Source organism: Salipiger sp. CCB-MM3 (assembly GCF_001687105.1).
Classification (GTDB): domain Bacteria; phylum Pseudomonadota; class Alphaproteobacteria; order Rhodobacterales; family Rhodobacteraceae; genus Salipiger.
Genome location: NZ_CP014595.1, coordinates 1,635,001 through 1,853,068 on the forward strand (window position 1 = coordinate 1,635,001; position 218,068 = coordinate 1,853,068).

The following is a 218,068-nucleotide window of genomic DNA, read 5'->3' on the forward strand; positions in this document are numbered from 1 at the left end:
GTTGAAAAAGGTCGGGATGAGTTGTGCCTAGGGGTGAAAGGCCAATCAAACTCGGAGATAGCTGGTTCTCCGCGAAATCTATTTAGGTAGAGCGTCATCCGAATACCCCTGGGGGTAGAGCACTGGATGGGTAATGGGGCCCCACAGGCTTACTGATCCTAACCAAACTCCGAATACCAGGGAGTACTAGATGGCAGACACACTGCGGGTGCTAACGCCCGTAGTGGAGAGGGAAACAACCCTGACCTCCGGCTAAGGCCCCCAATTCATGGCTAAGTGGGAAAGCAGGTGGGACGACCAAAACAACCAGGAGGTTGGCTTAGAAGCAGCCATCCTTTAAAGATAGCGTAACAGCTCACTGGTCTAATTAAGTTGTCCTGCGGCGAAGATGTAACGGGGCTCAAGCCATGAGCCGAAGCCGAGGATGCGCATAGCGCATGGTAGCGGAGCGTAGTGTGACATAGGACTACTCCTCTTCTGCATCCTTCGGGATGTAATGGAGGAGCAAGTCCTTTCTGTGAAGCCGGGCTGTAAGGCATCCGGTGGAGAGATCACTAGCGAGAATGATGACATGAGTAGCGACAAAGAGTGTGAGAGACACTCTCGCCGAAAGTCCAAGGGTTCCTGCTTAAAGCTAATCTGAGCAGGGTAAGCCGGCCCCTAAGGCGAGGCCGAAAGGCGTAGTCGATGGGAACCAGGTCAATATTCCTGGGCCATGTGGTGGTGACGGATTGCGAAGGTTGTTCCTCCTTATCGGATTGGAGGGGCCGCTTAGCAGTTCCTGGAAATAGCCCCACTTTGAGACCGTACCCTAAACCGACACAGGTGGACTGGTAGAGAATACCAAGGCGCTTGAGAGAACGATGTTGAAGGAACTCGGCAAAATACCTCCGTAAGTTCGCGAGAAGGAGGCCCAGTTTCAACGCAAGTTTTGGCTGGGGGCACAAACCAGGGGGTGGCGACTGTTTACTAAAAACACAGGGCTCTGCGAAGTCGCAAGACGACGTATAGGGTCTGACGCCTGCCCGGTGCCTGAAGGTTAAAAGGAGGGGTGAGAGCTCTGAATTGAAGCCCAGGTAAACGGCGGCCGTAACTATAACGGTCCTAAGGTAGCGAAATTCCTTGTCGGGTAAGTTCCGACCTGCACGAATGGCGTAACGACTTCCCCGCTGTCTCCAACATCGACTCAGCGAAATTGAATTGCCTGTCAAGATGCAGGCTTCCCGCGGTTAGACGGAAAGACCCCGTGCACCTTTACTACAGCTTCACACTGGCATCAGGCCATGCATGTGCAGGATAGGTGGTAGGCTTCGAAGCGGACACGCCAGTGTCCGTGGAGCCTCCCTTGAGATACCACCCTTGCATTGCTTGATGTCTAACCGCGATCCCTTATCGGGTTCCGGGACCCTGTGTGGCGGGTAGTTTGACTGGGGCGGTCGCCTCCTAAAGCGTAACGGAGGCGCGCGAAGGTTGGCTCAGAGCGGTCGGAAATCGCTCGTTGAGTGCAATGGCAGAAGCCAGCCTGACTGCAAGACTGACAAGTCGAGCAGAGTCGAAAGACGGCCATAGTGATCCGGTGGTCCCAAGTGGGAGGGCCATCGCTCAACGGATAAAAGGTACGCCGGGGATAACAGGCTGATACTGCCCAAGAGTCCATATCGACGGCAGTGTTTGGCACCTCGATGTCGGCTCATCTCATCCTGGGGCTGGAGCAGGTCCCAAGGGTATGGCTGTTCGCCATTTAAAGAGGTACGTGAGCTGGGTTTAGAACGTCGTGAGACAGTTCGGTCCCTATCTGCCGTGGGTGTAGGATACTTGAGAGGAGTTGCCCCTAGTACGAGAGGACCGGGGTGAACGATCCACTGGTGGACCAGTTGTCGTGCCAACGGCAGTGCTGGGTAGCTATGATCGGACAGGATAACCGCTGAAGGCATCTAAGCGGGAAGCCCCCCTCAAAACAAGGTATCCCTGAGGGCCGTGGAAGACCACCACGTCGATAGGCCGGAGGTGTAAGTGCAGCAATGCATTCAGCTGACCGGTACTAATGGCCCGATAGGCTTGATCCGATCCAGGAACAGCAAGGCTGTTCCAAGATCAGACGAAGCATACAACCCCTACAAAATACTTGACTTGGTATCTGTCGCTCCCAGCTTCCCGGGGGTGTCGGCCCGCAACCTGCTTCGCAGGTCGCTTCCGCCGACCCGTCGCGCTGCGCGCGACGTTGTGGGTTTTTCTTGGTTTGGTGGTCATAGCGCAAGCAAAACACCCGGCTCCATTCCGAACCCGGCCGTTAAGTGCTGCCGCGCCAATGGTACTGCGTCTCAAGACGTGGGAGAGTAGGTCACCGCCAAACCTAGTAAAACCCTCAATAAATCAACGTATCTCTCAAAACGATACAAATCGACTCTGTCGCGGGATGGAGCAGCCCGGTAGCTCGTCAGGCTCATAACCTGAAGGTCGTAGGTTCAAATCCTACTCCCGCAACCAGTCGAACCGCAAATATACAAACACATTCAAGCAGCCAGTCAGGCTGCTTTTCGCGTTTCTGGCGCCTTCTCATGTTCAGAGAACGCAAGGGTGTGGCGACCTGCCTTGAGGCAGGAGTACGTGCCTTCGTGGTCTTTCTAGAGAGCCTTCCGGAGCTCTCACGTTTGGCGCTGATAGGGCGCATAGCGCGTGGGCAAAGGAGCGGCCTCTAAGGGCCGATCGCCCCCAAAACCAGGGGAATGCATGTCTGCGTTACGCAGCCGCAGACCCAAGCCAAACGCACCGAATCACCCTCGTTTTCTTGCCAAATTCGGCCGTGTTCGGACCGGGCTCCGGCGTCCCATGCCTATTTTCCAGGCGGTGCTTTTTGAGGGCAATTTCCGCAGTTATGGAATTGCAGCGACCCGGTGAAATCGGCAATTAGATGCCCTTTGAGCCCTGATTTGCGCAGCTTTTCTCCGCGGATTTTCGCAACGTAACGTCATCACTCTTTGGTGCATTGCGGGCGAGTTCGGCACGGTTATTTTGCCGCAATTCGCATGCCCCGAGGCCTCGGGGCGTTCGGGTCCCGGGTGCCAATCGCGCCAGCGGGACCGCAGGTTTCATCGTCACAGGGAGAGGACATTGACCCGCATTTCGCGACTGACTTTGACGGCACTTCTTTCGAGCACCATGCTCGCAGGCGCCATGACCCCCGCCACCGCAGCGACCCACCCGGAAACGGGCGAGGAACTGGCGGCGGACCAGACCTTCACCTATCGTCTGCTCGACGACGTGAGCTCGCTCGACCCGCAGATTGTCGAGGATGTCGACGGCGCCGATGTGGTGCGCGACCTGTTCGAAGGCCTGATGAACCAGGATGAGGAAGGCAACCTCGTGCCCGGCGTCGCCACCGGCTATGACGTCAGCGACGACAAGCTGACCTACACGTTCCACCTGCGCGACGACGCCAAGTGGTCCAACGGCGATCCGGTGACTGCCGGTGATTTCGCTTATGCGTGGCGCCGTGCCGTCGATCCGGCGACCGCTTCGCCCTACCAGTGGTACATGGAACTGATGTCGATCGCGAACGCCAAGGCGATCGTTGCGGGCGACATGGACCCGTCGGATCTGGGCGTGAAGGCCATCGACGAGCACACCTTCGAAGTGACGTTGAGCCAGCCGCTGCCCTATTTCGCGCAGATGACCACCCATGGCACCACCTTTCCGGCACCGCAAAAGGTGATCGAGGAGTTCGGCGGCGAGTGGACCAAGCCCGAGAACATCGTCTCGAACGGCGCCTATGTGCTGACCGAGTACCGTCCGGGCGAGCGTATCGTGCGTGAGCGCAACGCGCAGTATTGGGACAACGAGAACACCATCCTCGACAAGACCGTCGCGCTGGTGATCAACGACGAGAACGTGGCGCTGACCCGTTACCTCGCCGGCGAGCTTGACCGCACCGACGTGCCCGCAGGCCAGTTCCCGCGCCTTAAGAAAGAGCACCCCGAGGAGGCGATCAGCTTCCCGCGTTTGTGCAACTACTACTACACCTTCAACCTCTCCGACTCGGGCCCTGAGGCGTTCAAGGATCCGAAGGTGCGTGAGGCGCTCTCGCTGGCGGTGGACCGCGACATCATCGCCAACAACATCAAGGCCGGTGGCGAGCCGCCCGCCTATAGCTTCACACCCGAAGCGGTTGCCGGTTTCACCCCGCCGAAGAGCGAGATGGCCGAGATGACCCAGAAGGAGCGTGACGAGAAGGCCAAGGAACTGCTCGCCGAGGCAGGCTATGGCCCCGAGAACCCGCTCAGCTTCGACGTCATCTACAACACCTCCGAGGCGCACGAGAAGATCGCCGTGGTGATGACCCAGATGTGGAAGCAGAAGCTGGGCGTTCAGGCGAATCTCGCCAACATGGAGTGGAAGGTCTTCCTCGACACCCGTGGCCAGCAGAACTTTGATCTGGCGCGCGGCGCATGGTGCGGTGACTACAACGAAGCCTCGACCTTCCTCGACCTGATCCAGAGCGACTCGGGCTACAACGACGGCAAATATGCCAACGAAGAGTATGACGCGCTGCTGGCCGACGCGAAAACCGCCGAGGACACCACGCCGCTCTACACCAAAGCCGAAGAGATCATCGCCACCGACGTGCCGGTGATCCCGATCTACCACTATGCTGGCGTCTACATGATGGACAGCGACGTCGGGAACTGGCCGACCGAGAACGTGGAACAGAACTGGTATTCGAAGAATCTCTACAAGATCGCCGAATAACCACCTGTAACCTGCCGCCCCTGCGCCCTCGTGCTGCGGGGGCGGCACCCTATCCGGATCCTCCAGAATGCTGAGCTATGTCATTCGCCGCCTGCTGGTCGCGATACCGACGATCCTTTTTCTGGTCGTCGCGTCCTTCCTGATGATGCATGTCGCCCCGGGCGGGCCTTTCACCTCTGAGCGGCCGCTGCCGCCCGAGGTGCTGGCAAACATCAACGCGCAATACGGTCTCGACCAGCCGCTGTGGAAACAGCTCTGGGACTATTTCTACAACATCGTCGTGCATTTCGACTTCGGCCCCTCCTTCGTGCAGAAGGACCGCAGCGTGAACGACGTGATCGCGCAGGGCTTCCCGATCTCGCTGACCTACGGCGCGCTGGCCTTCCTGGCCGCCTCGCTGGTGGGCATCAGCCTTGGGATCGCCGCTGCGATCCGCCACAACACCTGGATCGACTATCTGGCCGTGAGCCTCGGGATCGCCGCACAGGCGCTGCCGAACTTCATCATGGGCCCGATCCTCATCCTGACCTTCACGCTCTGGCTCGGCCTGCTGCCGGGCGGCGGCTGGAACGGCGGGCAGTGGCAGTATCTGATCATGCCGGTGATCGCGCTCTCCACCTCCTACATGGGCTCGATCGCGCGGATCACGCGCTCGTCGATGCTCGAAGTGCTGAACTCGAACTTCATCCGCACCGCCCGCGCCAAGGGCCTGTCGAACAAGGCCATCGTCTGGCGTCACGCGTTGAAGCCGACGCTGCTGCCGGTGATCTCCTACCTCGGCCCGGTGTTCGTCTACGTGCTGACCGGCTCGGTCTTCGTCGATCTCTACTTCTCGACGGGCGGCCTTGGCCAATCCTACGTCAGCTCGGCGCTGACCCGCGACTATGCGGTGCTGCTGGGGGTGACCATCCTCTACGGCGCGCTGACCGTCGTGGTGAACCTTCTGACCGACCTCGCCTATGCGTGGTTCGATCCCAAGATCCGTTACTGAGGAGGCTGACCCCGTGTTCGGAAAATCCGAAAAGGCGGCGGAACTGGCCGCCGATATCACCGATTTCAACGCCGTCCGTGGCCGCTCGCTGTTCCGCGACGCCATGGGCCGCTTCGTGCGCAACAAGGCCGCCATGGCCAGCGTGATCGTTCTGGCGCTGATTGTCGCCTTCGTCATCATCGGGCCGTTCTTCGCGGTCTGGGACAACGAAGAGATCGACTGGGCGCGCATGGGCGACATCCTTGCCCAAGGTGCCCCTTCGATCGAGACCGGCCACTTCTTCGGCCTCGACGAGCTGGGACGCGATCTCTACTCGCGCACCATTCAGGCGACGCAGACCTCGCTGCTGGTGGGTCTCATCGGCGCTGCCATGGCGCTGCTCGTGGGCACCGCGTGGGGCGTGATCGCGGGCTTCTACGGCGGCCGGCTCGACAGCGTGATGATGCGCATCGTCGACGTGCTGCTGGCGATCCCGCTGACGCTGATCCTGATCCTCATCCTCGTGGTGGCGGGCCGAAACTTCATCACGCTGTTCATCGCGCTCGGCGCGGTCTCGTGGCTGACCATGGCGCGGATCGTGCGCGGCCAGACGCTGACCCTGAAGACCCGCGAGTTCATCGAGGCTGCGCGCGCTGGCGGTGTTAGCGAAAGCGCGATCATCTTCCGCCACATCCTGCCCAACCTCATTGGCGTGGTCATCGTCTACGCCTCGCTGCTGGTGCCCGAGATGATCCTTGCGGAAAGCTTCATCTCGTTCCTCGGCCTTGGCATCTCCGAGCCGATGACCTCGCTCGGTCGCCTGATCGCCGAAGGTGCAGGCACCATGGGCTATGGCACGCTGTGGCAGCTTCTGTTCCCGCTGTTCTTTTATGTCACCATCATCATCACGATGTTCTTCATCGGAGATGGTCTGCGTGACGCTCTGGACCCGAAGGATCGCTGACATGACCATTCTTTCCGTGAAAGACCTCAAGGTCGGTTTCGAAACGCAGGACGGCCGCGTTCATGCGGTGAAGGGCGTGTCCTTCGACATCCGTGCGGGCGAATGCCTTGGCATCGTCGGCGAGTCGGGCTCAGGCAAATCGCAGAGCTTCATGGCCGCCATGGGCCTGCTGCCGCCCAATGGCACGGCGAGCGGCTCGGTGACGCTGCAGGGTTCTGAGATCCTCAACCTGCCGGTTTCCAAGCTCAACAAGGTGCGCGGCGACAAAGTCGGGATGATCTTTCAGGATCCGCTCACCGCGCTGACCCCGCATCTCAAGGTGGGCGAGCAGATGGCCGAGGTGCTGAAAGTGCACCGTGGCATGTCGGGCCGCGAGGCGGAAAAGCACTGCCTCGACTGGCTCGAGCGCGTGCGCATCCCCGAAGCCAAGCGCCGTCTCAAGCAATACCCGCACGAGCTGTCGGGTGGCATGCGCCAGCGCGTGATGATCGCGCAGGCCATGCTCTGCGAGCCCAAGTTGCTGATCGCCGACGAGCCCACCACCGCGCTCGACGTTACCGTGCAGGCCGAGGTGCTCGACCTGATGGACCAACTCAAGCGCGAGCTTGGCACCGCCATCGCCCTCATCACCCACGACATGGGCGTGGTGGCGCGGATGTGCGACCGCATCAAGGTCATGCGCCTTGGTGAGTTCGTCGAGGAAGGCGAGGTGAGCGAGATCTTCTCGCAGCCGCGCCACGACTACACCCGCCGTCTGCTCGACTCGATGCCGCGCATCGACAAGGGCGATGCCGGTGGCCGCGTCGAGGGCAAGGAGATCCTGCGCGTCGACGACATGAAGGTGTATTTCCCGATCAAACTCGACGGCGGGATCTTCGGCAAGACCGTGCCGCTGAAGGCGGTCAACGGCGTCAGCTTCGGCCTTCGTGCCGGTGAGACGCTGGGCATCGTGGGCGAGTCGGGCTGCGGCAAGTCCACGCTGGCGCGCGCCGTGCTGCGGCTGGTCGAGCCCACCGATGGCAATGTCAGCTGGCTGGGCAAGCCGCTGAACACGATGGACAAGCAGGCGCTGAAGAAGGAACGCAAGGACCTTCAGATCGTCTTTCAGGACCCGCTCGCCAGCCTCGATCCGCGGATGACCATCGCCGACTCGATTGCCGAGCCGCTGAAGACGTACCGCCCCGAGCTGACCAAGAGCGAACGGCGGGACGAGGTGCTGCGGATGATGACCCGCGTGGGTCTGGAGCCGGAGAAATACAACCGCTACCCGCACGAGCTTTCGGGCGGCCAGAACCAGCGCGTGGGCATCGCACGCGCGATGATCAACCGGCCCAAGCTGATCATCTGCGACGAGGCGGTCTCGGCGCTCGACGTGTCGATTCAGGCGCAGATCGTGAAGCTGCTGAAGGAGCTGCAGGCCGAATTCGGCATGTCGATGCTGTTCATCTCGCACGATCTGTCGGTGGTACGTGAGATCTCGAACCGGATCATGGTGCTCTACCTTGGCCGCGTGGTCGAGATGGGCGACGCCGAGACGATCTGCTCGAACCCGGCGCATCCCTACACGCAGTCGCTGATCTCGGCGGTGCCGATCCCCGATCCGGTGGCCGAACGCGCGCGCACCCGCATCCGCCTGCCCGGCGAGCTGCCCTCGCCGCTCGACGCCAAGGCGGCGCTGCGCTTCCTGCCCTCGCGGCTGGCGGCGGGCGATGTGGACTACGTGCCGCAGCTCGACCAGATCGCGCCGGGTCACTACGTGGCCGAACACGACGATCTCGAGCGGATCATGGACGCGGGCGCGGCCTGAAAGAGCCGTTATCGGAACTGACTGGGGCGGGCCTGCGGGCCCGCCCTTTTTTGTTCCGCAAATGAAAGCGATACGACAGCCGGGCGAGCGCCTGCCCGTGGGGTGGCGCAGTGACCGAAGATTTCGGCGCTTTATGCCAGCCAAATCCGGGTGAAATCCGTTCGGTGCTCGGCGATGACAAAGCGCCAGCCCGCCTGGACGGGCAGGCGCTCGCCCGGCGGCTTCGCCTTGATTCCGGGCGGGTGAACGCTCTGCTAAAACCTTGCATGGATTTATTAGACGAATCAGTCTATTAAATATACATGACCCAAGCCGACTCGCCTCTCCCTCGCTCCGACAAACCCCGCCGCGGGCGTCCGCGCACCGCTCCGGATGCCTCCGAGGCACGGCGAAAGCTAATTCGCACCGGCCTCGAGCATCTGACCGAGAAGGGCTATTCCGCGGTCGGGGTGGATGAGATCCTCAAGGCGGCGGGCGTGCCCAAGGGCAGTTTTTACCACCACTTCAAGGGCAAGGCAGAGTTCGGCCTCGCGCTCATCCACGCCTATAACGTCTATTTCCTCGAGTTGCTCGACCGCGCCTTCCGCAACGAGGCGCGCCCGCCGCTGGATCGCCTTCGCGATTTCACCAATGAGGCCGAGGCGGGCATGGCGCGGCACGGGTTTCGGCGCGGCTGTCTGGTCGGCAACCTCGGGCAGGAGATGGGCGCGCTGCCGGATGCGTTCCGCGCGGCGCTGATCGAGGTGCTCGAGGGCTGGCAGGCGCGCACCGCCGAGGTGCTGCGGCAGGCGCAGGAGGACGGCGCGCTCGCTGCAGGGCAGGACCCAGAGGCGCTCGCCGCCTTCTTCTGGATCGGCTGGGAGGGCGCGGTGCTGCGCGCGAAACTCGAGCTGAGCGCCGAGCCGCTGCGCAGCTTTGCCACCACCTATTTCCACCTGCTCGAACGCTGAGAGGAGCGACAGATGTTCAAGGCAATCCTGATCGAGAAACCCGAGGAAACGCAGAGCGTCTCCATCACCGAGCTGTCCGAAGACCAACTGCCCGAGGGCGACGTTCTGGTCGACGTGGCCTATTCGACGCTCAACTACAAGGACGCGCTCGCGCTCACCGGCGCGGCCCCCGTGGTGCGGCGCTTTCCGATGGTGCCGGGGATCGATTTCTCGGGCGTCGTTGCCGAAAGCAACCATCCCGATTTCAAGCCCGGCGACCGTGTCGTGCTGAACGGCTGGGGCGTGGGGGAGACTCGTTGGGGCGGCCTTGCCGGGTGCGCACGGGTCAAGGGTGACTGGCTGGTGCCGCTGCCCGAGGGGATCAGCAGCAAGCAGGCCATGGCGATCGGCACGGCGGGCTACACGGCGATGCTCTGCGTTCTGGCGCTGGAGCGGCACGGGGTGACACCCGAGGCTGGCGAGATCGTGGTCAGCGGCGCCGCTGGCGGGGTTGGCAGCGTGGCGGTGGCGCTGCTGGCCGCGCGCGGCTTTGACGTGGCCGCCGTCACCGGGCGCGAGGCCGAGGCGGCGTATCTGCGCGATCTGGGCGCAAGCAGCGTGCTCGACCGCTCGGAACTGACCGGCAAGCCGCGGCCCTTGAACAAGGAACGCTGGGCCGCAGGCATCGACGTGGCGGGCAGCACGGTGCTGGCCAATATGCTGTCGATGATGAAGTACCGAGGTGTGGTGGCGGCCTGCGGGCTGGCTGCGGGCATGGACCTTCCCGCCAGCGTCGCGCCGTTCATCCTGCGCGGCGTCACGCTTGCGGGCGTCGACAGCGTAATGTGCCCCAAGCCCGACCGGCTGGCGGCGTGGCAGCGTCTCGCCAGTGATCTCGACATGGCCAAGCTCGAGAAGATCACTGTCGAAGTGCCCTTCGAGGAGGTGCCGCAGATCGCGCCGAAATTCCTCGACGGTGCGGTGCGCGGCCGTATCGTGGTGCCGGTCACGCCGGAGCTTGGCTAAGCCACCCACCTAAGCCACGCGCGACCTCCGGAAACGCAAAAGGCGCCCCGAGGGGCGCCTTTGCATATTTGGTCGGAGTGAGAGGATTCGAACCTCCGGCCCCTGCCTCCCGAAGACAGTGCTCTACCAGGCTGAGCTACACTCCGACCGTGGAGCGCGGAGTACCCTAGCCTCCGGCCTTTGGCAAGGGCCGATTCACACCCTTTTCGCGTCTTTTCATCGCGCGCAGCAGCGGACCGATGCGCAGCGAGGTCCCGAACTCGATGCGGTTGCGGGTGCGCAGCACCGGGCGATTCTCCGACGCGCTCGACCGGCCCTCGCGCAGCACGATATAGACGCCGCTTCCGATGATCAGCACCGCCCCCATCAGGGTGAAGCTATCGGGATATTCGGCAAAGAAGATCGCGCCGTAGAGCGTGGCCCACAGCAGCTGCGAATATTGCATTGGCGCGACGATCACCGCCTCGCCGGTGCGATAAGAGGCGATCAGCAGCGCCGAGCCGGTGAAGGCGAGAATCGCCATCAGTCCGAACCCGCCCACATGTTCGATCGGCATCGGGCGGTAGACGAAGGGCAGGGCGCAGCCCATCACCACGAAGTTCGTCATCATCGGATAGAGCAGCAGCACCACCGAGCGTTCCTCATGGCCGATCTTGCGCACGATGATCGCCGAAAGACTGCCGAAGATCGCCGCGGTCAGCGCCGCGAGATGGCCCAGCGTTAGTTCCGTGCTGCCCGGGCGCAGCACCACGATGACGCCGGCGAGGCCGACCAGAACCGCCATCCAGCGGCGCAAACGCACCTGCTCGCCGAGGATGGGAATCGCCAGCACGGTGATCAGCAGCGGTTGCGCAAAAATGATCGCGTAGGTCTGCGCCAGCGGCAGCACCGAGAAGGCGTAGAAGGCACAGACCCCGGTGATCACCGTCGAGATGGTGCGCAGGGCGGTCCACCATGGGTGCAGCGGGCGCAGGTTGCCCGCCGTGGTGTCGCGGATCAGCATGAGACTGACCAGCGGAAAGCTCAGCAGCACCGAGAAAAACACGATCTGGAAGGGGCTGTAGGCGGCGCCCAGAACCTTCACGATGACGTCGTGTGTCGAGTAGATTCCGAAGGTGAGGAGCGCCAGCAGCGCGCCTTTCGCGTTCGATCCCATGGGTGCCGTTCCGTTGCTTCTGCCTTGCGCTCAAGGCTTAGCTTTGAGGCAGGGGAATTCAACGTGTCATGCGGCAGAACGTGAAAACGGGGCGACCTGTGGCCGCCCCGCCCAATCATTGACCATCCCTCGGGATCAGAGGCTCTCGTCGAGCGCCTCGAGGATCGCGGTGCCCATCTCGGAGGTCGAGACCGGCTGCTTGCCTTCTTCACCCAGCAGGTCCGCGGTGCGGTAGCCCTTGGCCAGAACCGCTTCGATCGCCTGCTCGAGGCGGGTCGCCTCGTCGCCCTTGTCGAAGCTGTAGCGCAGCGCCATGGCGAAGCTGAGGATACAGGCGATCGGGTTGGCCTTGCCCTGACCTGCGATATCGGGCGCAGAGCCGTGCACCGGCTCGTAGAGCGCTTTGGGGCGGCCATTGGCCATCGGGGCGCCCAGCGAGGCCGAGGGCAGCATGCCGAGCGAGCCGGTCAGCATCGCGGCGGCATCCGACAGCAGGTCGCCAAAGAGGTTGTCGGTGACGATCACGTCGAACTGCTTGGGCCAGCGGCAAAGCTGCATGGCGCCCGCGTCGGCGTACATGTGCGACAGTTCGACCTCGGGGTAGTCCTTGCCCACCTCGGTGACGACTTCGCGCCACAGGATGCCCGACTCCATCACGTTGGCCTTTTCCATCGAGCACAGCTTCTTGCCGCGGCGCATGGCCAGCTCGAACGCGCTGCGGGCAACCCGGTCGATCTCCGACTCGGTGTAGCGCTGGGTGTTGATGCCCACGCGCTCGTTGCCTTCTTCGATGATGCCGCGCGGCTCGCCGAAGTAGATGCCCGAGGTCAGCTCGCGCACGATGACGATGTCGAGGCCCGCCACCACGTCTTTCTTCAGCGACGAGAAGTCGGCCAGCGCGTCAAAGCACTGCGCCGGGCGCAGGTTGGCGTAAAGGTCCATCTCCTTGCGCAGACGCAGCAGCCCGCGCTCGGGCTTCACCGAGAAGTCCAGAACGTCGTATTTCGGGCCGCCCACGGCGCCGAGCAGAACGGCGTCCACCTCTTGGGCCTTGGCCATGGTCTCGTCGGTCAGCGGCGTGCCATGCGCGTCATAGGCACTGCCGCCCACGAGGTCTTCGCTGACATCGAATTTCAGGTCGCGCTTGTCGCCGAACCAGCCGATGACGCGGCGAACCTCTGCCATGACCTCGGGGCCGATGCCGTCGCCCGGCAGGATGAGAAGCGAAGGGGTGCTCATGGAAAGTCTCTCCTCGGAATGTTGCGCAATCGCCTAGCCGAGGGGCGAGGAATGGTCAAGAAAACAGGGGTGCGGGCAACTTCATTAACCGTCCTTCTGGGTGCTTAGCGTGACGGTGACCAGACGGTGCCGCTGGCCCTCGATGGCGGGAAAAACCCGGGCGGCGCCGACGGTGAGGCCCGCGGAGGGCAGCACATAGCTTATGCGCAGCGGTCCGGTGCTGTCCCATTCGGCGGTGGCCTGCTGCGGCAGCGGGTCCTGCAGGCGGGCATCGTCCAGCAGCGCCCGCATCTCGCCGCGCAGCCCCTCGCCGCCTTCGGGGTCGAGATTTGCGTTTCCGATCAGGACGAAAGCCCCCTCCGGCGCTGGCCCGAGCGCGCCGTCTAGGTAGTGCCGCCAGAGCGCAAGCTCGTCGGCATTGCGCCGCCCGTTGCGATCCTCCGGCCCGTCGAACACCGGCGGCGTCGCGGAATAGCACAGCAGCTGCAGCGGCAGGCCGGGGGCGTCGAGCCGCAGCACCCAATGCGCCGTGGACGACAGCCGCTGCACCTCGGGCGCGGGATCGGCGGGTTGCATCCGCGTGCCCGGCAGATCGCGCCAGAGCAGCGCCGAGAAATCCCACTCCAATCGCAGCGGGTGCCGGGCCAGCACCGCCATGCCATGCTGGCCCGAGAAAACGCCATAGCCCTGAGCGTCGCGGGGCCCGCCAAGCCGCCCGTCACCGTTCAGATCGGCGCCGCTCTCCATGCCGGAATTGGGTCGCAGGGCAAAGCGGTGGGGGTAGTCCGCGCCGCGCACAGCCAACTGTTCGCCAAGCGCATCCAGCGCCGCCTGCCCAAGATCGAAGTCCATATCGGTGAGCAGCAGCACGTCAGGCCGCGCCTCGGCGATCTGGTCAAGTATGGCTGGCAGCGGCGCGCGCGCCTCAAGGATATCGCGCAGCAGCAGGCCCGGTCCTTTGCGGCTGAGATGCGCGTGCCACGTGGCCAGGGTAAGCTCGAACGCCCCTGCCGGCACGGGCAGGGCCAGAACGGTGCAAAGAAGCACCGCCCGGATCAGGCGGGTCAGATGGTCTGCACCTCGGCTTCCGCTTCGGCGTAGGCGCGTTTGCGCTTCTGCTCGATCAGCGCGGCGATGCGCATCAGCGCGACGCCCCGCATCACGAGGCTTGCCGGAAGGAAAGCCCATGCGCTCATCGTCCAGATCAGGGTCTGCGGTTCGGTCAGCGACACGAGGTTGATGGTCTGTGCCGCGAGTTTCATGATTGCCGGGATCAGGAATGGCAGAAGAAACCCTAAAGCGACGTTAACGTTGCCATCGCGATTGAGCCGGTAGAGCACATCCTTGCCGATGGTCGGATCGAAAAGCGGCAGGTTGACCCAGAAGTTGAAGGCCCCGTTGCGCACCGGCCAGCTCAGCAGCCGCACCACCAGAACGAAGGCCAGCATGCTCAGCAGCGAGATCACATAGGCCAGCCCGGCATGGGTGCGGATCCGCTCGACGTCCTGCGCGCTCATGTCGTCGGTGGCCAGCAGCACCATCAGCCGCACCGGCGAGAAGGGAAAATCGAGCCAGCCGCCGACCTTGCCGCCGAAAGCGGTGAGCATCTGCGAGACCGCGGTGGGATAGCTCTCGCCGCGGCAGATCAGCGTCAGCACCAAAACCGTCGAAAAAAGCGCGAGGAATCTCAGGCGGTTGAATGGCGGGGCGTCGCGGAACTCGAGGATCGAAGGATAGTCGCCAACATATTCGACAAAGGTCAGCAGCGCCGCGACCAAGGCCAGCAGCGCGGTGATCTGCGCCGCGTCCGCCGCGTAGCCGGGCAAGAGCACGGCCGGCATTGCGATCAGCAAGGCCACGGCGACGGCACGGATGCCGGCTTTGACGAAACGAGTGATCACGGCTTCTGCCCTTTCGGTCGTGGGACCCCCGACGCTTTGCTGCGCCTGTGTCGCCCTCTGACCCCGCCGCGCCGGCGGATTGCCTCAATATTGCCCAAATTTTGCCTTCTTCTTGAACGCGCGGCAAGCATGCCCTGAGGGGACGGCGGAAATCTGGCGGTTTCATGGTGGAAAAGGTGCGAATTTGCATCAATTCCCGGTTTCCTTGGCGGGCTGGCGGCATCAGAGCACATGGTTGCCCCGTTTCCGTACCCGTCAAAGCGTCATGTCCCCGCGGGGATAAACAACTTAAACCATGAACAAAAACCCGCAGACTCGCCGAAAACTTGTACGAAGAGCCTGCGCGCTTTTACCGATTATTCGCCGGATTTCCAATGAATTTGACCTGACGCAACGCGAGCCGCAGGATTTGCGGGTCTGACTTCGTGCAGACGTGAGGGGCAACGCGCCGGGAGGGGAGCATGCATCAGGCAGTGACGATGGACGAAGCGGTGGATCTGATTCCCGACGGTGCGCGGGTCATGCTCTCGGGCTTCATGGGGGTCGGCACGCCTGACGGGTTGGTGCGGGCGCTGGCGCAGGCGGGCAAGAAGGACCTGACGGTGATCGTCAATGATGCCGCCCGTCCGCATCTGGGCGTCGGTCCGCTGGTGGCGGCGCGCTGCCTGCGCAAATTCATCGGCAGTCATATCGGCCTCAACCCTGATGTGCAGGAGCAGATGCGGTCGGGCGAGCTTGAGGTGGAATTGGTGCCGCAGGGCACTCTGGTCGAACGCATCCGCGCTGCCGGGGTCGGGCTTGGCGGAGTGCTTACGCCCACCGGGCTGGGGACAAAGGTGGCCGAGGGCAAGCAGGTGATCGAGGTCGAGGGCAAACCCTATCTGCTGGAGCCGCCGTTGCATGCCGATTTTGCCCTGATCGCGGCGCGCAGCTGCGATTACGTGGGCAATCTGACCTATATGCTCACCGCGACGAACTTCAATCCGATCATGGCGCTGGCGGGCGATGTGGTGATCGCCGAGCCCGAAGAGATCGTGCCGGTGGGGGTGATCCCGCCCGATGCGGTGAAAACGCCCGGCGCGCTCGTCGACCATGTGATCGGGAAGCATTGAACATGGAGATCGCCAGCATGGACCCCAAAGAGATCATCGCCCGCCGCGTCGCCGCCGAGATCAAGCCGCACACCTTGGTGAACCTCGGCATCGGTATTCCGACGCTGGTCTCGGACCATCTGGACGAGAGCCTGGGCGTGTTCTTTCAGGCCGAGAACGGCGTTGTCGGCATGGGCCACCGCCCGCCCGAGGGGATGACCGACCGCCATCTCACCGACGCTGGCGGCAGCTTCGTCTCGGCGGTGCCGGGGGCCTCGACCATCGACAGTGCCTTTTCCTTCGGGCTGATCCGCGGCGGGCATCTTGACCTGACGGTGTTGGGCGGGCTGCAGGTGGACGCGCGCGGCTATTTGGCGAACTGGATGATCCCCGGCCACTACGTGCCGGGCATGGGCGGGGCGATGGATCTGGTCACTGGGGCGAAGCGGGTGATCGTGGCGATGATCCACAGCGCCAAAGGCGGCGCGCCGAAGATCGTGCCGGAATGCGCGCTGCCGCTGACCGCCGAGCGGCGGGTGGATCTCATAGTCACCGAAATGGCGGTGATCCGTCCCGAGGACGACGGGCTGCACCTTCTGGAAACCGGCCCCGGGGTGACCGTTGCCGAGGTCCGCGCGGCGACTGCGGCAAGTTTGATCGTGAGCGGGGATGTGCCGGAGATGGACCTCTCGCGCTCGTGCTGAGGCGGGTGGGGGCGCTGCCCACCTGCCGCACGACCTGCGGCAATCGAGGATGAAGGGGGCTCCGCCCCCGCCGCGCTGCGCGCGTCTCCCCCGGGATATTTGAGCCAAGAGGAAGTGGGGCGCGGTCCGTCCTTCCTCTTGGCCCAAATATCCCCGCCGGAGGCAGGCCGGACGCCGGGCAGGCGGGGCGTTTCAGAAATGGGCGCGCGCAGCAAAAAGGGCTGTCCCCGCGGGGACAGCCCTTCGATGTTCATGCCTGAATGCAGCTCAGACCCACCTCAGACCCAGGGGCGGGACTGGGCGGCGGCGGTTTCGAACGTGTCGATGGCGCCGGCTTTTTCCATGGTCAGGCCAATGTCGTCGAGGCCCTCGAGAAGGCAGTGCTTGCGGAAGGGGTCGACCTCGAAGGCGAACTCCTCGCCGTCGGAGGTGGTGACGATCTGGTTCTCCAGATCAACCGTCATCCGCGCGTTGGAGCCTTTTTCTGCGTCCTTCATCAGCACATCGACCGCCTCTTGCGGCATGACGATGGGCAGCATGCCGTTCTTGAAGCAGTTGTTGTAGAAGATGTCGGCGAAGGAGGTGGAGATCACCACCTTGATGCCGAAGTCGGCGAGCGCCCAAGGGGCGTGTTCGCGCGACGAGCCGCAGCCGAAGTTGTCGCCCGCGACGATGACCGAAGCCTCGCGGTAGGCGGGCTGGTTCAGCACGAACTCGGGGTTCTCGGAGCCATCGTCGAGATAGCGCATCTCGTCAAAGGCATGCACGCCGAGTCCCGAGCGTTTGATCGTCTTCAGGAACTGCTTGGGGATGATCATATCGGTGTCGATATTGACCAGCGGCATGGGCGCCGCGATCCCGGTCAGTTTCTCGAATTTTTCCATCTGTCCCTCCTTGGGGATGGGGCAAATCCTTGGGGCACAATCCATGCACAAGCGATGCACACTGCATGCATATGCGGCTGCGCCCGTCCGGAGTGCCGGAACTGGGGGAGGGGCCCCGCGCGGGGCCCCGGGATCGCTTACGCCGGAGCAGGCGCGTCCATAAGCTCGCGCACGTCGGTCAGATGACCGGTGACCGCCGCCGCCGCCGCCATCGCCGGCGACATGAGGTGGGTGCGTCCGCCCTTGCCCTGACGGCCTTCGAAGTTGCGGTTCGAGGTGGCGGCGCAGCGCTCGCCCGGTGCCAGCTGGTCGGGGTTCATCGCAAGGCACATGGAGCAGCCCGCGAGCCGCCATTCGAAGCCCGCGTCGATGAAGATCTGCGCAAGGCCTTCTTCCTCGGCCTGAGCGCGAACGAGGCCCGAGCCCGGTACGACCATGGCGCGCATGCCGTCCTTGATCTTCTTGCCCTTGAGGATCTCGGCTGCGGCGCGCAGGTCTTCGATCCGGCCATTGGTGCAGGATCCGATGAACACCGTGTCGATCTTGATGTCGGTCAGCTTCTGGCCGGCCTCGAGACCCATGTAGGTGAGCGCGCGCTTGGCCGCTTCGACCTTGCCGCCGGCAAAGCTGTCGGGGGCGGGCACCACATCGGTGATCGGCAGCACGTCCTCGGGCGAGGTGCCCCAGGTGACGACGGGGGCGATGTCTTCGCCCTTGATGGTGACGACCTTGTCCCAATGCGCGTCGTCATCGGAGTAGAGCGTCTTCCACCAGTCGAGCGCGGCCTCGAACTGCGCGCCCTTCGGCGCATGCGGGCGGCCCTTGACGTATTCGAAGGTGGTCTCGTCGGGGGCGATCAGGCCAGCGCGGGCGCCGCCCTCGATGGCCATGTTGCAGACGGTCATCCGGCCTTCCATCGACAGCGAGCGGATCGCTTCGCCGCAATACTCGATGACATAGCCGGTGCCGCCGCCGGTGCCGGTGTGACCGATGACCGAGAGCGTGATGTCCTTGGCGGTGACGCCCGGGCGCAGCTGGCCGGTGATCTCGACCTTCATGTTCTTCGACTTGGACTGGATCAGCGTCTGGGTGGCGAGCACGTGCTCGACCTCGGAGGTGCCGATGCCATGCGCCAGCGCGCCGAAGGCGCCGTGGGTGGCGGTGTGCGAATCGCCGCAGACCACGGTCATGCCCGGAAGCGTCCAGCCCTGTTCGGGGCCGACGATGTGCACGATGCCCTGGCGGACGTCGCTGACCGGGTAGTAGTTCACGCCGAAGTCGCGGGCGTTCTTGTCGAGCGCCTCGACCTGGATGCGGCTCTCTTCGTTCTCGATGCCGTTTTCACGGTCGAGGGTCGTCGGCACGTTGTGGTCGGGCACGGCGATGGTGCGCTGCGGCGCGCGGACCTTGCGGCCGGTCATGCGCAGACCTTCGAAAGCCTGCGGCGAGGTCACCTCGTGCACGAGGTGGCGGTCGATGTAGAGAAGGCAGGTGCCGTCTTCGTCCTGCTGGACGACGTGGGCATCCCAGATCTTGTCGTAGAGCGTCTTGCCGGACATGGGGGTCCTCTCGGGATATATGTCTTGGGAATTTGGCTTGGGCTTGGCGCAGGTCGAAGGCCCCCGCGCCGGGGCGGGCTAAAGACAGCCTTATAGGCGCGCCAGAACCGTGAAGTTCGCGCCGTGGAACCGTTCGCGCAGACGCACGCGGTCGCCGAGGTCAAGAAGCCGAGTCATGCGGCGGGGATACTCCTTTGCCGCGTGCCGATCAACCCATCGCAGACATTCGGCAGACGCCGGCGCGGAAGGATCGGAACTTTTGGCGGGCTCGGGCGTAGTTTTCTTACCGTCGTGGAGGAGCCAAGATGACCTTGATGAATGCCATGCACCTTGTCCTGATCGCCACGCTGCTTTGGGCGCTGGTGCTGAGCCTGCCGAATGCCGAAGCGCAGGAGATCAGCGTGACGCTTCCCAAGCACTGAGTGCCCCCGCTTGCGCTCAAAGCCTTGAGCGAAAACGATTGTGGTGCCACGCTGCCCGCGTGAGGAGCCACGCCAGACGATGAACCCACATGAGGAACCGACGCCCTTTGAGGCGCTGCAGCAGACCGGGCTGACCCTATGGGGGCAGGTCGACACCTTCCTTGCGATCGTGCTGCGGCCTTGGATGTTCTACCAGCTTGGCATCGCCCTTGGCCTTTTCGCGCTGGCGCATCTGCTGCGAGCGTGGCTGGGACCGAAGCTGCACAATTGGATGCGGGCCCGCGAGGGCTGGCCGAAGTGGCAGATGCGCATTCTCATCGTGCTGCACCGGCGGTTGCGGATGATCATCTTTGTGATCCTGATCTGGCATGTGATCGGGATCATGCATCAGGTCACATGGCCGTCGCGCACATATCTTCTTGAAATTATTGCGCAGCTGTCGAGCGCTTGGCTGGTGATCGCGCTGATCACGCGGCTCATCGGCAACCCGGCGCTGCGCTCGCTGGTGCGCTATGGGGCGTGGGGCTACGTCACCATCTGGATCCTCGGGCTGACCGATGAGGCGCAGGCGCTTCTCGAAAGCGCGGCGGTGAGTTTCGGCGACTCGAAACTGTCGCTCTGGCTGATCCTTCAGGCGGTGGTGATCCTCATCGCGCTGGTGGCGGTGGCGCGATTCCTGACCACGGCGGGGGCGGCGAGCATCCGGCGCAACGAGGGGATCAGCCCCTCGATGCAGGTTCTGGCGGTGAAATTCCTGCAGGTGGCGCTCTATGGCGCGGCCTTTTTCATGGCGCTGAAACTGGCCGGGGTGGACCTGACCGGCCTCGCGGTGCTGTCGGGCGCCATCGGCGTGGGCCTTGGCTTTGGCCTGCAGAAGGTGGTGTCGAACCTCGTGTCGGGGGTGATCATCCTGCTCGACAAGTCGATCAAGCCGGGCGACGTGATCTCCATCGGCGAGACCTTCGGATGGATCAACGCGCTGGGCGCGCGCTATGTTTCGATCACCACGCGCGACGGCAAGGAATACCTCATCCCCAACGAGGACATGATCACCGGGCAGGTGGTCAACTGGTCGCATTCCAACGAGCTGGTGCGGGTCGACATCCATTTCGGCACCGCCTACGGCGACGATCCGCATCTGGTGCGCAAAGTGGCGATCGAGGCGGCGCTGGGCGTGAAGCGGGTGCTGAGCCACAAGCCGCCGGTCTGCCATATCACCGGATTTGGAGACTCGTCGGTGGATTACATCCTGCGGTTCTGGATCATCGATCCGTCGCAGGGGCTGACCAACATCCGGGGCAATGTCTTCCTCGCGCTTTGGGACGCCTTCAAGGAGCACGGCATCTCGATCCCCTTCCCGCAGCGCGAGGTGCGGATGCTGGGCGGGGCGCAGGAAGACGAGAGGGACGCGTTGGAAGGCCCGGCGGAAGCTCCGGTGACGGAACGTCCGGGCTGACAGCGGTGCTGCGCTGCGGCATGGTCCGCGCGACTGTCAGTTGAGAGGAGAGCCGTCATGTCCGCAGCCAATCCCGAAGAGATCGTCATCCTGAGCGGCGCGCGCACCGCCATCGGCACCTTTGGCGGATCGCTGAAATCCGTCCCGCCGATCGAGTTGGGCACGGTGGCGGCCAAGGCGGCGCTGGAGCGCGCCGGCGTCGAAGGCGGGCAGATCGGGCAGGTGGTCTTTGGCCATGTGCTGAACACCGAGCCGCGCGACATGTATCTGTCGCGCGTCGCGGCCATGCAGGCGGGCATTCCCGACACCACCCCGGCGATGAACGTGAACCGGCTCTGCGGCTCCGGCGCGCAGGCGGTGGTCTCGGGCGTGCAGGCGCTGATGCTGGGCGATGCGAATTTCGCGCTGGTGGGCGGCGCCGAGAGCATGAGCCGCGCGCCCTATATCATCCCCGACCAGCGTTGGGGCCAGAAGATGGGCGATATCCGCACCCTCGACATGATGTTGGGCGCGCTGAACTGCCCCTTCGGCACCGGCCACATGGGCATCACCGCCGAGAATGTCGCGAAAGAGAACGACATCTCGCGCGCGGCGCAGGACGCTTTCGCGCTGGAGAGCCAGCAGCGCGCCGCCAAGGCCATCGAGGCGGGGATCTTTGCCGAGCAGATCGTGCCGGTGGAGATCGCCTCGCGCCGTGAGACCGTGGTCTTCGACACCGACGAGCACCCCAAGGCGACGACGCTGGAGAAACTGGCAGGGCTGCGTCCGGCCTTCGACCGCGACGGCTCGGTGACGGCGGGCAACGCTTCGGGTCTCAACGACGGGGCGGCGGCGCTGGTGCTGGCACGCGGCGAGGCCGCGGCGGCGGCGGGGCTGACGCCGCGCGCCCGTTTGCTGGGCTACGCCCACGCCGGGGTGCGCCCCGAGGTCATGGGCATCGGCCCGGTCCCGGCGGTGGAGAACCTGCTGGTCCGCACCGGCCTGTCGCTGGCGGAGTTCGACGTGATCGAAAGCAACGAGGCCTTTGCCGCGCAGGCGCTGGCGGTGAACAAGGGGCTGGGGCTCGACCCGGCGAAGGTGAACCCCAATGGCGGGGCCATCGCGCTTGGCCATCCCATCGGCGCCACCGGCGCGATCCTGATGGTGAAAGCGCTCTACGAGCTGGAGCGTACCGGGGGCCGTAAGGCGCTGATCACCATGTGCATCGGCGGCGGTCAGGGCATCGCGCTCGCCATCGAGCGGGTGTAACTGGCGGCGCTGCGTGGGAATGTGCGAGGGGCGCTGCCCCTCGCGCCGGAGGCGCGGCAAAGGAAAATGCGAGGGGCGCTGCCCCTCGCGCTCCCCGGCGTATTTTTAAAGAGAAGAAGGGCGGACCGCTGGCCTTAGTGGGGCGGGTGGTGCGTCAGACCTCGACCTGTTGCCACAGGCCCGGATAGCGGGTGGGGAAGCCGCAGGGGTCGACGCTGATCTGTGTCTCATAGCCGGTCTGCGCGGCTTGATAGCTGACCAGACCGCCGCGCTCGCGCGTGTAGCTTTGGTCGAGCGGGTCGAGCCGGGGGCCCGGCAGCCGCATCCATGCGGCGCGCACCGGCAGGCGCCCGACCTCGGGCAGGCGGCGCAGCGGCATCAGGTTGGTCGCCGGGGTGAAGGAGAAGTCGATGTCGCTGCAGCCGGAAAGCTCGGGCAGCGGCGCGCCGTTGAGCGCCCAATGCCCGCCCTCGCAGGTGATGCGGCAGCGCATCTCTTCGCCGCTGAGGGTGCCGGTGACATCGGCGCTGCGGGTCAGCCAGTCGGGGCCGCAGCGCACCACGTAATCCAGCGCCGCCCAGCCCGAGCCGTCGCGGAACCGCGCGTGACCGACCAGCATGTAGCCATCCTCGTGCCGCGCGAGACGGCATTTGTCCTCGCCGTCGCGGTCCAGCGCGCGCCAGTGCATCGTGCCCAGAGTTTCGGTCATCGGCGCGCACCGCCGTTATGTCGGACCCTATGGTCGCGAACCCAGTCGTTGCGGACCCGGTCTTTGCGGACCCTGTGGGCGCGTGTCGGGAAAACCTGCTGCATGCGCGTCTCCTCCCCGTCGGATGCGGCCCTGCCGCATCCCTTGCGGCAAGGCTGTACCATGGTGCCCCTGCCCCTTCGTAAAGGCAAGCGGGCGTTTTGCATCGGTTTTCTTAAGAAGATGTTCACCGTGGCGCGCGCAGTGTGGCCCTGTCGCAGAGGGCATTGGGCATGGAGATCGCGGCACGGCTGGCCGAGGAACGGCGCGCGCGACTGGCGGCGGAGCGTTTGCTTGAGCTCAAGCAGGCGGAGCTTTTTGCCGCCAATCGCAAGCTCAACCTGCACGCGCGGCAGCTGAGCCACGAAATCACCGAGACCCGCGCCGAGGTTGCCACGGTGCGCGACGAGAACCAGCGGGTGAAGACTCAGCTTGGCGCCGCGCATCAGAAGATCGAACTGGTCGAGGGGCAGCTTTGGACCGCGCTGGCCTGCATGCGCGACGGGTTCGCCACCTTCAACGCCGAGCGGCGGATGGAGCTGGCCAACCCGGCGTGGCTGGCGCTGTTCGATGGGCTCGACACCATCGGGCCGGGGGCGGGCTATGCGCATGTGCTCGACATGATGGTCGAGGAGGGGATCGTCGATCTGCAGGGCGAGCATGGCGACGACTGGCGCGCCCGCATGGCCGCCCGCTGGGAGGCCGATCCGATCCCGACCGAGACCATCCGCATCTACACCGGGCAGTTCCTGCAACTGCAGGACCGGCATCTGCCCGACGGCGGCGTGGTGACGCTGAGCTTTGACATCACCGATCTGATGCGCATGTGGTCGGCGCTGGAAGAGCTGCCCGACGGCTTCGTCATCTTCGATGCCGAGGACCGGCTGCTGATGTGCAACGAGACCTACCGCGAGATCTACCACGCCAGCGCCGAGGCGATCCGCCCCGGTGTCAGCTTTGAGGACATCCTGCGCCACGGGCTGGCGCGCGGCCAGTACCGCGAGGCGATGGGCCGCGAGGAGCACTGGCTCGAAGAGCGGTTGAGCGCGCATCGCGGCGCCGAGCGCGAGCTTGAGCAGCAGCTGGGGGACGGGCGCTGGCTGCGGGTCTACGAGCGGCCGCTGACCGATGGCGGACGGGTCGGGCTGCGCATCGACATCACCGAGGCCAAGCGCATCCAGCAGGAGCTGGAAGAGGCGCGGCAGCGGGCCGAGACCGCGAGCCACGCCAAATCCACCTTCCTTGCCAATATGAGCCATGAGATCCGCACGCCGATGAATGGCGTGGTGGGCATGGCGGCGCTGCTGATGGACAGCGCGCTGAGCGAGGAGCAGCGGCTCTATGCCGAGACGATCCGCAGTTCCGGCGAGGCGCTGCTGCTGATCATCAACGACATTCTCGATTATTCGAAGATCGAGGCGGACCGCATGGCGCTGTGTGCCGAGGCGTTCGATCTGGAGCGGGCGATCCATGAGGTAGCGCTGCTGCTGCAGCCGGCGGCGCGCGAGAAGGGCGTGGCGCTGCTGGTGGATTATGACCCGAGCCTGCCCGCCGGGCTGGTGGGGGACGCGGGGCGGATCCGGCAGATCCTCACCAACCTTGTTGGCAACGCGGTGAAATTCACCGCCGAGGGCCATGTGTTGATCCGTGTGAGCGGCAGCGCAGAGGCAGGGCGCGCGGCGCTGAGCCTGACGGTGGAGGACACCGGCATCGGCATCGCGCGCGACAAGCTCGACCACATCTTTGGCGAGTTCAATCAGGTGGAGGACGCGCGCAACCGCAGTTTCGAGGGCACCGGGCTGGGGCTGGCGATCACCCGGCGGCTGGTGGAGATGATGGGCGGTGAGCTTTGGGTGGACAGCGAGTTGGGCGAGGGGGCCTGTTTCGGGCTGCGGCTGGATCTGCCTTTGGCCGAGGCGCCGCAGGGCGATCCGCTGGCGCTTCCCACGGGGCTGCGCCGCGCGCTGGTGGTCGCCGCCATGCCCGAGAGTCGGGCGATCCTGCTGCGGCAGCTGGGCGCGCTGGGGCTGGAGGCGGTCTGGTGCGCCTCGGGCGATGCGGCGCTGGATCATGCGCGGGCGGGCGAGGTGGATCTGGTGATCGCCGAACAGGCGCTGCCGGGGCTCGAGGGCGCAGAGTTGGCACAGGCGCTGGCAGGGGGCGGCCCGCCGGTGCTGCTGCTGTCGCCGCAGCCCGCCTCGGTGCCGCAGGGCTCGGGCGCGTTTGCGGTGGTTCAGATGCCCGTGTCGCGCCGGAGCCTCTGCGCGGCGCTGGCGGGCTGGGACGGGCATGAGAGGCGCCTGTCTCCGCCGCCGCCCGCGCCGCGCGCCGCGCCTGCCAGTGGGACGGGCGCGCTCGATCTGCTGCTCGCCGAGGACAACCGCACCAACCAGCTGGTGTTTCGCAAGATGGCCGAGGCGCTGGATTTGCCGTTGCAGCTGCGCTTTGCCTGCGACGGCGCCGAGGCGGTGGGCGAGTTCGAGGCGCGGCGTCCCGATCTCATCTTTATGGACATCTCGATGCCCGGCATGGACGGCAAAGAGGCGACGCGGCGCATCCGCGAGATCGAGGGCGACGGGCCGCGCGTGCCGATCATCGCGGTCACCGCCCATGCGATGACCGGCGACCGCGAGGCGCTGATCGCGGCGGGGCTCGACGATTATCTGACCAAACCGTTGCGCAAGCCGGACCTGGCGCGGCTGATCGAGAAATGGTCGGGCCCCGCTGCGGCTCAGGTTTCGGGGTGAGCCCGGACGAAGGCGGGCTGATCCTCGGTCGAGCGCGCCGCGTCATAGGCGTAGCCGCCAAGATCGAAGTCGCGCAGCCCCTCGGGATCGGTGATCCGGCGGGTGATCATGAAGCGCGCCATCGCGCCGCGGGCGCGCTTGGCGTAGAAGCTGATGACCTTGGGCTCGCCGCCTTTATCCTCGAGGAATTGCGGTGTGATCACCCGCAGGTTCAGCGCCTTGCGGTCGACCGCGCCGAAATATTCCTGACTGGCGCAGTTCACCAGCACATCGGTGCCGAGCGCCTCGCCCTGCGCGTTGAGCGCCTTCGACAGCCGGTCGCCCCAGAAATCATAGAGCGATTTGCCGCGCTCGGTCTTCAGGCGCGAGCCCATTTCCAGCCGGTAGGGCTGGATCGCATCGAGCGGGCGCAGCACGCCGTAGAGGCCTGAGAGGATCCGCAGGTGATCCTGCGCATAGTCCATTTCCTCGGGTTCGAGCGAGGCGGCGTCGAGCCCTTGATAGGTGTCCCCGGCAAAGGCCAGCGCGGCGGGACGGGTGGCCTCGATCTCGGGCTCTTCGGCATAATCGCGGAACCGGTCACGGTTGAGCTCGGCCAGCTTGTCCGACAGATGCATGAGCTTTTTCAGCTCGGGCACCCCCAGCTTGCGCGCGGTTTTCACCAGCTGCATCGCCTCATCAGGGAAATCCATCGCCGTCATCTGCGTGTCGCGCGGCGTCCAGTCCAGTTTCTTCGCAGGCGAAATCACCACGAGCATGCGCGGTTACTCCTTGAACATATCCATCAGTTTGGAATCGTTCTAATCAGCTTCGGCGAGAAGGTCCATAAAGGCCGGACCAAAGCGGTCAAAACGTCGCTCCCCGAGGATCCGTTCGAGATCTTCCGGCGCGGGATCGCGCAGCCCGGCGATCTTGGCGAGCAGCGAGGCAGAGCAGGACAGCGGCTTTTCGGTGCCATCCTCGCCGCGGATCAGATCGGCCTGCGCGCTCATCAGCCGATCGTAGAGCTCGCCCGAGCCGCGCGCGGCGGCGCGCATCCGCTGCGGGTGGGTCTCTTCGGGGGCGCCGCCGGTGATCACCGAGAGGAATTCGGCGCCATAGCGTTCCAGTTTCTTGGCGCCGACGCCGCTGATTGCACCCATCTGGTCGAGGCTCTCGGGGCGGCGCTCGGCCATCTCGATCAGCGTGCGGTCGGGGAAGATCATATAGGCGGGCAGAGACGCCGCCTCGGCCAGCGCGCGGCGCTTGGCCTTGAGCGCGGACATCAGCGGCGCGTCCTCTTCGCTGACCAGCGTCTTGACCTGCGGGCGGCGCTGCGCGGCCTTGTCGATCACGTCGCGGCGCAGCTCGATGCTTTCCTCGCCGCGCAGGATCGGGCGGGCGGCTTCGGTCATCACCAGCGCGCCGTGCCGCTCGGGGTCGGGGCGGACCAGATCGCGGCCCATCATCTGCCGGAACACCGCCTGCCATTGACCCTTCTTCAGGTCGCGCCCGACGCCGAAGGTGGGCAAACCGTCGTGGCCGCGCTGGCGCACCTTGTCGGTTTCATTGCCGAGAAGGATGTCGATCAGATGCCCGGCACCAAAGTTTTCACCGGTGCGCAGCGCGGCAGAGAGCGCCTTGCGCACCGCCTCGGTGCCGTCGAAGACCTCGGGCGGGCTGTCGCAAAGATCGCAGTTGCCGCAGGGCTCGGACGCTTCGCCGAAGTAGCGCAGCAGGGTCTGGCGGCGGCATCCCAGCGCCTCGGCCAGCCCCAGCAGCGCGTTGAGACGTCCGTGATCGGCGACCCGGCGCTCTGGCGGGGCCATGCCTTCGTCGATCTGGGCGCGGCGCAGGCGGATGTCGTCGGCGCCATAGAGGGTGAGCGTCTCGGCCGGGGCGCCGTCGCGCCCGGCGCGGCCGATCTCCTGATAATAGGCCTCGATGCTTTTCGGCAGGTCGGCGTGGGCGACCCAGCGGATGTCGGGCTTGTCGACGCCCATGCCGAAGGCGACCGTGGCGCAGACGATCAGCCCGTCCTCGGTGGCGAACCGCTCCTCGACGGCGCGGCGGGCCTCGGCCTCCATGCCGCCGTGATAGAAGCAGGTCGGGTGCCCCTCGTCCGCGAGCGCGCGGGCGAGCCCCTCGGTCTTGGCGCGGGTGCCGCAGTAGACGATGCCCGAGCGGCCACGCCGTGCGGCGGCAAAGCGCAGGATCTGCTGGCGCGGGCTGTCCTTGGGGGCGAAGGCGAGGTGGATGTTGGGGCGGTCGAAGCCGCGCAGGAAGGTCTTGGGCTGCTCGCCATCGAACAGGCGGGTGACGATCTCGGCCTGAGTTTCCTGATCGGCGGTGGCGGTGAAGGCGGCGATCGGCACGTTCAGCGCGCGCCGAAGCTCGCCGATGCGCAGGTAATCGGGGCGGAAATCATGGCCCCATTGGCTGACGCAATGCGCCTCGTCCACGGCGATGAGCCCGACGCCCGCCTGCGCCAGCATGCGCTGCGCGCCGCCCGAGGCTAGCCGTTCGGGCGCAAGGTACAAAAGCCGCAGCGAGCCGTCTTCGAGCCCCTGCCAGACCGCGTCGGTCTCTTCTTGCGTATTGCCGGAGGTCAGCGCGCCGGCGTTCACCCCGGCCTCGCGCAGCCCGCGCACCTGATCGCGCATCAGCGCGATGAGCGGCGAGATCACCACGGTCAGCCCGCCGCGCAGCAGCGCGGGCAGCTGGTAGCACAGCGACTTGCCGCCGCCGGTGGGCATGATCGCCAGCACGTTCTGCCCCTCGGCCACCGCCGCGACGATCTCTCCCTGACCGGGACGAAAGGCGTCATAGCCGAAAATGTCCTTCAGCAGCGCCTCGGCGGGCGCGATGTCGCGTGGCATGGGCTGGGGCCTGATTTTTTGATGACTGCTCTAGCTGGCAGACTCTCACACTAAGATTCGGTGAACAAGGCCTCGCGCCCCGTCCGACGCGGTGTTCCGGGCGGTGGGCGCCGGATATGCGTATTTATCAAAGAGAAGAAGCAGGGGGCGCTTCGTCTAGACGAAAATATCCCGGGGGAGGCGCGCAGCGCCGGGGGCAGAGCCCCCTATGGCCCCCCATGACCACCCCATGCCCCCCATGACCGGCGCTCAGTCCGGATCGACCTTGCCGCGCATCGCCTTGACCTCGCCGCGCTCTTTCTTGGCCTTGATCCGGCGGTTTTTCGAGCCGAGCGTGGGTTTGGTCGGGATGCGGCGGCGCGGCTTTTCCAGCGCCTTGCGGATCAGCTCGGCGAGGCGCTCGCGGGCGATCTCGCGGTTGCGGGCCTGACTGCGGGTCTCTTCGACCTGCAGGATCAGCGCGCCTTCCTTGGTCCAGCGGCGACCGGCGATGCGTTTGAGCCGCGCCTTCACCGGGCCGGGCAGATTGGGCGAGCGGTCGGCTTCGAAGCGCAGTTCGACGGCGGTCGAGACCTTGTTCACATTCTGCCCGCCGGGCCCGGAGGACCGGATGAACTGTTCGGTGATCTCCCAGTCCTCGATGGCGATGTTGTCGTTGATGCGCAGCATGGCCGGGACATTAGCGTGCGCGGCGCGGCTTGCAAGCGGGGCGGTCTCGTACAGCGGGGCGCGGCAAAAGCAGACGGCCCGCGCCGGAGGGGCACGGGCCGTGACTGAAAGAGACGGGTCTCTCAAAGTTTTCCCTCAAAAGCCAGAGCTCTCGAAAGCCAGAACTCTTAAAGGGAAATGGGTCACCCTGCCTGTGGGGTGACCCATTCGAGACGTCAAGGAGGCGGGGCCGGTTAGGTCGCGCCAATTCGGGTTCCTTCACGCCAGGGGTTGCCCTAGCGCACTGCCCTCCGAACTGTTCCGACACCTTTCTCCAATGTTTCTCTAGACACTGGATCACCTCCTTTCAGCTGTTTGAAAAACGCAAGTTCAGCGTGCCACGGAATGTGGACTCCGCAAAGCATTTTTAACAGCTCACGCGAGGGAACGCGCTGCAACTGCCTTCGAAACGATCATTCGGAACGGCACCAGCGCCAGGAGGGCGAGCGAGAGCTTTACCAGCCAGTCCGCCAGCCCCAGCGAGACCCAGAGCGGCACGATCGGCCCCATGCCCAGAAGCGGCAGCGTTTCATTGGCCCAGGACACGTCATTGCCCGGCTCGAGGAAGGTGAAGGCGCCGGAAAAGGCCACCGAGAAGAAGATCGCCGTGTCGAGCGAGCTGCCCACCAGCGTCGAGGCCAGCGGCGCGCGCCACCATGCGCCGCCGCGCAGCTTGTCGAAGATCGCCACATCCATCAGCTGTGCGGCGAGGAAGGCGGCACCGGAGGCGATGGCCACGCGCAGCGTCACGGCGGGATAGCTGTAGCCGTCGCCCTGCAGGATCACCTGCGTGCCGATCAGCGAGCAGATGACGCCGGTGACGAAGCCCGCCAGCACGACCTTGCGCGCGGCCTGCGCGCCGTAGAGCCGGTTCATCAGGTCGGTGACCAGAAAGGCGATGGGATAGGTGAAGGCCCCCCACGTCAGCCATTGGCCAAAGAGGAACTGCACGAGGATGTTCGAGGCCAGCACGGTGGCGGCCATGGCAAGAATGCCGGGAAGATAGGAGCGTGTCATGATGGTGACCCGTTTTACAAGGTGGCGGGGAACTCGGCCCACCTGACGGGCGGACGGACGGGGGCTTACTGGTTCATCGCCTGCGGATCAAGCGATTCCGGCACGTCCACTTCGACGAACTCGGTCTTCTGGAAGAACTTGAAGTTGTCGTCCGAGATCATCGTCAGCCGGATCCGCCCCGGTGCCGAGCGCCAGACGGCGAGGCCTTCGAGATTGTCGAACTCGAAGGCACCGCTTTCGAACAGCACTTCCTCGTGGCGGACCTTGTCGCCGGTGATGTCGAAGCGGCGCACCCGGCTGCGGAAGGCGTAGCCGGTGAACTCGCGTTCGAGCAGGTAGAACTTGCCATCGGGTCCGATGTCGGCGCCCACCGCAAGGAAGGTGCCGCTGCGGGGCAGCGAAAAGGGCTGGCTCCAGTTTTTGCCGTCGAAGCGCCAGACCGGGAAGGGTTTGGTCAACTGGCCCGAGCGTTCGGGCAGGGTGAGCAGGCGGCCCTCGGCGTCGATCGCCAGCGCCTCGAGCCCGGAATTGTTCTGCAGGTCGGGGTAGAAATCGCCCTGCGGCAGAACCGTTGCGGGCAGATCGAACCGCTCGGAGGCGTGGATGCGCGGCGGCCCTTCGAAAGAGACATAGATGCGCCCGCCGGGGCCGATGGCCAGCCCCTCGGCATCGTCGATCTCGGGGTTCATGCGCGTGCCGGTCTCATCCAGCAGCTTTTCCACCGGTGTGGCCTCGAGCCCGGTGATCACGCCGTTTTCGCGCTGGAACTGCCCCATGACGATGCTGCCACGGTCACTGATCGCGGTGAAGCTCTGGCCGTCCTCGCTGACCTCGAGCCCCGAGAAGCCGCCGAACCGGTCGTGGCTGTTTTTCCAGACATAGGTGCCGACCAGATGACCCGCGCCCGCCTGTGCTGCGCCACCCTGTTCTAGCGTCCCGGCGCAGGCCGGGAGCGCGCAGAGCGCGGCGAGACAGGCAGGGAGAAGGCCCCGGCGCAGTCCGGCTTTCAGGGACTGTGCCGGGGCCAAAAACAGGCCGGAATGGGCGGCGCTCAGCGCGCGGCGATGACGGAGGCGCATTGGGCCGGGAGGTCTCCCATCACGAGGTCACGCTTGGGCTTTGGGGTCACCTTGGGCGCGTTGGGGTCGGGCTTCGGCGGGTTGATGATATTGTTCACCCAAGCCTGCGCATCGGCGCAGCCATCGCCCGGCGGCGGCGGGGTCTGATCGACGCAGGAGGCATCGCCGCGCGGGCAGGAGAGCCGGACGTGGAAATGGTAATGGTGGCCGTACCACGGGCGGATCTTGCGCAGCCAAGCGCGGTCGCCGGTCTCGTCGTTGCACATCTGCACTTTGGCGCCGGGGAAGACGAAGATGCGGGCCACGCGCGGGTCTTGCGCGGCGGCCTTCAGCAGCGCGTGGTGCTGCGGCGTCCAGCTGCTGTTCACATAGGCCCCGGCGGCGCGGCGCATGGAGATCGACGAGATGTTCTCGCGCTGCTGGCGGGTCAGGTTGAGATTGTCCGCCGGGAGCATCCAGATATCGGCGTCGAGCCCCATCTGGTGGCTGGCGTGGCCCGAGGTCATCGGGCCGCCGCGCGGCTGGCTCATGTCGCCGACGTAAATGCCGTTCCAGCCGGGCAGCCGCGCGGCCTTGCGCGACAGGTCCTCGACGAAATCGATCAGCTGCGGATGGCCCCAGTTACGGTTGCGCGACAGGCGCATGGCCTGCCATGTGGCACCGGTTTCCGGCAGTTGCTGTGCGCCCGCGACGCAGCCTTTGGAATAAGATCCAAAGGCGGCGGGCTGCAGCTGGGCGGACACCTGCTGGGCGCCGAACATCTGCTTGGCGCTTTTCGAGGATATCACCCCGGTGACCTTTGGAAGCTGGTCCGTGCTGGTGACTTTGGGCGCGGGTTTGTCCTCGCCGCAGGCGGCAACCGCCAAGGCGAGTGTGAGGCAAATCAGGGTGCGGATCATTCTGCTCGATCTCCGTCTGGTTTCACCCAGAGTAGCAGACCGAGGCCGATTACGAAAAGGAAGATGAGCGGCGTGACGCCGATCCGTTGCGATCCGCTCAGCGCGGTGGCAGCGCCGATCAGCAGCGGCGCCAGAAACGACGTCGCCTTGCCCGAGAGCGCATAAAGACCAAAGGCTTCGGTCATCCGCGCGGGGTCGGCCTGCCGCACCATCATGCTGCGCGAGGCCGATTGCAGCACCCCGCCGCAGGCGCCGATGAGGGCCCCGAAGAGGTAAAAGGCCATGTCGGGCAGCTTTGATCCGGCGGCGACCGGCAGGCCGAAGACGGAGCTTCGGTCGACCAGCACGATGGCGATCGCGACCAGCGTCAGCAGCAGGATCATCGCCGCGATCACCGGCTTGGGGCCAAAGCGCGTGTCGGCATGGCCGCCGAGCCACGCAAAGAGCGCGCCGGATATGATCGCGATGATGCCGAAAACCCCGGTGTCGACCACCGACCAGCCGAGCACCCCCGCGGCATAGATGCCGCCAAAGGCATACATCCCGTTGAGCGCGTCGCGGTAGAACATCGACGAGGCGAGATAGGCAAAGAGCGAGGGCCGTTTGGGCAGGTGCCGCAGCGTGTCTTTCAGCTGCGTGAGGCCGCGCCGGACCGCACCCTTTGGCGAGGCGACGGCTTTCGGCTCTTTCACCCAAAGAAAGAACGGGATCATAAAGACCGCATACCAAAGCGCGGTCAGCGGGCCGACGGCGCGGGTGCCCTCGCGCTGCGCCGCGTCGAGGCCAAGCGCCGGATCGAGCCCGAGGAAGGTTTTGCCGGTGGCCGCGCTCTCGGCGAAGAACGCCAGCATCAGCGCCAGAGAGATCAGCCCGCCGAGGTAGCCAAAGGCCCAGCCGTTGCCCGAGATGCGACCGATCTGCTCTTTCGGTCCGAGGTCCGGCAGCATGGCGTTGGTGAAGATCGTGGCGAACTCCATCCCCACCAGCCCCAGCGCAAAGAAAAGGAGCGTGAGGATGAGGTTGAAATCGCCCGGCGCGGCGAACCAGAGCATGCCCGCGCCGATCACGTAGAGCGCCGAGAAGACCCAAATCCAGCGCAGCCGGTGCCCGCCGCTGTCGGCCATGGCGCCCAGCACCGGAGCCAGCAGGGCGATGACGAGCCCCGCCGCGCCGATGCCAAAGCCCCAGGCCGCCTGCGCGGCGCTGCCGTCGCCCATCAGCTCTTTGACATAGGGCGCAAAGATGAAGGTGATCAGCAGCGTGTTGTAAGGCTGGCTGGCCCAGTCGAAAAAGAACCAGCCCCAGATCCGCCTGCGCCGCGCGCCCGCTGTCGTCATGCCCGTCTCACCCCCTCGTCGCTGGCCCCCGTCGCTGGCCCCCGTCGCTGGCCCCCGTCGCTGGCCCCCGTCGCTGGCCCTGGTCGCTGGCCTTGGTCGCTGGCCTTGGTCGCTGGCGCTGCCAGTTCTGCCATAGACCTGTGCCGCGATAGAACAGGGCGGTGCGGGGCAAGGCAAGGCCCGGCGGAACTCTGGCCGAAGAACTGGCCATCGATCTGGGCAGAGCTCAGGCGGCGTTTTCCTCGGCCTGCGCCAGCGGCGCGGGCGCCGGCTCCTGCATCGGCGGCCAAGGGCGCGCGTCCTCGGCTTCGACCCATTTTGCCACCCAGTCCGGCAATTCCGGCGAGACGCTGGGCTGCCCGAGCAGATCCATCACCCGCGCGGGCGCGATCATCCCAGCGGCCGAGGTGACCGCGGTGCGAAACACCGCGTGGCTGGCGCAGTCGCCGTCGCTCTTCCACATGCTCTGCTCGAGATACATGAAGCGGTGATCCCAGCCGATCACCCGGCTGCGCATCTCGATCCGGTCGAAAAGCTTCACCCGCTTGCGGTAGCGCACCATCGTCCCGGCGACGGCAAAGCCCCAGCCTTCGCGTTTCATCAGCGCCAGCAGCCCGCTGCGCCGCGCCATCGGCATGCGGCCCAGATCGTAAAGCGTCAGCACCCGGCCATTGTTGAGCTCGGCGAACATGTCGAGATCCCACGGCCAGCAGATGTGCCGGGTGACGCTGACCTCTCCGGTGGGCAGCGGCGCGGCGTTGCGCACGAGGAACATTTCTTTGGCGAGGCGGAAGAACGGGTACATTGGGCGCTCCTTTCGGGGCGCAAATGGGCGACAGGGTGACGCGAGCGTCAACCACGACCTCGCGGCACTCTTGAGGTTTGGCGCGACACTGCCTAGGTCTTGGGGCGCTGACACAAACAAAGGGCGCACCCGCATGCAATCGCTGTTCCAGATCCTGATGCTGATCCTCGACGTGATCTGGTTCATCATCATCGCCCATGTGATCATGAGCTGGCTGATCAATTTTCAGGTTCTCAACCTGCGTCAGCCGCTGGTCGCGCAGATCTGGGACGGTCTGAACCGCATCCTAGAGCCGGTCTATTCCACCATCCGCCGGGTGCTGCCGCCGATGGGCGGGCTCGATCTGGCACCGCTGGTGGCGCTGATCGGCATCTATGCCATCCGCATCATCCTCACCAACAACGCCGGGTTCTTCTACGGCCTCTGAGCCGGGAAGACATTTGGGTGAGATGGGGGGCGCGCTGTCCCCCTCGGCACTTAGCGCCTCACCCCCAGATTTTTTCTAAAAAATGCGTATTTTCAAAGAGAAGAAGGGACCGGCCGCGCGCCCCCTGCTTCTTCTCTTTACAAATACGCCCGCCGGAGGCGGATCCGCGATCGCGGCCGGGCGTCGCGCCGGGTTAGGGCGGCGGGGCTGCCTTTTGCGGGCGCTTTGACAGCGACCGTCAGAACCGGTCGAGCAGTCTTTCGAGATATTCGAGTTCTTCCTGCGGACGTTCACCCTCACCCGAGCGGCGGCGGATCTCGTCGAGCAACTCGCGGGCGCGGCGGTAGACATCCTCGCCCTGCAGCATGGTCTCATCGGTGCCGAACTGGCCGTTGCTGCCGGAGTTGCGGCCCAGCGGGTCGCGCTGCTGGCCGGGCTCGCCGCCCTGCGCCATGCCCTGCTGGCCCTGTCCCTGCTGCTGTTGCTGCGCCAGCGCCTCGCCGAGGTTGCGCATGCCCTCGCGCAGCGCTTCCATGGCCTGCGACTGCTGGTCCAGCGCCTCGGCAAAATCATCCTGCCGCAGCGCTTCCTCGGCACCGTCCATGGCGTCATCGGCGCGGCGCAGCGCGTCGCGCGCGGCCTCTCCGGCCTCGGTGCCGGCGCCGGGCAGATTGCCGCGCTGGCGGTTCAGCTCGTCGCGCAGCGCCTGCTGGCGGTCGGCAAGGTTTTCCTCGAGCGTGCCGCCGTCGCCCTGCTGCGAGTTGCCCTGACCCTGACCTTCGCCCTGACCCTGGCTCTGCTGTTGGCCAGGGCCCTGCTGCTGACCCTGCTGACCTTGGCCGGGCTGGCCTTGCTGCTGACCATGCTGTTGCCCCTGCTGCTGGCCCGGTTGCCCCTGCTGGCCGGGGTTGAACTGATCCTGCAACTGGCGGAACGCCTCGTCCGACAGGCCCTGCTGGTTGCGCAGCGTCTCGCCGAGACCTTCCATCGCCTGCTCGCCGGGGCTCTGGCCCTGACCGGGCTGGCCTTGGGTGACCTGCATGTTCTCCATCATCTGCTGCAGCTGCCGCAGCGCTTCTTGCGCCTCGGCCATGCGGCCCTGTTCCATCAGTTCCTGAATGCGGTCCATCATCCGCTGCAGATCGTTCTGGCTCATCTCGATCATGTTCTGATCCTGAGCCATCTGCTGCTGGTTCTGGTCGGGGTTCTGCTGCGCTTGCCGCGACAGCTGCCGCAGGTAATCGTCGGTGGCCTCGCGCAGCTCCTGCATCAGCTCGGCGATCTCCTGATCAGAGGCACCGTTCTTCATCGCCTCGGTGAGCCGGTCCTGCGCGCGTTGCAGCCGTTCCAGCGCATCCGACAGATCGCCCTCTTCGAGCAACATCGCCAGATCCCAGAGCGCGCCGGCGATTTCGTCCTGCTGCTCGGCGGTCATGCCGTCTGCGGTGAACCCTTCGAGCCGCCGCTGGATCGTGCGCAGGCGCAGGTAGGGCACCGCCGAGCGGAAGATGTCGTCGGGCTGATAGCTGACGGCGCGCAGGATCTGCACCACGTCGCGGGCGTTCGCGCGCGACCACAGCAGGGCGCGGCGCTGTTCGATCAGCGCGGCGGCCAGCGGGTCAAAGAAGCGGCGGCCGGGCAGGGTGATCACCGAGCCGGTGTCGGCACCGGTCTGGCCCGCCTCGTCGGCAACCTCGAAGGAGATGCGCACCGGCAGGTTGGCCCAAGGATGCTCGGAGAAATTCTCGATCAGCGTTTCGGTGAACTCGGTGCGGCTGCCAGCGATGGGCATGGGCAGCGGCAATTCGATCGCGGCGCGTTCCTCGGGGTCGCGGGCAAGCCCGTAGCGGCGGTCGACCTCGCTCAGCGCTAGCTCGATCCGGGCGGTGCCGGAGACCACGCCGTAATCGTCGGAGGCCTGAAAGGGGATTTGCGCGTCGCCCTCGTAGGAGGATTCGATCTCGCCCTGCTGGGCGACGGCGGGCCGCGCGTCGGGGATCACGTTGAGATCCCAGCCGCGCCCGCCGGGGCCGTCGATCACCAGCCGACCCGATTGCGCGACGGTGAATTCCTGCGCCGTGTCCGCCGGAACCTCGGCGCCCGTTGCAGAATCGGTGGCAGGATCGGCGGCCGGATCGGGGGTGCGGCCCGAGACGGTCTCGGCAACGCCGAGCGCGCCGATCTCGCCGTAGAGCCGCAGGGTGATGCGCGCGCCCTCGGGCACGTCGAGCGATGCGGCTGTGATGTCATTGAGGTAGACCGAGGGCAGCCGGGTGTAGGCGGGCGGCTCCATCCAGCCTTCCCACGTGGGGCCGGAGGCCAGCGCCGCGCCCGAAGGGCCCATGCCGGTGACCGAGCGCATCTGCAGCACCGAGCCGAAGATCAGCGCCACCAAGAGCGCCAGCAGCGCCACATAGCGCAGGGCGAACGGGTCGGATTTCGACACCCGCAAGTCGGGCTGAACGGCGCGGGCCTCGTCAAGGCGGGCGCGCATCCGGGCCTGATGCGCCTGCCACAGCGCCTGCGAGCCGGGATCATTGCCGCCGATGGCGGGGGTGTCGAGCGTCGCCTGAATGGGATTGCCGCGCAGCGTGCCGTCGAGGCGCAGCAGCGCCTCCTCGCGGCGGGGCCAGCGCATGCGCCGTATCCCGCGCCAGATCGCCCAGCCCCCGGCGCAGAGCGCCAGAGCGCCAGCGGCCCAAACCCATTCCACGGCAACGAGGTCTTGCAGGCCGAGCATCAGCGCCGCGATCACGACGAAGATCACCGACCAGAGCGGCCAGAACGCCCGCACGAGCCGTTCCGCCGCCATGCCCCAGAGGGTCAGGCGGAGCGGCCATCTTACCGGCTTGAGGATGTCGGCGGGCGCGCGGTCCCTTGAGGGCATGCTCGTCTCCCGGTCCTTGCTGCGGGTCTTTCCTGCGGTGCTGGACCGCAGGGGACCCGTCAGGGACGGGGTCTTACAGCCACTCCGGAAGCGTATCGCGGTTTATGATTTCCTCAAAGCTCGGTCTCTGGCGAATGACAGCGAATTGATCTCCATTCACCAGAACTTCGGGGACAAGTGCCCGCGTATTATACTCCGAAGACATGACCGCGCCGTAAGCGCCGGCCGAGCGGAAGGCCACCAGCTCGCCCGGATTGACCTGCGGCATGGTGCGGGCCTTGGCGAATGTGTCGCCGCTTTCGCAGACCGGGCCGACGATGTCGTAGGTGCTTTGCTCTCCGCCGGGGGCGGGCTCGATCACCGGGACGATGTCGTGATGCGCGTCATACATGGCGGGGCGGATGAGATCGTTCATCGCCGCGTCGAGGATCAGGAAATCGCGGCCCTCGCCCTGCTTGAGGTAGATCACCTGCGACACAAGGATACCGGCGTTGCCCGCGATCAGGCGGCCCGGCTCGATCTCGATCTCGCAGCCCAGATCACCCAGTTCCTCGCGGATCATCTGGCCGTAATCGGTGGGCAGCGGCGGCGCTTCGTTGCTGCGGGTGTAGGGGATACCCAGCCCGCCGCCGAGGTCGAGCCGTTCAATGCTGTGACCGTCCTCGCGCAGCGCGTGGGTGAGATCGGCGACCTTGCGATAGGCAAGGCGGAAGGGTTCGAGATCGGTCAGCTGCGAGCCGATGTGCACGTCGATGCCGACCACCTTCAGCCCCGGCAGCGCGGCGGCGCGGGCATAGACCTCGCGGGCGCGGGCGATGGGAATGCCGAATTTATTCTCGGATTTGCCGGTGGCGATCTTGGCGTGGGTCTTGGCGTCGACGTCCGGGTTGACGCGGATGGTGACCGGGGCGGTGACGCCAAGCGCGCTGGCGACCTCCGAGATCACTTCCATCTCGGGCTCGCTCTCGATGTTGAACTGGCGGATGCCGCCTTCGAGCGCGGTACGGATCTCGGAGCGGGTCTTGCCGACGCCGGAAAAGACGATGCGCTCGCCGGGCACACCGGCGGCTTTGGCGCGGGCGTATTCGCCGCCCGAGACCACATCCATGCCCGCGCCCGCCTTGGCCAGCGTCTTGAGGATCGCCTGATTGGAGGCGGCCTTCATCGCGTAGCAGACAAGATGCGGACCCCAGCTCAGCGCTTCGTCGAACAGCAGGAAGTGCCGCAGCAGCGTGGCGGTGGAGTAGACATAGACCGGGCTGCCAACCTGCGAGATGATCTCGGGCAGGGGCACGTCCTCGGCGTGGAGAATGCCGTTGCGATAGAGGAAATGGTCCATGTCGGTCCCCGGATAACTGCTGCCGCCTAAGGGCTTCAGCGCGGGGATAAAGGATAACCCGTGGGAAGGGAACAGGGCGATGCATCGCCCGGAAACGGCGCCAAACCTTTGGGCGGGCGTCTCAGATCGGCCTTGATCGGAACCACAGGTAGAGCGGCAGGCCGCAGCTGACGCCGATGAGGAAGGTGGCGGGAATCGCCAGCAGCGCGCTCCAGTTGCGGCGCACCGCGACCTCGGTCAGGATCCAGAGCGTCAGGGTGACAGCGGTGATGACCAGATCCCAGCTCAGGCCGGTGACCGCGCCATTGGCCTGCCACGCGGCGATCATGCCGGGCAGCGACCAGCCGTTGCCAGCCAGCCAGCCAAGCATATGCACCATCGGATGCACCGCGCCCCAAAGCGCCAGTGCCAGCCAAAGGTGGCGCAGCCTCATTTGCTGGAAATGCCCATCTTCACGGTGCCATGGATGCTGACGCCGGGCTCGGGCGTGCTGTCCTTGGGCTCGGGCCGGGTCGGGGCGCCATCGGCGCCGCAGGCGGCGAGCAGAAGGGCAAGGCCAAGGGCCTGTGCGCTGCGGATGATCATCGGTAGTCCTCGCATTCCTTGCGATCTTTGCGCGCCCGGACGGGCCGGGGGCAGTCTCGCTCAGGAACCAGTTTCGCTCAGGACGAGGGGCGCGGCAAGTCGGCTGCCGCGCCGGGGACCTGTGTTCAGGTAACTGGCCTCAGGTGCCGACGCCGACCCGGACCGGGCCGCGTCCGGCGGAGACACCCACATGGGGTTTCACGCCGCCGGGGCCGATCGAAACGCCGGTGTTGACCCTTGGGCCGCGCGTGTTGGGATCCTCGCAGGCGGCGAGAAACATGGTCACGGCGATCAGGGTCAGTCCGGCGAGTCTTGTCATCCGAGGATTTCCTTCCATCGGGCCACCTGCTCGCGCACGCGGGCCGGGGCGGTTCCACCATAGCTCATTCGGCTTGCAACCGAATTATGCACGCCCAGCACATCGAAGATACCCTCGGAGATTGCGTCGTTGACCGATTTCATCTCCTCAAGCGAAAGATCGCTCAGATCGCAGCCTTTTTTCTCGGCCATGGCCACAAGCGCGCCGGTGATATGGTGGGCGTCACGGAACGGCAGGCCGGTTTCGCGCACCAGCCAGTCGGCAAGATCGGTGGCGGTGGAGAAGCCCGAGGCGGCGGCGGCCTCGAGGTTTTCGACATTGCCGGTCATGTCTTTGACCATGCCTTCCATCGCGGCGAGCGCCAGCATCAGGTTGTCGGCGGCGTCGAACACCTGTTCCTTGTCTTCCTGCATGTCCTTCGAATAGGCCAGCGGCAGACCCTTCATCACCATCAGAAGCGCGACATTGGCGCCGAAGATGCGGCCGATCTTGGCGCGGATCAGTTCGGCGGCGTCGGGGTTCTTTTTCTGCGGCATGATCGACGAGCCGGTCGAGAAGCGGTCCGACAGGGTCACGAAGCGGAACTGGGCCGAGGACCAGATCACCAGCTCTTCGGCAAAGCGCGACAGATGCATGGCGCAGATCGAGGCGGCGGCGAGGAACTCCAGCGCGAAATCGCGGTCCGACACGGCGTCGAGCGAGTTGGCCATGGGCCGGTCGAAGCCAAGCGCCTCGGCGGTCATCTGGCGGTCGATCGGGAAGCCGGTGCCCGCAAGCGCGGCCGCACCGAGCGGCGATTCGTTCATCCGCTTGCGCGCGTCCCGCATGCGCGACAGATCCCGGGCGAACATCTCGACATAGGCCATCATATGGTGACCCCAAGTGACCGGCTGCGCGGTCTGCAGGTGCGTGAAGCCCGGCATCACCCAATCGGCGCCAGCCTCGGCCTGACCCAGCAGCGCCTTCATCAGCGCCAGAATGCCGCCCTCTGCGGCGTCGCATTGGTCGCGCACCCAGAGGCGGAAGTCGGTCGCCACCTGATCGTTGCGCGAGCGCGCGGTGTGCAGGCGGCCAGCCGGTTCGCCGATGATTTCCTTCAGACGCGCCTCGACGTTCATGTGGATGTCTTCCAGCGCGGTGGAAAACGCGAAGTCACCGCCTTCGATCTCTGACAAGACCGTGAGCAGACCTTCCCGGATCGCTTCGGCGTCGCTAGTCTCGACGATGCCTGTGGCGGCGAGCATGGCCGCATGGGCCCTCGAGCCGGCAATATCCTGCGCCGCCAGCCGCTTGTCGAAGCCGATCGAGGCGTTGATCGCCTCCATGATCGCATCGGGTCCTGCGGCGAAACGGCCGCCCCACATCTGGTTCGAGGTCTTGTCCGACATGTGCTGCCTTTCCGGAGGGAAGATGAAAAAACTGGCCTTGGCGATCCTCTATACCGCCGGTGTTGCGCTTGCAAATCCGGCGCTCGCCGATGTGCAGAGCGCCAGCGCGCTGCGCGAGGGCGAGATGAAGAAGCTGGTGTTCCATCCGGCGCCGAAACCGGCGGGTACCGAGAGGTTCATCGACTTCGAAGGCAACCCCAAGGCGCTGTCCGACCTCGAAGGCAAATGGGCGCTGGTGAACTTCTGGGCAACATGGTGCGCGCCCTGCCGCGAAGAGATGCCCGCGCTTTCGGCGCTGCAAAAGGACATGGGCGGCGACAGCTTTGAGGTGGTGACCATCGCCACGGGGCGCAATCCGCCGCCGGCGATGCAGAGCTTCTTTGACGAGATCGGCGTCGACAATCTGCCGCTGAACCGCGACCCGAAGTCGAAACTGGCGCGGCAGATGGCGGTGCTTGGGCTGCCTGTCTCGGTGATCCTCAACCCCGAGGGCGAGGAGGTGGCGCGGCTGACCGGCGATGTGGACTGGGCGTCCGAGAACGCGCGGGCGGTGCTCGCGGCGCTGATCGGCGGCGAGAGCTGACATTCAAACCGGCGGACCTAATAGACTGCCGGGACTAAAACTGTCGGGACGAAAAAAGCAGGGCGAGACAAGCCCGCCCTGCTGCACTGGTTACCCTATTACCGTCACTGGTTACCGGGGCACTTGTTACTAATTCAATCCAAGTTAAAATTTCATTAGAAAATCATTTGGAAATTGGAGCTGGGTTATTTGGCTCCGTAAGGTCGAAGAGCAATTACCGAAGCGCCAGAGAGACGCGGTGCACGCGCGAGCTGTCGCCGTTCAGCGCGTTCTGCTGCCAGCTCTCGCGCGGCGCGCCGATATCGTCGAGATCGGTGCCGCCCGTGGCGATCAGCCCATCGTTGCCCCATTCGGCCCAAGCAAGCCCGGTCGAAGTGCGGCGCGTTTCGCGAATACGCATCTCGCGGCGGCCGTCGGCATGCACGATCTCATATTCGCATTCGCCCAGCGTGCGGGCGCAGCTGTCAGGCTCGAACCGCGTGACCGCGCCGTTGGCCGCAACGCTGAGCAGCACCTCGCCGCGCCGGTCGGTGTAATAGCGCCCGGCATAGGGGGCATCGCCACTATCGCCGTCGAAGATGTCAAAGCGGAACAGGCCCTGAACTTCGCCGCGCGCCAGATGGCTGACCACCCGGCCTTCCTGATCTTCCATCACCAGCAGCGAGCCCGGCGCGAAGCGCGCGGTTTCCATCTCGACGTCGGCGTGCAAAGGCGACGCGCAGATCGCCGCCAGCAGTGCTGTGAAAAATACGCGCATGGCAGTGCGCTCCTTTTCGATGGGCCCCCACCCGATAATTAAATCTCGGCGAATTGCGGCGGAAAATCAAATATCAGACAAAAATCCGCCGCAAATTTAGAAATTTCGCGGACAGTTATGGTTTAAGCGCTTGGACTGTTTCTGGAATATGCGCCTATCTGGTGCGAATCGTGGAAGGACGCCGTGAGCGCCTGCCTTTTTTAAGCCAATATTGACGTTCTCAGCGGCAATATGTGCCGGCGCGGTAGCGGGCCGTGTCGAAATGAAAGTGATCTTTGTGGAAACGATCCGACTCCGGGCCCAGAACCGTACCGAAAGGACCGCAGGCGTCGCTGTGCAGGCTGCGCAGGATGCGCCCGCGGCTGCCGCCACCCCAGTCGCGCAGCACAGAGATCTCGCTTCCGTCGCGCAGTTGAATGGCGGAAATGTCGATGGCGCGGCCCTTGCCGTGTTCGCTGATCTTGGCGCCGGGCTGGTTGTTGCGCGCGCGGCAGGCGTAGCTCGCGGCCACGCGCAATCCTTTCACGCCGCCGCCGGTGCTGCCGACAGTGGGCTTCACCGCGGTGTCGACCCACGTCTTCAGCGCGCGGGCGGTGGTGCAGTCGATCGTCGCGCGGGTGCTCAGAGACAGGCCGGAAACGCTGCGCAGCTTTATCGCATCGGTGATGCCGCAGCCACTGATGCGGCCGGGCACCGTGCCGACCGGCGTGCCTTGAAGTTCAGGATCGCCGCAGACCGCGCCGCGCTGCCTTTGCTTGCGCAGCGCCAGCGCCTTTTCGATCACCGCCTGACTGCGCCGCAGCGGACGCAGCGAATTGCCGATGGCCTGCGGGGAGCGCGCGGCGAAGGCGAGGGCTGGCAGGGCAGGGGGGAGCTGGGTGCCCAGAGTGGCGCCCGAATTGGTGCCCGAACTTGGTACCTTCCGCTGCACCGTGCCATTCCCGGCAACCACGGGGGGCGCCACAGGCTCTGGCGCTTGCCGGACCGTCCGCTCCACCGGACGAAGCGAGGTTTCGGGCGCGGCACCAAGCGGCGATGCCAGAAGCATCAGTGCCGCCAGTGCCATCGCCCGAGGGATCATTTTTCCACCTTCACCCGTCCGAAATCCGGTGCATCCGTGTCCTGACCGGCCTGCAGAATGCCCCGACGAATTTCCCGCGTCCGGGTGAAGTAGTCAAAGAGCAAATCGCCATCGCCGGTACGGATGGCACGTTGCAGCGCAAAAAGCTCTTCGGTGAAGCGTCCGAGGATCTCCAGCGTGGCCTGTTTGTTGGTCATGAAGACGTCGCGCCACATGGTGGGATCCGAGGCCGCGATACGGGTGAAATCGCGGAAACCGGCGGCGGAGAACTTGATCACCTCCTGATCCGACACGCGGCGCAGGTCGTCGGCCACGCCCACCATCGTATAGGCGATGAGGTGCGGCACATGGCTGACCACGGCGCAGACCAGATCGTGATGCTCGACATCCATACGCTCGGTCTTGGCGCCGAGCGCCTGCCAGAAGGCCTCGAGCCGGGCGGTGGCATCCTCAGAGGCGCCATCCGGCACGATCAGGCACCAGCGGTTGTCGTAAAGCGAGGCGAAGCCGGCGTCGGGGCCGGAGTGCTCGGTGCCCGCCATCGGGTGGGTGGGGACAAAATCCACGCCCTCGGGCAGATGCGGGCGCACCGCCTCGATGACCTCTTTCTTCACCGAGCCAACGTCGGTGACAGTGCAGCCGGGCTTCAGATGCGGCGCGATGGTCTCGGCGATCGGGCCCATGGCGCCGACCGGCACGGCGAGGATCACCAGATCGGCATCCTTCACCGCCGCCGTCAGATCATCGACGATCTCATGGCAGAGCCCGAGCCGCCGCGCGGTCTCGCGCGTTTCGGCCGAGCGCGCGTAGCCGGTGACATGGGCGTCCATGCCAGCGCGCTTCATCGCCCAGAAGATCGACGAGGCGATAAGGCCAAGACCGATCAGGGCAACGCGCTGGTAGCTCTGCGTCTCGCTCATCGCGCGCCTGCCTTGAACTGCCCCACCAGATGCGCCACCCGGCGGCACGAAGCCTCGTCGCCAACAGTGATGCGCAGTGCGTTGGGCAGCTTGTAGCCGGTGGTGCGGCGCACGATCACGCCCTGCGACTGCAGGTAAGTGTCACAGGCCTCGGCCTCGTCCTGCGAGCCGAAGCGGGCGAGGATGAAGTTCGCGGTGGAGGCGTCCGAAGACACACCATGCTCGGCCAGCGCCTCGCCCAGCCATGCGCGCATGCGGGCGTTCTCGGTGCGGCACTTCTCGACATAGGCGGTGTCGCGGATCGCGGCTTCGGCAGCGGCCAGCGTCAGCGCGGTCACGTTGAACGGGCCGCGCACGCGGTTGAGCACGTCGATGATCTCTTGCGGGCCGTAACCCCAGCCGATGCGCATGCCGCCCAGACCGTAGAGCTTCGAGAAGGTGCGGGTCATGAAGACATTGGGTCGGTCGGTGGCCAGCTTGGCGCCGCCGTCATAGCCCTCGACATATTCCGCATAGGCGCTGTCGATCACCAGAATGGCGGTCTCGGGGATGCCGTTCGCCAGCCGCTCCAGTTCCGCCAGACCGATCATCGTGCCGGTGGGGTTGGCGGGGTTGGCGACGAAGACCAGCTTGGTGCGCTCGGTGCAGGCGGCGAGGATATTGTCGACGCTGACCACACGGTCCTGCTCGGCGACCTCGATGGGGGTGGCGCCGGCGGCCATGGCCGAGATCTTGTGCATGGCAAAGCCGTGCTCGGTGTGGATCACCTCGGTGCCCGGACCGGCATAGGCTTGGCACAGAAAGGCGATGATCTCGTCCGAGCCATTGCCGCAGATCACGCGCTGGGGATCAAGGCCCCAGACCTCGCCGATGGCCTCGCGCAGTTCGATGTGATCCGACGAGGGGTAGCGGTGCATCTCATGCACAACGCGGCGCACCGCCTCCTGAGTCGCATGCGACGGGCCGAAGGGGTTCTCGTTCGAGCTGAGCTTGATCACGTTCGACACGCCCGCAAGATGGGACTTGCCGCCCACATAGAGCTCGATGTCCATGATGCCGGGTTGCGGTTCGATGCCAGCCATTGCGGTCTTTCCTCAGCTAAGATGCCGTGTCGTCATAGCGCGGTGCCTTGGCACATGCCAGAGTCGGTGGGCGGCGGTGCGCAGGTCAGACGACCACATCCATCCGCTGCTGCTCGCCAACCTCGAAAACGCGCTTATAGCGGGCGATCTCGTCTTTGGGGCCCATCGCCTTGTTGGGGTTGTCCGAAAGCTTCACCGTGGGGCGGCCATTGGCGCTCACCGCTTTGCAAACAAGGCTGAAGGGCGCCAGCCGGTCGTCGGGGGTGAGGCCGCGGAAGTCATTGGTCAGCAACGTGCCCCAGCCGAAGGAGAAGCGCACCCGGCCCGAGAACTGGTGATAAAGCTCGAGGATCTTCTCCTCGTCGAGCCCGTCCGAGAAGATCACCAGCTTGTCGCGCGGGTCCTCGCCGCGCTCCTGCCACCAGCGGATGGCGATCTCGGCACCGGTCGCGGGATCGCCGCTGTCGATGCGGATGCCGGTCCAGCCCGCGAGCCAGTCCGGCGCGTTGCGCAGGAAACCCTCGGTGCCATAGGTGTCGGGCAGGATCATCCGCAGGTTGCCCTCGTGCTCGCGGTGCCAGTCGGCCAGCACGTCATAGGGCGCGCGCGCCAGCGCCGCGTCGTCCTCGGCCAGCGCGGCATAGACCATCGGCAGCTCGTGGGCGTTGGTGCCGATCGCCTCTAGGTCGCGGTTCTTGGCGATCAGACAGTTCGAAGTGCCGGTGAACCCGTCGCCCAGACCCTCGACCATCGCCTGAACGCACCAATCCTGCCACAAAAAGCTGTGGCGGCGGCGGGTGCCGAAATCGGCGATCTTCAGGCCGGGCTGGCCGCGCAGACGCTCGATCTTCTCCCACAGCTTGGTGGCGGCGCGGGCGTAAAGCACCTGAAGCTCGAACTTGCCCATGTGGTTGAGTACCGCGCGCCCGCGCAGTTCCATCAGCACGGCGAGGGCGGGGATCTCCCACAGCATGACCTCGGGCCAGCTGCCCTCGAAGGTCAGCTCATACTGATCGCCGACACGTTCGAGGAAATAGGGCGGCAGGCGCAGGTTCTCGAACCACTCCATGAAGTCGGGCCGGAACATCTGGCGCTTGCCATAAAAGGTATTGCCGCGCAGCCAAGTGCTCTCGCCACGGGTCAGGCTGAGCGAGCGGATGTGGTCCAGCTGCTCGCGCAGCTCGCCTTCGTCAATCAGCTTGGCCAGCGGCACGTCGCTGGAGCGGTTGATCAGGCTGAAGGTCACCTGCGTGTCGGGCCGGTTGTGGAACACCGACTGGCACATGAGCAGCTTGTAGAAATCGGTGTCGATCAGCGACCGGACGATCGGGTCGATCTTCCAGCGGTGGTTCCAGACTCGGGTCGCGATTTCCACGGCGCACACTCCTCACGGGCAATCGGTCCCCCTGTTACGCGATTGTGACACGAAGGGCCAAGGGCTTTCTGCCATTCATGCAACGGCTTGCGCGGGGTTCGAGGGCGCTGAGGCGCAGCACGGGCGCCGATCAGCCCAAACTGGCGAGACGAACGCCAGCGCCGATCATGGCGGCGCGCGCCGCGTCCAGCGAGCCGTCGAAGTCGATCGCGCGGCACAGATCCATGCGCACCGAGACGTCGAAGCCCAGCCGTGCCGCGTCCAGCGCCGAGTAATTCACGCAAAAATCCGTCGCCAGACCCACCATGGTGAGCGCCTCGATGCCGCGGCTGCGCAGATAGCCCTCGAGCCCCGTGGGGGTGCGGCGGTCGTTTTCGAAGAAGGCCGAGTAGCTGTCGATCGCCGGATTATAGCCCTTGCGGATGATCAGATCGGCCCGGTCGGTGTCGAGCGCGGGGTGAAAGGCCGCGCCCGCGCTGCCGATCACGCAGTGGTCCGGCCAGAGCACCTGCGGGCCATAGGGCATCTCGGTCAGCTCCATCGGCGCCTTGCCGGGGTGGCTCGACGCGAAAGAGGAATGGCCCGCGGGATGCCAGTCCTGCGTCAGCACCACCGCCTCGGCCTCGGCCATCAGCGCGTTGATCGGCTGCACGATCTCGTTGCCGCCGGGCACCGCCAGCGCGCCGCCGGGGCAGAAATCGTTCTGGACGTCGATGACGATGAGCGCGTGCATGGGCGGATCTCCGGGGCAGTCTGCGTGGCTTTCCACAGGCTTAAGGGGGACGGCGCCCGCCCGTCAATGCTGCGGCAATGCTGCCGCTTGCCCGACTCGAGCCAAGGGCGTAAATCCGCGCGCATGTTCACCGTCTGCGCCCTCTACCATTTCACCCGTTTCGACGATCCCGCCGCCCTGCGTGGGCCGCTGCTGGACCTGTGCCTTGCACAGGCTGTCACCGGCACGCTGCTGCTCGCTGGCGAGGGGATCAATGGCACCATCGCCGGCCCGCGCGCCGGGATCGATGCGGTGCTTGCCCATATCCGCGCGCTGCCCGGCTGCGCCGATCTGGAATGGAAAGTCTCGGAGGCGTCGGAACGGCCCTTCGCGCGCATGAAAGTGCGCCTGAAGAAAGAGATCGTCACCATGGGCCAGCCCGGCGTCGATCCGCGCGCCAAGGTTGGTCACTATGTGGCGCCCGCCGAATGGAACGAGCTGATCCGTTCGCCCGATGTGGCGGTGATCGACACGCGCAACGACTACGAGATCGCCATCGGCACTTTCGAGGGCGCGGTGGACCCGCAGACCACCTCGTTCCGCGAGTTCCCCGAATGGTGGGAGCAGAACAAAGAGCGCTTTCACAACAAGCGCATTGCCATGTTCTGCACCGGCGGCATCCGCTGTGAGAAGTCCACCAACTACCTGCTGAGCCAAGGGGTGGAGGACGTTTATCACCTCAAGGGCGGTATCCTGAAATACCTCGAAGAGGTGCCCGAGACCGACAGTACGTGGCAGGGCAGCTGCTTTGTCTTCGATGGCCGGGTGTCGGTCGAGCACGGGCTGCGCGAGGGGCCGCATGAGCTCTGCCATGCCTGCCGCCGCCCGATCCTGTCCGAGGATCGCGACCGTCCCGACTTTGAGGAAGGTGTGTCCTGTCACCAGTGCATCGGCGAGACCTCCGACGAGGACAAGGCGCGCTTCCGCGAGCGGCAGAAGCAGATCGCATTGGCCAAAGCCCGCGGCGAGCGCCACCTGCACGCGGATACTCCGGGCGAGGGGCTCTGAGCAGCGCGCGCGCCTTCGATTGTCGGCGCGCGTTTTCCGGTCAGTCTTGGGACGCGCTTGCGCTGGGCGTGTGGACGGTCTGATGCCGCACGGTTGCTTCTCCATCAGAAGTAACTTCGCACCAAGGCGGCAGAGAGCAGCGACCAGCCGTCGGCGATGACGAAGAACGCCAGCTTGAAGGGCAGCGACACGATGGCCGGCGGCACCATCATCATCCCCATGGACATGAGCACCGCCGCGACCACAAGGTCGATGATCAGGAACGGCAGGAATACCAGAAATCCCACCTGAAAGGCCCGCGCGATCTCGGAAAGCATGAAGCTGGGCACCAGCAGCGAGAGCGGTGCCTCTGGCGCGAGCCCCTCGCCCTGCGTGTCGGGGCGCAGATCCGCCATCGCCTCGAAGGTCGCAGGATCGCAGCGCGCGGCCATGAAGCCGCGAAAGGGGATGAGCGCGCGCCTTGTGGCCTCGGTCAGCTCGATCCGCTCGTCGAGAAGCGGCTGCACTCCGCCCTGCCACGCGGCGGTGAAGGTCGGCTCCATCACGAAATAGGTCAAAAAGAGCGCGAGGCTGACGATCAGCATGTTGGGCGGCGATTGCTGTAGTCCGAGCGCTTGCCTCAGGATCGCCAGAACGGTGACGATGAACGGAAAGCAGGTCACCATGATGGCGATGCCGGGCGCGAGACTGAGCAGGGTGATCAGCGCAATGAGCTGCAGGCTGACGGCGGAGACCGAGCCACCACCGCCGAAGTCCACCGATATCTGCTGCGCAAGCGCGGCATCGGGCGCGAGGCTGAGCATCGACACAAGGCCCGCCAGATGCCACGGGCTGCGGCGCATGAACCGGGAGAGGGCGGCGCTGGGCACGGATCAGCCCGGGCTCTGCAGGTCCATGACCTCGATCAGCCGTACGGCAAGCTGGGCATTTTCCCCCTCGCCGGTGACCTCGAGCGCACCGGTCCCGATGAGCCGGTCGCCGACATAGAGCTCGACCGGATCCTCAAGCCGGCGGTCGAGCGTAAGCACCGATCCCTCTCCGAGCTTGAGCAGATCGCGCACCAGCGGCCGTGCCCGCCCGACCGAGACGGCGATCTCGATCGGCACGGAGGTGAACGGCGCGTTTTGGCTCGCCGAGGGCCTCTCTGCCGCGGGCTGTCCGTCTGCCGGCTGTTCAGCGATGTCATCCATGGGCTGCCTCCCTGCGGGTGTCATGAGCAAAGCCTTCGACCGCTTGCGTCACCTCCTGCAGCATCCCGCTGAGATCGATCTGCTGCTCGGTCTCGCCAAAGCGTAGGTCGGCCTGCCCCTCAGCGAGCGCGGCATCTTCCTGCAGGCGCAGCGGAAACCCAAAGTCCTGCTCAAGCAGCGGGGCCACCTGTTCGGTGGCACCGGGGGCGACCGTGATCACCACCTCGCGCTTGGCGATCTGCTGCGCCATTGCGCTAAGTTGCGCGTGGAGGTGCAGGCCCAGCGTGTCGCGCAGCATGGCCGGAAGCAGCGCCCGCAGCATCTCTTCGAGCAGCGGCGTGACGCTTTCCAGCAATTGGCGGTAAGCCTCCGTGTACGTGAAGGACAGGTCTTGCAGGTTTTGCGCAAAATCGCTGGCAATTCGCCCCTGATCCTCTGACTGCGCCTTGATCGCGTCGTCCCAGCCGGCGCGGTAGCCCGTGTCGAACGACTCGAGTTTGGCGGATTCCATCTGCACTTCGTCTGGGGCGGCGGGTGTGCCCTGCTGCGGCGGGGATGCTGCGAAATCGTCCAGATAAAAGCGCAGATCGGTCATTTTGCCTCTTCTTTCTCATCGAGCCAGCTGCGCAGGATCTCGACGGTCTCACTCTTGCGCTCCTCGATCAGGTTGCGCAGGCGGTCGACCGGGTCCTCCTCGGCGGGGCTGTCGAAATCGACCATACCCATGCCGCTGAAATCGCCGCCGCCGCCGAGCGCGGGGAATCCGGCAAAATCGTCGTCGTCTTCGATTTCGCCGGAAAGAGCCTCTGGCTCGCTGCCGGACATCTCCCCGCCAGGCAGCGAGAGCGGGGCCTGGGGTGTTCCGGGCGTACCGGCAAGGATGGGGCGCACGACAAACAATCCGAGGATCAGCGCCACGGCGGCGAGGATTCCCATTTGGATAAGGCTCATCGGGTCCAGCGGAAGGGTGAACCAGCCGGGCTCGATGGGGCCGGTGCCCAGCCCCTCGGGCCGTTCGAAAGGCAGTGAGCGCAGGGTGATCTCATCGCCGCGCGCCTCGTCGTAGCCTACGGCGGAGGACACAAGATCGCGCAGGGCGGCCAATTCGGTTTCGGGCAGCGGCACAAAACTCGTGCTGCCGTCCGCCGCGGTTTCGAAACGTCCATTGACCAGCACCGCCACGGTGAGCCGGCGTATCTCTCCGGGCACGCGGGTGACCTCGCGCATGGTCTCGGACACTTCGTAGTTCACACGTTCACGCGAATCGCTGCTCTGGCTCGAGGAGCTTTGGCCCCCCCCGGCTTCTCCGTCAGGCAGGTTCGAGGCGACGGTGACATCGGGGCTGCCGCTGTTTTGATTGGTGCTGGTCTCTTCTTCCGTGTCGGTCGAGATCACCACGCGGCCCTCGGGATCGAAGCGCCGTTCGCGGATCGATTCGCTCTCGGTCACCGTATCGACGCTGACCTCGACCACGGCGTTGCCAACGCCGACCCGGGCCTCGACGAGGCGCTGCACGCGATCACGCAGCTGCAGCGCGCGATCTTCGGCGCTGGGACCGGCACCGGGATCATCCTCGGCCCCGATGAGCCCACCCGCGCCGTCGATCACCGCCACATCCTCGGGCACAAGGCCGGGCACGGCGGAGGCAACGAGATAGCGCAGCGCCCGCGCCTGCGCCGGGGTGATCGCGGCGCCGCTGGCGGTGACCGAGATCGAGGCCGTCGGCGTGACGTCGCGCTGGAACGGATTGGCGCTGGAATTGGCGATATGCACGCGCGCGGTGGCAATATAGGGGCTGGCAACGATGGTGCGCGCCAGCTCGCCCTCCTTGGCGCGCCAGTAGGCGGCGTCGAACATCTGTGATGTGGTGCCGAACCCCGACAGCGTGTCGAGCAGTTCGTAGCCCTGAGTGCTGTTGGCGGGCAGCCCCTCGCTCGCGAGGGTCATGCGCAGCGCGTCGCGTTGCGTGTCGGGCACGAAAATGGCGCCGCCGCGCACTTCGAACGGCACGCCGCGCGCCTCCAGCGCCTCGACGACCTCGCCCGCAGCGCCATTCTCGAGCCCAGCGTAAAGCAGCGACATGGACGGGGACCCGGCGAGTCGCGCCATGCCCAGAATTGCCAGCATCATCGCCAGCGCGGCCCCGATCGCCAGCACCCTTCGGCGCGGCGTCAGCGCGTTCCAGACTGTGGCGAACTGCTCCAATATGGCCTCCGTCGTTTGGTTTTTTCCCGAGTCCGGGCCCCAGAGAGACATCCTGCGCAGGGCGCCCCGGTGAGCCCTGTTTGGACGATCAGGCTTAAGAATCGGTTAGCCTCTCTGCGCCTATAAACGGGCAAGCCAGACGTGAGGTGCGCCATGACCGACGCCACCGCCGACGCGGCCGGCGAAGAGGAAGCGCCGCGAAAGAAAGGCTCGAAACTGCCGCTTCTGATCGGCCTGCTGCTCGCCCTGCTGGGCGGTGGCGGAGGGTTCTATGCGGCGTTTTCGGGGATGCTGCCCTTTGGCGGCGCTGCGGGCGGCGATGCTCATGCCGCTGCCGGGCATGATGCCGCGGCGGAGGGCGATGCCGGGCATGGAGACGGGGATGCTGGGAGCCACGGCGGTGGCGCCGCGGCTGTGGATTTCATCGAATTGCCGCAGCTCATTGCGTCGCTGGGGCCGGTGTCGGCGCTACATCACCTGCGATTCTCTGCGCAGCTTGAGGTCGCCCCGGAAAGGCGTGCGCAGGTCGAGCAGTTGATGCCGCGCATCTTGGACGTGCTGAACACCTATCTGCGCGCGCTGGAGCCCGGCGATATCGAGGCGCAGGGCGCGCTGATCCGACTTCGTGCGCAGATGCTGCGGCGTATCCAGATGGTCGCCGGGGAGGACCGCGTGCGCGACCTTCTCGTCACCGAATTCGTGCTGAACTGAAGGGGGACGACATGGACTTGATCGCCGATATTCTGCTTGTTGCCGGGGCACTTGGCGCGGGGTTTTACTGCTTTGTCCTGTCGCGGCGGCTGACCCGGTTCACGGATCTCGAGAACGGCGTCGGCGGTGCCGTGGCGGTGCTTTCGGCGCAGGTCGATGATCTGACGCGCTCGCTCGACGCCGCGCAGAAGGCTGCGGGCACCTCGGGCGCGGAATTGAGCGATCTGACCGAGCGCGGTGAGCAGGTGGCGCAGCGGCTGGAATTGCTGATCGCCTCGATGCACGACTTGCCGGAGGGGGACGTGGCCGCAAGTCGCGGTGCGTCGGCGGAGCCGGAAGCGGAGCCGGTGTTCCTGCGGCATTCGCGCAGCGGCGCGCGGTGATGAAGGCGCTGCTGCGGAAACTGCGAAGAGGCAAGCGCGCCGGGAGTGGCCGGGCGGGGCATCGGCGTGCCGGACGCGGTGTGCTGGCGGTGATCGGCGCGCTGCTTATCGCGTCGGCGCTCGTGAGGCTGGGCGTCGGGGCGGCTTTGGCCCTCAACAATGTGGCCGAGGCTGGGGAGCATGAACAGGCCCTCGACATGGCGCAGGCTGACCCCAGCGCGGGGGCTCGTGCCGATGCGCCCGGTGTTTGTGTCGGGGAGGAAGATTTGGCGCCTGCGCTCGAGGCGCTGCGCGCGCGCGAAGCGGAGGTGACGCAGCGCGAAGAGGACCTGCGAAGCCGGATGCAGGCGCTGCGCGTCGCCGAGGAGACGATCGAAGAGAAGCTTGCGGCCATGCAGGAGACAGAGCAACGCCTGCGCGCCACGCTCGCCATGGCCGAAACCGCGGCGGAACAGGACATTGCGCAGCTGACGCAGGTCTATGCCAACATGAAACCGCGAGAGGCCGCGGCGCTCTTTGCACAGATGGAGCCGGATTTTGCGGCGGGCTTTCTTGGACGAATGCGCCCCGACGCGGCGGCGGCGATCCTATCGGGCATGGACCCGCAGGCCGCTTACACAATTAGCGTGATGCTGGCCGGGCGAAACGCCAACGCGCCAAAGAATTAGGCGCGGTCGTCACATCGGGCGTGCCGCGGGGCGGCACGCCTTTGGGTTCCCTTGGGCGCTGGGGAGTTTGGGAACTGGCGCAACTCGCGGGCCTACAGGCCGCGGGATCCGTACCCAAAAGCCCGCGACCGCGCTACCCAGTCAGCCTTTGGCAGCGGGCACTTGGTTGGCAAAGGCCTCGATCTGCGCGGCGGGGAGCGCGCCGGACTGCCGCGCCGCCTCGCGCCCCTTGCCGAAGGCGATCAGCGTCGGAATGCCGCGAATGCCGAATTTCGCCGAGGCGCGCTGGTGCTGCTCGGTGTTCAGCTTCACCAGCCGCGAGCGGCCTTTCAGCGCGGCGGCGGCCTTGGAGTATTCCGGCGCCATCATCCGGCAGGGGCCACACCACGGCGCCCAAAAATCCACGACCAGCGGCACTTCGTCGGTGCGGATCGCCTTTTCGAGCGTCGCATCGTCGATTTCATGGGCCTTCCCATCCATCAGCGCCGCGCCGCAGGTGCCGCATTTCGGGCCGGAGCCAAGTCGGTCTTGCGGGACGCGGTTGGTCTGGCCACAATCGAGGCAGACAAGCTTGACCATTTCGTGATCTCCATACATTCGTTTCATCTGATATGTGTTCTCTGCGCAATCGTGACAATCCCCTTGAGTCAAACCCATTGAATTCGCGCGTCGCGAGACCACAATTCCCATGCTCGAAGAACAACCCAAGAGAGGTGCCCATGATCACCCGCCGTACTTTCGTCACCACGGCCACCGCGGGCGCGGCACTAGCCACCGCAGCGCCGGGAGCCGCTTTCGCCCTCGAACAGAAATTCGAGCCGCAATCCGTCGGCATCCGGCAGGACCTCGAACCGGGGCAAATCCTGATCATGCCGCGGGCGCATTTCCTGTATTTCGTGACCGCGCCGGGCCAAGCGCTGCGCTATGGCGTGGGCGTCGGCAAAGCCGGGCTCGAGTTCACCGGAAACGCGGTGATTCAGGTCAAGAAGGAATGGCCCACGTGGCGCCCGACCGATGAGATGATCGAACGCGAGCCGCAGACCTATTCGCGCTTCAAGGACAATGACTATGTTCAGCCCGGCGGCCCGCAGAACCCGCTTGGGGCGCGTGCGCTCTATCTGTTCCAGAACGGTCGCGATACGTTCTTCCGCATCCACGGCACCACCGCACCGGAGTCGATCGGGCGCTCGGTCTCCAACGGCTGTATCCGCATGCTGAACGAGCATGTCATTGACCTCTACCAGCGCGTGCCGATCGGCACGAAGGTCACCGTTCTCTGAGCGCTGTCCGAGCCTAGCGGGCGCCAGCGATCCTCGTGATTGCCGGTGCGCCGCGCGTCGAAGGGCGGTCCCGATGGGGCCGCCCTCGTACATTTTGCCAAATGCCGCGGGGATGCCGATAGGAATAAACACCTGAAAATTGCCGCATTTGGACATGAAGTCCGCCACATTCGAGCCCGAATCCGCTGGCAAAAATTCGCTCATACCACCGAGACCCGACCCATTTGGCCGCTTGTAACGAAGGGTAAGAGTATGGCGATTGTAGCGATCATGGCTGGCAGCATCTTCGGATTTCTCTGCGGCCTTTTCTCTTGGATTTTCCTCGATACCTCGCTGCTGAACGCGATCGGCCTTTATTTTTCGGTCAGCCTCGTGGCCGGTGTGCTTCCGATCATCTTCGCGATGCTCTGCGGCAATGCGCTGCGCCCGGCATCGGTCGAGACCGTCCGCTCCTGAAATTGACGTCTGCCGAGCGCAGGCAAGTCTTTGCTCAGACAGGCGGGCCGCCAGCGTGCGGCGGGTCCGGCTAAGGCAAGAGTTTGACCGTTGGCGCTCACAGCAAAAGCGCATTTGGTCGCATGAAGGGCTCAGTCGTCGCCAGCCTGCGCGATAAGCTCTTCGACCTTCGGGCCCAATGCCTCGACCACTTTGCTGACCCCTTCGGCATTGGGGTGAATGCCATCCCCCTGCATCATCGCCGTCACATCCGCGGGCATCTGACCGTCCTCGCGCAGCCCGGCGAAGAAATCCTCGAGCAGCAACGTTCCGTATTCCTCGGCCAGCGCGGGATAGATCGCGTCGAACTCGGCCTTGTAGTCGGCTCCGTAGTTGCCCGGCGCGCTCATCCCCACCAGCAGCACCGGCAGGTCCCGCGATTGCGCCTCCTGCAGAATCCCCGCGAGGTTTTTGCGCGCCTCCGCAGGGTCGAGCCCGCGCAGCATGTCGTTGCCGCCCAGCGTGACGATCATCGCGTCGATCTCCGGCGTCAGCGACCACGCCACCCGCGACAGCCCGCCCGCGGTGGTGTCACCGGAGACGCCGCCGTTGACGATGGTGACCTCATGGCCCTGCGCGCTCAGCCACGCCTGCAGTTGCGGCACCAGCCCGTCGGGCGCGGGCAGACCGTAACCCTGCGTGAGACTGTCGCCGAGCGCGAGCACTTCGGTCGCGAGGGCCGGAATTGGATTTGTCAGAAAAGTGAGGCAGACCGCAGCCTTGCTGAGCAGGGCAAAACCCCCATATGTCCTTGAACGTGCCATTTTCCGCAAAGGCCTTTCCATGACCGATCCTATGATTGCCCTCAATGATGTCACTCTCAGTCTCAGGGGCAATGCCGGTCCGGTCGAAATCCTTCACGGAATCTCGATGGATGTCCGGCGCGGCGAGACGCTCGGGCTGATCGGCCCGTCGGGTTCGGGGAAAAGCTCGCTTCTGATGGTGATGGGCGGTCTGGAAAGCGCGACTTCGGGCCGCGTCGACGTGCTGGGACAGGATCTGACCGGCATGGACGAGGACCGCATGGCCCGCTTCCGCCGCGATCACATGGGCGTGGTGTTTCAGTCGTTCAATCTCATTCCGACGATGACCGCGCTCGAAAATGTCGCGACGCCGCTGGAGCTTGCGGGGCACAAGGATGCCTTTGCCCGCGCCGAGGCCGAGCTGGAGCGCGTCAACCTCGGGCACCGCGCTGGTCACTACCCTTCACAGATGTCGGGCGGCGAACAGCAGCGCGTGGCGCTGGCTCGCGCATCGGCGCCGCGTCCGCAGATCCTGTTGGCCGACGAGCCGACGGGCAATCTCGACGGCTCCACCGGGCAGGCGATCATGGACCTGCTCTTTGGCCTGCGCGACGAACATGGTGCGACGCTGGTGCTGGTGACCCACTCCAACCGGCTGGCCGAGCGCTGCGACCGCGTGGTGCGGCTGACCGATGGGCGGGTCGACACCGCCCACGCGCGCGGCGCGGAAAGGGCGGCTGAATGAGTCTGGCCACCGCCGCCCGCTTTGCCCGCCGCGAGCTGCGCGGCGGCGTGCATGGATTTCGCATTTTCATCGCCTGCCTCGCGCTCGGCGTCGCCGCCATCGCGGGCGTCGGCTCGGTGCGCACGGCGATCGAGGCCGGGCTTTCGGATCAGGGCGCGGTGCTGCTTGGCGGCGATGCGCAGGCTGAGTTCACCTACCGTTTCGCCACCGAGGACGAGTTGGACTGGCTCGGCAGCATCTCCACCAAGATCTCCGAGATCACCGATTTCCGGTCGATGACCACCGTGACCCGCGACGGCGAGACCGAGCGCGGCCTGACGCAGGTGAAATCGGTCGATGACGCCTATCCGCTTCTGGGGCAAATGGAATTGGACCCGCCGATGCCGTTGCCGCAGGCGCTGGAGGGTGCGGAGGGGCTGCCCGGCGCGGTGATGGCCCCGGTGCTGGCTGACCGTCTGGGGCTGCAGCCGGGCGACAGCTTCCGGCTCGGCACGCAGGAGTTCACCCTGTCGGCGGTGATCACCCGCGAGCCGGATGACGCGGGCGACGGCTTTGGCCTTGGCCCGCGCACGCTGGTGCGGACCTCCGATCTGCAGGGCAGCGGATTGCTGGCGCCGGGCTCGCTTTACGAATCCGAATATCGCCTTCTGCTGCCACCGGGCAGCGATCTGGATGCGCTGAAGGCCGAAGCCGAGGCCCGTTACCGCGACACCGGCATTCGCTGGCGCGATGCGCGCAATGGGGCGCCGGGGATTGCCCGCTTTGTCGAGCGGCTGGGGCGGTTCCTCGTGCTGGTGGGGCTTTCGGGGCTTGCCGTGGGGGGCATTGGCGTGTCGGCGGCGGTGCGGGCCTATCTGGCGCGCAAGACCTCGGTCATCGCCACGCTGCGCACGCTGGGCGCGACGCGCGGCACGATCTTTCTGACCTACTTTCTGCAGATCGGCGCGCTGTCTGTGGTCGGCATCGCGCTTGGGCTGATCCTCGGCGCGGGTGTGCCGCTGCTCTTTGCGCCGATCATCGCCAGCGCGCTGCCGGTGCCGGTGGTCTTCACCCTTTACCCCGGCCCGCTGGCCGAGGCGGCGCTTTACGGTGTACTCACCGCGCTGCTTTTTACCCTCTGGCCGCTCGCCCGTACCGAAGAAGTGCGCGCCGCCACGCTGTTCCGCGACGCGCTCGACAGCGCCAATGGTCTGCCCGCGCCGCGCTATGTGGTCGCGACGCTGGCGCTGCTGGCGGCGCTCGTGGGGTCGGCGACGCTTTTCTCGGGCGATCCGCAGGTCACGCTCTGGACCGCCGCCGGGTTGCTCGCCGCGCTGGTCATTCTCGCGCTTGCCGCCACCGCGATCCGCTGGCTGGCGCATCGCGCTGCGCCGCTGGCGCGCGGCCGCCCGGCGCTGCGGTGGGCGCTTTCGGCCATCGGCGGCCCGCGCGAGACCGCGGCCTCGGTGGTGCTGTCGCTGGGGCTCGGCCTGTCGGTGCTGGCCGCCATCGGCCAGATCGACGGCAACCTGCGGGCCTCGATCTCGCGCGATCTGCCGGAAGTGGCGCCGTCGTATTTCTTCGTCGACATCCAGCCGGATCAGATCGAGGGCTTCCGCGCCCGGCTCGCCGATGATCCGGCGGTCAGCCGGGTCGACACCGCGCCGATGCTGCGCGGCGTGGTCACACGGATCAACGGGCAGGATGCGCAGGCGGTGGCGGGCGATCATTGGGTGGTGCGCGGCGACCGCGGCATCACCTACGCCGCCGCGCCGGACGAGCGCACCACGATTACCGAAGGCGCATGGTGGCCCGAGGATTACAGCGGCCCGCCGCAGGTCAGCTTTGCCGCCGAGGAGGCCGAGGAACTGGGTCTGAGCCTTGGCGACGAGATCACCGTCAACATCCTTGGCCGCGACATCACCGCCGAGATCACCAGCTTCCGCGAGGTGGATTTCTCCACCGCCGGGATCGGCTTTGTCATGACGCTGAACCCCGCCGCGCTGGCCGGGGCGCCGCATACGTGGATTTCCACGGTCTATGCCGAGCCGCAGGCCGAGGCGCAGATCCTGCGCGATCTGGCCGATGCCTATCCAAATATCACCGCGATCCGGGTGCGCGACGCCATCGATCGCGTGTCGGAACTGCTCGAAGGCGTCGCCGGTGCGATCCGCTGGGGCGCGGGCGCGACGCTGCTGACCGGGTTTCTGGTGCTGATCGGCGCGGCTTCGGCGGGCGAGGCGGCGCGCAGCTACGAGGCGGCCGTGCTCAAGACCCTCGGTGCCTCGCGCGGGCGCATCCTGCGCAGCTTCGCGCTGCGCTCGGCGCTGCTGGGCGCGGCGGCGGGCGTGGTGGCACTGGCCGCGGGCCTCCTTGGTGGCTGGGCGGTGAGCCACTTCCTGATGGAAACGCGGTTCGACGTGATGTGGGGCTCGGCGCTCGGGATCATCCTTGGCGGCGCGCTGGCGACGCTGCTGGCGGGCCTCGCCTTCGCATGGCGCCCGTTGTCGGCACGACCGGCAAGGGTGCTGCGTGCCCGCGAATAGGGGCATTTCGCTGGTGTGCAAACAGCTGGCTTGAACCTCGGGGCAGGGGCTGGCACTTCAATAGCGACCTATGGCTGCAAAGGACGGACCTCCCTCCCATGACCGATTCCCTGCCTATGCCGATCTCGGCCCCGATCTCGCAGGCACAGCGCACCAGCATTCTCAACCTGCTGCGCCGCGCGGCGAAAACCGAGATCCTGCCGCGCTTCCGGTCGCTCGATCCCAGCGAGGTCTCGGAAAAGACCGGGCGTCAGGATCTGGTGACCGCCGCCGACAAAGGCGCTGAGGCGATGATCGCGCGCGGCCTTCAGCGCATGTATCCGCACGCGCTGATCGTCGGAGAAGAGGCGGTGGCGGAACATCCCGAGATCCGCGACAAGATCGGCGACGCGGAACTGGCCTTCACCATCGACCCGGTGGACGGCACGTGGAACTACGCGCATGGCCTCTCGACCTTCGGCATCATCCTGTCGGCCACGCGCTTTGGCGTGCCGGTCTTCGGGATGATCTACGATCCGATCATGGACGACGTGATGGTGGCCGAGATCGGCGGCGAGGCGAAGATGCTTCTGCCCAAGCGCCGCCTCACCCGCCATGTGTCGGTCTCGGCGGGCGGCAAGCTCGACGAGTTGCAGGGCTTCATCCCCTTCTACCTGATGCCCGAGGACAAGCGCGCGCAGGTCGGCGCGGCGCTGCCGCTGTTCGAGCGCAGCCACACGCTGCGCTGCTCGGCGCATGAGTTCCGGCTCTTCGCGCAAGGCTCGGTGGATTTCCTCTTCTCGGCGCGGCTGACGCCCTGGGACCATGCGGCGGGGGCGCTGATCTCGCGCTGCGCCGGGGGCCATGTGGCGATGCTCGATGGCTCGGAATACAACGCCGCCACCCGCGAGGGCGTGCTGCTCTGCGCGTCGAACAAGGAAACATGGGAACGCATCCGCGATGCCTTTTCCTTCCTGCTCGAGACATCTGCCGAGGGCTGACCCCGCACCATGAGACGCGAAAAGGGCGGGACTTTAGGTCCCGCCCTTTTGCTTTGGACGTGCTTTGGACGCCTGGGGCGTGCCTCCGGCGGGGATATTTTTGCCAAGAGGAAGGGGCTGATCTTCCTCTTGGTCCAAATATCCCGGGGAGCGCGAGGGGCAGCGCCCCTCGCCCTTACTCCGCCGCCTCGGCGTAATCGCTCATCGGCGGGCAGGTGCAGGTCAGGTTGCGGTCGCCCCAGACGTTGTCGACGCGGTTGACCGGCGGCCAGTATTTGTCGACCCGGAAGGCACCCGGCGGGAAGCAGCCCTGTTCGCGGCTGTAGGGCCGGTCCCAGTCGCGCACGAGGTCTTCCATCGTGTGCGGCGCGTGCTTGAGCGGGTTGTTCTCGGCGTCGGCCTTGCCCTCTTCGATGGCGCGGATCTCTTCGCGGATTGCCAGCATGGCATCGCAGAAGCGGTCGAGCTCGGCCTTGGTCTCCGATTCCGTCGGCTCGATCATCAGCGTGCCCGCGACCGGGAAGCTCATGGTCGGCGCGTGGAAGCCGCAGTCGATCAGCCGCTTGGCCACATCGTCCACGGTGACTCCGGCGCTGTCGCCGAAGGGGCGGATGTCGATGATGCACTCATGCGCCACGCGGCCCTCGTGGCCGGTGTAGAGCACCTCATAGGATCCGGCGAGGCGGGTTGCGATGTAGTTGGCATTGAGGATCGCCACGCGGGTTGCCTGCGTCAGACCAGCGCCGCCCATCATCTGGATGTAGCCCCAGGAGATCGGCAGCAGCGAGGGCGAGCCGAAGGGCGCGGCGGAGACCGGGCCCGCGATGCCCTCTTCCAGCGGATGCGCCGGAAGATGCGGCACGAGGTGCTCCTTCACGCCGATCGGCCCCATGCCGGGGCCGCCGCCGCCATGCGGAATGCAGAAGGTCTTGTGCAGGTTGAGGTGGCTGACGTCGCCGCCCAGATCGCCGGGGCGCGAGAGGCCCACCATGGCGTTCATATTTGCGCCGTCGATATAGACCTGCCCGCCGTGCTCATGGGTGATCGCGCAGACGTCGCGCACCGTCTCCTCGAACACGCCGTGGGTCGAGGGGTAGGTGATCATGCAGGCCGCCAGCGTCTCGCTGTACTGCTCGGCCTTGGCGCGGAAGTCCACGAGGTCGATCGAGCCCTTCTCGTCGCATTTCACCGGCACGACCTTCCAGCCGACCATCTGCGCCGAGGCGGGGTTGGTGCCATGGGCGTTGACCGGGATCAGGCAGACGTTGCGCTGGCCCTCGCCGCGCTCGCGCTGCCAGGAGGCGATGGTCAGCAGGCCCGCGTATTCGCCCTGCGCGCCGGAGTTCGGCTGCATCGTAAAGGCGTCATAGCCGGTGATCTTGCACAGTTTGTCCGACAGATCGTCGACCATCTGCTTATACCCAAGCGCCTGATCCTCGGGCACATAGGGGTGCAGCGAGCCGAACTCGGGCCAGCTGACTGGCATCATCTCGGCGGCGGCGTTGAGCTTCATCGTGCAAGACCCGAGCGGGATCATCGCCCGGTCCAGCGCCAGATCGCGGTCGGCGAGACGGCGCATGTAGCGCATCATCTCGGTCTCGGCACGATTCATGTGAAACACTTCGTGGGTGAGGTAGCTGCTGCTGCGCAGCGAAGCCTCGGGCAGGCGGTAGTGCGGGGCGAAATCCTCGTCCTTGCGCAGCAGGCCGAAGGCGCGCCAGACTGCCTCGATGGTGGCCGGGCGGGTGGTCTCGTCAAGCGTGATGCCGACGCGGGTCTCGCCCACTTTGCGCAGGTTGATGCCTTCCTTCACGGCGGCGCGCAGCACGCCCTGCTGCAGCAGGCCGACGTCCACGGTGATCGTGTCAAAGAAAGTCTCGGGCTCGACCTTGAAGCCGGCCTCTTCCAGCCCGCGCGCGAGGCGGGCGGTCTTGCGGTGGATGCGCTGCGCGATGGCTTTCAGCCCCTCGGGGCCGTGGAACACCGCGTAGAAGCCTGCCATCACCGCCAGCAGCGCCTGCGCGGTGCAGACGTTCGAGGTGGCCTTCTCGCGGCGGATGTGCTGCTCGCGGGTCTGCAGGGCGAGGCGGTAGGCGCGATTGCCGTGGCTGTCGATCGACACGCCGACGATGCGGCCGGGCATCGAGCGTTTGTAGGCGTCCTTGGTGGCCATATAGGCGGCGTGCGGGCCGCCGTAGCCGAGCGGCACGCCGAAGCGCTGGGTCGAGCCCACGGCGATATCGGCGCCCATCGCGCCCGGCTCTTTCAGCAGGCAGAGCGCCATCGGGTCGGCGGCGACGATGCCGATCGCCTTGGCGGCGTGCAGCGCCTCCATCTCGGCGGTGAGGTCGCGCACATGGCCATGGGTGCCCGGATACTGGAAGATCGCGCCAAAGACCTGTTCGGCATCCAGTGCATCGGGGTTGCCGATGATGATCTCGATGTTCAGCGGCGCGGCGCGGGTCTGCATCACGGCGATGTTCTGCGGGTGGCAGTTCTCGTCGATGAAGAAGGCCTTGGCCTTCGACTTCGCCACTCGCTGCGCCATGGTCATCGCCTCGGCGCAGGCGGTGGCCTCGTCCAGCAGCGAGGCGTTGGCGATCTCGAGGCCGGTCAGATCCGACACCATGGTCTGATAGTTCAGCAGCGCCTCGAGACGGCCCTGCGAGATCTCGGGCTGATAGGGCGTGTAGGCGGTGTACCACGCGGGGTTCTCGAAGATGTTGCGCTGGATCGCGGGCGGCGTCACCGTGCCGTGGTAGCCCTGACCGATCAGCGAGGTCAGAACCTTGTTCTTCGATGCGACCTCGCGCATGTGCCAGAGCATCTCGCGCTCGGACATGGGCTTGCCAAGCTCAAGCTCGTCCGCCTGCCGGATGCCGGCGGGCACGGTCTGCTTGATCAGCGCGTCGAGGTCCTTGACCCCCAGCACCTCGAACATATCCGCCATCTCCTTGGGCGAGGGCCCGATGTGGCGGCGGTTGGCAAAGTCATACGGCAGGTAGTCTGTGGGCGTGAAGGCCATGTCGATCCGTCCAGAAACAGCAAGGTTCAGCAGGGAAGAGGGGGCAAGGCGCGGCCCTGCCCCTTTCATTGTTCTTCAAATACGCATCCGCGCGGCGGTGCCGCAGGCGCGGCGCCGGGCAGGAGATCAGCCGATGAAGTTCTTGTAGGCGGCTTCATCCATGAAGTCGTCGAGCGCAGAGAGGTCCTCGATCTTCATCTTGAAGAACCAGGCTTCGCCCTCGGGATCGTCATTGACCTTCGACGGCTCATCGGCGAGCGGCGCGTTCACCTCGACGATCTCGCCATCGAGCGGGGCGAGGATGTCGGAGGCGGCCTTGACCGACTCGATCACCACCACTTCGTCATCCTTGCTCACCGTGGTGCCTTCATCGGGCAGTTCCACGAACACCACGTCGCCCAGCTGTTCGGCTGCATGCGCGGTGATGCCGACGACGACAACATCGCCCTCGACGCGGAGCCATTCGTGCTCTTCGGTAAATTTCATCGTGCTGTCCCTGTCTGTCTCAGCGTTTGTAGGTCTGGGTCACGAAGGGCATCTCGGCCACTTCGACGGCGAGGCGCTTGCCGCGCACCTCGCCGAATAGCTTGGTGCCGGGGGCGGCGTGGTCAATCCCCACGTAGCCCATGGCGACCGGCGCGCCGACGCTGGGGCCAAAACCACCCGAGGTGACGTGGCCGATCGGGGCGCCGCCGGTCTCATCTGCATAAATCTCCACCCCTTCGCGCATCGGCGCGCGGCCCTCGGGGCGCAGGCCCACACGTGCACGGGGCGCGCCGTTTTCCAGTTCGGAGAGGATTTTATCGGCACCGGGGAAGCCGCCAGCGCGATCGCCGCCGGTGCGGCGGATCTTCTGGATCGCCCAGGGCAGAGCCGCCTCGGCAGGGGTGGTGGTGCTGTCGATGTCATGGCCATAGAGGCACAGCCCGGCTTCGAGGCGCAGCGAGTCGCGCGCGCCAAGGCCGATGGGCTCCACATCCTCATGCGCCAGCAGCGCGCGGGCAAGCTCCTCGGCCTTCTCCTCGGGCACGGAGATCTCGTAGCCATCCTCGCCGGTGTAGCCCGAGCGCGAAATCCAGCACTCGGCGCCGCAAAGCTCGACAGTCGCCACATCCATGAAGCGCATCTCGCGCACCGCCGGGTTCAGCGCGGCCAGCGCCTCTTCGGCAGCCGGGCCCTGCAGCGCCAGCAGCGCGCGGTCGCCGAGCAGCTTGGCGGTGATGCCCTTGGGCTCGAGTCCGGCGCGCATCCGCGCCATATCCTCGGTCTTGCAGGCGGCGTTGACCACGACGAAGAGGTGATCGCCGCGATTGGCGATCATCAGATCGTCTTCGATCCCGCCGTCTTCATTGGTGAAGAAGCCATAGCGCTGGCGGCCTTCCTTCAGCCCGGCGATATTCACCGGCACCAGCGTCTCGAGGCCAAGAGCGATGCTCTCCACATCGGTGCCCGACAGGATCACCTGACCCATATGGCTGACGTCAAACAGCCCGGCCTTGTCGCGCGTGTGGAGATGTTCCTTGAGAACGCCGAGCTTGTATTGCACCGGCATCTCGTAACCGGCGAAGGGCACCATCTTGGCGCCCAGTTCGACGTGCAAATCATGTAGTGGCGTGCGTTTCAGCTCGTCCATGCGCTCCCGATCCCTTCGGCCCGGACAGGCGCAAGGCCCCGGGCATTTCCCGCACGGATCTTCTCCGCGCTCGAAATGCCCCCTCTGTCCTTTCGCCTGAGATCGTTATCCCTTCGGCGGGCGCCGCGGCGCCTCTCTCCAGAGTCTTTCTGCCGTGAAGGTCCTTTGGCCTGAGAGTTTCCGGGGGCGGTTGCTCCTTCGGCACCGGCAAGGCCGGTTCTCCCATCACGGTGGCGGGAGATTACGACAGTTACGCAGTGGCCGCAAGCGCGCCTGCGGTGCGCGGCACCGAACAGGCCTTGCCCGGCACCAGAATGTCGATCAGCGGAGCATTGTCGCACACCAGCGCATCCAGCGTGATCGGATCGAGCGTGGCATAGAAGGCGTTTGCGGCCTCGGTGAGCGCGATGCGCAGGCGGCAGGCCTCGGTCAGCGGGCAGGTGTTGTCGGCATCGGCAAAGCATTCGGCCAGCGGCACCGGCGATTCGAGTGTTCGGAACACGTCGCCGATCTGGATCTCCGATGCAGGCCGGGCCAGTTCCAGCCCGCCGTTGCGGCCGCGATGGGTGCTGAGATACCCCAGTTGTGCCAGTTGGTTGATCACCTGCGCGAGGTGATTTTCCGAGGCATTGCAGCACTTTGCAATCTCGGATTTGGTCACAAGGCGGCCAGAATTTGCCGCGCAGTGCATCAGGACACGGATTGCAATATTCGTTCTCTTGGTCACACGCACGGGAAAAGCCCTCGCTTTGAATGATTGCCGGGTTAAATACAGGGCCGGGGAAAAGCGCGGATTGACTCACATCAATTTGAAGAAAGAAAAGACGAGAAATGAGCACATCATTCTTTTTCGGCTACGGCTCGCTGGTCAACCGCAGGACCCACGCTTTCGATCCCGCGCATAAGGCCGTTGCCAAAGGATGGCGCCGGGTTTGGGCGCGGGTGCCGGGCCGTCCGGTATCATTGCTGACCGTCTCGCGCGATGCGGGATCCGAGATCGAAGGGCTGATCGCGCCGGTCACCGGCGAGGGCTGGGCCGTCCTCGACCAGCGCGAAGCCGATTATGACCGCACCGATGCCCGCGCCGACGTGCGGCATGAGGCTCCCACCGTCGAAGAGCTTGCGATCTACGTGGTGCCCGAGGCGGACCGCCTGCCGCCCGACACCGAGCACCCGGTGCTGCTGAGCTATCTCGACGTGGTGCTGCAGGGCTATCTCGGTGAGTTCGGAAAAGAGGGCGCCGAGCGCTTTCTGGCCAGCACCGGCGATTGGCGGGTGCCTTTCCTGAACGACCGTGACGCACCGCTTTACCCGCGGGCGCAGAGCCTCAGCGACGCCGAGCGCGGCTTTGTCGATGCTGCGCTGCTGTATGTCGGGGCGCAGGTGTTCAGCCGATGACCCCGCGCTGGCTGCTGCTGCTTTACCGGCTGTCGAAGCGGCTGGGGGTGCGGGTGCTCTTCGGGGCGCTTTTGGCGCTGGTCGCGGTGGCGCTGGCGCCAGTGTTGCAGCCGCTGATCCCCGAGGACTGGCAGGATCGTTTCGGTGCCGATGCCGTGACGCCGATCCTGCAGATCCTCGCCACCACCATGCTGACGGTGACCACGTTTTCGCTGTCGGTCATGGTGCAGGCCTTCCAGTCGGCGGCCAGTCAGGCGACGCCGCGCGCCTACCGGTTGCACCTCGAGGACAGCACGGCGCAGACCGCGCTTGCGGCCTTCACCGGAACCTTCCTCTTTTCGCTGACCTCGCTGGTGCTGTTCAACGCGGGCTTCTACTCCGAGGCCTCGGCGGTGGTGATCTTCTTTCTGACCATCGGCAGCATCGTCACGGTGATCGTCGCCATGCTGCGCTGGATTGGCCATCTGAGCGTGATGGGCAGCATGGATCACACGCTGCAGCGGGTCGAAAACAGCGCCCTACCGCCGCTTGAACGCGCGATGAGCCGCCCTTCGCTGGGCGCGGCCCGTCCCGATCACGCGCTGCCGTCGGACGCCCGCGAAGTGCCTGCGACCAAGGCGGGCTACGTGCAGTACATCAACCTCGAGGCGCTGGAGGAAAAGCTCTCCGAGCGTGAGGCGATCTTTCGCGTCACCGCGCATCCGGGTGCGCATCTCGTGCCGGGGATGCCGCTGGGCCAAATCTCCGGCGGGCATGTCGAGGCCGAGGAGATTTGCGAGTGTTTCACCCTCGGCGAAGAGCGCACCATGGAGCAGGACGCCCGCTATGGCGTCATGGTGATGAACGAGATCGCGCTTCGCGCGCTGTCGCCTGCGGTCAACGATCCGGGCACGGCGATCGACGTGGTGCAGCGGCTCGAGCGGATGCTGTTCGGGCTGGGACGACCGGAGGAGGGACCGCCGGAGTTTCCGCATGTGCAGATGGCGCCGCTCAACCCGGCGCATCTGGTGGAAGACGGCTTCTACCCGCTGATCCGCGACGGCGCGGCCCGGCCCGAGGTGATCGGCTGCGTGCTGACCGCGATGAATGTGCTGCGCCGCGCCGACTGGCCCGCGCTGGCCGCCGCCGCCGAGGATACCCGCGCCTACGCTTTCGCCCACGCCGAGGCCGCCTTCACCATAGACGCCGACAAGGCGTGGCTGGCGGGGAAGCGGGAGGACGCTTAGCCCGGAATCAAGCGCGAAGCGCGCCGGGCCAGCGCCTGCCCGTCCCGGCGGGCTGGCGCTTTGGCGACCACTCGCGACGCTCGGAATTTGCCCGGACTTGGCTGGGATAAACTGCAGACCTCAGATGTCAGGGCGCCATCCCACGGGCAGACGCTCCCCCTCTGCGACTGGTGAGGCTAGGCGTAGAAAGAGAAAAGGCGGACCCGAGGGCCCGCCTTTTTGTATTTCGATGGAGCGGCGCTTACTTCGCCAGATCTTTCGCTGGGATCTTCTCCAGCAGCGGCAGCACGTCGGCCATCTCCGGCCCGCGCTCGAGACCGGTGAGCGCCTTGCGCAGCGGCATGAAGAGCCCCTTGCCCTTGCGGCCCGTCGCCTCTTTCACTGTCTTGGTCCATTCGCCCCACGTGTCGCGTGTGTAGGGACCCTCGGGCAGCAGCGCCATCGCTTCGGCGATGAAGTCACGGTCCTCATCGGCGATCAGCGGCTCGGCACCGTCGCGGAACAGCGCCCACCAACCGGGGATATCCTTGCGGGTGGTGATGTTGTCGCGGGCCACCGACCAGAACAGCTCTTGCTTCTCGGCGGGCACGCCGATCGCGGTCAGCTCTTCGGCCACATCCTGCAGCGGCAGCTGGTGCAGCTTGCGCGCGGTCAGCGGGTAGAGGTCATGCTCGTCGAACTTCGTCGGGGCCGAGCCGAACTGGCTCAGCTCGAAGCCTTCGGCGATCTCGTCCAGCGAGGTGCGCAGTTCCACCGGCTGGCTCGATCCCAGACGGGCCATCAGCGACAGCAGCGCCTCGGGCTCGACGCCCGCTTCGCGCAGATCGCGGATCGACAGCACGCCAAGACGCTTCGACAGCGACTCGCCCTGCGGACCAGTGAGCAGCGAGTGGTGCGCGAAACCGGGGGCGGTGCCGCCGAGCGCCTCGATGATCTGGATCTGCGTCGCGGTGTTGGTGACGTGGTCCGAGCCGCGCACGATATTGGTGACGCCCATGTCCATGTCGTCGACCACCGACGCCAGCGTGTAGAGGATCTGCCCGTCGCCGCGGATCAGCACCGGGTCCGATACCGAGGCGGCGTCGATCGAGATGTCGCCGAGGATGCCGTCATTCCAGTCGATCCGTTCCTGGATCAGCTTGAAGCGCCACACGCCGTTGCCACGCTCTGCGCGCAGCGCGTCCTTCTCGGACTCGGACAAGTCCAGCGCGGCGCGGTCGTAGACCGGCGGCTTGCCCATGTTGAGCAGCTTCTTGCGCTTGAGGTCCAGCTCGGTCGGGGTTTCGAAGGCCTCGTAGAAGCGGCCCATCTCGCGCAACTCGTCCGCGGCGGCGTGGTAGCGGTCCAGCCGCGCGCTCTGTCGCTCCGTCTTGTCCCAGTGCAGACCGAGCCATTCGAGATCGCGCTTGATGCCGTCGACGTACTCTTCCTTGCTGCGCTCGGCATCGGTGTCATCGATGCGCAGAATGAAGGTGCCGCCGGCTTTGCGCGCGATCAGGTAGTTGAACAGCGCGGTGCGGAGGTTGCCCACATGGATGTGACCGGTGGGCGACGGTGCGAAACGGGTGGTGGTCATGCTAGCCTCCTGCATACGCGGGTGGCAATTTCACAAGCGCAGCCGTTTGTCCAGTTCACCGGCCCTTGGCGGAGCGGGTATCCCGTGTATTCTCCGCCCTATGAGAGATATTCTGACCGTCACGCTCAATCCTGCGCTCGATCTTTCGACGACTGCCGACCGTGTCGAGGCAGGTCCGAAGCTGCGCTGTGATGCGCCCGCGATCGACCCCGGCGGCGGCGGCATCAACGTCGCGCGGCTCGCGGCCGAACTGGGCGGCCCGGCGCGGGCCTTCGTTGCCCTCTCCGGCCCGACGGGAATGCGGCTGGAGGCGGCGCTGGCCGAGCTGGGCCTGCCGATGGTGCGTATGAAAGCCCCGGGTGAGACGCGGGAAAGCTTTGCCGTGCATGACCGTCAGACCGGGGCGCAATACCGCTTTGTCATGCCCGGCCCGGTCTGGAGCGCGGGCGATGTGATGGACGCGCTCGATGCCATCTCGAGCACCGTGCCGCAGGGCGGGATCGTCGTGCTCAGCGGCAGCCAGCCGCCGGGGGTGCCCGATGATTTCCCCACCGAGCTGTGCCGGGCGCTGAAGGGCCGCGGCGCCTATGTCATCGTCGACACCTCGGGGCCCGTGCTCGAAGCGCTGGCGCGGGGCACTGATCCGGCACCGGCGGTGCTGCGGATGGACAGTCTGGAAGCCGAAGAACTGGCTGGGCGGCCGCTGATGACCCGCGCCGATTCCGCGGGGTTTGCCGCGGAACTGGTGGCGCGCGGCGCGGCTGAGCGGGTGATCCTTGCGCGCGGGGCCGATGGCTCGGTGATGGCCGGGCCCGATGGGCTCTGGCAGGTCAGCGCGGCCAAGGTTTCGGTGCTCTCGGCGGTGGGGGCGGGCGACAGTTTCGTCGGCGCCTATGCTTTCGGCATTTCCTCTGGCCTGAGCGCGCCCGAGGCGCTGGCGCTCGGGGCGGCGGCGGCCAGCGCCACGGTCACCACGCCGGGCACGAGCCTGTCGACCCGCGCGATGATCCACGACCTGCTGGATCAATGCGGCGCCAGCGCGCTCTGAGCCCGACAGAAGCCCTGTGAACTAAGAAAACCCCCGGCCAGAGAGAGATGACCGGGGGTGCCGGAGAGGCGCGGTCTTTCAGGCGACCGCGGCTTGGTCCTGCCCGTGCAGCTGTAGCCGCACCATGGTCTGGTTGAGCAGGATATAGGCGATCTCGCCAAAGGTGACGGGACCGGTGAAACTGCCGGTGCGCTTGTCCTGAAGCTCACCGAAGAGGAAATTGAGGATGCAATTGCACGAAAGCTCCTGCGCGCCGTCGCCCTGCGCCTGACGGGCGAAGACGGTGGTATAGTCGCCGGGGCTTGCAGCAAGCCGGTAGCTGACCCCTTCGATCACCGGTGCGTAGAAGGCCACGCCTTCGGGTCCGACCGACTGGAACGAGACATTGACGAGGGCGCCCGCGTAATTGGCCACCAGCGGCAGCCGGGTATCGATGCCTTGCGCCTCGACCCATTTGGCGAAATCCACCTCTGCGCCGTTGATCCGCGCGGTTTCGGCGGCAAAGCCGGTGGCGGGGAAGGTGATCTCGGGGCCGTTGTCGTCTTGGGTGAAGAGATTGAGAATCTCGACATTCGCGCTTCGGCTGGCAGAGAGTTTCACGTGGAGCACCAGCGCGCCCTCTTGGTGCACGCGGCCGGTGGTGCCATCAATCACCTTCGGCGTGGCGCTCGCAAGCTCATCAAGATGCACCCCGGTGATCCAGCCCATCACTGGCTGATCGAAGAGGCCGGGGTATTCCGCGCCGTGGATGGCGTAGGCCTCATGCGCCTTGCTGAAGGCGGGGATCAGGATCACCGACAGCCCGTTGTCGAAACGGCCCATGGTCAGGCTCGGCAGGTCCTCACCCTCATAAAGCACGGCGCGGGCGTCTTCTGCGGCCTCGAGCTCGGTGACAAAGACATTCTCGCGGTCCACATGGCCGCCGGTCTCGGTCATGAAATAGACCGTGGTGCCGCCGATCCAGCGCCCGCGGGGCAGCTTGGTCAGCACCTCCTCGTCGCCCGCGATCACCAGCGTCGCGCCTGCGTCGATCCTTGCGGCGGCCTGCTCGGGGGTCATCATCTGGTTCTTCATCGCGCGTCCTTTCAGAAGAGGGCGATATCCTTCGTCGCGAAGGCGTTCTTTTCGAAATAACCCCGCAATTCGGCGATCTTGCCGGACATCTGCGCCGGGCTGGCCTTCACCTCGCGGCGCAGCCGGGTGACGAGGATCTTGGTCGCCAGCACCGCGCCCGACAGCTCGGCTTCGGAACTGAGCACGCGGCGCCAGCAGGGGTTGGATGCGTCGGGGATCATCTTTGGCTCCATCTTCGTTGCGAAAACGGGGCTACGGCGATTCCTCTTAACGGTTTGCAAAACGCGGTTGTGATGAGCTGTGGCGGGCCCGGATGTGGCCTCTTGCGCCGCGCGCGCTACCCTTTCGCGCGGGAGAAACCGCCATTCGCATACCCTTGGGCGAAGGCCAAAGCAGGAGAGGATGACGAACATGGAAAAGAACAAGATGACACGCCGGAGTGCACTGACCGCCGCCGCGGCGCTGCCGCTCGCCGCCGGGCTGACCGGAGCCGGTGCCCGCCCCGCCGCCGCACAGTCCGCGCAAGGGCCGCAGGTGCCGCGCACCTACCGGGTGCCGCTGGGCGATTTCGAGGTGACCGCAATGATGGCGGGCACGCGCACCGTGCCCGAGCCGAAGGGCACCTTCGGCCTCAACGCCAGTGACGAGGAATTCGCCGAGGTCTCGAAAGCCGCGCATATTCCCACCGACAAGGCGCAGTTCTTCTTCACCCCGACGCTGGTCAACACCGGCAGCGCGGTGATCCTGTTCGACACCGGGCTCGATCCTGCGGGCATCACCGCTGCGGTCGAAGCGGCGGGCTACGCGCCCGAGGACGTGACCCATGTGGTGATCACCCACATGCATGGCGACCATATCGGCGGGCTTTCGGACGGCGGCACGCCGACCTTCGGCAATGCCGCGCTGCTGACCGGGCAGGAGGAGTGGAACCATTGGACCGAAGCGGCCAACGACACCTTTGAAAGTAAGGTGCGTCCGCTGGAGGATCAGTTCAGCTTCCTCGGCAACGGCGAGGAAGTGGCGCCGGGCATCACCTCGGTTCTCGCGCCGGGGCACACACCGGGGCACATGTGTTTCATGCTCGAAAGCGGCGGCCAGAAGCTGATGCTGACCGCCGATCTTGCGAACCACTACGTCTGGTCGGTGGGCAAGCCCGATTGGGAAGTGCGCTTTGACATGGACAAGGAACTGGCCGCCAGTTCGCGGCGCAAGATCTTCGGCACGCTGGCCGAGGATAAGACGCCCTTCATCGGCTACCACATGCCGTTCCCGGCGGTGGGCTATGTCGAGGCCGAGGGCGACGGCTTTCGGTACGTGCCGCACAGCTACCAGCTACTGATGACCTGAGGCCGCTGGCCCTAGGGTGGGGATGGGTCAGCGGAAGGCTGGCCCATGCGCCCAGATGGTCAGCGAATGGCGCTCGCCGCCGGTCACCGGCGTGACCCGGTGCAGCATATAGGACGGAAAGAGCGTGGCGGTGCCGCGCTCTTTCTTTGCCGCAACCACATGGTTCGAGGGCATCAGTTCCAGCGCGCCGCCCTCATAGGCGCCCTCGTCGGAAAGCTGCACCACCATGGTCAGCTTGCGGCGCGCGGCCAGACGGCCCTCGCCGATGTCCGAATGCCAGTCGAAATGCCCTTCACGCTCGGCGCCGTAGCGCGCGACCTGCGCGCTTTCGTCGAAGGCATCCAGCGCGAAGTCATAGGCGGATCGGTTGGCGTCACGCACCAGTTCGATGATCCGATCCATGACCCAGCCGGTGTCTTCCACATCGTCGAGCCACACCAGATCGGCGCGGCGCATGTTGTGCGCGCGCTGCTGACCCACAAGGCGCGCGTCCGAGGCCTCGGCATTGCGCGAGATCTCGATGAGGCGGCTGCAGTCGACTTCGGAAAAAGCCTGCGGAATGCTGTGGACGGTGATCATGCGCGCGCTCCTGAATGCGGAAGCGCGCCATTAGGGCGGATAGGGAAGTGGATCTGCGCCAATTGCGACGCGGAGGGCGGAAAGCGACCTGTCTTTGCGTCACTGCCCCGTTCTATGGTCCGCTGTTTTGCGCGCGCCTCCCAGATCAAACCGTTTGGGTCTTTTCCCGCCGCCGGCGCGGGGCCATATCCCCTGCATGACAACACCCGATACTGCGCCCGATCTTGCCGCTTTCGAGACCATGGCCCGCGCCGCGGTTAATGCCCTGCCCGAGCCTTTCCGCGCCGCCGCTGCCGAGGTGGTGCTGCAGGTCGAGGACTGGCCGCCGGAGGACATTCTGCAAGAGATGCAGATCGACGACCGGCTCGATCTTACCGGGCTCTACGAAGGTGTGCCGATGACCGAAAAGTCGAGCAGCTGGCCCTCGCCCTATCCCGACACCGTCTGGCTGTTCCGCGAGCCGATCCTGCAGGAATGGCGCGACCGGGGCGATGTCGAGCTGGATGCGCTGATCGCCCATGTGACAATGCATGAGTTCGCCCACCATTTCGGCTGGTCCGACGACGATATCGCCAGCATCGACCGTTGGTGGGAGTAGCGGCGGGCCAAATGGCCCCGCGCCTTGCCTCAGCCGTTGTCGCGCCAGCGGTTGGCGATGGGATAGCGCCGGTCGAGCCAGAAAGCCTTTTGCGACAGGCGCGCGCCCGGAGCGGCTTGGAAGCGTTTGTATTCCGAGATGTAGAGCAGATGCTCGACCTTCTTGGCATCGGCGCGGTCATAGCCCGCCGCGACGCAATCGGCGATCGAGCCATCGCGGTCCACGAGAATCTCCAGAATACCGTCCAGCACCGGGTAGTCGGGCAGGCTGTCGCTGTCCTTCTGGTCTTCGCGCAGCTCGGCCGAGGGCGGCTTGGTGATGATCCGCTCGGGGATCACCTCGCCGTCGGGGCCGTTCATCCACGGGCGCTGGTTCTCGTTGCGCCAGCGGCAGATGGCGAAGACGCGGGTCTTGTAGAGATCCTTGATCGGATTGTAGCCACCCGCCATGTCGCCGTAGATCGTGGCGTAGCCCACCGCGACCTCGGACTTGTTGCCGGTGGTCAACAGCATCTCACCGAACTTGTTGCTCAGCGCCATCAGCAGCAGCCCGCGCAGGCGCGACTGGATGTTCTCTTCGGTGAGATCGGCATCGCGCCCGGCAAAGAGCGGCGCCAGCGTTTTGGTGATCGCGTCGCGCCCTTCGGCGATCGGCACGAAATCATAGTGGCAGCCAAGGTTGGTGGCGCAGGCCTTGGCATCCTCCAGCGAATGCTCGGAGGTATATTCCGACGGCAGCATCACGCAGCGCACGTTCTCGGCTCCGAGCGCATCGGTGGCGATGGTCGCCACCAGCGCCGAGTCGATGCCGCCCGACATGCCCAGCAGCACCTTGCCGAAGCCGGTCTTGCGGCAATAGTCGCGCAAGCTGAGCACCATGGCGTGGTAATCCTGCTCCATGTCGTCCGGGTGCTGCACGAAGCGCCCGTCCTCGGCGCGCCATCCCTCGGGGGTGCGCACCAAATCGACATGGGCGATCTCTTCCTCGAAGACCGGCAGTTGCAGCGCCGCCTGTCCGCCGGGGTTCAACACAAAGGAGCCGCCGTCGAAGATCTGGTCGTCCTGACCGCCCACCATATTGAGGTAGATCAGCGGCAGGCCGGTCTCGACCACGCGGGCGACCATCTTGTTGAGCCGGGTCTCGTGCTTGTTGCGGCGGTAGGGCGAACCGTTGGGCACCAGCAGGAACTCGGCCCCTGTCTCGGCGTGGGTCTCGGCCACGTCCTCATACCATGCGTCCTCGCAGATCGGCGAGCCGATGCGGACGTTGCCCACCGCGTAGGGCCCGCCGATGGCGCCGCTGTCGAAAACACGCACCTCGTCGAAGACGCCATAGTTCGGCAGGTGGTGCTTGAACACATGAGTGACGATCCGCCCGCCGCGGCAGATGAGATAGGCGTTGTAAAGCTCGGTGCCCTCGATCCACGGGCAGCCGATCGCCAGCGCGGGCCCGTCGGCGCAGTCTTCGGCCAGCTTTTGCGCCACCTCCATGCAATCGAGCGTGAAGGCGTGTTTCTTCGGCAGATCCTGCGCGTTGTAGCCAGCGATGAACATCTCGGGCAGGGCAACAAGCTGGGCCCCGGCGTCGCGGCCCTTCTTCCAGGCGTCCTTTGCCTTGGCGGCATTGCCTGCAAGATCGCCCACGGTCGGGTTCAGCTGCGCGATGGTCAGGCGGAAACGGTCGGCCATGAGCCCCATCCTTTCGGTCACATCCGCGTGCCCACATAGCAGAACCACGCCCGAGGGGAAGAAGCTGAGGGCAAAAGAGATTGTCAGCCAAGGGGGTGTTGTTTAGTTTCGCGGCGGCAGAGGGGCCGATTTTCGGCGGAAAACAACAGGCATCCGGCAAAGGTCCGGCAGGGATTTCGCATGAAGCTTTCAGGCAGAACCATCCTCACGGCGGCGGCCATCGGCGCGCTGACATATCCCGCGCTCGCGCAGGTCGAGGATGGCGAGGTGCAGACCAAGCAATATGACGACGGCGGGGTCTATGAGGGCACCTTCCAGGGCGGTCTGCAGCACGGCACGGGCACTTACCGCATGCCCAATGGCTATGAGTACACCGGCGCTTGGGTCGAGGGCGAGATCCGCGGCGAGGGTGTCGCGCGCTTCCCCAATGGCTCGGTCTATGAGGGGCAATTCGCCAAGGGCAAGCCCGAGGGCATTGGCCGCATCGTCTTTGCCGATGGCGGCACCTACGAGGGGTCTTGGCTCGACGGCAAGATCACCGGCAAGGGCGTCATGCAATATGCCAACGGCATGCGCTACGAAGGCTCTTTCCGCAATGCGCTGCACCATGGGCGCGGCGTGATGACCGGCCCCAACGGCTATCGCTACGAGGGCGATTGGGTGAACGGCGTCAAACAGGGCAATGCCGAGATCGCCTATCCCGACGGCTCGGTCTACGAGGGCCGCGTGGCCAATGGGTTGCGCGACGGTCAGGGCAAGCTGACCATGCCCGACGGGCTGATCTACGAGGGCACATGGCGTGAGGGCCAGATCGACGGCGTCGGCAAGCTCACCCAGCCCAATGGCGACATCTACGAGGGAGAGCTCGTGGACGGCCGCCGCGAAGGGCAGGGCAAGGTGACCTACGCCAATGGCGACATCTACGAAGGCCAGTTCGACAACGACCAGCGGCAGGGCACCGGTACTTTCATCGGCGAGGACGGCTACCGCTACGAGGGCGACTGGGTTTCGGGCCAGATCGAGGGGCAGGGCAAGGTCACCTATCCCGACGGTTCGATCTACGAGGGCGCCTTCCTCGGCGATCTCGCCAATGGCCGGGGCAAGATCACCTATCCCGACGGCTCGACCTATGAGGGCGACTGGGTCGACGGGGTGATCGAAGGCGCGGGCGTCGCGCGCTACGCCAACGGGCTGGTCTACGAGGGCAGCTTCAAGAACGCCCGCAACGACGGGACGGGCGTGATGACCTACCCCGACGGTTACCGCTACGAGGGTGACTGGCAGGACGGTCAGCGCCATGGCGAAGGCACGGCCACCTATCCCGACGGCACGGTTTACACCGGTGCCTTCCGCGACGGCCAGCGCCACGGGCAGGGCAAGATCACCATGCCCGACGGCTTCAGTTACGAGGGCGCGTGGGTCGATGGCGAGATCGAGGGCGAGGGCGTCGCGACCTATGCCAATGGCGATGTCTACGAGGGTCATTTCGCGGGCGGCAAACGGCAGGGCGAGGGCACCATGCGCTATGCCACCGGCGAGCAGAGCACCGGCGAATGGGTCAATGGCGTGCTGACCACCGACACCCCGGTGCAGGACAGCGAGACGCCAGCGGATGCAGCACCGGACGAAGGTGCCGCCGACGAGTCGCCGGAGGCGGCAGCCGAAGAGCCCGCCGCCGAGGCCACCGAAGAGTCCACTGCCAAGCCCGCGACCGACTGAGACGGAACATCCCGGCGTTCCCGCGTGTTTTCCCTACGTTAAGCAAGGGAGACGACACGATGAGCAGCTTTCAGGTCGGAGAGATCGTGAAGTGGAACTGGGGCGCGGGCAGCGCCACCGGCAAGATTGCCGAGCGCTTCGAGCGCAAGGTGACCCGGCAGATCTCGGGCGAGAAGATCACCCGCAACGGCTCGCCGGATGCCCCGGCCTTCCTGATCGAGCAGGACGACGGCGGCCGCGTTCTGAAGCTGGAAAGCGAGCTGGAAAAGACCTGACCCCGCGGCTGCGCAGGCACTGGACCAGCGCGCCCCCGTCCATCTTCTTCTCTTTCCAAATACGCACATCCCGCCCTTACCGCCCCGCGCGGCGCTGGGCTCCCATGCCCGGCGGTCAGACCGTCTCGCCAGCCGACAGCCGTTTCAGAAACGCTTCGGCCTCGGCCAGAACCGTCTCGCGCTTCGCTTCGTCCATCCGGTCCCATGTGCGGTACATATTGCCCATGCGGGGGTTGTTTTCGAACCTCTCGCGGTGCCGGGTCAGAAAGTGCCAATAGAGCAGGTTGAACGGGCAGGCGCCCTCGCCGGTCTTTTGTTTCACCTTGTAGGCGCAGTGCCCGCAATAGTCCGACATGCGGTCGATATAGGCGCCTGACGAGACATAGGGCTTCGAGGCGATCACCCCGCCATCGGCGAACTGGCTCATGCCCACGGTATTGGGCGCTTCGACCCATTCGAAGGCATCGACGTAGACCGACAGATACCACTCATGCACCTCCGCCGGGTCGATCCCGGCAATCAGCGCGAAATTCCCGGTCACCATCAGCCGCTGAATGTGATGGGCGTAGGCCTCGTCGCGCGTCTGTTCGACGGCTTTCGACAGGCAGCGCATTTTGGTCTCGGCACCCCAATAGAGCGGCGGCAGCGCGCGCTGCTGGTTGAGGCGGTTGCGGCGCGGATAATCAGGCCCCTCGTGGAAATAGATGCCGCGCACGTATTCGCGCCAGCCGATGATCTGACGGATGAATCCCTCGACCGAATTGAGCGGCGCGTCGCCGGCGCGATAGGCCTCCGCCGCCGCTTCGCAGACTTCCAGCGCAGAGAGCAGCCCGATGTTGATGTAAGGCGAGACCAGCGCGTGGTTGAGGTATTTATGCCCGTCCAGCATGGCGTCCTGATAGGCGCCGAACTCGGGCAGCGCGTGGCGGATGAAATGCGCCAGCGCGCGCTTGGCCTGCCCGCGGTCGGTGGCGAAATGAAAGGGGCGCAGCGTGCCGAAGTTCTTGGGAAACCGCGCCTCGACCAGATCAAGCACCTCTTCAACGGTCTCATCTGGGGTGAAGCTCATCGGACCGCCGTGGTCGATGCCGTCGGGCGGGGGCTTGCGGTTCTCGCTGTCGTAATTCCAGTCGCCGCCCTCGGGTTTGTCGCCGTCCATCAGCAGCCCGGTCTTGCGGCGCATCTCGCGATAGAAATACTCCATCCGCAGCGCCTTGCGCCCCTTGGCCCAATCCTCGAACTCGGCGTGGGAGGCGAGAAAGCGGTCGTCTTCCAGCAAGGTGATGTCCAGCGGCGTGTCACGCAGGGCCTCGATCAGCCGCCATTCGCCCGGCTTCGTCGCCAGAACCTCGGTGGAGCCGGTCTCTTCGGCGCGGCGCAGCAACTCGCCGGGGATCGAGCCTGCGTTCTCGGTGTCGTCAAGCTGGGTGTAGCGGACCTCCCAACCCTCTTTGCGCAGATGGGCGGCGAATTTGCGCATGGCGGCGAAGATCAGCGCGATCTTCTTGGGGTGGTGGGCGGTGTAGTCGGTCTCGGCGGCGACCTCGGCCATGACCACGACGTCGGTCGCCGTATCGGCGCGGCGCAGCGCGATCAGATCCTCCGAAAGCTGGTCGCCCAGCACCAGCACCAGACGGCTCACCACACGACCTCCTTGCCTGCCCAGTCGAAAAAGCGCCCGGTCTCTTCGGGGCCGAGCCCGTCCAGCACCGACAGCAGGTTCTGCGCAGCCTCTTCGGGGGGCACGGCGGGGTGGCGGCCAAGGTATTCGGCGGTAAAGGGCGTGGCGACGGTGCCCGGATGCAGCGCGACGCAGGCCAATTGCTTGTGCGTGCGCGCCAGTTCCACCGAAGCGGTGCGGATCATCTGGTTCAGCGCCGCCTTGGAGGCGCGATAGGAATACCAGCCGCCCAGCCGGTTGTCGCCGATCGAGCCCACGCGGGCCGAGAGTGCGGCAAAGACCGCGCGGCGGTCCCTTGGCAGCAGGCGCATGGCGTGTTTCAGCACCAGCGCCGGGCCGAGCGCATTGATCGCCATCTGCTGCATCACCTGCGCCGGGTCGAGCGATTTCAGGGTCTTCTCCGGGGCCGCTCCCTCGGGGCACAGCGCGCCGGTGGCGACGAGGATCAGATCGAAGCTGCCCTCCAGCGCGCCGAGGTGCCGCTCGACCGAGGCCTCGTCGGTGACGTCGAGCCTGTGCTCGCGGCGCGACAGCCGCGTGACCTCGGTGCCACGGGTCTCCAGAGCCGCGGCAAGGGCGCTGCCGATGCCGCCGCTCGATCCTATGACGATTGCGCGTTCCTGAGTTCCGGTCATGTCCGCCGAAATAGCGGCGGCGCGGCCATCGGCAAGCGGGTCAGCCCAGTTCCAGCGTGCCCACCGCGTTCTGGCCGCGTCCGGCAAGCGGCGCCGGACCGCGATACATGCGGGCGGTGTGGAACACCGGCTGCATCCCCATGGCAAGGCAATGCGCCGCCAGCGCGGCGGATTCGGCGGGCAGGTCGATCATCACCTGATCTTCGCCGGTATGCGCTGCAGCGGCCTCGAGCAGCGCCTGCGCCACCGGCAGGTCGGGCGCGCAGAGCGGCCCGATCTTCCAGCCCACGTGGCAGCCCCGCAAGGTGAGAAAGCCGTTCGGTTTCCCGGCCTCGCGATGCACCAGCGTGAAACGGGTCTGCGCCGGTTCCAGCCAGGCGGCGGTGAACCGGGGCTTGGCGTAGCCGCAGGCCTTGGCCTCCATGGCGATCAGCGCGGCATGCTCGTCGGCGGCGGCGGATTGCACACCCTTACCCGGACCGTGGCTCAGCCGCCCGGCAAAGCGTTTCGTCTGCCCGGCCAGCACGAAGCCGGACTTGCGGTAGTTCTCTTGCTGCGCGGGCACGCCGTCGAGCCCGATGGTGCGGGTGCCGGCGTGTTTCATCGCATGCAGCCAGAGCGCATGGGCGATGCCCTGCCCGCGATAGGCCGGGGCGCAGAGATAGAGCCCGAGGAAGGCAAGGCGGTCGGTATGGTTCACCACCGAGATCGCCGCGGCCATATTGCCGCCAAGCTCGGCACAGAAAAAGCCCTCGGGGTCCGCGGCGTAGAACGGATCGAGATCCTCGAGGCCCGGGTTCCAGCCCTCCTTGGCCGCCCAGTCGAGCGCGTGGCCCAGATCGGCCTTGGTCATCGTGCGCAGCATCATGGCCGTAGCGCCTCGCGCAGGCTTTGCGGTGTGGCCGGAGCCTCGCGCAGGTCGAGTGAGGACAGCAGGTCCAATAGGTGCCCTTTCATCAGCTCCTCCGCCGTGGCGCCATCGCCCTCCTCCAGAGCGGTGAGCAGCGCCTCATGTGCATGAGTTTCGCACATTGCCTTGGGTCTGCGCCAGTAAAGTGCGATCACCAGCGACGAACGGGCAATCAGCTGGGTGATGAAATCCGCGATGGTCGACTGATCGGCGATGCGCGCGATCTCGATATGAAACTCACCCGAGAGCCGTACTGCAGTGCCATATTCACCGCGATCGAGCGCCGCGTGTTCCTCGGCATTGTGACGTCGCAGCCGTGCCGCATCCTCGGGGGTCATGCGCTCGGCGGCAGAGCGGGCGGTGCGCGGTTCGAGCAGGGCGCGGGCCTCAAACACCTCGCGCGCCTCGCGAATCGATGGTGCCGCGACAAAGGCGCCGCGGTTGGGCTCGATGGTGACAAGCTGATCATGCGCCAGCATCTGCAGCGCCGAGCGCACGATCGTGCGGCCCACGCCGAAGATCTCGCCGACCTCATCCTCGTTCAGCTTCAGTCCCGGTGCCAGCCGGTGCTCGTGCACGGCAAGGGTCAGCGCATCGGCCACGGCCCGCGCCTTCGATCCTTTGGAGCCCTTCCCGCGCCCCGCTGGCGCGGCCTCTTTCGCTGTCATCGCGGCCTCTCCCCTTTGGATCACCAATCTTTCCGAGCCGTGCCGAAGGCACAAGCAACGAGGGGATTGCATGTAGAACTTCGTGAGATCGTACACAATCTGAAATCAAAAAGTGCACACGAAGGGGGATTTTTGGTGAAAATTTCAGCGTCACGAAGAATTTGCCCTGCCGCAACGTTGCCCGCGCTTCGTTTTTTACGAGCGCCGTGGACAGGATCGGTCAGCACTCAAGCTGCGGACACACGCGGATCTACGGGGGACATATGCGCCAAGGACTCGATCTCGAACTCGTCGGCCTGACCAAGCGCTACGGCGATACCGTCGCGGTCGACGCGATCAACCATCACTTCGGGTCCGGCGTCTATGCCTGCCTTCTGGGGCCTTCGGGCTGCGGCAAATCCTCGACCCTGCGGATGATCGCCGGGCATGAGACGGTCAGCGACGGCGCGATCGTGCTGGGCGGCAGCGACATCTCGCATCTTCCCCCGGCCAAGCGCGGCACGGCGATGATGTTCCAGAGCTACGCGCTGTTCCCGCATCTTTCGGTGGCGGACAATGTCGCCTTCAGCCTCAAGATGAAGGGCACCGACGCCGCCACCCGCCGCAAGAAGGCGATGGAGATGCTCGCGCTGGTCGACATGACACAGTTCGCCGAGCGCCTGCCGTCGCAGCTTTCGGGGGGGCAGCAGCAGCGCGTGGCGCTGGCCCGCGCGCTGATCACCGAGCCGCAGATCCTGCTGCTCGACGAGCCGCTTTCGGCGCTCGATCCGTTCCTGCGCATCCGCATGCGCGCCGAGCTCAAGCGCCTGCAGCGCGAGCTTGGCATCACCTTCGTGCATGTCACCCACGGGCAGGACGAGGCGCTGGCGCTGGCCGATGAGATCGTAGTGATGAACAACGCGGTGATCGAGCAAGCGGGCCCGGCCCGCGAGGTGTTCAACAGCCCCAAGACCGAGTTTGTCGCGCGGTTCATGGGCGGGCACAATGTGCTGGCGCTGCCGCAGGGCCATTTCGCCATCCGCAACGACCTGACGCGCATCGCGCCGCAGCAGGGCGCCAAGCTGGATGGCCGCGTCACCTCGGTAGAGTTTCAGGGGGCGCATGTGGCGGTCACCGTGCTTGCCGCGGGCGATCAGGACGTCACCGCCTGGGTGCCCGAAGAGCAATTCTTCTCTGATCCGAAATCCCCCGGCGACGGGGTGGGCCTGGTCTGGGACGACCAGGCGCTGCATCCGCTTTCGGCCTGAAGGGGCCGGGGTGAACAAGGGCCGAAAAGGTCCGGTCAAGACAAGTCCAACACAGGGAGTTAGGACATGACGACGAAGAAACTCAGCCGCCGCGGCCTTCTGAAAGGCGCTGCCGCTGCCGGTGCGGCAACCGCCTTCCCGGCGCCGATGATCTGGGCCCAGAACATCAAGGACGTCACCCTGCGCCAGTTCGGCACCGGCGTGTCGAACCTCAACGAGGTGGCGCAGAAGGTGAAGGAAGACCTCGGCTTCACGCTCGAGATGACCGCGCTCGACTCCGACGCCGTCACCCAGCGCGCCGCCACCCAGCCGGGCAGCTTCGACATCGCCGACATCGAATACTGGATCTGTAAGAAGGTCTGGCCGACCGGCAACCTGCAGGCGATGGATGTCAGCAAGATCAAGAACTACGACAAGATCGTCGGCATCTTCAAAGACGGCAAGCTGACGCCCGAGTCGACCATCGCGCAGGGCACCGCGCCGCACACCGTGGGCTTCACCGACGGTCCCGATGGCACCACCTTCGCCGACCAGCAGACCAACTGGATGACCCTCATCCCGACGATCTACAACGCCGACACGCTGGGCATCCGCCCCGACCTGATCGGCCGTCCGATCGACACCTGGGCCGAGCTGCTGAACCCCGAGTTCAAGGGCAAGGCGTCGATCCTCGACATCTCGTCGATCGGCATCATGGACGCGGCCATGGTCTGCGAAGCGATGGGCGAGATCGCCTATGGCGACAAGGGCAACATGACCCGCGAAGAGATCGACAAGACCATGGCGATCTTCACCGAAGCCAAGCGCGCCGGTCAGTTCCGCGCCTTCTGGAAGACCTTCGACGAGAGCGTCAACCTGATGGCCTCGGGCGAGGTGGTGATCCAGTCCATGTGGTCGCCCGCCATCACCGCGGTGAAATCGCGCGGCATCGACTGCGTCTACCAGCCGCTGAAGGAAGGCTACCGTTCGTGGGGCGGCGGCATCGGCCTGTCGAAGAACCTCTCGGGCCTCGAGCTGGATGCGGCCTATGAGTACATCAACTGGTACCTCGACGGCTGGGTCGGCGGCTTCCTGATGCGTCAGGGCTATTACTCGGCGGTTCCGGAAACCTCCAAGAACTTCATGTCCGAAAACGAGTGGGGCTATTGGTTCGAGGGCAAGGAAGCCACCGACACCATCACCAACCCGTTCGGCGACGCCATGGCGCAGGCCGGTGAAGTCCGCGACGGCGGCTCGTTCGAAGAGCGCATGGGCTCGGTGGCCTGCTGGAACGCCGTCATGGACGAGAACCAGTACATGGTCCGCAAGTGGAACGAGTTCATCGCAGCCTGATCCTCTCGGGTCTGACCTTATCACCTTGGTCCTGACCGAGATCGCCGCGCCCCGGATGTGCCCGGGGCGCGGCACCCTGATGCGGTGCGCCGCACCACACAAAGACCGGAGGCCGCATGCGCGCTGGCGAAAACAACCGACATCTGACCGGCTGGCTGCTGGCCTCGCCCCTGACCCTCGTGCTGATCTTCTTCCTCGTGCTGCCCATCGCGATGATCGTCGTGGTGAGCTTCTGGAAAGCGACGGAGTTTTCGATCATCCCGGCGTTCAGCTGGGAAAACTACGATTTCCTTTTTGGCTCGCCGGTGACCTACCGGGTGTTCGGCAACACGATCAAATACGCGCTGATTGTCTGGGCCTGCACCTTGTTGATCGGCTTCACGGTGGCCTATTTCCTCGCCTTTCATGTGCGCACGCAGACGTGGCAGATCGCGCTCTTTTTGCTCTGCACCATCCCGTTCTGGACCTCGAACATCATTCGGATGATCTCGTGGATCCCCTTTCTGGGACGCAACGGGCTGGCCAACTCGGCGCTGATCTCGGCGGGCATCACCGACGAGCCGCTGGAATGGCTGCTCTATTCGGACTTCTCGGTGATCCTCGCCTTTGTGCACCTCTATACGTTGTTCATGGTGGTGCCGATCTTCAACACCATGATGCGCATCGACAAATCGCTGATCGAAGCGGCCTATGACGGCGGCGCCTCGGGCTTCCAGACGCTAACCAACGTGATCATCCCGCTGTGCAAGCCGGGCATCATGATCGGCACGATCTTCGTTGTCACATTGGTGATGGGCGACTTCGTTACGGTGCGCTTCATGTCAGGCTCGCAATCGGCCAACGTCGGCCGCCTCATCCAGAACGACATCGCGCTGCTGCAATATCCCTCGGCCTCGGCCACGGCGGTGGTGCTGCTGATCACCGTGCTGATGGTCATCGGCATCCTTCTGCGCTTCGTCGACATCCGCAAGGAGCTCTGATCCATGGAATCCCGTCCCCGCTCCTTCTACGTGCTCGGCGCCTTCTTCGTGCTGTTCCTGCTGTTCCTCTACGGGCCGACCTTCACCATCGCGATCCTGAGCTTTCAGGGGCCGCAAGGCGGCCTCACCTTCCCGATGCGCGGCGTCTCGCTGCACTGGTTCTTCGATCTCTTCGAGCAGCAAGCGGTGGGCGACATCTGGGGCAGTTTCCGCCGCAGCTTCGCGCTTGGCCTGCTGGTGATGGTCACGACGGTGGTGGTCTCGGTGGCTGGCGGGCTGGCGTTCCGCAAGCGTTTTGCGGGCAACGCGGTGCTGTTCTATCTGGTGATCACCTCGCTGGTGATCCCGTCGATCCTCGTGTCGCTGGGCGTCGGGTTGATCTTCAGCCAGCTTGGCCTGCCGATCCACTGGGCCAGCTCGGGCTTCGGCTCGCAGCTGACATGGACGTTGCCCTTCGGCCTGCTGATCATGTTCGCCGTGTTCAACCGCTTCGACAAATCCTTCGAAGAGGCGGCCCGCGATCAGGGCGCGACCAACTGGCAGACCCTGCAGCATGTGGTGCTTCCGATCATCGCCCCCTCGCTGATCGGCGTCGCGCTGTTTGGCTTTACCCTCAGCTATGATGAGTTCGCGCGGACGCTGCTGACCGCGGGCAGCTACAACACGCTGCCGCTCGAGATTTACGGCATGACCACCAATGTCACCACGCCGGTGATCTTTGCCTTGGGCACGCTGACCACCGCCTTTTCGCTGGTGATCATCGGGGTGTTCCTGCTGACCGTCTGGTCGATGAACAAGCGCCGCGCCAAGCAGGGGTCCGACGCCGGCAAGGGAATGGTCTGATGGCCTATGTGATCATCAACCCCAACAGCACCGCCGCGATGACCGAAGGCATGCTGGAGGTCGCCCGCGCCGCCGTGCCGGGGGTGACGCTGGAGGGTTGGACCAATGCAGGCGGCCCGCCCGCCATTCAGGGGCATGAGGACGGTCTGAAAGCCGCGCCGTCGCTGCTGGAGCTGGTCGACAAGGCCAATGCCGAGGGGTTCGAGGGCATCATCATCGCCTGTTTCGACGACACCGCGCTGGAGGACGCGCAGGCGCGCTCGAAGGTGCCGGTGATCGGGATCGGTCAGGCGGCCTACCATATCGCCGCGCTGCGCGGCTGGAGCTTTTCCGTGGTCACCACGCTGCCGATCTCGGTGCCGATCATCGAAGGCAACATAATCGGCTACGGGTTCGAGCATCTCATGGGCAAGGTCCGCGCCTCCGACGTCCCGGTGCTGGCGCTCGAAGAAGATCCGGACAGGGCCACCGAGGCGGTGGCGGTGGAGACCGCCCGCGCGATGGCCGGGGATGGCGTGGATTGCGTGATCCTCGGCTGCGCGGGCATGGCCAAGCTGACGGCGCATCTGCGGGGTCGCTTCGACAAGCCGATCCTCGACGGGGTGGAATGCGCGGCGCGGCTGATCACGGCGCTCTGACAGCCCCAGAAATGTCGACGTTCCGGAAGTGGGCTCATTCGCCCGGCTACCGTCGCAAGGCAGGGCTCAAGCGAGGGCTGTCGCCGTCGCTTCCAGTGCCACCCCGGGTTTCGCCATCTTCGGCCAGCTCGCGATGATCGCCGCGCAGCCCTTCACCTTGTGCTGCACGAGCAGCGCCGGAAGGTCCACGAGTCGCCCGGTGATCATCCGCTCGCCGGGTTTGGACACTTCGACCGCGATGGTCAGCGGCGCATCCTCGGGCATCCCGGTCTCGAGCAGCGAGGTGGTGATCCGCGCCGACTGGCCGACCGCCATGTAAAGCGCCAGCGTGACGCCGGGCTTGGCGTGACGCGCGCAGTCGGGCATGGGGTCGCCCTCGCGCGCATGGCCGGTGGCCAGCACCAGCGCGTCGGTCTCGCCGCGCGTCGTCAGCGGCATGCCCGCATGGGCGGCGGCGGCCATGGCGGCGGTGACGCCGGGCACGATCTCGACCTCGATGCCATGCATCCTCGCCGCTTCCAGTTCTTCAGCGGCGCGCCCGAAGATGCCCGGATCGCCGGATTTCAGCCGCACCACCTTTTGCCCGCGCAGGGCGGCGGCGACGATCACCGCGTTGATCTGCTCCTGCGGCCATGAATGCGCGCCGACCTCCTTGCCGACAAAGACCAGTTCCGTCCTCGGTCCGGCCATGGCGAGCACCTCGGGATCGACCAGCCGGTCATAAAAGATCACATCCGCAGTGCGCAGCCGCGCGGCGGCGCGCAGGGTCAGCAGGTCCGCCGCACCCGGCCCGGCACCGACCAGCGCGATGGAACCCTTGGCCGGCATCTCGTGCGGCGCGGCGATGGGAAAGCTCGGAAGAACGCTCATCTCGGGATCCTCATTCTGCGGCTTCAGGAGAGACTTCGGGCGCGGGGGATTTGGCGCGGGCCAGAAGCGCGGCTAATTCGGGGCGGCAGGATCCGCAGTTGGTGCCGGCCTGCAGCGCCGCGCCGATGGCGTCGACGTTCATCAGGCCCTGCGTTTCGATGGCGCTGAGGATGGTGTTCACCCCGACGTTGAAACAGGCGCAGACCACCGGGCCCGGATCGGGCTGATCCGCGGGCGCGCGGCCGGTGAGCACATGCGGCGCCTCTTCTCCAGGCAGCGACGCCACATGGCTGCGCATCACCACCACCGGCTCGGGCGAGACGAAGAGCGCGGCCAGCAGCCGGCCCTCGGAATGGAAGGCGATGCGGACGCTGCCGCGGCGCGGATCGTGAACCACCTGCGCCTCGGCACTGGGCAGATCGAACATGCGGCGCGCCTCGGCTTCCCAATCGGCGGGGGCGGTGCTGCCCGCCATTTCCACCTGCCAGCCGCTGTGGGTGCGCGCGAGCGCCCAGTAATCGCTATCGGGCGCCATCTCGGTGCAGGAGACGGCAAAGCCGTACCAGCCCGCCTCGAAGGGGGCGAGCGCGACCACAGCGCCCTTGCTCTCGGGCTGGCCCGAGACAGGGTCGGTGACGGGGGGCACCAGCGCATCCACCCGTGCTGCGGGCGCGGTCTCGCCGGTCCAATGCATGGGGGCGAAAACTTCGCCCTTCTGCACCTTGTCGGTGACCAAGGCCCGCAGCACTGCGGTTCCGTGAGTGGAGGTGACACGAACGAGGCTTGCGGGCGAAATGGCCAGATCTGCCGCGTCCGAGGGGTGGATTTCGAGGAAGGGCTCGGCCAGATGCGCAGACAGGCGCGGCGAGCGGCCGGTGCGGGTCATCGTGTGCCACTGGTCGCGAATGCGCCCGGTGTTGAAGCGGAAGGGGAAGCGCGGCGCGGTCTTATTGGCGAAGTCCTTCCACTTCACCGGCACCATGCGGGCGCGGCCACTTTCGGTGTAGAAAGCGCCGCTTCCGAAGAACCGCCCGCCCTTGCGCGCCCCGGCGAAAGGCCAGCGGAATGGCGCCAGCGCGTGATACTCGCCATCGGTGAGACCGGCGTGGCCGGAGATGTCAAAATCCTTGCCAAAGCCGCCCGCGATCCCCGAAAGCGCGGCGTATTCGCGAAAGATCTCGGCGGGGGAGGCGTAGTCGAACCCCTGCGGCCAGCCCATGCGCTTTCCCACTTCCGAGAGGATTTCCCAGTCAGGCTTGGCCTCACCGGGCGCGGGCAGGGCCGCGCGCTGGCGCGAGATGGTGCGGTCGGAATTGGTGACGGTGCCTTCCTTCTCGCCCCATGCGGCGGCGGGCAGCAGCACATGCGCAAGCCGCGCAGTGTCAGTGGCGGCGGTGATGTCGCTGACCACCACGAAGGGGCAGTCCTTGATGGCATCGCGCACGCGGTCGGCGTCGGGCATGGTCACGGCGGGGTTGGTGTGGATCACCCAGAGCGCCTTGATCTTGCCCTCGCTCACGGCCTGGAAGAGGTCCACCGCCTTCAGACCGGGCTTGTCGGGGATCGTTGGAGAGGACCAGAACTCGCGCACTGCCGAGCGGTGGGAAACATTCTCAATATCGAGATGGCAGGCCAGCATATTGGCCAGACCGCCCACCTCGCGCCCGCCCATGGCGTTGGGCTGCCCGGTGACCGAAAGCGGCCCCATGCCCGGCTTGCCGATACGGCCGGTGGCCAGGTGGCAGTTGAGGATCGAATTGACCTTGTCGGTGCCCGAGGAGGATTGGTTCACGCCCTGGCTGAAGACGGTGACGACTTTTTCGGTCCGCACAAACAGATCGTAGAACTCGCGCAGCGTCGCGGCGTCGAGGCCGGTGCGCGCGGGATCATCGTCCGAGGCGCTCTCGAGCGTGGCATCGAAGCCCTCGACATGCGCCATGAAGGCCTCATCCGCCGCCCCTTGCACGGCGATCTCGGTCAGCAGCCCGTTGAACAGCGCCACATCGGTGCCGGCCTTCAGCGGCAGGTGCAGATCGGCGATGTCGCAGGTGGCAGTGCGGCGCGGATCGACAACCACGACCTTCAGGGTCGGGCGGGCCTTCTTGGCGGCAACGACGCGCTGATACAGAACCGGGTGGCACCATGCGAGGTTGCTGCCCACCAGAACCACCAGATCGGCCTCTTCGAGATCCTCATAGGTGCCGGGCACGGTGTCGGTGCCGAAGGCGCGCTTGTGCCCCGCCACGGTCGAGGCCATGCAGAGCCGCGAGTTGGTGTCGATATTGGCCGAGCCGATGTAGCCTTTCATCAGCTTATTGGCGACATAGTAATCCTCGGTCAGCAGCTGCCCCGAGACGTAGAAGGCCACGCTGTCCGGCCCGTGCTCGGCAATGGTTTCGCGAAAACGCAGGGCAACGAGATCGAGCGCGGCGTCCCAACCCGTCTCGATCCCGTTGACACGAGGCGAGAGCAATCTCCCCTCGAGGCCCAGCGTCTCGCCCAGCTGCGAGCCCTTGGAGCAGAGGCGCCCCTTGTTTGCAGGGTGCGCGGGGTCGCCGCGCACATCGAGCCCGCCCGCCCCGTCAGGGCGCAGCAACACGCCGCAGCCAACGCCGCAATAGGCGCAGGTCGAGCGAAGCTCAGGCAGGCCCGTTCCGTCCATCACGCGGCACTCCTCTTTCCGACGGCGACGCCATCGAGCAGGATGCGCTCGCCTTCGAGGCGCACCGGATAGGTGGCGATGCGGCCCTCGTCGGCGCCCTGCGCCTCGCCGGTGTTCAGATCGAACACCCAGTTGTGCAGCGGGCAGGTGACCTTCTGGCCGTGCACGATGCCCTCGGACAGCGGCCCGGCCTTATGCGGGCAGCTGTTGGAGGCAGCAAAGACCTCGGCCTCGGCGGTGCGGAAGATCGCCACGCAGCCCACGGGAGTTTTCACCAGCCGCGCCCCGCGCAGGGGAACGTCGTCGATATGTCCGATGTCGATCCAGCTCATTCCGCAGCCTCCAGTGTGAGATCGGCGAGCGGGTGGAAGCGGCGTGCCACCTCCGGCTTGGCCCGCTCGGCCCATGGGTCCTTTTGGTAAACCGACTGGGAGAGGTCGAAGCGCTCGACCAGCGCCTGCCGCTCGGCGGCGTCAGCGAGGGTCTCTTTCACCCAGTCGAGCCCGACCTTGGCGACCCATTTGTAGGGCCGGTCGAGGTATTTGGCGTGCTCGCGGTAGAGCTGCACGAAGGCGACGGTCCATTCGATCGCCTCTTCCTCGGTGGGCACGTCGACCAGACGCTCGGTCTCTTTCACGTCCATGCCCGCGGCCCCGGCAACGCCGATCTGGAAGCCGCTGTCGACACACACGATGCCCACATCCTTGCAGGTGGCCTCGGCGCAGTTGCGCGGGCAGCCCGAGACGCCGAGCTTGACCTTATGCGGCGTCCACGATCCCCAGAGCCGCCGCTCGAGCGCGATGCCGAGCCCGGTGCTGTCCTGCGTGCCGAAGCGGCACCACTCGCTGCCCACGCAGGTTTTCACCGTGCGCAGACCTTTGGTGTAGGCGTGTCCCGAGACCATGCCGGCCTCGTTCAGATCATGCCAGATGGCGGGCAGGTCTTCCTTTTTCACGCCCAGAAGGTCGATGCGCTGGCCGCCTGTGACTTTCACGGTGGCGCCGTATTTCTCGGCCGCCTGCGCGATCGCCATCAGTTCCTGCGGCGTGGTCATGCCGCCCCACATGCGGGGCATCACCGAATAGGTGCCGTCCTTCTGGATGTTGGCGTGGTTGCGCTCGTTGACGAAGCGGCTTTGCGGGTCGTCCACATAGTCGAGCGGCCAGTCGGCGAGCAGGTAGAAGTTCACCGCCGGGCGGCAGACATGGCAGCCGTTGCGGGTGGTCCAGCCCAGTTCCTGCCAGACCGCTTCCTGGCTTTTCAGCTCCTGCGATTTGATCAGGCGGCGCACATCCTCATGGCTGAGGTCGGTACAGCCGCAGACCGATTGCGCGGCGGGGATGACGAAGTCATCGCCCAGCGTCACGGCAAGGATCTGCTCGACCAGCCCGGTGCAGGTGCCGCAGGAGGCGCTGGCCTTGGTCTTGGCCCGCACCGCGCCGAGGTCTCCGGCACCGGCGGTGATTGCGTCTTCGATCTGTCCCTTGCAGACGCCGTTACAGCCGCAGATCTCCGCGTCACGCGGTAAGGCTGCAACGGCCGCCATAGGGTCCGCAGCGGCCCCCCCTTGGTAGGCCGGTCCGAAGATCAGGGTCTCGCGCATCTCCTCGACGCACTCACCGTCCTTGATGAGGCCGTGGAACCACGCGCCGTCGGCGGTGTCGCCATACATGACGGCGCCGATCAGGCGGTTCCCTTCGAGGATCAGGCGCTTGTAGACACCGCGCGCCGGGTCTCGGAAGACGATGTCCTCGCGGCCCTCGCCCTCGGCAAAATCGCCCGCCGAGAAGAGATCGCAGCCGGTGACCTTGAGCTTGGTGGCGACCTCCTTCTGCACGAAGCGGGCCTCCTCGCCGAGCAGGGTCTTGGCCAGCACCTTGGCCTGATCGTAGAGCGGCGCGACGAGGCCGAAGATCGCTCCGGCGTGCTCGACGCATTCGCCAAGCGCCAGAACATCGGGGTTCGAGGTGACCATGTGATCGTCGACGACGATCCCGCGGTTCACCTCGAGACCCGCTTCCTTGCCGAGCGCGGTGCTGGGCCGGATGCCCACCGCCATGACCAGCAGATCGCAGGGCAGTTCGGTGCCGTCGTCGAGTTGCAGGGCGCGGACATGGCCGTTGTCATCGGCGAGGATCTGTTTGGAGTTGGCTTTGCAGTGGATGCGAATGCCCTTGTCGACCAGCGACTTGCGCAGCAGATAGCCCGCTGCCTCGTCAAGCTGACGCTCCATCAGGTGGCCCATGATGTGCACCACGTCGACCTCGGTGCCGCGTGCAGCCATGCCGGCGGCGGCTTCCAGCCCCAGAAGACCGCCGCCGATGACCACCGCGCGCTTGCCTGCGCCGAGGGCCATCATCGCCTCCGTGTCCTCGAGATCGCGGTAGGGGATCACCCCTTCCAGATCGTGACCCGGAAGCGGGATGATGAACGGGTTCGAGCCGGTGGCGATGACCAGCTTGTCGTAGGGCAGGGCCCCCTTTTCGCCGGTCACGACCTTCTTCTCGGTGTCGATCGCCACGACCTTCTCGCCGAAGCGGCAGGTCACGCGGCGCTCTTCGTACCAAGCGGCGTCATGGGTGACGATCTCTTCGTAGGTCTTCTCGCCCGACAGCACCGGCGACAGCATCAGGCGGTTGTAGTTGCCGCGCGGCTCGGCGTTGAAGAGGGTGATGTCATAGGCTTCGGGGCTGGCGTCGATCAGATGCTCGAGCATGCGGCCAGAGGCCATGCCGGCACCGATCACGATGAGTTTCTTCGCCATCTCGGTCACTCCGCTGCAAGCGCCGCGGGGGCGGCTTTGGGTTTGGGCTTGGCGCCGTGCTCGTATTCTTCGAGGAAATCGAGCACCTCTTGGCGGTAGGCGTAATAATCGGGATGCTCGAGCAGCGCCTTGCGGGTGCGCGGGCGGGGCAGGTTCACATCGGTGATCTTGCCGATGGTGGCCTGCGGGCCGTTGGTCATCATCACCACGCGGTCGGCCAGAAGGATCGCCTCGTCGACGTCATGGGTGACGCAGATCGCGGTGACCTTGGTGCGGGACCAGACCTCCATCAGCACCTCCTGAAGCTCCCAGCGGGTGAGGCTGTCGAGCATGCCGAAGGGCTCATCGAGCAGCAGCAGCTTGGGCGAGAGGGCGAAGGCGCGGGCGATGCCGACGCGCTGCTTCATGCCGTTGGACATATCGGCGGCGCCGCGGTCCATGGCATCGGCAAGGCCGACCCGCTCGAGGTAATATTCCACCACGTCCTGACGCTCGGCCTGCGACGCCTTGGGGTAGACCTTGTCGACCCCGATGGCGCAGTTCTCGCGGGCGGTGAGCCACGGGAAGAGGTTCGGCGACTGGAACACCACGGCGCGCTCGGGATCGGCGCCTTCCACATGGCGGCCATCAAGCTTGATCGCGCCCTTGGAGATGCCGTTCAGCCCTGCCGCCATGGTCAGCACCGTGGACTTGCCGCAGCCCGAGTGGCCGATCAGCGAGATGAACTCGCCGCGGTTGATCTTGAGGTTGAAGTCCTCGACCACCGTGAGCGGACCCTTCGGCGTGGGGTAGATTTTGTGGAGCTGCGAGAAGTCGAGGAAGCGCTCTTCGATCAGCCCTTCCTGCGCCTGCTGCACGGCGGCGGGCACGGCGTGGATCGGGGTGACATTGGGCAGGATGCGCGAGCCTTCGACCTTGCCCTTGATGCCGACGTCCATGAGGTAGCCGGTGACCTCGGCGCGCAGCTTCTTGAACCCCTCGTGGTGGTTCATCTCGCTGCGTTCGCGCGGGCGGGGAATGTCGACGCGGAACTCTGCGCCGAGCGTGCCATCGGGGTTCAGCGCTATGATCCGGTCGGCGAGGGTGATCGCCTCGTCGACGTCATTGGTGATCAGCACGCAGGTTTTTTTGTCCTGCTCCCAGATCGCCTCGATCTCGTCGGCGAGGTTGGCGCGGGTCAGCGCGTCGAGCGCCGACAGCGGCTCGTCGAGCAGCAGCACCTCGGGCGACATGGCGAGCGCACGGGCGACGTTGACCCGCTGGCGCATGCCTCCCGACAGTTCCGCCGGGCGGCGGTGGATGGCGTGGCTCAGGCCGACCATCTTGATGTAGTGGCGGGTCTTGCGGGTCTTCTCGTTCTTGGTCATCTCGGGGAAGACCGCGTCGAGCGCGAGGCGCACGTTGCCCTCGACCGTCAGCCACGGCATCAGCGAGTAGTTCTGGAAGATCACGCCGCGCTCGGGGCCGGGGCCCTCGATGTCGAACCCTTTGAAGGTGACGCGGCCCTTTGTGGGCTTTTCGAGCCCGGCCATCAGGTTGATCAGCGTGGTCTTGCCGGTGCCGGAGAAGCCGAGGATCACGAGGAACTCGCCTTCTTCCACCGAGAGGTTGATGTCCTTCAGCACATGGGTCGCTTGCGTGCCCTCGCCGAAGCTTTTCGAGACGTTCTGGAACTCTAGGATGCTCATCGCACTTCCTTTCGCGCTTTGGCTTCGCTTGCTTGAGCGCCGCTCAGCGGTTGTTCGAGAAGGTGAAGAGGGACTGCAGGGCATACATCACGCGGTCCAGCAGGAAGCCGATGATGCCGATGGTGAAGACCGCGACCATGATCTTGGCCAGCGAGGAGGACGAGCCGTTCTGGAACTCATCCCACACGAACTTGCCGAGGCCGGGGTTCTGGGCGAGCATCTCGGCGGCGATCAGCACCATCCAGCCCACACCGAGCGACAGGCGCAGACCGGTGAAGATCAGCGGCAGGGCCGAGGGCAGCACCAGCTTGGTGATCTTGGTGTAGGTGTTCATCTTGAGCACCTTCGAGACGTTCACCAGATCCTTGTCGATCGAGGCCACGCCAAGCGCGGTGTTGATCAGCGTCGGCCAGAGCGAGCAGAGCGTCACGGTGATCGCCGAGATCAGGAAGGATTTCGAGAACATGCCGTCGTTGGTGGCATAGGCGGCCGAGACCACCATGGTGACGATCGGCAGCCATGCCAGCGGCGAGACCGGCTTGAAGATCTGCACCAGCGGGTTGATCGCGGCGTTGGCGGTGGGCGAAAGGCCCGCGCAGATGCCCAGCGGAATGGCCACGGCGGAGGCGATCAGGAAGCCGAAGAACACGGTTTTGATCGAGGTCCAGATCTGCTGGTAGTAGCTCGGCGCGCCGGTATAGGCGACGTCCTTGACCTGATCCGCCTTGCCCGCGGCGATCAGCTTTTCGTTGCGCTTGTCGACCATGGCTTCGAATTTGGCTTGCTTGGCCGCCTTGGCCTGCGCATCGGCGTGCAGGTTGACCGCCTCGCTCCAGACCTGCGCCGGGCCGGGCACCGCGCCGAGCGAGGTTTGCACCTGCGGCGCCAGCGTGCCCCAGAGCACGAGGAATGCGGCGATGGCGACCAGCGGAACGCCCAGCAAACGCCAGACGTCCTTCATCTGGGCCTTGGGGTTGTCGCCAGCGGCGGCCTTGAGCAGCGGCGTGATCCAGGCAAGGCCGAGGACCTTGAACCATGCATCGGCCTTGTTGATGCGGGTGAACAGACGCGCCCGGCGAGCCTCGCGTTCGGCGTCTCGGGCGAAATCGGGATCGACGGTGGTCATGATGTCCGGTCCTTGATCTGGATGGCGCGGGCGGGAGGGGCGCGCATCGGGAGGAGGAAGAGGTGAGGGTCTGGGTATCTGCTAGGAAAGTGGCCGGGCGTCAGAGGGAGCGCCGCCCGGCCTCAGGTGAGGCTGAAGAGGTCAGCCCTGAACTTCGTTGCCGATGACCTTCTGGTCGCCTTTCAGGCCGATCGGCAGGCTGTCGAGATAGGCGTTCGGAGCTTTGCCGTCGTAGGCGATGCCGTCGATGATGTCCTCGGCCGGGGTCGGTGCCTTGTAGCCGTCGCTGTCCCACGGGAAGTCGGCTTCATTGGCAAGGCCTTCGTCGACCAGCGCGCGGGCGGCTTCGAGGTAGATCTCGGGCTTGTAGACCGACTTGGCGACCTCATCGTACCAGCTGTCGGACTTGGCTTCGGCGATCTGGCCCCAGCGGCGCATCTGGGTCAGATACCAGACGGCGTCCGAGTAGAACGGGTAGGTGGCGTTGTGGCGGAAGAAGACGTTGAAGTCAGGAACGTCGCGCACGTCACCTTTTTCATACTCGAAGGTGCCGGTCATCGAGTTGGCGATCACCTCGGCGTCGGCGCCCACGTATTCCGGCTGCGACAGCATCTCGACCGCTTCCATGCGGTTGGCGTTGTCGTTCTCGTCGAGCCACATGGCGGCACGGATCAGCGCCTTGACCACGGCCTTGGTGGTGTTCGGGTTTTCCTCGGCAAACTCGGCGGTGATGCCAAAGACCTTCTCGGGGTTGTTTTTCCACAGCTCGTAGTCGGTGACCACGGGCACGCCGATGCCTTTGAACACGGCCTGCTGGTTCCACGGCTCACCCACGCAATAGCCCGAGATGGTGCCGGCCTCGAGGGTGGCGGGCATCTGCGGCGGCGGGGTGACCGAGAGCATGACGTCGGCGCTGATCTGGCCCGAGATGTTCTCGGGGCTGTAGTAGCCCGGGTTCAGGCCGCCCGCGGCGAGCCAGTAGCGCAGCTCGTAGTTGTGGGTCGAAACGGGGAAGACCATGCCCATGTTGAAGGGCTTGCCCTCGGAGTTGAACTTCTCGACGACCGGTACCAGAGCCTCGGCGCTGATCGGGTGCTGCGGCAGACCGTCGGCGTTTTCCGGGATGTTCGGCTTCATCATCTCCCAGACTTCGTTCGACACGGTGATGCCGTTGCCGTTCAGGTCCATCGAGAAGGGGGTGATGATATGCGCTTCGGTGCCGTAGCCGATGGTGGCGGCGAGCGGCTGACCTGCCAGCATGTGGGCGCCGTCGAGCTGGCCGCCGATCACACCGTCGAGCAGAACCTTCCAGTTGGCCTGCGCTTCGAGCGTCACGAAGAGGCCCTCGTCAAGGAAATAGCCCTGCTCATAGGCCACCGCGAGCGGCGCCATGTCGGTGAGCTTGATGAAGCCGAAGGTCAGCTCGTCTTTTTCGAGTTCTTGCGCCAGCGCCGGCGAGATAAGCGCGGTCGAGGTGGCGAGAGCGATAAGAAGCTTTTTCATTCGTCGTTCCGTCCCTTGTTGGTGGTCCGGTGCGAGGAGGCGCCCGGACCAAATACAGAAAAGCCGCTGACACACCGTGACGGTCGTCACAGAGGTCGAGCGGCTTTGCTCATGGATCCCAGGCATTGGGAGAAATCTTCAGGTCGGGCGCCATTGCCTGACCACGAAAGATTGTTTGCCCCAGCCACCGCGTCCGATCAAAGAAAATTCGCAAGGCGGGGCGCAATTTCGCCCGATACGCGCCGCGGCCTCGCCGGCTTGCGCAAAAATTTGGCGTCAGCTGTCGCGTGGCTCAAAAATCCGGCCATCGAAAAACTGATCGGGCCCGAGGAACAGCCGCCCTGCCTCCGAGGCGACGGGAATCGCTGAGCCCAAGGATCCCTCCAGTTTCGACGATGCGCCGGGCAGATCGGCGCTGGTGCCTTCGAGCGCGGCGCGGTGCAGATCAGAGCGGAAGGTGGCGCGCGCGGCCTGTCCTGCGGCCTCGGGATCAAGCCCGGTGCGCGCGGCAAGCTGCCGCCCGATCCATTCGGCCTGACTGCGCCAAGGGAAGCTTGCGGCACCGGCGTGGAACTCCAGCATCCGGGGCACCTCGCGTTCCTCGCCCTGCGCCGAGATCACCATGCGCCCGGTCAGCGCCCGGTCGAGCACCTCTGCGGGCACACCGAGGTAATGCGGGCGGCTGAGAATTTCGGCGGCCAGCGAGCGCGAGTCGGGCTCGGCCAGCCAGCGCCCGGCGCGCCACGTGGCGCGGATCAGGCGGCCCAGCAGCGACTGTTCGGTCTCTGCCCAGTCGGCACGCACCGCCAGCACCTTTTCGGGCGCGAAAGACCAGATCGCAGCGCCCGGCAGCAACAGCGTGCCGACGCCGTTTTCCACCGCGATGCTGCCCCACGGCTCGCCGACGCAGAAGGCGTCGATCTCTCCGGCTTCCATGGCGTCGGCCATCAGCGGCGGCGGCACCGTGCGCACCTGCAGCGCCTCGGGCACCGACAAGCCAAGGGCCGACAGCCAGTAATACAGCAGTTCCGCATGCATCGAGAAGGGGAAGGGCACGCCGATCCGCAGCGTCTCGTCGGTGGCGGCGATCAGCGCCTTGCCCGCGGCGCTGGCGTCGTCGAAGCCGAAGTCGTGCCCCTGCGCGCGCATCTTTTCCGCCAGCGCGTTGCTGACGCCGATGACATTGCCGTTGACCGACAGCACCGACACCGCCGAGAGCGCCGTGCCCGCGCCGCCCAGCCCCAGCGCCGCCGCCACCGGCACGGGCGAGAGCATATGCGCCGCATCCACCCGCCCGAAGCTGAGCATGTCGCGCAGGCTCGACCAAGAGGGCGCGCGCTTGAGGTCGAGCGCGATGCCCTCCTCGGCGGCATAGCCCATTTCCTGCGCGATGATCAGCGGCGCGGAATCGGTGAGCGGGATGAACCCGACAGAAAGCGTGGTGGTCTTCATCCCAGCAGCCCCGCCGCCGTCACCAGCGCCTGCGCCACATCGGCGACGCGCCGTCCTTGATCCATCGCTGCTTTGCGCAGCAGGGCATAGGCCTCGTCTTCACCGACGCCGCGCGCCTTCATCAGCATGCCCTTGGCGCGGTCGATCACCTTGCGCTCTTCCAGCGCCCGCTTGGTCTCGGCCAGTTCGGTGCGCATGCGCTGGAACATGCGAAAACGCGCGATGGCCGCATCCAGCACCGGCTTCACCCGCTGCGCCTTCAGCCCGTCGACCACATAGGCCGACACCCCCGCCTCGATCGCCGCATCCGTCAGCCCGTCGCCCGAGCGGTCGACGAACATCGCCACCGGCCGCTCCAGCGGACCCGAGGCCAGCGCCAGTTCCTCAAGAGTGTCGCGCGAGGGGCTTTCGAGATCGATCAGCACGACATCGGGGTTCAGCGTCTGGATGCGCCGGGCGAGCCCGGTGATCTCCGACACGGTGTGAATCTCGAACTCACCGGCGTCGCGCAGGCTCTGCTCGATCAGCAGGGCGCGCTCGCGGTCGGTCTCGACAATGGCGATGGAAAGCTGGCTGGACATATCCTCTATCGGCCATGCGTCCGGGCACTTGTAAAGCTGCGCCCTGCGCGGCCGGGTTCAAAAATAGGGCATCAGCCCAAAAATTATGCGCATCCCTGCGCGCCGCGCTCTATGCCATAGGAAAAGGCCGGAACGCCCCCGCGCCCCGGCCTTTCATTGTTCTCAAAATACGCCGGGGGTGAGCCCGGCACGGGCGTGGGGGCAGCGCCCCCTCTATCACCGCTCAGCGCGCGCCAGCCTGCATCAGCCCCTGCGCCTTCAGCTCGGCATGCGCCTCGTCCAGCGCCTTCCATGCGCGCGAGATCAGCACATCGATTTCCTCTTTCGAGATCACCAGCGGCGGCGAGATGATCATCCGGTCGCCCACATGGCGCATCACCAGATTGTTGGCGAAGCAACGCTCGCGGGTGATGTAACCGGCGGTGCCAGCCTCGGCGGCGAAGGGCGCGCGAGCGGCCTTGTCCGGGGTCAGCGCGATCGAGCCCATCATGCCGGCGATCTTCGCCTCGCCGACCAGCGGGTGCTCGGTCAGGCTCTCGAACTTCGCCTTGAGATAGGGGCCGGTGACGTCGCGCACCTGCTCGACGATCTTTTCCTCCTCGAGAATGCGCAGGTTCTCCAGCGCCACGGCGCTGGCCACCGGGTGGCCGGAGTAGGTGTAGCCGTGGTTGAACTCGGTCTTGGCGATGACGCTGGCCACTTCGTCCGACAGGATCGAGCCGCCGATCGGCTGGTAGCCCGACGACAGGCCCTTGGCGATGGTCATGATGTCAGGCTCGATGCCCATGGTCTGCGAGCCAAACCAGTTGCCGGTGCGCCCAAAGCCGCAGATCACCTCGTCGGCGATCAGCAGGATGCCGTATTTCTTCACGATGCGGGTGATTTCCGGCCAGTAGGTCTCGGGCGGGATGATCACGCCGCCAGCGCCCTGAATTGGCTCGGCGATGAAGGCGGCGACGCGGTGCGGGCCGATCTCTTCGATCTTCGCTTCCAGCTGACGCGCGCGTTCAAGGCCGAACTCCTCGGGGGTCATGTTGCCGCCCTCGGCCCACCAGTTGGGCTGGTCGATATGCTCGATGCCGGGGATCGGCAGGCCGCCCTGCATGTGCATGCCCTTCATGCCGCCGAGCGAGCCCGAGCCCACCGACGAGCCGTGATAGGCGTTCCAGCGCGAGATGATCACGTCGCGCTCGGGCTGGCCCTTTTCGGCCCAGTAAGTGCGCACGAGGCGCAGGTTGGTGTCATTGGCCTCCGAACCCGAGGAGGCATAGAACACGGTGTTCAGATCGCCCGGTGCCAGCTCGGCGATCTTTGCCGAAAGCTGGATGACCGGTACGTGGGTCGTCATGAAGAAGGTGTTGTAATACGGCAGTTCTTCCATCTGGCGCGCGGCGACGGCGGCCAGTTCCTTGCGGCCATACCCGGCGTTGACGCACCAAAGACCGGCCATGCCGTCGAGGATGCGCTCGCCTTCGCTGTCGGTCAGCCAGCAGCCCTCGGCGCGGGTGATCACCCGCGCGCCCCTGCGGGCGAGGTCAGAGCCGGTGGTGAACGGGTGCATATGGTGCGCCGCGTCCAGAGCCTGCAGCTCTTCGGTGGGCGTGTTGACGTTGATCAGGGCCATGGGGAAAGACCTCTCTGCGCTGTACGGAAAGTTGTCGCCCATAATATGATCAAATTATTCGGCGTCAATCGAATCAGGACAGTCCTTCGCGGATCTGTGTCATGCCCTGCACCACGTCGCCTTCCATTGCGGCAGCTGCGGCCTCGGCATCGCGGTTTTCCAGCGCGTCCAGCAGGTCTTTGTGAAGGTCTGGAAGATTGCGCGTGCCGAACATGCCGCAGACCACACGCAGCGACGGGCCAAAGCGCAGCCACAGCCCCTCGACCATCTCGGTAAGGATCGGTGCCTCGGCCAGCGCATTCATCTCGGCATGGAAGCGGTGATTCTCTTCGAGGTAGCCGCGCACGTCGCCGCGGGCGATGGCCAGATCGAGCCGCGCGTCGGTCTCGCGCAGGCCCTCGATCGCCTCTGGTGTGCAGCGCGCGGCGGCGCGCCTTGCAAGTTGGGGCTCCAGCGCGACGCGGGCGATCAGCAGCTGTTCCACGGCGGCCTCGTCGAGCACCGGCACAACGATGCGGCGATTGCCCTGAAAGGCCAGCGCGCCAGCGGCGGTCATGCGGCGCAGGGCCTCGCGCACCGGCGTCATCCCGGCGCCCAGCCGGTCCACCAGCCCTTGGATCGTCACCGCCTGACCGGGCGCCAGTTCGCCAAAGAGAATCATCTCGCGCAGTTGCCGGTAGACCAGTTCATGCGCCGGCGGTCCGGCGCCCTCTGCCCTCACATTCATCACGTGCCCTTCATTTGATCATTTCCGCCGCGACGCCATCTTGCACGGTTAATCCGCCCATGAAAACATTCCAACAGTTGCCAAGTGAGGCAACGTTTGATCAAATTCGGGGGATGGGGCGGAAAAGACCCCAATTCCAACGGGAGCGAATTATGAAGACATCTCTGCTGAGTTTCACCGCGGGTCTCGCGCTGGCTGCGGCCGCGGCCCATGCCGACGAAGTCCGCGTCTACAACTGGTCCGACTACATCGACGAATCGCTGCTCGAGAAATTCGAGGAAGAGACCGGGATCGACCTGATCTATGACGTCTTCGACAGCAACGAGGTTCTGGAGACCAAGATGCTCGCGGGGGGCTCTGGCTATGACGTCGTGGTGCCCACCGGCACTTTCCTGCAACGTCAGATCGCGGCGGGCGCGTTCCAGAAGCTCGACAAGTCGAAGCTGCCGAACATCGAAAACATGTGGGATGTGATCTCGGAGCGCACCGCGAAATACGACCCCGGCAACGAATACGCCATCAACTACATGTGGGGCACCACCGGCATTGGCGTGAACGTGCCCAAGGTGAAGGAAATCCTCGGCGAGGACGCCCCGATCGACAGCTGGGACCTCGTGTTCAAGCCCGAGAACATGGAAAAGCTGGCGGAATGCGGCGTCTACTTCCTCGACGCGCCGTCCGAGATGATCCCGGCCGCGCTGCAGTACATCGGCGAGGATCCGGACAGCCACGACCCCGACGTGATCGCCAAGGCCGAAGACGTCTACATGCCGATCCGTCCCTACATCAGCAAGTTCCACTCGTCCGAGTACATCAACGCACTGGCCAATGGCGACATCTGCGTGGCCGTGGGCTGGTCGGGTGACGTGCTGCAGGCGCGTGACCGCGCCGCCGAGGCCGAAAACGGCGTCGAAGTGGCCTATAACGCGCCCAAGGAAGGCGCGCAGATGTGGTTCGACCAGATGGCCATTCCGGTCGATGCGCCGAACCCCGACGCGGCGCATGTCTTCCTGAACTTCATCATGGACCCCGAGAACATGGCGGCGGCGTCGAACTACGTCTACTACGCCAACGGCAACAAGGCCTCGCAGGAGTTCCTGGCCGAGGATGTGATCGGCGATCCGGCGATCTACCCCTCGGAAGAGGCGCTTGAGAACCTGTTCACCACCACGCCCTACGAGCCCAAGGTGCAGCGCGTCGTGACGCGCCTCTGGACCAAGATCAAGTCGGGCTCCTGAGCCTGAACCGACCGGCCCGTCCCCTCGCGGGGGCGGGCCATTATTCATGACAGGACCCTCCCGCATGGCGCAGACCGCATTCGCTCCCTGGACCGACCCGGAGCAGAAGCCGATCATCGAGTTTCGCAATGTCACCAAAAGCTTCGGCGACTTCACCGCGATCCATGATCTGTCTCTGAACATCTACGAGCGCGAGTTCTTCGCGCTGCTGGGGCCCTCGGGCTGCGGCAAGACCACCATGATGCGGATGCTGGCGGGCTTCGAGACCGCAACCTCGGGGCATATCTTCCTGTCGGGCAGGGACATCGGTCATGTGCCGCCCAACCAGCGCCCGGTGAACATGATGTTCCAGAGCTACGCGCTGTTCCCGCATCTGTCGATCTGGGACAACATCGCCTTTGGCCTCAAACGCGAGAGCAAGGACAAGGCGTTCATCGGCGATCGCGTCGAAGAAATGCTGCGGCTGACCCGGCTGACCAAATTCGCCCGCCGCAAACCCCACCAGATTTCCGGCGGCCAGCGCCAGCGCGTGGCCCTCGCCCGTTCGCTCGCCAAGGCCCCGAAGCTGCTGCTGCTCGACGAGCCGCTCGGCGCACTCGACCGGAAGCTGCGCGAGCAGACCCAGTTCGAGCTTATGGACATCCAGGAAAAGACCGGCACCACCTTCGTCATCGTCACCCACGATCAGGAAGAGGCGATGACCGTCGCCTCGCGCATCGCGGTGATGGATGAGGGCAATCTGGTGCAGGTCGCCACCCCCGCGCAGATCTACGAGGCGCCGAACTCGGTCTATGTGGCAGACTTCATCGGCGACGTGAACATCATCGAGGGCCGCGCCACCCAGCCCGGCGCCAAGACCGGCATCGCCTGGGCCGAGGGCCAGCCGCCGATCCTCGCCACACCCACCAAGAGCCTGCAGGCCGGGCAAAGCGTGCATTTCGCCATCCGTCCTGAGAAGGTCACCATCGACGTCGAAAAGCCCGACCGTCCGAACACCTTCCGCGGCAAGGTGATCGACATCGCCTATCTCGGCAATATCTCGACCTACCACGTCGAGCTTGCCGGCGGCCAGATGATCAAGGCGCAGATGGTCAACGCGCGCCGCCTCGCCAACCGCCCGATCACTTGGGAAGACGAGGTCTGGATCGGCTTCACCGACACCGCCGGTGTCGTGCTCGAGGAGTAAGCCATGCGCCGCTTCGCCCTCATCGCGATCCCCTATCTATGGCTTCTGGCGCTGTTTCTGGTGCCCTTCATCATCGTCCTGAAGATCTCGCTCTCGGACATCGCGCTGGCCCGGCCGCCCTATATGCCGCAGCTCGATCTCGGCGCGGGCTGGGAGGGGCTGAAAGCCTTCTTCTCCGAACTCGATTTCGAGAATTTCGTCTTCCTGACCACCGATGACCTCTACTGGAAGGCCTATCTGTCGTCGCTGAAGATCGCCGCCGTCTCGACCCTGCTCACGCTCTGCGTCGGCTACCCCGTGGCCTACGCCATGGCACGCGCGCCCGAGGAATGGCGCCCGACGCTGCTGATGCTGGTGATCCTGCCGTTCTGGACCTCCTTCCTGATCCGCGTCTACTCGTGGATGGGGATCCTCTCGAACGAGGGGGTGCTGAACCAGCTGCTGATGTGGCTCGGCGTTATCGACGCGCCGCTGCAGATCATGAACACCACCACCGCGGTCTACATCGGCGTGGTCTACACCTATCTGCCGTTCATGATCCTGCCGATCTACTCGGCGCTGGAAAAGCTCGACGGCGCGCTGCTCGAAGCCGCCGAGGACCTTGGCTGCTCGCGGCTCGAGGCGTTCTGGCTGGTCACATGGCCGCTCTCGCGCAACGGCATCATCGCGGGCTGCTTCCTCGTCTTCATCCCCACCATCGGCGAGTTCGTCATCCCGTCGCTGCTCGGCGGGTCCGACACGCTGATGATCGGCAAGGTGCTGTGGGAAGAGTTCTTCTCCAACCGCGACTGGCCCGTCGCCTCGGCGGTGGCCGTGGTGCTGCTGCTGATCCTGATCATTCCCATCGTGCTCTTCCAGCGCAACGAGCAGAAGCAGCGGGAGGCCGAAGGATGAGCGCCCGCAGCTTCTTCTCTTTCCAAATACGCACCGGCACCGCCGCCGGCCACAAAGCCGGAGGCCGGGCATGAGACGCTTCAGCTGGTTCAACACGGTCTCGCTGACGCTGGGCTTCGCCTTCCTCTATCTGCCGATGGTGCTGCTGGTCTTCTACAGCTTCAACGAAAGCCGTCTGGTCACCGTCTGGGCGGGCTTCTCGACCAAATGGTACGGCGAGCTTTTCCGCGATCAGGCCTTCCTCGATGCCGCATGGGTCACGGTGAAAGTGGCGGTTTTTTCATCGACCCTCGCCACGATCCTCGGCACCATGGCGGCCTATGTGCTGGTGCGCGCCGGGCGCTTCCATGGCCGGACGCTCTTCTCGGGGATGATCTACGCGCCGCTGGTGATGCCCGAGGTGATCACCGGCCTGTCGCTGCTGCTGCTGTTCATCGGCATCAACCTCGACCGCGGCGTCTTTACCATCGTGCTGGCGCATACGACTTTTTCCATGTGCTACGTCTCGGTGGTGGTCTCCTCGCGGCTCACCACCTTCGACCGCTCGCTGGAAGAGGCGGCGCTGGATTTGGGCTGCTCGCCGTTTGAGGCGTTCCGGCTGGTCACCCTGCCGATCATCGCGCCTGCGGTGATCTCGGGCTGGTTGCTGGCCTTCACCCTCTCGCTCGACGATCTGGTGATCGCCAGCTTCACCACCGGCCCCTCGGCCACGACGCTGCCGATCAAGATCTTCTCGGCGGTGCGTCTTGGCGTCAGCCCGCAGATCAACGCGCTGTCGACGCTGATGATCGGGATCGTCACCTTGGGTGTGATCACCGCGTCGATCATGTCAAAGCGCGCGGCTGTGGCGCAGCGGCGCGACGAGCAGGCGGCGATCCGGGCAGACTGAGGAAGACCCATGAAACGCATCTACGAAGCTGCGGCCTATGGGCCGCAGGGCGCCTGTTTTTGGGCGGACACCGTGCAAGGCGTCGATGCCGGGGCATGGGGGCCGCTCGCCGCGCCGCGCCATGTGGACGTGGCCATCATCGGGGGCGGCTTCACCGGGCTATCGGCAGCGCTGCATCTGGCGCAGGACGACGTTGACGTCGCGGTGCTGGAGGCGGGCCATCCGGGCTATGGCGCGTCGGGGCGCAATGGCGGCTTCTGCTGCCTCGGCGGGGCCAAGGCGCCGCACGGCCTGCTGCGCAAACGCTATGGCGAGGGCGGGCTGATCGAGTGGTGCCGCACCGAAAAGGCGGCCATCGACACCGCCGCCGGGCTGATCGCCGAACATGGCATCGACGCCGACACGCATTCCCAAGGCGAGACGCTGCTTGCGCATACGCCGCGCGCCTTCGCCGCGCTGAAGGCGGAGGCCGAGACGCTGCCGCAACTTTACGGCGTTGAGGGGCGGCTGATCCCGCAGGACGCGCTGGCAGGGGAGGGTCTTGCCGGGCCGTTCCACGGTGCGCTCGAAGTGCCGCTGGGCTTTGCGCTCAACCCGCGCAAGTACCATGCCGGGCTTGGCCGCGCCGCCAGTGCGGCGGGGGCGGCCTTGCATGACAATACCCCGGTCACCGCCTTGCGGCAGGAGGGCGGGCGCTGGCATCTCACCACGCCGCAGGCGGTGCTGACCGCGAACCGTGTGATCCTCGCCACCAATGGCTATTCCTCCGAGGATGTGCCGGATTGGCTGCGCGGGCGCTACCTGCCGGTGCAGTCCAGCGTCATCGTCACCGAGCCGCTCAGCGAGATGCAGCGGGCCGCCGCCGGCTGGACGTCTCGCCAAATGGCCTATGACACGCGCCAGCTGCTGCATTACTTCCGCCTGATGCCCGACAACCGCTTCCTTTTCGGGATGCGCGGCGGGCTGACCGCGACGGACCGGGCGCAACGTGCCATCAGCAAGAAGATCCGCCGCGAATTCATCGAGATGTTCCCAGCGTGGAGCGGTGTCCGGATCTCCCATGAATGGGCCGGGCTGGTGTGCCTGATGGCCAATCTCACGCCTTATGTCGGGCCGGTGCCTGAACTGCCGGGGCTGTTTGCAGGGCTTGGCTTTCACGGCAACGGCGTCGCCATGGGCACGCATGCGGGGGTGCTGCTGGCCGATCTGGCGCAGGGCAAAGCGCCGCGCGGCAGCTATCCCGCCGTGATGCAGAGCCGCCCCAAGCGTTTCCCGCTGGGCGGCCTGCGCCGGGCGCTGCTGGCTCCGGCCTATATGGGCGCGTCGCTCTTCGATCTCTAGACTGCAAAAGTCCGCGTGCCCCTGCCGGGACGTGCCGGCAGGGGACAGGCCTGACGGTCAGGGCCAGAGGGGGGCGCCCCCCAGTCCCGCAGTTTCGGGCAGGCCGCAGAGCAGGTTCGCATTCTGCACCGCTTGGCCAGCCGCTCCTTTGCCGAGATTGTCGACGACGCCCAGCCCGATGACGAGGTCGCGCGCGGGGTCGGCGGCGTAGCTGACGAATGACAGGTTCGAGCCCGCCGCCCATTTGGTCTGCGGCGGCCTGTCGGTGACGCGTACGAAGGGCCGGTCGGCGTAGAAGTCGCGGGCCGCCTCGAGGCATTGCCCGGTGCTGGCGCTGCCGCGGCAGTAGGTGGTGACCAGCAGGCCGCGGGTCATCGGCACAAGGTGCGGGGTGAAGACCAGTCCTGCGGCGCTGCCTCCCGACAGATGCTCGATGCTGGTCGCCATCTCTGGCATGTGGAGATGCTGCAGCAGTCCGTAGGGCTGCAGATTTTCGTTGCTCTCGGCGTAGCCAAAGCTGCCACCACCGCCGCGCCCGGCCCCCGAGATGCCTGTCTTGGCGTCGATCACGATATTGCCCGGCGTGATCAGCCCGCCCGCCAGCAAGGGCGCAAGCGTGTTCAGCGTCGCTGCCGGAAAGCAGCCGGGGTTGGCGACGCGGCGCGCGCCCCGGATCCGCTCGGGCCAGACGTCGGCAAGCCCGTAGGTCCAGCCCTCGGCGTAGCGGTGATCGCCACCGATATCGACGATCTTCACCTCTTCTGGCACGCGCGACAGCGCGTCGGCCGAGGCGCCTGTGGGCAGCGACGCGAACAGCACGTCGAGGTGGGGCAGGGCGTCGGGGTCCCATTTCTCGATCACCAGATTGGCAAGTGCTGTGGGGGCGCCGGGAAAGCGCTCGACGAGGCGGCTGCCAGCGCTGCCGTCGCCCGCAGCGTAGACCAGCTCGAAAGACGGGTGACCGGCGATCAGGCGCAGCGCTTCGCCGCCGCCAAAACCGCTGATGCCGACAATGCCGACGCGAATGCTCATGATGATGTCCTTCGATGATGCGAGTAAAACAAAACCCCCGAAGCCGGAGGCTGCGGGGGTCAGGAACGCGGGTCGGAGGGGCTCCGGCAGTCGGGTTTCAGGAGAAGCCCGTTACCATGCCGAATATCCTTGATCGACGCGCAGCCCAAAGAGCCGCCGCAGGGGTGCGCGGCGTCGGCGTCGATCGAAGAGGGGGTGGTTCCTGAGCATGGTCCGAAGGAATGTCGGCAGTTCACATGACAGTCAAGCGGCAGCTTTGAAGAAGGCGCTTGTTTCCCGTGAATCGTTGCGCGCTCTGCGCCGCGACCAGGCAACAAAAAACCCGGGCGCGAACGCCCGGGCCAGTAGGTCAAAAGCTGAAAGGAAGGAGAAAATCAGCCCTTGGAGAATTCGGGGTAGGCTTCCATCCCGAGCTCGGCCATGTCGAGACCGTTGATCTCGTCTTCTTCCGAGACGCGGATGCCGAAGATCATCTTGAGGATGAACCACAGGACCAGCGAGACCACGAAGGTGAAGACGCCGACCACGACGATGCCGTAGATCTGGGTGCCGAAGGATGCGTCACCGTTGGTGAAGGCAACCGCGATGGTGCCCCAGATGCCGCAGACAAGGTGCACCGGGATGGCGCCGACCACGTCGTCGATCTTCAGCTTGTCGAGGAACGGCACTGCGAAGACCACGAGGATGCCGCCGATCATGCCGATGATGGTTGCCGAACCCAGCGTCGGGGTGAGCGGCTCTGCGGTGATCGACACGAGGCCGGCCAGCGCGCCGTTCAGCACCATGGTGAGGTCGGGCTTCTTGTAGAGAAGCTGGGTGACGATCATCGCTGCGACCGAACCGCCGGCTGCTGCCGCGTTGGTGTTGGCGAAGATGCGCGAGACGTCAGCCACGTCGCCCACGGTGCCCATTGCCAGCTGCGAGCCGCCGTTGAAGCCGAACCAGCCGAGCCACAGGATGAACGTGCCGAGGGTTGCGAGCGCCAGGTTGGAGCCCGGGAACGGGGTCACGCGGCCATCTTTGTATTTACCGATACGCGGGCCAAGAACGATGGCACCAGCCAGAGCAGCCCAGCCACCGCAGGAGTGCACGACGGTCGAGCCAGCGAAGTCGAGGAAGCCAGCGGCGTCGAGGAAACCGCCGCCCCACTTCCAGGAAGCCTGCAGCGGGTAGATGATCGAGGTCAGGATGACGGTGAAGATCAGGAACGGCCACAGCTTGATACGCTCGGCCAGTGCGCCCGAAACGATCGAGGCGGTGGCGGCGCAGAACATCAGCTGGAAGAAGAAGTCCGAACCGGTGGAGGCATAGCCGTAATCGTCAGCCGCGTCGGCGGTCACGCCAACGGCTTCAAGAACGCCCGGGCCCCAGACGCCCGACAGCACGCCTTGGACCGACCAGGTGCCGAGCGGGTACATCAGGTTGTAGCCGATCAGGTAGTAGAAGATCGAAGCGAGCGAGAAGAGGGTGACGTTCTTCATCAGCTGCATGGTGACGTTCTTGGAGCGCACCAGGCCGGCTTCGAGCATGGCAAAGCCCGCGGCCATGAAGAACACCAGGAAGCCGCCCACGAGGAACAGCAGCGAGTTGAAGATGAACACCGAGTCGGTCGAGGCGTTGACCCCGGCCACAGGACCTTCGTCCTGAGCAAGGCCCAGGCTCGGCAGCGCGATCAGCGCGGCGACCGGAGCGAGCGTCTTGAGAAGTTTCATGTCTTGTTTGTCCCTATCTATCGTTCCGCGATCGGCTCAGAGAGCGTCCGCGTTGGTCTCGCCGGTCCGCACGCGCACGGCTTGCTGAACGTCGAGCACGAAAATCTTGCCGTCACCGATCTTGCCGGTCTGGGCGGTGCTGGTGATCGTTTCGACAACCTGGTCGGCCATGGAGCCGGCGACCACGATCTCGAGTTTGATCTTCGGAACGAAGTTCACCGCATATTCAGCGCCGCGATAGATTTCGGTATGACCGGACTGCGAGCCGAAGCCTTTGATTTCCGTGACCATCATGCCGCGCACGCCGATTGCGGTGAGCGCCTCGCGCACCTCCTCGAGCTTGAACGGCTTGATCGTTGCAATGATCAGTTTCACCTTGGTCCCTTTCGGTTCTTGCGGAATGTCGGGACACTCCGCCTCTCCTCGTTTGTGCATGGGCAGAAAGCCGCTGCCCGCCCGCCATTGGAAGGGAAAGCCCCTTGCAATGGGTCGAACGTGCTCCCAAGGAGATCACAAAATGGGCAGAAGATCTGCATTTGATTAAAAAATGGCTCTTTTAAAAAGACAAATATGTGACCGTTTCCCGGTCAACATCGGGCTGCAAACCCGTTATCCTCCGCCAAAACAAACGACAGGCCGGGCAAAGCGAAATGAGTGATTCAGGGCGTGGCAAGGGCCGCTTGGTGGCCGACCGCCGCTATCCCAGGGCAAGCCAGAAATCCACGACAAAGCCGCAGGGCCGCAAGGCCTCTGGTGGCGGTGCAGGCGGTGGCGGCCCGTCCCGGCCCCGCAAAACCGCGCGCAAGCCCGCCCGCAAACCGGCGAAGAAGAGGAATTTTCTGGTGGCTTTCGTGCTTGGCACCTTCTCGTGGATCCTGCGCATCTTCTGGCGCATCACCTGGCGCGTGACGGCTGTCGTCGCGCTGATGCTGGCGCTTGGGGTGGGCTTTTTCTACACCCAACTGCCGCCGGTGACCGATCTGCTGGACGGGCGTGCGCGCGGCTCTGTGACGCTGATCGACCGCAATGGCGCGATCTTCGCGTGGCGCGGCGATCAGTTCGGCGGTGCGGTGACGGCAAGCAGTGTCTCCAAGCACCTCAAGAACGCGGTGATCGCGACTGAGGACAAACGTTTCTACCACCATTTCGGCGTCTCGCCGCGCGGCGTCGCCAGTGCCATCCGCATCAACCTTGCCGAGGGGCGCGGGCCGCTGTCGGGCCACGGCGGTTCGACCATCACGCAGCAGACCGCGAAACTGCTCTGCATCGGCGTCGAATATGATTCCGAGGTCTGGAAGTCCGAGGCGGATTATGTGGCCGACTGCCGCGAGTCCTCGCTGCTGCGCAAGGGCAAGGAAGCGCTCTACGCCATGGCGATGGAGCTGAAGTACACCAAGGACGAGATCCTCTCGATCTACCTCAACCGCGCCTATATGGGCGGCGGCGCCTATGGAGCCGAGGCCGCCGCAGAGCGCTACTTCGGGAAAAACGCCGCCACGCTGAACCCGCAGGAATCGGCGATGCTGGCCGGTCTGCTGACCGCGCCCTCCTCGCTGGCGCCGACCAACGATCTCGAGCGCTCGCAGGCGCGCGCGGCAACCGTGCTGCGGCTGATGGAAGATCAGGGCTATCTCTCCGATGCGGAGGAAAAAGCGGCGCAGGCCAGCCCCGCGACCCTGTCCGAAGAGGCGCAGCGCAAGACCGGCGGCTACTTCGCCGATTGGGTGATGTCGACCGGTCCCGAGTATTTCACCCGCGACACGATGGAAGATGTGGTGATCCGCACCACGCTCGATCCCAAGCTGCAGCAGGCCGCAGAAGACGCGATGAACTCGGTCTATGAAAGCAAGGTCAAGGAAGGCTCGAAGGCGCAGGCGGCGATTGTCGTCATGTCCTCGGACGGTGCGGTGCGGGCGATGGTCGGCGGGCGCAAGACCGGCGTGTCGGGCGTGTTCAACCGCGCCACGCAGGCCAAGCGGCAGACCGGCTCGGCGTTCAAGCCCTTCGTCTACGCCACCGCGCTGGAACTGGGCTATTCGCCTTATGACACGGTGGTCGACGAGCCCTTCTGCATGAATGTGCCGGGCTCGGGGCAATGGTGCCCGCAGAACTACTCGAAGACCTATAAGGGCCGCGTCACCCTGACGACCGCGCTGGCGCATTCGCTGAACATTCCGGCGGTGAAAATCTCCGAGGCGGTGGGCCGCGATCTGGTGCATAAGGTCGCCACCGACTTCGGCATCAAATCCGAGCTCAACGACGGCCCGGCGATGGCGCTCGGCACCTCCGAAGCCTCGCTGCTCGAGATGACCGGAGCCTATGCGGGCATCCTCAATGGCGGCTCGGCGGTGACGCCTTACGGCCTCGTCGATCTGCGCCTGAAGGGTGAGGACGAGGTGCTGATGGGCACCGGTGGCGGTATCCGCGAGCGGGTGATCCAGTCCGAGGCGGCAGGCCAGCTTGTGTGGATGATGGAGCATGTGGTCTCCGAAGGCACCGGCGGGCGGGCAAAGCTGCCCGACCGCGAGGTTGCGGGCAAGACCGGCACCTCCAACGATGCCCGCGACGCATGGTTCATCGGCTTCACCTCCGATTATGTGGTCGGCGTGTGGATGGGCAATGACGACAACTCGCCGCTGACCGGCGTCACTGGCGGCGGTCTGCCGGCGGAGATCTGGAGAGAGACGATGTTGCGGGTCACTGACGGCACCGAGGCCACGCCCCTGCCGGCCATCGCGCCTGCCGCACCGGAACCGGCGCAGCCGCAGGTGCAGCAGCGCCAGCCCGAGCGCCAGCGCCGCGACAACATCATCCAGCAGGTGATCCGCGATCTTCTGGGGGGCGGCTGACCCCGTCACGGGCGGCAACTTCCTTCGAAGGAAGTTGCAAAAGCCTTCGAAGGCTTTTGGCGCGGGCTTGACCTGAGCGCCCGGCGCGGACATGAGAGGCGAAATCCCGCAAAAGGAGCCGCCCTCATGTCCGCAGCCGTGTCCGATGACCGCCTGATCGTCGCCCTCGACGTGCCCAATGCCCTCGAGGGGTTGAAAATCGCCGAAGAGATCGGCGATGCCGTTTCCTTCTACAAGATCGGCCTCGGCATGCTCACCGGCGGCGGTCTGGCGCTGGCCAATGAGCTCAAGCAGGAGCACGGCAAACGCATCTTCCTCGACATGAAGTTCTTCGACATCGGCCAGACGGTGGAGAACGCGGTGCGCGGCATCGCGCAGTTCGACCTCGATTTCCTGACGGTCCACGGCGATCCGCATGTGGTGCGCGCTGCCAAGGAAGGCGCGGCGGGCTCGAATCTGAAGATCCTCGCGGTGACCATCCTGACCTCGCTGGACCGCGCCGATCTGGATGACGGGCTGATGCAGAAGGGTGATGTGGCCGATCTGGTGGTGGAACGTGCCGCGCGGGCCTTCGAGGCCGGAGCCGACGGCATCATCGCCTCGCCCATGGAAGCCGCCCGCATCCGCGCGCTTCCCGAGGCCGAGGGCCGCCTCATCGTCACCCCCGGTGTGCGCCCCGCAGGTGCCGCAGACGACGATCAGAAGCGCATCGCTACGCCCGCCAGCGCCATCGCCGCCGGGGTCGACCACATCGTCGTAGGCCGTCCGGTTTGGCGCGCGCCCTCGCCGCGCGATGCCGCGCTGGCGATCAACGTCGAACTGGCATCGCCGCAGGCGCAGCGCCCGAACAAGGGCTGAAAGGCTTGATCTGCGGCGCGCGCGGGGCTAGGCAGTCTGCATGACACGTCCGATGCCCCTTGCGAACCTTTGGTGGCCCGCCTGACATAGGCGGCCGGACTTCTCATGTTTTTCAAACAGGCCGCCGCATCGGGCGGCCTTTTTGATGTAACACACTCCATCAAGACACCCATGCGGCGACCTCCTGTTCCACACGGAGACCCACATGGACCAGACCACACTGACCCGCCCCGAGGCGGACACGCCCGCCAAGGCAAAACCCGTCATCCTCACCGGGGACCGCACCACCGGCCCGCTGCACATCGGGCATTATGCAGGCTCGCTGAAAAACCGGCTGGCGCTGCAGAACAGCCACCGGCAGTTCCTGCTGCTGGCCGACACGCAGGCGCTCACCGACAATGCCCATGACATCGGCAAGGTGCGGCGCAACGTGCTGGAGGTGGCCTGCGACTACCTTGCAGTGGGCATCGACCCGGCCAAGACCACGATCTGCCTGCAATCCCATCTGCCCGCGCTGGCCGAGCTGTCGATGCTCTATCTCAACTTCGTCACCGTCGCCCGGCTCGAGCGCAACCCGACGATCAAGGACGAGATCCGCGCCCGCGGCTTCGGGCGCGACATTCCCGCGGGCTTTCTGTGCTACCCCGCCGCGCAGGCCGCCGACATCACCGCCTTCAAGGCCACCGTCGTGCCGGTGGGCGAGGATCAGGCACCGCTGATCGAACAGTGCAACGAGGTGGTGCGGCGGGTGAACGGCGCGGCGGGCCGCATGGTGCTGCCCGAAGCGCAGGCGCTGATCCCCGAGGCCGGGCGGCTTCCGGGCATCGACGGGCGCGCCAAGATGAGCAAGTCGGGCGGCAATGCGATCCCCCTCTCGGCCTCGGAAGATGAGATCAGCCGGGCGGTGCGCGCGATGTTCACCGATCCCGATCACCTGCGCGTCGAAGACCCGGGCCGGGTCGAGGGCAATGTGGTGTTCACCTATCTCGACGCTTTCGACGAGGAGAAGGACGAGATCGCCGCGCTCAAGGAGCATTACAGGCGCGGCGGGCTCGGGGATGCGGTGCTGAAACGGCGGCTCGAGGACATTCTTCAGGCGCTGCTGGCACCGATCCGCGCGCGGCGTGCCGAGGCGGCCTCGGACCCGGCGCAGGTGCATCGGATCATCGCCGAGGGCACCCAGACCGCCCGCGAGGTCACCGAGGCGACCAAGCGCGAGGTGATGGATGCGCTGGGGCTGTTCCGGTTGTGATAGAGGGCTGTGCCGAAAGGGGGAGCGCCGCGGCGCTCTCCCTCAGTCCTCGTTGATGTCGCGCGTCCAGATTTTCGTCTGGCCCTTGCGCACGCCCATGAAGCGGCGCAGCAGCGCCCAGGCGATCAGCGCGACAACGGCGCAGATCAGCAGCAGCATCGGCCAGCCGGTGGAGAGGCCAAGCAGCAGCAGCACACCGACCACCGCCGCGCCTATGGCGAATCCGAGGAACACATAGGCCGGGCTCACCACTTCGAGCACCAGCAGCACCACCGCTGCCGCCAGCCAGACCCACCAGAGCTGGATCATGGCTTGCGTCCGGTGAGCAGGGTGAAGGCGTCGGCGAAAGCGTCGAGCGCATTGGAGGGCAGCACGATGGTCTGCTTGCCGTCGCCCTGTCCGAGCGCCACCAGCGCCTCGACCTGCTTGAGCGCCACCTGATATTGCGCCGCCTCGAGGCCGTTCTGTGCGATCGCCTCGGCCACCACCTGCGTCGCATAGGCCTCGGCATCGGCCGAGATACGGCGGGCCTTGGCGGTCTGCTCGGCGGCATAGAGATCGGCGTCGGCGGCCAGTTCGACCGCGCGCTTGCGGCCCTCGGCCTCGGTGACCTGCGCGCGGCGGGCGCGCTCGGCGTTGAGCTGCTGCAACATGGCGTCGCGGGTCTGCTGGTCGAGGTTCACATCGAGGATCTCGGCGCGGGTGACCTCGATGCCCCAGTCGTCCACGGCGTCCTCGACGTTGCCCTTGATGGTGGAAATCAGCGCGGCCCGGTTGGACTGCACCTCATCAAGCTCCATCTTGCCAATCTCGGCGCGGACGATACCCGCGACGGTCGTGGCGATCGCGGCATCCACGTCGCGGATGCGGTAGACGGTCTTTTCCGGCTCGAGGATGCGGTAGAACACCGAGGTCTCCACTTCGACCAGAACGTTGTCGGCGGTGATCGCATCCTGATTGGCGTTAGGCAGCTGGCGCTCGAGGATCGAGACCTTATGGGCGATGCGATCCAGAAACGGCACGATGAAGTTGATCCCCGGCCCAAGCACCGCGCGCAGCCGCCCGAAGCGTTCGACCACATGTTTCTCGGACTGCGGCACGATCCGCACGCCCAGCACGATGCACAGGATCACGAAGCCGGCGAGCAGCAGGATCACGAGGTTGCCCCCGAGCAGGTCGAGTATCACATCTTCCGCAGTCATCAATTTTCCCCATCCCCTAGAGGCGCGCTGGCGCTGGATCCCATCCCGTGGCAGGGGGCGCTGCCCCCTCGGCGCATGCGCGCCTCACCCCCGGCGTATTTTCAAAGAGAAGAAGGGGCTTGGGGAAATTATGCCCGCAGCTTGACGCGGCGGGAAGCGATTTTGGGCGAAGCATTTCGAGGTGTCGCGTTCGCGCCTCACGCGGCTGTGTAAAGCGCAAAATAGGCGCGATGGAACTGTCTGGCGAATTGTGACGTTTTACCCACAATCAGGAGACAAGCCATGACCGAGATGACCACGCAGATCGGCGAAATGCGCTACAACGCCGCCGAAGGACAGTTCGAAGCCCTCGTGACCTTTCACACCGACGCGGGTCGGCTGCGCGTTGCCAGCAGTTTCGCCGCCCCGGTGACCACCCAGCCCGATGCCGCCGAGCGCGTGCTGGTCTCGCGCGCCCTTGCGTCGCTCGACCAAGACGGCACGCTGCAGGCGCGCACCATGCCGCTGCCGTCGGAGCGCGTGCGGCGCACCCGTGCCGCCGTTGCCGAACGCCGGGGCTTGGGCTGGCTGTCGCTGTTCCGCGCGGCCTGAGCGCATTCGGCGCGCTGGCGCGGCCTTAGCCCGCCGCGCTTTGCAGGATCGACAGGTAGTCGCGCAGCACCGTGCGGAAATGCGGGATCGCATCCTCGCGGGCGGCGAATTCTTCGGCCGCCATCATTTCCCAGCCTTCGCCCTCGCCGCCCCAGACGACATTGTCGATACGTTCGGCGGGCAGATGGGCGGCGTAATACCACAGCCCGTCGCGGAAATGCTCCCATGTGAGCGAGTCTGGCGTCAGCGTCAGGCCCACCTCTTCGGTGGTCTCGCGCAGGGCGCATTCGGCGGGGGTCTCTCCGGGCTCGCGCGCGCCGCCGGGGAAATCGAGATAGCCGGGCCAGGGAATGCCCTCGGTGTGGTCGCGGCGCAGGATCAGCAGGTCGTCACCCAGAAATAGGATCAGCTTGGCGCCCCTGAAGTCGTCTCTGCTGGGGTCTTTCGCCGGTTCGGTGCTCATCAAAAAATCGCCTTTCGCAAATCCTGTACTGGTGACTGTGGCAGCCGCCCGGGAAGCTATTCTATAGTTCCCCCGTAGCATCTTCACATCGAAAGATCCCCCCATGCCCGCGCTCTGCCGCGATTGCCTCACCGAGTTTGACCACGGATCGCGCTGCCCGTCCTGCGGGCGCCCGCGGATCGTGCGGCATGAGGAGCTTTGGGACCTCTCCATCGCCCATATGGATTGCGATGCCTTCTATGCAACCGTCGAAAAACGCGAAAATCCCGAGCTTGCCGACAAGCCGGTGATCGTCGGCGGCGGCAAGCGCGGGGTGGTCTCCACCGCCTGCTACGTGGCGCGCATCCGCGGCGTGCGCTCTGCCATGCCGATGTTTCAGGCGCTGAAGCTCTGCCCCGACGCGGTGGTGGTGAAACCGCGTATGGAGCTTTACGTCGAGGTCTCGCGGCAGATCCGGGCGCTGATGGAAGAGCTGACCCCGGCGATCGAGCCGCTGTCGCTGGATGAGGCGTTTCTCGACCTTACCGGCACGGCGCGGCTGCATGGCCATCCGCCCGCGGTGATGATGGCGCGTCTGGTCAAACGCATGCGCGAGGAGCTGGGGGTCACCGGCTCGGTCGGCCTGTCGCACAATAAATTCCTCGCCAAGATTGCCTCGGACCTCGACAAGCCGCATGGGTTCTCGGTGATCGGCAAGGCCGAGACCGCCGAGTTCCTGCGGCCCAAATCGGTGCGGATGATCTGGGGTGTCGGCATGGCCTCGCAGGAGGCGCTGGAGCGCGCCGGGATCCGCACCTTCGAGGATTTGCTGCGCTGGGAGCAGCGCGATCTCATCCAGCGCTTCGGCTCGATGGGGCAGCGCCTGTGGCATCTGGCCCGCGGCGAGGACAGCCGCCGGGTGACGCGCAACGCGCCGGTCAAAAGCATCTCCAACGAGACCACGTTCTCCGAAGACACCGGTGATCCCGATTTGCTCGACGGGCACCTCTGGCGCATGTGCGAGAAGGTCGCGGACCGCGCCAAGGCCAAGGGGCTTGCGGGGCGGGTGGTGACGCTGAAGGTCAAACGCGCCGATTTCAAGCTGATCACCCGACGGCAGTCGCTGGCAGATGGCGATGCCACGCAAATGGCCGACCGTATCTACCGCACGGCGCGCGCCATGCTCGACACGCTGGAGCGGCAGGGACCGTGGCGGCTTTTGGGGGCAGGGATTTCCGAACTGGTGGACGCCGAACAGGCCGATCGCGGCGGCGATTTGCTGGACCCGGACGCGGGCAGGCGCGCGGCGGCGGAACGGGCGACGGATGCGATCCGCGCGCGGTTCGGCGACAGTGCCATCGTCAAGGGCCGCGCGCTGCGCTGAAGCAGCTCAGCGACCGCGGTTCAGCAACTCGTCCTCCTCGTCCTCGGGATCAAAGCCGAGGGCTTCGAGCCCGGCTTCGAGATGGTCGGCAAGATGCGGCGTGCCGATCAGATAGTCGGCGGTGGGCGTAGAGGCTTCGGTGAGCGCGGTGCGATAGGCCTCGGCCCATTCGTCGGCATCGAAGGCATCTCTGCCGATCCACATCACCGCGACCAGCGCGGCCTGCTCCTCTTCGCTCATGCGGTCGATGAAGCCGCGCAGCTCGCCCTCGGCACGCTCGATCTCGCGGGCCATCAGGATCACGGCGGCAATTGTGCGGACGCTGATTTCTTCCATGGCGCGTCTCCTTTCTTCGCGCACACCATGGAGAAAAGCCTACACCCCCACCTTGATCTGCGACAAGCGGCGGGTGGAGATCAGCGGCGTGTCAGCCGGTCAGTGTCAGCCGGTAAGGCCAAGCGCGCGGTGCAGGAAGTGCAGCGCGTCGGAGGCCACCGCGTCATGGACCGCCGCGCGGTCCTCGGCGGTGCTGCCGCAGAGCGCGGGATCGCCGCCTTCTTCTTCCAGCAGCTTGGCGCCATCGGGCGTGCAGCGGGCAAAGAGGTCGTAGAGCCGGGCATCCTCCAGCGGGCGCACCTCGATTCCGGCTTGCACCGCGAGGCGCGTCTCTCCGGCGGCAGGCTCGGCAAGCCCATAGACCTTCGTCGCCGCGCGGCGCGGCGCCAGCGTCTCGGGGCGGAACTCGGCGAGATACTCCGGCGCCAATGCGAGCACCGCGCGGACCCGAGGGTCGCGCCGCTCGAGCGAGAGGGCTTGCACATCGACACTGGCCGGATCGACGCCGCCCTCGGCAAACCAGTCGCAATCGGGCGCGGGATGCGAGGAGTCGCAGTTGCGCGCATAGGCCGCGGTATCAATCTGTCCGCCGCCCAGCATCAGCGCTGCCGTGCCGCCAAGCGCGACACCGGCCACCGCTACGCGGGTCTCGTCGATGCGCATCTGCCAGTCGGGATCGCTCAGCAGCAGATCAAGCGCCTGAGCCATTTCCGCCGGACGCCGCCAGATCTCGCCCACCGCGCTGGCCTGATCGCGCGGGCGCTGGCCGCTGACCTCGGCGACAATGAACCCGCCCGCCGCCAGTTTCGCGGCCAGCCACGCGCCGCTCTGCTCGGCGGAGCGCAGCCCGCCGTGCGACAGCAGGACCAGCGGCAGCTTGCCGGGCTGCGGCGAGGCTTCGCGCTGCGCGGGGGTGCCCTCGAACACGGCATTGCGGCCGACGAGTTCCGAGGCGCCCGCATCGCTTTGTGCGGGGTACCAGATGGTCATCGAAATGCCGCGGTCGAAGTTCGCCTCGGGCCGGACCATGGTACTGACACCGACGGCGGTCGCGCCCTCTTCGGCAAAGCCGGGAACGGCGAGCAGGGCCGCAAGGGCAAGGCCGGTCAGGCGGGCAATCATCGTCATGTCCTTGGCGAGTCGAACGGAAAGTCAGGTCTGCCGTGGCAATGGCACGATCTGACCCTCGGGCGCCAGATCTTCGAAATCAAAATTGTCCAGTTTTTGGGCACGGCGCCCGGCTTTCTCGGCGCTGGTGCGAATTTCCGAGAGATCCCGCGCGGCCATGCCGAAGTGCCGGTCGAGGTTCTCCACGCGCGCACCGAGCCGGTCCATGTCCTGCGCGAGCAGCGCTAGCTCGCGGCGGATGGCGCCCGCCTGCTCGCGCATCCGCGCGTCTTTCAGCACCGCGCGAAGCGTGTTGAGCGTGGCCATGCAGGTGGTCGGCGAGACGATCCAGACCTTCATGCCGAAGCCTTCGCGCACCATCTCGGGGAAGTTGCCGTGCAATTCGGCATAGACCGCCTCGGAGGGCAGGAACATCAGCGCGCTTTCGGCGGTCTCGCCATCGAGGATGTAGCGGTCCGAGATGTCGCGGATGTGCTTGCGCACCGACATGCGGAAGGCCTGAGATGCGCGCTGCTTGGCCTCGGGCGTCTCGGCGCGGCGCAGCATCTCATAGGCTTCGAGCGGGAATTTCGCGTCGATGACGATATGACCCGGCGGCTCCGGCAGCTTGATCAGGCAATCGGCGCGGCGGCCGTTCGACAGGGTGGCCTGCAGCCGGTAGCTGTCGGCGGGCAGGGCTTGGGTGACGATGTCGCGCAGCTGGATCTCGCCAAAGGCACCGCGGGTCTGCTTGTTCGACAGGATGTCCTGCAGCGACAGCACGTCGCCCGAGAGCCGGGTGATGTTCTCCTGCGCCTGATCGATGGTCTTCAGCCGCTCTTGCAACTGGCCCAGCGAATGCGCGGTGCGGCGGGCATTGCCGTGCAGGTTCTCAGTCATGCTCTGCTGCACCTGCGCCAGCCGCTTTTCCATCAATTGCAGCATGGCGTTCTGGCTTTTGACCTGCGCCTCGGAGACATGGTGCAACCCGCCCGAAAGCCGTTCCTGCCCTTCGGACAGCGCCTGCACCCGCTGCGACAGCTGGCTGAGCGGGTAGCCAAGGCGGGCGGCGCGGTTCGAGGCGCGGATCGCCATGATCATCAGGACCGCAAGCAGCGCCGCCCCGGCAGCGGCCCAGAGGCGCGGGTCACTCGCGGCGATGCTCTGCCCGGCGATTTCGATCATGTGCGGCCGAACAGCCTCTCGATATCGGAGAGCCGCAGTTCGACATAGGTGGGGCGCCCGTGGTTGCACTGGCCGGAATGGGGCGTCGCCTCCATCTCGCGCAGCAGGGCGTTCATTTCTTCGGCGCGCATCCGGCGGCCCGAACGGATCGAGCCGTGGCAGGCGACGCGGCTGAGGATCGCCTCGAGCTTTTCCTGCACCAACTGCGAGCTGCCGTAGTCCGAAAGCTCGTCGAGGATGTCCTTGATCAGCGCCTCGGCGTTGACCTCGCCAAGGATCGCCGGGGTTTCGCGCACTGCCAGCGCCGAGCCGCCAAAGGGCTCGACCGACAGACCCATGCGGCCCAGGTCCTCGGCGATATCGAGGATGCGCGAAAGGTCGTCCTGCGACAGCTCGACGATCTCGGGGATCAGCAGCGCCTGCGCCGCGACGCCGCGTTCGGCCATCTGGCGCTTGAGCTTTTCATAGACCAGCCGTTCATGCGCCGCGTGCTGATCGACGATGACGATGCCGCTTTCGGTCTGGGCGATGATGTAATTCTCGTGCACTTGCCCGCGCGCCGCGCCAAGCGGCAGATGGGCGGCCTCGGGCTCGGCCGGAGCGTCTTCGACCACGCGGCCCGACCAGCTGCCCTGCATCTCGGCAAAGCCCTGCGGCTGCGGCACGCGCGGCGGGGCCGGGACGAAGTTGGGATCGGGGGCCTGCGCGGCATAGGCGGCGCTGCGCGCGCCTGCCGACGGACGGTCCATTTGGTAGACGCGTGGGCTGCTGATGGCCTGCTGCGGCGCACCCAGCGGCGCGCCGCCGCCATAGGCACCAAAACTGTCGGTCTGCGAGGGCTGCTGGTGCAGCGGCATCTGCTGGCCATCCGGAAGCGGTGCGCGCATCTCGGGGCGCAGCGCCGCCAGCGTCTCGGAGGCGACGGTGCTCGAGGCGCGGTGCCCCGCCTCAGCCAGCGCATGACGCAGCGCCGAGACGATCAGCCCGCGCACGATGCCAGGCTCGCGAAAGCGCACCTCGGATTTCGCCGGGTGCACGTTCACGTCCACCTTATGCGGATCGCAGTCGACAAACAGCGCCACCGCCGGGTGCCGCTCGCGGCTGAGGTAGTCGGCATAGGCGCCGCGCAGCGCGCCATGCAGCAGCTTGTCCTGCACCGGGCGACCGTTAACGAAAAGATGCTGCGCCACCGACGAGCCGCGCGAATAGGTCGGCAGGGCGGCGTAGCCGGTCAGCCGGAAGCCCTCGCGCTCGGCGTCGATGGCCAGCGCGTTCTCGGTGAACTCGGCGCCCAGCACCTGCGAGAGCCGCCCGCGCAGCGCGTCGAAAAGATCGCCCGAGACCGAGTCGGCGCGGAAGGTCACCCGGTCCTTGCCCTGCGACACGTCGCGCAGGGTGAAGGCGACCGAGGGTTCGGCCATGGCGATGCGCTTCATCACGTCCGAGATGCCCATCATCTCGGCACGGTCGGTGCGCAGGAACTTCAGCCGGGCCGGGGTGGCGAAGAAGAGATCGCGCAGCGTGACCACCGTGCCGCGGTTCAGGGCCGCCGGTTTCACCGCACCCATCTGCCCGCCCGAGACGCTGATCTCTGCGCCTTCCTCACCCGGAATGCGGCTCTGGATGGTCAGCCGCCCCACCGCGCCCAGCGAGGGCAGCGCCTCGCCGCGGAAGCCGAAGCTGTGGATGTTCAGCAGGTCCGAGCCGTCGATCTTCGAGGTGGCGTGGCGCGACAGCGCCAGCGGAAGCTCATCCGCGCCCATGCCGCAGCCATCGTCGGTCACCCGGATCAGCGTCTTGCCGCCATCGGCGATCTCGACCGTGACGCGGGTGGCCCCTGCGTCGACGGCATTCTCCACCAGTTCCTTCACCGCCGACGCAGGACGTTCCACCACCTCGCCAGCGGCGATGCGGTTGATGGCGGCGTCGTCGAGCTGACGAATAACAGGACGCATATTGGGGGTGTGGGTGTTCATGCCACCATACCTAGCAGGGTTCGCGCGATTCTGGAACGGGGCGCAGGGCGCTCAATCCGCCGCCAGAGGCGCCGCTTCTCCGCCCGAGACGGCCAGCGCATCCCCCGGCGCAACCACCACCATCAGCCCGCGCTTGCCGCCGTTGAGCACGATCCGCTCGGCCCCCATCGCGGCAGCCTCAAAGACCACGGGCGCGCGCTTCTTTTGCCCGAAAGGGCTGATCCCGCCGGTGTGCATCCCCGTCAGCCGCTCGGCCTTGGCGGGGTCCATCATCTGCGCCGACTTGCCGCCAAAGGCGCTGGCCACCCGCTTCATCGACAGCGAGCCCCCCGAGGGGATGACCGCGCAGCAGGGCTTGCCGTCAACTTCAACCATCAGGGTCTTCAGCACCTTGTCGGGGTCCCAGCCAATCGCCTCGGCGGCATGCAGTCCGATCTGCGCCTGCCCGGAGACATAGTCGTACTCCAGCAACTCGAACGCCACCTTGGCGCGCATCAGCGCCTGCGTGGCCGGTGTGCCCTTGCTCATGCCAGACCTCTCATGCCCTATAGCCCATCTGCCGGTCGACCCACATAAGGATCACCGCAACCACCTGCGCCTGCTCGTCCTTGCTCAACGCGCGCCCCGCCGGCATCCCGTGCCATTTCGCCAGACATCCCCTGCAGCAGGTCGCCGTGGCGTGCTGGGCGATGAACACCGGATGGCCGCGCATGGGCGTCTGCTTGCCGTCGTTGCGCGGCTCCGCCGGGGCCAGCCGGTCCGCGATGAAATCGCGCGCATGCGAGAGGATCGTCTCGCGGCCCTTTGCGTCGGCATAGGCCCGTTCCTCGGGGCCAAGGCGAAAGCGGCTGCGGAACTTCGACCGGGCCAGCCGTTCGAACAGCTGATCCGGGGCGCTCATTCCATGCTCTCGATATAGGTGCGCACCGCATCCTGCACGTGGCGGAACCGATCGCCGCCCAGATGCTTGCCGCCGTACCAGCGGGTCACCACGATGATGTGGCCCTTCAGCCCCTCACGCTCGAGCATGCGCAGGATCACCATGCCCGCGCCGCTCTCGCCATCATCGTTCTTGATCGGCGCGTCCTCGGTCAGCAGACCCCATGTGTTATGCGTGGCCTTGGCGAACTTCTTGTTGCGCTTCAACTCTTTGAGGAAGGCCTTGGCCTCCTCCTCCGAGGCGCAGGGCCCGCCCGAGACGGCATATTTGGAGCCGCGGTCGCTGATGATGTTCTCGAGAGTGCGCATGGCGAAGAGGTATTGCGCGCCGCGGCAGGGCGCAAGACCTCAGCCGCCGAGGTAGCCGCGCTCGATCTCCAGCAGCCGTTGCTTGCGCCAAAGCCCGCCTCCATAGCCGGTGAGCGAGCCGTCGGCCCCGATCACCCGGTGGCAGGGGATCACCAGCGCGATCTGGTTGGCACCATTGGCCTGCGCCACCGCCCGCGTGGCCGTGGGCCGCCCCAGCGCCTGCGCCAGCGCGCCGTAGCTGCGTGTCTCGCCCGCCGGGATCTCGCGCAGGGCGCGCCAGACCGATTTGGTGAACTCCGAGCCATGCAGCGCCAGCGGTGTGTCGAACTGCGCGCTCTCCCCGGCGAAGAACCGCGCCAGCTCATCGCGGATCTGCTCCGATGGCGCGAACTGCCCCACGCCGATCTCGCCGCCCGCGCCCTTGCGCAGCTTTTCCAGCTCGCGCGGCAGCGCCTTGCGGTCCATGAATTCGAGCAGGTGCAGATGGCTCTTGGAGCAGACCGAGACCATGTCGCCCAGCGGTGTCTCGATCCAATCGGCGCGCAGCATGGCATCCGGCCTCAAGGCGCCCGGCGCCACCCCAAGCGCCTTGGCAAAGCCCGCGCGGAAGGCCGAGGCGCTCTCGAACCCGGCATCCAGCTGCGCCTCGATCACCGGCGCGCCCGAGGCCAGCGCGGTGAACCCCTCGCGCAGCCGCCGCTGCCGGGCCATTTCGAGGAAGGTCATGCCGAACTGCCGCTTGAAGGCGCGGCGCACGGTCGAGGGATCAAGCCCCATGGCCACCAGATCCGGCTCGGACCAGCGGAAGGCGGGGCGCGCGTCCAGCGCTTGCAGCAGCTTGGCAATAACCGGATCACCCTTGGCCATGGGCGCCAGCGGATGGCAGCGCTTGCAGGGGCGGAAGCCCGCGGTGATGCATTCGCCCACGGTCTCGAAAAAGCTGCAGTTCTCGCGCAGCGGTTTTCGGGCCGGGCAGGTCAGGCGGCAGAAGATGCCGGTCGAGGCGACGCCGACGTAGGCCCGCCCGTCAAACGACGGGTCCCGGTCGAGCAGCGCCTGATAGAGCGTGTCGGGATCTGGAAGAGCAAACAGCATGGCGCGACTCTACCTGATCCCTGCGCGGCGCGCCGCCGGAAATCGGGCGTCTATTACGGCGCTCGCGCCGCCCCCCTTGTCATTGGCGTGGGCAAGACCAATTGTCAGGACAGGTTCAGAAATCGCGATATGAAAGGAGTCCCGTCATGAAGACCGAAGAAGTGGGCAGCGCCCTGCTCGAAACATGGTCGGTGGACGAGGTGGCCGAGGCCTTCGACAAGGGCGAGATCGTGCTGATCGACGTGCGCACGCCGCAGGAATATATGTTCGAGCACATCGAAGGCGCGCTCTTGATGCCCATGGCCTTCTTCCGCGCCGACAAGCTGCCGGGCCAGAGCGACAAGCGCATCGTCTTCCACTGCGGCTCGGGTGTGCGGTCCGAGAAAGTGGCGCGCGCCGCCATCGCCGCGGGCTTCTCGCGCGTGGCGCATATGGAGGGCGGCTTCGGCGGCTGGAAGGGCGCTAAACAGCCCTACATCGGCACCAATATGGCCACTGGGGCGCCGACGCCGATCAGCTGATCTTCTTCTCTTTGAAAATACGCCGGGGGGTGAGCCCGGCACGGGCGAGGGGGGCAGCGCCCCCCTGTGTCCCCACTCAACCTCGGCTGGTCACCCGGTCATAGCGCTGCCGCGCCACATCCTCGTCGCGTGTCGCCTTGCGATCGGCGGCCAGCGCCGCCTCCACATACCCCAGATGCGCCTGCACCGCCGCGCGGGCCGCCGTGGCATCGCGCGCCTGCAGCGCCGCGTTGATCGCCCGGTGCTGCTCCAGCAGCGCCTCGCGCGTGGTGCGTTGCTTGAACATGATCGAGCGGTTGTAGAACACGCCCTCACGCAGCAGCTGATACATCGAGCGCATCATATGCAGCATGATGACATTGTGGCTGGCTTCGATGATCGCGAGGTGGAAATCCGCATCGAGCCGCGCTTCCTCGGAGGGGTTGCGCTTCTGATGCGCCGCTTCCATGCGGGTGAAAAGCGCGTCGATCACCTTCAGGTCCGATGGCGTGCCGTGCAGCGCCGCGCGCTCGGCCGCCAGCCCCTCCATGTCGCGCCGGAAGCTGAGATAGTCAAAGACCGCCTCGTCGTGCTTTTCGAAAAGCTGGATCAGCGCGTCCGAGAAAGCCGACCCCAGCACTTCGGTGACGAAAATGCCCGCACCGGCGCGAGTCTCCAGCAGGCCGCGGCCCTGCAGGTCGGCCACCGCCTCGCGCAGAGAGGGGCGCGACACGCCGAGCCGTTCCGACAGTTCGCGCTCGGCAGGCAGGCGCTCGCCTGGGCGCAGGATGCCGCGCAGGATCAGCTCTTCGATCTGGCGCACCACGGCGCTGGACAGTTTCTCGGACTGGACGGGGCGAAAGGGCATCGGAAGGGTCCTGAGAGGCGGGAATTGGTCAGATCATATGACCACTCACGCCATCTCTCAAGCGCGACGGAAGGATAGCCTCGCCTTAGCGGGGCGCCTACCAGCGCGAAAGCGCGTCCTCGTCCTCATCCTTGGCGGCGACCCATGAGGTGCCCTCCGCGCCGCTTTCCTTCTTCCAGAAGGGCGCGCGGGATTTGAGATAGTCCATCAGATACTCAGCGGCCTCGAAAGCATGGCCGCGGTGCTTCGAGGCGGTGGCGACCATCATGATGCGCTCGCCCGGACCCATGCGGCCATAGCGGTGGATCACCAGTACTTCGCCAAGATCCCAGCGCGCCTCCGCCTCGGCGGCGATTTTCTCCAGCGCTTTTTGGGTCATGCCCGGATAATGCTCGATCTCCATGGTCTCGAGCGTGCCCGACACGTCGCGCACCACGCCGGTGAAGGTCACCACGGCGCCCATGTCGGTGCGGCCCGCGGCGAAGCCCTCAGCCTCGGCCCCGAAATCAAAGGGCTCTTCCTGCACGGAAACGCGGATCGCCATGGGCTCAGCCCCCGGTCATCGGCGGAAAGAAGGCCACCTCGCGCACGCCCGCAAGCGGGGCGTCGAATTCCGACAGTTCCTGATCCAGCGCCACGCGCAGCGCCGAAAGGTCGGAAAAGGCCATGGCGTAGCGCTCTTCGCGCCCGCGCAGTTCCTCGATCAACTCGTTGACTGTGGCGGCTTCGGTTTCGATCCGCTCTTTCGGCAGGCCGATGCGCTCGCGCACCCATGCGAAATACAGAAGGTCCATCAGCGGTCATCCTTCAGATGCGGCAGGGCCTTGGTGAAATAGTCCCAGCCGGTGATCATCGTCAGCGAGGCGGCGATCCACAACAGCGTGAGGCCAAGGTGGCCGGACCAGATCATCCCGGTCTCCTGCCAGCGCAGCCCATGCGGATCGGCGCCGCCAGCATCCAGCGCGCGGGTCACCACGCGATCGTCCAGCGCCTCGATGCTGAGAGCAAGGTAATGCTCGAACACGCCCTGCGCAAAGAGGGTGGCGATGGCGATCATCTGGAAGGTGGTTTTCCACTTGGCCAGCTTGGTCACCTTCAGCGTGCCCGCCACATCGCCGAGATATTCGCGCAGCCCCGAGACAAAGACCTCGCGGAAGAGGATCATTGTCGCGGGCAGCACCAGCCACGGCGACATCGACGAATAGCCGACGATCACCATCAGCGCGATCACCACCATCGCCTTGTCAGCGATGGGATCGAGCATGGCGCCGATCTTGCTTTCCTGCCCCCAGAGCCGGGCGAGATAGCCGTCGAACCAATCGGTGATCGCGGCGCCGACAAACAGCAGCAGCGCAAACCAATCGGCCAGCGGTCGCGAAAAATAAAGAAACATCACCGCCACGCCGGGAGCGGCGAGCAGGCGAAGGGCGGTGAGGATATTTGGCAGGTTCCAGCGCATGCGCCTTACGTAGCGCGGTTTATCGGGCGGGGAAAGACGCCTCACGCGTCGGTGCTGCGGCGAAATCGCTCGACATAGGCGGCGCGGGCCTGCGGCAGCGGACGGTCGCGCAATGTGGGGGCCATATGGCTTTCGAGAAAGAAGCCCGTGGTGCGCAGCGCTTCGAGGACCTCGCCGTCGCCGCCGGGGCCTTCGCCTTTGAGAATGTCGGGCAGGGGCAGCAGCCGGTCGGCCCATTTGCCCGCAGCCTGACGTGAGACTGCGCGGCCGGTGCGGGGCGAGACGAAACACAGCTCTTCATTGGTGCCGCGCACCGCGCAGGCCGACAGATCAAGGCCAAAACCCATCTCGTCGAGTAACGCCATTTCCCAACGCAGATAGGCTAGCGGCCAGAGATCGCGCTCGGGCAGCAGATCCAGAAGCTGCTCGGTGCGGGCATAGAGCTTGGGGTGCGCCTCGCGCTCGGGCAGCGAGAAGCTGAGCAGCGCGCAGACCGCGTTGAGCCCGGCCAGCGACAGGCGGTCCGACAGCGCATTGGCGGCGCGCGAGCGCTGCGGCTCGGCGGTGAAGGCGCCCATGTGATCCTCGAGCCGGGCCTTCCACGTCAGGTCAAGCTGGGCGCCGGGCTGCAGGCTGGGCGCGATCCGGCGCGAGGCTCCACCGCGCAGCACACCCAAGTGCCGCCCGTGATTTGGCGTGAAGACCTCGAGGATGGCCGAGCTTTCGCCGTGCCTGCGCGAGGTCAGAAGGATGCCGGTGTCGCGCCATTCCATGCGCGCACTGTCGGGCTTTGGCCCTGTGGGGGCAAGAGGGGGCACGGCATACCTCGGCGCGGTGCTGCGGGATGAGGGGGCTGTCACGAAAGCCTCGGATTTGTGCCCTAGGCTGCCAAGGGCCTCTGCGGTGTCCAACCTCCGCCGGTTTCACCTCGGTGTGACGCGCCTTCGCTTGATCTCGCAATAATCCCCGCTTTGCAGTAGCATGGACGACCCCGGAGACATGCCATGACCCAGACACGCCGCCTGACTGCCCTGCTCATCGCCGTGCTCGCCTTCGGCGCGCTGTGGCTGCAGGTGCATGTGGGGCTGGACCGCAGGCCAGACCGCGAGGTCTGGGAAGAGCTCTGGCGGCTGGGGCGCTATTTCACCATCCTCACGAACCTCATGGTCGCGGTGACTTTTGCCGCCATCGCTGGTGGCCACCGGCCAAGGCCGTGGTGGACCGCCGCCGTAACGCTGTGGATTCTCATCGTCGCCATCGTCTACCACGGGCTGCTGGCGCGCCCGCTCGATGGCATCCGCTGGTGGTCGGACATGGCGGTGCACACCTTCGTGCCCACCGCGGTCGTGGTCTGGTGGCTGATGCTGGCGCGCAAGGACGGGCTGGCCCCGCGGCATGCGGTGTACTGGCTGCTCTGGCCGTTGCTCTATGTCAGCTACGCGCTGATCCGCGGCGAGTTCGACGGGCGGCACCCCTATTTCTTCATCGACCCGCATGAGGTCGGCTGGCCGGGGGTGGGGCTGTGGTGCGTCGCGCTGGGGCTGAGCTTCTGGCTCGGCGGGCTGGGGATGGTGGCGCTGGGGCGGTTTCTCAGCCGTCCATCTGATCGAGCAGATGGCGCCCCTGACGGTCCTCAAGCTCGATGACCCAGAGATCGGGGTCGAACTCGCGCTGTTTGCTCACGCGCGCATCGACCTCATATTCCGGCCCTTCGGCCAGCACGGCCCAGCGGCGCGCGCCGGTCATCAGGTCCCATTCGCGGGAATAGGCCACCGCCAGCCCGTCGAGCGTGGCGAGCTTGACGATCACCGCGCCCGCGGTGTCATCGCCATGGGCGGTGACATAGGCGGGGATGTCCTGCAGCGACAAAAGCCGCAGGTAGCCCCCGACCCAGACATGCGTGGCGAGCCGAGGCTCAGGCATTGCCGTCCTTGAAATCGAGGCCCATCTCGGAATAGCGCTCGGCGTCTTCGAGCCAGTTCTCGCGGACCTTCACCTGCAGGAAAAGGTGCACCTTGCGGCCGAGGAACTCTTCAAGCTCGGCGCGGGCAGCCTGCGACACGGCCTTGATCGTCTCGCCCTTCTTGCCCAGCACGATGCCCTTGTGGCCGTCGCGGGTGACATAGATCATCTGGTCGATGCGGGCGGAGCCATCCTTGCGCTCTTCCCAGTTCTCGGTCTCGACCGTCAGCTGGTACGGCAGTTCCTGATGCAGGCGCAGGGTGAGCTTCTCGCGGGTCATCTCGGCGGCGATCATGCGCATCGGCAGGTCGGCGATCTGATCCTCGGGATAGAGCCACGGGCTCTCGGGCAGCTGTTCGGCCAGCCATTTGCGCAGCGTGTCGACCCCATGGCCGCGCTCGGCAGAGATCATGAAGGTCTCGGCGAATGTGTAGGCGTCGTTCATCTTCTGGGTCAGCGCCAGCAGATCCTCGGCCTTCACCCGGTCGATCTTGTTGATCGCCAGCGCCACCGTGCGCCCCTGCGGCAGGTCGCGCAGACCTTCGAGGATCGCCTTTACCCCGTCGGTCATGCCGCGGTGCGCCTCGATCAGCAGCACGATCACATCCGCATCCGACGCGCCGCCCCATGCCGCCGCCACCATGGCGCGGTCGAGCCGACGGCGCGGTTTGAACAGGCCCGGCGTGTCGACGAACACAAGCTGGCTGTCACCTTCGAGGGCCACGCCGCGAATGCGAGCGCGGGTGGTCTGCACCTTGTGGGTGACGATCGAGACCTTGGCTCCCACCATGCGGTTGGTGAGGGTCGACTTGCCCGCGTTGGGCTCGCCGATCAGGGCGACAAATCCGGCGCGTGTGGTCATTGGGGCGTATCCGTTACTGACGATCAGAGGCCCTTACAGGCTTTTGCGGCGCGGGGCCAGAGCGGCCGCTGCGGATCAACGTATAGCATCCCGAGACGACAATCAGCAGTGCTCCTGCAAGCGTCCAGAGATCCGGGCGCTCGCCGAAGAGCAAATAGGCAAAGACCAGCGCCACCAGCAGCCGGGAATAGCGGAACGGCGCAACCACCGAGACCTCGCCGGTGCGCATCGCACGGGTCAGCGCGGTATAGGCGGTGACGCCCACCACGCCGGTGGCCAGCAGACGCAAGATCTCGGAGGTTTGCGGCAGGCGCGGCGGGGCCGGATCGAAGGGCAGCAGCAGCAGCCCCGCGACGGTGACCACCGCAAAGCCCAGCACGCCCAGTTGCTTGGCCGAGACGGCGGGCGGCGCAGCACGGGTGTAAAGATCGCGCATGGCAAAGCCGAACATCGCCGCCAGCGAGAGCAGCGCGTCGAGGCGGAAAGCCTCGGGGGTGGGCCGCACGATCAGCAGAACGCCGATGAAGCCCACCGCCATGGCGGCCCAGCGGCGCGGGCCAACCGGCTCTTTGAGCAGCAGCGCGGCCCCGGCGGTGACCACCAGCGGCGCGGCCTGCAGGATCGAAGAGGTGACCGACAGCGGCGTAAAGGCCAGCGACAGCGCGAAGAAGAGCCGCCCCATGATCTCGAAGAAGGTGCGGATCATCAGCTGCGAGCGGAACATGGCCGGATGCAGCACTGCCTCGCCCGCGCGCATGGTCATGGCGACGTAAAGGCTCATGCCGGTAAGGCCGAAGATCACCGTCGCCTCGCCCGGCGGCAGGCCGGGGGTCACGGATTTGAACAGCGCGTCCTCAACGGCGAAAAGCGTCATGGCCAGCACCATGAAGGCCGCTCCGGTGGCATTGCCGCTCAGCCGCGGGGCGGCGCTGTCAGCCATCTGCGGTGAGGTTTGCAAGCAGCGTCGCGGCGGCTTCCTGTTCGGCCTTGCGCTTCGAGCCGGCGGTGGCCTGCGCGCTTTGGCCCGAGGTCAGCCGCACCTCGATGGTGAAGACCGGCGCGTGATCGGGGCCGGAGCGCGAGGTCTCGACATAGGCAGGCGGGGTCATGCCGCGCGCCTGCGCCCATTCCTGCAGCGAGGTCTTGGGGTCGCGCGCATCCTGCTGCACGGTCGAGACACGTTCGCCCCAAAGCCGCAGGATCATCTCGCGCGCCACTTCGAAGCCGCCGTCCAGATAGACCGCGGCGATCACCGCTTCCATCGCATCGCCCAGAAGCGCCTGCTTGCGCCGCCCGCCCGACATCATCTCGGAGCGGCCCAGTTTCAGCGCCGCGCCCAGATCGACCTCGCGCGCCACTTCGGCGCAGGCCTCTTTGCGCACCAGCGCGTTGTAGCGCGGCGCAAGCTGACCCTCGCTGGCCTTGCGGTCCTCGGAGAGCAGCGCTTCGGCCATCACGAGGCCGAGCACGCGGTCGCCGAGAAACTCGAGCCGCTGGTTGTCTTCGCGGCCGGGGCCGGACATCGACGAATGGGTGACGGCACGGCGCAGAAGCTCGGGCCGGTCGAACCGGTGCCCGAGCCGCTGCTCAAGTGCTTCTATCTCGGCGGAACGCTTCATGTGATCTTGTGGAAGAACCGGTCGGAGCGCCAGGTCCAGAAGAACAGCATCGACCGGCCCGCAGAGGAGAACATGACGCGCGTCGCCTTGCCGATGATGTTCTCGAAGGGCACGAAGCCGACGCCGCCCGCGGCATTGGGCACGCGGCTGTCGGCAGAGTTGTCGCGGTTGTCGCCCATCATGAAGAAATGACCCTCGGGCACGGTGTAGATCGGGGTGTTGTCCGACCCCTGCATGCCGATGTTGAGGATATCATGCTTCACGCCGTTGGGCAGCGTTTCCGTCCAGCGCGATTTCTCGCAGACCCCGCCGGTGCCGACCGGGCCGTTCTCGCAGCGCGGACGCAGACCTTGCGGGCCCTGCGGCTCGGCGGTTTCGGTGAAGGTGCCGTTGGCTTCGACCTCGACAGGGGTGCCGTTGATGTAGAGCAGACCCTGCTTGACCTGAATCTGATCGCCGGGCAGGCCGATCACCCGCTTGATGAAGTCGGTGCCATTGACCGGGTGGCGGAAGACCACCACGTCGCCGCGCTCGGGCTCGGAGCCGAACAGGCGGGTGTTGTCGCCGTCAAGAAAGCCGCAGATGTCGCGTGCGTCGATGTCGATGCCGATGGAGTTCAGGCGGATCGACGGGCAGGAGGCGTAGGAATAGCCGTAGGTCATCTTGTTGACGAAGAGGAAGTCGCCGATCAGCAGCGTGTCCTTCATCGAGCCCGAGGGAATCCAGAACGGCTGGAAGAACAGCGTGCGGAAGACGCCCGCGATGACCAGCGCCCAGAACACCGTCTTGACGGTTTCCCAGATCCCGCCCGATTTCTCTTCTTTCGCCATGGAAATCCGCCCCTGTGCCTCGATGTGCCTTGGTTTCTTGGCTTCATGGGCGGGGGAGGGGAGAGTGTCAAGCGGGGGCTGCCGCGTGGCAAATCTCTTCGAAGGGATTTGCAAAACCCTTCGAAGGGTTTTGTGCGCGCGTTACCCTTCCGTGATCGGCCCGGGTTTGGCGTGGGCGTGGGGGCGGGCCTCGATGACCACGAAGGCCTGCGCCCAAGGGTGATCGTCGGTGAGGGTGACATGGATGATCGCCTCGTGACCGTCCGGCGTCATCGCGTCGAGCCGCTCCTTCGCCCAGCCGGTCACCTGCATCACCGGCTGGCCGGTGGGCAGATTGGTCACCGCCATGTCCTTCCACGCGATGCCCATGCGCAGCCCGGTGCCGAGCGCCTTGGAGCAGGCCTCTTTGGCGGCCCAGCGTTTGGCATAGGTGCCCGCGACATCGCGGCGGCGTTCGGCCTTGCGCTGCTCGGTCTCGGTGAAGACACGGTTGCGGAACCGATCCCCGAAGCGCGCCAGCGTCGCTTCGATGCGCTCGATATTCGCAAGATCGGTGCCGATGCCGAGGATCATCCGGGCAGTTTCCTTTGTTCGGGGGCGGGCCTCAGGCCCGCGCCGCGTCCATCAGGCGGCGCATCTCGGTGATCGCCGGGCCGAGACCGCGGAAGATCGCCTCGCCGATCAGGAAATGGCCGATGTTGAGCTCCATCACCTCGGGGAAGGCGGCGATGGGGGTCACCGTGTCATAGGTCAGCCCGTGTCCGGCATGCACCTCGAGCCCCAGCGAATGAGCGAAGGCCGACATGTCGCGCAGGCGCTCAAGCTCGGCGTCGCGCTCGGCGAATTTCTCTTCCGCGTGCAGGTCGCAATAGGCGCCGGTGTGCAGTTCGATGACCTGCGCGCCGATCCGGTGCGCGGCTTCGATCTGCGGCTTGTCGGGGGCGATGAAGATCGACACCCGGCAGCCTGCCTCGCGCAGCGGCGCGATGAAATGCGCCAGCCGGTTTTCTTCGCGCGCCACTTCCAGCCCGCCCTCGGTGGTGCGTTCCTCGCGCTTTTCGGGAACGATGCAGACCGCGTGCGGCTTGTGGCGCAGCGCGATGGCCTGCATCTCGTCGGTGGCGGCCATCTCGAAGTTGAGCGGCACCGACAGAGTGCTCATCAGCCCGTCGATATCCGCGTCCGAGATGTGCCGGCGGTCTTCGCGCAGATGCGCGGTGATGCCATCGGCGCCCGCCTCTTCGGCCAGTTTCGCGGCGCGCAGCGGGCAGGGGTAGGCGCTGCCGCGCGCGTTGCGCACGGTGGCGACATGGTCGATGTTGACGCCCAGTCTCAGGCGTCCGGCGTAGTCGCTCATCGGAAATCCTCCGGGGATGGAACGAACGGGGTCAATCTGCGGCGGACCCTAGTCCGGCGCGCCGCCCTCGTCAGCCGCTTTCTGCTTCTTTTTCAACGCCGCGAGCTTTTTCTTCAGCGCCCCGCGGCGGCGGTTTTGATAGGCGCGAATGACCGGCACCGACAGGTAGTAGGCCACCAGCCCCGCGATGATGCCCGGAATGATGCCGCCGATCAGATAGGGGTAGAACACCTCGTGGAAGAAGATCCGCAGGTTCGTCCAATCGGTGGTGTCGCTGGTGAAGATGGCAAGGATGTTGTGCCACAGGTCGTGCCCGGCGTAGGTGAATTTCTCCAGCAGCGAGGCGTGATGCGGCGAGTGCCGGTTGATGCCCAGAAGGAAATACCCGGTCTCCAGCGACACGATGCCGATCGGCACATAGGTCAGAGGGTTGCCAAAGAAGGTCCCGAGCAGCGCCGCGATGATATTGCCGCGCACCAGCCATGCCAGCGTGGCCGCCACAATGAAATGCAGCCCGTAAAGCGGGGTGAAGGTGGTGAAGACACCGGCAAAGATGCCGCGGGCGATGGTTTCAGGCGTGTCGGGCAGGCGGTGCAGACGGTGCTGGACATAACGCGCGGCACGCCCCCAGCCGCCGCGCGGCCAGAAGAATTCGAGCACGGCCCTCCAGACTGGCCGTTTGTCGCGCCGCTTGAAAACCAATGGCGCCCTTCCCCTTTGTCTCTACTCCGCGGCGGCAGGCACGGCCGCCAGGGAGGCATCGCGATGGCGGCTCACAGAGGCCACGTCGCTTTCGGCTTCGAGTGCGGACATCACCGAGTGGAGGTGTTCGGCGTCCCTCAGTTCCAGATCAATCTGAATTCTGAAGAAGTCCGGTTTCCGGTCGATGAAGTGCAGGTCCGAGATATTGGCCCCGCGCTCGCCGATCAAGGTGCAAATACGCCCCAGCACGCCAGCGTCATTGCCGACTGTTGTATCGAGGCTCACATCATAGGCCGCAGGGTGCGTGCCATCGGCCCAATGCAGGTCGACCCAGCGCTCCGGCTGATCCTCGTATTTGGCCAGCGATTCGCAGTCGATGGCATGGACGAAGACGCCCTTGCCGCGTTTGGTGATGCCGATGATGCGCTCGCCCGGCAGCGGCTGACAGCAGCGCGCACGGGTGAAACCGGTGCCCGGCTCGAGGCCGATGACGGCGCGCTGCATCTCCACCTCGTGTTCGTCCGAGGGGGTGAGATCGGGATAGACCGCATGCACCACCTCGCGGGTGGTCAGCTCGGCGCTGCCGAGGCGGGCGAGCAATTCGTCGGCATCCTCGATCCGCAGCGTCTGCGCGGCCTTTTCCAGCACTTTGTCGGTGGATTTCTTGCCCACATGCTCGAAGGCCGAGCGCGCAAGCTCTTGGCCCAGCTTGATGAACCGCCCACGGCCCGCCTCGCGCAGGGCGCGGCGAATGGCGCTGCGCGCCTTGCCGGTGGTGGCGATATCAAGCCATGTGCCCTGCGGCGTCTGACCTTCGGCGGTGATGATCTCGACCGACTGGCCGTTCTTCAGCCGGGTCCAGAGCGGCACGCGGATACCGTCGACCTTGGCGCCGACGCAGGCCGAACCGATGCGGGTGTGGATCGCATAGGCGTAATCGAGCGGCGTGGCGCCGCGCGGCAGCTTCACCACGTCGCCTTTGGGCGTGAAGCAGAACACCTTGTCCGAATACATCTCGAGCTTCACCGCCTCGAGGAATTCGTCGTGATCCTCCTCGGCGTCGAACTGTTCGGTGAGCGAGGAAATCCACTTGGCGGGATCGACGGCAAAGGGGTTCTCGGAGCGCACGCCATCGCGATAGGACCAATGCGCGGCGACACCGGTCTCGGCCACGTCATGCATCTGGCGGGTGCGGATCTGCACCTCGACGCGCTTGCCGTCGCGGCCCGACACGGTGGTGTGGATCGAGCGATAGCCGTTCGACTTGGGCTGGCTGACGTAATCCTTGAACCGGCCCGGCACGGCGCGCCAGCGCTGGTGGATCACGCCGAGCGCGCGATAGGTGTCCATCTCCGAGCGGGTGATCACCCGAAAGCCGTAGATGTCCGACAGGCGGGAAAAGCCCATGCCCTTTTCCTGCATCTTGCGCCAGATCGAATAGGGCTTCTTGGCGCGGCCAAAAACTTCGGCCTCGATGCCCGCCGCCTCAAGCTCGTGGCGCATGTCGCCGGTGATCCGGTGGATCACATCGCCGGCTTCTTTCTGCAGGTTGATGAAGCGCCGGATGATCGAGGCGCGGCCCTCGGGGTTGAGCACCCGGAACGCCAGATCCTCCAGCTCTTCGCGCATCCATTGCATACCCATGCGGCCCGCCAGCGGGGCATAGATATCCATGGTCTCGCGCGCCTTCTGCACCTGCTTTTCCGGGCGCATCGCCTTGATCGTCCGCATGTTGTGCAGACGGTCGGCGAGCTTCACCAGAATCACCCGCAGGTCGCGGGACATGGCCATGAAGAGCTTGCGGAAGTTTTCGGCCTGCTTGGTCTCGGAGGAGGAGAGCTGCAGGTTGGTCAGCTTGGTGACCCCGTCGACCAGATCCGCCACTTCCGAGCCGAAGCGGTCCGCCACATCCTGATAGGAGGCGCGGGTGTCCTCGATCGTATCGTGCAGCAGGGCGGTGATGATCGTCGCGTCGTCCAGTTGCTGCTCTGTGAGGATGGCGGCAACGGCGACGGGATGGGTGAAGTACAGCTCGCCGGAATGGCGGTACTGCCCTTCATGCATCCGCAGGCCATAGTCATAGGCCTCGCGGATCAGCTTTTCATTGGTCTTGGGATTGTAGTTGCGGACCAGTGCAACAAGGTCTTCCGCCGCGATCATGGGCGCCTATCCTTACCCTGGCCCGCTACTGCCGAGCCTCTCAGCTCTCTCCCTGCGCTTCCATAAGGGCGCGAAGGAGCTTTTCCTCGGACATGTCGTCTTCGACCGGTTTGTCCTGCTCGGCGCCCATCAGCAGCGCCATGCTGTCTTCTTCGGGCTCATCGACCTCGATCTGAGTCTGATGCGACTCGATCAGGCGCTCACGCAGTTCATCCGCCGACTGGGTTTCCTCGGCGATTTCGCGCAGGGCGACCACCGGGTTTTTGTCGTTGTCGCGGTCCACGGTGATCGGCGCACCAGACGCCACTTCGCGGGCGCGATGGGAGGCGAGCATCACCAGCTCGAACCGGTTGGGAACCTTGTCGACGCAGTCTTCTACCGTCACGCGTGCCATGAGCGTTTCACCTTGGGTTGACCGTAAGAACGGAGACTCCTACCGCGATGCCTGAAGATTGACAAGCGCAAACGGAGCGTCTTTTCTGCGCAATTCTATCACATCGGCACGACTTCGGCGCGCTGTTCCTGCGGCAGCTCGGCACACATTTGCGCAACCGTCTTTGACAGCAGCGGGTGGCACCAATCAGCGGCGATGTCTTGCAGCGGCACCAAGACAAAGGCGCGGTCCTGCAGGCGCGGGTGCGGAAGAATCAGCTCTGTCGGCGTGACGCCCTGTTGCTTGTCTGCCGGAATATTTCGCCATTCGCTCTGCGTGGTTGTATTTGGCATTACGATTTCGCCAATGGCGATGAGATCAAGATCCAGCGTGCGGCTGCCCCAACGTCTTTCTCTTTCGCGCCCGAACTGTGCTTCGACCCGGTGCAGCGCCGCCAGCACCTCGGCGGGATGTCCGGGACCCGACAGTCGGGCGCAGGCGTTGACATAGTCGGGGCCGAAACCTGCGGGAAAACACGGGGTTGCATAAAAGCGGCTCACCGCCTCCACAGTGTAACCCTCGCTTTCAAGAGCGGTCAGCGCGGCCCGCAGGGTTTGCAGGGGCGATCCTGCTTCGGAGGGCAGGTTTGCGCCCAGTGCCACCAGTATTTGCTGATCCGAAGCCATTAGCGTGCTATCCTTCTGCATATATTGCTCTGCTTGAAAAGCTGATCGAAAGGCTTACTCTCAGAAATGGGCGCCTCCCACACTCATTTTTTCCCACTCACGGATCATGGCGCCCTGATTGCTCGAAAGGACATTTGATGTTTTACAAGGACGAACGGTTGGCGCTGTTCATTGACGGGTCCAACCTGTACGCAGCCGCCAAAGCCCTCGGCTTCGACATCGACTACAAGCTGCTTCGACAAGAATTCGTGCGCCGCGGCAAGATGGTGCGCGCGTTCTATTACACCGCTCTTCTCGAAAACGACGAATATTCGCCGATCCGCCCGCTGGTGGACTGGCTGCACTACAACGGCTTCACCATGGTGACCAAGCCGGCGAAGGAATACACCGACGCCCAGGGCCGCCGTAAGGTGAAAGGCAACATGGACATCGAACTGACCGTTGATGCCATGGAACTGGCGCCGCGCGTCGATCACATCGTGCTGTTCTCTGGGGATGGGGACTTCCGGCCGCTGATCGAAAGCCTGCAGCGTCAGGGCGTGCGCGTTTCTGTCGTCTCGACGATCCGCAGCCAGCCGCCGATGATCGCTGACGAACTTCGTCGTCAGGCCGATAACTTCATCGAACTCGACGAGCTTCGCGAAGTGATCGGGCGTCCGCCGCGGGAGCAGCAGGCGGAGCGCAACTTTGAGGTCGCCAACGGGCACTAAGCCCGATGACAATGCATTTGGGACTGCGGGTGTTATGGGGATGAGGTCCGCAGTTAATGCTTAGTGAGGCTGCCGGTCTTGGCGGCCTCTTCCTCGCGGCGTTTGGCGCCGCGACCATACTGCCGTTCCAGTCCGAGCTGATTTTCGCCGGGCTGCAACTGCGGACAGAGATTCCGGTCTGGGCGCTGGTGCTCGTGGCGAGCATCGGCAACACGCTCGGCTCGGTGGTCAACTATGCGCTTGGCGTCGGGCTCGAGCATTACCGGCACAAGCGGTGGTTTCCTTTGACCGAAGCGCAGCTTGATCGTGCACAGCGCTGGTACGCGCGCTGGGGCATCTGGTCGCTGCTGTTCAGCTGGGCGCCCTTGGGCGACGGGTTCACCGTGGTCGCAGGCATCATGCGCACGCCGCTGTGGCTGTTCGTGTCGCTCGTGGCGATTGCCAAAACAGGCCGCTACATCATCCTTGCGTGGCTCACCAGCGCCACGCTGGGCTGAGCGCCTCTGGACCCGCGCGGTCAGAGCCACTAGGTCTTGGGGTAACGGCAGGCGCCCTTAATCCAAGGTCCGCCAAAGCCCTCACCGATGCTGCGAGCCCTTTCGTGACCGAGACCATGACCAAATCCCCGCTTACCCTCTATCTGGCCGCGCCGCGCGGGTTCTGCGCTGGTGTCGACCGGGCGATCAAGATCGTCGAAATGGCGCTCGAGAAATGGGGCGCGCCGGTCTACGTGCGCCACGAGATCGTGCACAATAAATTCGTCGTCGACGGGCTGCGCGACAAGGGCGCGGTGTTTGTCGAAGAGCTCGAAGAATGCCCGCTCGACCGCCCGGTGATCTTCTCGGCACATGGCGTGCCAAAGGCCGTGCCCGCCGAGGCCGCCCGGCGCGAGATGGTCTATGTCGACGCCACCTGCCCGCTGGTGTCGAAAGTGCATATCGAGGCGGCCCGCCACCACGAAAACGGCCTGCAGATGATCATGATCGGCCATGAGGGCCACCCCGAGACGATCGGCACAATGGGCCAGCTGCCCGAAGGGGAAGTGCTGTTGGTCGAGACCGTCGCCGATGTGGCGCATGTTGACGTCCGCGATCCCGAAAAGCTCGCCTTCGTGACGCAGACCACCCTGTCGGTCGATGACACGGTGGATATTGTGGCGGCGCTGAAGCAGCGCTTTCCGGCCATCGTCGGCCCCCATAAGGAAGACATCTGCTACGCCACCACCAACCGTCAGGACGCGGTGAAGGCCATCGCGGGCGACTGCGACGCGCTGCTGGTGGTGGGGGCGCCCAATTCCTCGAACTCCAAGCGTCTGGTCGAAGTGGCGCGCAAGGCGGGCTGTTCCTACGCCCAGCTTGTGCAGCGCGCCGATGACATCGACTGGCGTGCGCTCGAAGGCATCCGTACGGTGGGTGTCACCGCAGGCGCCTCGGCCCCCGAGGTGCTGATCGACGAGGTCGTCGCCGCCTTTGGCGCGCGCTACGACATGACCGTCGAGCAGGTGGAAACCGCGCAGGAAGACATCGAGTTCAAGGTGCCGCGCGTCCTGCGCATGCCCGCGTGAGCCTGCCAAAGCTCTCGCTGGTCCTGCTGCCGCAGGAGCATGCGATCCTGCGTCTTCCGCCCGACGCCCCCTTTCCCGACTGGACCGGCACCTCGGGCTGCGTCAGCCTGACCCGCGCGCCGGACGAGCTGTCGGTGGTGTGCCCCGCCGCCGTTGTCCCCGCGGGGACAGAGGGCAGCTTTGGCTGGCGGGCGTTCCGTGTCGACACGCTGGCGGGGCTGGACGAACCGGGCGTGGTGCTCGCCGCGGTGAAGCCACTGTCGGAGGCAGCGCTCGGCGTCTTCGTGATCTCCACATTCCTGCGCGACTATCTTCTGGTCAGCGGCGAGAGCTTGGGCCGGGCGCATGCGTTGCTCACGGAGGCCGGGCATCGTATCACCGCAGGCTGACCGCCGTAAGCAACGCCTGCGCCCGTTGACAGGGCAGAGGCGATCGGGAACCTTGCGGCCAGAGCAAGACCCGCCGCGCCCTCGGCCAAGACATTCGGAGGAGAGACCATGCCCCGCCCATTCCCGCTGTGGAGCCGCGCATGAGCTCCGTCCCCCGCGCCCCGCTGTTCCTCGCCCTCGCCGGTCTGCTGCCCTTTCTTTGGTCGGTAGGCACGCATTACAGCGATGACCTTTATGCATGGTCCATGGCGAACCTCGGCAGCCGTTTCGTCGCGCCCTATCTGCAGCTGTCCTATGGCACGGTGATCCTTGCCTTCATGTCCGGCGTGCTCTGGGGCTTTGCCACCAAGGCGGGCGGCAGCAAGGCCGCAGTGGCCTACGCGCTGTCGGTGCTGCCGGCGCTCTGGGCCTTCTTCATGGTGGGCGGCGGGCCGGTGTCGGCGGGGATGAATCTGATCTTCGGCTTTCTCGGCCTGCTGCTGCTCGACGCCTTCTTCCAGCTCTGGGGGCTGACGCCGCGCTGGTGGCTGGCGCTGCGCGTGCCGCTGACGGCGGCGGTGATCGCCTGCCTGTCGGTGGGTGTGTTCCTGTGAGCGACGAGGAAACGCTTCGGGTCTATGCGCAAAAGGCGCGCGACTATGAGGCGCTGGCCCGTCCGGGCGAATACCCTACGCTGACCAGCTTCATCGCGGCGCTGCCCGAGGGCGGCGATGTGCTCGACCTCGGCTGCGGGCCGGGGCTGGAGGCGGCACGAATGGCGCAGGCCGGGCTGAGGGTCGAGGCGATGGACGCTTCGCCCGAGATGGTGGCGCTGGCGGCGGCGCGTCCCGGAGTGGCCGCGCGGCAGGGCAGTTTCGATGATCTTTGCGCAGAGCGCCGATACGATGGGGTCTGGGCCAGCTTCAGCCTGCTGCATGCGCCCCGCGCCGACATGCCGCGCCATCTTGCAGCCATCGCGCGGGCGCTGCGCCCGGACGGTGTGCTGAGCCTGACTCTGAAGGAAGGGCAGGGCGAGGCGCGCGACCGGTTGGGGCGCTTTTATAGCTATTACACCGAGCCCGAACTGCGCCGTCTGCTGGCGGATGTCGGCCTGCGGGTGGATGCCGTTGCGCGCGGCAGCGGGACCGGGCTTGACGGCACCTCGTCGCCATGGCTTAGCGTGCTCGCCCATGGCTGACCTATTTGCATATACCGACGGAGCGTGCTCCGGAAATCCCGGCCCGGGCGGCTGGGGCGTTCTGATGCGCGCGATGGACGGCGACACCGTCAAGAAAGAGCGCGAGCTCAAGGGCGGCGAAGCCGAGACCACCAACAACCGCATGGAGTTGATGGCGGCGATCAGCGCCCTCGAGGCGCTGTCGCGCCCGACGCAGATCACCGTGGTGACCGACAGCGCCTATGTGAAGAACGGCGTCACCGGCTGGATCCACGGCTGGAAGCGCAACGGCTGGAAGACCGCCGCCAAGAAGCCGGTGAAAAACGCCGAGCTGTGGCAGCGGCTCGACGAAGCGCAGAAGCGCCACCAGGTGACCTGGGAATGGGTCAAGGGCCACGCCGGCCACCCCGAGAACGAGCGCGCCGACGAGTTGGCGCGCGCGGGCATGGCGCCCTTCAAGGGCTGAGGCGATGAGCCCGCTCGTCCTTCTCGACTATGCTTCGGTTCTGATCTTCGCGCTGACCGGCGCGCTGGTCGCCAGCCGGGCGCAGCTTGACGTGGTGGGCTTTGCCTTTCTCGCCTGCCTGACCGCCGTCGGCGGCGGCACCACGCGCGATCTGCTGCTCGACCGGCACCCGGTGTTCTGGGTGGCCGAGCCGACCTATCTTGCCATCGCCTGCGCCGCGGCACTGCTGGTCTTCTTCACCGCGCACCGGCTGGAAAGCCGCGCCAAGGCCATTCTCTGGCTCGATGCGGCGGCGCTGTCGGTGGCGGTGGCCGCGGGCAGCTCCATCGCGCAGGCCGAGGGGGCGGCCTGGGGCGTGATCCTCGTGATGGGGGTGATGACCGGCTGTCTTGGCGGGCTCATGCGCGATGTGGTGGCCAATGAGGTGCCGCTGCTGCTGAAACAGGGCGAGCCCTATGCCACCTGTGCCTTATGCGGAGCGCTGGCGCTGCTGGGGGCCGAGGCGCTGGGGTTGCCGCCCTTCTCCGCCGCGCTGGTCTGCGCCGCGGTCACCTTTGCGCTGCGCGCCTCGGCCATCGCCTTTGGCTGGGGCATCCCCGTCTACAAGTCGCGCCCGCCGCGGAAGTGAGCGCGGCGTTGAGGTCAGGCGAGGGGCGCTGCCCCTCGCGCTCCCCGGCGTTTTTCAAAGAGAAGAAGGGGCGGGCGTGGTGCGCGGCGCCCCTAATTTGGCTCACTGCAGGTCGGCGAAGGCCTTTTGCAGGCGGGTGCCGGCCTCTTCGATGGTGGCGCGCGGCGCTGCGAGGTTGATGCGCATGCAGGTCTCGCCGCCGGCGCCGAAGGACGGGCCGGGGCTGACGGCGATCTTGGCGATGTCACGTACCCGCGCGTTGACCTCTTCGAAATTCATGCCGGTGCCGGAGAAATCCACCCAGGCCAGATAGGTCGCCTGCAGCGGCATCGAGCGCAGCCCGGGGATGGCATTGACCATCTCGTCAAAGACCGCGCGGTTGCCGTCGAGATGGGCGATCTGCGCATCCACCCATTCCGCGCCCTCGGGCGAATAGGCGGCAGCGGTCATGATCAGACCCAGCGCGTTGGGCTTGCTGTCGAGCGCGGTCAGCCGGTCTTCCATCTGCTTGCGCAGCCCGTCGTTGCTGATCGTCAGCGCCCCGACCCGCTGGCCGGCGATGTTGAAGGTCTTGGAGGCGGCGGTGAGGGTGATCAGACGGTCCTCGCTCTCGGGCGCGGCCACGGCCATGGGCACGAAGGTTTCGCCGGGGTAGATCAGGTCGTGGTGCACCTCATCCGACAGCAACATCAGATCGTTGCGCTTGGCAAACTCGGCGACGGCGCGCAGCTCTTCGGCGGTCCAGATGCGGCCAGAGGGGTTCTGCGGCGAGCACCAGATCAGCATGGTCTCCTTGCCGGTGAGCCGTGCCTGCGCATCCTCGAGATCAAGCTCGTAGCGGTCGCCCTCGCGCTTCAGCGGGCATTCGGTGACCACCCGGTTGGCGCGGCGCACCTTGGCAGCGAACTCGTGATAGACCGGCGAGAAGATCGCCACGTGATCGCCCGGCGCGGTATAGACGTCGAGGCACATGGCGACGCCATTGCCGAGCCCGTGCACCGGCACGATCCAGTTCTGTTCGATGTCCCAATCGTGCCGCGTCTTCATCCACCATTGCACCGCGCTGGTATAAAGCGACATGGCCGAGAAATAGCCGAAGATCCCGAGATCGACCTGCGCCTGCAGCGCGTCGCGCACGCAGGGCGCGGTGGGATAGTCGGAATCGGCGGTCCACATCGCCAGACCGTCCTCCTGCGGCACGCCGAAGAGTTTCTCCATCAGGTCCCATTTGGCGGAGCCGGTGCCCCGGCGGTCGATCGGTTGGTTGAACAGGTCTTTCATCGGCGACGTCACTTCCCTACAGCATCTCGGACAGGTCTCGCGCCCGACGCTAGCGAACGCGCGCCGGAGTGCAACCACTGCACGGTGCGCATCTTGCGCGATCACGTTCATTTGCCTAAGTGACACCCATGAAACGCCCTATCCTCATTCACCCCGATCCGCGGCTGAAAAAGCTCTGCGCGCCGGTGCCCGATCTGTCGGACGAGCTGCGCGTGCTGGCCGACGACATGCTCGAAACCATGTATGACGCGCCGGGCATCGGGCTGGCCGCGCCGCAGATTGGCGTGCTGGACCGGCTGATCGTGCTCGATTGTGCGCGCCCCGACGATGGCGAGACGCCGCGCCCGCTGGTGATGTTCAACCCGCGGGTGATCGCCAGCTCGGACGAGCGCAACGTTTACGAGGAAGGCTGCCTGTCGATCCCCGAGCAATATGCCGAGGTCGAACGGCCGAAGATCGTGCAGGTGGAATGGCTCGACCGCGACGGCAAGCTGCAGACGGAAGAGTTCGACGGGCTCTGGGCGACCTGCGTGCAGCATGAGATCGACCACCTCGATGGCAAGCTCTTCATCGACTACCTGAAGCCGCTGAAGCGCCAGATGATCACCCGGAAGATGCAGAAGCTGAAGCGCGAGAGGGCGCGGATTTGAGCCTGCTGCCGATCTTGCGCTGGCCCGACCCGCGCCTGTCGCAGGTCTGTGCCGAGGTGGCCTCTGTGGCGGAGGTAACCGATCTGGTCACCGATATGTTCGAGACCATGTATGACGCGCCCGGTCGCGGGCTGGCGGGGCCGCAGGTGGGTGCCATGGTCCGGGTCTTTGTGATGGACGCGGGCTGGAAGGACGGCGAGATGAACCCGCTGGCCTGCATCAACCCGCGCATCCTCTGGGCCTCGGACGAAACGGTCACCGGCGGCGAGGGCTGCCTGTCGATCCCCGGCGTGACGGCGCAGGTGACGCGCGCGGCGCGGATTCGTCTGGGATTTACCGATCTGACCGGCGCGGCGCAGGAGGTCGAACTGTCCGGCCCCGAGGCGATCGTGGCGCAGCATGAATACGACCATCTTGACGGGCTGGTGCATTTCGACCGGCTGGAGCCCGCGGCGCGGGACGCGCTGACGGCCGAGTACGACGCGCTGGCGTAACTCTCTGGCCAGACCTTTGGCTTGACGACCCTGACAAGGAGCGTGGCATGACCGCACGCAAATGCATTCCCTGGCCCGACAAGCGCCTGCGGACCAAGGCCGAGCCGGTCGAGGCGATCACCGATGAGATCCGCGCGCTCTGGGACGATATGATCGACACGATGGAGGCGATGCCCGGCGTCGGTCTGGCCGCGCCGCAGATCGGCGTGCTGCTGCGGCTTGCGGTGGTCGATGCCTCGGAAGAGCGCGGCAAGGCGATCCGCATGGCCAACCCCGAGATCCTGCATGCCTCGGTCAAGATGAACGCGCACGACGAGGCCAGCCCCAACCTGCCCGGCGTCTGGGCGAAGATCGAGCGCCCGCGCGGCGTGACGGTGCGCTTCATGGATGAGACCGGCGAGACGCGGGAGCAGGATTTCGTCGGGCTCTGGGCAACCTCGGTGCAGCATCAGGTCGATCATCTGAACGGCAAGATGTATTTCGACCATCTGGGCAAGGTGAAGCGCGACATGCTGATCCGTAAGTCGAAGAAGCGCGGCTGAGATCGGCCTTCGTCTTGGGCTATGCCCGTGGTCTTTGTCTGTGGCCGCGCTGGCGGTGCGGGCGGGTTTTGCGTATTTGAAGAACAATGAAGCTGCGGCGCCGGTGGGGTGCCGCGGGTTTCGAGTATTTTTGGAAAGATGAAAGGGAGCGGGCGGATGCGCGTGGTCTTCATGGGAACGCCGGAGTTTTCGGTGCCGGTGCTGGAGGCGCTGGCGGGCGCCGGGCACGAGATCGCCGCGGTCTATTGCCAGCCGCCGCGGCCCGCCGGACGCGGCAAGAAAGAGCGTCCCTCGCCGGTGCAGGCGCGGGCCGAAGAGATGGGGCTGGAGGTGCGCCATCCGGTGAGCCTGAAGGGCGCGGAGGCGCAGGCCGAGTTCGCCGCGCTGAAGGCGGATGTGGCGGTGGTCGTGGCCTATGGGCTGATCCTGCCGCAGGCGGTGCTGGATGCGCCGGCCTATGGCTGCCTCAACATCCACGCCTCGCTGCTGCCGCGCTGGCGCGGGGCCGCGCCGATCCACCGGGCGATCCTGTCGGGCGATCCCGAGACCGGCGTGTGCATCATGCAGATGGAGGCCGGGCTCGACACCGGGCCGGTGCTGCTGCGCGAGGCGCTGGAGATTGGCGCGGAAGAGACCACCGGCGCGCTGCACGACCGGCTTTCGGCGCTGGGATCGCGGCTCATCGTCACCGCGCTGGAGCGGCTCGACGATCTGACTCCCGAGGTGCAGCCCGAGGCGGGGGTGACCTACGCCCAGAAGATCGACAAGGCCGAAGCGGTGCTCGACTGGTCTCTAAGCGCCGAGGAGGTGTCGCGGCACATTCGCGGTCTGGCGCCGTTCCCGGGCGCATGGACCATGGCCGGAGACCAGCGGATCAAGCTGCTGGGCGCGCGCGTGGTGCCGGGCGAGGGCGCGCCGGGCGAGGCGCTGGACGATCGGTTCGTCATCGCCTGCGGCAGCGGCGCGGTGCAGGTGACGCGGGCGCAGCGCGCGGGCAAGGGCGCGCAGGACGTCGAGACATTCCTGCGCGGGCTGCGCATCCCTGCGGGCATGGTGCTGGGCTCGGGGCACGACAGCGGTCATCATCCTGGGAAACAGACTGGCCATCAGGCGGGCTGAGCCCCGCGAAAGGAGGGCGGCATGGGACTTCTCTGGCTCATCATCCTAGGCGCGGCGGCGGGGTTTTTTGCCACGCGCGTCATGCAGGTGCGCACCGGTGTCCTGCAGACGGTGCTGATCGGCATGGGCGGCGCGCTGATCGGCGGGCTGGTGCTGCGCGGGCTCATCGCGGTCACCGGGGCGTTGGCCGGTCTGGTGGGCGCGGTGCTGGGCGCCATACTGCTGATCTGGATCTTTCAGAAATTCGGCCCGCGCTGACGGCGGTTCCGCCTCGGAGTGTGCGCTCATGCGAAGGGGCTGCGCGCCCCTGCCTGTTTGCTTGGCCGCCCGATGCCACTAGCTCATGGCCCAGAGCAACGCAGGAGTGCGACAGATGGGCCTACTGGTCGACGGCAAGTGGCAGGACAAATGGTATGACACCGACAAGACCGGCGGCAAGTTCGTGCGGTCCACGGCAAAGTTCCGCAATTGGGTGACCGCTGACGGATCAGCCGGACCCTCGGGCGAGGCGGGTTTCAAGGCCGAACCCGGACGCTACCATCTCTATGTCAGCTATGCCTGTCCCTGGGCGCATCGCGCGCTGATCTTCCGCAAGCTCAAGGGGCTGGAGGATCTGATCTCCTATAGTGCCGTGCATCCCGAGATGCTGTCGGAAGGCTGGGAGTTCCGCACCGATTTCGACGGTGCCACCGGTGACCGGCTGTATGATCTTCCCTACCTGCGCGACGTCTACCTCAAGGCCAACCCGACGGTTTCGGGGCGGGTGACGGTGCCGGTGCTGTGGGACAAGGAGCGCAAGACTATCGCGTCGAACGAGAGCGCCGAGATCATCCGCATGTTCAATAGCGCCTTCGACGGGCTGACCGGCAACGCCGACGACTATTGGCCCGAGGCGCTGCGCGAGGCGATCGAGCCGGTGAACGCGCGCATCTACGACACGGTCAACAACGGCGTCTACAAGGCCGGATTCGCCACCACGCAGGAGGCCTATGAAGAGGCCGTCAGTCCGCTGTTCGACACGCTGGACTGGCTCGAGGAGCGGCTTTCCGGCCAGCGCTACCTAATGGGCGCGCAGATCACCGAGGCCGACTGGCGCCTGTTCACCACGCTGATCCGCTTCGACACGGTGTATCACGGCCACTTCAAGTGCAACCGCGCCCGCATCGTCGATTACCCAGCGCTCTGGGCCTATGTGCGCGAGCTTTATCAGTGGCCGGGGGTCGCCGAGACGGTGCGGCTCGACCATATCTCGCGCCACTACCACTACAGCCACGACACGATCAATCCGCACCGCATCGTGCCGGTGGGGCCGAAGCTTGACCTTGATGCGCCGCACCAGCGCGAGCGTCTGGCAGCGGCCTGAGCCATGTCACGGGGCGCAATGCGCCCCGTAATGCTCGACCATGGCCACAAGATCGGCCGGGGCGGTGGCGCTTGGCAGATAGGCGCAGGCGTTGCCGCAATGGCGGAAGATCGAGCCGTCCGAGAACACCGCCGTGTCGGTGACAAAGACCACGCGGCAGTGCGGTTGGCGGTAAGAGGCGAAATCGGCCACCGCAAGCGCGCTGCCCTCGGCCAGCATCAGGTCGAGCACGATCACGTCGATCTGCTCTTCGAGCATCACCCGTGTCGCCGCCTCCTGACCTGACGCGACGCGAACCTCGGCACCACGGCTTTTGAGATGTCGGCCCCAGAGCCGCGCGAGAGTCTGATCGTGTTGGACTATGAGCACCTTCATCGCTTTCTCCTGACAGGTACTCCCCTGATGTGGTTCCGCATCCGGCACGCTGTCCGGAGGCAGGCGAGAGTTTTATTTGTTTTTTACCCTTCCACCTCCGTTTTCGGCTCGCTTCCTAAAGAAATGATTAATTTTGCTTTCCGATCCCAAGTTTCAGGGGTGCCGCTAGGTCACGCTTGTGTGTTCACAGGCCGCTGCACGCGATGTGATCGCGCGCCAAGGCGGCGCGGTTGCCTGCCCCGTGCGGGCTGATAGGGTAACGCAAATTTTCCCAAGAGGTCCCAATGCGTATCTGGCCCCTTCTGACCGCCCTCCTGCTGCCCGCAGCGGTGCAGGCTCAATCCCTGCAGGCCGTGCCCTGCGGCGGCGATTTCCGCGCCTTTCTGGACGGGGTTGCCGATGAGGCGGTGGCGCAGGGGGCCGATCCCGCGGCTGCGGCGCGGTTCTTCGGCGGATTGCGGCAGGATCCCAAAGTGCTGAAGGCCGACCGGGCGCAGGGCATCTTTCAATCGCCCTTCATCGAGTTTTCGCGCAAGCTGATCTCGCAGGACCGGCTCGACAAGGGCCGCCGCAAGGCCGAGGAATGGGACGCTGTCTTTGACCGGATCGAGAGCGAATACGGCATCTCGCGCGGGGTGCTGCTGGCGTTCTGGGCCTTCGAGACCGATTACGGCGGCTATCAGGGCAACTTCAACACCGCCAACGCTCTGGCCACGCTGGCGCATGACTGTCGCAGGCCCGAGTTGTTCCGCCCGCAGCTGATCGCGGCGCTGGAGCTTTACGAGCATGGCGATTTCGATCCCGCAAAGACCACCGGTGCTTGGGCCGGCGAGATCGGCATGGTGCAGATGCTGCCCAAGGACATCATCGAGAACGGCGTCGATGGCGATGGCGACGGCCATGTGCTGCTCAAGTCCTCGGTGCCCGATGCGCTGATGTCGGGGGCGAAGATGCTCTCGGGGCTTGGCTGGCGCCCGAACGAGCCTTGGCTGCAGGAGATCACCCTCCCGGAGGATTTCGACTGGTCGATGACCGGGCTCGAGACCACCTTGAGCGTCGCCGAGTGGGAGCGTCTTGGCGTGTCGGGCCGCAACGGCGCGCTGGATGACGGGCGCTTGCAGGCGTCGATCCTGCTGCCGCAGGGGCGCGGCGGGCCAGCGTTTATCGCCTATCCGAACTTCCGGGTCTATTTCGAGTGGAACCAGAGCTTCACCTATGTTCTGACCGCGGCCTATTTCGCCACGCGGCTCGAAGGGGCACCGGTCTATGACGCGCGCACACCGGCGCCGGGGCTCTCGGGGCCGCAGATGCAGCAGCTTCAGCGCAAGCTGCAGTCGCGCGGGCATGACGTTGGCGAGGCCGATGGCATCCTCGGCGCTGGCACCCGAGCCGCGGTGCGCCGGATGCAGGCGGAACTGGGGCTGCCGGTGGATGGCTGGCCGACGGAGAGCCTGCTGAACGCGCTCTGATCTGCTCGGCGGCGGGGTTTCGCGCAGGGTGAGCGGCGGGCAGCCGTCGCCACTCAAGCAGGGGAACCGCCGCGCAGCGCGCTGGGTTTTGCGCGCATGATACGTTTTGCGAAACACCCCGCTCCGCTGGCGGCGCTCTTCGCGCTCGCCCTTTCGGCCTGCCTGCCGCAGGAGAAGCAAAGCCCGGCGCAGGAGGGCGTGGGTGCCGAGGACACCGCCGCTGCCATCCCGCAGGATATGCAGGGGCGCTGGGGGCTGGTTCCGGCGGATTGTACCTCGACCCGCGGCGATGCCAAGGGGCTGATGACCGTCGAAGGCGACACGCTGAGCTATTATGAATCGCGCGCAGTTCTGGACGCAGTGGCCGAGAGCGATCCCGAGCGCCTCGAGGCGTCCTTTGCCTTCACCGGCGAGGGGCTCAGTTGGAGCCGGGATGTGGTTCTGGTGCTGCGCGGCGACACGCTGGTGCGGCAGGAGAGTGGGGAGGGCGCGAGCCCCGAGCCGCTGACCTACACGCGCTGCGGCTGATCGCCTCGCGGTGTGGCCGAAGGTACAGGGCCAGCGATCAAGCTGGCCCTTTTGCTGTCATCAAGGGTCAGGCAAGCGCAGCTTCGGCGGCGACCGACAGGCGTAGCAGGCGGTCTTCTTCCATTGGGGCCGCCATCAGCGAGATGCCGCAGCTTGACGCGCCTGTGGGCAGCGTGGTGACGCAGAGGCCCATGACATTGCCGACGCGGGTGTTGCGCAGGGTCAGCAGGTTCTCGGTGACGTAATATTCCTCGTCGGTCATCAGCCGGTCGGCCTGTGGCGGCAGGTTCGGCGCGGTCGGGCAGAGCACCGCGTCAAAGCCCGCCGTGGCCTCGGCCCAAGCGGCGCGCGCCTGCATCATGCGGTTCCACGCATTGATGTACTCGGCAGCGGAGAACTCTTTGCCGCCTTCGAAACGGGCGCGGATCGGCGGGAACATCAGCTCGCCGCGCGCGGTGATCTCATCGCCCCAAGCGGCCCATGCCTCGGCGGTGTAGAGCACACCCGCGTCGCCCATGGGCACGGCCACCTCGGGCACCTCGATCGGCACGATCTCGGCCCCGGCGGCAGCCAGCTTTTCCAGCGCCGCGGCGTAGGCGGCGGCGGGCTCGGGGCGCAGGTCGTCCATCACGATGGTCTGCAGCGTGGCAAGGCGCACGCCCTTGAGCGAGGCACCGGTCAGGTCGGGGGCGTTGCGCCCCTCGAGCGCCGCCAGCATCAGCGCCGCATCCTCGACCGTCTGGCACAGCGGGCCGACGGTGTCGAAGCGCGCCGCCAGCGGCACCGCGCCTTCAAGGGACAGTCGCCCAGCGGTGGTCTTCAACCCCACAAGGTCGTTCCACGCGGAAGGGATGCGCACCGAGCCGCCGGTGTCCGATCCCACCGCCGCCGCGGCCAGCCCGAAGGCGACCGAGGCCGCGGCACCGGAGGAGGAGCCGCCCGCCACCGAGCCCGGGTCATTTACCGAAGGCGGGGTGGCGGTCACCGGGTTGAGCCCGAGGCCGGAGAAGGCCAGTTCGGACAGATGCGTCTTGCCAAGGCAGACAAGGCCCATGGCGGTGGCGGTCTGCAGCACCTTGGCGTCGGTGTCGGGCACGCGGCCCTCGAGCAGCGCGGTTCCCGCCTCGGTGGCGACGCCGGCGGTGTCGAAGAGGTCTTTCCAACTGACCGGCACGCCATCAAGCGGCGAGAGACGGCGCCCCGCCTTGGCGCGAGCACTGGCGGCCTCGGCCTCGGCCAGAGCGCGCTCGGGGGTGAGGCGGGCGTAAATCCGATCCTTCAGCGGGTGCGCCGCGATCTTGTCGAGGAAGGCTTGCGTCAGCGCCACCGGGTCCACTTCGCCCGCACCGATTGCCCGCCCCAGATCCGCCGCGCTCTTGCCTGTCCAGTCCGTCATGCCGCCATCCTATTTTTTGCGTTCGGCGCGACGGTAACGGCACGGCGCCGCATGGACAATCCCGGCCGCAGGACCATAGTACGCCTCATGACACAGGACAGCGATCTGCTCATCATCGGCGGCGGTCTGAACGGCCCCGCGCTTGCGCTGGCGGCGGCACAGGCCGGGCTCAGCTCTACCGTCATCGACGCTCTGCCCGGCGAGACAAGGGCCGATCCAGGGTTCGATGGCCGCGCCTATGCGCTGGCCCTCGCCTCGGTGCGGCTCTTGGCCAATCTCGGCCTCTGGGACGACTTGGCCCCGCAGGCCCAGCCGATGAGCGCCATCCGCGTGACCGACGGACGGGTCGGCGAGGCGGAAGTGTTCCTCGGGCTCGATTTCGCCTCGGCGGAGATCGAAGAAGGGCCGATGGGCCATATGGTCGAGGACCGCTTCCTGCGCCGCGCGCTGCTGCAAGCCATGGCCGATGCGCCACTGGTGACCCATCGCGCGGGATGCACGGTGATCGGGCAGGAGGTGGATGCTTCGGGCGTGACGGTGCAACTGGCGGATGGCGGCAGCCTGCGCGGACGGCTGCTCATCGGCGCCGACGGGCGCAGCAGCGGCACCGCTGCGCGCGCCGGCATCCGGCGCATGGGCTGGAGCTATGGCCAGACCGCGCTGGTCTGTGCCATCGCGCATGAAAAGCCGCATGAGTGCGTGGCGCATCAGTTCTTCATGCCCAGCGGGCCGCTGGCGATCCTGCCGCTGACCGGCAACCGCAGCTCGATCGTCTGGAGCGAGAGCGATGCGCAGGCCCGCGCGATCAACGCGCTGCCCGACGACGCGTATCTGCAGGTGCTGCGCCCGCGCTTCGGCGATTTCCTCGGAGAGATCTCGCTGGCCGGGCCGCGCTATACCTATCCGCTGGGGCTGACGCTGGCGAACAGCTTCATCGGCGCGCGGCTGGCGCTGTTGGGGGATGCGGCGCATGGCATGCATCCGATCGCCGGGCAGGGGCTCAACGCCGGGCTGCGCGATGTCGCCGCGCTGGCGCATGTGCTGGCGCATGCGCAGCGGCGCGGTGAGGATGTGGCCTCGGAGCTCGTGCTGGCGCGCTACCAGAGCTGGCGTCGCTTCGACACGGCGGCACTGGCATCGGCGACCGATCTGTTCAACCGGCTCTTCTCGAACGACAATCCGCTGCTGCGCGCCGGGCGTGATTTTGGCATGGCGCTGGTTCAGGGGATGCCGGGGCTGCGCCGCAACTTCGTGCGCGAGGCGGCCGGGCTGACCGGCGATCTGCCCGATCTCATGGCCAAATGAGCCGCAAAGCGATCCGCCGGGGAAGGTGAGCCAAGCTCCTTCGAAGGAGCTTGCACATCTCTTCGAAGAGATTTGGCGGCGCAGGCCCTCACCGGACCTGCGTCGCCGCGCGTTCAGCGGATGCGCTGCCCGTTGGCCAGCAGATGCCCGTCGGCGTCCACTTCGATGGTCGAGGTCATCGTGTCGGGCTCGGACCCGGCCACGGTGAACATGCCCAGCATCATCCGCGCGCCCATGGCGTCCTGCTGGCTCAGCAGCCCCATGGCGATCAGCTTGTCGATCAGCCCATTGGCCCCGGCGAGGGTGAAATTGACCGCGCCCTCGGGCCGCGGCATGCCGCCATAGCTTTCGGTGTCCTCGTTGTGGAAGGTGAAATCGCCCGCCCCGGTGATCTTGGCGCCCGCCACCTCAAGCGTCAGGCTATTGAGCGACAGCGCATTGAGCTCGGCAGGGGCAGTCTCTTCGCCTTCAAGCTGCGCGAGATCGGCGGGATCGAAGATCGACACCAGCGGTGTCGCCTTGCCGGTGATATCGAACGCCAGCGTCGCCGGATCGCGCGGCAGGCTGCCGCCGGGATCGAAGATGCCCCAAATCTGATCCGACACGGTCAGCCCGCCCAAGGTAAGGCCAAGCGCCAGATCCTGCGGCGTGTCGGATTTGGCCAGCGGCAGCGTCATATTGTAAGCGACCTCGTCCATCGCGGCGCTGACTGGGAAGGGCAGAGAGCTGCCCTCGGCCTCGTAGTTCAGCGTATCGAGCGACAAGGCGTAGCTTAGATGCGCGCCATCGATCGACCCCTCGAAGCTGCCGCCTTTCGAGCTGCTGCTGCCGGTCATCGTCTCGCCGTCCTGAGTGACTGCAAAGCTCGCCTGCCCAGTCTCATAAGTGAACCGCCCGCTGCCCTCGAAACCCGCGGCCATGAAGGCGGCGGCATCCTCGCTGCCCATCTCGTCGGGGATCACCGACATGCCGCTGCTGGCCAGCCCGGTCATGCGTCCGGAGATTTGCCCGGTGACATTCTCTTCCTCGGGGTTGCTGCCCGACAGGTCGTAGCGCAGCTCGTCGGTCTTGTAGCTGTGGCTGTAGCGCCTTGTGCCATCGCTGCTGTCCACTTCAGAGCTGCCGCTGAGCGGGCCTGTGGCGAGGCTGGCGCTGATCACCTCACGCGGCAGTTCCTCGCCTTCGGCCACCAGACGCACCAGATCGAGCGATGTGGCGGCGGCGCTATAGCTGTAGTCCATCGCCTCCGGAGTGCCGGACGCGATCATCTCCAGCGCCTCCTGACCCAGTTCCAGCGTCATCTCGACCGGCTCGGCCCCCTCTTCGGTGACGCGAATGTCGATCGGCATCGGGCTGGGGAAGCGGATCCCGACAGTGCCGTCGCCGAGGTCTTCGAAGGTCAGATCACCAAAGGCGACCGTCACGTCGCCCGCGGCCTGCGCCTCACCGGCGGCCACCGCCATGGTGAGCGTCAGATCGCTCAGCAGCAGATTTCCGCCGCTGGGGCTTTCGGTCACCGAGACCTCATAGCCGACCCCCTCGAGCATGCCCGACAGGTCATCCCACACCTGTTCGGGGGTGACATCCGCGAGTGCGGGCGGCGTCAGTGCCAATGCCGCGACACCGGCTCCCATGACCCCAGTCAGAACACGCATCCCCAATCCCTTCCATGGCGTATATCGCAATCAATGGCCTAGAGTTCGCCTCCGTATCCCCCGGGGTCAAGGGGGTGGACCGTGGATAGCGCTGTGTTTACCAAGGAGGGGATTTCCAACCGATGGGGCAATCCATGGACCTGACAGGGAAAACCGCGCTGATCACCGGAGCGAGCCGCGGCATCGGCGCCGCGGTGGCCCGGCTTTTTGCCGAGGCTGGCGCGAATGTGGCGCTGGTGGCGCGCAGCCGCGAGGCGGTGGCGGAACTGGCCGGAGAGATCGGTCCCAAGGCGATCGCCATCCCCTGCGACATCTCGCGCTACTGGGAGATGGATCAGGCGGTTCAGGCCTGCGTCACCGCCTTTGGCGGGCTCGACATTTTGGTCAACAACGCCGGGGTGATCGAGCCGATCGCGCCGCTGGCCGGGGCCGATCCGGACGCATGGGGGCAGGTGATCGACGTCAACCTCAAGGGCGTCTACCACGGCATGCGCGCGGCGCTGCCGCTGATGCTGGCGCAGGGAGGCGGCACGGTGCTGACCATCGGCTCTGGTGCGGCGCACCGCCCGCTTGAGGGCTGGTCGGCCTATTGTGCTTCGAAGGCCGGGGCGCTGATGCTGACCCGCATGGCGGACGAAGAGGGCCGCGCCCGCGGTATCCGCGCCATCTCGCTTTCGCCGGGCACAGTGGCGACGCAGATGCAGCGCACGATCAAAGCCTCTGGGGTGAATGCGGTGAGCGCGTTGGAGTGGGAAGATCATATTCCGCCCGAGTGGGTGGCCAAAGCGCTGCTGTGGATGTGCGGGCCGGAGGCGAATGGCTTTCTCGGCGATGAGGTCTCGCTGCGCGACGAAGGCATTCGCAGCAAGATCGGCGTCGCATGATCTCGCTGGAGAAAGAGGGCGGCTATTGGTTGGCGGTGATCGACCGTCCGGAGAAGGCCAACTCTCTGACGCCGGAGATGCTCGAGCGCCTGTGTGAGATCGCCGAGGCGGCGGTCGAGGCGCGGGTGCTGGTGCTGACCGGGGTGGGCAAGGTGTTCTCTGCCGGTGCAGACCTCGAGGCGGCGCGCGCCGGGCTTGCCACCTCGCCGCTCTGGGAGCGGCTTTCGGGGGCGATCGCGGCGCTGCCCTGCCTGACCATCTGCGCGCTCAACGGCACGCTGGCGGGGGGCGCGATGGGCATGGCGCTGGCCTGCGATCTGCGGATCTCGGTACCCGGGGCGAAAGTCTTCTACCCGGTGATGAAGCTGGGGTTCCTGCCGCAGCCTTCCGATCCGCCGCGTCTGGCGGCGCTGGTCGGTCCCGCACGAGCCAAGATGATCCTCATGGCCGGTCAGAAGGTGCCGGTGGAAGAGGCGCAGGTCTGGGGGCTGATCGACCGCATCGTGCCGCCAGATCATCTTATGAGCACCGCGCGGGCGCTGGCCGAAGATGCGCTGGGCGCGGCGCCGGATCATGCGGCGGCGATCAAGGGGCTTATTCGATAGGTTTCTGGATCTTGGCACGCTGGTATTGCCTTTTTGGTGGTTGGCTCAACGCTGGATCGTGCAAGGGCTTGGTTATGCGGCCTGACTGCGGGCCTGAGTGGCTTGCGGGGCGCCAAGATCGAACTCGGCGACCAGAGCGGCCAGCCGCTGCGCGCCTTCGGCCAACTCGGTCGAGGCATCGCGGCTGGCATCGGCCACGGCGGTGTTCTGCGAGGTGAGGTCACGCAGACGCGCAGTGGCATCGTTCACGCCCTGCAATTCGCGGCTTTGCGCCTCGGCGGCGGCGCTGACGCTTGAGAGCACCTCGTCGACGCGAAGAATCTGCTCAAGGATGGCCTGCAGCGCCTCGCCGGTTTCGCCCACCAGATTGACGCCGCCGCTGACCTCGCGGGCGCTTTCCTCGATCAGCCCCTTGATTTCGAGCGCCGCATCGGCGGATCGGCTGGCGAGCCCCTGCACCTCCATGGCGACCACGGCGAAGCCTTTGCCGAACTCTCCGGCGCGTGCGGCCTCGACCCCAGCGTTGAGCGCCAAGAGGTTGGTTTGGAATGAAATATCTTCGATCACCGCGGTGATCTGCGCGATCCGCCCAGAGCTTTCGGCGATGCGGTCCATGGCGGCGACGGCATTGCGGACCACCTCGCCCGAGCGGTCGGCGCGGCCCTTTGCTTCGTCGGCGAGCCCCTTCACATCGCGCAGAGAGGCGTTGGTTTCGGCCAGCGTCCGGGTCAGCCCCGAGACCGTCTCGGCGGTGCCGCCGATGGTCGCCACCTGCTCGGTGGTGCGTTCGGCCAGATCGGCGGCAGAACTGCGCAGGCTGCCGGAACGTTCCTCTAGCTCGCCCACCGTGTCCGAGACCGCCCGCATCACCTCGCGCAGGCGGGTGGTGGCGGTGTTGAAATCGGCGCGGATGGCGTCGTACTCCTCGGCCAAAGGCGTGTCGAAGCGCAGGGTCAGGTCGGCGCGGGCGAGTGCGTTCAGCCCTTCGGTCATCAGGTCCACGACCTGCTGGTGGCGGGCATTGAGTTGCGCCTCATCCTCGGCGCGTTTCTCGATCGCGGCGCGCGAGAGTTGCTTGAAGCGATAGATCGACTGCGCCATGCGGCCAATCTCGCCGCGGCTGTTTATGTGCGGCACCCATGCCTCGAACCGGCCTTCGACGAATTCCATCATCACATCGGTGAGGCGGCGCAGCCGGCGGGTGATGAACTCGGTCATCACGGTCGCCATGGCCGCCAGAACAAGCGTTGCCACAAGCGTCAGCGCGCCGGTGATCATCAGTGTGCGCCGCGCAGCCTGGGTGAGCGAGAGCGCCTGTGCCGCGATCTCGGTGTTGAGGTCGGTCTCGACGGCGCGCAGCGCGTCGATCCAAGCGGTGGAGGCGGCAAACCATTGCGGCGCCGTCAGCGTGCCGCGCATGCCGCCATAGGGCAGACCTGCGATGGTCTCGACCATCGGCACCAGCGTCTGCGCCGGGGCGCTGGCCTTCAGATCGCTCAGCATCTGCGGGCGGTCGAGTGTCAGCGCGGCACGTGCCAGAAACGCCTCTTCCTGCGCGATGAGCTTCATGAAGCGCTGGTGCACGGCGGGCGGGAAGATATCCGTGCCAAGGCCGGTCGCCCCCATGGCGCGGGCGAGGCCAGCGCTTTCCTTCGCCATTTCAACCTGTTCGCGCGCTTCCATCAGGGCAGAGCTGGGCGAGGCGTGGGTATTTCCGCGCATCTGCCCGCTGGCATGCATCAACTCGTCGATCAATGCGGTGTAGAAACCCGCGAGTTCAGGAACGCTGAGGGTCAGCCGGTCAATGCCTTGGCGGGTTTGGTCAAGGGTGTCGATCCGCTCTTGCGCGGCGTCCATCGCCACTGCTGCACCGCTTTGGGTTTCCGGCAGGTTGCCCTGCATCCGCGAAAGCGCGGCGTCGGTGTCGGCGCGCTGGGTATCCAGTTCGGCGCTGAAGTTCTTGCCGCGCGAGGCGGTGAAGCCCGCCGAATAGCCGCGCTCTTTCTGAAGTTCGTGTACGAGGTCCGACAGTATCTCGGATTCGGCGGCAATGGCCGCGACCCGCGCCTGATCGTCGGCGCTGTGTTTCAGGCGCAGGATCTCGTGCCCGGCGAAGTAGAGCACGAGCGCAAGAAGCGGGCCGAGCGCGGCGAAAAGAATGAGGCGCAGGCTCATGTCAGCGTTCCATCGTCAGGGCAGTCGCGGCCCATGTGACAGGGGCTGGGTGAAGGCTTGCTGAACGCCGAGGAAGAGCGCGGAAGAAAATGTCTTGGAGTTTATCGGAAATGGAAAAGCCCTGTCCCCGCGGGGACAGGGCAGGGCGCCTTATTGCAGCGCGGTGGTTACCGCCTCTTTGGCGTCGCCGCCGGCCAGCGTGGTCACCCCGTCGAGCCAGCCGTCCAGAACGCCCGGATTGGCCTGCAACCATGCGGTGGCGGCCTCTTCGGCATCGGTACCGTCATTGAGGATCGCGCCCATGATCTCATTCTCCATTTCCAGAGAGAATGACAGGTTTTCCAATAGCTTGCCGACGTTGGGGCACTCTTGTGCATAGCCCGCGCGGGTGTTGGTGTAGACCGTCGCGCCGCCGAAATCGGGGCCGAACCACTCGTCGCCGCCCGACAGGTAGGTCAGCTCGTAATTGGCGTTCATCGGATGCGGCTCCCAGCCGAGGAAGACGATCGGCTCGTCGCGGCCCGAAGCGCGGCCAACCTGCGCCAGCATGCCCTGCTCGGAGCTTTCCTTGACGTCGAACTCCTTGAGGCCGAAGGCGTCGGCCTCGATCATGTCGAGGATCAGCCGGTTGCCGTCATTGCCCGGCTCGATGCCATAGATGGTCTCGTCCAGCTCATCGGCATGGGCGGCGATGTCGGCGAAATCCTTGATCCCGAGCGCAGCCCCGGCGGCATTGGTGGCCAGCGTGTATTTCGCGCCTTCGAGGTTGGCGCGCAGGGTCTCGACGCTGCCTTTCTCGCGGTAGGGCGCGATGTCGGCCTCCATCGTGGGCATCCAGTTGCCGAGGAACACATCCACATCGCCGCGGTCCATCGAAGTATAGGTGACGGGCACCGAGAGCACATTGACGTCGGTGTCATAGCCAAGCGCGCCCAGAACCACGGTGGTGGCGGCAGTGGTGGCAGTGATGTCGGTCCAACCGACATCGGCGAAGGTGACGCTGTCGCAATCGGCCTGAGCCGTCCCTGCGGCGGCCAGCGCGGCGATCAGCGCGAGGCGGGAAATGGTCATGGTAGCTCCCCTGTTGATTTTGTGGCGCAAGTAAGCGCGCATCCTCGGATTTTTGCAACCGGATGCGGCGGCAAGCCCTCTCGCCTTTGCCGTGTGGGCTGTGGCACTGTGGGCGCAAACAACGACCCGGAGACAGGCATGGCAGAGCTCGAGACAAAGATTGCACAGGGGCGCGGCGACGCGGCGGCGGATCTGGTGCTGAAGGGCGGGCGTATCCTCGATCTGATCACCGGCGAGTTGATCGCGGGGGATGTGGCGATCTGCGGCGACACGATCGTTGGCGTCTATGAGAGCTACGAGGGCACGCGCGAGATCGACGTGAAGGGCGCGATCCTCGTGCCCGGCTTCATCGACACGCATCTGCACATCGAAAGCTCGCTGGTCACGCCCTTCGAGTTCGACCGCTGCGTGACGCCGCGCGGGGTGACCACGGCGATCTGCGATCCGCATGAGATCGCCAATGTGATCGGCGCGGCAGGGGTCCGGTATTTTCAGCAGGCCTCGGCGCATACGCTCATGGACATCCGGGTGCAGCTGTCGTCCTGCGTGCCTTCGACCCACATGGAGACCGCCGGGGCGGAACTGCTGGCCGAGGATATTGCCGAGCTGATGGGCCATCCTTCGGGCATCGGGCTGGCGGAGTTCATGAATTACCCCGGCGTGATCTTCCGCGACCCCGAGGCGATGAAGAAGCTGCGGCTCTTCGAGGGCGGGCACATTGACGGGCATTGCCCGCTGCTCTCGGGGCGCGATCTCAACGCTTATGTGGCGGCGGGCATCCGCACCGAGCATGAGGCGACGAGTGCCGAGGAGGCGCTGGAGAAGCTGCGCAAGGGCATGCGGGTGCTGATCCGTGAGGGCTCGGTCAGCAAGGACCTGCACGCGCTGCAGCCGCTGCTGAACGAGCGGACCTCGCCCTATATGTGCCTCTGCACCGACGACCGGAACCCGCTGGATATCGGCGAGCATGGGCATCTTGACTACATGATCCGCACGCTGATCGAACTGGGCACGCCGCCTCTGGCTGCTTATCGCGCGGCGTCGCTGTCGGCGGCGGAGGCCTTTGGTCTGAAGGATCGCGGCATGATCGCGCCGGGCAAGCGGGCGGATATCGTCGCCATCGACAGCCTCGCGGGATGCCACGCGCAGATGGTGCTGGCGGGCGGTGTGGTGGTGGATGATGCGGCCTTCGCGGCGCGCGAGACGATCCCCGAGGTGGGGCGTTCTTCGGTGCACGCGCCGAAGCTGACGGCGCAGAGCTTCCGCGCCACCGCCAACCGCGAGGAAACCGACGTGATCGGCATCCGCGAGGGGCAGATCCTCACCGATCACCTGCATGAGACCATCGTGATCGAGAACGGCGACAAGGCGCCCGACGTGGCGCGCGATCTGATCCGCATCGCGGTGGTCGAGCGGCACGGCAAGAACGGCAATATCGCCACGGGCTTTGTGCGGGGCTTTGGGCTGCAGAAGGGGGCGATTGCCTCGACGGTCTGCCACGATCACCACAACATCGCCTGCGTCGGGGCCGATTATGCCGATATGGCGCTGGCGTCGAACCGACTGGCCGAGATTGAGGGGGGCTTTGTGGTGGCGGCGGAGGGGAAAATCCTCGCCGAGCTGGCACTGCCGGTGGCGGGGCTGATGAGCCTCTTGCCCTTTGAAGAGGTGCGAGACCGGCTGGTGGAGCTGCGCGCCGCAGCGCGCTCGCTGGGGGTGACACTGGAGGAGCCCTTCCTGCAACTGGCCTTCCTTGCGCTGCCGGTGATCCCCGCGCTGAAGATCACCGATCGCGGCATGGTGGATGTCACGAAGTTCGAGATCATCCCCGGCTGAGCGGGATCACTCTTCGTCGTCGTCCTCGTCATCGTCGTAGAACGGCGTGACCTGGGCGACGATCACCGAGTTTTCCTCGAGCGCGCGGGCCATGAGCTCGCGTTCGTTGTCGTCGATGTCCATGCCCTGCGCCTTGCGCTCTTCCTCGGTGCCGTAGCCGGTCACGTCGAGCGGGTTCATGTCGGCCTGCTTGAGGATCGCCACGGTCTCGCGCACCGCCTCGGCCTCGTCCACGCCCGAGGCGTAGCACAGCAGCCCTGCGCCGGTTGCGCCCTTGGGGAGCCCGTCGCCATCCTTGCGGCCGACCTCGACCAGAAGCGTGTAGACCTGCTGTTTCGACGGTTTCTTGCCCATGTTCTTTCGCTCCGCGATGCCTGCCGCCCGCAATGCGCAAGCGGCAGGGACATGTCAAGCGGAGCCCATGCTCAGGGGGCGATCACCGCGACCGCAACAGCGCAGCCGTAAATCGCCATCAGCAGCACGCTCTCGATGCCGATGCGGGCGGGCCCCTCGCGCTGGCGCAGGATCAGCCCGCCAAGCAGGATGGCGGTCATGATAAGGCCGGTGGCGAGCCAGTAGAGATCGGTCTGGCCCATGGCGTGGTAGATCGACCCGTCGCGATAGGCGACATCCGAGAACACCATGAAGAGCGTGTCGAAGGTGTTGCCGCCGATGATCCCGCCCACGGCCAGCTGCAGCGCGCCGCGGCGCACGGCGACGAGCGTGGTGATCAGCTCGGGCAGCGAGGTGACGACGGCGGTGATCAGCGCGCCGACGAGGCTGGAGCCGAGGCCGAAGCGGGTGATGAAGGTGCTGCCGACCTGGCTGATGACCCAGCCGCAGAGGCCCATCACCGCGACCAGCGCAGCGAAGATCAGCGCCGGGCGCATCACCGGGGCGTGCGGGTCGTTCTCTTCATCGGGCTCATCATGGCGGGTGTCGGAGGTCTCCACCGGCTCCCACATGGGCTGCTCGCGCACCGAGGCGGACAGCCGCACCCCCGCGACATAGGCGGCGAACATGATCACCGAGACCGGGTGGATTTGCCAGATGGTGAACTCGGGCCCTGCGGCGGCGGCCAGCGGCAGGGTGAGCAGCAGCATGAGCATCACCGCCTGAAACAGATTGGCGGGCTCGGCGGCGGCATGTTCGAGATTGGCGCGGCGGTGCAGCAGATCGGCGATCGCGAGGAACAGCGTCTGCGCGGCGATGCCCCCCACGGCGTTGGAAATGGCAAAGCTGGCGTCGCCGTCGGCGGCGCCGCTGACAGAAACGACCACACCCGAAAGCGAGGTCGCGCCGCCGAGCAGCAGCCCGCCGGCCATTGCCTCCCCCATCTTGGTGCGGTCGGCGATGAGGTCGGCCAGCGTGGTGGCGCGCACAGAGACGGCCACGACAATGGCACCGGCGACGGCGAAGACCGCCAGCAGAAGCGGGAGGGAAAGTTCGGAAATCACCGGGTCAGCGCAGCTTGCGATAGCCCCAGATCAGCAGGCTGGCGCCTATGATGCCGACGATGAGCTGCGGGATCCACGTGTTCGCGGCATAGATGCCGACTAGCGAGAGGATGAGGTTGAGAACCACGGCGCCGATGATGCCGAGGATGATGTTGGTCAGAATGCCGGTGTCGGCCTTCATGATCATGGAAGCGATCCAGCCGGCGAGCCCGCCGACGATGATGGAAGCGATAAGGCCGAGACCCATAGCGTATACCCCTGAATAAATTCTTGACGCAGAGTGAACGCCTTGGGCGGGCGATGGTTCCTCACAAGAGGCGCAGCGCGCAGGTCGACGCAGGGCCGACAAAGAAAAAGGGGCGCTGGATGCGCCCCTTTCCGATACCTTCCACGGGCCGAAACCCCAGCGCGATCAGTCGCGCAGCAGCTCGTTGATGCCGGTCTTCGAGCGGGTGCGCTCGTCGACGCGCTTCACGATCACCGCGCAATAGAGGCTGACGCCGTTCTTCGAGGGCATGGAGCCCGCGACGACCACCGAGTAGGGCGGCACTTCGCCGTACATGACTTCGCCGGTCTCGCGGTCGACGATCTTGGTCGACTGGCCGAGGAAGACGCCCATGCCGATCACCGAGCCCTCGCGGACGCGCACGCCCTCGACCACTTCCGAACGGGCACCGATGAAGCAGTTGTCCTCGATGATCACCGGGTCGGCCTGCAGCGGCTCGAGCACGCCGCCGATGCCGACGCCGCCGGACAGGTGCACGTTCTTGCCGATCTGCGCGCAGGAGCCGACGGTGGCCCATGTGTCGACCATGGTGCCGCTGTCCACATAGGCGCCGATGTTGACGAAGGAGGGCATCAGCACCACGCCGGGCGCGATGTAGGCGGACTTGCGGACGACGCAGTTGGGCACGGCGCGGAAGCCTGCGGCTTTCCACTGGTTGTCACCCCAGCCTTTGAACTTGCTGTCGACCTTGTCCCACCAGCCGCCGGCCTGCGGGCCGCCGTCATGCTGCTCCATGTCCTTGATGCGGAAGCCCAGAAGCACGGCCTTTTTGGCCCATTGGTTCACGACCCATTCGCCGTCGACCTTCTCGGCGACGCGCAGCTCGCCCGAATCGAGCGCGTTGAGCGTGTCTTCGATGGCGTCGCGGGTCTCGCCAGTGGTGGCGGACGTGATGGTGTCGCGCGCCTCCCAGGCGGCTTCGATGGCAGCTTCGAGCTGGGCGTTGGACATGTGCATCTCCTGTCACTCGGGTTTACAGCCCTATAACGGGCGCTTGCCCCGGCGACAATGGACGCTTTGGCCGCGGCCCGGATGCCGCCCCGGATTGCCTTTGGGGTGCCGCACGGGCCGCGCCGCAATGCCGACCATTGGGTGCTATATCCGCGCGCCGCTTTGGGCTATCGTGTCCGGCACCATAAGACTTGAGCGGCCGGCGCGCTGCGCGAAGGCCGCCCGAACAGGGAAGGATATCGCCATGTGTCAGGTCTTTGCCGGTCAGGAGCCGGAGCGCTACGCGACCACCACGCGCCGTCTGCGGCTGAACGGCCAGAGCACCAGCATCAGGCTGGAAAACTCGTTCTGGGCCATTCTCGACGAGATCGCCGAGGGCGAGGGGGTGACCACGCCCGCCTTCGTGTCGAAGCTGCATTCCGAGGTTCTGGAGCAGCGCGGCGAGCCATCCAATTTCACCTCGCTGCTGCGCTGTGCCTGCCTCGTGTTCCTTGAAAGCAAGGCGGCGCACTCCGCGCCCCTGCTGGCCGCCGAATGAGCGCCTGATCTGCCGGTGCGCCGGGTAGTACGTCGTTACTACCCGCCCCCCTGCGCCTCTCGTCTAGACTTGGGTTCAATACGGATCCGAAAGACAAGACGAGGAGTATCCCTTGGCCAAAGCCATCCACAGCATGATCCGCGTGCTCAATGAGGCGCGCTCGCTGGAGTTCTACGACAAGGCCTTTGGCCTGAAAGTCGCCGACCGGCTCGACTTTCCCGACTTCACGCTGATCTACCTGAGCAATTCCGAGAGCGGCTTCGAGCTTGAGCTGACCGTCAACAAGGACCGGGCCGAGCCCTATGACCTTGGCGACGGCTACGGCCATTTCGCCGTCTCGGTCGACGATCTCGACGCGGAACATGCGCGCTTCGAAGCCGAGGGGTTGGCCCCGCGCAAGCTCGTCGAGTTCGCACCCGCAGGCGAGATCGTGGCCCGCTTCTTCTTTGTGGCGGACCCCGACGGCTACCAGATCGAGGTTCTGGAGCGGAGCGGACGTTTCACATGAAGCAATGACAGGTCCGGCGGAAGGGGAAGAGGAGCCCCGCCGCCGGGATATTGATGGGAGGAGACCACATGACGATCACTGCAAGCCACCGGAGCCCCAATCGGGGTCTTACCCGGCGCCAGCTGCTGTCGCGCGCCAGCGCGGCGGGGGCATCCTTTGTCGTGGGGGCGGGCTTTGTCGCCGCGCCCGACGCGGCATGGGCGGCCGAGACCACCAGCCTTGATGCCCGCGTCTTTGCGACGCTGGTGCAGATGGCGCGGGACATATACCCGCACGACAAGATCCCCGACGAGAACTACGTGATCGCGGTGAAGGGCTATGACAGCCCCGAGGCCGCCGAAGGCATCACCGCTGGCGTCGCCGCGCTGGATGCCGCGGCGCAGGGCAAAGGCTTTGACAGCTATCTCGACACCGGCTGGGAGCGCGACCGCGTCGACATCCTGCGCGGCATGGAGCAGAGCGCCTTCTTCCAGCAGGTGCGCGGCGGGCTGGTCACCGGGCTCTACAACCAAAAAGCCGTCTGGCCGATCTTTGGCTACGAGGGCGAGAGCTACTCGCAGGGCGGTTACATCAACCGCGGCTTTGACGACATTGCGTGGCTCTGAGGGGAGGATCGAGACATGGCTGCACCTTTCGACATGAATGACGACAGCGTCGTCGTGATCATCGGCACCGGCGCTGGCGGCGGTGTGCTGGCGAACGAGCTTGCGCAGAAGGGCGTGAGCGTCGTGGCGCTGGAAGCGGGCGGGCGCTACCTGCCCGAGGACTACATCAACGACGAATGGGAGAGCTTCGGCCAACTGGCATGGACCGATGCGCGCTCGACCAGCGGCGACTGGCGGGTGGCGAAGGATTTTTCGGGGCTGCCTGCGTGGATCGTGAAGGCGGTCGGCGGCACCTCGATCCACTGGGCGGGCGCGTCGCTGCGGTTCCAAGAGCATGAGTGGAAGGCCAAGACCACCTATGGCGATGTGCAGGGCGCGAACCTGCTCGACTGGCCGATCGACGCCGCCGAGATGGAGCCGTGGTACGCCAAGGCCGAGGACAAGCTGGGCGTCACCCGCACCGGCGGGCGCGAGGGGCTGCCCGGCAACAACAACTACAAGGTGCTCGAGGCCGGGGCGAAGGCTCTGGGCTATGAGGAAGTGCACACCGGGCGGATGGCAATCAACTCCGCCGATTTCGACGACCGCATGGCCTGCCAGCAGACCGGCTTTTGTTTTCAGGGCTGCAAATGGGGAGCCAAATGGTCGGCGGCCTATACCGACATTCCGCGCGGTGAGGCGACCGGCAACCTCGAGGTGCGCGACCATGCCCATGTGGCGCGCATCCTGCATGACGACAGCGGCAAGGCCACCGGCGTCGAGTATTACGACAAGGATGGCACCCTGCAGATGCAGAAGGCGCGGATCGTCTGCGTGGCGGGCAATTCCTTCGAGAGCCCGCGGCTGCTGCTGAACTCGGCCTCGTCGATGTTCCCGGATGGGCTGGGCAACAGCTCGGGGCAGGTGGGGCGCAACTACATGCGGCACACCACCGGCTCGGTCTATGCGATCTTCGACAAGCCGGTGCGCATGTGGCGCGGCACCACCATGGCGGGGATCGTACAGGACGAGGCGAAACACGATCCGTCGCGCGGCTTCGTCGGCGGCTACGAGATGGAGACGCTGTCGCTGGGTCTGCCGTTTATGGCGGCCTTCCTCGACCCCGGCGCATGGGGGCGCGAGTTCACCACGGCGCTGGATGCCTACGAGAACATGGCCGGGCTGTGGATCGTCGGCGAGGACATGCCGCAGGAGACCAACCGGGTGACGCTGAACCATGACCTGAAGGACCAGTTCGGCCTGCCGGTGGCCAATGTGAACTTCAGCGATCACCCCAACGACATCGCCATGCGCAACCACGCCTATGGGCGCGCCAAGGCGATCTACGAAGCGGTCGGCGCGACCCGCACCCTGCCGACGCCGCCCTATCCGTCAACGCATAACCTCGGCACCAACCGCATGTCGGAGAACCCGCGCGACGGGGTGGTCAACAAGCACGGGCAGAGCCACGACGTGCCGAACCTCTTCATCTCGGATGGCTCGCAGTTCACCACAGGGGCGTCGGAGAACCCGACGTTGACCATCGTGGCGCTGGCGATCCGGCAGGCGGATCACATCGCGCGCGAGATGTCGGCGCAGAACATCTGATCTCTGCTTGGGCAGGGTTTGGGGGCGCCGCGCTTTGCGGCGCCCCTTTTGGGTTTGTGTGAAGGGGAGGGGGCGCTGCCCCCGTCCGCCTGTGGCGGACTCCCCCGGGATATTTTTGCCAAGAGGAAGGTGGGGCTTGGCCGTGGCGGATCAGCCGAAGGGGTCGGGGGCGATGTTGCCGCCGCAGAGCAGGACCGCCACACGCTCGCCCGGATCGGGGCGATAGGCGCCCGAGCGCAGGGCGGCGAGGGCGGTTGCGCCAGCGGGCTCGACCAGCAGGCGATGGCTTTGCCACAGGCAGTGCTGCGCCTCGGTGATCGCGTCGTCGCTGACGGTGAGGCTGCGGGCGAGATGCTGCTGCGCCAGCCCAAGGCAGATATCGCCGATGCGGCGCGCGCCAAGCGCGTTGGCGGCCACGCCCGAAGCCTCGACATCCACCGGCGCGCCCGCGTCGAGCGCGGCGGCAAGCGTGCGGGCGCTGTCCGGCTCGACGGCGATGATGCGGCGCGCGCCTTGCAGCCACGCCAGCGCCCCGGCGATCAGCCCGCCGCCGCCCACCGCGATCAGCACGGTGTCGGCCTCGAGCCCCTGCTGCTCCCATTCGCGCATCATCGTGCCCTGACCGGCGACGGTGGCGGGGGCGTCATAGGCGTGAATCTGCATGGCGCCGGTCTCTGCCTCATAGGCGCGGGCCTGCTCGAGGGCGTTGGCGTATTCGCCGGGCACCACGGTCAGCGCCGCGCCGGTGCGCTCAATGAGGGCGATCTTGGCGGGACCGGCGATCTCGGGGACGAAGATCTGCGCGCGGTGGCCGAGCCGCGTTGCCGCATAGGCCACGGCGGCCCCGTGATTCCCGCCCGAGGCGGCGACCACGCCAGCGGCGGGCACATCACCCGAGAGCAGCGTGTTGAAGGCGCCGCGCGCCTTGAAACTGCCGGTATGCTGCATGTGTTCGAGCTTCAGCTCGACCGGATGGTCCCACAGCACGGCGCTTTGCATCAGCGGTGTGCGCTGCACATGGGCATCAATGCGCTCTGCGGCGGTGGCGATCTCGGCTTTCCAGTCCATTTTCAATTCCTTTGCTGCCCTTGCCGCCGGGCACGCTATATTCGGAGTCTGAGCAGAACAAGGACGGCCGACAATGAACGACGAACGCCATTCCATCTTTCGCGATGCGGGCCACGACCGGAAAACCGCCGAGGCGATCCCGGACACGCCGCAGACCCGCGCCCCGTCCTATCGCCTCGCCTTCGCCGACGAGGCTTTCCTGTGCCGGGAAGAGCTGCGCCCGGTGCGGCTGCAGCTGGAGCTTCTGAAGCCGCAGCTGGAACTGGACGAGCGCCAGATCGACAGCACCGTCGTGCTGTTCGGCGGCGCGCGCATCCCGGCCCCTGCCGACAAGGATAAGGCGCGCACCAAGACGCTGGCCGACCTGTCGCGATTCTATGAAGAAGCGCGGCTGTTTGCGCAGGCGATGACGCGCAAATCCGTCGCCAGCGGCAACCGCGAGTTCGTGGTCACCACCGGCGGTGGTCCGGGTGTGATGGAAGCGGGCAACCGCGGCGCCGAGGAAGCGGGCGGCGTGTCGATCGGGCTTAACATCGTGCTGCCGCACGAGCAGGCGCCGAACGAATATGTGACGCCGAACCTGTGCTTCAACTTCCACTATTTCGCGATCCGCAAGATGCACTTCCTGATGCGCGCGCGTGCGATCTGCGTCTTTCCGGGCGGCTTCGGCACGCTGGATGAGATGTTCGAGACGCTGACGCTGATCCAGACCGGGCGCATGCAGCGGGTTCCGATCCTGCTGTTCGGGCGGGAGTTCTGGGACGGCATCATCAATTGGGAGGCGCTGAAGGAGGCGGGCACGATCAGCCCCGAGGACCTCGACCTCTTCCGCTTCGTGGAGAGCGCCGATGAGGCTGCGCATTTGATCGAGGAATGGGATCCGGCACCGCCGCGCGAGGATATTCCGGGGCGCTGATACCGCGCCTGCGAGCGGGAGGCGGTAGAAAAGGAAAGAGGGGCGGCGTTTGCGCGGCCCCTCTTTTGCTTTGGTGAAATGGCTGTTCGGGTCGCCTGCGGCGTCAGAGCGATTTTGCCTCATCGGCTTTCACCGCGGGCTTTTCTCCATGCTCGACCCAGCGGGCGATGATCTCGCGGGCAAGAATTTCGTCGCGCTCTGCCACGGCCTGCCGCAGGTCCTTCATCGCGGTGGCGATCTCGAACTCGGACAGGTAGCTCTCTTGCGCGCGCAGGATCTTGTGGTGCGGGGTGGTCAGCATATCGGTGGAGATCAGCAGCTCTTCGTGCAGCTTCTCGCCCTTGCGCAGGCCGGTGACCTCGATCTCGATGTCGCCGTCGGGGTTCTTATCATCCTTCACCGAATAGCCCGCGCCTTCGATCATCTGGCGCGCCAGCTTGTGGATCGGCACCGGCTTGCCCATGTCGAGCACGAAGACATCGCCGCCGCGCGAGAAGGACCCGGCCAGCAGCACGAGGCGGGCGGCTTCGGAGATGGTCATGAAGTAGCGCGTCACCCGGCGGTCGGTGAGGGTGACCGGCCCGCCACGGGCGATCTGCTCTTCGAAGAGAGGGATGACCGAGCCCGACGAGCCCAACACATTGCCGAAGCGGACCATCGAGAAACGGGTCTCGCTGGACCGGGTGGCGAGATCCTGCACGATAAGCTCGGCTAGGCGTTTCGACGCGCCCATAACGTTGGTCGGGCGCACGGCCTTGTCGGAAGAGACGAGGATGAAGCGTTCGACACCGGCCTCACGCGCGGCCTCGGCGACGATCTTGGTGCCCAGCACGTTGTTGCGCATGCCGGCGATAACATTGCTCTCGACCAGCGGCAGATGCTTGTAGGCGGCGGCGTGCAGCACCACGTCGATCCGGTAGTCGCGCAGCACTTCGGCGATCAGCGTGTCATCCATCACCGAGCCGAGCACGGGGGTGATGTTGAGCCCCTCGGAGAGATCGCGCAGTTCCTTGTCGATGTTGTAGAGCGCCAGTTCGGAGTGATCGAGGGCAACGATGCACTCAGGCTTGCAGCCCAGCAACTGGCGGCAAAGCTCCGAGCCGATCGAGCCACCGGCGCCGGTGATCAGGATGCGGCGCCCGGAATAGGCGTGGCTGACGCCCGGAAGCTCGCTTTCGAGACGGCCGCGACCAAGGAGATCGTCGAGCGAGACGGGCGAGACGCGCTTGCGCAGTTCGCCCTCGCCGACCAGTTCGGCAAAGGACGGCAGCGCGTGCACCTCGCAGCCGATGCTGCGCAGGCGGTGAGCGATGCGGGCAAGCTCCGGCTGGCGGATCGAGGGCATCGCCAGCACGACGCGGTCGATCACCTTGGTCTCGATCAGGTGTTTGATGGACGAAGGCGCGTGGACGCGCAGGCCAGAGACCACCAGCGATTGCAGCGTGGGGTTGTCGTCGACGAAGCAGACCGGTTCGATGGCATCATCATGGCGCAGCGCGGCGACCAGCTGCTGGCCGGTCTGGCCCGCGCCGTAGATCAGCACCCGCATGCGCCGGTTGCTGCGACGGTAGAGCCCGATGGTCACATGCCGCAGGGCGATCCGCCACGTGGCGCTGAGCACCATCAGCAACAGCACGAGGTTGAGATAGACCGCCGCCGAGATGGGGGTGCCGAATGTGGCATCGAGGACCACGGCCGAGATGCCCGTCAGAACCGAGAAAAGCGCGGTACGTGTGATGCCGCGGGTCTCGAAGGCGTTGAGCTTGATCCGCGGAAGTTGCAAGCGCCAGGAGATCACACCGCCGGCGACCATCATCAGGGCGATCAGCGGAACAAGCTGCGCCGCGCCGGGAAGATCGCTGCGGACCGTCGCATTGAGCAGGAGCGCAGCGGCCATGGCGATGCCGACCATAAGCATGTCGAGGACAAGAAAGATCAGCTGCTTCTGCGGGCGGGGCATGCTAATCACAGACTTGTAGAAGCGCGCGCGCGACCTTCGGAGCCTCAGCCTTGGGAGAAATCTGGCGATTCCTGTCGGGCGCCCTGAAATCTGCTGCCTCTTTTCCGCTCGCCGCATGGCTTGATCTGCCCAAATGGTCTTCAAATACGTTTATGTTCTACTCACTTGCCTAAACATTGGACAAGTGCGCGAAGGAGAATGCCCTGACGAACAGCGGAAATCCCCGGCGAACACCCGCCCAATGCCACGAAAATCATCACCCGTGAAGAGAAACCCTTCGAATTCATTACATTCGGGGCGAAGGAAGGAGAATGCGTGGTTTTTTCGCAGCGCACGCCGGTTTCGGCGCCTCTTCCACTGGAAAACAGCCCTTCCGCATATATGTGGCATGCGGTAAGACGCGCGCCAGCTTGCAGCGCGGGATCCGCCCGCGCGCAGCACACAGGAAGGAGAGCCAGAACCATGGGCTACAAGGTCGTTGTTGTCGGCGCCACGGGGAACGTGGGCCGCGAAATGCTGAACATCCTCGCCGAACGCGAATTCCCGGTCGACGAAATCGCCGTACTCGCGTCGCGAAAATCCCTCGGCACCGAGGTGAGCTTTGGCGACAAGACACTCAAGACCCAGGATCTCGCCACTTTCGATTTCACCGGCTGGGACATGGCGCTGTTTGCCGTGGGCTCGGGTCCGACGAAGGAATTCGCGCCGAAGGCCGCCGCTGCGGGCTGCGTGGTGATCGACAACAGCTCGCTCTACCGCTACGACCCGGACGTTCCGCTGATCGTTCCGGAAGTGAACGCCGACGCGGTGCACGGCTATTCCAAGAAGAACATCATCGCCAACCCGAACTGCTCGACCGCGCAGATGGTCGTGGCGCTGAAGCCGCTGCACGACCGCGCCAAGATCAAGCGCGTCGTCGTGTCGACCTATCAGTCGGTTTCGGGCTCGGGCAAAGAAGGTATGGACGAGCTCTGGGAGCAGACCAAATCGGTCTACAACCCGGTCTCCGAGGTGCCGCCCAAGAAGTACCCCAAGGAAATCGCCTTCAACGTCATTCCGCATATCGACGTCTTCATGGAAGACGGCTCGACTAAGGAAGAGTGGAAGATGGTCGCCGAGACCAAGAAGATCATCGATCCGTCGATCAAGCTGACCGCGACCTGCGTGCGCGTGCCGGTCTTCGTGGGCCACTCGGAAGCGATCAACATCGAGTTCGAGGATTTCCTCGACGAAGACGAAGCCCGTGACATCCTGCGCGAAGCGCCGGGCATCATGGTCGTCGATAAGCGTGAAGACGGCGGCTACATCACCCCGAAGGAATGTGTCGGCGATTTCGCGACCTTCATCAGCCGTATCCGTCAGGACCCGACCATCGAAAACGGTCTGAACCTGTGGTGCGTGTCGGACAACCTGCGCAAGGGCGCGGCTCTCAATGCCGTGCAGATTGCAGAGGTGCTTGGGCAGAAAGTGCTCAAGAAGGGCTGAACGCCGAAAAATCCTTAATGACTTCTTAAAGCCCGCCCCCTCTAGGGGCGGGTTTTTACTATGTTTTTTAAAGTTTTGTCAGAAATTCGGATCGCACCCCATCCTTTGGGATAGGTGCGCCTCGCCCACTGGGAACGGCACCTACTCCGCCGTCAGGATGGGCGGGAAACTCGCGGCTTGGTAGAAAAGAGACATCAACAGCGACGGTCACCCGCCGCACCCGCCAGAAGGCGCAACCAACCAAAGGAGTGCCGACATGACCATTGATCTCGCAGACATCGCCCGGGGCCGCCGCATCGTAGCCGTTGCCGCCCGCGACCTGTCTCTGCTGAGCCGGCGGGACCGACCGATGCCCAAGCTGATGACGCGGCTGCTGAACAACTTCCGCCTGCCGTCCTGAGCGGGCCCGAACAAAGGTTTTCGTCACCAGTGCCGCCTCGGCGATCCGTGATCGCGTTTTCCAGAGGCCAGTTATCCCCCGGGGGCGGGGAGTTTCGAGCCCCCATCGACCCTCGTGTCGCGTTGAGTTGTGCTGGCGGTGTTGTTTTGAGTGCCGGCAAAGACGCGGGGGTCTCCGGTGAAGGCCGGACCTTGTGTGGTGCCAGTAAGAGAGCGGGGCGTGCGGTCGGGTGATCGCGCGCCCCGCTGGTCCTTTGGGCGTCCGTTACGCGCGTCGAGACCGATACTGTCCGGAATACGTGACCTCCGGCGCCATGGATTGCACGCCGCGACTCTGCAAATTCATGCTATGGTGAGAGTCTTTTCAGTATCGAAGAGATTTGAGCAATGGATAGTGATGATCGCACCGGAGCATTTTCCGGACCATTTCTTGACGCCACCGTTTCAAGCACAACCGTTTTCCTGACGCCCGGAGGGCGCGAAGAGATCGCGCTTGCTGAAGGTGCGCTGCCGGAAAGCCTGCAAGAAAACCTGCCTCAGGATCCCGACTGCGAGACCGCCGCGCTGCTGCGCATGGTGGTGCTGCCGCAGATCGAGGGTGCCTGCAGCTGGCCTGATCTGGTGTCGCGGCTGCGAAGCAAGGGATTCGGGCTGGGGTTCCGGTCTGGTCGTATGATCCTCAGCCGCCTCGACAGTGGCGCAGAGGTCTGTACGGGCCGAAGCCTTGGGGCGCCGCTGCGCGCGCTGGCGCTGCGGCTTGGCCGCCCTGCGCTGCGCCTCAGCCGCGATGGGCGGAGCGCGCAGCTGCAGGGCTGACTGTGGGTCAGACCGGGGGCTGACCGGGAGGCGCTGAGGGCAGCGCCCTCAGACCTGAACGTAGCCGCCGGCCTTCGGGTCGTAGCATTCGATCGAGCCGCTGCCGATGTCGTGCCAGAGGCCGTGGATCGACAGGTCTTGCGCTTCGACGGCCTGACGCACGAAGGGGAAGGTCATCAGGTTCTCGAGCGAGACGAGCACCGATTCCTTTTCCAGCGCGCGGGCCATGTTCTCGGGCTTGCGCTTGACCACGCGGTCGTAGCCGGGGCGCAGGATGTCCATCCAGCGACCGACGAAGCTCGACTTTTCTTCGAGCTGAGGCGCCTTGCCCGAGCACATGTCGAGACAGCCCTGAACGCCGCCGCAGCTGGAGTGGCCCATCACGATCACATGCGCCACTTTCAGCGCGGTGACCGCATATTCCACCGCCGCCGAGGTGCCGTGCTGCAGCCCGTCTGGCTGATAGGCGGGCACGAGGTTGGCGATGTTGCGGTGAATGAAGAACTCGCCGGTGTCCGCGCCGAAGATCGAGGTGACATGCACGCGGCTGTCACAGCAGGAGATCACCATCGCGCGGGGGTGCTGACCCTCGGAAGCGAGGCGTCGGTACCAGGCGGAATTCTCGGCGTAGCTGGTCGCCTTCCAGCCCTGGAATCTCTGGACCAGGTAGGCGGGTAGCGGTTTGGCGTTGTGCATCTCGATCCTCCAAGCAACTTGAAGCCTTCGCTGGAATACGCGGGATTATCGCGGAATTCGAGAGAAGAAACACCGCGGCCTAACCTTTTGGGAACTTGGACGGGCTAGAACCATGGCCCGTGGGGGCGCGGAGAAGAGGATGAGGCGGTGAACCATGTCTCTGTACTCGCGCCCATCGAGCGGGCTGGGCTTGATCCCGAACGACTCGAAGCGCTCTTCACTCACCTTGGGCCTCAGGAGGCGGAGAACGCCTTGTGCCGCGCGGTGGAGGAACTGGCTTACAGGCTGGGGTACCTCGACCGGCTGCATCAGCAGTGTCGCTGGCCCGAGATGCGTAGCCAGACCTGCGAGTTGGGCGAGATCGCTCGATTCATCGGGATGCAGGCCACCGCCCGCATTTCCTGCGACGTGGTGCAATGTCTCGACGATGGTGACCGGGTGGCACTGGCGGCCACGCTGGCGCGGCTGGGGCGGATGGGGGAACGCTCGCTCTATGCCATATGGGACATGGAGGATCAGTCGATCTGATCCGTCGCGGGTGAGATGGACGGGCGCTTTGGCGCTCACACTCAGGAGGCTGCTCAAGTGGGCGTTTGGTGGCTCAGAAAATATGCCGGGTGACTGACGAAGGGTCCGGATCACTGACAAAGCATAAGGAGCTCTTCACGGCTCCGCTTGGCCCCCTTGCGGGCGCCGCTGGCTCGGCTAGGCTCTGGCCAAACCGACCAAGAGGCTCCTATGACCCTGACTTTCGCTCCCGCCGACGCCGATGCCCTGCCGCTCCACGTGATAGAAACCGAGGCGCTTGAGGGCTGGCTTGAGGGGCAGCCGGACGCTGTCCGCACTTGGGTGACGGCCAGCGGCTTTGCCGGTGAAATCGGAAACGCCGTGATGATTCCCGGTGAGGGCGGCGCGCCCGCTGCGGCGCTGATCGGCTATGGCTCTGCCGCCCGCCGTCGCCGCAGCCGCTTCGCGCTTGCCGCCGGTCTCGGGCGGCTGGCCCGCGGAACCTACCGCATCGCCTCGGGGCTGCCCGCAGAGGCCGCCGAGGAAGAAGCGCTTGGCTGGCTGCTCGCGGGCTACCGTTTCACCCGCTATGCTGGCGAGGCGCCGGTGATGCCGGGGCTGATCGCGCCCAAGGGCGTGGATGCAGCCAAGATCGAGGTGCTCGCCGCCTCCGAGGCGCTGACCCGCGATCTGATCAATACCCCCGCCTCGGACATGGGCCCCGAGGAGCTTGAAGCCGCCGCCCGCGCTCTGGCGGGCGACTTTGATGCCGCCATCGAGGTGACCACCGGCGACGCGCTGCTGGAAAAGAACTTCCCGATGATCCACGCGGTGGGCCGTGCCAGCCCCCGTGCGCCACGTCTGATTGATATGCACTGGGGCAGCGAGGGGCCGCGGCTCACGCTGGTCGGCAAGGGCGTCTGTTTCGACACCGGCGGGCTCAACCTCAAGCCGGGCAGCTCCATGGGGCTGATGAAGAAAGACATGGGTGGCGCGGCCAATGTGCTGGGTCTGGCGCGGATGATCATGGCGCTGGGGCTGAAGGTGCAGCTGCGCGTGCTGATTCCGGCGGTCGAGAACTCGGTCAGCGGCAATGCCTTCCGACCGCAGGACATTCTCACCTCGCGCAAGGGGCTGACCGTTGAGATCAACAACACCGATGCAGAGGGGCGGTTGGTGCTGGCCGACGCGCTGGCGCTGGCGGATGAGGAAAAGCCCGATTTCATCCTGTCGATGGCGACGCTGACCGGCGCGGCGCGGGTGGCGGTGGGGCCGGACCTCGCGCCGTTCTATACCGATGACGAAGGCTTTGCCGGGGCGCTGACCGCGGCCAGCGGACCGGCGGCGGACCCGGTCTGGCGCATGCCCTTCTGGGAGCCCTATGAGGACAAGATCGAGCCGGGCATTGCCGATCTCGACAACGCGCCCGCGGGCGGCATGGCGGGCTCGATCACCGCAGCGCTCTTCCTGCGCCGCTTCGTGACCGAGACGCCGTATGCGCATTTCGACATCTACGGCTGGAACCCCGGCGCGGCCCCGGCGCGGCCCAAGGGGGGCGCGCTGCAGGGACCGCGGGCGATCCTCGCGGCGCTGCCGCAGGTGCTGGGCCTGTGATGGACGGCGCGATGGATCCCCGGCTGACCCCCTCGAATGGCCGTGTCGCCGCCGCCCATCTGCAGGGCGAGGTCGAGGCGCAGCATTTCACCGAAGGCGCGCCTGCCTCGGTGAGCGCCCCGGTGACCGACCTTCTGCGCACCCCCGGCGGCGCGCGCGATCGACAGCTTGTCTATGGCGCCGCGCTGATCGTCTATGAGCGCTACGAGGGCTGGGCCTTCGGGCAGGCGCAGGCCGATGGCTATGTCGGGTTCGTCTCGGAAGAGGCGCTGGGGCCGGTGACCACGCCGACCCACCGTGTCGCCACGCGCGCCACCCATGCCTATCTCGAGCCCAATATGAAGACCCCGGATCAGGCGTTCCTCAGCCTCGGCGCGCAGCTTCAGGTCAGCGGCGAGGAGGGGCGTTTCCTGAAAACCGAAGCGGGCTTTGTCCCCGCAGGCCACCTGCTGCCGCTGGCGCGGCCCGAGCCCGACCCGGTTGCGGTCTCCGAGCGCCTTCTCGGCACACCCTACCTCTGGGGCGGCAATTCGGCGATGGGGATCGATTGTTCGGGGCTGGTGCAGGCCGGGCTGCGCGCCTGCGACATGGCCTGCCCCGGCGACAGCGACATGCAGGAAAAGGGGCTGGGCGAGACGCTCGCCCCCGGCACCCCGCCCAAGCGCGGCGATCTGCTGTTCTGGAAGGGCCATGTGGCTTGGGTCGCCGACCCCGACACGCTTCTGCACGCCAACGCCTATCACATGGCTGTCGCCTTCGAGCCCTTGGCCGAGGCGGTGGCCCGCATCGAAGCTCAGGGCGATGGACCCGTCACCCGCCACGCCCGCCTGACCGGAGTCCTCTCATGACCAGTGATCCTTTCTTCCATCCCGTCTCTGGCATGGACCTGCCGCGTTTTGCCGGGATTCCCACCTTCATGCGCCTGCCGCTGGTGCAGCCGGATCACGCGCGCTTTTCAGAGGTCGAGATCGGCCTCGTCGGCGTGCCGTGGGACAGCGGCACCACCAACCGGCCCGGCCCGCGCCACGGCCCGCGCCAGCTGCGCGACGCCTCGACGATGATCCGCGCCGAACATGGCCACACCGGCGTGCGCCCCTTCGAGGCCGCCGCCTGCGCCGATCTTGGCGACGTCGGCCCGAACCCCGCTGACATTCAGGACAGCATGGCGCGCATCACCGCCTTTTACGACAAGATCGTCGCGGCGGGCATCCGGCCTCTCACGGGCGGCGGAGACCACCTCTGCTCGCTGCCGGTGCTGCGCGCGCTCGGTAAGGCAAAGCCGCTCGGTATGGTGCATTTCGACAGCCATACGGACCTTTGGGACAGCTATTTCGGCGGGTTCAAATTCACCCACGGCACACCCTTCCGCCGTGCAGTCGAGGAGGGTCTGCTCGACCCGAAGCGCGTGGTGCAGATCGGCATCCGCGGCCCGATGTACGACCATGAAGACCGCGATTTCGCCAAGGCGGTGGGCATCCGCATCATCCCGATCGAGGAGTTCCACGCCCGCGGCGTCGAAGACGTCATGGCCGAGGCGCGCGAGATTGTGGGCACGGAGCCGACCTATGTCAGCTACGACATCGACTTCGTCGATCCCGCCTTCGCCCCCGGCACCGGCACGCCCGAGATCGGCGGTCCGAACTCCTATCAGGCGCTGCAGGTGGTGCGCGAGCTGATGGGACTGAACATCGCGGGCGCCGATCTCGTGGAGGTCTCGCCGCCCTTCGACAGCACCGGCGGCACCGCCTTCCTCGGCGTGACGATCATGTTCGAACTGCTCTGCGCCATGGTCGGCCAGAGCGCCTGACGCCGGGAAGCGCCGCGCGGTCAGTCATCGACTGCGCGGATCAGCTTGCGCTCGAGCACCCGCAGCACGGTCTTCAGATCATGCCCGCGTTTGAGCACCTGCCCCTCCATCGAGATCACCGCGTATTCCCCTTGCCGATTGCGCAGCTTGGGGCGTTTCTCGATGCAGTAGAGCGGGTTTTCGGCGGTGCGGCGGAAGACGGAAAACACCGCCACCTCGCGCAGCGAAGAGATGCCATAGTCACGCCATTCACCGGCCGCCACCATGCGGCCGTAGAGAGAGAGGATGACGTTCAGCTCGGTCCGGTGGAAGGCAACAACATCGCTGCCGCGTCCCGGAAAAGGTGTCAGGCTGTTCATATCCCAAAGCTGCGCCTGATGTGGTCACAAATCAAGATCCCCCGTGCACCTCACGGGGTTATGAGCTTTGCGCTGCGACAAATATCGCGGGTAAGAGGCGTTCCGCCGAGGGCGGCGCTCGCTCAGGTGCCCGAGAGCATCCGCGACACCGACAGCGCATAGCGGTCGGTCATCCCCGAGACGAAATCGGCCAGCGCGTGCAGCGCAGGCTCCGGCCCGTCGATGTCGCGCAGGTCGAGCGAGAGGGCGCGGGCGATCTGCGCCGGATGGCCCTTCAGCGCCTCGGCCTCCCATCCCGCCGCCGCCAGCGTCTCATAGACCGGCAGCACCCCGTCCAGCACGTTGCGGATCACCTGCCGGCCCGAGATCTCCAGCTCGGTCTTGCGCCGCGAGGTGAAGATGCGCTCATGCGCCATATCCTCGATACGCGCGAAACTGCCCGCGCAGGTCGAGGCACCAATCAGCGAGTCGGAAAAGCTGCCCGCCATGATCGCCGGGTAGTTGCCGCAGAAGGCCGCGACACAGGCGTCGATGGCCCGCCCGATGGCCAGCGAGCGCAGCAGCGCGATATGTTCGGTGCGGGTCAGCCCGGCGGTGTCGCGGTTGGGCCGTCCCGCCAAGTCCTCGAGCAGGTCGCGCACCACGTCATAGGGCAGATCGCCAGAGGTATAGGCGTCCTCGAGATCGACGATATTGTAGCAGATGTCATCGGCGGCCTCGACGACGAAGACCAGCGGGTGACGGCGCCACCAGCGGCCGCCCGCGATCTCTTCCTCGGGCAGGCCGCAGCCCTGCGCCACCTCGGCAAAGAGCGCCTCTTCGGCCGCGAAGACACCAAATTTCTTCAGCCCGACATAGGTCTTGCGGGTCTCTGCCGGCAGCGCGGCGCGGGTCGCCGCCGTGGCGGGATACTTCATGAAGGCCCCGAGCACCGCTTTCGACAGCCGCATGCCACCGGCGCTGCGGTACATCTCCAGCCGGGTGATGATCCGAAAGCCCTGCGCGTTGCCCTCGAAGGCGGCAAACTCGTCCCGCAGCCCGCTGTCGAGCGCGCCGCAGAGCCCGCCGCCCGTGTCGAAGCGTTCGGCGAACCAATCCCCGATCGAGGCCTCGCCGGAATGGCCGAAGGGCGGGTTGCCGATGTCATGCGCGGCGCAGGCGGCCTGCACCACATTGGCGAGGCTGTGGTCCTCATGCGGGCCGATCTCGCCCTGTTCGATCAGCCAGTGCCCGATGTGCATGGCCAGCGAGCGCCCGACGCTGCCCACTTCGACCGAGTGGATCAGCCGGTGGTGGATGTGGTCGTTTTCATAGAGCGGATGCACTTGCGTCTTGTTGGCCAGCCGCCGGAACGGTGCGGAAAACACGATGCGGTCATGGTCCTGCACAAAGATCGACCGGTTGCGCCCTTCGGCATATTTCGGATCGCTCAGCCGTTCGGCACAAAGAAGGTCGCTCCACTGCATCGCTCTGTCCTCTTCGTGTTAGGCGCGTCGGGTCCGGCAAAGACCTAGCCGAGGGCAGGGGCCGGGGAAAGGGCGCTGTCCCATCTTCCTCTTGGCAGAAATATCCCGGGGGAGGCCGCGACGCGGCCGGGGGCAGAGCCCCCAGAAAAACCCCCTGAAAACTCCCGGAGGAGGCCCATCCGGATCCAAAAGTTTCCGATCCGCTCCAGCCCGCGCAAGCAATCACCAAAAAGCGACGTAATGGATGTATTTCCCGTCTTGCCCGAATCCGCGCCCTCGCATAAATGCGGCGGTGGGACACCCTTCCCCAACGAAGGGCGACTATCTGTAAGGTTAGAGACATCATGGCTAGACCCCAACCGTCCGCGCGGCCGGCAAACCCGCGCTTTTCTTCCGGCCCCTGTGCCAAGATCCCCCATTTCTCGCTGGACATGCTGTCCGATGCCGCGCTCGGTCGTTCGCACCGTGCCAAGGTCGGCAAGGACAAGCTGAAGGCTGCCATCGAAGGCACCCGCGAGATTCTCGGAATTCCCGCCGACTATAAGATCGGCATCGTGCCCGCCTCGGACACTGGCGCCATGGAAATGGCCATGTGGTCGCTGCTGGGCGCGCGCAAGGCAGAGATGCTGGCGTGGGAATCCTTCGGCGCTGGCTGGGTGACCGATGTGGTCAAACAGCTGAAAATCGACGCCGAAGTGAAGACCGCCGATTATGGCCAGATCGTCGATCTCGCCACCGTCGACTTCAACAATGACGTCGTCTTCACCTGGAACGGCACCACCTCCGGCGTGCGCGTGCCGAACGGCGACGCGATCCCCGAAGGCCGCGATGGCCTGACCATCTGCGACGCGACCTCGGCGGCTTTCGCGCAGGACCTGCCCTGGGACAAGCTCGATGTCACCACCTTCTCCTGGCAGAAGGTGATGGGCGGCGAAGCGGCCCACGGTATCCTCGTGCTGAGCCCGCGCGCTGTCGAGCGCCTCGAGACCTACACTCCCGCATGGCCGATGCCGAAGATCTTCCGCATGACCAAGGGCGGCAAGCTGATCGAGGGCATTTTCGTCGGCGAGACGATCAACACCCCGTCGATGCTGGCGGTCGAAGATTACCTCGTCGCTCTGGACTGGGCGCGCAAGATCGGCGGCCTTAAAAAGCTGCAGGAACGCGCCACCACCAACGCCAAGGTGCTGTGGGACTTCTGCGACCGCCACGACTGGCTCGCCAACCTCGCCGAGGATGACGCGACCCGTTCGAACACCTCGGTCTGCCTGAAGTTCACCGACGACCGGATCAAGGACGGCGCGGCTTTCGCCAAGGCGGTGGCCAAGAAGCTCGAGACCTACCACGTCGCCTATGACATCGGCGCCTATCGCGATGCCCCGGCGGGCCTGCGTATCTGGTGCGGTGCCACGGTCGAAAGCGCCGACATCGAAGCGCTGACGCTGTGGCTCGAATGGGCCTTCGAGACCGAGATCGAAGCACAGGCAGAAACGGCCTGATCCGCACTTTTTGAGCAAAATGCGGGACCGCGCGCGGCGGTCCCGTCTTTCCCTGCATCCAGATTTCCCCGAAAGGACCGCTGAAATGGCTCCCAAGGTTCTCATCTCCGACAAGCTTTCCGACGCCGCCGTTCAGATCTTCCGCGATCGCGGCATCGAGGTCGACTTCCGCCCCGAGCTCGGCAAAGACAAGGACGCGCTGGCCGAAGTGATCGGCAACTACGATGGTCTCGCCATCCGCTCGGCCACGAAGGTGACCCCGTCGATCCTCGAGAAGGCGACCAACCTCAAGGTCGTCGGTCGCGCTGGCATCGGCACCGACAACATCGACAAGGAAGCCGCGTCGAAAAAGGGTGTCATCGTGATGAACACCCCCTTCGGCAACATGATCACCACCGCCGAGCACGCCATCGCCATGATGTTCGCCGTAGCCCGCCAACTGCCCGAGGCGTCCGAGTCGACCCATGCCGGCAAGTGGGAAAAGTCGAAGTTCATGGGCGTCGAACTGACCGGCAAGACCCTTGGCGTGATCGGCGCTGGCAACATCGGCGGGATCGTCTGCGACCGTGCGCGCGGTCTGAAGATGAAGGTCGTGGCCTATGACCCCTTCCTCGGCCAAGAGAAGGCCGACAAGATGGGCGTAGAGAAGGTCGAACTGGACGAGCTGCTGGCCCGCGCCGACTTCATCACGCTGCACGTGCCGCTGACCGACCAGACCCGCAACATCCTTGGCCGTGAGAACCTCGCGAAGACCAAGAAGGGCGTGCGGATCATCAACTGTGCCCGTGGTGGCCTCGTCGACGAGGAAGCGCTGGCCGAGCTGCTGAAGTCCGGTCACGTGGCTGGCGCCGCCTTCGACGTGTTCGCCGTGGAACCCGCCAAGGAAAACGTGCTCTTCGGTCTGCCCAATGTGGTCTGCACCCCGCACCTCGGCGCCTCGACCACCGAAGCGCAGGAGAACGTGGCGCTGCAGGTTGCCGAGCAGATGGCCGACTACCTGCTGACCGGTGCCGTGTCGAACGCGCTCAACATGCCGTCGGTGACCGCCGAGGAAGCCAAGGTCATGGGGCCGTGGATCAAGCTGGCTGGCCATCTCGGCAACTTCATCGGCCAGATGACCGATGAGGCGATCACCGCGATCAACATCCTCTATGACGGGGCTGTTGCCGAGATGAACCTCGAGGCGCTGAACTGCTCGCTGATCGCTGGCATCATGAAGACCATCTCGCCCGAGGTGAACATGGTCTCGGCTCCGGTGATCGCGAAAGAGCGCGGCATCCAGATCTCGACCACCAATCAGGAACAGTCGGGCGCCTTCGAGGGCTACATCAAGGTGACCGTGGTGACCGAGAAGCGCGAGCGTTCGATCGCAGGTACCGTGTTCTCGGATGGCAAGCCGCGCTTCATCCAGATCAAGGGCATCAACATCGAGGCCGAGGTGGGCGAGCACATGCTCTACACCACCAACGAAGACGTGCCGGGCATCATCGGCAAGCTGGGCTCGATGCTGGGCGACCACAAGGTCAACCTCGCGAACTTCACGCTGGGCCGCTCGACCGCTGGCGGCGAAGCCATCGCCATCGCCTATCTCGACGAAGAGATCGGTGACGACGTGGTCACCGCGCTGCGCGACACCGGCCTCTTCCAGCAGGTCAAGCCGCTGGAATTCGACGTCGCCTGATAAGAAGGCCAAAGGCCGAAGCGACGACAGGGACAGAAGAGAAAGGGGCGCCTCGCGGGGCGCCCCTTTTGCCGTCGTGATGGGATCGGGCGCGCGTGCCGGTTCTCGGGCGCCAGCCCTTGCCTCTCGCCGGTCCGGGATCCAACTATGCCTTGCAGAAAGGAATTCCCATGCAGCCCATCTACGCCATCGGCGACATCCACGGTCAGCTTGAACGCCTTCACGAGGCACTTGCGATGATTGCGCGCGACGAACACGCAGGCGCGCCCATCGTCTTTCTGGGGGACTACGTGGATAGGGGCCCCGACGCGCGCGGGGTGATCGACTTGCTGATGCAGGGGCAGGCCGAGGGCAAGCCATGGGTCTGTCTGATGGGCAACCATGATCGCTACCTGCTGAGGTTTCTCGAAAACCCGCGCTACAAAGACCCGAATGTCTCGCGGCCGCTGATCTGGACCGATCCACCGCTTGGCGGGGCCAAGACGCTGGCCTCTTACGGCGTCGACGTGAGCGAGGGGCGCGCGATTGAGGACATCCATGCCGACGCGTTGGAGGCGATCCCGCAGGCGCATCGCGACTGGATCGCGGGGCTGCCGCGCCTGCACGAGACCGATGAGCACATCTTCGTCCACGCAGGCCTGCGGCCGGGTGTGCTGCTCAACTATCAGAAAGAGGATGATCTGGTGTGGATCCGCGGGCCCTTCCTTGACTGGAGGGGCGCTTGGGGGCGGCTGGTGGTGCATGGGCACACCGCGCTCGATGTGCCCATGCTCTATCCCAACCGGCTCAACATGGATGGCGGCGCGGGCTATGGCCGCCCGCTTTATCCCGCGCTTCTACTGGGCCGCGACGCGTTCCTGCTCGGACCCATGGGGCGCGTCCGCCTGTAGCGCGCACCACGCCTGATACTGCGACAGGAACACCCGGCCCGAGAGCTCTTCGAGGAAGTGCGAGCGCTTGAGCCGATCCATCACCGGGCCTTTCACCTCGGTCAGATGCAGGGTGATCCCTTGCTCATCAAGGCGGCGGTTGATCTCTTCGAGCGTTTCCAGCGCGCTCATGTCCACCTCGTTGACCGCCGGGAACATCAGCACCACGTGGCGCAGGTTCTGGCATTCGGCGACGCGGGTCAGCACGTATTCCTCGAGGAAGCGGGCGTTGACGAAGTAGAGGCTCTCATCGACCCGCAGCGTCAGCACGCCGGGCAGAGTTTCCACCTCATGCCGAAGCACGTTGCGGAAGTGATGCGTGCCCGGCACCAGTCCAACCTCGGCCACATGCGGCTTCGAGGTCTTGTAGAGATGCAGCAGGATCGACAGCAGCACGCCCGCAGAGACGCCTACTTCGACGCCCACGAGCAGGGTCAGCACGATGGTCGCTGAGACGGCGGTGAAATCTACCTTCGAATAGACCCAAGTCTTCTTGAGGATCGAGAAATCGACGAGGCTCAGCACGGCGACGATGATCGTCGCGGCCAGTGTGGCCTTCGGCAGGAAGAACAGCAGCGGGGTCAGCACCAGCGTCGCGAGGCCGATGCCCACGGCGGTATAGGCGCCTGCCGCGGGGGTTTCCGCGCCTGCGTCGAAGTTCACCACCGAGCGCGAGAAGCCCCCCGTCACCGGAAAGCCGCCCGAGAGGGCCGAGCCGATATTGGACGCGCCAAGGCCGATGAGTTCCTGATCCGGGTCGATCCGCTGGCGGCGCTTGGCGGCGAGGGTCTGTGCGACCGAGACGGATTCCACAAAGCCGATGATCGAAATCAGGATCGCGGGCATCAGCAGGGTCTTCCACATCGACGGATCCAGCGAAGGGGCCGAAAGCGGTGGCAGGCCCATGGGCACTTCGCCGACGACCTTCACGCCCACCTCATTGAGGCCAAATCCCCAGCTCAGCAGGGTGGTCACCGCCACGGCGGCCACCGGGCCGGCCTTGGCGAGGATGTCGGCCATGCGCGGGCCCAGCCCCATGCTGCGCAGCAGCGGCTTCAGCCCCTTGCGCACCCAGAACAGAAAGGCGGTGGCGGCGACGCCGATGGCCAGCGTGATGAAGTTCGTTTCCGGCAGATGCGCGACCAGCGAGCCGACAAGCTCGACCAGCGTGTGGCCCTCGGCGCTGATGCCGAAGATATGCTTGAGCTGGGAGGCGGCGATCAGCACGCCCGAGGCAGTGATGAACCCCGCGATCACCGGGTGGCTGAGGAAGTTGGCAAGAAAGCCGAGCCGCAGCACGCCGATGAGCACGAGGAAGGCGCCCGAGATGAAGGCCAGCGTGACCGCCGCCAGCGCGATCTGCGCCGGATCGCTGAGGCCCAGCTGGCCGATCGCGGCGGCGGTCATCAGCGAGACCACGGCCACCGGGCCCACCGCCAGTGCGCGGCTGGTGCCAAAGATCGCATAGGCCACCAGCGGCAGGATCGAGGCGTAAAGACCCATCTCGGCAGGCAGCCCCGCGAGCAGGGCATAGGCCAGCGATTGCGGGATCAGCATGATCGTCACGATGACAGCGGCCACGAGGTCGGAGGTCGCGGTGTCGCGGTCGTATCGGCTGGCCCAGTCGAGGATCGGCAGGTAGCGGGACAGGCGGCGAGGGATCTGCATGGGCGGTGTCCTGAGTTGCGCTCGCCCCGGTGGGAGCCGGGGTTTGGACTCTATATATTCTTAGAGCTGAATTTGTGAAGCGGGAAACGTATTTCCCCCAAAATAGTCTTGGCGCGGAACAGCGTCCGCGCCAAGCTCCACTTGCTGGGAAGATTTATCAAGATGCCGAGACCGGTTCGGGTTTCGCCATCCATTCTTTCCCGCGCAGCATCGCCTTCCAATAGACCGGCGGAAGGATTTGCTCTTTCAGAAGCCACGCGGCGCGAGTCGGCTTGGTGCCGTCGATCAGCCATTTGGGGAAGCTGGGCAGCAGCGTCCCGCCATAGCCGAACTCCGCCAGCACGATCTTGCCCCGCTCCACCGTCAGCGGGCAGGAGCCATAGCCGTTGTAAAGCGCCACGGGCGCCTTGCCGTCGATGTCGGCGGCGACGTTCTCGGCCACCACGGGCGCCTGCATCCGCGCGGCGGCGGCGGTCTTGGCGTTGGGCGCGTTCATCACGTCTCCAAGACTCCAGACGTTGTCATAGCTCTTGTGCCGCAGCGTGTTCTGATCGACGTCGACCCAGCCCGCCGCGTCGGCCAGCGGCGAGACACGGATGAAATCCGGCGCGGTCTGCGGCGGGCAGACGTGCATCATATCGAACTCCACCGTCACCTCGGTGGGCTCTGTGTCGGGTTTGGAGACCTTGAATGTGGCCTTGCGCGCCGGGCCATCCACCGCCACGAGATTATGGAAGAAGTTCAGCTTGGCACGGTACTTCTCGATGTATGTCTCGAGCGCGGGGACATAGTCCTTCACGCCGAAAAGCACGCCGCCAGCGTTCATGAACTCGATCTGCACGCGCGGCAGCACGCCGGTGCGGAACCAGTGGTCGCCCGAGAGATAGAGCGCCTTTTGCGGCGCACCGGCGCATTTGATCGGCATCGGCGGCTGGGTGAAGAGGGCGCGGCCGCCCTTGAAGCCCCGCACAAGCTCCCACGTGTAGGGCGCGAGATCATAGCGGTAGTTCGAGGTGACGCCGTTTTTGCCCAGCGTGTCCACCAGACCCTCGACCTTGTGCCAGTCGAGCTTCAGCCCCGGGCAGACGATCAGCCGGTCGTATTTCACCACCCGGCAACCATCCAGCACCACGGCGTTGTCCTCGGGCTCAAAGGCGGCGACGGCGGCCTTGATCCAATGCACGCCGCGCGGGATCAGGCTACCCATGGTGCGCGCGGTGGTCTGCGGCTCGAAGATGCCGCCGCCAACCATTGTCCAGCCGGGCTGGTAGTAGTGGATGTCGGCGGGATCGAGCAGGGCGATATTCAGGTCGGGCTTGCGCGCCTTCAGGCTGGCCGAGACAGCAATGCCCGCCGCGCCGCCGCCCACCACCACCACGTCGAACTTGGCGTCGCCGGTGTCTGTCGGGGTCTTGCCGCCGTTGACGATGCGGCGCACGACGCCCGCCATGTCGTAGCCCGCCTCCTTCGTGGCGGCGAGGATATGGGCAGGCGGCAGCGCCTTGGCCTGGCTCAGCGACCAGAGCGTGGCCGAGCGGGTGCCGCTGCGGCAATAGGCCAGAACCGGGCCGGGCAGGTCGCGCAGCGCCTTGCCAAACGCCTCGGCGTCGGCGTCCTGAACCTTGCCGGAGACCACAGGAATGTAGCGCGCCTCAAGCCCGGCGGCCTTTGCGGCGCTTTCGATCTCTTCGAAGTTTGGCTGGTCGGCCCCTTCACCGTCGGGCCGATTGCAGATGATGGCGCGATAGCCCGCCTCGGCGATCTGCGGCACATCGGCTGCCGTGATCTGCGGCGAGGCCGCGATGTCGTCGGTGATTTTGCGAATGTCCAAGTCGTGTCCTCCCAACTCGATTCGCATAGATCATATACATTCGAAATTAAGAATGCATTTGGTTCGAGCAGGGAGTGCCGATCACATTGTCGCAGGGTCAGCTTGGGCTGCCAGTCCAGACAAAGAAAAACGCCGCCCCGAGGGACGGCGTTTTCCAAAAATCCGAAAGGGATGGGATTAGAAGCCCAGGCCTTCGTATTTCTTTTTGAACTTCGACACGCGGCCACCGGCGTCGAGCAGGCGCGACGAGCCACCGGTCCATGCCGGGTGCACGGTCGGGTCGATGTCGAGAGACATCTGGTCGCCTTCTTTGCCCCAGGTCGAACGGGTCTGGTAGACGGTGCCGTCGGTCATCTTGACGTCGATGACGTGATAGTCGGGGTGGATGCCCTTTTTCATAACGGCTCTCCTTATGCGTCGGCGCCGGCGAGCGGCTTGTAGTTGGTCTGCTCTGCGATACGGGCGGATTTGCCGCGACGCGAACGCAGGTAGTACAGCTTGGCGCGACGGACTTTACCGCGGCGCACCACCTCGATCGAATCGATGTTGGTGGCATAGAGCGGGAAGACGCGCTCGACGCCCTCACCGAAGGAAATCTTGCGAACGGTGAACGAACCCGCGATGCCCTTGCCGTTCTTACGGCTGATGCAGACGCCTTCGTAGGCCTGCACACGGGTGCGAGTGCCTTCGGTCACCTTGTAGCCGACGCGCACGGTGTCGCCGGGCTTGAAGTCGGGGATGGTTTTCCCCAGGGCGGCAATTTGCTCCGCCTCGAGCTGTGCGATCAGATCCATCTGACGCTCTCCTATCTGCTCACGGTTTTTTCCGTGAAGGTGTCGCGTTTCCAGAGCTCCGTGCCTTCGACCGGGTCCGCCTTGGCGCCCGCAGGAGATGGACAACATCTTTGGCCTTTTCCGGCGTAGGCTCCGCGAAGGGGCCAATGCCGCGTCCGCGCCGCCAAAATCGTGCCGAAGAAACACGGAAGGCGGAAACGAACGAATCCACGAGCGCCCGGCAGGGCGTCGCGGATTGGCGCCATATAGGCGGGCGCGGGCGTTCAATCAAGGGAAAACTTGCGCCCGAGCGGTGTGGAGAGGGCCGGAGCGAGGGGCGCTGCCCCTCGCGCTCCCCGGCGTATTTTCAAAGAGAAGAAGGGGCGGGCGAAGGGGCTTTGTGGGCCTCAGTCCTTGCGGGCCTCATGCGCGGCCCAGAGATCGGGGCGGCGGGTGCGGGTGATCTCTTCGGACTGCTGACGGCGCCATGCCTCGATCGCCGCGTGGTTGCCCGAGAGCAGCACATCGGGGATGCGGTGGCCCTCCCATTCGGCGGGGCGGGTGTACTGGGGATGCTCCAACAGGCCGCTGGAAAAGCTCTCTTCTTCCGTTGAGGCGGCATTGCCCAGAACGCCGGGGATCAGACGGATCGTCGCGTCGAGCATCATCTGCGCGGCCAACTCGCCGCCGGTGAGGATGAAATCGCCGAGCGACACCTCAATGATCCGGTAGTGGTCGATGACGCGCTGGTCGAGGCCTTCGAAGCGCCCGCAGATCATCGTCACACCGGGGGCCTGCGCGAGGTGCTGGGCCATCTGCTGGTCGAAACGGCGGCCGCGCGGGCTGAGGTAGATCAGCGGCGCGCGCTGGTCGATCCGCGCGCGGGCATGGTCGATGGCACGGCCCATCACGTCGGCGCGCATCACCATGCCAGCACCGCCGCCCGCAGGCGTGTCGTCGACGTTGCGGTGCTTGCCCTCGCCAAAGTTGCGCAGGTGGATGGTGCTCAGCTGCCAAAGCCCGTCCTGCAGGGCGCGGCCGGTCAGCGAATGGCCCAGCACGCCGGGGAACGCCTCGGGGAAGAGGGTGATCACCTGCGCCTGAAACGCGCGGGAAAGCTCCGGCGCCCCGGTCATCAGCTCACGCGGGGTGAGGCTGGGGCGGATGGTTTTGCGGCCCGCGGCGCGCTGCGGTGTATCGGTCATGGCTGGCTGTCCTTTGCGCCCCGCATAGCGGGGGCGGGCGCAAGGCTCAAGCGGAGAGCTGCGGCCCCCTGTGTGGCCCTCTGCCCGCAGGGCGTCGCAGGCGCGGTGCCACGCGCGCCGTAGCGGCCTGTGCGGGCATCTGATCGCGCAGCGCCAGAACGCGATGCGGCAGGCGGAAACATTGCGCCAGCGCACCGGCGCGCTCGGGCGCCGCGCGCAGGAGGGTGGCCAGCAGCCAAAGCTCGATAAGCGCCGGACGGTCGAGCGTTTCCACCGCCCGATCACCATGGCGCAGCAGGCAGCGCTCGAGCACCCGGCGCACCGCATGATCGGCGCTCTCAAGGCCTGCTCCCATGGGCGCAGGGCTCGACAGCAGCGCCGTGAGGTCGGCGCGCATCTGCAGGGCGGGGGGCAGCGGCTGCGGCGGATGGCGCAGGGCGCGGCGGGTCAGCAGCAGCGGCGGCGGCGCAAGAAGGCGCTGCCGGGCGCGGCGCAGTGACAGCGCGGCGAGCAGTACCAAAAGCCAGAGGGCGGCAAGCAACTCCAGCCCGCCAGAGGCGGGGTCCATGACGCCAAACAGCGCGACGGATCCAAGACCGAGCCCGGCGAGGCAGGCGGCGGTGGCAGGGCGGTCACTCGGTCTAAGGAGGGCAGGCCGCAGCAGCGCGGCAAAACGCGACGGGAAAAACAACAAATCAAACCTCGGAACCAATACACTGATCCTCGTACCCGGCCATCATGGATGAGAGCGCAGGCGGGGTCTATCATTTCGCGCGTTTGTTTCTTGCCTGGGGATAATACGACGCAAGGAAGCAGATTACCCCGTGATGGGACGCCTGCCCGCGAGCGGTCAGTCGAGCAGGCCCTCGGGCGGGTCGGCGATGATCCGGCCCGAGGCGAGATCGACCGTGGGCACAACCTCGCGGGTGAAAGGCAGCAACACGGTGGAGCTTGCGCCCGGCACCTGCAGTTCCAGAAGGTCTGCAGCGCCGTGGTTGAGCACCGCTTTGACCGTGCCGATCTTGGCGCCACCGGTGTCCAGCACCATGAGGCCGATCAGATCGGCATGGTAGAACTCATCGTCGGGCAGATCGGGCAGGCGGTCGCGCGGGGCATAAAGCTGCACGCCCTTCAGCGCGTCGGCCTCTTCTTTGGTGCGCACGCCCGAAAGCCGCGCCGCAAAGCCACCCTTCAGCGGGCGGGTGATCTGAAGATCGAAACTGCGGCTGCCGTCCTCATTGGTGAGCGGGGCGTAATCGGCGATGGCTTCGGGATCGGCGGTGAAACTCTTCAGCCGCACTTCGCCGTTGACGCCGAACGCGCCACCGAGGGCGCCGACACAGATCATCTCGTCCAAATCGATGCGCCTCCCGTCTGCGCCATTCCGTGGATCGGTGAGAGGCGGAATAGCCCGCCTCTGCGGGCTTGGCAATCTTTCAGCTTAGAAGCGCAGATTGAACACGCGGGTCACGCCGACGCGCACGCGGAACTGATCGTTGGAGCCTTCGTCGACGATCGGGCTGTCCGCTGCGTCGCCCTGCAGATTGTCCCACGTGACGGCACCTTCGACGCCCCAGAGATCATTAATCTGGTAGCGCGCACCAAACTGCAGACCGGCGCTGACAAGGCCGCCATCGGGATCATAGGCGGGCAGATCGGTGGTGGCCTCGTCGGGGTCGATACCAGAGTAAGTGTCGAGGAACTCGTCATTCGCCCAGATGAAGCGCGGGCCGAGCGTCAGCTTCCAGCGGTCGGTGGGGCGCACTACGTAGTCGATGCCGACCGAGCCCACATAGCCTTCGTGGCCGCCAAAGCCGCGGCGGATGTCGGCGAAGGCCTCATATTGCTCGGCGGTGTAGCCGACGCCGAGGCCGACCTCATAGGTGGGGTCGATATCGTCGAGGCTCGACAGCGCCGAGTCGGAGCTGGAGTCGCGCTTGCCGAGGTAGCGGAACGAGCCGTGCACGTCCCAGCCGTAGCTGTCGGCCCAAGGATCGTCGCCGCCGATCTCCGGCACGCCGCGCAGGCGCAGGTGCTTGAAGCTGAAACCGAGGTCGGGGCCCGCTTCGTATTCGTCGGAGCCCAGGAATTTCGGCGCTGCCGAAACGCCGCCGCGCAGGGTGAAGGTGAACACATTGCCCGCGGATTGGGTCGAGGTCACCGGGGCCGCCTGAGCGGTGCCGGAGCTGTCTGTAACGCCGAAGTCCTGCGCAAGGGCCGGGCTGGCAAACAGCGCGGCGGCAAGGGTCATCGGGGCGAGATGGCGAAGCGGCGACATGCAGGATCTCCGGGTATTCTCAAGGGGCTGCTGCGATGAGTGTAGGGCCAGCGCGGCTCTTGTCCAAGCGTCAACGAGAAAGGCGCGCAGGATTGCTCCTGCGCGCCCTTCGACTGTGACAAGGATGTCGCGCAGATTACTCTGCGCCTTCCTCTGCCGGTGCTTCAGCAGCTTCGGCTGCTTTGGCTGCCTTGGCTTCGGCGCGCTCGGTGGCTGCCTTGCCGGGGACGGCTTTCTTGGGATTGTTGCGCTCTTTCTTCTCGACGGCGCCAGCGGCTTCGAGGAAGCGCGAGATGCGGTCGGTCGGCTGGGCGCCCTGGCTGATCCAGTACTGAACGCGCTCGACGTTCATCACCACGCGGCGCTCGTCGTCTTTCGGCAGCAGCGGGTTGTAGGTGCCGAGCTTCTCGATGAAGCGGCCGTCGCGCGGCATGCGCGAGTCGGTTGCGACGATTGCGTAGTGGGGGCGCTTTTTGCTGCCGCCACGGGCGAGACGGATTTTCATGGCCATTGGTAAATCTCCTTCGAATGGCGTTTGATGACGGGCAAAGCCCTGTCAGGATTGGTGTTTTTCGTGGTGCTTGATGACTTCCTGAATGATGAAATTCAGAAAGTTTTCGGCAAAGGCGGGGTCGAGATCCGCTTTCTTCGCCAGGTCCTTGAGCCGCGCGATCTGCTGCTCTTCACGCGCGGGGTCGGAGGGGGGCAGCTCGTGGGTGGCCTTCAGCCGGCCCACGGACTGCGTGTGCTTGAACCGCTCGGCAAGCGTGAACACGAGGATCGCGTCCAGCCGGTCGATGCTTTCGCGGTGCTCTTTCAGAAGGTCTGCGGCGCGGGTGGCGGGATCACTCATGCTCGGCTCCTTTGAACAAAAAAGAAGGGGCACACTCCATGCACATCCCATGCACAACACATGCATAGGAGGCGGCAGGAACCGCGCGCCGGGTCTTGAGGGAGACAGCGTCAGTCAACGGCCCATCCCTTCGGTTTGAAGAGCGGATCGATGTAGTTCGCGATCTCCATGTCGATGCCATGCGACAGCTGGCTGCCGCGCAGCGCCGCGGGCGCCGGGTGGCGGTAGACGGCGTCGCTGCCATCGACGGTGGCGGCTGCGGGGTCCTTGCGGGCACCGAGCCGTTCGGCAAGACGGATGGAATCGAGGTTCTTGGGGTCGATGTAGCTGACCGCCCCCTGCCATCCGGCCTCGTCGTAGAAATACTGTCGCACGCGCTGGGTGGCTTCGAGCGCATAGCCCTTGCCGCCGCGGTCCGGCCAGATGATCCAGGCGATCTCGCGCTCGGGCCATTTGGCGGGAAACCAGCCGCCCGCCATGCCGACGGTCTCGCCGGTCGCGCGCAGGTGGATCATCCACATGCCAAAGCCGCGAATCTGCCAGTGGCCGATCTCGGCGGCGTAGAGCATCCATGTCTCATAGGCGTTGAGCGGCCCACCCATGAAGCGCGAGCGGTAGGAGGCGAAGGTGGCCTTGAAATCCGGGTAATCCTCGGCCTGCGGCGCGCGCAGCACCAGCCGGGCCGTTTCCAGCACCGGAATATCCGGGGTGAAACGCGCCTGCGCCGGAGGGGTCTGCTGGAGAACCGCGCTCATGCCTCTGCCTCGCCCATTTGGGGGTGGCGGAAGATATGCACCTGATGGCCCATCAGCTCAGTGGCGCGTTCGAAGCGCGCGCCAAGACGTTTGGCCAGCGCCAGCGAGCGGTCGTTGGCCGGATCGACGAGGCTGATCATATGGCTGAGGCCAAAGAGATCTGCCGACGCGCGCCGTGCTGCGGATGCCGCCTCATAGGCGTAACCGTGACCTTCGTGCGAGGCGAAGATCGAATAGGCCAGCTCGGGCTCGGGCCATTCAATGTGGTTGAGCGGGCCGGTGAAGCCGCACATTTCGCCGCTGGAGCGCTCGGTGATGTGCCAGATGCCGTAGCCGCGAATCTGCCAATGCCCCGAGGAGCGCAGCAGCGTGCGCCAGACCTGACTGCGCTCGATCGGACCGCCGACGAAGCGCGAGCGCGGATCGGCGTAGAAGGCGCAGAGCGGCTCGAGATCATCCAGATGCGGCGCGCGCAGAATCAGGCGCTCGGTCTCGATGACCGGCACGGTCACGGGCTGCTGCGGGGCGGGGTTTTGCGTGGTGGGCTGTTGTGGCGCGCTCATCCCAGCACCTCCTCGGCAGAGGGGTGGCGGTAGAGCATGTCCTCGCCCATGGCGTAATTGGTGTAGGTGCGCTCGTAGACCGCGCCGAGCCGTTCGGCCAGCGCCACCGAGCGGGTGTTGCCCGGCACGATGTTCGAGGTGATCGTCGAAAGGCCCAGATCCTCATAGGCGTAGCGGCGCACGCGCAGCGCGGCCTCGCGGGCGATGCCCTTGCCTTCGAATCCGTCAAAGACCACCCAGCCGATCTCGGGCTCGGGCCAGCCTTCGGGGTTCCAGACGCCGCAGATGCCCGCGGGCTGGCCGCTGGCCTTGTTTTCAATGGTGAAATAGCCGTAGCCGCGCAGGTGCCAGTGGCCCACGTTGAGCGCGAACCAGCGCCATGCGTCGCCGCGGTGCTCGTAGCCGCCGAACCCCTCGGCGCGCACCGGGTCGAGCAGGAAGGCGATCATCGCCTCTGCGTCAGACGGCTCGGGGCCGCGCAGGATCAGGCGCTCGGTTTCCAGACGGGGGGCGTTGACGAGGCTCATGCGTAGGCCTCCACACTGCCGTCGGCGTCATCCTCGGGGACACCGTATTGCGCGAAAGGGTCGGCCTCGGGCGCCGTGGCTTGGGTCGGAGTCGCGTATTTGGGGAACAATGAAGCGCGCACGCCCTCGGCACCGGCCGCCTGCGGGGCGGTCGGGTCTGTCACCTCGGAGAGGTGAAGGGGGAGGGGGCGCTGATCGCTCATTTCTTCTTGCCGAACCCGCCGAGGCCCGGCGGCAGCGCGCCACCGCCCATGCCGGGCATGCCACCAAGGCCGCCCATGCCGCCGGGCATCTTGCCGCCCATCGCCTTGGCCGCGGCCTCGATCTGCTTGGGGTCCATCTGGCTGGGGTCCATGCCCTCGGGCATGCCGCCTTTGCCGAACATGCCTTTCATGGCCTGTTTCAGCATGCCGCCTTTGCCCATCTTGCCCATCTTCTTCATCATGTCGGACATCTGGCGCTGCATCTTCAGCAGCTTGTTGAGGTCCGACACGTCCATGCCCGCACCAGCGGCGATGCGCTTCTTGCGGCTGGCCTGAAGGATCTGCGGGTTGGCACGTTCCTTCTTGGTCATCGAGTTGATGAGGGCGATCTGCTGGCGCAGGATCGAATCGTCCATCCCGGCCTGATCCATCTGCTTGGCCATCTTGGCCGCGCCCGGCATCATCTGCATCATGGCGCCGAGGCCGCCCATCTTCATCATCTGCTCGAGCTGCATCTTCAGGTCGTTCATATTGAACTGACCTTTCTGGAAGCGCTTCATCATGCGCTCGGCCTGTTCGGCCTCGAGCGTCTGCTGTGCCTTTTCCACCAGCGCGACGATGTCGCCCATGCCAAGGATGCGGCCCGCGACGCGCTCGGGCTCGAAGGTCTCCAGCGCGTCCATCTTTTCGCCGAGGCCGACGAATTTGATCGGCTTGCCGGTGATGGCGCGCATCGACAGCGCGGCGCCGCCGCGGCCATCGCCGTCCATCCGGGTGAGCACCACGCCCGAGACGCCGATCTTGTCGTCGAACTCGGTGGCGACATTCACCGCGTCCTGACCGGTGAGGCCGTCGACCACCAGCAGCGTCTCACGCGGGTTCACCACGTCGCGCACGTCGGCGGCCTGCTGGATCAGTTCGTGGTCGATGTGCAGGCGGCCCGCGGTGTCGAGCATATAGACGTCATAGCCGCCGAGGCTGGCCTGGGTCTTGGCGCGTTTGGCGATGGCGACCGGGTCTTCGCCCTTGACGATCGGCAGCGTGTCGACGCCGATCTGCTGGCCGAGGATCTGCAGCTGCTCCATGGCCGCGGGGCGGTTCACGTCGAGCGAGGCCATCAGCACCTTCTTGCGGTCGCGCTCTTTCAGGCGGCGCGCAAGCTTGGCGGTGGTGGTGGTTTTGCCCGAGCCCTGCAGGCCGACCATCAGGATCGGTGCCGGGGCGTTGTCGATGCGCAGCGCGCCGGGCTCGCCCTCGCCGGTGAGCGTGGTGATGAGCTCGTCGTGGACGATCTTCACCACCTGCTGGCCGGGGGTCACCGATTTGGTGACGGCGGCGCCGGTGGCTTTTTTCTCGACGGCCTTGATGAACTGACGCGCCACGGGCAGCGAGACGTCGGCCTCGAGCAAGGCGACGCGCACTTCGCGCAGGGCGGTGCGGACGTCATCCTCGGAGAGGGCGCCCTGCTTGGTCAGGCGGTCGAAGACGCCGCCGAGGCGTTCGGAAAGAGATTCGAACATGGGCCGTCTGGCTCCTTCTTCTCTGGTCCGTATCTGTGTGCAGACCCGAGATGGGGGCCGCGCGGCGTGGAATCAAACTCGAATGTCCCGGGCGTTTCCCATGACGATCCCAAGCGGCAATGCGAAAACGCCTCCGTGGGCGCAACGCGCTGACGGAGGGCGATCCCGGGCATTGGCCCAAGGGACCGGAAGCGATGGGACTCCCGGTGGATTCCGCGCGATGTACGCCGGTGGGGCTTTGGAGTCAAGCTGGGCTGGGGTTTGCCCGCTATTTGGGCGGTGCCGCGCCGCGCTGCAGCGGATTTGTGTGCAAAAGTGGCACAGTCGGCATGGGTGCGCGCGAAAGAGGCAAATTCCCTTATTTATATCTGGTCGCAAAGCGAGATTAACGCTATGTAACCAACTGAGACGCTTACTAGATAGGTGACAGTATGAAAACCAAAGCTCTTTTCGCATCCGCCGCTATTGTTAGCATGATCGGCGCATCCGCAGCATTCGCTGGTTCGCCGGCACCGGTCGTCGTTGAAGACGATCCCTATGCTGTTGTTCCGGTTGCAGCTCCGTCGAGCGGCACCGCACTGGCCGTTGCCGGTGGCCTCGCAGCCCTGGCTCTGCTGGCAGCAGCTTCGGACGGCGACTCGTCCAGCTCGTCCAGCTCGGACTAAGCGATACAAAATCGCTGCGCTTTGTTGCGTAGCCTTGAAGACGCCCGGCTTTGGCCGGGCGTTTTTCGTTTGCGCGCTGCAAGGCTGGAGTCTCTGTAGGGCCGGGGCCCTTAAGGCTGGGTTCTGCAGGGCCGCGCGCCGGTCCTCGCGCATTTGCGCAGCGCCCCTCTCTTGCATTTCCGCACGGTATCACGCTTTCTGGCGCCAATTCGTGACCCGGTGCACAGGAGATGCCGATGGACAATTGGGACGAGATTCGCACCGCCTATCATGTTGCGCGGCTCGGCACGGTCAGCGGCGCGGCCGAAGTGCTTGGCGTGCATCACGCCACGGTGATCCGGCATATCGACGCGCTGGAGGCGCGGCTGGGTGTGAAGCTGTTCCAGCGCCACGCCCGCGGCTACACACCCACCGAAGCGGGCAGCGACCTGTCGCGCGTGGCGCAATGCACCGACGATCAGTTCCAGCAGCTGGTGGGCCGGATCAAGGGCCGCGGCGAGGCGGTCTCGGGCGAGTTGCTGGTCACCTCGCTGGTCAATTTCTCGGCTCTGATGATCGGTGCGCTGACCTCCTTCCGTGAGACCTATCCCGACGTGACCGTGCGCTATCTGACCGGCTCGCGCCTGTTCCGGCTGGAATACGGCGAGGCGCATGTGGCGCTGCGCGCCGGCGCGGCCCCGGAAGAGCCCGACAACGTGGTGCAGCCCTTCTCGCGGCGTCCGGTCGCGCTTTATGCCTCGAAATCCTATCTCGCGCGCAAAGGCACGCCGAAGGCCGTCTCGGAGTTCGGGTCGCATGATTTCGTCGGCTTCGACGATCTCGAATCGCGCGCGCCGTATCATCGCTGGATGAAGAGCAACGTTCTGCAGGAGCGCATCGTGTTCCGGACCTCGGACGACCGGGTGCAACTGCAGGCGATCCGGGCCGGGGCGGGCATGGGCTTCATGCCGGTGACCGAGGCCGAGCAGGACCCCGAGCTTGTGCAGGTGCTGCCGCCGCAGGAAGATTGGACGTCGCCGCTGTGGCTGGTGACCCATGTGGACCTGCACCGCACGCCGAAGGTTCAGGCCTTTCTCAAGCACCTCAAGGCCTATGCCGCCGAACAGGACATGGCGTGAGCCTGACACCCGCCGCGCGCGGCCATCTTGCGATGCTGACCTTCTCGGCCTGCGTCGCGGGCTCCTTCTCTTTGGGCGCCATGGCCGCGCCGCATATCGCCCCTTCCGCGCTCAACGCGGTGCGCTTTGCGCTGGCGACGCTGCTTTTGGGCGCGGTGGTGATGATGCGCGGCGGGGTGCCGCGCGCTGCGCTGACGGCACCGTGGCGCTATGGCGTGATCGGCGCGCTGATGGTGGCCTATTTCGTACTGATGTTCGAAGGGCTGCGCACCGCGGCGCCGGTGAGCATGGCGGCGGTCTTCACCCTGACGCCGGTGATGGCGGCGGGCTTTGGCTGGCTGTTGCTGCGCCAACACCTGAGCAGACGCATGGCGCTGGCGCTGGCGATCGGCGGGGCCGGGGCGCTCTGGGTGATCTTCCGCGCCGATCTTTCGGCGCTTCTGCGCTTCGCGCCGGGGCGCGGAGAGATGGTCTATCTGCTCGGCTGCGCCGCGCATGCGATCTATGCGCCGATGGTGCCGCGGCTTAATCGCGGCGAGCCGGGGCTGGTCTTTACCTTTGGCACGATGGTCGCCGGCACGCTGCTGCTGATCGTCTTTGGCTGGGGCGCCCTGCGCGCGACCGACTGGGGCGCGCTGCCGGGAATCGTCTGGGTGACGATCCTTTATACAACCGTGGCGGCGACCGCGCTGAGCACGGTGCTGCTGCAGTTCGCCGCGATGCGCCTGCCGAGTGCTAAGGTCATGGCCTATACCTATCTGATCCCAAGCTGTGTGATCCTGTGGGAACTGGCGCTGGGACGCGGCGCGCCGCCGCTGGCGATCCTCGTGGGGATCGGGCTGACGGTGATGGCGCTGCTTTTGCTGCTGCGCGAAGGGTAGGGCCAACTCTCTTTGAAGAGAGTTGCAAATTCCTTGCGAAGGAATTTGCGCTCAGGCCGGATCCTCGGGTTTCAGTTCGACCTGCAGGAAGCGCTCGAAGGCGTCGAGGTTGATCGGCTCGAACTGCCCGAACCCCTGCATCCAGACCGAGGCCTCGCGCAGCGCGTCCGGCTCCAGCTTGCACCATTTCACCCGCCCGCGTTTCTCCTGACTGATCAGCCCGGCGGAGGCGAGGATGGTGAGATGCTTGGAGATCGCGGCCAGCGACATCTCGAACGGCTCGGCGACATCGGTCACCGCCATATCATCCTCGAGCAGCATGGCGAGGATGCGCCGCCGGGTCGGGTCGGCGAGGGCGGCAAAGACGGTGTCGAGATCGGGGGTCATGGCTTCATAAGCCTCGGGGCGGGCGGCGCCGTCAAGCACCGCCGTGGCGGCCCGGAGACTATAATCAACTCCGAGGTTGAATATGGTTTTGCCGCCCTGTTGGCGCTAGCAGCGCCGCGGCGGGAGGTCGCGACACTTTGGATTCAAGCAATTTCAGTGACTTAGGTTCTCGTTTCAAGTGATCACGGCGGGTTGACTTAAAGCCCCCCTGCACGTAGCAACCTTCTCGAACGTCCGAATGGAGCGACAAAGTGGGCGATCCCGATCCGAAGCGGCAACTCGACGCGCTGGAGGCAAAGATTGCGGCGGCCAAGGCTGCCCGGGAGACCCGGAAGTCGCACCACGAGGAACACTACTCGCAGGCGAATGTCGCCTGGCGGATGGTGACGGAAATGGTGGCCGGTCTTGGGATCGGCTTTGGCATCGGCTACGGGCTGGACCTCCTGCTGGGGACCCTGCCGTGGCTTATGGTGCTGTTCACATTGCTGGGCCTTGTGGCGGGCATCCGCGTGATGCTGCGGACCGCCGCCGAGATACAGCAGAAACAAACCTCCGGCGACGCCGGAGAGGGGCAATCCTCCGGCAAGACCGGAGACGACGAGAAGAGGGATCGCGGCGATGGCGACTGAAGCGGCTCACGGTGCAGAACAGGCGGCAGAAGGCGGTCTCGTCTTCCACCCGATGGACCAGTTCATGGTCAAACCGCTCTTCGGAGCCGGCGACGTGGGCATGTTCACCATCACCAATGTGACGCTGTGGATGTTCCTTTGCATCCTCGCGATCATCGGCGTCATGGTGCTGGGCACCTCGCGCCGCGCGATCATCCCTTCGCGCAGCCAGTCGGTCGCCGAACTGGCCTATGGCTTCATCTACAAGATGATCGAAGACGTGACCGGCAAGGAAGGCCTGAAGTACTTCCCCTACATCATGACGCTGTTCATGTTCATCGTCTTCTCGAACTTCCTTGGCCTGATCCCGATGAGCTTCACCACCACCTCGCACATCGCGGTGACCTGGGTGCTGGCTCTCGCGGTGTTCCTCGGCGTGACGATCCTTGGCTTCGTCAAAAACGGCGTGCACTTCCTCGGCCTCTTCTGGGTGTCCTCGGCACCGCTGGCGCTGCGCCCGATCCTCGCCGTGATCGAAGTGATTTCCTACTTCGTCCGTCCGGTCAGCCACTCCATCCGTCTTGCTGGCAACGTGATGGCCGGTCACGCCGTGATGAAGGTCTTTGCAGGCTTCGCCGCGCTGGCCGTCGTCTCGCCGGTGTCGATCGTCGCAATCACCGCGATCTACGGGCTCGAAGTTCTCGTGGCCTTCATCCAGGCCTACGTGTTCACCATCCTGACCTGCGTCTACCTCAAGGACGCGCTGCATCCTGCCCACTGAGGCGCAGGCCGGTCCGGACAACCTCTATCCATCCAATTCCATCGTAAGGAGAGACTCAAATGGAAGGCGATATCGCAAACCTCGGTCAGTTCATCGGCGCCGGCCTCGCAGGCCTGGGTTCGGGCATTGCAGCCCTCGGCGTGGGTAACGTTGCTGCAAACTTCCTGGGCGGCGCACTGCGCAACCCGTCGGCAGCTGCTTCGCAGACCGCGACCCTCTTCATCGGCATCGCATTCGCAGAAGCTCTGGGGATCTTCTCGTTCCTCGTCGCTCTGCTGCTGATGTTCGCCGTCTAATCCTTCGGGACCTTATCCTTACGCGGGGGCGGCACCGTCATTGACGGGCCGCCCCAAGTAGAGACAACGTTCCGACGGAGGACGACATGGCGGTCGAACCCATTCAAGAAGAAATGGCCGGTATCTGCGTCGACGCCCATGGCTCCGCCATCGGGATGCCGCAGCTTTGCGGCGAATGGATCCCGAACCAGATCTTCTGGCTCATCATCACGCTGCTGGTGATCTTCTTCGTGCTGTCGCGCGTCGCTCTGCCGCGGATCGCGTCCGTTCTGGCCGAGCGTCAGGGCACCATCACGAACGACATCTCCGCCGCCGAAGAGCTCAAGCGCCAAGCCAAGGACGCGGAAGCGGCCTATGAGAAGGCGCTGGCCGATGCCCGGAGCGAAGCTCAGGCCATCGCCCAGAAAACCCGCGACGAGATCAAGGCCCAACTCGATGCCGCAACGGCCGAGGCGGATGCCAAGATCGCCGAGAAGACCGCAGAGTCCGAAAAGGTGCTCTCCGAGATTCGCGCGAGCGCGGTGGAAAGCGTCGAGGCCGTGGCTAAGGAAACCGCGGAGGCCATCGTGGCCGCCCTGGGGACCAGCGCCGACAAGGCCGCGATCGACGCGGCTGTGGCAAACCGGATGAAAGGCTGATCCCATGCGCAAACTCATCACCCTGAGCGCGCTCGGAACCCTGATGGCCAGCCCCGCGCTGGCCGCCTCCGGCCCGTTCTTCTCGCTCCGCAACACCGATTTCGTCGTGCTGCTGGGCTTCCTGCTGTTCCTCGCCGTCCTCGTGTACTTCAAAGTGCCGAAGATGCTGGGCAGCCAGCTTGATCGCCGTGCCGAAGGCATCCGCAACGAGCTGGAAGAAGCCCGCGCCCTGCGCGAGGAAGCACAGACCCTTCTGGCCTCTTACGAGCGTCAGCAGCGCGAAGTGCAGGATCAGGCAGAGCAGATCGTGGCTCAGGCCAAGATCGACGCCGAAAGCGCCGCAGAGCAGGCCCGCAAGGACCTCGATGCATCGATCACGCGCCGTCTTGCCGCTGCTGAAGAGCAGATCAAGTCGGCAGAGACCTCGGCTGTCAAGGAAGTCCGCGATCGCGCGATTACCGTGGCCGTGGCCGCTGCTTCGGATGTGATCGCCGAGAAACTCGGTGCGCAGGACAAGGCCAAGCTGGTCGACGAGTCGATCAAGACGGTGGGTGCCAAGCTGCACTGACCTGACCGATACGGCAGTACTTGCAGAGCCCGGCCCATGGCCGGGCTTTTGCTTTTGTGGCGCCGCGTCATCATGGCGCTCGAAAAACGCCCGCAGCCGCTGTCTGGGGCCGATACGAAGGGTGTCGGGGGCTTCTCTCCCCTTCCCCTTGACGCGGACCCCATATACTGTGGAAGTACCGCAATCACAGCCAAACATGTGGGCGGACAGTCGAGGGGACAACGTGGCACATATCATCGTCGTGGGGAACGAGAAGGGCGGGGCAGGCAAGTCCACCGTCTCGATGCATCTGGCAACCGCCCTCGTTCGCATGGGCCATCGCACCGGCGCGCTCGATCTCGACCTGCGGCAGCGCTCGGTTGGCCGCTACATCGAGAACCGCCGCCGCTTTTGCGAAAGCGAAGGCATCGAACTGGCCATTCCCCGCTATCTCGATCTGCCCGAGGTGCAGCCCGAGGCGCTGGCGCCCGGTGAGAACGCCTTTGATCACCGCCTCTCGGCTGCCGTGGCGCAGCTGGAGACCGATTGCGACTTCGTGCTGATCGACTGCCCCGGCTCGCATACCCGGCTGAGCCAGGTGGCGCATTCGCTGGCCGACACGCTGGTCACACCGCTCAACGACAGTTTCATCGATTTCGACCTGCTGGCGCATATCGACAGCGATGGCGAGAAGATCCTTGGCCCTTCGGTCTATTCCGAGATGGTCTGGAACGCCCGCCAATTGCGCGCGCAGGCCGGGCTCCAGCCGATCGACTGGGTGGTGCTGCGCAACCGGCTGGGGGCGCAGAACATGGTCAACAAGATGAAGATGGAAAAGGCGCTGACCAAGCTGTCGAAGCGCATCGGCTTCCGCATCGCGCCCGGCTTCAACGAGCGGGTGATCTTCCGCGAGCTTTTCCCCCGGGGTCTGACGCTGCTGGACCTGAAAGATATCGGCGTCGGCAACCTCAACATCTCGAATGTGGCCGCGCGGCAGGAGCTGCGGGAGCTGGTCAAAGCGCTGGAATTGCCGGGGGTTGAGGTCGATTTCTGACCTCTGACGCGCGGGCTGGCGAGGGCTAGTGGTTGCGCATATGCAGCGCGATCAGCGACGCGCCGATGCCCGAACTGATCAGGTCGATCCCGAGGAAGACCCCGAGCAGCCCGGTCGCCGAGCCCGGCAGCGTGGCCATGATCAGCACGCCCAGCACCAGCGAGACCACGCCTGCGAAGACCAGCCAACTCCATCCGGTGCGCTCGCGGACCGACAGGCCGATGGCGATCCGCATCACGCCGAGGGCAAGGAAGAACGCCGCGATCAGCCATGTGAGCGCTTCGAGCCCACGCTCCGGGCGCGCCAGAAGGAACACGCCAAACGCCAGCACCAGAAGGCCAAGCAGCGCTTCGGCGAGGCGCGCGCCGAGGCTGGTTTCGTCGTTGAAGGCGATCCAAAGCTGCAGCGCTCCGGCGATGATGAAGGCGATGGCCGAGATCGTCAGCACGGTGAGCGAGGCCGCAAACGGGTGCACGAGTGCGCCGATCCCGCCGAGGATCAGGATCACTCCCAGAAGCAGCATCCAGCCCCATTTCTTGCGGGGCTTCGAGGTGGACGGACCGTCTGTCATCGGCTGTCTCCGTGTTTCATCGGCTGTCACAGCCAGTGGCATTGCTTTTGGGTGACCCTGCGTCAGTCGCAGTTTGGGCGCAGGCGCGGAACGAACGCAAGGCCACAGCGGAAATGTTAGCGAAGAATTAGCAAATTCTCACAAAGGATTGCGCATGAACTTGCCGATCATCTTTGTCGCGCTGGCAGACATGGCGCTGAGGTTTTGCGCGCAGTTGCCGCGCTCGGCTGCGCCGGTTTTGCGGCGACTGCTGGCGCTGGCGGGACTGCTGTCCTGCGGCGCCTGCGCGGTGCAGATGGGCGGGGCGGGCTATGCTGGCGCAGTGCCGATCCCGGCCGAGGTCGAGGGGATGCGCTTTGTTTTACGGCTGCGCGAAGATCGGGCCGAGGCGATCCGGGTCAGCCCGATGTGGCCGCCGAAATTTGCCGAGGTTGCACGCCTTGCGCAGATCGCGGTGGCTGGGGCCAGCGGCTGCGTGCCGGTCTGGGCGGTGGGCGATCCGTCGGTGATCGAACTGGGCCTCTCCTGCGGTGGACGGTCCCCGCCGAAGAAGCCGAAAGGCCGCCACACCGCCTGCGATTTCCTTGGCGCATGGGGGAGGGCCTGTGAGTGAGCTTCTGCCAGAGGCGGTCAGAGCGTCTTTTCGTAAAACAGGCTCGAGCTGTTCTCGACATAGCCGCCGAAGGGGCCGCGCCGTGCAAATCCGGTGCTCTCATAAAGCGCCATGGCCGCTGGCAGCTTGTCTCCGGTTTCAAGCCGCAAGAGCGGAATGCCCTCCGCCTGCGCGGTGCGTTCGAGATGCTGCAGCAGGCGCCGCGCCAGCCCCAGCCCGCGCGCCTCGGGCGAGACGAACATGGATTTCACCTCGGCATAGCCCTCGGCCCGCGCGATGGCGGCGCAGCCCAGCAGCACGCCGTTTTCTTCGGCCCCGAGAAAGGTGATTTCGGGGGCGCAGAGCGCGTCGATATCGAGGCAGTAGTTCTCTTCCGGCGGGAACAGCGCCCCCATCAGCGCGTGGCTCTCCAGCAGCAGCGCCTCGGCGCGCGGATCACGTGGAGACACGGGGGCGATGGTTATCGACATAGATGCTTTCCTCTGGCCATAGGGTCGGATATTGGCGGGGCCTCCGCCGGGGTCAACCCACAAATAAGGCGCAATACACGCAATATCTTGTGGACAACTGGCAGAGGGCCGCCACATCCGGGGCAAAGCGTTTGACTTGGCCCGGTGCGGGACGGCAAATTCGGGGATAACTTCGGAATCGGGGCATCGCTTTGCAGTTCACACGTCTTCGACTGACGGGCTTCAAGAGCTTCGTCGATCCCACCGACCTCGTCATCTCCGAGGGGCTGACCGGGGTCGTCGGGCCCAATGGCTGTGGCAAGTCCAACCTGCTGGAAGCGCTGCGCTGGGTGATGGGCGAAAACCGTGCCAAGGCGATGCGCGGCGCGGGCATGGAAGATGTGATCTTCGCCGGGGCGCATTCCCGCCCGGCCCGCAACTTCGCCGAAGTGTCGCTGTCGATCGACAATGGCGACCGTCTCGCCCCCGCCGGGTTCAACGAAGCCGACCAGCTTGAGATCGTGCGCCGCATCACCCGCGACGTCGGCTCGGCCTATAAGGTCAACGCCAAGGATGTGCGCGCCCGCGACGTGCAGATGCTGTTCGCTGACGCCTCGACCGGGGCGCATTCGCCCGCGCTGGTGCGGCAGGGGCAGATCTCGGAACTGATCAACGCCAAGCCGAAGAACCGCCGCCGTATCCTCGAAGAGGCGGCAGGCATCTCGGGGCTCTACCAGCGCCGCCACGAGGCGGAGCTGAAGCTGAACAACACCGAGGCCAATCTGTTGCGCGTCGATGACGTGATCGAACAATTGGCGGCGCAACTGCAGCAGCTTGACCGGCAGGCGCGGCAAGCGGCGCGCTATCGTGCCATCGGCACCGATCTGCGGCAGGCCGAGGGCGTGCTGCTCTACCGCCGCTGGATGGAGGCCGAAGAGGCCCGGCAATCCGCCGAGAGCGTGCTGCGCGCCCGGATCACCGCCGCGTCACAGGCCGAAAGCGCCGCCCGCGCCGCCGAACGCGCCCGCGCCGAACGCGACGAGGCGCTGCCGCCCCTGCGCGAGGAAGAAGCCATCGCCGCGGCGATCCTGCAGCGCCTCATGGTGCAGCGCGACGCGCTCGCCGAACAGGAGGCCCGGGCGCAGGACACCATCGAAACGCTCACCCGCCGGATCGAGCAGATCGGCAAGGACATGGAGCGCGAGGGCGCGCTCAACCGCGACGCGGGCGAGACGATCGAGGGGCTCGAATGGGAGGCGCGCGAGCTTGCCAAGGCAGGCGAGGGCCATGACGCGCGCCTGACCGAAGCCTCCGATGCGGCCTCCGAGGCGTCGGCGGTGCTGCAGGAGCGTGAGGCCGCGCTGACCCAGCAGACCGAGGATGTGGCCCGTCTCGCCGCCCGGCACCAGTCGGCGCAGCGCTATCTGGCGGATGTGCGCAAGACCCTCTCGCGCCACGATGCCGAAGCGGGCAAGGCGCGCGATGCGGTGGCCGAGGCGCGCGGGCGTCTGGCGCAGGCCACCTCCGCGATGGAAGAAGCGCAGGAACGCTCCGAAGAGGCGCAGGCCATGGCCGCCCGCGCCGAGGACCTGCTGCTACAGGCCGATGAGGCACGTACCGATTGCCAGACCCGCGAGGCCGAGGCCCGCGCCGAACGCTCCGAGGCCGAGGGCGAGCTGAGCGCGCTCAGCGCCGAGGTCGCGGCGCTCTCGCGGCTCTTGGAGCGCGACACCGCCGAGGGCGGGCAGGTGCTCGACCGGCTGCAGGTGGAGCAGGGCTTTGAAAAGGCGCTTGGTGCCGCGCTTTCGGACGATCTGCGCGCACCGGAAGTGGCCGATGATGGCCCCTCGGGCTGGTTCGAACTGCCGCGCTACGCCGACGAGCAGCCGCTGCCGCGGGGGGTCACCGCGCTGTCGCACCATGTCTCGGTGCCCGACGTGCTGATCCGCCGCATGAGCCAGATCGGCCTTGTGGACCCCGACGAGGGCAATGCGCTGCAGCATCTTCTGCAGCCGGGCCAGCGGCTGGTGAGCCGCGACGGCGATCTCTGGCGCTGGGACGGCTACCGGGCGTGGTCCGAGGATGCGCCCTCCGCCGCGGCGCTGCGGCTTGAACAGCTCAACCGGCTGGAAGGGCTGAAGCGCGAGATGGCCGAGACGGAGTCGCGGGTGGAGGGCATGCGCACCGCCCATGACGCGCTGGTGGCGCGGCTGGCGGAGCTGACCCGCGCCGACAAGGTGGCGCGCGAGACCCGGCGCGAGGCCGACCGCGAGGTCAACGAGGCGATGCGCGCCTTCAACCGGGCCGAAAGCGAGCGCAGCATGGCCGAGAGCCGGCTGGAGAGCGCGGCGCTGGCGGTCAGCCGCCATGATGACGAGGCCACGACGGCGCGCCAGCAGGTGGTCGAGGCCGAGCGCGGTCTTGCCGAACTGGGCGATCTGGAAAGCGCCCGCGCCGTGGCCGAGGACGTGCGGATGACCGTCGAGGCGGCCCGGATGACGATGATGACCCGGCGCTCTGCTCATGACGAGCTGCGCCGCGAGGGCGAGGCTCGCACCGCGCGCCAGCAGAGCGTCACCAAGGAGCTGTCGGGCTGGCGCCACCGGCTGGAGACCGCCGAGAAGCGCAGCGCCGAACTGGATGAGCGCCGCCGCGGCCACGAGCGCGAACTGCTCGAGGCGCAGGCGGTGCCCGATGAGCTTGCCGCCAAGCGCGACGAACTGGCCCGCTCGATCGAAGAGGCCGAAGAGCGCCGCAGCGCTGCCTCGGACATGCTGGCCGCTGCCGAAAGCGCCATGCGCGCGGCGATTGCTGCCGAGCGCGATGCGGAACGCGCCGCCTCTGAGGCGCGCGAGGCGCGGGCGGGCGCTGAGGCGCGTGTGGACGCGGCGCGCGAGACCGTCAGCGCGGCTGCCGAACGCATCGAGGAAGAGCAGGAGACCACGCCCGAGAAGCTGCTGGCGCGGCTCGACTTGGCGCCCTCCGACATGCCCGGCTCGGAAGAGATCGAAGCGGATGTGAACCGTCTCAAGCGCCAGCGCGACGCGCTCGGCGCGGTCAACCTGCGGGCCGAGGAAGACGCCCGCGAAGTGCGCGGCGAGCATGACACGCTGGTGCAGGAGAAGACCGATCTCGAAGAGGCGGTGCGCACGCTGCGCTCGGGCATCTCGTCGCTGAACCGCGAGGGGCGCGAGCGGCTGCTGACCGCCTTCGAGCAGGTGAACAGCAATTTCTCGATGCTCTTCACCCATCTCTTTAACGGCGGCGAGGCCAATCTCGTGATGGTCGAAAGCGACGACCCGCTCGAGGCCGGGCTCGAGATCATGTGCCAGCCGCCGGGCAAGAAGCTCTCGACGCTCTCGCTGCTCTCGGGCGGCGAGCAGACGCTGACCGCGCTGGCGCTGATCTTCGCGGTGTTCCTCGCGAACCCGGCGCCGATCTGCGTGCTCGACGAGGTCGACGCGCCGCTCGACGACGCCAACGTCACGCGCTTCTGCGATCTGCTCGACGAGATGTGCCGCCGCACCAACACGCGTTTCCTGATCATCACCCACCACGCGGTGACCATGAGCCGCATGGACCGGCTCTTTGGCGTCACCATGCAGGAACAGGGCGTCAGCCAATTGGTGTCGGTGGATCTGAAGAAAGCCGAGCGCCTGGTCGCCTGAGCGCCCACTGTTTGGCGCGCTCCGGCCTGCCTCCGGCGGGGATATTTTCATCTAGACGAAGCGCAGGACGTTCTCCCCTTCGTCTAGACTGAAATATCCCGGGGGTCCGGGGGCCGCGCCCCCGGTCCGGCCTTAGCCAACGGCGATATTGTCGATCAGCCGCACACCGCCCAGCCACGCGGCGGCCAGCAGCCGCGCCGGGCGGTCGGGGCGGGTCAAAGGCGCCAGCCCGTCGGCAGCGCGCAGCTCGAGATATTCCACCTCCGAAAACCCGGCCTCCCGCAGCGCCGCCTCGGCCTGCGCGCGCACCGGGCCAAAGCTCTCGTCGTCCAGCAGCCGTTCCGCCATTTGCCGCATCACCCGGTTCAGCGCCGGTGCCGCGGCACGGGTCTCGGGCGGCAGCAGCATGTTGCGCGAGGACAGCGCGAGGCCGTCCTCCTCGCGCACCGTGGGGCAGCCGATCACCTCGCAGGGGATATCGAGATCGCGGGCCATCCGGGTCACCACCTGCAGCTGCTGATAGTCCTTCTCGCCGAAATAGGCGCGGTCGGCTAGCGTCTGCAAAAAGAGCTTGCTGACCACCGTCGTCACCCCGTCGAAATGCCCCGGGCGATGCGCGCCGCAGAGCCCCTCGGTCAGGCCAGTGACCGAGACCGTGGTGGCAAAGCCCTCGGGGTAGATCTGATCGGGGCCCGGCGCATAGATCGCATCCACGGCAAAAGGCGCGAGCTTTTCGGCATCCGCCACTTCGGTGCGCGGGTAATTCTCGAGATCCGAGGCGCTGTTGAACTGCTTGGGATTGACGAAGATCGTCACGATCACCCGGTCGCAGTCCGCCTTGGCCGCCTCGACAAGGCTCATGTGCCCGGCGTGCAGCGCGCCCATCGTGGGCACCACGCCTGTGGTTTCGCCAGCACGCTTCCAGCCCAGCACCGCCTCGCGCAGCGCGGCCTTGGTTCGCAGAATGGGGATCATGACGTCTTCTCCGGTGCGTCCTCGGCAAAGACATGCTCGGCGCCGGGGAACTCCCGGGCGCGCACCTCTGCCGCATATTCCTCGATCGCCGCCTCGGCCTGATGGCCAAGCGCGGCGTAGCGTTTCACGAACTTGGGCTTGAAGGCGGTGAAGGCCCCCAGCATGTCGTCGACCACGAGGATTTGCCCGTCGCAGCCCGCCGAGGCGCCGATGCCGATGGTCGGGATCGGCACATCCGCCGTCACCCGGTCGGCCAGCGCCGCCGGGACCTTTTCCAGCACGACGGCAAAGGCCCCGGCCTCGGCCACGGCGCGCGCATCGTCGATCAGCGCCGCCGCCGCGGCGCCGCGGCCCTGCACCTTGTAGCCCCCCAGCGTGTTGATCGACTGCGGCGTCAACCCCACATGCGCCATCACCGGGATGCCGCGCTGCACGAGAAACCGGATGGTCTCGGCCATGCTCACGCCGCCTTCGAGCTTCACCGCCGCGGCGCCGGTCTCGGCCATGATCCGCGCGGCATTGCGAAACGCCTGGCTTGGGCCTTCCTCGTAGCTGCCGAAGGGCATGTCGACGACCATCATCGCCTTGCTCAACCCGCGCTTCACCGCCTGCCCATGCAGGATCATCATCTCGAGAGTCACCCCCAGCGTCGAGGGCAGCCCGTGCAGCACCATGCCGACGGAATCGCCCACCAGCACAAAGTCGCAATGGGCGTCCATGGCCTGCGCCATGGGGGTGGTATAGGCGGTGAGGCTGACCAGCGGCACACCGCCCTTGCGGGCACGGATATCGTCGGGCAGCGGGGCGCTCTTGCGCGCGGTTGCGCTCATGGCTGTCTCCTCTCCACGGCAGCTTGGCGAACGGGCTGGCGCCACTTAGCAGGCCGCGCGGCACCGATCCAGCCTCAATCCCGAACGGTCCCCCCGGCGCGGCGGTGCAGCGCCTTGCACTGACACGGCAATTGCGCTCAGTCTGGGGCGACGCCCGCCCTTCTGTTCCGCGAAAGGACCCCGCCTTGATGACCCGTCTCAGCCTCACTCTTGCCGCGCTGTTGCTCGGCAGCACCGCTGCGCTCGCGCAGCAGGACGATCTGATCATCGCGCTGCAGCTGGAGCCGCCGCATCTCGATCCCACCTCGGCGGCCGCCGGGGCGATCGACTCGGTGCTCTATTCCAACGTCTTCGAGGGCCTGACGAAATTCGGCGAAGATGGCTCCATCCAGCCGGGCCTAGCGGAAAGCTGGGACATCTCGGAGGACGGCACCGGCTACACCTTCCACCTGCACGATGGCGTCACCTTCCATGACGGCAGCACGATGGACGCCGAGGATGTGAAGTTCACCCTCGACCGGGCCCGCGCCGAAGACAGCCAAAACGCGCAGAAGGCGCTGTTCTCCGGCATTTCGGAGGTGACGGTGACCGATCCGCTGACCGTCGAGGTTACGCTGTCCGAGCCGGATGGAGCGTTCCTGTTCAACATGGCCTGGGGCGACGCGGTGATCGTCGCGCCCGAAAGCGTCGGCGACATCAAGACCGCGCCTGTGGGCACCGGCCCCTTCGCCTTCGACACATGGGTGCAGGGCGACCGGATCGGGCTCAAGCGCTACGAGAGCTATTGGGGCGCGGCCCCGGCGCTGAGCCACGCCACCTTCCGCTTCATCTCGGACCCGAGCGCGGCCTTCGCGGCGATGATGGCGCAGGATATCGACGCTTTCGCCGGCTACCCGGCCCCCGAGAACCTCGCGCAGTTCGAGGCCGACCCGCGCTTTCAGGTGCTGGTGGGCTCGACCGAGGGCGAGACGATCCTCGCGATGAACAATGGCGCCGAGCCCTTCGACGATCCGCTGGTGCGCGAGGCGGTGGCCCATGCCATCGACCGGCAGGCGATCATCGACGGCGCCATGTTCGGCCTCGGCACGCCGATCGGCACGCATTTCGCGCCGCATAATCCCGATTACGTCGATCTGCTGGGCCTGTCGGGGTACGATCCCGAAAAGGCCCGGACGCTGCTCGAGGACGCGGGCTATCCCGATGGGTTCACCACCACGCTGAAGCTGCCGCCGCCCTCCTACGCGCGCCGCGGCGGCGAGATCATCGCCGCGCAGCTGCGCGAGATCGGCATCCAGACCGAGATCACCAACCTCGAATGGGCGCAATGGCTCGAAGAGGTGTTCCGCGGCAAGGATTTCGGCCTGACCATCGTCAGCCACACCGAGCCGATGGACATCAATATCTACGCCCGGCCCGATTATTACTTCCAATATGACAACCCGGCGTTTCAGGATCTGATGGCGCAGCTCACCGCCACCACCGATCCGGCGGCGCGCTCCGAACTGCTGAAGCAGGCGCAGAGCATGATCGCCGAGGATCACGTCAACGGCTTCCTGTTCCAGCTGGCCTTCCCGACCATCGCCGACGCGCATCTGCACGGGCTCTGGCAGAACCAGCCGACGCAGGCAACCGATCTCACCGGTGTCTACTGGGACGAGTGACGCAACGCCGGGGGCGCTGCCCCCGGACCCCCGGGATATTTCAGTCTAGGCGAAGGAGGAACGTCCTGCGCTTCGTCTAGATGAAAATATCCCCGCCGGAGGCAGGCCGGAGCGCGCCGCGTGCAGAAGCCTGCGAGGTCAGGGCAGCAGCAACCGCTGCAGGCTGCGGCCCATGACGCGGGCGCTGTCGAGCATGTCGCTGACGCCGATCCACTCGTCGGGCTTATGGGCCAGTTCCAGCACGCCGGGACCGTAGGCGATGCAGTTTTTCAGCTTGCCGATGCGGTCGATGTGCTTCTGGTCGTAGCTGCCGGGCGAGGCGACATAGGTGGGATCCTGCCCCAGCACCTCGCGGATCGCCTCGGCGACCGTGGTGACCACCGGGGCGGATTTGTCGGTCATCGAGGGGATGACCCGGTTGAGTTCCCGTATTTCGTAGTCAAACTGCGGACGGCGGGATTTCAGGTCGTCCAGCAGCGCGATCACCTCGTCCTGCACACCCTCGACCGTTTCCTCGATCAGAAACCGGCGGTCGATCACGATGCGGCAGCTGTCGGGCACGCAATGGGCCGGAAGCCCCTCGTGCTCTTCGGGCTGGCCGCCGTGGATCGAGTTGATGTTCATCGTCGAATTGCGCGCGCCCTCGGGGACCACGGGCATGTCGGTGGTGCGGGCGGCCATAGCCGGGAACAAGGTCTGCTCGAAGGCATCCAGAACGGCGCCCATGTGGCGAATGGCGCAATCGCCGAGGAAGGGCATTGAGCCATGGGCGATCTCGCCCTTGGTCTCGATCTCAGCCCACCAGCCGCCGCGATGGCCAAGGCAGATGCGGTGTTTGTCGAGCGGCTCGGGGATGATCACATGTTGCACGCGGCTCGGGGCGAAACAGCCCTCCTTGGCCAGATGCGCGACGCCGCCGTAGCCGCCGGATTCCTCGTCCGCCGTGGCGCTGATTTCCACCGCCCCGGCAAAATCGCGATGGGCTTCGAGAAAGGCCTCCACCGCGATCACCGAGGCGGCGAGCCCGCCCTTCATGTCGCAGGTGCCGCGCCCGTAGATGCGATCGCCCTCGAGCGCGCCGCCAAAGGGATCGCGGGTCCAGCCGTTGCCCACCTCGACCACGTCGTGATGCGAGTTGAAATGCACGCACTCGCCGGGGCGCCTGCCCTCGCGGCGGGCGACGAGGTTCCAGCGCGGGTATTTTTCGCTGTCGCCGGGGGCCCCCTCTGCGCGGACCAGCGTGCAGTCAAAGCCGCGCGCGGCGAGGCGGCGCTGCAGATACTCGCAGATGTCGCGGTAATACTGTCCCGGCGGGTTCAGCGTGGGGATGCGCACGAGATCTTGCGTCAGGGCGATCAGATCGTCGCGCTTCTCGGCAATACGGCCTTCGAGGCTAGTGGCGGAATGGGAGGTGGTGGCGTCGGTCATGCCAGCACTCTTCCCCCGTTTCGCGCGCTACGCAAGCGTGGCGCGCGGGCAGGCAGGGCTCGGACAGGCAGGGCTCGGGCAAGGCTCCGGGAAGAGGCGGCTCAGGGGAAGCGCAGCCGCGGGGCCTCGCCCAGCGGGATGGGTCCGAGGCGGGCGCGACCCTCGTCGAGGGTCAGCGGCAGGTCGAGCGTCTCGCGGTTGCCCGAGAGGCCGGCGATCAGCCCCAGCCCGTCCTCGAGCATCTGCGCCATATTCTCGGGCAGCTGGCCGCTCTGCTGTGCCATGGCGATCATCTCGCGCCAGTTCACCGCCTTCACGGTGACCTCACCATCCATCCGGCCCCGGTCGTCGACATCCACCTCGCCGGCCACCTTCAGCTGCAGGTCGTCCACCTTGTATTCGGCGAGGCGCAGATCGACGCGGGTGGGCTGCGGGTGCGGACCGGACTGCTGGCCGACGCGCAGCGGCAGATCGGTGTCGAACCCCGCATCCAGCCGGATGGCATCGGCCACGCGACCGCCCGAGCCCGCGATGGCATCGGCGCCGACGGCGATGCGGTAGCTGGTCTCGGCATCCTCGTCGCGGGTGAGCGCGGCGGTCAGACCGGCCAGTGCGGCGGTGGTAGCGCCGGTGAGGTTGAGCGTCTGGCTTTCGAAATTGGCGCGCACCACGGTGTCGCCCTCGTGGATGAAGCTGGCGCGCATCCCGTCCGAAGCGACCTGCGTCTCGCCCATTTCGGTGGTGACGGTCATCTGCGGCGGGAAGGCGAGGATCTCATGCCCGAAGTTGTAGACCAGCCGGTAGATATCGACGAAGGGCGCCTCCCAGCGCAGCCCGTCGGGGCTTGCCAGCACCAGCCCGCTCAGCCGCGCGTCCATGCGGTTGGGAAAGCCCTTGATGGTCAGGTCGTCATAGGTGGCGGTCCAGCCCTCGGTGCGGCGCGCCTCCATCCAGCTGTCGATCGCCTTGCGCTCGAAATGGGCGGACACGAACCAGAAGCCCGACCACGCCAGCGCGGCCACGATCACCGCAATTGCAAGTTTCTTCACCGCAACGCCCCCCTTTTCCGAAGCAACCGTTTGGTGTTTACAGCTGGCATGCGGAAAGGACCAGAATGATGGCGCTTTGGGTCTTCGGATATGGCTCACTTCTTTGGAACCCCGGCTTTCCCGTGGCGGAGAGCGCGCATGCCACGCTGCCCGGCTACCGCCGCTCGTTCTGCATGCGCTCGATCCACCACCGCGGCACCCCAGAGGCGCCGGGGCTGGTGCTGGCGCTGGATGCGGAAGACGAGGCCTCTTGCGAGGGGCTGGCGCTGCGCGCCCAGCCGGGCACCGAGGGGCCGACGCTGGCCTATCTGCGTGATCGTGAACTGGTCTCGGCGGCCTATTACGAGGCGACATTGCCTCTGGTGCTGCAGGACGGGCGCGAGGTGGAGGCGGTGACCTATATCATCGATCCCGACCACATTCAGTACTGCGGCGGGCTGGACCTTGAAGAGCAGGCGCGGATCATCGCCCAGGCCATCGGCGGACGCGGGCCGAACACCGAATATCTCTACAACACCACGGCGCATCTGGAACATCTGGGCATTCCTGATGCCGAGTTGCACTGGTTGACGGAACGTGTTCGTGCGCTTGTGGATAACGGCTTGGCTTGATTGGGGCGAACCCTTAGGCTGAAAAGCGGAATTTTCGCTTTGATCAGGTGCCCGTAATGGACCGACGCGACCTCGAGGCAGAGGCCCATTTCAGCCAACCCGTCCGCCAGATCCTGCTGATGCTGGCGGTGCTCGGCCTCTGCGGGGCGGGCGCCTTTCTGGTGCTGCCGCGCGTGTTGCCGGTGTTCCAGTCGAACCCCTATCTCAACGGCTTCATCCTGTTCGTGTTCGTGCTCGGGGTTCTGGCCTGTTTCCTGCAGGTGGCGCAGCTGATCACTTCGGTGCGCTGGATCGAAGGGTTTGCCTCGGGCCGCGACGCGGGTGCCCGTCCGCCGCGTCTACTGGCGCCGCTGGCGGCGCTGCTGCGACGGCATGACAAGCGGCTGCAGATCACCACCACCTCGACGCGCTCGATCCTCGACTCCGTGGCCACGCGGATCGACGAGGCGCGCGAGATCACCCGCTACATCGTCTCGCTGCTGATCTTCCTTGGCCTGCTGGGCACTTTCTACGGGCTGGCCACCACGGTGCCCGCGCTGGTCGACACGATCCGCAGCCTTGTGCCCGAAGAGGGCGAGAGCGGGGTGCAGACCTTCTCGCGCCTGATGAGCGGGCTTGAGGGGCAGTTGGGCGGCATGGGCGTGGCCTTTGCCTCCTCGCTGCTGGGTCTTGCCGGCTCGCTGATCGTCGGGCTGCTGGAGCTTTTCGCCGGGCACGGGCAGAACCGCTTTTACCGCGAGCTTGAAGAATGGCTCAGCTCGATCACCAAGCTCAGCTTCTCCTCTGGCGAAGGCGAGGGCGGCGGTGACGAGGCGCTGATCGGCATGGTGCTCGACCAGATGAACGATCAGATGGGCCGGATGACCGCCCTCTATGCCGAGAGTGAGCAGGGCCGGATGGAGATCGAGGGGCGGCTCGGGCAACTGGCCGATTCCATCGAGCGGATGACCGAGCGGCTGGAAGCCACGGCGCCTTCCTCGAATTCTCTGGCCCGCATCGCCGAAGGGCAGGAAAAGCTGATCGAAGTGCTGGAAAGCCGCGAGAGCGCCGAGGGGCTGGATGCCGAAAGCCGGATGCGCCTGCGCTCGATCGACGTGCAGATGCTGCGGCTTCTCGAAGAGGTGGCGGCGGGCCGTCAGGAAAGCATGGCCGAACTGCGCACCGATCTGGCGACGCTGACCCGCGCCATCGGGCAGATCGCCCGCCC

220 protein-coding genes, 2 tRNA genes, 2 rRNA genes and 1 riboswitch (2 of these 225 running past the window's edge) are annotated in these 218,068 nt (G+C 65.8%); of the genes, 99 read left to right on the plus strand and 125 right to left on the minus strand.

The features are described from left to right. The 10 genes from AYJ57_RS07895 to acuI all read left to right on the plus strand — a co-directional run. Positions 1-2,066 (plus strand): 23S ribosomal RNA (locus AYJ57_RS07895) (it extends 768 nt beyond the left edge of the window). A gap of 172 nt (positions 2,067-2,238) precedes the next feature. Continuing rightward, positions 2,239-2,353 (plus strand): 5S ribosomal RNA (gene rrf / locus AYJ57_RS07900). Between the two features lie 57 nt (positions 2,354-2,410). Further along, positions 2,411-2,487 (plus strand) — tRNA-Met (locus AYJ57_RS07905). Between the two features lie 687 nt (positions 2,488-3,174). Further along, a complete protein-coding gene (locus tag AYJ57_RS07910) occupies positions 3,175-4,746 on the plus strand; it encodes a peptide ABC transporter substrate-binding protein (RefSeq protein ID WP_442974569.1) in 1,572 nt (523 codons plus the stop codon). 67 nt (positions 4,747-4,813) lie between these two features. Continuing rightward, entirely contained in the window at positions 4,814-5,737 is a 924-nt protein-coding gene (gene oppB, locus AYJ57_RS07915; RefSeq protein ID WP_066103521.1) for an oligopeptide ABC transporter permease OppB, read from the plus strand. A 13-nt stretch (positions 5,738-5,750) separates the two neighbouring features. After that, positions 5,751-6,680 (plus strand): ABC transporter permease subunit, encoded by a 930-nt coding sequence (locus AYJ57_RS07920; RefSeq protein WP_066103522.1) that lies wholly within the window; start codon positions 5,751-5,753, stop codon positions 6,678-6,680. Position 6,681: 1 nt separating this feature from the next. Then, on the plus strand, positions 6,682-8,487 hold the full coding sequence (locus AYJ57_RS07925; protein WP_066103524.1) for an ABC transporter ATP-binding protein: 1,806 nt from the start codon (positions 6,682-6,684) through the stop codon (positions 8,485-8,487). 110 nt (positions 8,488-8,597) lie between these two features. Beyond that, positions 8,598-8,783 carry a hypothetical protein gene (locus AYJ57_RS25850; RefSeq protein ID WP_157374021.1) on the plus strand — a complete coding sequence of 62 codons (186 nt, stop codon included), beginning with the start codon at positions 8,598-8,600 and terminating at the stop codon, positions 8,781-8,783. 6 nt (positions 8,784-8,789) lie between these two features. Then, positions 8,790-9,437 carry an acrylate utilization transcriptional regulator AcuR gene (gene acuR / locus AYJ57_RS07930; RefSeq protein ID WP_066103525.1) on the plus strand — a complete coding sequence of 216 codons (648 nt, stop codon included), beginning with the start codon at positions 8,790-8,792 and terminating at the stop codon, positions 9,435-9,437. A 12-nt stretch (positions 9,438-9,449) separates the two neighbouring features. Beyond that, entirely contained in the window at positions 9,450-10,442 is a 993-nt protein-coding gene (acuI, locus tag AYJ57_RS07935; protein WP_066103527.1) for an acrylyl-CoA reductase (NADPH), read from the plus strand. A 69-nt stretch (positions 10,443-10,511) separates the two neighbouring features. Here acuI and AYJ57_RS07940 read toward each other — a convergent pair. The 5 genes from AYJ57_RS07940 to AYJ57_RS07960 form a co-directional block, all read right to left on the minus strand. Continuing rightward, positions 10,512-10,588, minus strand: a tRNA-Pro gene (locus tag AYJ57_RS07940). Between the two features lie 20 nt (positions 10,589-10,608). Next, positions 10,609-11,598: a DMT family transporter gene (locus AYJ57_RS07945; protein WP_066103530.1), complete on the minus strand. Its 990-nt coding sequence runs from the start codon at positions 11,596-11,598 to the stop codon at positions 10,609-10,611. 135 nt (positions 11,599-11,733) lie between these two features. Further along, the gene (gene leuB, locus AYJ57_RS07950; protein ID WP_066103532.1) at positions 11,734-12,837 is read right to left on the minus strand and encodes a 3-isopropylmalate dehydrogenase; all 1,104 of its coding nucleotides are present in this window, start codon (positions 12,835-12,837) and stop codon (positions 11,734-11,736) included. A gap of 84 nt (positions 12,838-12,921) precedes the next feature. Further along, positions 12,922-13,884 (minus strand): endonuclease/exonuclease/phosphatase family protein, encoded by a 963-nt coding sequence (locus tag AYJ57_RS07955; protein WP_193789529.1) that lies wholly within the window; start codon positions 13,882-13,884, stop codon positions 12,922-12,924. 17 nt (positions 13,885-13,901) lie between these two features. Further along, on the minus strand, positions 13,902-14,738 hold the full coding sequence (locus AYJ57_RS07960) for a hypothetical protein (protein ID WP_066103534.1): 837 nt from the start codon (positions 14,736-14,738) through the stop codon (positions 13,902-13,904). 461 nt (positions 14,739-15,199) lie between these two features. Between AYJ57_RS07960 and AYJ57_RS07965 the strand changes: the two genes are divergently transcribed. Further along, positions 15,200-15,850 carry a CoA transferase subunit A gene (locus AYJ57_RS07965; protein ID WP_066103536.1) on the plus strand — a complete coding sequence of 217 codons (651 nt, stop codon included), beginning with the start codon at positions 15,200-15,202 and terminating at the stop codon, positions 15,848-15,850. Between the two features lie 17 nt (positions 15,851-15,867). Continuing rightward, complete coding sequence (locus AYJ57_RS07970; RefSeq protein WP_066106862.1) at positions 15,868-16,533, plus strand: 3-oxoacid CoA-transferase subunit B; 666 nt, start codon at positions 15,868-15,870, stop codon at positions 16,531-16,533. 278 nt (positions 16,534-16,811) lie between these two features. Here AYJ57_RS07970 and leuD read toward each other — a convergent pair whose 3' ends face one another. Both leuD and leuC read right to left on the minus strand, forming a co-directional pair. Beyond that, complete coding sequence (gene leuD, locus AYJ57_RS07975) at positions 16,812-17,417, minus strand: 3-isopropylmalate dehydratase small subunit (RefSeq protein ID WP_066103539.1); 606 nt, start codon at positions 17,415-17,417, stop codon at positions 16,812-16,814. 137 nt (positions 17,418-17,554) lie between these two features. Next, positions 17,555-18,976, minus strand: a complete 1,422-nt coding sequence (gene leuC / locus AYJ57_RS07980) for a 3-isopropylmalate dehydratase large subunit (RefSeq protein WP_066103541.1) — start codon at positions 18,974-18,976, stop codon at positions 17,555-17,557. 501 nt (positions 18,977-19,477) lie between these two features. Here leuC and AYJ57_RS07985 point away from each other — a divergent pair. Further along, the gene (locus AYJ57_RS07985) at positions 19,478-20,854 is read left to right on the plus strand and encodes a mechanosensitive ion channel family protein (RefSeq protein WP_083191187.1); all 1,377 of its coding nucleotides are present in this window, start codon (positions 19,478-19,480) and stop codon (positions 20,852-20,854) included. A gap of 57 nt (positions 20,855-20,911) precedes the next feature. Then, positions 20,912-22,102: an acetyl-CoA C-acyltransferase family protein gene (locus tag AYJ57_RS07990; protein WP_066103544.1), complete on the plus strand. Its 1,191-nt coding sequence runs from the start codon at positions 20,912-20,914 to the stop codon at positions 22,100-22,102. 154 nt (positions 22,103-22,256) lie between these two features. Here the strand turns inward: AYJ57_RS07990 and AYJ57_RS07995 are convergent, their stop codons facing one another. Next, complete coding sequence (locus tag AYJ57_RS07995) at positions 22,257-22,811, minus strand: putative glycolipid-binding domain-containing protein (protein WP_066103547.1); 555 nt, start codon at positions 22,809-22,811, stop codon at positions 22,257-22,259. 272 nt (positions 22,812-23,083) lie between these two features. Between AYJ57_RS07995 and AYJ57_RS08000 the strand changes: the two genes are divergently transcribed. Beyond that, complete coding sequence (locus AYJ57_RS08000; protein ID WP_066103549.1) at positions 23,084-25,597, plus strand: hybrid sensor histidine kinase/response regulator; 2,514 nt, start codon at positions 23,084-23,086, stop codon at positions 25,595-25,597. On the opposite strand, the gene yaaA is transcribed toward AYJ57_RS08000, so the two are convergent. From yaaA to AYJ57_RS08040, 8 genes are all read right to left on the minus strand, one after another. After that, positions 25,582-26,355, minus strand: a complete 774-nt coding sequence (yaaA, locus tag AYJ57_RS08005; protein WP_066103551.1) for a peroxide stress protein YaaA — start codon at positions 26,353-26,355, stop codon at positions 25,582-25,584. The genes AYJ57_RS08000 and yaaA overlap by 16 nt on opposite strands. Before the next feature lie 42 nt (positions 26,356-26,397). Beyond that, on the minus strand, positions 26,398-28,455 hold the full coding sequence (gene recQ / locus AYJ57_RS08010; protein WP_066103553.1) for a DNA helicase RecQ: 2,058 nt from the start codon (positions 28,453-28,455) through the stop codon (positions 26,398-26,400). A 249-nt stretch (positions 28,456-28,704) separates the two neighbouring features. Beyond that, on the minus strand, positions 28,705-29,124 hold the full coding sequence (gene arfB, locus AYJ57_RS08015; RefSeq protein ID WP_066103555.1) for an alternative ribosome rescue aminoacyl-tRNA hydrolase ArfB: 420 nt from the start codon (positions 29,122-29,124) through the stop codon (positions 28,705-28,707). Between the two features lie 414 nt (positions 29,125-29,538). Beyond that, the gene (locus tag AYJ57_RS08020; protein WP_066103557.1) at positions 29,539-30,180 is read right to left on the minus strand and encodes a queuosine precursor transporter; all 642 of its coding nucleotides are present in this window, start codon (positions 30,178-30,180) and stop codon (positions 29,539-29,541) included. Between the two features lie 65 nt (positions 30,181-30,245). Beyond that, a complete protein-coding gene (locus tag AYJ57_RS08025; RefSeq protein WP_083191188.1) occupies positions 30,246-31,259 on the minus strand; it encodes an esterase-like activity of phytase family protein in 1,014 nt (337 codons plus the stop codon). After that, a complete protein-coding gene (gene mepA, locus AYJ57_RS08030; protein WP_066103559.1) occupies positions 31,232-32,158 on the minus strand; it encodes a penicillin-insensitive murein endopeptidase in 927 nt (308 codons plus the stop codon). The genes AYJ57_RS08025 and mepA overlap by 28 nt, the downstream gene beginning before the upstream one ends. Next, positions 32,155-33,495: an MFS transporter gene (locus AYJ57_RS08035; protein WP_066103562.1), complete on the minus strand. Its 1,341-nt coding sequence runs from the start codon at positions 33,493-33,495 to the stop codon at positions 32,155-32,157. Before AYJ57_RS08035 ends, mepA begins: the two co-directional genes overlap by 4 nt. Before the next feature lie 226 nt (positions 33,496-33,721). After that, positions 33,722-34,300, minus strand: a complete 579-nt coding sequence (locus AYJ57_RS08040; protein ID WP_066103564.1) for an acyl-CoA thioesterase — start codon at positions 34,298-34,300, stop codon at positions 33,722-33,724. Positions 34,301-34,433: 133 nt separating this feature from the next. On the opposite strand from AYJ57_RS08040, the gene AYJ57_RS08045 reads away from it, so the two are divergent. Then, positions 34,434-34,727, plus strand: a complete 294-nt coding sequence (locus tag AYJ57_RS08045; RefSeq protein WP_066103566.1) for a YggT family protein — start codon at positions 34,434-34,436, stop codon at positions 34,725-34,727. A gap of 238 nt (positions 34,728-34,965) precedes the next feature. Here the strand turns inward: AYJ57_RS08045 and AYJ57_RS08050 are convergent, their stop codons facing one another. The 6 genes from AYJ57_RS08050 to argH all read right to left on the minus strand — a co-directional run bounded on the left by AYJ57_RS08050 (position 34,966) and on the right by argH (position 41,245). Continuing rightward, entirely contained in the window at positions 34,966-37,614 is a 2,649-nt protein-coding gene (locus AYJ57_RS08050) for a TIGR02302 family protein (RefSeq protein ID WP_066103568.1), read from the minus strand. Positions 37,615-37,687: 73 nt separating this feature from the next. Then, entirely contained in the window at positions 37,688-38,953 is a 1,266-nt protein-coding gene (lysA, locus tag AYJ57_RS08055; RefSeq protein ID WP_066103570.1) for a diaminopimelate decarboxylase, read from the minus strand. A gap of 121 nt (positions 38,954-39,074) precedes the next feature. Continuing rightward, the gene (locus tag AYJ57_RS08060) at positions 39,075-39,386 is read right to left on the minus strand and encodes a DUF2834 domain-containing protein (protein ID WP_066103572.1); all 312 of its coding nucleotides are present in this window, start codon (positions 39,384-39,386) and stop codon (positions 39,075-39,077) included. Next, positions 39,383-39,553 carry an argininosuccinate lyase gene (locus AYJ57_RS08065; RefSeq protein ID WP_224905961.1) on the minus strand — a complete coding sequence of 57 codons (171 nt, stop codon included), beginning with the start codon at positions 39,551-39,553 and terminating at the stop codon, positions 39,383-39,385. The genes AYJ57_RS08060 and AYJ57_RS08065 overlap by 4 nt, the downstream gene beginning before the upstream one ends. A 124-nt stretch (positions 39,554-39,677) precedes the next feature. After that, positions 39,678-39,857 carry a hypothetical protein gene (locus AYJ57_RS08070; protein ID WP_066103575.1) on the minus strand — a complete coding sequence of 60 codons (180 nt, stop codon included), beginning with the start codon at positions 39,855-39,857 and terminating at the stop codon, positions 39,678-39,680. Beyond that, the gene (argH, locus tag AYJ57_RS08075) at positions 39,854-41,245 is read right to left on the minus strand and encodes an argininosuccinate lyase (protein WP_066103578.1); all 1,392 of its coding nucleotides are present in this window, start codon (positions 41,243-41,245) and stop codon (positions 39,854-39,856) included. The genes AYJ57_RS08070 and argH overlap by 4 nt, the downstream gene beginning before the upstream one ends. A gap of 22 nt (positions 41,246-41,267) precedes the next feature. Between argH and AYJ57_RS08080 the strand changes: the two genes are divergently transcribed. Then, positions 41,268-41,828 (plus strand): TlpA family protein disulfide reductase, encoded by a 561-nt coding sequence (locus AYJ57_RS08080; RefSeq protein WP_066103580.1) that lies wholly within the window; start codon positions 41,268-41,270, stop codon positions 41,826-41,828. Positions 41,829-42,042: 214 nt separating this feature from the next. On the opposite strand, the gene AYJ57_RS08085 is transcribed toward AYJ57_RS08080, so the two are convergent. The 6 genes from AYJ57_RS08085 to pncA all read right to left on the minus strand — a co-directional run bounded on the left by AYJ57_RS08085 (position 42,043) and on the right by pncA (position 47,776). After that, entirely contained in the window at positions 42,043-42,585 is a 543-nt protein-coding gene (locus tag AYJ57_RS08085; protein ID WP_066103582.1) for a hypothetical protein, read from the minus strand. Positions 42,586-42,805: 220 nt separating this feature from the next. Continuing rightward, the gene (locus tag AYJ57_RS08090; RefSeq protein WP_066103584.1) at positions 42,806-43,666 is read right to left on the minus strand and encodes an extensin-like domain-containing protein; all 861 of its coding nucleotides are present in this window, start codon (positions 43,664-43,666) and stop codon (positions 42,806-42,808) included. Continuing rightward, entirely contained in the window at positions 43,663-44,586 is a 924-nt protein-coding gene (locus AYJ57_RS08095) for a prephenate/arogenate dehydrogenase family protein (protein WP_066103585.1), read from the minus strand. The genes AYJ57_RS08090 and AYJ57_RS08095 overlap by 4 nt, the downstream gene beginning before the upstream one ends. After that, positions 44,583-45,668 (minus strand): histidinol-phosphate transaminase, encoded by a 1,086-nt coding sequence (gene hisC, locus AYJ57_RS08100; protein ID WP_066103588.1) that lies wholly within the window; start codon positions 45,666-45,668, stop codon positions 44,583-44,585. The genes AYJ57_RS08095 and hisC overlap by 4 nt, the downstream gene beginning before the upstream one ends. 85 nt (positions 45,669-45,753) lie before the next feature. Then, positions 45,754-47,043 carry a nicotinate phosphoribosyltransferase gene (gene pncB / locus AYJ57_RS08105; RefSeq protein WP_066103590.1) on the minus strand — a complete coding sequence of 430 codons (1,290 nt, stop codon included), beginning with the start codon at positions 47,041-47,043 and terminating at the stop codon, positions 45,754-45,756. Between the two features lie 130 nt (positions 47,044-47,173). Continuing rightward, entirely contained in the window at positions 47,174-47,776 is a 603-nt protein-coding gene (pncA, locus tag AYJ57_RS08110; protein WP_066103595.1) for a bifunctional nicotinamidase/pyrazinamidase, read from the minus strand. Positions 47,777-47,899: 123 nt separating this feature from the next. On the opposite strand from pncA, the gene trhO reads away from it, so the two are divergent. Beyond that, on the plus strand, positions 47,900-48,823 hold the full coding sequence (gene trhO / locus AYJ57_RS08115) for an oxygen-dependent tRNA uridine(34) hydroxylase TrhO (RefSeq protein WP_066103597.1): 924 nt from the start codon (positions 47,900-47,902) through the stop codon (positions 48,821-48,823). 104 nt (positions 48,824-48,927) lie between these two features. Here trhO and fliP read toward each other — a convergent pair whose 3' ends face one another. The 4 genes from fliP to fliF all read right to left on the minus strand — a co-directional run bounded on the left by fliP (position 48,928) and on the right by fliF (position 52,218). Further along, positions 48,928-49,626, minus strand: coding sequence for a flagellar type III secretion system pore protein FliP (gene fliP / locus AYJ57_RS08120; protein WP_442974739.1), 699 nt, complete (start codon positions 49,624-49,626; stop codon positions 48,928-48,930). A 69-nt stretch (positions 49,627-49,695) separates the two neighbouring features. Beyond that, positions 49,696-50,013, minus strand: coding sequence for a FliM/FliN family flagellar motor switch protein (locus AYJ57_RS08125; RefSeq protein ID WP_083191189.1), 318 nt, complete (start codon positions 50,011-50,013; stop codon positions 49,696-49,698). Beyond that, positions 50,006-50,608 carry an ABC transporter ATP-binding protein gene (locus AYJ57_RS08130; protein ID WP_066103601.1) on the minus strand — a complete coding sequence of 201 codons (603 nt, stop codon included), beginning with the start codon at positions 50,606-50,608 and terminating at the stop codon, positions 50,006-50,008. The genes AYJ57_RS08125 and AYJ57_RS08130 overlap by 8 nt, the downstream gene beginning before the upstream one ends. Continuing rightward, positions 50,605-52,218 (minus strand): flagellar basal-body MS-ring/collar protein FliF, encoded by a 1,614-nt coding sequence (fliF, locus tag AYJ57_RS08135; protein WP_066103603.1) that lies wholly within the window; start codon positions 52,216-52,218, stop codon positions 50,605-50,607. The genes AYJ57_RS08130 and fliF overlap by 4 nt, the downstream gene beginning before the upstream one ends. 153 nt (positions 52,219-52,371) lie before the next feature. Between fliF and AYJ57_RS08140 the strand changes: the two genes are divergently transcribed. The 3 genes from AYJ57_RS08140 to AYJ57_RS08150 are packed head-to-tail and all read left to right on the plus strand — an operon-like array spanning position 52,372 to position 53,980. Then, positions 52,372-52,929 carry a flagellar basal body-associated FliL family protein gene (locus AYJ57_RS08140; protein WP_066103605.1) on the plus strand — a complete coding sequence of 186 codons (558 nt, stop codon included), beginning with the start codon at positions 52,372-52,374 and terminating at the stop codon, positions 52,927-52,929. A gap of 11 nt (positions 52,930-52,940) precedes the next feature. After that, positions 52,941-53,312: a hypothetical protein gene (locus tag AYJ57_RS08145; protein ID WP_066103607.1), complete on the plus strand. Its 372-nt coding sequence runs from the start codon at positions 52,941-52,943 to the stop codon at positions 53,310-53,312. Then, complete coding sequence (locus AYJ57_RS08150) at positions 53,312-53,980, plus strand: MotE family protein (RefSeq protein WP_083191190.1); 669 nt, start codon at positions 53,312-53,314, stop codon at positions 53,978-53,980. The genes AYJ57_RS08145 and AYJ57_RS08150 overlap by 1 nt, the downstream gene beginning before the upstream one ends. A 141-nt stretch (positions 53,981-54,121) precedes the next feature. Here AYJ57_RS08150 and trxC read toward each other — a convergent pair whose 3' ends face one another. Then, complete coding sequence (trxC, locus tag AYJ57_RS08155; protein WP_066106877.1) at positions 54,122-54,559, minus strand: thioredoxin TrxC; 438 nt, start codon at positions 54,557-54,559, stop codon at positions 54,122-54,124. 140 nt (positions 54,560-54,699) lie between these two features. Between trxC and AYJ57_RS08160 the strand changes: the two genes are divergently transcribed. Both AYJ57_RS08160 and AYJ57_RS08165 read left to right on the plus strand, forming a co-directional pair. Continuing rightward, on the plus strand, positions 54,700-55,260 hold the full coding sequence (locus AYJ57_RS08160) for a L,D-transpeptidase (protein ID WP_066103609.1): 561 nt from the start codon (positions 54,700-54,702) through the stop codon (positions 55,258-55,260). 252 nt (positions 55,261-55,512) lie between these two features. Beyond that, a complete protein-coding gene (locus AYJ57_RS08165; RefSeq protein WP_066103611.1) occupies positions 55,513-55,716 on the plus strand; it encodes a hypothetical protein in 204 nt (67 codons plus the stop codon). Between the two features lie 131 nt (positions 55,717-55,847). On the opposite strand, the gene AYJ57_RS08170 is transcribed toward AYJ57_RS08165, so the two are convergent. Beyond that, positions 55,848-56,519 carry an arylesterase gene (locus AYJ57_RS08170; RefSeq protein ID WP_066103612.1) on the minus strand — a complete coding sequence of 224 codons (672 nt, stop codon included), beginning with the start codon at positions 56,517-56,519 and terminating at the stop codon, positions 55,848-55,850. Positions 56,520-56,538: 19 nt separating this feature from the next. Between AYJ57_RS08170 and AYJ57_RS08175 the strand changes: the two genes are divergently transcribed. The 3 genes from AYJ57_RS08175 (at position 56,539) to AYJ57_RS08185 (ending at position 60,748) form a co-directional block, all read left to right on the plus strand. Beyond that, positions 56,539-57,243, plus strand: coding sequence for an ABC transporter ATP-binding protein (locus AYJ57_RS08175; RefSeq protein ID WP_066103614.1), 705 nt, complete (start codon positions 56,539-56,541; stop codon positions 57,241-57,243). After that, entirely contained in the window at positions 57,240-59,768 is a 2,529-nt protein-coding gene (locus AYJ57_RS08180) for an ABC transporter permease (protein ID WP_066103615.1), read from the plus strand. The genes AYJ57_RS08175 and AYJ57_RS08180 overlap by 4 nt, the downstream gene beginning before the upstream one ends. 98 nt (positions 59,769-59,866) lie before the next feature. Further along, a complete protein-coding gene (locus tag AYJ57_RS08185) occupies positions 59,867-60,748 on the plus strand; it encodes an inositol monophosphatase family protein (protein ID WP_066103617.1) in 882 nt (293 codons plus the stop codon). A 175-nt stretch (positions 60,749-60,923) separates the two neighbouring features. Here AYJ57_RS08185 and gcvP read toward each other — a convergent pair whose 3' ends face one another. From gcvP to AYJ57_RS08205, 4 genes are all read right to left on the minus strand, one after another. Next, on the minus strand, positions 60,924-63,773 hold the full coding sequence (gene gcvP, locus AYJ57_RS08190; protein ID WP_066103619.1) for an aminomethyl-transferring glycine dehydrogenase: 2,850 nt from the start codon (positions 63,771-63,773) through the stop codon (positions 60,924-60,926). Positions 63,774-63,899: 126 nt separating this feature from the next. Beyond that, on the minus strand, positions 63,900-64,259 hold the full coding sequence (gene gcvH / locus AYJ57_RS08195; protein WP_066103621.1) for a glycine cleavage system protein GcvH: 360 nt from the start codon (positions 64,257-64,259) through the stop codon (positions 63,900-63,902). A 19-nt stretch (positions 64,260-64,278) separates the two neighbouring features. After that, positions 64,279-65,406 carry a glycine cleavage system aminomethyltransferase GcvT gene (gene gcvT / locus AYJ57_RS08200; RefSeq protein ID WP_066103623.1) on the minus strand — a complete coding sequence of 376 codons (1,128 nt, stop codon included), beginning with the start codon at positions 65,404-65,406 and terminating at the stop codon, positions 64,279-64,281. Positions 65,407-65,554: 148 nt separating this feature from the next. Further along, positions 65,555-65,641, minus strand: a riboswitch (glycine riboswitch). A gap of 15 nt (positions 65,642-65,656) precedes the next feature. Beyond that, the gene (locus tag AYJ57_RS08205) at positions 65,657-66,097 is read right to left on the minus strand and encodes an RrF2 family transcriptional regulator (RefSeq protein ID WP_203595307.1); all 441 of its coding nucleotides are present in this window, start codon (positions 66,095-66,097) and stop codon (positions 65,657-65,659) included. A gap of 140 nt (positions 66,098-66,237) precedes the next feature. On the opposite strand from AYJ57_RS08205, the gene AYJ57_RS08210 reads away from it, so the two are divergent. Next, on the plus strand, positions 66,238-66,804 hold the full coding sequence (locus tag AYJ57_RS08210) for a gamma-glutamylcyclotransferase family protein (RefSeq protein ID WP_066103626.1): 567 nt from the start codon (positions 66,238-66,240) through the stop codon (positions 66,802-66,804). Next, positions 66,801-68,030 (plus strand): DUF2254 domain-containing protein, encoded by a 1,230-nt coding sequence (locus AYJ57_RS08215; protein WP_066103628.1) that lies wholly within the window; start codon positions 66,801-66,803, stop codon positions 68,028-68,030. The genes AYJ57_RS08210 and AYJ57_RS08215 overlap by 4 nt, the downstream gene beginning before the upstream one ends. Before the next feature lie 241 nt (positions 68,031-68,271). Here the strand turns inward: AYJ57_RS08215 and gltX are convergent, their stop codons facing one another. Further along, positions 68,272-69,606, minus strand: coding sequence for a glutamate--tRNA ligase (gene gltX, locus AYJ57_RS08220; RefSeq protein ID WP_066103630.1), 1,335 nt, complete (start codon positions 69,604-69,606; stop codon positions 68,272-68,274). A gap of 100 nt (positions 69,607-69,706) precedes the next feature. On the opposite strand from gltX, the gene AYJ57_RS08225 reads away from it, so the two are divergent. After that, a complete protein-coding gene (locus AYJ57_RS08225) occupies positions 69,707-70,654 on the plus strand; it encodes a 1-phosphofructokinase family hexose kinase (RefSeq protein ID WP_066103632.1) in 948 nt (315 codons plus the stop codon). A gap of 78 nt (positions 70,655-70,732) precedes the next feature. On the opposite strand, the gene AYJ57_RS08230 is transcribed toward AYJ57_RS08225, so the two are convergent. Together AYJ57_RS08230 and AYJ57_RS08235 are read right to left on the minus strand one after the other, a co-directional pair. After that, positions 70,733-71,728, minus strand: coding sequence for a DUF6976 family protein (locus AYJ57_RS08230; RefSeq protein WP_066103633.1), 996 nt, complete (start codon positions 71,726-71,728; stop codon positions 70,733-70,735). 11 nt (positions 71,729-71,739) lie between these two features. Next, positions 71,740-71,949, minus strand: coding sequence for a hypothetical protein (locus AYJ57_RS08235; protein WP_066106880.1), 210 nt, complete (start codon positions 71,947-71,949; stop codon positions 71,740-71,742). Between the two features lie 205 nt (positions 71,950-72,154). On the opposite strand from AYJ57_RS08235, the gene AYJ57_RS08240 reads away from it, so the two are divergent. Continuing rightward, positions 72,155-73,075: an MBL fold metallo-hydrolase gene (locus tag AYJ57_RS08240; protein ID WP_237220133.1), complete on the plus strand. Its 921-nt coding sequence runs from the start codon at positions 72,155-72,157 to the stop codon at positions 73,073-73,075. A 27-nt stretch (positions 73,076-73,102) separates the two neighbouring features. Here AYJ57_RS08240 and AYJ57_RS08245 read toward each other — a convergent pair whose 3' ends face one another. Then, complete coding sequence (locus AYJ57_RS08245; protein WP_066103637.1) at positions 73,103-73,654, minus strand: 2OG-Fe(II) oxygenase; 552 nt, start codon at positions 73,652-73,654, stop codon at positions 73,103-73,105. Between the two features lie 196 nt (positions 73,655-73,850). Between AYJ57_RS08245 and AYJ57_RS08250 the strand changes: the two genes are divergently transcribed. Next, positions 73,851-74,252 (plus strand): metallopeptidase family protein, encoded by a 402-nt coding sequence (locus tag AYJ57_RS08250; protein WP_066106883.1) that lies wholly within the window; start codon positions 73,851-73,853, stop codon positions 74,250-74,252. 29 nt (positions 74,253-74,281) lie between these two features. Here the strand turns inward: AYJ57_RS08250 and AYJ57_RS08255 are convergent, their stop codons facing one another. After that, positions 74,282-75,940: an NAD+ synthase gene (locus AYJ57_RS08255; RefSeq protein WP_066103638.1), complete on the minus strand. Its 1,659-nt coding sequence runs from the start codon at positions 75,938-75,940 to the stop codon at positions 74,282-74,284. Positions 75,941-76,120: 180 nt separating this feature from the next. Between AYJ57_RS08255 and AYJ57_RS08260 the strand changes: the two genes are divergently transcribed. Further along, positions 76,121-77,659, plus strand: a complete 1,539-nt coding sequence (locus tag AYJ57_RS08260; protein ID WP_066103640.1) for an MORN repeat-containing protein — start codon at positions 76,121-76,123, stop codon at positions 77,657-77,659. A gap of 59 nt (positions 77,660-77,718) precedes the next feature. Further along, positions 77,719-77,934: a DUF2945 domain-containing protein gene (locus tag AYJ57_RS08265; protein WP_066103641.1), complete on the plus strand. Its 216-nt coding sequence runs from the start codon at positions 77,719-77,721 to the stop codon at positions 77,932-77,934. A gap of 115 nt (positions 77,935-78,049) precedes the next feature. Here AYJ57_RS08265 and AYJ57_RS08270 read toward each other — a convergent pair whose 3' ends face one another. The 4 genes from AYJ57_RS08270 to AYJ57_RS08285 are packed head-to-tail and all read right to left on the minus strand — an operon-like array spanning position 78,050 to position 81,828. Beyond that, positions 78,050-79,576, minus strand: coding sequence for a cryptochrome/photolyase family protein (locus AYJ57_RS08270; protein WP_193789478.1), 1,527 nt, complete (start codon positions 79,574-79,576; stop codon positions 78,050-78,052). Beyond that, on the minus strand, positions 79,573-80,250 hold the full coding sequence (locus tag AYJ57_RS08275; RefSeq protein WP_066103645.1) for an SDR family NAD(P)-dependent oxidoreductase: 678 nt from the start codon (positions 80,248-80,250) through the stop codon (positions 79,573-79,575). The genes AYJ57_RS08270 and AYJ57_RS08275 overlap by 4 nt, the downstream gene beginning before the upstream one ends. A gap of 40 nt (positions 80,251-80,290) precedes the next feature. Beyond that, on the minus strand, positions 80,291-81,118 hold the full coding sequence (locus AYJ57_RS08280; protein WP_237220134.1) for a GNAT family N-acetyltransferase: 828 nt from the start codon (positions 81,116-81,118) through the stop codon (positions 80,291-80,293). After that, positions 81,115-81,828, minus strand: a complete 714-nt coding sequence (locus AYJ57_RS08285) for a GntR family transcriptional regulator (protein ID WP_083191191.1) — start codon at positions 81,826-81,828, stop codon at positions 81,115-81,117. Before AYJ57_RS08285 ends, AYJ57_RS08280 begins: the two co-directional genes overlap by 4 nt. A gap of 263 nt (positions 81,829-82,091) precedes the next feature. Between AYJ57_RS08285 and AYJ57_RS08290 the strand changes: the two genes are divergently transcribed. The 5 genes from AYJ57_RS08290 (at position 82,092) to AYJ57_RS08310 (ending at position 86,868) form a co-directional block, all read left to right on the plus strand. Further along, entirely contained in the window at positions 82,092-83,075 is a 984-nt protein-coding gene (locus tag AYJ57_RS08290; RefSeq protein WP_066103646.1) for an ABC transporter ATP-binding protein, read from the plus strand. A gap of 66 nt (positions 83,076-83,141) precedes the next feature. Next, entirely contained in the window at positions 83,142-84,407 is a 1,266-nt protein-coding gene (locus AYJ57_RS08295; protein WP_066103648.1) for an ABC transporter substrate-binding protein, read from the plus strand. Positions 84,408-84,523: 116 nt separating this feature from the next. Then, a complete protein-coding gene (locus AYJ57_RS08300) occupies positions 84,524-85,387 on the plus strand; it encodes an ABC transporter permease (protein ID WP_066103650.1) in 864 nt (287 codons plus the stop codon). Positions 85,388-85,390: 3 nt separating this feature from the next. Continuing rightward, positions 85,391-86,230, plus strand: a complete 840-nt coding sequence (locus AYJ57_RS08305) for an ABC transporter permease (protein WP_066103652.1) — start codon at positions 85,391-85,393, stop codon at positions 86,228-86,230. Continuing rightward, a complete protein-coding gene (locus tag AYJ57_RS08310) occupies positions 86,230-86,868 on the plus strand; it encodes an aspartate/glutamate racemase family protein (RefSeq protein WP_066103654.1) in 639 nt (212 codons plus the stop codon). The genes AYJ57_RS08305 and AYJ57_RS08310 overlap by 1 nt, the downstream gene beginning before the upstream one ends. Before the next feature lie 66 nt (positions 86,869-86,934). Here the strand turns inward: AYJ57_RS08310 and cobA are convergent, their stop codons facing one another. The 11 genes from cobA to AYJ57_RS08365 form a co-directional block, all read right to left on the minus strand. Then, positions 86,935-87,738 (minus strand): uroporphyrinogen-III C-methyltransferase, encoded by an 804-nt coding sequence (cobA, locus tag AYJ57_RS08315; RefSeq protein ID WP_066103656.1) that lies wholly within the window; start codon positions 87,736-87,738, stop codon positions 86,935-86,937. Positions 87,739-87,748: 10 nt separating this feature from the next. Further along, positions 87,749-90,400, minus strand: coding sequence for a nitrate reductase (locus AYJ57_RS08320; RefSeq protein WP_066103658.1), 2,652 nt, complete (start codon positions 90,398-90,400; stop codon positions 87,749-87,751). Continuing rightward, positions 90,400-90,732, minus strand: a complete 333-nt coding sequence (gene nirD / locus AYJ57_RS08325; RefSeq protein WP_066103660.1) for a nitrite reductase small subunit NirD — start codon at positions 90,730-90,732, stop codon at positions 90,400-90,402. Before nirD ends, AYJ57_RS08320 begins: the two co-directional genes overlap by 1 nt. Beyond that, positions 90,729-93,164 (minus strand): nitrite reductase large subunit NirB, encoded by a 2,436-nt coding sequence (nirB, locus tag AYJ57_RS08330; RefSeq protein WP_066103661.1) that lies wholly within the window; start codon positions 93,162-93,164, stop codon positions 90,729-90,731. The genes nirD and nirB overlap by 4 nt, the downstream gene beginning before the upstream one ends. Before the next feature lie 5 nt (positions 93,165-93,169). After that, positions 93,170-94,852, minus strand: a complete 1,683-nt coding sequence (locus tag AYJ57_RS08335; RefSeq protein WP_066103663.1) for an ABC transporter ATP-binding protein — start codon at positions 94,850-94,852, stop codon at positions 93,170-93,172. A gap of 43 nt (positions 94,853-94,895) precedes the next feature. After that, a complete protein-coding gene (locus AYJ57_RS08340; protein ID WP_066103665.1) occupies positions 94,896-95,978 on the minus strand; it encodes an ABC transporter permease in 1,083 nt (360 codons plus the stop codon). A 141-nt stretch (positions 95,979-96,119) separates the two neighbouring features. Beyond that, on the minus strand, positions 96,120-97,481 hold the full coding sequence (locus AYJ57_RS08345; RefSeq protein WP_066103667.1) for a CmpA/NrtA family ABC transporter substrate-binding protein: 1,362 nt from the start codon (positions 97,479-97,481) through the stop codon (positions 96,120-96,122). Between the two features lie 276 nt (positions 97,482-97,757). Continuing rightward, complete coding sequence (locus tag AYJ57_RS08350; RefSeq protein ID WP_066103669.1) at positions 97,758-98,933, minus strand: CmpA/NrtA family ABC transporter substrate-binding protein; 1,176 nt, start codon at positions 98,931-98,933, stop codon at positions 97,758-97,760. Continuing rightward, entirely contained in the window at positions 98,930-99,514 is a 585-nt protein-coding gene (locus AYJ57_RS08355; protein ID WP_066103671.1) for an ANTAR domain-containing response regulator, read from the minus strand. The genes AYJ57_RS08350 and AYJ57_RS08355 overlap by 4 nt, the downstream gene beginning before the upstream one ends. A gap of 223 nt (positions 99,515-99,737) precedes the next feature. Further along, positions 99,738-101,138 carry an aspartate aminotransferase family protein gene (locus tag AYJ57_RS08360; RefSeq protein ID WP_066103673.1) on the minus strand — a complete coding sequence of 467 codons (1,401 nt, stop codon included), beginning with the start codon at positions 101,136-101,138 and terminating at the stop codon, positions 99,738-99,740. Positions 101,139-101,211: 73 nt separating this feature from the next. Continuing rightward, positions 101,212-101,865: a GntR family transcriptional regulator gene (locus tag AYJ57_RS08365; protein WP_066103675.1), complete on the minus strand. Its 654-nt coding sequence runs from the start codon at positions 101,863-101,865 to the stop codon at positions 101,212-101,214. 152 nt (positions 101,866-102,017) lie between these two features. On the opposite strand from AYJ57_RS08365, the gene AYJ57_RS08370 reads away from it, so the two are divergent. From AYJ57_RS08370 to AYJ57_RS08390, 5 genes are all read left to right on the plus strand, one after another. Next, positions 102,018-103,103 carry a polyamine ABC transporter substrate-binding protein gene (locus tag AYJ57_RS08370; RefSeq protein WP_066103677.1) on the plus strand — a complete coding sequence of 362 codons (1,086 nt, stop codon included), beginning with the start codon at positions 102,018-102,020 and terminating at the stop codon, positions 103,101-103,103. A 64-nt stretch (positions 103,104-103,167) separates the two neighbouring features. Further along, entirely contained in the window at positions 103,168-104,289 is a 1,122-nt protein-coding gene (locus tag AYJ57_RS08375; protein WP_066103679.1) for an ABC transporter ATP-binding protein, read from the plus strand. Between the two features lie 3 nt (positions 104,290-104,292). Continuing rightward, complete coding sequence (locus tag AYJ57_RS08380; protein WP_066103681.1) at positions 104,293-105,183, plus strand: ABC transporter permease subunit; 891 nt, start codon at positions 104,293-104,295, stop codon at positions 105,181-105,183. 70 nt (positions 105,184-105,253) lie between these two features. Then, positions 105,254-106,072 carry an ABC transporter permease gene (locus AYJ57_RS08385; RefSeq protein WP_066103683.1) on the plus strand — a complete coding sequence of 273 codons (819 nt, stop codon included), beginning with the start codon at positions 105,254-105,256 and terminating at the stop codon, positions 106,070-106,072. Between the two features lie 9 nt (positions 106,073-106,081). Then, positions 106,082-107,413, plus strand: coding sequence for an NAD(P)/FAD-dependent oxidoreductase (locus AYJ57_RS08390; RefSeq protein ID WP_066103685.1), 1,332 nt, complete (start codon positions 106,082-106,084; stop codon positions 107,411-107,413). Positions 107,414-107,470: 57 nt separating this feature from the next. Here the strand turns inward: AYJ57_RS08390 and argC are convergent, their stop codons facing one another. From argC to AYJ57_RS08405, 3 genes are all read right to left on the minus strand, one after another. Beyond that, entirely contained in the window at positions 107,471-108,445 is a 975-nt protein-coding gene (argC, locus tag AYJ57_RS08395) for an N-acetyl-gamma-glutamyl-phosphate reductase (protein WP_066103688.1), read from the minus strand. A gap of 374 nt (positions 108,446-108,819) precedes the next feature. After that, positions 108,820-110,157: an ammonium transporter gene (locus AYJ57_RS08400; protein ID WP_066103689.1), complete on the minus strand. Its 1,338-nt coding sequence runs from the start codon at positions 110,155-110,157 to the stop codon at positions 108,820-108,822. Positions 110,158-110,193: 36 nt separating this feature from the next. Further along, positions 110,194-110,532 (minus strand): P-II family nitrogen regulator, encoded by a 339-nt coding sequence (locus tag AYJ57_RS08405; RefSeq protein WP_066103691.1) that lies wholly within the window; start codon positions 110,530-110,532, stop codon positions 110,194-110,196. A 275-nt stretch (positions 110,533-110,807) separates the two neighbouring features. On the opposite strand from AYJ57_RS08405, the gene AYJ57_RS08410 reads away from it, so the two are divergent. The 3 genes from AYJ57_RS08410 (at position 110,808) to trpS (ending at position 115,116) form a co-directional block, all read left to right on the plus strand. After that, positions 110,808-113,006, plus strand: a complete 2,199-nt coding sequence (locus AYJ57_RS08410; protein ID WP_066103693.1) for a transglycosylase domain-containing protein — start codon at positions 110,808-110,810, stop codon at positions 113,004-113,006. A 126-nt stretch (positions 113,007-113,132) separates the two neighbouring features. Beyond that, entirely contained in the window at positions 113,133-113,864 is a 732-nt protein-coding gene (pyrF, locus tag AYJ57_RS08415; RefSeq protein WP_066103695.1) for an orotidine-5'-phosphate decarboxylase, read from the plus strand. 205 nt (positions 113,865-114,069) lie between these two features. Further along, a complete protein-coding gene (gene trpS, locus AYJ57_RS08420) occupies positions 114,070-115,116 on the plus strand; it encodes a tryptophan--tRNA ligase (protein ID WP_066103697.1) in 1,047 nt (348 codons plus the stop codon). A gap of 42 nt (positions 115,117-115,158) precedes the next feature. Here the strand turns inward: trpS and AYJ57_RS08425 are convergent, their stop codons facing one another. After that, on the minus strand, positions 115,159-115,425 hold the full coding sequence (locus AYJ57_RS08425) for a hypothetical protein (RefSeq protein WP_066103699.1): 267 nt from the start codon (positions 115,423-115,425) through the stop codon (positions 115,159-115,161). Continuing rightward, positions 115,422-116,318, minus strand: coding sequence for an SPFH domain-containing protein (locus AYJ57_RS08430; protein ID WP_066103701.1), 897 nt, complete (start codon positions 116,316-116,318; stop codon positions 115,422-115,424). The genes AYJ57_RS08425 and AYJ57_RS08430 overlap by 4 nt, the downstream gene beginning before the upstream one ends. A 282-nt stretch (positions 116,319-116,600) precedes the next feature. Between AYJ57_RS08430 and AYJ57_RS08435 the strand changes: the two genes are divergently transcribed. Next, complete coding sequence (locus AYJ57_RS08435; RefSeq protein WP_066103703.1) at positions 116,601-116,909, plus strand: hypothetical protein; 309 nt, start codon at positions 116,601-116,603, stop codon at positions 116,907-116,909. 25 nt (positions 116,910-116,934) lie between these two features. Here AYJ57_RS08435 and AYJ57_RS08440 read toward each other — a convergent pair whose 3' ends face one another. Continuing rightward, complete coding sequence (locus tag AYJ57_RS08440) at positions 116,935-117,372, minus strand: NUDIX domain-containing protein (protein WP_066103705.1); 438 nt, start codon at positions 117,370-117,372, stop codon at positions 116,935-116,937. 103 nt (positions 117,373-117,475) lie between these two features. On the opposite strand from AYJ57_RS08440, the gene AYJ57_RS08445 reads away from it, so the two are divergent. Then, entirely contained in the window at positions 117,476-118,735 is a 1,260-nt protein-coding gene (locus tag AYJ57_RS08445) for a DNA polymerase IV (RefSeq protein ID WP_066103707.1), read from the plus strand. Between the two features lie 6 nt (positions 118,736-118,741). Here the strand turns inward: AYJ57_RS08445 and AYJ57_RS08450 are convergent, their stop codons facing one another. From AYJ57_RS08450 to AYJ57_RS08485, 8 genes are all read right to left on the minus strand, one after another. Then, a complete protein-coding gene (locus AYJ57_RS08450) occupies positions 118,742-119,071 on the minus strand; it encodes a DUF3775 domain-containing protein (RefSeq protein WP_066103709.1) in 330 nt (109 codons plus the stop codon). A gap of 105 nt (positions 119,072-119,176) precedes the next feature. Further along, positions 119,177-120,193: an alpha/beta hydrolase family protein gene (locus AYJ57_RS08455; protein ID WP_066103710.1), complete on the minus strand. Its 1,017-nt coding sequence runs from the start codon at positions 120,191-120,193 to the stop codon at positions 119,177-119,179. 30 nt (positions 120,194-120,223) lie between these two features. Further along, complete coding sequence (locus tag AYJ57_RS08460; RefSeq protein WP_066103712.1) at positions 120,224-121,363, minus strand: DNA recombination protein RmuC; 1,140 nt, start codon at positions 121,361-121,363, stop codon at positions 120,224-120,226. Next, the gene (gene mutL, locus AYJ57_RS08465) at positions 121,360-123,339 is read right to left on the minus strand and encodes a DNA mismatch repair endonuclease MutL (protein WP_066103713.1); all 1,980 of its coding nucleotides are present in this window, start codon (positions 123,337-123,339) and stop codon (positions 121,360-121,362) included. The genes AYJ57_RS08460 and mutL overlap by 4 nt, the downstream gene beginning before the upstream one ends. Before the next feature lie 51 nt (positions 123,340-123,390). After that, entirely contained in the window at positions 123,391-123,867 is a 477-nt protein-coding gene (locus AYJ57_RS08470; protein WP_066103715.1) for an aminoacyl-tRNA deacylase, read from the minus strand. A gap of 10 nt (positions 123,868-123,877) precedes the next feature. After that, a complete protein-coding gene (locus AYJ57_RS08475) occupies positions 123,878-124,240 on the minus strand; it encodes a DUF4186 domain-containing protein (protein ID WP_066103718.1) in 363 nt (120 codons plus the stop codon). Next, entirely contained in the window at positions 124,237-124,587 is a 351-nt protein-coding gene (locus AYJ57_RS08480) for a YigZ family protein (protein WP_066103720.1), read from the minus strand. Before AYJ57_RS08480 ends, AYJ57_RS08475 begins: the two co-directional genes overlap by 4 nt. A gap of 39 nt (positions 124,588-124,626) precedes the next feature. Continuing rightward, positions 124,627-125,682: a bifunctional transcriptional activator/DNA repair enzyme AdaA gene (locus tag AYJ57_RS08485; protein ID WP_066103722.1), complete on the minus strand. Its 1,056-nt coding sequence runs from the start codon at positions 125,680-125,682 to the stop codon at positions 124,627-124,629. Positions 125,683-125,828: 146 nt separating this feature from the next. Here AYJ57_RS08485 and AYJ57_RS08490 point away from each other — a divergent pair, with 146 nt between their 5' ends. Beyond that, positions 125,829-126,203: a rhodanese-like domain-containing protein gene (locus tag AYJ57_RS08490; protein ID WP_066103724.1), complete on the plus strand. Its 375-nt coding sequence runs from the start codon at positions 125,829-125,831 to the stop codon at positions 126,201-126,203. Positions 126,204-126,279: 76 nt separating this feature from the next. On the opposite strand, the gene AYJ57_RS08495 is transcribed toward AYJ57_RS08490, so the two are convergent. From AYJ57_RS08495 to recO, 5 genes are all read right to left on the minus strand, one after another. Beyond that, positions 126,280-127,050, minus strand: a complete 771-nt coding sequence (locus AYJ57_RS08495) for a FadR/GntR family transcriptional regulator (protein WP_066103726.1) — start codon at positions 127,048-127,050, stop codon at positions 126,280-126,282. Between the two features lie 97 nt (positions 127,051-127,147). Beyond that, on the minus strand, positions 127,148-127,594 hold the full coding sequence (locus AYJ57_RS08500) for a molybdenum cofactor biosynthesis protein MoaE (protein ID WP_066103728.1): 447 nt from the start codon (positions 127,592-127,594) through the stop codon (positions 127,148-127,150). 4 nt (positions 127,595-127,598) lie between these two features. Continuing rightward, positions 127,599-127,844 (minus strand): molybdopterin converting factor subunit 1, encoded by a 246-nt coding sequence (gene moaD, locus AYJ57_RS08505; RefSeq protein WP_066103731.1) that lies wholly within the window; start codon positions 127,842-127,844, stop codon positions 127,599-127,601. Beyond that, positions 127,844-128,509, minus strand: coding sequence for a CDP-diacylglycerol--glycerol-3-phosphate 3-phosphatidyltransferase (gene pgsA, locus AYJ57_RS08510; protein ID WP_066103733.1), 666 nt, complete (start codon positions 128,507-128,509; stop codon positions 127,844-127,846). The genes moaD and pgsA overlap by 1 nt, the downstream gene beginning before the upstream one ends. Before the next feature lie 41 nt (positions 128,510-128,550). Beyond that, entirely contained in the window at positions 128,551-129,282 is a 732-nt protein-coding gene (recO, locus tag AYJ57_RS08515) for a DNA repair protein RecO (RefSeq protein ID WP_066103738.1), read from the minus strand. A gap of 231 nt (positions 129,283-129,513) precedes the next feature. On the opposite strand from recO, the gene AYJ57_RS08520 reads away from it, so the two are divergent. After that, complete coding sequence (locus AYJ57_RS08520; protein ID WP_066103739.1) at positions 129,514-130,155, plus strand: Pr6Pr family membrane protein; 642 nt, start codon at positions 129,514-129,516, stop codon at positions 130,153-130,155. Here the strand turns inward: AYJ57_RS08520 and AYJ57_RS08525 are convergent. The 11 genes from AYJ57_RS08525 to folK form a co-directional block, all read right to left on the minus strand. Continuing rightward, positions 130,100-130,432 carry a DUF1491 family protein gene (locus AYJ57_RS08525; protein WP_066103740.1) on the minus strand — a complete coding sequence of 111 codons (333 nt, stop codon included), beginning with the start codon at positions 130,430-130,432 and terminating at the stop codon, positions 130,100-130,102. The genes AYJ57_RS08520 and AYJ57_RS08525 overlap by 56 nt on opposite strands. Then, positions 130,425-131,333 (minus strand): GTPase Era, encoded by a 909-nt coding sequence (era, locus tag AYJ57_RS08530; RefSeq protein ID WP_066103741.1) that lies wholly within the window; start codon positions 131,331-131,333, stop codon positions 130,425-130,427. The genes AYJ57_RS08525 and era overlap by 8 nt, the downstream gene beginning before the upstream one ends. A gap of 13 nt (positions 131,334-131,346) precedes the next feature. Next, positions 131,347-132,273: a DMT family transporter gene (locus tag AYJ57_RS08535; protein WP_066103744.1), complete on the minus strand. Its 927-nt coding sequence runs from the start codon at positions 132,271-132,273 to the stop codon at positions 131,347-131,349. Then, positions 132,266-132,952: a ribonuclease III gene (rnc, locus tag AYJ57_RS08540; protein WP_066103748.1), complete on the minus strand. Its 687-nt coding sequence runs from the start codon at positions 132,950-132,952 to the stop codon at positions 132,266-132,268. Before rnc ends, AYJ57_RS08535 begins: the two co-directional genes overlap by 8 nt. After that, the gene (gene lepB, locus AYJ57_RS08545) at positions 132,949-133,782 is read right to left on the minus strand and encodes a signal peptidase I (protein WP_066103750.1); all 834 of its coding nucleotides are present in this window, start codon (positions 133,780-133,782) and stop codon (positions 132,949-132,951) included. Before lepB ends, rnc begins: the two co-directional genes overlap by 4 nt. A 141-nt stretch (positions 133,783-133,923) precedes the next feature. Next, a complete protein-coding gene (acpS, locus tag AYJ57_RS08550) occupies positions 133,924-134,355 on the minus strand; it encodes a holo-ACP synthase (RefSeq protein WP_066103752.1) in 432 nt (143 codons plus the stop codon). Between the two features lie 31 nt (positions 134,356-134,386). Then, a complete protein-coding gene (locus tag AYJ57_RS08555) occupies positions 134,387-135,139 on the minus strand; it encodes a pyridoxine 5'-phosphate synthase (protein ID WP_066103755.1) in 753 nt (250 codons plus the stop codon). 48 nt (positions 135,140-135,187) lie between these two features. Then, entirely contained in the window at positions 135,188-135,841 is a 654-nt protein-coding gene (locus tag AYJ57_RS08560; RefSeq protein ID WP_066103757.1) for a DUF2062 domain-containing protein, read from the minus strand. 21 nt (positions 135,842-135,862) lie between these two features. Continuing rightward, positions 135,863-138,001, minus strand: coding sequence for a RelA/SpoT family protein (locus tag AYJ57_RS08565; protein WP_066103761.1), 2,139 nt, complete (start codon positions 137,999-138,001; stop codon positions 135,863-135,865). A 40-nt stretch (positions 138,002-138,041) separates the two neighbouring features. Continuing rightward, entirely contained in the window at positions 138,042-138,395 is a 354-nt protein-coding gene (rpoZ, locus tag AYJ57_RS08570; RefSeq protein WP_066103762.1) for a DNA-directed RNA polymerase subunit omega, read from the minus strand. Between the two features lie 98 nt (positions 138,396-138,493). Continuing rightward, on the minus strand, positions 138,494-139,081 hold the full coding sequence (gene folK / locus AYJ57_RS08575) for a 2-amino-4-hydroxy-6-hydroxymethyldihydropteridine diphosphokinase (RefSeq protein ID WP_237220135.1): 588 nt from the start codon (positions 139,079-139,081) through the stop codon (positions 138,494-138,496). Between the two features lie 116 nt (positions 139,082-139,197). Here folK and AYJ57_RS08580 point away from each other — a divergent pair, with 116 nt between their 5' ends. The 8 genes from AYJ57_RS08580 (at position 139,198) to AYJ57_RS08615 (ending at position 143,973) form a co-directional block, all read left to right on the plus strand. Beyond that, a complete protein-coding gene (locus tag AYJ57_RS08580; protein ID WP_066103767.1) occupies positions 139,198-139,770 on the plus strand; it encodes a LabA-like NYN domain-containing protein in 573 nt (190 codons plus the stop codon). Between the two features lie 56 nt (positions 139,771-139,826). Next, the gene (locus AYJ57_RS08585) at positions 139,827-140,267 is read left to right on the plus strand and encodes a YqaA family protein (RefSeq protein WP_066103769.1); all 441 of its coding nucleotides are present in this window, start codon (positions 139,827-139,829) and stop codon (positions 140,265-140,267) included. Between the two features lie 116 nt (positions 140,268-140,383). After that, a complete protein-coding gene (ispH, locus tag AYJ57_RS08590; protein WP_066106891.1) occupies positions 140,384-141,334 on the plus strand; it encodes a 4-hydroxy-3-methylbut-2-enyl diphosphate reductase in 951 nt (316 codons plus the stop codon). Then, on the plus strand, positions 141,331-141,723 hold the full coding sequence (locus tag AYJ57_RS08595; protein WP_083191192.1) for an ACT domain-containing protein: 393 nt from the start codon (positions 141,331-141,333) through the stop codon (positions 141,721-141,723). The genes ispH and AYJ57_RS08595 overlap by 4 nt, the downstream gene beginning before the upstream one ends. Positions 141,724-141,863: 140 nt before the next feature. Then, positions 141,864-142,316 (plus strand): DUF3429 domain-containing protein, encoded by a 453-nt coding sequence (locus AYJ57_RS08600; RefSeq protein WP_066106896.1) that lies wholly within the window; start codon positions 141,864-141,866, stop codon positions 142,314-142,316. Further along, a complete protein-coding gene (locus tag AYJ57_RS08605; RefSeq protein ID WP_066103771.1) occupies positions 142,313-142,900 on the plus strand; it encodes a class I SAM-dependent DNA methyltransferase in 588 nt (195 codons plus the stop codon). Before AYJ57_RS08600 ends, AYJ57_RS08605 begins: the two co-directional genes overlap by 4 nt. After that, a complete protein-coding gene (gene rnhA, locus AYJ57_RS08610) occupies positions 142,893-143,345 on the plus strand; it encodes a ribonuclease HI (RefSeq protein WP_066103773.1) in 453 nt (150 codons plus the stop codon). Before AYJ57_RS08605 ends, rnhA begins: the two co-directional genes overlap by 8 nt. Before the next feature lie 4 nt (positions 143,346-143,349). After that, complete coding sequence (locus AYJ57_RS08615; RefSeq protein WP_066103775.1) at positions 143,350-143,973, plus strand: trimeric intracellular cation channel family protein; 624 nt, start codon at positions 143,350-143,352, stop codon at positions 143,971-143,973. 102 nt (positions 143,974-144,075) lie between these two features. On the opposite strand, the gene AYJ57_RS08620 is transcribed toward AYJ57_RS08615, so the two are convergent. After that, entirely contained in the window at positions 144,076-145,254 is a 1,179-nt protein-coding gene (locus AYJ57_RS08620; protein ID WP_066103777.1) for a MalY/PatB family protein, read from the minus strand. Between the two features lie 128 nt (positions 145,255-145,382). Between AYJ57_RS08620 and def (AYJ57_RS08625) the strand changes: the two genes are divergently transcribed. The 6 genes from def (AYJ57_RS08625) (at position 145,383) to AYJ57_RS08650 (ending at position 149,422) form a co-directional block, all read left to right on the plus strand. Further along, positions 145,383-145,904 (plus strand): peptide deformylase, encoded by a 522-nt coding sequence (def, locus tag AYJ57_RS08625; RefSeq protein ID WP_066103778.1) that lies wholly within the window; start codon positions 145,383-145,385, stop codon positions 145,902-145,904. After that, positions 145,901-146,398 carry a peptide deformylase gene (def, locus tag AYJ57_RS08630; RefSeq protein WP_066103780.1) on the plus strand — a complete coding sequence of 166 codons (498 nt, stop codon included), beginning with the start codon at positions 145,901-145,903 and terminating at the stop codon, positions 146,396-146,398. The genes def (AYJ57_RS08625) and def (AYJ57_RS08630) overlap by 4 nt, the downstream gene beginning before the upstream one ends. 47 nt (positions 146,399-146,445) lie before the next feature. Continuing rightward, positions 146,446-146,940 carry a peptide deformylase gene (def, locus tag AYJ57_RS08635; protein WP_066103782.1) on the plus strand — a complete coding sequence of 165 codons (495 nt, stop codon included), beginning with the start codon at positions 146,446-146,448 and terminating at the stop codon, positions 146,938-146,940. 156 nt (positions 146,941-147,096) lie between these two features. Beyond that, a complete protein-coding gene (gene fmt / locus AYJ57_RS08640; RefSeq protein ID WP_066103784.1) occupies positions 147,097-148,059 on the plus strand; it encodes a methionyl-tRNA formyltransferase in 963 nt (320 codons plus the stop codon). 21 nt (positions 148,060-148,080) lie between these two features. Then, on the plus strand, positions 148,081-148,317 hold the full coding sequence (locus AYJ57_RS08645; protein WP_066103786.1) for a GlsB/YeaQ/YmgE family stress response membrane protein: 237 nt from the start codon (positions 148,081-148,083) through the stop codon (positions 148,315-148,317). Between the two features lie 115 nt (positions 148,318-148,432). Next, positions 148,433-149,422 carry a glutathione S-transferase family protein gene (locus AYJ57_RS08650; RefSeq protein WP_066103788.1) on the plus strand — a complete coding sequence of 330 codons (990 nt, stop codon included), beginning with the start codon at positions 148,433-148,435 and terminating at the stop codon, positions 149,420-149,422. Positions 149,423-149,428: 6 nt separating this feature from the next. On the opposite strand, the gene AYJ57_RS08655 is transcribed toward AYJ57_RS08650, so the two are convergent. Beyond that, a complete protein-coding gene (locus AYJ57_RS08655) occupies positions 149,429-149,797 on the minus strand; it encodes a response regulator transcription factor (RefSeq protein WP_066103790.1) in 369 nt (122 codons plus the stop codon). A 284-nt stretch (positions 149,798-150,081) separates the two neighbouring features. On the opposite strand from AYJ57_RS08655, the gene AYJ57_RS08660 reads away from it, so the two are divergent. Further along, the gene (locus AYJ57_RS08660) at positions 150,082-151,266 is read left to right on the plus strand and encodes a lytic murein transglycosylase (protein WP_066103792.1); all 1,185 of its coding nucleotides are present in this window, start codon (positions 150,082-150,084) and stop codon (positions 151,264-151,266) included. 96 nt (positions 151,267-151,362) lie between these two features. Further along, positions 151,363-151,794: a hypothetical protein gene (locus AYJ57_RS08665; protein WP_066103794.1), complete on the plus strand. Its 432-nt coding sequence runs from the start codon at positions 151,363-151,365 to the stop codon at positions 151,792-151,794. Positions 151,795-151,861: 67 nt separating this feature from the next. Here AYJ57_RS08665 and AYJ57_RS08670 read toward each other — a convergent pair whose 3' ends face one another. Continuing rightward, positions 151,862-153,190, minus strand: coding sequence for an amidase (locus tag AYJ57_RS08670; protein WP_066103796.1), 1,329 nt, complete (start codon positions 153,188-153,190; stop codon positions 151,862-151,864). Between the two features lie 87 nt (positions 153,191-153,277). Between AYJ57_RS08670 and AYJ57_RS08675 the strand changes: the two genes are divergently transcribed. Then, positions 153,278-154,495, plus strand: coding sequence for a UbiH/UbiF/VisC/COQ6 family ubiquinone biosynthesis hydroxylase (locus AYJ57_RS08675; protein WP_066103799.1), 1,218 nt, complete (start codon positions 153,278-153,280; stop codon positions 154,493-154,495). 113 nt (positions 154,496-154,608) lie between these two features. Here the strand turns inward: AYJ57_RS08675 and AYJ57_RS08680 are convergent, their stop codons facing one another. Beyond that, positions 154,609-156,150 (minus strand): DUF2125 domain-containing protein, encoded by a 1,542-nt coding sequence (locus AYJ57_RS08680; RefSeq protein WP_066103801.1) that lies wholly within the window; start codon positions 156,148-156,150, stop codon positions 154,609-154,611. Between the two features lie 134 nt (positions 156,151-156,284). Here AYJ57_RS08680 and AYJ57_RS08685 point away from each other — a divergent pair, with 134 nt between their 5' ends. Both AYJ57_RS08685 and AYJ57_RS08690 read left to right on the plus strand, forming a co-directional pair. Continuing rightward, entirely contained in the window at positions 156,285-157,034 is a 750-nt protein-coding gene (locus tag AYJ57_RS08685; RefSeq protein WP_066103803.1) for an SDR family oxidoreductase, read from the plus strand. Continuing rightward, positions 157,031-157,639 carry an enoyl-CoA hydratase/isomerase family protein gene (locus tag AYJ57_RS08690; protein WP_066103805.1) on the plus strand — a complete coding sequence of 203 codons (609 nt, stop codon included), beginning with the start codon at positions 157,031-157,033 and terminating at the stop codon, positions 157,637-157,639. The genes AYJ57_RS08685 and AYJ57_RS08690 overlap by 4 nt, the downstream gene beginning before the upstream one ends. Positions 157,640-157,711: 72 nt before the next feature. Here the strand turns inward: AYJ57_RS08690 and AYJ57_RS08695 are convergent, their stop codons facing one another. Together AYJ57_RS08695 and choX are read right to left on the minus strand one after the other, a co-directional pair. Then, on the minus strand, positions 157,712-159,814 hold the full coding sequence (locus AYJ57_RS08695) for a methyl-accepting chemotaxis protein (RefSeq protein WP_066103807.1): 2,103 nt from the start codon (positions 159,812-159,814) through the stop codon (positions 157,712-157,714). Between the two features lie 150 nt (positions 159,815-159,964). Then, positions 159,965-160,885, minus strand: a complete 921-nt coding sequence (gene choX / locus AYJ57_RS08700) for a choline ABC transporter substrate-binding protein (protein ID WP_066103810.1) — start codon at positions 160,883-160,885, stop codon at positions 159,965-159,967. Between the two features lie 138 nt (positions 160,886-161,023). Between choX and ade the strand changes: the two genes are divergently transcribed. Next, a complete protein-coding gene (gene ade / locus AYJ57_RS08705) occupies positions 161,024-162,721 on the plus strand; it encodes an adenine deaminase (protein ID WP_066103812.1) in 1,698 nt (565 codons plus the stop codon). Between the two features lie 6 nt (positions 162,722-162,727). Here the strand turns inward: ade and AYJ57_RS08710 are convergent, their stop codons facing one another. The 4 genes from AYJ57_RS08710 to dapD form a co-directional block, all read right to left on the minus strand. Further along, complete coding sequence (locus tag AYJ57_RS08710; protein ID WP_066103815.1) at positions 162,728-163,075, minus strand: hypothetical protein; 348 nt, start codon at positions 163,073-163,075, stop codon at positions 162,728-162,730. A gap of 71 nt (positions 163,076-163,146) precedes the next feature. Then, positions 163,147-164,178 carry a sodium:calcium antiporter gene (locus AYJ57_RS08715; protein ID WP_066103817.1) on the minus strand — a complete coding sequence of 344 codons (1,032 nt, stop codon included), beginning with the start codon at positions 164,176-164,178 and terminating at the stop codon, positions 163,147-163,149. A 4-nt stretch (positions 164,179-164,182) separates the two neighbouring features. After that, positions 164,183-164,425, minus strand: a complete 243-nt coding sequence (locus AYJ57_RS08720; RefSeq protein WP_066103819.1) for a GlsB/YeaQ/YmgE family stress response membrane protein — start codon at positions 164,423-164,425, stop codon at positions 164,183-164,185. Positions 164,426-164,590: 165 nt separating this feature from the next. Beyond that, the gene (dapD, locus tag AYJ57_RS08725) at positions 164,591-165,415 is read right to left on the minus strand and encodes a 2,3,4,5-tetrahydropyridine-2,6-dicarboxylate N-succinyltransferase (RefSeq protein ID WP_066103821.1); all 825 of its coding nucleotides are present in this window, start codon (positions 165,413-165,415) and stop codon (positions 164,591-164,593) included. 244 nt (positions 165,416-165,659) lie between these two features. Here dapD and AYJ57_RS08730 point away from each other — a divergent pair, with 244 nt between their 5' ends. From AYJ57_RS08730 to AYJ57_RS08745, 4 genes are all read left to right on the plus strand, one after another. Beyond that, positions 165,660-165,953 carry a ribbon-helix-helix domain-containing protein gene (locus tag AYJ57_RS08730; RefSeq protein ID WP_066103823.1) on the plus strand — a complete coding sequence of 98 codons (294 nt, stop codon included), beginning with the start codon at positions 165,660-165,662 and terminating at the stop codon, positions 165,951-165,953. 112 nt (positions 165,954-166,065) lie between these two features. Next, complete coding sequence (locus AYJ57_RS08735; RefSeq protein WP_066103825.1) at positions 166,066-166,461, plus strand: VOC family protein; 396 nt, start codon at positions 166,066-166,068, stop codon at positions 166,459-166,461. 68 nt (positions 166,462-166,529) lie between these two features. Beyond that, positions 166,530-167,066, plus strand: coding sequence for a Twin-arginine translocation pathway signal (locus AYJ57_RS08740; RefSeq protein WP_066103827.1), 537 nt, complete (start codon positions 166,530-166,532; stop codon positions 167,064-167,066). Between the two features lie 15 nt (positions 167,067-167,081). Continuing rightward, positions 167,082-168,653: a GMC family oxidoreductase gene (locus AYJ57_RS08745; protein WP_066103829.1), complete on the plus strand. Its 1,572-nt coding sequence runs from the start codon at positions 167,082-167,084 to the stop codon at positions 168,651-168,653. Between the two features lie 150 nt (positions 168,654-168,803). Here the strand turns inward: AYJ57_RS08745 and AYJ57_RS08750 are convergent, their stop codons facing one another. After that, the gene (locus AYJ57_RS08750; RefSeq protein WP_066103831.1) at positions 168,804-169,721 is read right to left on the minus strand and encodes a threonine/serine dehydratase; all 918 of its coding nucleotides are present in this window, start codon (positions 169,719-169,721) and stop codon (positions 168,804-168,806) included. 73 nt (positions 169,722-169,794) lie between these two features. Between AYJ57_RS08750 and AYJ57_RS08755 the strand changes: the two genes are divergently transcribed. Then, positions 169,795-170,637, plus strand: a complete 843-nt coding sequence (locus tag AYJ57_RS08755) for a TIGR00730 family Rossman fold protein (protein ID WP_066103832.1) — start codon at positions 169,795-169,797, stop codon at positions 170,635-170,637. A gap of 103 nt (positions 170,638-170,740) precedes the next feature. Here AYJ57_RS08755 and AYJ57_RS08760 read toward each other — a convergent pair whose 3' ends face one another. Beyond that, on the minus strand, positions 170,741-172,597 hold the full coding sequence (locus AYJ57_RS08760; protein WP_066103834.1) for a polysaccharide biosynthesis protein: 1,857 nt from the start codon (positions 172,595-172,597) through the stop codon (positions 170,741-170,743). Between the two features lie 462 nt (positions 172,598-173,059). On the opposite strand from AYJ57_RS08760, the gene AYJ57_RS08765 reads away from it, so the two are divergent. The 3 genes from AYJ57_RS08765 to AYJ57_RS08770 all read left to right on the plus strand — a co-directional run bounded on the left by AYJ57_RS08765 (position 173,060) and on the right by AYJ57_RS08770 (position 175,297). Then, the gene (locus AYJ57_RS08765) at positions 173,060-174,082 is read left to right on the plus strand and encodes an aspartate-semialdehyde dehydrogenase (RefSeq protein WP_066103836.1); all 1,023 of its coding nucleotides are present in this window, start codon (positions 173,060-173,062) and stop codon (positions 174,080-174,082) included. 256 nt (positions 174,083-174,338) lie between these two features. Then, the gene (locus tag AYJ57_RS25855; RefSeq protein WP_157374027.1) at positions 174,339-174,482 is read left to right on the plus strand and encodes a hypothetical protein; all 144 of its coding nucleotides are present in this window, start codon (positions 174,339-174,341) and stop codon (positions 174,480-174,482) included. A gap of 386 nt (positions 174,483-174,868) precedes the next feature. After that, positions 174,869-175,297 carry a hypothetical protein gene (locus AYJ57_RS08770; RefSeq protein WP_237220136.1) on the plus strand — a complete coding sequence of 143 codons (429 nt, stop codon included), beginning with the start codon at positions 174,869-174,871 and terminating at the stop codon, positions 175,295-175,297. A gap of 48 nt (positions 175,298-175,345) precedes the next feature. Here the strand turns inward: AYJ57_RS08770 and AYJ57_RS08775 are convergent, their stop codons facing one another. Further along, a complete protein-coding gene (locus AYJ57_RS08775; protein WP_066103837.1) occupies positions 175,346-175,993 on the minus strand; it encodes a carbonic anhydrase in 648 nt (215 codons plus the stop codon). A 147-nt stretch (positions 175,994-176,140) separates the two neighbouring features. Here AYJ57_RS08775 and AYJ57_RS08780 point away from each other — a divergent pair, with 147 nt between their 5' ends. The 4 genes from AYJ57_RS08780 (at position 176,141) to speB (ending at position 179,921) form a co-directional block, all read left to right on the plus strand. Next, complete coding sequence (locus tag AYJ57_RS08780) at positions 176,141-176,521, plus strand: hypothetical protein (RefSeq protein WP_066103839.1); 381 nt, start codon at positions 176,141-176,143, stop codon at positions 176,519-176,521. A 210-nt stretch (positions 176,522-176,731) separates the two neighbouring features. After that, positions 176,732-178,114, plus strand: a complete 1,383-nt coding sequence (locus AYJ57_RS08785) for a leucyl aminopeptidase family protein (RefSeq protein WP_066103841.1) — start codon at positions 176,732-176,734, stop codon at positions 178,112-178,114. 11 nt (positions 178,115-178,125) lie between these two features. Next, positions 178,126-178,962, plus strand: a complete 837-nt coding sequence (locus AYJ57_RS08790; protein ID WP_066106900.1) for a C40 family peptidase — start codon at positions 178,126-178,128, stop codon at positions 178,960-178,962. Then, on the plus strand, positions 178,959-179,921 hold the full coding sequence (gene speB / locus AYJ57_RS08795) for an agmatinase (RefSeq protein ID WP_066103843.1): 963 nt from the start codon (positions 178,959-178,961) through the stop codon (positions 179,919-179,921). Before AYJ57_RS08790 ends, speB begins: the two co-directional genes overlap by 4 nt. Positions 179,922-179,941: 20 nt before the next feature. On the opposite strand, the gene AYJ57_RS08800 is transcribed toward speB, so the two are convergent. Together AYJ57_RS08800 and dgt are read right to left on the minus strand one after the other, a co-directional pair. After that, positions 179,942-180,280 carry a DUF2794 domain-containing protein gene (locus AYJ57_RS08800; protein WP_066103846.1) on the minus strand — a complete coding sequence of 113 codons (339 nt, stop codon included), beginning with the start codon at positions 180,278-180,280 and terminating at the stop codon, positions 179,942-179,944. Positions 180,281-180,402: 122 nt separating this feature from the next. Next, on the minus strand, positions 180,403-181,746 hold the full coding sequence (gene dgt, locus AYJ57_RS08805; RefSeq protein ID WP_066103847.1) for a dGTP triphosphohydrolase: 1,344 nt from the start codon (positions 181,744-181,746) through the stop codon (positions 180,403-180,405). A 344-nt stretch (positions 181,747-182,090) separates the two neighbouring features. Between dgt and AYJ57_RS08810 the strand changes: the two genes are divergently transcribed. The 3 genes from AYJ57_RS08810 (at position 182,091) to AYJ57_RS08820 (ending at position 185,816) form a co-directional block, all read left to right on the plus strand. Continuing rightward, entirely contained in the window at positions 182,091-183,245 is a 1,155-nt protein-coding gene (locus AYJ57_RS08810) for a phosphoserine transaminase (protein ID WP_066103849.1), read from the plus strand. Positions 183,246-183,330: 85 nt separating this feature from the next. Further along, a complete protein-coding gene (gene serA, locus AYJ57_RS08815) occupies positions 183,331-184,926 on the plus strand; it encodes a phosphoglycerate dehydrogenase (RefSeq protein WP_066103851.1) in 1,596 nt (531 codons plus the stop codon). A 170-nt stretch (positions 184,927-185,096) separates the two neighbouring features. Next, entirely contained in the window at positions 185,097-185,816 is a 720-nt protein-coding gene (locus AYJ57_RS08820; protein ID WP_066103854.1) for a metallophosphoesterase, read from the plus strand. Here AYJ57_RS08820 and AYJ57_RS08825 read toward each other — a convergent pair. From AYJ57_RS08825 to ffh, 15 genes are all read right to left on the minus strand, one after another. Further along, on the minus strand, positions 185,763-187,523 hold the full coding sequence (locus AYJ57_RS08825) for a SulP family inorganic anion transporter (protein WP_066103856.1): 1,761 nt from the start codon (positions 187,521-187,523) through the stop codon (positions 185,763-185,765). The genes AYJ57_RS08820 and AYJ57_RS08825 overlap by 54 nt on opposite strands. Positions 187,524-187,680: 157 nt before the next feature. Continuing rightward, the gene (locus tag AYJ57_RS08830; protein ID WP_066103858.1) at positions 187,681-189,354 is read right to left on the minus strand and encodes a bifunctional protein tyrosine phosphatase family protein/NAD(P)/FAD-dependent oxidoreductase; all 1,674 of its coding nucleotides are present in this window, start codon (positions 189,352-189,354) and stop codon (positions 187,681-187,683) included. A 177-nt stretch (positions 189,355-189,531) separates the two neighbouring features. Next, positions 189,532-189,753 (minus strand): 50S ribosomal protein L31, encoded by a 222-nt coding sequence (gene rpmE, locus AYJ57_RS08835; RefSeq protein WP_066103860.1) that lies wholly within the window; start codon positions 189,751-189,753, stop codon positions 189,532-189,534. 11 nt (positions 189,754-189,764) lie between these two features. Then, positions 189,765-190,148, minus strand: a complete 384-nt coding sequence (gene rplS, locus AYJ57_RS08840; protein ID WP_066103862.1) for a 50S ribosomal protein L19 — start codon at positions 190,146-190,148, stop codon at positions 189,765-189,767. Positions 190,149-190,534: 386 nt separating this feature from the next. Then, positions 190,535-191,332 carry a tRNA (guanosine(37)-N1)-methyltransferase TrmD gene (gene trmD / locus AYJ57_RS08845; RefSeq protein WP_066103864.1) on the minus strand — a complete coding sequence of 266 codons (798 nt, stop codon included), beginning with the start codon at positions 191,330-191,332 and terminating at the stop codon, positions 190,535-190,537. Between the two features lie 46 nt (positions 191,333-191,378). Continuing rightward, a complete protein-coding gene (locus AYJ57_RS08850; RefSeq protein WP_157374030.1) occupies positions 191,379-192,026 on the minus strand; it encodes a hypothetical protein in 648 nt (215 codons plus the stop codon). A gap of 156 nt (positions 192,027-192,182) precedes the next feature. After that, complete coding sequence (rimM, locus tag AYJ57_RS08855) at positions 192,183-192,689, minus strand: ribosome maturation factor RimM (protein ID WP_066103870.1); 507 nt, start codon at positions 192,687-192,689, stop codon at positions 192,183-192,185. An 84-nt stretch (positions 192,690-192,773) separates the two neighbouring features. Further along, positions 192,774-193,610, minus strand: coding sequence for a MipA/OmpV family protein (locus AYJ57_RS08860; protein WP_066103871.1), 837 nt, complete (start codon positions 193,608-193,610; stop codon positions 192,774-192,776). A gap of 136 nt (positions 193,611-193,746) precedes the next feature. Further along, positions 193,747-194,121, minus strand: coding sequence for a 30S ribosomal protein S16 (gene rpsP / locus AYJ57_RS08865; RefSeq protein WP_066103873.1), 375 nt, complete (start codon positions 194,119-194,121; stop codon positions 193,747-193,749). 45 nt (positions 194,122-194,166) lie between these two features. After that, on the minus strand, positions 194,167-194,463 hold the full coding sequence (locus AYJ57_RS08870) for a chorismate mutase (protein WP_066103875.1): 297 nt from the start codon (positions 194,461-194,463) through the stop codon (positions 194,167-194,169). 110 nt (positions 194,464-194,573) lie between these two features. Next, positions 194,574-195,218: a GNAT family N-acetyltransferase gene (locus tag AYJ57_RS08875; protein ID WP_066103877.1), complete on the minus strand. Its 645-nt coding sequence runs from the start codon at positions 195,216-195,218 to the stop codon at positions 194,574-194,576. Further along, positions 195,215-195,781, minus strand: a complete 567-nt coding sequence (locus AYJ57_RS08880) for a GNAT family N-acetyltransferase (RefSeq protein ID WP_066103879.1) — start codon at positions 195,779-195,781, stop codon at positions 195,215-195,217. Before AYJ57_RS08880 ends, AYJ57_RS08875 begins: the two co-directional genes overlap by 4 nt. Next, positions 195,778-196,308, minus strand: a complete 531-nt coding sequence (locus tag AYJ57_RS08885; protein ID WP_066103881.1) for a GNAT family N-acetyltransferase — start codon at positions 196,306-196,308, stop codon at positions 195,778-195,780. The genes AYJ57_RS08880 and AYJ57_RS08885 overlap by 4 nt, the downstream gene beginning before the upstream one ends. Then, positions 196,305-196,511 (minus strand): hypothetical protein, encoded by a 207-nt coding sequence (locus AYJ57_RS26200; protein ID WP_066103883.1) that lies wholly within the window; start codon positions 196,509-196,511, stop codon positions 196,305-196,307. The genes AYJ57_RS08885 and AYJ57_RS26200 overlap by 4 nt, the downstream gene beginning before the upstream one ends. After that, complete coding sequence (gene ffh, locus AYJ57_RS08895; RefSeq protein WP_066103884.1) at positions 196,508-198,031, minus strand: signal recognition particle protein; 1,524 nt, start codon at positions 198,029-198,031, stop codon at positions 196,508-196,510. Before ffh ends, AYJ57_RS26200 begins: the two co-directional genes overlap by 4 nt. Before the next feature lie 431 nt (positions 198,032-198,462). On the opposite strand from ffh, the gene AYJ57_RS25460 reads away from it, so the two are divergent. From AYJ57_RS25460 to AYJ57_RS08905, 3 genes are all read left to right on the plus strand, one after another. Further along, complete coding sequence (locus AYJ57_RS25460; RefSeq protein ID WP_083191193.1) at positions 198,463-198,696, plus strand: hypothetical protein; 234 nt, start codon at positions 198,463-198,465, stop codon at positions 198,694-198,696. 236 nt (positions 198,697-198,932) lie between these two features. Then, positions 198,933-199,814 (plus strand): LysR family transcriptional regulator, encoded by an 882-nt coding sequence (locus tag AYJ57_RS08900; protein ID WP_066103885.1) that lies wholly within the window; start codon positions 198,933-198,935, stop codon positions 199,812-199,814. 32 nt (positions 199,815-199,846) lie between these two features. Next, positions 199,847-200,695 carry a DMT family transporter gene (locus AYJ57_RS08905; RefSeq protein ID WP_066106903.1) on the plus strand — a complete coding sequence of 283 codons (849 nt, stop codon included), beginning with the start codon at positions 199,847-199,849 and terminating at the stop codon, positions 200,693-200,695. A gap of 51 nt (positions 200,696-200,746) precedes the next feature. Here AYJ57_RS08905 and AYJ57_RS08910 read toward each other — a convergent pair whose 3' ends face one another. Next, positions 200,747-201,082, minus strand: a complete 336-nt coding sequence (locus tag AYJ57_RS08910) for an ArsR/SmtB family transcription factor (protein WP_066106905.1) — start codon at positions 201,080-201,082, stop codon at positions 200,747-200,749. Between the two features lie 251 nt (positions 201,083-201,333). Between AYJ57_RS08910 and AYJ57_RS08915 the strand changes: the two genes are divergently transcribed. The 6 genes from AYJ57_RS08915 (at position 201,334) to AYJ57_RS08940 (ending at position 205,006) form a co-directional block, all read left to right on the plus strand. Further along, a complete protein-coding gene (locus AYJ57_RS08915; RefSeq protein ID WP_066103887.1) occupies positions 201,334-201,711 on the plus strand; it encodes an AtpZ/AtpI family protein in 378 nt (125 codons plus the stop codon). Further along, entirely contained in the window at positions 201,701-202,471 is a 771-nt protein-coding gene (locus AYJ57_RS08920) for a F0F1 ATP synthase subunit A (protein WP_066103889.1), read from the plus strand. Before AYJ57_RS08915 ends, AYJ57_RS08920 begins: the two co-directional genes overlap by 11 nt. A gap of 59 nt (positions 202,472-202,530) precedes the next feature. Next, positions 202,531-202,767 (plus strand): F0F1 ATP synthase subunit C, encoded by a 237-nt coding sequence (locus AYJ57_RS08925; RefSeq protein ID WP_066103893.1) that lies wholly within the window; start codon positions 202,531-202,533, stop codon positions 202,765-202,767. 86 nt (positions 202,768-202,853) lie between these two features. Next, complete coding sequence (locus tag AYJ57_RS08930) at positions 202,854-203,405, plus strand: F0F1 ATP synthase subunit B' (protein WP_066103895.1); 552 nt, start codon at positions 202,854-202,856, stop codon at positions 203,403-203,405. A gap of 4 nt (positions 203,406-203,409) precedes the next feature. Next, on the plus strand, positions 203,410-203,973 hold the full coding sequence (locus tag AYJ57_RS08935; protein ID WP_066103897.1) for a F0F1 ATP synthase subunit B: 564 nt from the start codon (positions 203,410-203,412) through the stop codon (positions 203,971-203,973). 223 nt (positions 203,974-204,196) lie between these two features. Further along, positions 204,197-205,006 carry a division plane positioning ATPase MipZ gene (locus AYJ57_RS08940; RefSeq protein ID WP_066103899.1) on the plus strand — a complete coding sequence of 270 codons (810 nt, stop codon included), beginning with the start codon at positions 204,197-204,199 and terminating at the stop codon, positions 205,004-205,006. Between the two features lie 25 nt (positions 205,007-205,031). On the opposite strand, the gene AYJ57_RS08945 is transcribed toward AYJ57_RS08940, so the two are convergent. After that, positions 205,032-205,577: an HdeD family acid-resistance protein gene (locus AYJ57_RS08945; RefSeq protein ID WP_066103901.1), complete on the minus strand. Its 546-nt coding sequence runs from the start codon at positions 205,575-205,577 to the stop codon at positions 205,032-205,034. A gap of 154 nt (positions 205,578-205,731) precedes the next feature. Here AYJ57_RS08945 and AYJ57_RS08950 point away from each other — a divergent pair, with 154 nt between their 5' ends. Further along, complete coding sequence (locus tag AYJ57_RS08950) at positions 205,732-206,190, plus strand: hypothetical protein (protein WP_083191195.1); 459 nt, start codon at positions 205,732-205,734, stop codon at positions 206,188-206,190. 17 nt (positions 206,191-206,207) lie between these two features. Here the strand turns inward: AYJ57_RS08950 and AYJ57_RS08955 are convergent, their stop codons facing one another. After that, positions 206,208-206,660 (minus strand): GNAT family N-acetyltransferase, encoded by a 453-nt coding sequence (locus tag AYJ57_RS08955; RefSeq protein WP_066103903.1) that lies wholly within the window; start codon positions 206,658-206,660, stop codon positions 206,208-206,210. Positions 206,661-206,851: 191 nt separating this feature from the next. Between AYJ57_RS08955 and AYJ57_RS08960 the strand changes: the two genes are divergently transcribed. Next, complete coding sequence (locus tag AYJ57_RS08960) at positions 206,852-210,307, plus strand: chromosome segregation SMC family protein (RefSeq protein ID WP_066103905.1); 3,456 nt, start codon at positions 206,852-206,854, stop codon at positions 210,305-210,307. Between the two features lie 132 nt (positions 210,308-210,439). Here AYJ57_RS08960 and panC read toward each other — a convergent pair whose 3' ends face one another. Continuing rightward, positions 210,440-211,282, minus strand: a complete 843-nt coding sequence (panC, locus tag AYJ57_RS08965; RefSeq protein ID WP_066103907.1) for a pantoate--beta-alanine ligase — start codon at positions 211,280-211,282, stop codon at positions 210,440-210,442. Beyond that, positions 211,279-212,112, minus strand: coding sequence for a 3-methyl-2-oxobutanoate hydroxymethyltransferase (gene panB / locus AYJ57_RS08970; protein ID WP_066103908.1), 834 nt, complete (start codon positions 212,110-212,112; stop codon positions 211,279-211,281). Before panB ends, panC begins: the two co-directional genes overlap by 4 nt. A 188-nt stretch (positions 212,113-212,300) precedes the next feature. On the opposite strand from panB, the gene AYJ57_RS08975 reads away from it, so the two are divergent. Continuing rightward, complete coding sequence (locus tag AYJ57_RS08975) at positions 212,301-213,773, plus strand: ABC transporter substrate-binding protein (protein ID WP_066103910.1); 1,473 nt, start codon at positions 212,301-212,303, stop codon at positions 213,771-213,773. A 138-nt stretch (positions 213,774-213,911) separates the two neighbouring features. Here the strand turns inward: AYJ57_RS08975 and AYJ57_RS08980 are convergent, their stop codons facing one another. Together AYJ57_RS08980 and AYJ57_RS08985 are read right to left on the minus strand one after the other, a co-directional pair. Next, positions 213,912-215,201 carry an acetylornithine deacetylase/succinyl-diaminopimelate desuccinylase family protein gene (locus AYJ57_RS08980; protein ID WP_066103912.1) on the minus strand — a complete coding sequence of 430 codons (1,290 nt, stop codon included), beginning with the start codon at positions 215,199-215,201 and terminating at the stop codon, positions 213,912-213,914. A 101-nt stretch (positions 215,202-215,302) separates the two neighbouring features. Next, the gene (locus AYJ57_RS08985) at positions 215,303-216,250 is read right to left on the minus strand and encodes a DUF2125 domain-containing protein (protein WP_066103915.1); all 948 of its coding nucleotides are present in this window, start codon (positions 216,248-216,250) and stop codon (positions 215,303-215,305) included. Between the two features lie 68 nt (positions 216,251-216,318). Here AYJ57_RS08985 and AYJ57_RS08990 point away from each other — a divergent pair, with 68 nt between their 5' ends. Further along, positions 216,319-216,861, plus strand: a complete 543-nt coding sequence (locus AYJ57_RS08990) for a gamma-glutamylcyclotransferase (RefSeq protein WP_066103918.1) — start codon at positions 216,319-216,321, stop codon at positions 216,859-216,861. Positions 216,862-216,917: 56 nt separating this feature from the next. Then, positions 216,918-218,068, plus strand: partial view of a biopolymer transporter ExbB gene (locus AYJ57_RS08995; protein ID WP_066103919.1) — the 5' portion only. Its footprint extends 64 nt past the window's final position; 1,151 of the gene's 1,215 nt are visible here — the first part of the coding sequence; its start codon is at positions 216,918-216,920; the stop codon falls past the right edge of the window.

What these genes read in the sequence shown, in the direction of transcription:
- AYJ57_RS07910 (WP_442974569.1), top strand. Translation starts at nt 3,175, where the DNA reads ATGACCCCCGCCACCGCAGCGACCCACCCGGAAACGGGCGAGGAACTG.
- oppB (WP_066103521.1), top strand. Translation starts at nt 4,814, where the DNA reads ATGCTGAGCTATGTCATTCGCCGCCTGCTGGTCGCGATACCGACGATC.
- AYJ57_RS07925 (WP_066103524.1), top strand. Translation starts at nt 6,682, where the DNA reads ATGACCATTCTTTCCGTGAAAGACCTCAAGGTCGGTTTCGAAACGCAG.
- acuR (WP_066103525.1), top strand. Translation starts at nt 8,790, where the DNA reads ATGACCCAAGCCGACTCGCCTCTCCCTCGCTCCGACAAACCCCGCCGC.
- acuI (WP_066103527.1), top strand. Translation starts at nt 9,450, where the DNA reads ATGTTCAAGGCAATCCTGATCGAGAAACCCGAGGAAACGCAGAGCGTC.
- AYJ57_RS07945 (WP_066103530.1), bottom strand. Translation starts at nt 11,598, where the DNA reads ATGGGATCGAACGCGAAAGGCGCGCTGCTGGCGCTCCTCACCTTCGGA.
- leuB (WP_066103532.1), bottom strand. Translation starts at nt 12,837, where the DNA reads ATGAGCACCCCTTCGCTTCTCATCCTGCCGGGCGACGGCATCGGCCCC.
- AYJ57_RS07965 (WP_066103536.1), top strand. Translation starts at nt 15,200, where the DNA reads ATGCATCAGGCAGTGACGATGGACGAAGCGGTGGATCTGATTCCCGAC.
- AYJ57_RS07970 (WP_066106862.1), top strand. Translation starts at nt 15,868, where the DNA reads ATGGACCCCAAAGAGATCATCGCCCGCCGCGTCGCCGCCGAGATCAAG.
- leuD (WP_066103539.1), bottom strand. Translation starts at nt 17,417, where the DNA reads ATGGAAAAATTCGAGAAACTGACCGGGATCGCGGCGCCCATGCCGCTG.
- leuC (WP_066103541.1), bottom strand. Translation starts at nt 18,976, where the DNA reads ATGTCCGGCAAGACGCTCTACGACAAGATCTGGGATGCCCACGTCGTC.
- AYJ57_RS07985 (WP_083191187.1), top strand. Translation starts at nt 19,478, where the DNA reads ATGAACCCACATGAGGAACCGACGCCCTTTGAGGCGCTGCAGCAGACC.
- AYJ57_RS07990 (WP_066103544.1), top strand. Translation starts at nt 20,912, where the DNA reads ATGTCCGCAGCCAATCCCGAAGAGATCGTCATCCTGAGCGGCGCGCGC.
- AYJ57_RS07995 (WP_066103547.1), bottom strand. Translation starts at nt 22,811, where the DNA reads ATGACCGAAACTCTGGGCACGATGCACTGGCGCGCGCTGGACCGCGAC.
- AYJ57_RS08000 (WP_066103549.1), top strand. Translation starts at nt 23,084, where the DNA reads ATGGAGATCGCGGCACGGCTGGCCGAGGAACGGCGCGCGCGACTGGCG.
- yaaA (WP_066103551.1), bottom strand. Translation starts at nt 26,355, where the DNA reads ATGCTCGTGGTGATTTCGCCTGCGAAGAAACTGGACTGGACGCCGCGC.
- recQ (WP_066103553.1), bottom strand. Translation starts at nt 28,455, where the DNA reads ATGCCACGCGACATCGCGCCCGCCGAGGCGCTGCTGAAGGACATTTTC.
- arfB (WP_066103555.1), bottom strand. Translation starts at nt 29,124, where the DNA reads ATGCTGCGCATCAACGACAACATCGCCATCGAGGACTGGGAGATCACC.
- AYJ57_RS08020 (WP_066103557.1), bottom strand. Translation starts at nt 30,180, where the DNA reads ATGACACGCTCCTATCTTCCCGGCATTCTTGCCATGGCCGCCACCGTG.
- AYJ57_RS08025 (WP_083191188.1), bottom strand. Translation starts at nt 31,259, where the DNA reads ATGCGCCTCCGTCATCGCCGCGCGCTGAGCGCCGCCCATTCCGGCCTG.
- mepA (WP_066103559.1), bottom strand. Translation starts at nt 32,158, where the DNA reads ATGATCCGCACCCTGATTTGCCTCACACTCGCCTTGGCGGTTGCCGCC.
- AYJ57_RS08035 (WP_066103562.1), bottom strand. Translation starts at nt 33,495, where the DNA reads ATGACGACAGCGGGCGCGCGGCGCAGGCGGATCTGGGGCTGGTTCTTT.
- AYJ57_RS08040 (WP_066103564.1), bottom strand. Translation starts at nt 34,300, where the DNA reads ATGTACCCGTTCTTCCGCCTCGCCAAAGAAATGTTCCTCGTGCGCAAC.
- AYJ57_RS08045 (WP_066103566.1), top strand. Translation starts at nt 34,434, where the DNA reads ATGCAATCGCTGTTCCAGATCCTGATGCTGATCCTCGACGTGATCTGG.
- AYJ57_RS08050 (WP_066103568.1), bottom strand. Translation starts at nt 37,614, where the DNA reads ATGCCCTCAAGGGACCGCGCGCCCGCCGACATCCTCAAGCCGGTAAGA.
- lysA (WP_066103570.1), bottom strand. Translation starts at nt 38,953, where the DNA reads ATGGACCATTTCCTCTATCGCAACGGCATTCTCCACGCCGAGGACGTG.
- AYJ57_RS08060 (WP_066103572.1), bottom strand. Translation starts at nt 39,386, where the DNA reads ATGAGGCTGCGCCACCTTTGGCTGGCACTGGCGCTTTGGGGCGCGGTG.
- AYJ57_RS08065 (WP_224905961.1), bottom strand. Translation starts at nt 39,553, where the DNA reads ATGCGAGGACTACCGATGATCATCCGCAGCGCACAGGCCCTTGGCCTT.
- AYJ57_RS08070 (WP_066103575.1), bottom strand. Translation starts at nt 39,857, where the DNA reads ATGACAAGACTCGCCGGACTGACCCTGATCGCCGTGACCATGTTTCTC.
- argH (WP_066103578.1), bottom strand. Translation starts at nt 41,245, where the DNA reads ATGTCGGACAAGACCTCGAACCAGATGTGGGGCGGCCGTTTCGCCGCA.
- AYJ57_RS08080 (WP_066103580.1), top strand. Translation starts at nt 41,268, where the DNA reads ATGAAAAAACTGGCCTTGGCGATCCTCTATACCGCCGGTGTTGCGCTT.
- AYJ57_RS08085 (WP_066103582.1), bottom strand. Translation starts at nt 42,585, where the DNA reads ATGCGCGTATTTTTCACAGCACTGCTGGCGGCGATCTGCGCGTCGCCT.
- AYJ57_RS08090 (WP_066103584.1), bottom strand. Translation starts at nt 43,666, where the DNA reads ATGATCCCTCGGGCGATGGCACTGGCGGCACTGATGCTTCTGGCATCG.
- AYJ57_RS08095 (WP_066103585.1), bottom strand. Translation starts at nt 44,586, where the DNA reads ATGAGCGAGACGCAGAGCTACCAGCGCGTTGCCCTGATCGGTCTTGGC.
- hisC (WP_066103588.1), bottom strand. Translation starts at nt 45,668, where the DNA reads ATGGCTGGCATCGAACCGCAACCCGGCATCATGGACATCGAGCTCTAT.
- pncA (WP_066103595.1), bottom strand. Translation starts at nt 47,776, where the DNA reads ATGCACGCGCTCATCGTCATCGACGTCCAGAACGATTTCTGCCCCGGC.
- trhO (WP_066103597.1), top strand. Translation starts at nt 47,900, where the DNA reads ATGTTCACCGTCTGCGCCCTCTACCATTTCACCCGTTTCGACGATCCC.
- fliP (WP_442974739.1), bottom strand. Translation starts at nt 49,626, where the DNA reads ATGCTCAGCCTCGCGCCCGATGCCGCGCTTGCGCAGCAGATATCGGTG.
- AYJ57_RS08125 (WP_083191189.1), bottom strand. Translation starts at nt 50,013, where the DNA reads ATGGATGACATCGCTGAACAGCCGGCAGACGGACAGCCCGCGGCAGAG.
- AYJ57_RS08130 (WP_066103601.1), bottom strand. Translation starts at nt 50,608, where the DNA reads ATGACCGATCTGCGCTTTTATCTGGACGATTTCGCAGCATCCCCGCCG.
- AYJ57_RS08140 (WP_066103605.1), top strand. Translation starts at nt 52,372, where the DNA reads ATGACCGACGCCACCGCCGACGCGGCCGGCGAAGAGGAAGCGCCGCGA.
- AYJ57_RS08145 (WP_066103607.1), top strand. Translation starts at nt 52,941, where the DNA reads ATGGACTTGATCGCCGATATTCTGCTTGTTGCCGGGGCACTTGGCGCG.
- AYJ57_RS08150 (WP_083191190.1), top strand. Translation starts at nt 53,312, where the DNA reads ATGAAGGCGCTGCTGCGGAAACTGCGAAGAGGCAAGCGCGCCGGGAGT.
- trxC (WP_066106877.1), bottom strand. Translation starts at nt 54,559, where the DNA reads ATGGTCAAGCTTGTCTGCCTCGATTGTGGCCAGACCAACCGCGTCCCG.
- AYJ57_RS08160 (WP_066103609.1), top strand. Translation starts at nt 54,700, where the DNA reads ATGATCACCCGCCGTACTTTCGTCACCACGGCCACCGCGGGCGCGGCA.
- AYJ57_RS08165 (WP_066103611.1), top strand. Translation starts at nt 55,513, where the DNA reads ATGGCGATTGTAGCGATCATGGCTGGCAGCATCTTCGGATTTCTCTGC.
- AYJ57_RS08170 (WP_066103612.1), bottom strand. Translation starts at nt 56,519, where the DNA reads ATGGCACGTTCAAGGACATATGGGGGTTTTGCCCTGCTCAGCAAGGCT.
- AYJ57_RS08175 (WP_066103614.1), top strand. Translation starts at nt 56,539, where the DNA reads ATGACCGATCCTATGATTGCCCTCAATGATGTCACTCTCAGTCTCAGG.
- AYJ57_RS08180 (WP_066103615.1), top strand. Translation starts at nt 57,240, where the DNA reads ATGAGTCTGGCCACCGCCGCCCGCTTTGCCCGCCGCGAGCTGCGCGGC.
- AYJ57_RS08185 (WP_066103617.1), top strand. Translation starts at nt 59,867, where the DNA reads ATGACCGATTCCCTGCCTATGCCGATCTCGGCCCCGATCTCGCAGGCA.
- gcvP (WP_066103619.1), bottom strand. Translation starts at nt 63,773, where the DNA reads ATGGCCTTCACGCCCACAGACTACCTGCCGTATGACTTTGCCAACCGC.
- gcvH (WP_066103621.1), bottom strand. Translation starts at nt 64,259, where the DNA reads ATGAAATTTACCGAAGAGCACGAATGGCTCCGCGTCGAGGGCGATGTT.
- gcvT (WP_066103623.1), bottom strand. Translation starts at nt 65,406, where the DNA reads ATGGACGAGCTGAAACGCACGCCACTACATGATTTGCACGTCGAACTG.
- AYJ57_RS08205 (WP_203595307.1), bottom strand. Translation starts at nt 66,097, where the DNA reads ATGCACTGCGCGGCAAATTCTGGCCGCCTTGTGACCAAATCCGAGATT.
- AYJ57_RS08210 (WP_066103626.1), top strand. Translation starts at nt 66,238, where the DNA reads ATGAGCACATCATTCTTTTTCGGCTACGGCTCGCTGGTCAACCGCAGG.
- AYJ57_RS08215 (WP_066103628.1), top strand. Translation starts at nt 66,801, where the DNA reads ATGACCCCGCGCTGGCTGCTGCTGCTTTACCGGCTGTCGAAGCGGCTG.
- gltX (WP_066103630.1), bottom strand. Translation starts at nt 69,606, where the DNA reads ATGACCACCACCCGTTTCGCACCGTCGCCCACCGGTCACATCCATGTG.
- AYJ57_RS08225 (WP_066103632.1), top strand. Translation starts at nt 69,707, where the DNA reads ATGAGAGATATTCTGACCGTCACGCTCAATCCTGCGCTCGATCTTTCG.
- AYJ57_RS08230 (WP_066103633.1), bottom strand. Translation starts at nt 71,728, where the DNA reads ATGAAGAACCAGATGATGACCCCCGAGCAGGCCGCCGCAAGGATCGAC.
- AYJ57_RS08235 (WP_066106880.1), bottom strand. Translation starts at nt 71,949, where the DNA reads ATGATCCCCGACGCATCCAACCCCTGCTGGCGCCGCGTGCTCAGTTCC.
- AYJ57_RS08240 (WP_237220133.1), top strand. Translation starts at nt 72,155, where the DNA reads ATGACACGCCGGAGTGCACTGACCGCCGCCGCGGCGCTGCCGCTCGCC.
- AYJ57_RS08245 (WP_066103637.1), bottom strand. Translation starts at nt 73,654, where the DNA reads ATGATCACCGTCCACAGCATTCCGCAGGCTTTTTCCGAAGTCGACTGC.
- AYJ57_RS08250 (WP_066106883.1), top strand. Translation starts at nt 73,851, where the DNA reads ATGACAACACCCGATACTGCGCCCGATCTTGCCGCTTTCGAGACCATG.
- AYJ57_RS08255 (WP_066103638.1), bottom strand. Translation starts at nt 75,940, where the DNA reads ATGGCCGACCGTTTCCGCCTGACCATCGCGCAGCTGAACCCGACCGTG.
- AYJ57_RS08260 (WP_066103640.1), top strand. Translation starts at nt 76,121, where the DNA reads ATGAAGCTTTCAGGCAGAACCATCCTCACGGCGGCGGCCATCGGCGCG.
- AYJ57_RS08265 (WP_066103641.1), top strand. Translation starts at nt 77,719, where the DNA reads ATGAGCAGCTTTCAGGTCGGAGAGATCGTGAAGTGGAACTGGGGCGCG.
- AYJ57_RS08275 (WP_066103645.1), bottom strand. Translation starts at nt 80,250, where the DNA reads ATGACCGGAACTCAGGAACGCGCAATCGTCATAGGATCGAGCGGCGGC.
- AYJ57_RS08280 (WP_237220134.1), bottom strand. Translation starts at nt 81,118, where the DNA reads ATGATGCTGCGCACGATGACCAAGGCCGATCTGGGCCACGCGCTCGAC.
- AYJ57_RS08285 (WP_083191191.1), bottom strand. Translation starts at nt 81,828, where the DNA reads ATGACAGCGAAAGAGGCCGCGCCAGCGGGGCGCGGGAAGGGCTCCAAA.
- AYJ57_RS08290 (WP_066103646.1), top strand. Translation starts at nt 82,092, where the DNA reads ATGCGCCAAGGACTCGATCTCGAACTCGTCGGCCTGACCAAGCGCTAC.
- AYJ57_RS08295 (WP_066103648.1), top strand. Translation starts at nt 83,142, where the DNA reads ATGACGACGAAGAAACTCAGCCGCCGCGGCCTTCTGAAAGGCGCTGCC.
- AYJ57_RS08300 (WP_066103650.1), top strand. Translation starts at nt 84,524, where the DNA reads ATGCGCGCTGGCGAAAACAACCGACATCTGACCGGCTGGCTGCTGGCC.
- AYJ57_RS08305 (WP_066103652.1), top strand. Translation starts at nt 85,391, where the DNA reads ATGGAATCCCGTCCCCGCTCCTTCTACGTGCTCGGCGCCTTCTTCGTG.
- AYJ57_RS08310 (WP_066103654.1), top strand. Translation starts at nt 86,230, where the DNA reads ATGGCCTATGTGATCATCAACCCCAACAGCACCGCCGCGATGACCGAA.
- cobA (WP_066103656.1), bottom strand. Translation starts at nt 87,738, where the DNA reads ATGAGCGTTCTTCCGAGCTTTCCCATCGCCGCGCCGCACGAGATGCCG.
- AYJ57_RS08320 (WP_066103658.1), bottom strand. Translation starts at nt 90,400, where the DNA reads ATGGACGGAACGGGCCTGCCTGAGCTTCGCTCGACCTGCGCCTATTGC.
- nirD (WP_066103660.1), bottom strand. Translation starts at nt 90,732, where the DNA reads ATGAGCTGGATCGACATCGGACATATCGACGACGTTCCCCTGCGCGGG.
- nirB (WP_066103661.1), bottom strand. Translation starts at nt 93,164, where the DNA reads ATGGCGAAGAAACTCATCGTGATCGGTGCCGGCATGGCCTCTGGCCGC.
- AYJ57_RS08335 (WP_066103663.1), bottom strand. Translation starts at nt 94,852, where the DNA reads ATGAGCATCCTAGAGTTCCAGAACGTCTCGAAAAGCTTCGGCGAGGGC.
- AYJ57_RS08340 (WP_066103665.1), bottom strand. Translation starts at nt 95,978, where the DNA reads ATGACCACCGTCGATCCCGATTTCGCCCGAGACGCCGAACGCGAGGCT.
- AYJ57_RS08345 (WP_066103667.1), bottom strand. Translation starts at nt 97,481, where the DNA reads ATGAAAAAGCTTCTTATCGCTCTCGCCACCTCGACCGCGCTTATCTCG.
- AYJ57_RS08350 (WP_066103669.1), bottom strand. Translation starts at nt 98,933, where the DNA reads ATGAAGACCACCACGCTTTCTGTCGGGTTCATCCCGCTCACCGATTCC.
- AYJ57_RS08355 (WP_066103671.1), bottom strand. Translation starts at nt 99,514, where the DNA reads ATGTCCAGCCAGCTTTCCATCGCCATTGTCGAGACCGACCGCGAGCGC.
- AYJ57_RS08360 (WP_066103673.1), bottom strand. Translation starts at nt 101,138, where the DNA reads ATGGCCCTGATCAACGTCAACACGCCCACCGAAGAGCTGCAGGCTCTG.
- AYJ57_RS08365 (WP_066103675.1), bottom strand. Translation starts at nt 101,865, where the DNA reads ATGAATGTGAGGGCAGAGGGCGCCGGACCGCCGGCGCATGAACTGGTC.
- AYJ57_RS08370 (WP_066103677.1), top strand. Translation starts at nt 102,018, where the DNA reads ATGAAGACATCTCTGCTGAGTTTCACCGCGGGTCTCGCGCTGGCTGCG.
- AYJ57_RS08375 (WP_066103679.1), top strand. Translation starts at nt 103,168, where the DNA reads ATGGCGCAGACCGCATTCGCTCCCTGGACCGACCCGGAGCAGAAGCCG.
- AYJ57_RS08380 (WP_066103681.1), top strand. Translation starts at nt 104,293, where the DNA reads ATGCGCCGCTTCGCCCTCATCGCGATCCCCTATCTATGGCTTCTGGCG.
- AYJ57_RS08385 (WP_066103683.1), top strand. Translation starts at nt 105,254, where the DNA reads ATGAGACGCTTCAGCTGGTTCAACACGGTCTCGCTGACGCTGGGCTTC.
- AYJ57_RS08390 (WP_066103685.1), top strand. Translation starts at nt 106,082, where the DNA reads ATGAAACGCATCTACGAAGCTGCGGCCTATGGGCCGCAGGGCGCCTGT.
- argC (WP_066103688.1), bottom strand. Translation starts at nt 108,445, where the DNA reads ATGAGCATTCGCGTCGGCATTGTCGGCATCAGCGGTTTTGGCGGCGGC.
- AYJ57_RS08400 (WP_066103689.1), bottom strand. Translation starts at nt 110,157, where the DNA reads ATGAAACTTCTCAAGACGCTCGCTCCGGTCGCCGCGCTGATCGCGCTG.
- AYJ57_RS08410 (WP_066103693.1), top strand. Translation starts at nt 110,808, where the DNA reads ATGAGTGATTCAGGGCGTGGCAAGGGCCGCTTGGTGGCCGACCGCCGC.
- pyrF (WP_066103695.1), top strand. Translation starts at nt 113,133, where the DNA reads ATGTCCGCAGCCGTGTCCGATGACCGCCTGATCGTCGCCCTCGACGTG.
- trpS (WP_066103697.1), top strand. Translation starts at nt 114,070, where the DNA reads ATGGACCAGACCACACTGACCCGCCCCGAGGCGGACACGCCCGCCAAG.
- AYJ57_RS08425 (WP_066103699.1), bottom strand. Translation starts at nt 115,425, where the DNA reads ATGATCCAGCTCTGGTGGGTCTGGCTGGCGGCAGCGGTGGTGCTGCTG.
- AYJ57_RS08430 (WP_066103701.1), bottom strand. Translation starts at nt 116,318, where the DNA reads ATGACTGCGGAAGATGTGATACTCGACCTGCTCGGGGGCAACCTCGTG.
- AYJ57_RS08435 (WP_066103703.1), top strand. Translation starts at nt 116,601, where the DNA reads ATGACCGAGATGACCACGCAGATCGGCGAAATGCGCTACAACGCCGCC.
- AYJ57_RS08440 (WP_066103705.1), bottom strand. Translation starts at nt 117,372, where the DNA reads ATGAGCACCGAACCGGCGAAAGACCCCAGCAGAGACGACTTCAGGGGC.
- AYJ57_RS08445 (WP_066103707.1), top strand. Translation starts at nt 117,476, where the DNA reads ATGCCCGCGCTCTGCCGCGATTGCCTCACCGAGTTTGACCACGGATCG.
- AYJ57_RS08450 (WP_066103709.1), bottom strand. Translation starts at nt 119,071, where the DNA reads ATGGAAGAAATCAGCGTCCGCACAATTGCCGCCGTGATCCTGATGGCC.
- AYJ57_RS08455 (WP_066103710.1), bottom strand. Translation starts at nt 120,193, where the DNA reads ATGATTGCCCGCCTGACCGGCCTTGCCCTTGCGGCCCTGCTCGCCGTT.
- AYJ57_RS08460 (WP_066103712.1), bottom strand. Translation starts at nt 121,363, where the DNA reads ATGATCGAAATCGCCGGGCAGAGCATCGCCGCGAGTGACCCGCGCCTC.
- mutL (WP_066103713.1), bottom strand. Translation starts at nt 123,339, where the DNA reads ATGAACACCCACACCCCCAATATGCGTCCTGTTATTCGTCAGCTCGAC.
- AYJ57_RS08470 (WP_066103715.1), bottom strand. Translation starts at nt 123,867, where the DNA reads ATGAGCAAGGGCACACCGGCCACGCAGGCGCTGATGCGCGCCAAGGTG.
- AYJ57_RS08475 (WP_066103718.1), bottom strand. Translation starts at nt 124,240, where the DNA reads ATGAGCGCCCCGGATCAGCTGTTCGAACGGCTGGCCCGGTCGAAGTTC.
- AYJ57_RS08480 (WP_066103720.1), bottom strand. Translation starts at nt 124,587, where the DNA reads ATGCGCACTCTCGAGAACATCATCAGCGACCGCGGCTCCAAATATGCC.
- AYJ57_RS08485 (WP_066103722.1), bottom strand. Translation starts at nt 125,682, where the DNA reads ATGCTGTTTGCTCTTCCAGATCCCGACACGCTCTATCAGGCGCTGCTC.
- AYJ57_RS08490 (WP_066103724.1), top strand. Translation starts at nt 125,829, where the DNA reads ATGAAGACCGAAGAAGTGGGCAGCGCCCTGCTCGAAACATGGTCGGTG.
- AYJ57_RS08495 (WP_066103726.1), bottom strand. Translation starts at nt 127,050, where the DNA reads ATGCCCTTTCGCCCCGTCCAGTCCGAGAAACTGTCCAGCGCCGTGGTG.
- AYJ57_RS08500 (WP_066103728.1), bottom strand. Translation starts at nt 127,594, where the DNA reads ATGGCGATCCGCGTTTCCGTGCAGGAAGAGCCCTTTGATTTCGGGGCC.
- moaD (WP_066103731.1), bottom strand. Translation starts at nt 127,844, where the DNA reads ATGGACCTTCTGTATTTCGCATGGGTGCGCGAGCGCATCGGCCTGCCG.
- pgsA (WP_066103733.1), bottom strand. Translation starts at nt 128,509, where the DNA reads ATGCGCTGGAACCTGCCAAATATCCTCACCGCCCTTCGCCTGCTCGCC.
- recO (WP_066103738.1), bottom strand. Translation starts at nt 129,282, where the DNA reads ATGGAATGGCGCGACACCGGCATCCTTCTGACCTCGCGCAGGCACGGC.
- AYJ57_RS08520 (WP_066103739.1), top strand. Translation starts at nt 129,514, where the DNA reads ATGACCCAGACACGCCGCCTGACTGCCCTGCTCATCGCCGTGCTCGCC.
- AYJ57_RS08525 (WP_066103740.1), bottom strand. Translation starts at nt 130,432, where the DNA reads ATGCCTGAGCCTCGGCTCGCCACGCATGTCTGGGTCGGGGGCTACCTG.
- era (WP_066103741.1), bottom strand. Translation starts at nt 131,333, where the DNA reads ATGACCACACGCGCCGGATTTGTCGCCCTGATCGGCGAGCCCAACGCG.
- AYJ57_RS08535 (WP_066103744.1), bottom strand. Translation starts at nt 132,273, where the DNA reads ATGGCTGACAGCGCCGCCCCGCGGCTGAGCGGCAATGCCACCGGAGCG.
- rnc (WP_066103748.1), bottom strand. Translation starts at nt 132,952, where the DNA reads ATGAAGCGTTCCGCCGAGATAGAAGCACTTGAGCAGCGGCTCGGGCAC.
- lepB (WP_066103750.1), bottom strand. Translation starts at nt 133,782, where the DNA reads ATGGCGAAAGAAGAGAAATCGGGCGGGATCTGGGAAACCGTCAAGACG.
- acpS (WP_066103752.1), bottom strand. Translation starts at nt 134,355, where the DNA reads ATGATCCTCGGCATCGGCACCGATCTTGCGAATATCGAGCGCATCGAA.
- AYJ57_RS08555 (WP_066103755.1), bottom strand. Translation starts at nt 135,139, where the DNA reads ATGAGCGACTACGCCGGACGCCTGAGACTGGGCGTCAACATCGACCAT.
- AYJ57_RS08565 (WP_066103761.1), bottom strand. Translation starts at nt 138,001, where the DNA reads ATGATCGCGGCGGAAGACCTTGTTGCACTGGTCCGCAACTACAATCCC.
- rpoZ (WP_066103762.1), bottom strand. Translation starts at nt 138,395, where the DNA reads ATGGCACGCGTGACGGTAGAAGACTGCGTCGACAAGGTTCCCAACCGG.
- folK (WP_237220135.1), bottom strand. Translation starts at nt 139,081, where the DNA reads ATGCAGAAGGATAGCACGCTAATGGCTTCGGATCAGCAAATACTGGTG.
- AYJ57_RS08580 (WP_066103767.1), top strand. Translation starts at nt 139,198, where the DNA reads ATGTTTTACAAGGACGAACGGTTGGCGCTGTTCATTGACGGGTCCAAC.
- AYJ57_RS08585 (WP_066103769.1), top strand. Translation starts at nt 139,827, where the DNA reads ATGCTTAGTGAGGCTGCCGGTCTTGGCGGCCTCTTCCTCGCGGCGTTT.
- ispH (WP_066106891.1), top strand. Translation starts at nt 140,384, where the DNA reads ATGACCAAATCCCCGCTTACCCTCTATCTGGCCGCGCCGCGCGGGTTC.
- AYJ57_RS08600 (WP_066106896.1), top strand. Translation starts at nt 141,864, where the DNA reads ATGAGCTCCGTCCCCCGCGCCCCGCTGTTCCTCGCCCTCGCCGGTCTG.
- rnhA (WP_066103773.1), top strand. Translation starts at nt 142,893, where the DNA reads ATGGCTGACCTATTTGCATATACCGACGGAGCGTGCTCCGGAAATCCC.
- AYJ57_RS08615 (WP_066103775.1), top strand. Translation starts at nt 143,350, where the DNA reads ATGAGCCCGCTCGTCCTTCTCGACTATGCTTCGGTTCTGATCTTCGCG.
- AYJ57_RS08620 (WP_066103777.1), bottom strand. Translation starts at nt 145,254, where the DNA reads ATGAAAGACCTGTTCAACCAACCGATCGACCGCCGGGGCACCGGCTCC.
- def (WP_066103778.1), top strand. Translation starts at nt 145,383, where the DNA reads ATGAAACGCCCTATCCTCATTCACCCCGATCCGCGGCTGAAAAAGCTC.
- def (WP_066103782.1), top strand. Translation starts at nt 146,446, where the DNA reads ATGACCGCACGCAAATGCATTCCCTGGCCCGACAAGCGCCTGCGGACC.
- fmt (WP_066103784.1), top strand. Translation starts at nt 147,097, where the DNA reads ATGCGCGTGGTCTTCATGGGAACGCCGGAGTTTTCGGTGCCGGTGCTG.
- AYJ57_RS08645 (WP_066103786.1), top strand. Translation starts at nt 148,081, where the DNA reads ATGGGACTTCTCTGGCTCATCATCCTAGGCGCGGCGGCGGGGTTTTTT.
- AYJ57_RS08650 (WP_066103788.1), top strand. Translation starts at nt 148,433, where the DNA reads ATGGGCCTACTGGTCGACGGCAAGTGGCAGGACAAATGGTATGACACC.
- AYJ57_RS08655 (WP_066103790.1), bottom strand. Translation starts at nt 149,797, where the DNA reads ATGAAGGTGCTCATAGTCCAACACGATCAGACTCTCGCGCGGCTCTGG.
- AYJ57_RS08660 (WP_066103792.1), top strand. Translation starts at nt 150,082, where the DNA reads ATGCGTATCTGGCCCCTTCTGACCGCCCTCCTGCTGCCCGCAGCGGTG.
- AYJ57_RS08665 (WP_066103794.1), top strand. Translation starts at nt 151,363, where the DNA reads ATGATACGTTTTGCGAAACACCCCGCTCCGCTGGCGGCGCTCTTCGCG.
- AYJ57_RS08670 (WP_066103796.1), bottom strand. Translation starts at nt 153,190, where the DNA reads ATGACGGACTGGACAGGCAAGAGCGCGGCGGATCTGGGGCGGGCAATC.
- AYJ57_RS08675 (WP_066103799.1), top strand. Translation starts at nt 153,278, where the DNA reads ATGACACAGGACAGCGATCTGCTCATCATCGGCGGCGGTCTGAACGGC.
- AYJ57_RS08680 (WP_066103801.1), bottom strand. Translation starts at nt 156,150, where the DNA reads ATGCGTGTTCTGACTGGGGTCATGGGAGCCGGTGTCGCGGCATTGGCA.
- AYJ57_RS08685 (WP_066103803.1), top strand. Translation starts at nt 156,285, where the DNA reads ATGGACCTGACAGGGAAAACCGCGCTGATCACCGGAGCGAGCCGCGGC.
- AYJ57_RS08690 (WP_066103805.1), top strand. Translation starts at nt 157,031, where the DNA reads ATGATCTCGCTGGAGAAAGAGGGCGGCTATTGGTTGGCGGTGATCGAC.
- AYJ57_RS08695 (WP_066103807.1), bottom strand. Translation starts at nt 159,814, where the DNA reads ATGAGCCTGCGCCTCATTCTTTTCGCCGCGCTCGGCCCGCTTCTTGCG.
- choX (WP_066103810.1), bottom strand. Translation starts at nt 160,885, where the DNA reads ATGACCATTTCCCGCCTCGCGCTGATCGCCGCGCTGGCCGCCGCAGGG.
- ade (WP_066103812.1), top strand. Translation starts at nt 161,024, where the DNA reads ATGGCAGAGCTCGAGACAAAGATTGCACAGGGGCGCGGCGACGCGGCG.
- AYJ57_RS08710 (WP_066103815.1), bottom strand. Translation starts at nt 163,075, where the DNA reads ATGGGCAAGAAACCGTCGAAACAGCAGGTCTACACGCTTCTGGTCGAG.
- AYJ57_RS08720 (WP_066103819.1), bottom strand. Translation starts at nt 164,425, where the DNA reads ATGGGTCTCGGCCTTATCGCTTCCATCATCGTCGGCGGGCTCGCCGGC.
- dapD (WP_066103821.1), bottom strand. Translation starts at nt 165,415, where the DNA reads ATGTCCAACGCCCAGCTCGAAGCTGCCATCGAAGCCGCCTGGGAGGCG.
- AYJ57_RS08730 (WP_066103823.1), top strand. Translation starts at nt 165,660, where the DNA reads ATGTGTCAGGTCTTTGCCGGTCAGGAGCCGGAGCGCTACGCGACCACC.
- AYJ57_RS08740 (WP_066103827.1), top strand. Translation starts at nt 166,530, where the DNA reads ATGACGATCACTGCAAGCCACCGGAGCCCCAATCGGGGTCTTACCCGG.
- AYJ57_RS08745 (WP_066103829.1), top strand. Translation starts at nt 167,082, where the DNA reads ATGGCTGCACCTTTCGACATGAATGACGACAGCGTCGTCGTGATCATC.
- AYJ57_RS08750 (WP_066103831.1), bottom strand. Translation starts at nt 169,721, where the DNA reads ATGGACTGGAAAGCCGAGATCGCCACCGCCGCAGAGCGCATTGATGCC.
- AYJ57_RS08755 (WP_066103832.1), top strand. Translation starts at nt 169,795, where the DNA reads ATGAACGACGAACGCCATTCCATCTTTCGCGATGCGGGCCACGACCGG.
- AYJ57_RS08760 (WP_066103834.1), bottom strand. Translation starts at nt 172,597, where the DNA reads ATGCCCCGCCCGCAGAAGCAGCTGATCTTTCTTGTCCTCGACATGCTT.
- AYJ57_RS08765 (WP_066103836.1), top strand. Translation starts at nt 173,060, where the DNA reads ATGGGCTACAAGGTCGTTGTTGTCGGCGCCACGGGGAACGTGGGCCGC.
- AYJ57_RS25855 (WP_157374027.1), top strand. Translation starts at nt 174,339, where the DNA reads ATGACCATTGATCTCGCAGACATCGCCCGGGGCCGCCGCATCGTAGCC.
- AYJ57_RS08770 (WP_237220136.1), top strand. Translation starts at nt 174,869, where the DNA reads ATGGATAGTGATGATCGCACCGGAGCATTTTCCGGACCATTTCTTGAC.
- AYJ57_RS08775 (WP_066103837.1), bottom strand. Translation starts at nt 175,993, where the DNA reads ATGCACAACGCCAAACCGCTACCCGCCTACCTGGTCCAGAGATTCCAG.
- AYJ57_RS08785 (WP_066103841.1), top strand. Translation starts at nt 176,732, where the DNA reads ATGACCCTGACTTTCGCTCCCGCCGACGCCGATGCCCTGCCGCTCCAC.
- AYJ57_RS08790 (WP_066106900.1), top strand. Translation starts at nt 178,126, where the DNA reads ATGGATCCCCGGCTGACCCCCTCGAATGGCCGTGTCGCCGCCGCCCAT.
- speB (WP_066103843.1), top strand. Translation starts at nt 178,959, where the DNA reads ATGACCAGTGATCCTTTCTTCCATCCCGTCTCTGGCATGGACCTGCCG.
- AYJ57_RS08800 (WP_066103846.1), bottom strand. Translation starts at nt 180,280, where the DNA reads ATGAACAGCCTGACACCTTTTCCGGGACGCGGCAGCGATGTTGTTGCC.
- dgt (WP_066103847.1), bottom strand. Translation starts at nt 181,746, where the DNA reads ATGCAGTGGAGCGACCTTCTTTGTGCCGAACGGCTGAGCGATCCGAAA.
- AYJ57_RS08810 (WP_066103849.1), top strand. Translation starts at nt 182,091, where the DNA reads ATGGCTAGACCCCAACCGTCCGCGCGGCCGGCAAACCCGCGCTTTTCT.
- serA (WP_066103851.1), top strand. Translation starts at nt 183,331, where the DNA reads ATGGCTCCCAAGGTTCTCATCTCCGACAAGCTTTCCGACGCCGCCGTT.
- AYJ57_RS08820 (WP_066103854.1), top strand. Translation starts at nt 185,097, where the DNA reads ATGCAGCCCATCTACGCCATCGGCGACATCCACGGTCAGCTTGAACGC.
- AYJ57_RS08825 (WP_066103856.1), bottom strand. Translation starts at nt 187,523, where the DNA reads ATGCAGATCCCTCGCCGCCTGTCCCGCTACCTGCCGATCCTCGACTGG.
- rpmE (WP_066103860.1), bottom strand. Translation starts at nt 189,753, where the DNA reads ATGAAAAAGGGCATCCACCCCGACTATCACGTCATCGACGTCAAGATG.
- rplS (WP_066103862.1), bottom strand. Translation starts at nt 190,148, where the DNA reads ATGGATCTGATCGCACAGCTCGAGGCGGAGCAAATTGCCGCCCTGGGG.
- trmD (WP_066103864.1), bottom strand. Translation starts at nt 191,332, where the DNA reads ATGACCGATACACCGCAGCGCGCCGCGGGCCGCAAAACCATCCGCCCC.
- AYJ57_RS08860 (WP_066103871.1), bottom strand. Translation starts at nt 193,610, where the DNA reads ATGTCGCCGCTTCGCCATCTCGCCCCGATGACCCTTGCCGCCGCGCTG.
- rpsP (WP_066103873.1), bottom strand. Translation starts at nt 194,121, where the DNA reads ATGGCCATGAAAATCCGTCTCGCCCGTGGCGGCAGCAAAAAGCGCCCC.
- AYJ57_RS08870 (WP_066103875.1), bottom strand. Translation starts at nt 194,463, where the DNA reads ATGAGTGATCCCGCCACCCGCGCCGCAGACCTTCTGAAAGAGCACCGC.
- AYJ57_RS08875 (WP_066103877.1), bottom strand. Translation starts at nt 195,218, where the DNA reads ATGAGCGCGGTTCTCCAGCAGACCCCTCCGGCGCAGGCGCGTTTCACC.
- AYJ57_RS08880 (WP_066103879.1), bottom strand. Translation starts at nt 195,781, where the DNA reads ATGAGCGCGCCACAACAGCCCACCACGCAAAACCCCGCCCCGCAGCAG.
- AYJ57_RS08885 (WP_066103881.1), bottom strand. Translation starts at nt 196,308, where the DNA reads ATGAGCCTCGTCAACGCCCCCCGTCTGGAAACCGAGCGCCTGATCCTG.
- AYJ57_RS26200 (WP_066103883.1), bottom strand. Translation starts at nt 196,511, where the DNA reads ATGAGCGATCAGCGCCCCCTCCCCCTTCACCTCTCCGAGGTGACAGAC.
- ffh (WP_066103884.1), bottom strand. Translation starts at nt 198,031, where the DNA reads ATGTTCGAATCTCTTTCCGAACGCCTCGGCGGCGTCTTCGACCGCCTG.
- AYJ57_RS25460 (WP_083191193.1), top strand. Translation starts at nt 198,463, where the DNA reads ATGAAAACCAAAGCTCTTTTCGCATCCGCCGCTATTGTTAGCATGATC.
- AYJ57_RS08900 (WP_066103885.1), top strand. Translation starts at nt 198,933, where the DNA reads ATGGACAATTGGGACGAGATTCGCACCGCCTATCATGTTGCGCGGCTC.
- AYJ57_RS08905 (WP_066106903.1), top strand. Translation starts at nt 199,847, where the DNA reads ATGCTGACCTTCTCGGCCTGCGTCGCGGGCTCCTTCTCTTTGGGCGCC.
- AYJ57_RS08910 (WP_066106905.1), bottom strand. Translation starts at nt 201,082, where the DNA reads ATGACCCCCGATCTCGACACCGTCTTTGCCGCCCTCGCCGACCCGACC.
- AYJ57_RS08920 (WP_066103889.1), top strand. Translation starts at nt 201,701, where the DNA reads ATGGCGACTGAAGCGGCTCACGGTGCAGAACAGGCGGCAGAAGGCGGT.
- AYJ57_RS08925 (WP_066103893.1), top strand. Translation starts at nt 202,531, where the DNA reads ATGGAAGGCGATATCGCAAACCTCGGTCAGTTCATCGGCGCCGGCCTC.
- AYJ57_RS08930 (WP_066103895.1), top strand. Translation starts at nt 202,854, where the DNA reads ATGGCGGTCGAACCCATTCAAGAAGAAATGGCCGGTATCTGCGTCGAC.
- AYJ57_RS08935 (WP_066103897.1), top strand. Translation starts at nt 203,410, where the DNA reads ATGCGCAAACTCATCACCCTGAGCGCGCTCGGAACCCTGATGGCCAGC.
- AYJ57_RS08945 (WP_066103901.1), bottom strand. Translation starts at nt 205,577, where the DNA reads ATGACAGACGGTCCGTCCACCTCGAAGCCCCGCAAGAAATGGGGCTGG.
- AYJ57_RS08950 (WP_083191195.1), top strand. Translation starts at nt 205,732, where the DNA reads ATGAACTTGCCGATCATCTTTGTCGCGCTGGCAGACATGGCGCTGAGG.
- AYJ57_RS08955 (WP_066103903.1), bottom strand. Translation starts at nt 206,660, where the DNA reads ATGTCGATAACCATCGCCCCCGTGTCTCCACGTGATCCGCGCGCCGAG.
- panC (WP_066103907.1), bottom strand. Translation starts at nt 211,282, where the DNA reads ATGATCCCCATTCTGCGAACCAAGGCCGCGCTGCGCGAGGCGGTGCTG.
- panB (WP_066103908.1), bottom strand. Translation starts at nt 212,112, where the DNA reads ATGAGCGCAACCGCGCGCAAGAGCGCCCCGCTGCCCGACGATATCCGT.
- AYJ57_RS08975 (WP_066103910.1), top strand. Translation starts at nt 212,301, where the DNA reads ATGACCCGTCTCAGCCTCACTCTTGCCGCGCTGTTGCTCGGCAGCACC.
- AYJ57_RS08980 (WP_066103912.1), bottom strand. Translation starts at nt 215,201, where the DNA reads ATGACCGACGCCACCACCTCCCATTCCGCCACTAGCCTCGAAGGCCGT.
- AYJ57_RS08990 (WP_066103918.1), top strand. Translation starts at nt 216,319, where the DNA reads ATGGCGCTTTGGGTCTTCGGATATGGCTCACTTCTTTGGAACCCCGGC.